The sequence below is a fragment of the Paraburkholderia sp. Clong3 genome (assembly GCF_050436485.1).
Lineage (GTDB): Bacteria > Pseudomonadota > Gammaproteobacteria > Burkholderiales > Burkholderiaceae > Paraburkholderia > Paraburkholderia tuberum.
Genome location: NZ_JBNDMH010000003.1, coordinates 2469184 through 2696957, shown reverse-complemented (window position 1 = coordinate 2696957; position 227774 = coordinate 2469184). Strand labels below are relative to the sequence as shown.

Sequence of the window (227774 nt, the reverse complement as noted above, 5' to 3'; positions counted from 1 at the left end):
CCAAGCAACTGTTTCGTGTATTGGACGAAGCTCTGCAGGGAGATGCCAGTACCCGGCATATCCACCACGGGTAGCGGCACATCCGCCTGAAACTCGTCTTTGATGTCGCCCGGCATGGTCTGTTTCGCGTCGCTGATCAGTTGGTCGAGTCGGGTGATGAGTGCCTGCTGCAACGCCAGGTCCGTCACGCCTGTACCGCTCAACGCCGTCGGCACGGAAACAGGCTCGACCAGCGTGCGGGACTTCATATTGAGCCCGATGAAGAGAAGTGACCACACCAGCAGGATCGGAATAAGCGCCTTCGTCACGATATCGAGTAGCGCGACAAAGCGGCCAGGTTTGCGCTCTGCTGGCTTCGACTCGAGGCGGACGCAGGAGCAGGACAAACAGGGCGCCCGGCGACGAAAGCGGCTTGTGTACTTCATTGGACTCGATCCACCCAGCGAACTTCCGCGACGGTGAGGAACCGCGTGATCGCATTCGCCGGAAAATGGTTTCTTTACGTCGACGGTCAGAACTAGTTTCGTGTGCAGATCTTCTACGGCGGGCGTCTGGAGTATCCGTTATTAAAAATAGGATGCCTACGTAGCTTTGCAAAAAAGATCTTGCAGGCAACGTTCTTTCGATTTCCAAACCTTGGCCATATCGCTGTGCAAACTTCGTGGGAAGAGTTCGATGCTTTGGAAACCCTAACCGAGATGCATCAACGGAGCTTTCTCGCCGGTATTGTGGCGGACTTCGGATCGGAAAAGGCGTCTCCATGCTAGCCGTTCCACTGAATTCGATCGACGCTGTACTAATATGATTAACCATAAGCTGCGGGCGCGCGTGTCGGCGCCGCGCAAGCTCGCCAGGACGTGATCCCGCAGACCCCGAATGGCGGCATCCTTCCGGAGTTCGTCCGGATTGCTGGCGTTGGCTAGACCGAGCGGTCACTCGCTACCGCTGTCGGCGCGCAATGCGCGACTGCGCCTCACGGCGTCGATCCGGGCGTCCGATTCGCCACCCGTCAGGGAATGCCTATGAGCCCGACTTCGCCTTCGGCCACCCCCACGCACGCGTTGTATCTGTCTAACTGGCGAGATCTCGTTGGCGTCTGGAAGGCCGCAAAGCTCAGCCAGATCGACACTTCATGGACAGGCCCATGCCTGAGCGAACTCCATTACCTGCGCGGCTCTCTAGCGCGCCGGACGGTGAACCAGATCGTCGACTACACAGGGTTCTTCCGCGACGAAACCAACGGAATCTCCTACAGCCACGCCGAGAAGTTCGACTCCGAAGCGTGGTTTGAAAGCGGCGGAGATGACGCAGGCGTACTGACGGCGCGCTACCTAAACTATCAGGGCGCGTCGTTGCCATCGCGCCTCGACCTGACCCGCAGCTTTGTGGCGCCCCCCGATCAGCCGTTCTTCATCGTTCGCTACACGCTGACCAATCCGACCGCCGAGCGTGTCACGTTCAACGTGCTCGATCAGGTCCATCTCAACAATCTTGATGCGAGCAAACTGGTGCACGCGTGGTACGACGCTGGACAAAACGCGTTCATCGCGGACATGACGGCGTCCGGTCAGTTGTTCGTGCTCCTAGGCGCGCTGCAGCCGGCCGACGGCTATCAGGCTGGCAACAACGCCGACGCGTCGACGCAAAGCGCCACCGTGTCCGCCTGGTACAGCTTCGACGCCGACGGCACGCTGAAGAACAACGCCGACATCAGTGCGCCCGATGTATCGCTCGCGTTCAGCAAGCGCGTGGAGGTCGCGCCAGGTGCATCCGCGACGCTCTACTTCTATCTCGGTGTGTGCGAGACGCAGGCTGATGCCACCGCCGCGATCGCCGCTGCCCGCGCGGACGTCGTCTGTGTTGCGAAGGAACATCGCCTCGACAGGTCGCAAGTGGCGCAAGGGGACGTAGCCAGCCTCGCGCCCGGCCGGCAGGGCGGGTTATGGCGGAAGGAGAACGCGCAAGCCATCGAAAGCGACAACGCTTGCGTGGCGCAGCAGGGGCTTCTCCTCGACGGGTACTGGAAGTCCTGACGGGGCAATGCTGCCGTCCCGGCGGTCCACCCGGACGGAGGCATTTGCCGGGGGGCGCAGGCGATCGCAGCGCAGGTTCGGGACCTCGACCCGATGCGCGTCCGCGCAACTGCGGCACCGGATGACAAGATCACAAGGAAAGGCGAATGCTTCGAATCACCATTGAATTGCTGCCCGGTGGACGGGAAGACCGAAAGCGGATCATCGCGACGGCGGACATCGCGCGCGTGAGTGGCGGCGCACTCGCGGACTACAGGGTGGCCCTGGACGATGCGGCGCTCCGGCAGGTCGGCGCGCGGGCCACGGTGCGCGGCTATCCGAGATGGGCGGGCAGCGTATGGGATCTCGTTGCGCGCTGTGTTGCGGCCGCACTGAACCAGGGCCGCGAAGCATTACCGCCGCGACCCGCGCCACCGCAGGTGACGGTTCACGTGAATGCCGCAGGCTACCGTTACGTACGTCTCGATGAGATTCCTGAACCGGCCAGAACGTACTTCGACGAGACGCTGGCCGGTTCGGGCATTCCTGACCACGGCTGTGCCTCTGCGCACGACTGGTTCGACTTTCTCAACGGCCAGCGCTGATGCCGCAGCGGTGCGCCGTGCCTTGTAGCAAGTTGCAGCCTCGCGCACAACATGTCGATCAGATCGAACCAGCCGTCGCCGCACTCGAAACCCCACAGGGAGAAAACCGTTGGGATGGCATCCAGATCATCAGCGACTGTCGGGTTGACGTCGAAGATGAGCGGGTATTTTGCCCGCAGGATGCCTGACAGCTCTCACGCACCGTTCTCTCGCTCCCATTCCTGTACCGCCATTGCAGCAACGGGATCGATTGTCCCATAGTGAAAGGCTCTCCGGAACCCGAGTGCGGTGCACGGTCGGTGATGAGCGATGATGGCGTTCTGGAATGCGCTGTAAATTTTATAAGCGTCAAGCAGCGCGGCCGCTCGGCCAACCTGCTTCTCGCCATACACCCTATACGCCGGGCATCGGAGATTGCGACAATGGCGCTCCCCGGAGCCTGTTGCGGTTATCGACTCGAGTCTGTCATGGCCGCATTCAGATCGGCTGCTCCATCGGGAAGAAGGGATAAGGCCGGAGCACCTCGCGAACATTTCTGGCCAACCGGGATCGCATGATGAACAGCGAAATGAGAGGCGGCGCCGCGGACCGCATCCAGTATCTGCAGCGATTGGCCGCCGACAATCAGGGCATCGGCTAAACGCTCGCAAAAGGGACAGGGATTCACGAGTACCAGGAACCACATCAGGTATCAGGCGAAAGAGGGTGATCAGCCCGGCTGGGATCTCTACACCGAGATTCTTGAGCCGGACGACGTCGTGTATCTGGAGCTCGACGGTGTAGCCGCTGAAGTCACGATGCTCGGGAACATGGAGCGCGGCCCGCGCACGGTGCTGTTGCGCCTGCCGGTCGACACTGCGAAGCAGCTTGGTCTCGTGCCGCCGGACTGGGAAAACTCGGACTGGGGAAAGGGGTAGGTCATGCGCAAATACCGGGGCGGGACCGTGCTGTAGGTCGCGGCCTGCACATGCGACCGCTGCGGCCGGCGCATGACGCCGATGACGACCAGTGGGAGTGGTGCAAAACGTGTCGCTCGACTGGCGTGGCGGCTTTGGCTCGATTTTCGGCGACAGCGCCCATATGAGCGTTGACGTTTGCCAGCAGTGCGCCCGCAATACGCCGGGGCCATGGCTGCGTGTCGATCCGCCGTCCGCACCGGATGGCTCAATGCAAGCCCTGAAGGCTGTCGTGCCCGGACTCGAAGCGCCAATATCTGTCGACAGGATAAATCTCTGCGGTTTCCACGGGAGCGACTCCCGTTGCGGGTCCGCGCGTCGCTCAGACTGCCGATCATGGCTCGGCGTATGTCGCGCCGCATCCCGAACTCACCGTAGACACACTGGGGTGGCTGCCTTCGGTTCAACAAGTTTTCGTTATCGCTGAATGGGTCTTCCAGACCGCATTGCCGCCGGTCGCGCAGTTGGGAGTTCAAGCGCAGATAACAAGATGGTCCGATCGTTCATGACGGCGCCTCAGAGACAGCAGTTCGGCCACAGCTGTCGTTCGTGTGTCGACGCGGACGTGCCTGCTTACCGCTGCTCACCGGTCGTTCATCGAGGAGCGGCGGCGAACAGCCGCTACCGAGTTCAACGAACGCGTACTTTCGACCCACTCCGGCCGTTGAGCCTCAAGCAACCTCAATGGCCGCTCTCGAGGTCAAAAGGGGCATCCGTGCGTGACTGCCATCCGGCAAATCGTTGGCCATTTTCGCCGTTCGCGTTTACCAACAGCAGTTCACCGCGTCCGCTTCAGTGATTCGCAACAAGTCATTACCATGCGGTCCGCAACGGAGGATTGATGACTACGCTCCCCTGAACCTGAAAGGCACTTCAAGAGAACAGCGCCGGCTTTTACCGCGCGCGAAAGGCGAGGCGCGCAGCAAGCCGCTCAGCCAGCGCGCGGTCAATGACTTCGAATGAGCGGCTTGCCCGCTCATAGGCATACATGTCGCCGGTCGCGATGTCGAACCACCAGCCGCTCAATACCAGCGCCTTGGCCGTGACCTGCTGGCGGACGATCGGGTAGCTCATCAGATGCTCGAGTTGCACGAGGACATTGAGTTGCGACAATTGGTCGTGCGGCTTCAGCCTGTCGTCGAGCGGGCCTTCGTGTTCGAGGCGAAACGCCGCGTTGATGGCGTGGTAAAGCCATTTATCGAGGTTCGGCGTTTTCAGCTTCGGGTTGTGTGCATATACGGCTTTCATCGCACCGCATTCGGAATGCCCACACACGACAATATTCGCGACTTTCAGCACCAACACTGCGTACTCGATCGCGCCTGCCTCGGCGAGGTCGCCGGTCGACGCCCCCTCTGCGGTCGCCGGCGGAATCAGGTTACCGACGTTGCGCATCGTGAATAGATCGCCCGGATGAGTAGATACGAGCAGGTCTGGCGCAACCCGGCTGTCCGAGCATGTGATGAAGAGAGTGCATCAGGTGTCTGGGCGAGCGCAAGCTTACTGAACTGTTCGGCATACTGCGGCAGCATTTTCTCGCGGAATTCGACAATGCCCATTATGAGTTTGCGCATGGCGTGCCTCCGAAACAGATAGTTGTGCACCGTCGGTGCCTGATGATTCTCCCACTTCTCGCGTGTCCGCGGTACAGGCGAGCCTCGGTCCTCCGCAAGCAGATGCCTTGAGCGGGGCGTGCGATCGATAAATGGCTCTCTCCCGGGGTCCCAAAGAATGCAAAATAACTGTCTCAGGTTATCAAAGCACTATCCCAGTATCGGATAGACGCACGACAGTACTGCCAGATGCGAATGCCCCTTTGTGCCTTTGTGGGCGAGCCTTGACGATCGTCGTACGATCGACTTTTGCCTTGCCACGACTGGCAGCACGCGACCATGGCAATCGCGGCTACCGCCTTTCGGAAGCCGGGTTGCGCGCGCAGGCAGACTCATTGACCGCCTACGGCGCTCTGTCGTCGATGTAACTCTCTCGCGGCGGATACACCCCCGCCAGGCGGGCGATGAGTATCGCGACGAACAAAGCTCCGGTTATCTGCTCGATCATGCATATGCCGCGCGCCGGGCGCGTGAGCGGCGTTATGTCTCCGAAGCCCGTACTGGTGAGCACGGTTATGCTCAGGTAAAGGGCATCGGCATAGACCAGTCGCCCCGGTTGCCCGACGATCATGTACGACTGCGGATAGACGAATCCGATGATCGCGTAAAGGTACGCCCAGAGCACACCGATCAGGAGATAAGCCGCCGCAGCGCCAAACAGCTTGTCCTGCGTCATGATCCTCGGCTGGAAAACGTAGCGGAGTAGATACGCGGTGGTCATGAAATAAAGTGCGGCGCTGAACATCCACGACCATGCCAGATCCGTGTCGCTGTCGCGCCAGAGACCAAGATACTGGAACCACACCGCGGGAACGGCGAGTAACAGCGCGATGAGGAACGACAGTGTCGTGCGCCCGACAGCTGCGACCGTCGCGATGAGGAGGAACATGTTGACACCATTCACAATCAGGCGACCGTGGTCGCTCGCGGGGACGAACGACACCGCGCCGATGAGAACGAGCAGCACGACAAACAGCCAGAAGCAGCGCTGGAAAAAAATATGCGACAGGGAGTCGCGCGTGGCACCGATACCCATATTGATCTCTCGCTCGGTTCGTAATGCTGGTGACTTGTAAGGTCGCACGCGCGCCATTGAAAGCGCAATGGCTTTGTTTCAATCGCGCATCGTTTGAGCCCATGTGCCAACGCGAGGCCGCCAAAAGGCAGTGGCGCCGAAAGGCGGACCCTGCAACGAGCCGCCGCTGGGGGGAAGCGGGAGCCCACGGTGATGGATCGGGTGCTGTTTCGAGATATCACTTGCGCACCCAACGTGCAAGTCGAGCCGCAGATCGAGGCTCACCGAGGGATCTCGGCTCGGACGCCTGGTTAGGCTGGGATGGCCGCTTCCGCATGCGAACGCGCCGTTCGAAAGTGCACATGACGGCACGGGCCAACGGCCGGAGATGGCCGAACCCGGTCCGATAGCTGAGTTGAGAACCGCTTGCCGGCCCGCAACGGATGATCGTCGCAAGTCGACCCTGAAGAGCCCTTCGGGTTTCTCCGAAACGGACGTTCGCGCTCAACTAGCAGACTCCGGACTGTCGCAACGATCGCCCCCCGACCGTGGGCCGGTTACCGTGTCGATGCACGGCCATCATAGCGCCGCGGCTTATTCGACGCACTCCGGGCATGGAGTCGGGGATCATCGCGGCATCCCGGCAGGCCGATCACTCACAAAACACTACGCCTTAACGTGGGTTTACGGCTGTGGATCTCGTCAAAATGACCTATCTAATTAGCTAGGTACCTCTCGCCCTCCGCAGTTGACTATTCTTCAGCCGCGGCAGGAACGCGAGCAACGCTGCGTGAACTCCGCTCGCCGTGTCGTCAATGCCGCTCACCGTATGTTCACAATTTCTTTAGCGAGAATGCGATGCCCAACGTAAGCAGAAACGCGAAACTTATCGGTGATGCGAACACCGACCAGATGTCCGCCGCGCTCATCATTCAGACGTACGCAAATAGCGTGCTAGAGCAACCACAGGTGGACTTCTCAAAGATCCCTGGCCTTCAGTCTTACCAAGACCAGATCAATAGCGGCCTGGCCACCGCGCAAGGGCACGCAAACAACTATCTGAATGTCCTCCAGCCGCAGGTGATCCAAAACATGGCGGACATCGGCAACTACTATCAGTTGAACAAGGCGCTTCCAGCAACCCTTCCCGCGGGCTCGTCGGTCGACCAGTGGACTGCATTGCTCCAGAGTGTTCTCGATAAGTCCACAACCTACCGTACGTCTGCCCTGAAGACGGTGAACGACCTTCAGGTCTTCCGCGGGCAACTGCAGACCGATTCCCAATCCTTCGCGACCACCGTGACGAACCTGAACAGTGCGGTCAACGGCGACAACGGAGTGCTCGCGCAAATCAATGACGAACTGGGTACGCTCCAGTCGACGATCGATGGCGCCATTGCTGGCATCGTCGCAAGTACGCTCACAATTGCGGGCGGCGTTTTTGTGATTTGCGTAGGCGCAATCGCCGACTTTGTTACTGCCGGCACGTCGACTGGAGCCGTCGTCGGTGGCGTCGGGATGGTGGCAGCCGGCGTCGGCGGCGAAGCAGGTTCGGTCGTTGCTCTGGTCACCGCAAACGAGAGCAAAGGGAAGCTCCTCGGCGAAGAAAGCCGCCTGAAGGATGAAGTGAAGCTCGCGACTGCGGTAAGCGGGGGGTACACCACACTTTCGAATAAGGTCGGTGACGCCATCACAGCCGCGACGGCCATGGCGAACGCGTGGAATAGCGTCGCCTCGGATCTCACTGACATCATTGGCGACCTGCAGAGCGGAGTGATGAGCACTGACGATGTGCGGACTCTCTTTGTTACGGCCGCTAATGGCGAGATCGGAACGCTTCTGCAGGACATCCAGACGGTCAAGGCCCAAATGGCTGGCGTGACCGTTCAAGTCGCCGCACCTAATCAGACCGTTAGCCAGCTCATCGCGGCGGCCGCAAATGACGGGGTCAAACAGGCGGCCTGATTATCTCAGGCAAAACCACATAATCGGGTGGCTATCGCCACGCCACCCGATCGGGCCAATCCAACCAATCAAGGACTAAAATGGGCTCATTCACACAGGCCTTGACGGCCTTAAAGACCAGCGTTGCTGACGTTCAGGCAATCCAGCAACTTCCCGCGCAGGCGGCCTCGGTGCAGACCTCTGTCTGTCAGTCTCTCCACACCATTCTGACCGAAGCCCCTGTATTCCAAACCAACCTGCTTGCCTCGATCGGCCCAGCAAAGGCGGCCCTAGATACCGCGATTGCGGAGCTTGAAAAAAACGCTGACGCTACCAGCAAGATCGCTTCGATCATTTCTGGCATTACCGACACGATCTCGAATTATAGGAGTCAGGCCACTTCACTCGTGGCGATGCTCAGCTCTGCTACAAACGAGGTATCTGGTTCGTTTACGACGTTGAGCAACGCAGAGGGGACTATGCAGTCTCAAATTGCGACGCTGCAAGGACAGGTCAACGCTGCCAAAGGCCAAATGGAAGCGGCGCAGAAACGATACTACTATCTTCTCGCGCTCGGCCCACTCGGCCTCGCAGGTTTGGCCATAGCGCTAGGTCTTTACTTCCACTGGAAGTCACAGGTGGACGACTTGCAAAACCAAGTCAATGCGCTGAATAATCAGATACGCCCGCTGCAGGCCATGATCGCCGCCTGCAAATCTCTCGCAAGCAGCGAAGGTATCGCGTTGCAGCGCATGACGAGTCTTAAAAACACGATCGATACTACCATTGCAGATCTTACCGACGCGCTGAAGGACCTCAACTCGAATGTAGCCCCGGCCACTCTTGAGTTGTTTCTCCGCGCGTGTCAGGGGATCCTAATAACGCTCGGGGAAGATGCGTCCTGAGCGGGGCGGGCCGATCACGGATGAAACAGGACCGGACTGCGATCGATTGCATCGTTGGTCCGGTTGATAGTTCCTCCACCACTTGACCACTTTCTCTCTACGACCGGATCGCGACACTCCGGCTGAGCGTACTCCTTTGCTAAACCGCGCTCAGGCTAGTGGCGCTGAGGTGAGATCAGATGCATCTGTCCATGACTGCGCCGCTGCGCGAAGCACCGATCTGAATGAGTTTATCGAAAGCGAAACCGTTTAAGCGGCGATGCGCCGCCAGACAATTATGCGTTCTCCGACCTTGTAGATCGGGCAACAGTCGTGGGCGTACTTTCCGTACTTGCTGGCTCTTGAGCCGCGACGAGTCTTGTCAGGCAGCCAAGCAACAATGCGGCATAACAAGACTGCCTCGCAAACATTGACAGGTGTGGCGTCGCGACGATGGTCTTCACGGGTACACCTCCTGACCGGAACAACACACGAATACCCGGGAACGGCGTCGCCTCATAGAGGGTAGGCCAAGCGCCAAGAAATGTTCCCTCGAACGTCGGCGCGGCTTGGTGCGCTGCCGCACGTATTCAAATTGTTCGCGAACTAGACCTGGCTTGTGACCAAGCTAGCCTCCCTTGTCGACCGTCCGTTCATGGCCGACCGCTGCCCGACGCGGAAGACCGTGATCGACCCACTACGGACATAGAGCCTGCCGCCACCTGTATGGCCGCTTTCCGAATCCGCAAAGTCCTCCAGCCGTTCGCCCATCAGGTCAGGCGGTGGGTGTCGGGTGACGGGCGAAAACCGCCACTTTCGAGGCAACGCCACATAGGTCAGTCGCCACCGTCCGTGACATAGGGGCCCTGCGTGTACTATTCGTGTTGAACATGGCGGACGACTGCTACGGAGGTAGCATCATCAGCTGTGTAATTGCAGCTCGCTTCGAAAGCGGTCCTGGGAGACGATGAGATGCGCGTACTGATCGTCGACGATCACGAGCTGTTCAGAGCCGGATTGGCGCTGCTGCTGAGAGAGTTCTTTCCGAACATCGAGTTGCTGCACGCGAGTACGTTGTCTCAAGGCGTAAAGCATGCGCTTGGCGAGCTCCTGAACATCGCATTTCTCGATCTCGATCTTCCCGACGGCCACGGTTGCGGCGCGCTTGCCACACTGAAGGAGTCGCGCCCGTCGTTACCGGTGATCGTGATATCCGCCGATGAGAGCGTGGAAACCATCAGTCGGTGCATCGAACTTCGCGCGATGGGATATGTACCCAAGTCGTCACCTCCTGAAGCCCTTCATGCAGCGATAAGCGCAGTGCTTGCCGGGGGCGTGTTCCTGCCCGCCGCCAGCATCGCGAGGCTCAGGCGTGACATGGGCACGGAGGGGGCTCCGGTAAGTGGGCCTGGGAAGGCACAGCCGAGCGGTAATTCGGAAATGAGCAGCGCATCCGAGCTGGGACTCACTCCGAGAGAGTTCGAAACGTTGGCGTGGCTGGTGCGCGGGCTCCCGTCCAAGGCGATTGCGCTGAGAATGGGGCTCGAAGACATTACGGTACGAAAGTACGTCAGTCATTTGCTCGCGCATTTCAATCTGCGGCGCCGTACGGAACTCATCGTCATGCTGGCGGATAAAGGGATCAAACTTGGCGTCCCGCCAGTCACGGATCCCGTACATGATCGAAGCCCGTCGGCCGTTGGGCAGCAACGAACCGACTGACTTCAGCGAGCGTGCTTTCCGGCGTGGAAGACTTCCGCAACAGCACGAACGGCTCGGTGAAATCGCGAAGTGCGTGCGGAGACACCAGTTCGCCAGTGATGAATGCGACGGGAAGCACGCCCGCCCAGGCGAAATGCTGCCTGATCCGTTCGGCAACCTCAATGCCAGTCGGCCCGTCGCGCAACCGGATATCGGTGACAATGATGTCGGGTGCGCGGCCATCGTCGGTGAGAATCGCTTCGAATCCCGCCATTGATCCGGCGGTATCCACCAGTGCGCCAGCACTGAGGAATAGTCGGCGCAGACCTTCGAGAACGGTCGGTTCGTCGTCGCAAAGCAGGATGTATCTGCCGTTAAGGATGGACGTGCATGCTGCGTTCGCTTGATCTTCCATCACGATCACGGGTGCTAATTGCGATATCGGAGCGTACAGGGAGAAGCGTGACCCGCGCCCTTCGACCGACCAGAAACGCATGCTGTGCTTCGGCAGAATTCCGACAACCCGATTGACGATAGACAACCCAAGTCCAAGGCCTTTCGACCGGTCGCGGCCGGGGTTGTTAATCTGATAGTACTCGGCGAATATCGCATCCCGATGCGCGGGCGAGATGCCGATGCCCGTGTCCCATACGTCAATGCGAAGCCGTTCCCCAATCAGCACCCAGCCGATTACGACTCCCCCAGCGGAGGTGTTCTTGATCGCATTCGATACAAGATTGGCCAATGCTCGTTTGAACAAGGAGCGGTCGCTTTCAATGGGTGGAGGGTGGCGCCGACGCTCGCTGATTCTGAATTCGATATCTCGCGATCTCGCCGGTTCAAGGTATTGCTCGAAGACCTCCATAAGCACGGTCTGCGTATCGAGTGGCGCCAGGTGCGGAACGTATGAACCCAGTTCGCTATAGTCCTGAATGTCCTTGAACATATCGAGAAGGTCGCACGCGGTCTCCTCGATGACATCCAGGTCGCGATCCACGGCGTGTCCGTCCCTGGCCTTCGTCCGGGCGCTTCGAATGAAGAGATTGATTGCGGCGAGAGGTTGCTGGATGTCGTGATACGCCGATGAGAAGAACCGCTCTTTCTCCCTGACGAGGTCTTGCATGCGTAGGTTCTGTTCGTTGACTGCGCGCGACGCCGCTTCGACGCGCGCCTTGGACGCGCGCAAGGTGCGCCGATACATGAATTCGCGCCTCGCGGCACGTTCCAGCGGAATGCTGACTAGCAAACCGACGATATACATCATTGGCACCATCGTGGCATGCGCAATCACCGACTCCACGCGCGCGTCGACGCTCTGGCCACTGGGCTTGAGATAGAGCATGACAAGGTAACTGACGACGCATAGCCCGATCACCCACGCCGCCGTGATGACGCGAAGCCGGAAGGCCATGAATATCATGAAAAGGGCAAACGTCAGGATCGGGTAAGCTTCCCGCCAGGCTAGGTCGCCCGGATAGAGCTGTACCATTCTCAGGACCGCGAACCAGCAACCGAGCGTCCAGACACTGAGCAGCCCGACGGCCCAGCGCTCGTCGGTGGCGTGTGGGCTCCACAACAGCACGGGCACCGTCATGCCGATCGTCCCGGCGATTCTCAGGAGAATGAGTTCATTGTGGTGCAGATGGGAGGGATCGAGTACGTCTAACCGCCCGAGGTCGTGGATGGAAAACACGACCCACAACGCGGTGAAGATTGTGATGGCGAGCCTCCGCTGTCCGAAGAAGCGCCTCGCATAGTCCATCCGGAACGCGTGTTCCTGAGCCGCCGAACTGAACCTGCGTACTACGAAGCCTGACAATCTCATAAGGCTGCTTGAACCGGGAAAGCCACCGTGGGCGGATTGTGCGCGACGTCGAGAGGCTGTATCGGCGCACCACGGGTTAGACAGATCCCCACCGAAAGTGGCTAACGGAGTAAGACGGCACACTCCAGCGAACGGGGCGCCGGTGGTCATGGGCGCACAACACCATCGTGCGTAACCACATAAAAACAGAATAACAGGTCGCGGTTTCTACGATCAGCCACAAATGTATCAACTACGGGATGTGTCCTTGCCTGCACTGGAAGGTTCAGCAAGGCGCTCCGCAATCATTGAAGGCGAATAGCTGATACGTCCCCGGGATGAGCCAGCGGGACTGCATACCTCTTTCGTCTGCGTTGCTGGTCCGTCGCCTACGCATGTGCGTTGTGACGGCGTTTCGCCTGACCAACAATGAATATGACAGCAACGCTGGAAAGGCATTCGTCGAGTGCATCCAGATCGGTTGATCGTCGCAACGAGCCGAACCTGCCTCTGTTCGTGCGAAGACTGCTGTCGGTCGGCGAAAGATGCACAGGCCGATCTCTTAAACTCCGAGGGAGTACTCGGAAATTTTCAAGCTAGTTGTCGCCTCAACGAATAAATTTCAGGCGGCCTTTCGCTCCAGATTGCGGCGTTGTTGATGGATGCCCTGGTCATCGATGCGATCAGGGTTCAGATGCACAGCATCGACGCGCTGCCAGTTGCGCGTGCGGCCCTTCCATCGAAGCGGATTGCGCTGCCGAGCACTCGCGTAAAGCGCCGTGCGTCGTTCCAGAATATCCTGATCGAGGTTGGCATGACGCTGCGCGGGCGTCACAAACCGGATTGCGCTGTGACGATGCTCATCGTTGTACCAGCGCACCAGTGCGCCGACCCAGGTACGTGCGGCCAGCAGGGTATCGAACGCTTTGAGCGGGTAAGCGGGCCGGTACTTCAGGGTCTTGAACAGCGACTCGGAATAAGGGTTGTCGTTGCTCACGCCCGGGCGACTCAACGACGGCATGACGCCCAGCGCCTGGAGGGTGGCGAGCATCGTCGCGCCTTTCATCGGGCCGCCGTTATCCGAATGCAGAATCACCTGGTTGGGCCGTATCGCTTCGCGCGCGCAGAGGTCCCTGAGGACTTCGCTGGCCAGTACGCTGCTTTCCTCGGCATAGACCTGCCAGCCGACGATCTTGCGACTGAAGACATCCAGAAACAGGTAGAGATAAAAATACTGTCCACGGATCGTCGTCGGCAAATACGTGATGTCCCAGGAATACAGCTGGTTCGGCGCGTCGGCGCAAACTGAACGGGGTTTGCTGCGAGCGTGGGCCGGCCGTTCGCTGCGCCGGTGGGCGAGTTGCTTCTCGGCCTTCAGTACCCGGTAGAACGTCGATTCGGAGGCAATATAGCGTTGCTGGTCTGCCAGTCGCGGCACGATCTGGCTTGGCGGCAGATGACCGAATTCGGCCGAGTTCGCGACTGCCAGAAGCTCGGCGCGTTCCTCGGCAGAGAGCTTGTGGCGCGGCTCGTGGTGCCGTAACGAGCGCCCGTCCATCGCGTCAGGCTCGCCCCGCTGCCAGCGCTGAACTGTGCGCGCGCTGAGCCCCAGAATCTCGCACGCGTGCGCCTGCCGAGCCCCGGCCAGGGTCGCCTCGTTGATGAGGCCGATCAATGCCTTGCGCTCTTCAGGGGCCGTCATTCGGCCTCGTCCCCGAGGAGCGCGCGGTACTTTTTTTGCAGCACCAGTAGCGCCGCAGCTTCGGCCAGCGCCTGCTCCTTGCGCTTCAGTTCGCGCCGCAGTTGAACATTGGCCTGCTTCAGATCCCGTACTTCCTGGGCGCTCTCACGTCGGCTACCGGCTGCGCCAACGGCGCAAAAATCCGCTCGCCACTGCGCGAGATGATGCAAAAACAGGCCGCGCTCCCGACACCAGCCGTTCAATGCTTCGTCCGCCAGGCCGTGGCTCTCCTGCAAGGCAATCAGGCGTTCTTCCAGCGACCAGTCTTCCGGACGCCTTGTGTGCCCAGAACTCGAGCTCCGGTTCGCGGCGGCGGTGCCTCTCATCCAATTCCTTAATGTCAGTACGTTCACGTTCAATTCGTCAGCCACGGCGCCAACCGTTCGGCTCCCGCGCTGCAGAACCTTCGACAGCGCCTGCTCCTTGAACTCAACAGAATACGTTTGTTTCGTCTTCAACTTGTACCTCTGACTCTTCTTGATAAGAAAGTTCAGAGGCGACAACTACTATGACGCCGGGGGTACTCCCATGAAACTTTATGAATCGATCACCGTCTGTCTGGCCCTGATAGCTGGAGTCACAGCAGACGGATGCTTCGCCCAAACGGCGATCAACCAGCAGGGGGCGGTAACGGATGGCAACGCCCCGCAGGTTTCAGAGGTCGCGGTTCCGGCCGTCACACCGGCACCCCCCGTGCCCGTTGGAAAAACACGCGCGCAAGTGATGCGTGAGCTGGAAGATTTTCAGAAAAATGGCGGCCCAGCACTGATGCTTGATATTTACCGAGGCGGCAGCTAATGAAGCGTTGTGAGCCAGAAGGGCTTTCCGATCATCGAATGATTGTCGGCGTGTTCCGACACCGCCGATCGTAGGACTACGCACGGGCCAATTGCTAAAATCTACCTCGTGGGCTGGACGCGACCAACGTCGGCGGTCCTCTGACAGTCGACCTCCGCTGCGGATTGACATCGACCCGTTCAACATTCCAGTAAGAAGACTGCCGACACCGGAAGCTTCGCCGATTGCCTGATGGACCGGGATGGTCGATGAATTGCTGGATCCAGTCCGCACCTCAATGTCCGCCATCAGGGGGATTGCGACGTTTGAATGTCCATGTGAATGCACAGACGAACGACCCCAGATGGCCGATAGCACCAGTTCAATGAACGTTCCGAAGAACTGCCGTTGAAAACTTCAACGGCGGCTTAGGGGCGGCCTCTGTGAGCGAGTACAGTCGGCCATGAAGCGTCGTTCGCCCACACTCGCGATCGGTCATTTGGGCGACCGCTTCACGCAATAAACTGCCTCTCGACCGGTGACAACGCGTGTCGCCCGCATTGGCCAATATAACGAACGGTAGCTAGGCGGCATGCAGTTGTAGCCGCCGCAATGTAACCGTTGCGATAAAGCGATGGACACCCGCCTTCATTCAAGTTCTCTCATAAGGGGCGAGCTTGTGAGCAAGGTAAAGCCGGTTCATTAAGCGCAACTCGTCAGGCCCGCCGGGGCTCGACGGGGCAGATTGGTCCAGCGTCATGGCGGCAATCGTCTTCATATTGTTGAGCAAGACGACAGCGATATCCCCGGCACTGTCTTCCGGCAGGGTAGGCGCCCTGAGTTGTAGGGTATGGGCGATACGTTTGAGCGTTTTCTTGCGATATTCAAGGCGCTTGCCTGCCCATTCCGAACGAGCGTCCAGCAAGGCGACCAGCGCCCTGGTTTCGTCATAAATCTCCGCGATGGAGTTCACCAGCCGATCTGCCAGTTCGTGGAGCGGCATGACGCTGGCGCGTGCATCGATTTCTGCACACTGTGCTTCGCGCAGTTCGTCGTAGCGCTGCATCAACGCGTCGGCGAGAAGCTCCTTGTTCGGGAAGAAACGATAGAGCGAACCTACTTTCGTGTCGGCGCGTTCCGCTATCTCGGCCATCGTTGCGGCTTCGTAGCCGCGCTCCTGGATTACCCTGGATGCGGCTGCCATAACTGCTGCAACGCGCTCTCGGCCGACGCTGCGCTGGGGCGCGAGTGCTGGGCGATCAAGGTTCGAACGCGCGTCGGCAGATCGGTGAGTTTTTTTCTCGGGGCGTGAAGACATGCCTGAAGTTTGCCAGTTCGGGCCACTGTCGGCCAGATAACGTTATTTGAGTATAGACTCAAATAACGTTATGCTTGCCCCTGTTTGCTAGTCAAGTTCCCCGTCCATCCAAGCTTTTACTGCGGAAAAAACATGACCAACCCCCTTCTTGTCGACCCCAGCAAATCTGCCCTGCTGGTGATGGATTACCAGATAGACACCCTTGGAAAGTTCATGGCGCCCACCGATTCCAGTGAGGTCCTGTCGCTTATGCCGAAATTGCTCGCTGCCGCGCGGTCTGCTGGCATGCTGGTCATTTATGTCGTTGTTTCTTTTCGTCCTGGCTATCCCGAAGTCAGCCCGCGCAACTCGATATTTTCTTTCATTGCCAAAAATGGGCTTTGCCAAGCTGGCAGTCCGGGGGCGCAAATCCACCCCGCTGTTGCTCCGGTCGAAGGTGAGGCAGTTGTTATCAAACATCGTATCGGGGCTTTCAGCGGAACCGATCTCCAGACCATTTTGCAATCGCAAGCGATTGAAACCCTTGTGGTCGCAGGTGTACATACCAGTGGTGTTGTCCTTTCGACCCTTCGTCAAGCATTTGACCTCGATTACCAGATCGTCGTAGCGGGCGATTGCTGCGCCGATCCCGACCGAGAGGCGCACGATATGCGTCTGAACCGGGTATTCCCCAAACAGGCGACCGTCACCTCGGCTGCTTCGCTCTGCGACGCAATACGGACTTGACCTTGCCGATTCGAGGTGGCCGTGTGAACGGCCGCTGTGCTTTTGGAGGCGGCCGATGGCGAGGAACTGGCTCGACCGACCGGTCAGGGTCGACAAGACTCATTCGCCAATAACGAATGCTGACATTCGCCGGTACCGGGTCGCGAATGTCGGCTAAGCGATCTCGACCTGCCGCACGTTCTTCGGCGGCCACCGTCCGCAATGGCCGAATGGACTAAACCGCTCGCGCGGTAGGGGGCTGCGGCCCGTCTCTGGCGGCGAATGGGAGGCCAGTGGCGCCGGCGCTTATGTTGGTGGTTGAGGCAATCCGCCTCGTCCTCCAGCAGGAGCCCCATCATGACCTCCTCCGATCCGGGCATCAGCCCGCTGCGCCGCCGTATGCTTGAGGACTTGCGCATGCGCAAGTTCGCACCCAAGACCCAGGCCGCCTACCTACGTGCCGTACGTCAGTTCGCCCGATACCTCGGGCGTTTACCCGATACCGCCACTGTCGAGGACCTCCGGGACTACCAGCTGCATCTGGTCGATCACGGCGCGTCGCCGGTGTCGCTGAACGCCGCGATCAGCGGTCTGAAGTTCTTCTTCGAAGTCACGCTCGGCCGGCCTGAGCTGATGGCGCGGATGCAGCCGGTACGCGTGCCTCGCACGCTCCCGGTTGTGCTCAGCCCCGAGGAGGTGCGCCGGCTCATCGCGGCAGCCGGAAACCTCAAGCATCAGACCGCGCTGTCGGTCGCCTATGGCGCCGGGCTGCGTGCGAGCGAAGTGGTCGCCCTCAGGGTCAGCGACATCGACAGCCAGCGCATGACCCTGCGCATCGAGCAGGGCAAGGGCCGCCGTGACCGCTACGCGATGCTCTCGCCGGTCCTGCTCGAACGTCTGCGCGTCTGGTGGCGCGTTGCCCGTGCCCAGGGCTGCATGCTCGATGGCGGGTGGCTCTTTCCGGGCCTCGATCCGATCGACCCGCTCAGCACGCGGCAACTGACCCGCGCCATCCATGCGGCCGCCGAGACCGCAAACATCGACAAGCGCGTATCCATGCACACGCTGAGGCATTCCTTTGCCACGCACCTGCTGGAACAGAAGGAGGATATCCGCGTGATCCAGGTGCTCCTTGGACACAGGCAGATCGAGACCACCACGCTCTATACCCAGGTTGCCACTGACCTCCTGCGCAAGGTGGTCAGTCCGCTGGACCGCCTGCCCGCCGGCTAGCCCGGCCGCACGCGGAGCACCCCGTGCTGGAGGTCGCGGATATCTTCCGCGCCTGCGGGCCGGCGTGGCGGCGCACGGTAGCGCTGAGCCTGGGGCAGCTGAAGGTCATGTCGGCCATCGAACAGTGCCGCAGTGCGGCACTCGGGGGGCATGTGCTGCGCTGCGCCGGCTGCGACCGCATCGAGGTTGCCTACAACTCCTGCCGCAACCGTCATTGCCCGAAGTGCCAGGGCAGTGCTGCGCATCGCTGGCTCCAGGCACGCCAGGCCGATCTGCTTCCGGTCGGGTACTACCATGTCGTCTTCACGCTGCCCGCGCCCATCAGTGCCATCGCCTGGTACAACAAGGCCGTCATCTACGGGCTGCTGTTCGATATCGCCGCCGAAACGCTACGCACCATTGCCGCTGATCCGAAGCACCTCGGCGCCCAGATCGGCGCGACGCTCGTGCTGCACACCTGGGGCTCGGCACTCACGCATCATCCGCACGTACACGGTATCGTCCCCGGTGGTGGGCTGTCGCCCGATGGTCAGCGGTGGATCGGATGCCGGCCCGGCTTCTTCCTGCCGGTACGTGTGCTATCGCGCCTGTTCCGCAGGCGCTTGCTCGAAGCGCTCACGGACGCGCACCGGCACGGCCACCTGCAGTTCTTCGGCCAGTACGCTGAACTTGCCGACCCAGCTGTCTTTGACGTGTGGCTTGCGCCGCTGCGTGCCTGCGAATGGGTCGTCTACGCAAAGCGTCCCTTTGCAGGACCCGAAGCAGTGCTCGCGTACCTGTCGCGCTATACGCACCGCGTCGCGATCTCCAGCCAGCGCCTGCTTGCATTCGATGAACGCGGCGTGACCTTCCGCTGGAAGGACTACCGTGCGAAGGGGCACACCCGCTACAAGACCATGACCCTCGAAGCCGGCGAGTTCATGCGCCGCTTCCTGCTCCATGTGCTGCCCGGTGGCTTCCATCGTATCCGTCACTACGGACTGCTCGCCAACCCGGTGCGCCGCGCCAGTCTCGCGAAGGTCCGCGAACTGCTGCACGTCGCGACCGACGTCAACACATCAGCTCACGAAACCGTCATCGAAACGCGCCCCGCCTTCATCTGCCGGCACTGCGGCGCGCCGATGATCGTCATCGATATCCTTGCGCGCATTGCACCGATCCGCGCACCACCCACGCGCCGGGGCGAGATATGAGCGCCACTGTTCCAGGACGAACAACCCGACCCTCGGCTTTGCGGCAACGCGGCCCACGAGCAGACCTTTGCGTCTGTCGCTTCGCACAGGCCCTTGCACGTCCGTTCCGCCATCACGATGGCGCCACTGCACCGCTTCGGCACAACCTCAGCCCTCAACCGGCCTCCCGCCTGACCACGCATCCCGCAACACCGCTCGCCATCCCGGGCAATCAATCGCCATAGCCCCGAAGACTCCATTGCATCAGAGCACTCCGCGGTTTCCTCCCTTCAGGTTTATTCAACGCCTGCCCGCACGCGCCGGCGCGCACCCCGAGTCCACGGACATGGGCAGGCATCGAACAAACCTCAAGAATTGTGCGCGTAGCTCGTCGGTCAGGTAGCGGAGTAATGCGGCCGTTCCAACGGCAGGTTCGCCCGCTCGCTGAAGGGCAGGTTGTGGCCGGTTGGAGACAATCAATTTACTATGAACTGCGAAGCGAGCCGGGAAAAGAGCGACCGTGTCTTACACGCGGATCCGCTCCACCTCGTCGAGGCTGATGTCGTCGTGGCGCCGGTCATACAGCTGCGTGGTGCGGGTCGATGCGTGATTGGGCATCGCCGCCGCGTTCTCGAGCGTACCGCCGTCGTTCAGATAGGCGGTGATACCGGTCGCACGGAACGTGTGGTTGCCGATCTTCGTGCCGATACCCGCCGCGAGCGCACGGCGCCGCACCATCGCGTACGCGTTGGCCTGCGGTAACGGCGTCGCGCTGAGCCGCGCTGTCCCGCGCGCGATCGTGCGGAACAGCGGCCCTTTTGCGTCGTCGGCGATCCCGGTGCCGTCCAGGTACGCGTGCAGATAGGCCTCGAGCGTGTGGTGACAAGGAATCTCGTGCCGCTTGCCGCCCTTTTCGCGCAGACGGACCCACAGGCGCCGGTGCTGCACATAGACATCGTCGACCCGCATCGCCAGCGCCGCGCCGACCCGCGCGAACGAAAACACCATCAGCGCGATCAGCGCGCGGTCGCGCAGGCCGATCGGCGTCGTCACATCGATGCTGTCGAGCAGCTGCCGCGCCTCAGTCGCATCGAGCACCGGTGTTTTCCCTTTCTTTGCGGTATGACTGGGGCCGGCCGCGATCGACGTCACGCCGGCGCCGGCACACCAGGTCAGGAATTCGCTGGCCGCACGCGCATACGCGCGACGCGTGTGCGGGTTGCGGATCGCCGATGCGAAGAACTCCAGAAATCGGACCCCGGCACGATCGCCGGCCGCCATCACCAATGTCGGTGTGGCTGTGCCATTGAGCGTCACCAGTGTGCTCACAGGATCCCCTTGCGCGTCGCCATGGCTTCGATGCGCCGGTTCGATTCCGCGACGAACACTGCCGTCTCGTCGAGTGCCGCGCCCGCCTGCCTTGTCGAGGCTTTGACACGATCGAGCAACCCCGCGATGTCTTCCGGGTCACGGGCTGGCACGAGCGACTTCGCAGCCTGCCGCATCAGCTCACTGACGGACAGCCCGAGCCGTTGGGCGTTTTTCCGGATCGCGCGCTTCTGGTTTTCTGTTACCTGAACGACGATGCGCCTGTCACGTCTCATGGCCCGGCTCCTTCTGACTGGCCAGCAAGCCAGTCCAGGTAGCTGTCGTCAGAAGCCAGACCACCGGACTGAGTGAAACCACAACTGGGACGGGACTACACCCCGAGGATCTTGCCGACCGTCTCACTGAATTCGCTGGTTGCGTTGTCGACCGCTTCGTCAGCCTCGTCGTCCAGGTTGTCGACGTTTTCATCGAGGACCTCCTGCAGCCTCAGGTATGCGGCAACAATGCCGTCCAGCTGGTCACTGCCCACGCGCGCATACACGGCTTCTCCCAGCGCTTCCATGAAGTCGCCGCGGCTGCCGCCGATCAGGCCGTCCGCGCTGTTTTCCAGGTCGTCCTTGAACTGCTCGATATCGGCCATGCTTGCGCTCCAGAAAGTTAGGTCCGGCGTGGCCGGATATGACGGGCGACCGCAGGGCGCGGCCGCTCGTGAAAGTGTGCCTGCTCCGGCGTCCCCTGCACATCCGGCCGGACAATTCTTCTATATCTGATAAAGGACATTAGAATTTTTAGCGAAGCACAGCCGGCTCCTGCGTCGTGCCAATGCGGGCCTGTTGCGCCGTCTGCGCTTCGCTAAAAATCCTCTGCCTTATCATATATAGATAACGTCCGGACAGATCCCAGTTTCTGGCGCATGCGCCCGATGCAGTCGTGTGTCCGGGCCGAGCGATTCAAAGCGTCCGGCCACCCGGCTGATGGGTCAATCAACTTCCTTTGTAGATCGAATGATCCGAGGCCCACTGGGTCGGTGCCCCCGACGCGGCCGAACCCGATTGCACGCCACCGTAGCCACTGAACGCCTGCTGCTGAGCCGCCACGCTCTTCAGCGCAGCCTGGACGCCCGCCGGATAGTGCGCGTCACTGTGGTGGCGGTTGTTGCTCGCCTGCTGCAGCTGGACGAGTTCCGCACGCACCTGCTCACGCGTGAGGGGACCGTTGCTGTTAGCGGACGCAATCGTGGGCAACGCGAGGACCGACACCAGCGCGATAACCGGAATGAATGTTTTAGCCATGGTTAATTCTCCAATTTAAAAGTCAGAAACAGAAAAGACTGGGTTAGCGAAACAACAACCGCCGGGGCGGAAGCCTGTGTGCCAAGTCATTGAAGCCAGTTTATCGGTTTAACGAATGATTACAATAACCTTTCGACCAACAGATACTTGTCGCGTCTGCAACGTCACCACGCGTTATTAACGCGAAGCAATTACAAACGACAAAACGCCGGAGCGAATGACGAATTCGCCCCGGCGCAAAATGTAATGACACTGACTGATACTGGAAGGGGATGAAAGGCCGGCTCGGTTGCAGGCGATCAAGCGGCGACGATGCCGCTCGCCGGAGGTCACCGGGCCGGGCAGCGGAAAGCGCCCGGCCATCCGGCTGATAGCTCATCAACTTCCTTTGTAGACCGAATGATCCGAGGCCACCTGGGTCGGTGCGCCGGAAGCGGCCGAGCCCGATTTCACGCCACCGTGGCCACTGAGTGCCTGCTGAGCCGCCACGCTTTTCAGCGCGCCCTGGAGGTGCGCCGGGTAGTGCGCGTCACCGTGGTTGCGGTCGTAGCCCGCCTGCTGCAACTGGACCAGTTCCGCGCGCACCTGCTCACGGGTGAGGGGGCCGTTGCTGCTAGCGGATGCCATCGTGGGCAGCGCGAGGACCGACACGAGCGCGAGAATGGGGATAAACGTTTTAGCCATGATTAATTCTCCAATTTAAATTTCAGAAACAGAAAATACTGGGTTAGCGAAACAACGACCGCCGGGGGCGGAAGCCTGTGTGCTTAGTCGTTGAAGCCAGTTTATCGGTTTAACGCACCATTACAATCACCTTTCACCCAACAGATACTTTCCGCATCTGCAACGTCACCGGGCATCCAGTTGCACAAGGCAATTACAAACGACAAAACGCCGGAGCGAATCACGAATTCGCCCCGGCGCCAAAATGCAATGAAACTGTCGCTAATACTGGAAGGATGATGGAATGCAGGTCGGCGCGGCTGAATGCAGGCTCGTTTGCAGATAATCCGGGTTCGCGCGCGCCGTCAGTTGCAGTTAATGCTGGCCGGAAATCGTGTCGAATGCAGGTCCGACCGACTTCAAATGCAGGTCACTACAGCTAACGGTGGCCTGTCATAAACGACTCGAAGTCGCGCAAGCCCGGCAAATGGGACACCGGCCGTTCTTGACATAACACCTGACCTCATCCGCCTGTCGCGAGCGGCAAAAATCGACCCACAACAGCCCTTCGTTGCTTCGGAAAACCAATGGCGGCTTGCGAAGGCAAGGCGGTCAGGTGCGCCGCATCACTCGTCCGCCAGCGGATCGATGCGGCTCGCCTTAAGAATTCGCGAATCTGCCATGGTCGAAGAGCCATTCGCTCAAAATCGCGCCGGCCGCTGCGCGACGGAATCCGCCCATTATTTTCGGCGTCCCGGGCAAAACATCTGGACGCCCGGTCATTCCTCCACGCGACTGACGTGCTGATACTGGCACTCACGCGATTCCGCAACAAAGGTCACATTCTGAAAGCCCGAAGCGCTGGACGTCACACATCGTGCCAGCGCCACCTCGGCATTTCCGACAGGCCGAATTTCGGATCCCGTGTGGTTTGCCCGATCGTCGCGCGGGCACGCTCAAATCAAGATTTCGCGGCGCCAATTGAGGCGCGGGAACCACGCATTTTCGAATGCGTCGCGCCCGTCTTTCAGGAGATATTTATGTCCGCTGGTGATTCCGCTTTCGCACCCGTTGCAGACTTCGCCGCCGTCAAGATCCGTCAACAGGCAGCCTGGTCGACTGGCGACTACGCCGTCGTTGGCACCACTCTGCAAATCGTCGGGGAGAACCTGTGCGAGGCGCTTGATCTGCGCGCCGGCAGTCGCGTGCTTGACGTCGCCGCAGGCAACGGCAACGCGACGCTTGCTGCCGCGCGCCGCTGGTGCGACGTCACGTCGACTGACTACGTCGCCTCGCTGCTCGATTCGGGTCGTGCGCGCGCACAGGCTGAAGGACTCCGGGTGCAGTTCCAGGAAGCTGATGCTGAAGCGCTGCCCTACGCGGATGCTTCATTTGACATCGTGATGTCGACTTTCGGCGTGATGTTCAGCCCCGATCAGGAAAAGGCGGCGGCCGAACTCGCACGTGTTTGCAAGTCTGGAGGATGGATTGGCCTCGCCAACTGGACGCCAGATAGCTTCATTGGGAAGCTATTCAAGACGATTGGCAAGTACATTCCACCGCCGGCCGGCGTGAATTCGCCAGCGCTCTGGGGCACAAAGACGCGCCTCGACGAGTTGTTCGACGGCACCTCCCGGAAAATCACTGCGATCAGCCGCGATTTTACGTTCCGCTACCGTTCGTCGGCGCATTTCATCGAGGTGTTCCGCACGTTCTATGGGCCGATGAACAAGGCGTTCTCCTCACTCGAAGGGGAACGGCAGGCGGCATTCCTCGCCGATCTGATCACACTGATCGAGGACGGGAACCGGTCGAACGATGCAACACTTGTCCTGCCGAGCGAGTATCTCGAAGTCGTGGTGGAACGAATGTAAATCCTGAGTGAGAGGCAGGATTGCCGCATCAGTAGATTGATCTGCGCGTCGTATTGTCGGGAGTTGATCGTGCCGTTTCGATGCCGTGTTTCGTCACTGCTGACTTCGCTGCAGCCGCACCCAGCGAAGTCAGCCCATCGACGTTTGTCCTCGTGGGACTGGCGCACGTGACGACAATGGCGCTGTCGCATTAAGACAATCTGCTATCGTGGCGCTGGGAAAACGAAAGACGTGATCTACGATGACGAGCTTGAATGCGGGTAGGAACAAGGTGCTCAAACGGCTGCACTATCCGCTGGATGTGATATTGACTTGTGTGCGCTGGTACGTGGCCTATCCGCTGAGCCTGCGTCATCTGGAAGATATGATGGCCGAGCGGGGCGTTTCGGTCGATCATTCGACCGTGCATCGCCGGGCCATCAAACTTCTGCCGGCGCTGGAAAAGACGTTTCGGCGACAAAAACGCGCAGTCGGTAGAAGCTGGCGAATGGACGAAACCTACGACAAGGTCAACGGTGAATGGAAGTACTTGTACCGGGCCGTTGATAAAGCGGGCGATACGGTTGACTTTCCGTTGCGAGCCAAGCGGGACAAGGTGGCCGCCCGGCGTTATTTCGAGAAGGCCATCGATCAAAACGGTGTCCCGGAGACGGTGACGATCGACAAGAGCGGCGCCAATCTCGCAGGGCTGCATGCGATCAACGCCGAACGCGATACGTCAATCAAGATTCGTCAGGCCAAATATCTGAACAACGTCGTCGAGCAGGACCATCGGGCTATCAAGCGCCGTATTCGTCCCATGCTGGGGTTCAAGAATTTTCGTTTCACCCGCATCTTACTGGGTGGCATCGAAGTCATGCACATGATTAAAAAAGGGCAGATGATGTGTCGCCACCGCACCACGCGTTCTGCAGCCCAGCAGTTCTATGCGTTGGCGGCATAAGTCGTACTAAAGATATCGCTTATGCTTGACCTCACCTCCTTATTGCGACAAAACCCCACCGGTTGCGCACCGGAACGCCGCGTTGAAGCCGCATTGAAAGTCAATGCCGAGCTCGCGCTTGGAAATGGACCAGATAAAGCCATGTAGTGAAGATCTTCACTACTCCGTTCTTTATGTTCAGCGGCCATCGCTTCGTTCGCCCGCGATCGATGTTTTTGGTTTGTGTCTGGCAAGCAAACTCAATAAGGTCTCCTCGGAAACCGGTTTCGCCAGAAGCTTCAAGCCGCTGGTGGCTACCTTCTTGAGCACCGCTGACGAAGTGTCGCCCGACCACAGGATCGCAGGAAGCGAAGCGTCGGTAACAGCGCGGACCGCCGCAATTGCAGCAATACCGTCTTCGTTTCTTAGCCGGTAATCGGAGAGGATGACGTGAGGACCGCTTGCCAACGCTTCAGTGCGCAACTGCTCGATGACATCGAAGGATGATTCTCCCGCCACCACGTAGCAGCCATGCTCGATCAGGCGCATCGATATTTCGATTCTCAGGTCGCTGTTGTCCTCGATAATCACCACGACCAGATTGGTCAGATCCGGGGCGTCGTTTTCACCCGTTTGAACCTCGGGCAAGTCCGTCGGTATGCGCACGACGAAGGGGACCGTGACTGAAAAGCGCGAGCCCCGACCGGGTGCCGACTTCACGTCCAGTGTGTGTCCCAGAAGATTCGCGAGCCCCTGGACAATCGACAAACCCAGGCCGAACCCCTTTTCACGATCGCGCTCGGGATTGTCGACCTGGACATAGCTCCTGAAGATATCCCGCTGTCTATCCTCCGGGATACCGATTCCGTTGTCCCAGACGCTGATCCTGACGACGTCACCGCGTCTTTGGCAGCTCACCAGAATATGCCCCTTCTTTCCCCTCTGTTCGGAAGGCGTATAACGCACCGCATTGAGCACCATATTCCGGACGATCCTGTCCAGCGCATGCCGATCCGTCCGGATCAGATAAGGCCGGCTATGGAGTCTCAACGTCAGCCCCTTCGCCAGGGCGATCGGTCGCACGTCCACAACGATCGCGTCTAAAAGCGAAGCCAGCATGATCTCTTGAATCTCTACATGCCAGGTACCCGATTCGAGGCGGCAGATATCCAGTGCGCCATTAATCATGTGTTCCATCGCATCGACTTGCCGTTGCGCAATCGAGAGATCTCCGCCCAAGGTGGTTGATCTAATGTTCCGGTCGATATAGTTCAGCTTCAGGCCAAGCGTGGTGAGCGGCTGGCGCAAGTCATGGCTGATCGCCGCAATAAACTGGTTCTTCTCCGCCGTCGCCGCTTCAGCCTGCAAGTGGGCCTCGACGAGAATGACCTCTTTTACATATGCGCGCTTGAGGTTGTAACAGAGAAAAAATGCAATAAAACAATAGCCGATCAGCTTACCCGTATACCACTCGAGCATGGCAGGTACGTTAATCAATAGAATCGGTCCCATGCCAAACGCGAATGGGATGGCGCCTAGCACGAGTGAACCTAAAGTTGCACGAAGACTCGGCGCCAGCAGCAGCAAGGTAAAAGTATCACTGACCAGCGTCATCTCGGAGAAGCTATACCTGGCCAGAATCCTCAACACGGGGCCGTGGAAACTAGCTGGGATTAACCCCAGGCTGATATGACTTCTCGTGTCAATATGATCGGTTCTGTGTTTTCGGTGTTTGAATTTCCTGAGGGCGACGTAGCAGTAAATCTCGACGGTGGATCAAGCTGATATCCGCGGATTGGCTACCGCATTACAGATGTCCGCCCAATGAGCCTTCCGCTACCTACCACCGCAAGTCGGATGAGATCCGTTGCCTACCCTGGTCGCGGGTTACTCGTGTGCCGGGCTACGCCGCCTTCAGGAAACTCCTGCACGTGTGGTTACGGTGGATGCAGACGCAGGGCATTGCTGTACATCATGGCATCTGTGTCTCGCGCGGTATGGCCAGCGACAAGGAAAGCCGGCAGATGTCCCAGATGAATCCGCTGAGTTCACGGGCAACTGCGACTACGGCGATATTCTTCTGCTTGCCGCGCGCGACGAGTTTGCGATAGCGTCGGCACAAGCGCACCTGTGCGTCCCATGCTCGATCTACAATCGGTTTAGGCAGACCTTCGTGGCGACGCTGAATATCGGGGCTCACACGCGCAGGGTGGCGATAGCTCCATGCAGCTTCAACTAGCAGCTTTCTTGCATAACTGTTGCCGCTTTTAGTGATGCTGCCCTGACGACGCTTGCCGCCAGATGAGTGCTCGGAGGGCGTCACCCCGAGCCACGCCATCAACTGGCGTGGGTGCACGAAGCGTGAGAGATCGCCCAGCTCGGCGAGCATGCCCACTGCCGTGGTGAACTGGACACCGCGCATTGCCTGCAGGCCCAGGACGGCGGGATAGAAGCGCCAGTTGACGACTGCCTCACGCAGCGCAGACTCCAGCCGGTCACATTGGGCGAGCCGGTCTTCGATCGCGCGACGTAGCTCTTCAAACGCAAACTGCTGCCACGCACTGTCGAAGCTGTGTGCGCTCAGCCAGCGTCGGTGCGCCGGCCCCCAGTCGGCAGAGCGGGTGTAGCGCACGCCGTGCGACAGCAGAAAGGCTTTTACCCTTTGCCGTGCACGCTTGAGGTCGTCCTTGGCAATCACCCATGCGCGGGCCAGATCCCGGAATGCTTCATCGTCGACGCTGGGGACGTATACGGCCGACAGGTCGCCGGCACGCAGCGATCGGACGAGCTTGACGGCATCACGTCTGTCAGTCTTGATGTGCTCACCTGGCTTGCGGGGAATCAGCGAGGGCGCGCAGACCATGCACTGGAATTCTTTCTGGACAAGCTGCCGGTAAAGCCCATATCCGCACGGACCGGCTTCGTAGACGATGCTGACGCATCGCGCTTTAGATTGCAGTCGCTTGCACAACCGTTCCACGTCGGCCTGCGTAGTACCGATCTTGCCGAGCAGTTCAACCTCGCCCGTACCAATGGCATAGGCGACCGTGATCGAATCCTTATGAACATCAAGACCCACGTAAAGAGTGCTATCGTGCTCCATGCTGGCCTCCGCGTCGGAAATCGCCGGGTGCGGCACGTCCGCACCGTGCGGCTCTGACAGCAATGCTAACCCGCGTTTGATTCCGTTGCGGCAGGCCAGCCTCTGTCCCGCAGGAAGTCATACTGCCTACCCGCCGCCCACCACAACGATGTCAGCATGATCAATACGGCCCATGCCCAGTGCAATTGCTCGACCGCGTTGGCGTCCACATCCTTTGGAAGCGCCATCGTCTTTCTTAACAGGAAGATTGCCATGGGAGTAGCCATTCCCCACAATCCGAAGATCCAGACGAAACGGAACAGAAGATAAATATCCGGCGTCCTGATCCATGTCCCAAATACGAACACGAGCGCGCTTCCGAGCAACAGTAGCGCTATCCAATACACGGCTCGACGGGACAGTGACTCCACTAACCTGCGTTTGACGAAAAGATTCTGCCCGGCACTGAGTGCCGCCACGCGCCCCAGAAAGAGATTCACAAATTCAGCAAACCGGTGCCGTCCGATTTTCTGGATCGTCTCGCCCGCGCCAGGTGATGTTCCGGCCTCGGTCTTGGTGCCCCCGCCCGAATCACCTCGTGTCTGAGCACACGCGCCTTCGACCGATGTTTTTGGTTTGTGTCTGGCAATCAAACTCAATAAGGTCTCCTCGGAAACCGGTTTCGCCAGAAGCTTCAAGCCGCTGGTGGCTACCTTCTTGAGCACCGCTGACGAAGTGTCGCCCGACCACAGGATCGCAGGAAGCGAAGCGTCGGTAACAGCGCGGACCGCCGCAATTGCAGCAATACCGTCTTCGTTTCTTAGCCGGGTAATCGGAGAGGATGACGTGAGGACCGCTTGCCAACGCTTCAGTGCGCAACTGCTCGATGACATCGAAGGATGATTCTCCCGCCACCACGTAGCAGCCATGCTCGATCAGGCGCATCGATATTTCGATTCTCAGGTCGCTGTTGTCCTCGATAATCACCACGACCAGATTGGTCAGATCCGGGGCGTCGTTTTCACCCGTTTGAACCTCGGGCAAGTCCGTCGGTATGCGCACGACGAAGGGGACCGTGACTGAAAAGCGCGAGCCCCGACCGGGTGCCGACTTCACGTCCAGTGTGTGTCCCAGAAGATTCGCGAGCCCCTGGACAATCGACAAACCCAGGCCGAACCCCTTTTCACGATCGCGCTCGGGATTGTCGACCTGGACATAGCTCCTGAAGATATCCCGCTGTCTATCCTCCGGGATACCGATTCCGTTGTCCCAGACGCTGATCCTGACGAGGTCGCCGCGTCTTTGGCAGCTCACCAGAATATGCCCCTTCTTTCCCCTCTGTTCGGAAGGCGTATAACGCACCGCATTGAGCACCATATTCCGGACGATCCTGTCCAGCGCATGCCGATCCGTCCGGATCAGATAAGGCCGGCTATGGAGTCTCAACGTCAGCCCCTTCGCCCGGGCGATCGGTCGCACGTCCACAACGATCGCGTCTAAAAGCGAAGCCAGCATGATCTCTTGAATCTCTACATGCCAGGTACCCGATTCGAGGCGGCAGATATCCAGTGCACCGTTGATCATATCCACCATCGCATCCACCTGTCTCTGTGCAATCGAGAGGTCACCAACCAGATTGGTTGATCCAATGTTCCGGAAGATATAGTTCAGCTTCAAGCCGAGCGTGGTGAGCGGCTGGCGCAAGTCATGGCTGATCGCCGCAATAAACTGGTTCTTCTCCGCCGTCGCCGCTTCAGCCAGCGATCGGGCTTCGACGAGAATAAGCTCTCTAACACCTGCGCGCTTCTGATCGTCACAGATAAACCATGCGATAAAACAAAGGCCAATCAATTGAGCCGCCAGCCAGTCAAGCGTAATCGGCCGGTAAATGAACATCAGATTTCCCATGCTTAGCCCAAATGGAATCGCGCCGAGCAGAAGTGAACATAAAGTCGCACGAAGACTAGGAGCCAGTAGCAAAATAGTAACTACATGGCTAATCAGCGTCAGTTCGACAAAAGTCATCCTCACCAATCTGACGTAATGACTATGGCCGCGCGGCCATGAAGGTGGCAGTAAGCCAAAACTAGCCGCCGCCCACCACAACGATGTCAGCATGATCAACACGGCCCAGGCCCAGTGCAGTTGCTCGACCGTGGTGACGCCAGCGTGCTTTGGAAGCGCGATGGTCTTTCTCAGCAGGAAAAAAGCCATGGGGGCGGCGATCCCCCACAGTCCAGACATCCAGACGATGCGGAACACAGGGTCAAAACCCGCTGTACTGATCCATTTTCCAAATACGAACGTGCCTGCGCTGCCGAGCAACAGAAGCGCCATCCAATATAGCGCTCGACGGGACAGCGATTCCAATAACTTGCGTTTGACGAGCAGATCCTGCTCGGCAGTGAGCACTGCAACCGGTCCCAGAAAAAGCTTCACCGATTCAGCGAATCGGCGGAGCCCGATTCTTTTAACCTTTCCACCCGCGCCCATCGATGTTCTGGCCCCGGGCTTGTTGCCCGCGTGCGAATCACCGCGTGTTTGAGTACGGGACGCCATAATAGGCCTCTGGGATTCAGTGCAGCATACGCCCCATTTTGATAGCGGTTCCGCAGCACGTCGATGGGAACAAGTGCTCTGCTGGATACAGAACAAAAGTGCGTCGTCAACGCAGGCGGATCCCATTGAGATTTGTGACCAATGCGCCGGGCATGGGGTTGAAGACCGTCAAAAGATACAGATCGAGGGCAAGTATGAAGCCGTTCCTCGGCGTCACGCAGCACTGCAACTCCCGGACATCCAGGCCAAGCACTGCTTGTCAATCGCGATAGTCTGGGCTCGGAACGCGTAAGTCGCTTCGACATGCATCCACAACCCGGCGTGCGTGTCGTACTTCAAAAAACTAATCCTAACGAATGCACGCAAATCGATACCGAACATTTATTCGCCCAAAGGGGAGCATTTAATACCGAACATCAGATGGCCAACCTAACTACAACTGAGATGGCCAAACGTCGGAATGAATCAGCATAATCTGACACAGGGAGGGAGTAATTCACCGCGGCCCCCGCGAGTTTCTGCACACCGTACTTCGGCAACTGATCAGCATCGTGCCGCCGTAATGCCATGTTCCCATTCAACCGATTCAAGGAGCTCCAACATGAAGATCCTTGCATGCGTCGTACTCGCCATCGGTGGGCTTGCCAGCCCGGTCCTCAGCTTCGCTCAGAGCACCGAGCCCGTCACGCGCGCACAGGTTCGCGCAAACCTGATCCGTCTAGAGGAGGCCGGCTATCGAGTCGGCGACGGCGACAGTACGACGTATCCCGCGCAAATCCAGGCGGCTGAACTGAAGATCAGTGCACAGGACAGCCAGCAGGTGGCCAACACCGCCGTTGGCGGCACGACGATGAATGGCACCTCGGCTGCCGGCAGTGCCCCGCATTTGTCGAACCTCTCGCCATCGTCGTGCGCCGGCCCCGCAAGTTACTGCAACATTTTCTTCGGTAACTGACCGCGGGGTTTTGTCGCAATAAGGAGGTGAGGTCAAGCATAAGCGATATCTTTAGTACGACTTATGCCGCCAACGCATAGAACTGCTGGGCTGCAGAACGCGTGGTGCGGTGGCGACACATCATCTGCCCTTTTTTAATCATGTGCATGACTTCGATGCCACCCAGTAAGATGCGGGTGAAACGAAAATTCTTGAACCCCAGCATGGGACGAATACGGCGCTTGATAGCCCGATGGTCCTGCTCGACGACGTTGTTCAGATATTTGGCCTGACGAATCTTGATTGACGTATCGCGTTCGGCGTTGATCGCATGCAGCCCTGCGAGATTGGCGCCGCTCTTGTCGATCGTCACCGTCTCCGGGACACCGTTTTGATCGATGGCCTTCTCGAAATAACGCCGGGCGGCCACCTTGTCCCGCTTGGCTCGCAACGGAAAGTCAACCGTATCGCCCGCTTTATCAACGGCCCGGTACAAGTACTTCCATTCACCGTTGACCTTGTCGTAGGTTTCGTCCATTCGCCAGCTTCTACCGACTGCGCGTTTTTGTCGCCGAAACGTCTTTTCCAGCGCCGGCAGAAGTTTAATGGCCCAGCGATGCACGGTCGAATGATCGACCGAAACGCCCCGCTCGGCCATCATATCTTCCAGATGACGCAGGCTCAGCGGATAGGCCACGTACCAGCGCACACAAGTCAATATCACATCCAGCGGATAGTGCAGCCGTTTGAGCACCTTGTTCCTACCCGCATTCAAGCTCGTCATCGTAGATCACGTCTTTCGTTTTCCCAGCGCCACGATCGCAGATTGTCTTAATGCGACAGCGCCAACTTGCCTCGTTTATTGTATTACGCGCTTCGGTGAGCCAGAAGCCCCAGACGAGATGGCATTGTTGCTCTATCTGCATCGATGCAGGCCAACGTCCTGAGCAAACGGAGGGCGCACAGAATGCCCGCGGTGCGAAAAAAGCCTACCCTTGATGGAAACTCTCGTTGACCCGGCCGACGGAGCCGGGCTGTCGAATCCCCACACGCTGTTGACGGCGGCGTAAATCCGCACATAAATGGCGGCACAAGGTTCACCAGGACCGTCAACAATGAAGCGCCGTTGACGGCCTCGGTCGGGGTGGCCGGTCCCAATCAGAATGGATCGCCGATGTCGTTGAGATTGGGATCCTCGGGAGGGGAATGCTGTTCGTGCAGCAGGTCATGCAGGGCGAGGTCATAGTGCATGCAGATCCGGGCACGCAGATCCCCGATGAGTTCGACGACGGCGAGCGCCTGTTCCGGCGACCAGTTGTCCGGTATCAGGAAGTCGAGCCCACGGGTGATGCCCGAAGGCAGGTGTGCCAGGCGCTTCATGATTTCTTCTCCGCACGCGCGCTACTGCGTCTGCTGGCGCGTTGCTCGGCCCTCTCGCGCGCTTCCTTGACCCGGTAGGACTCGCCCTCGATGGCAATGACTTCGGCGCGATGGACCAGCCGGTCAACGAGCGAGACGACACAGGCGGCGTTCGGGAACACCTCGTGCCATTCGGAGAACGGTCTGTTGGTTGTGACCACGGTACTTGCCGATCCGTACCTGCGGCTGACCAGTTCGAACAGCAGATCGGCGTGGCGGTTTGAGTACGAGAGGTAACCGACCTCATCAATCACCAGGACGTCAGGGGATGCATAGCGGCGCAGGCGTCGACGCAGCGCCGAATCGCTGTCCAGTGCGGCCAGTTCGCCGAGCATCTGACCGGCGGTAGTGAACAGCGCGGTGTGACCGTGCACGAGCGCCTGATAGGCGAGATTGAGCGCGAGGGTTGACTTGCCGACACCATTCGGGCCGATCAACACGACGTTGGCGGTATCCCTGACGAACCCGAGCGACATCAACTCTTCAACGGCAAGCCGGTCGCAGCGCGTGGGCCAGCTCCAGTCGAAGTCGCACAGCGGCTTGAAGTTGCCCAGGCGGGCATCGCGGATACGTCGCTCCAGTGATCGGCGGGCGCGCTCATCCTCTTCCCACTGCAACAGCGGCGCGACCCACTGTTCGGCGGCCACATCGGTCCAATGCGCGAGCAGTCCGTACAGACGCAGGGCGTTCGCGCGCCCATGAAGGTTCTCAGGCGTGTTCATCGGCGCCTCCCGCAAGCTGGTCGTAGATGTCGAGCCGGTGTGGTGTCACCAGCGTGTCCTTGTTGCGCACGTGTTCGGGCAGGATGAGGGTGACTGGCGGCGGGGCCTGCCGTGCCTCGCGCCGGCGCTCAAGCGCCAGACGTACCGGATTGGGATGAGGCGCCGCGTCGCTGGCAAGGGTTTCCTCGATCGCGGCCTGCAGTTCGGCCGGGCCATAGCGGTCGAGCAGTCGCAGCAGGTGCGTGGTGATATTGCCCAGATTGCCGCCACGCTCAGCGGCGTGCAGCATCAGGGTCCGGCTGGCCGGCGCAGCCCGGGCCAGATGATCAAGACCGCGATGGTGACGGGCCTCGTGCTTCCTTGCGACGAGCGCATCGATGTGTGCGGCAATCTCGATCTGCGCGCCGCGATCGTAACTGCGTTCATGGGTGGCGAGCAGATCGGCGCCGTCGAGAATGCGTACGCGCCGGGGATCAGCTCGTACCGTGAGCGTGCGTCGCACATGGGTATACGGGATCGTATAGTCGTTCAGGTCGAAGCGCACGTAGGGCGTCTTGCCGACCTTCACGGCGAGAAGCAGCTCACACGGGTACGGATTCTCCGGCAACGTGAGCAGGCTGGGCTGTTCGCGCCCGAAGGCCTCGCGCACGGTGATCATGGGTTCTTCGCGGCAGGGCCGCTCAGCAGCGGGTCCCGCGCACCAGATTGCCGCCTGGGCGTTGAGATCGTCGAGGTCCGTGAATCTGCGAGCGGCAAAGAAGCTCTCGCGTACAAAGCGGATTGCCCGTTCAACGCGCCCCTTCTCGTTGCCCCGTGCGACAGCCACCGGACGAGGCTCATAACGATGATGCGCGGCGAACGCGAGCAATGTCGGGTGGAAGCGGATCGCATCGCCCTGACGCTCAAGCACGGCGCTACGCAGGTTATCGTAAAGCAGAACCCTGGGGACCCCGGACCATGCTTCGAAGGCGCCGGCATGTCCTGCCAGGAAACTGTCCATACGGGCATCGAGGAAGAAGCGCAGATAGATCTGCCGTGACCACGACAGCACCATCACGAAGGCCATCAGCGGTCGTCGTGCCCGACCGATCTGCAGGTGACCGAAGCTGGCCCAATCGACCTGCGCCTGTTCCCCGGGCAGCGTGCGCAGGCGCAGGTAAGCCTCAGGTACCGGGCGTGGCCGGTGCAGCGAGATCAGGTGCCGGAAGTGGTGGTGACTGCCCCGGTAGCCGCGCTCATACACCATCGCATACAGGCGACTGGCCGTGAGCGAGGGAAACTTCTTTAGCGTCTCGTGGATGAACGGCAGGTAAGCATCGATCTGTGAGGCTCGCTGCACGGCGCCAATCCTGGGCAGGCCGGCCTGGGCCAGCACGCGCTGGACGGTGCCGCGGTGCACGCGCAACTGGCGCGCGATGGTGCCGCAACGCCACTTCTCCACGTGGTAATAGCGCAGGATCTGCGCCTCGAGTTCAGCTCCAATGGTCATGGGTCGTTTCCTGTTCTGTCAGTAGTAGTACGAACATCACGGAAGACCCGACGGCGCAGTGGCCCGATGCGTACAAGGCCCGAACAGATGCGGCGACAGAAGCAGCAAGGCGTCGATCCGGGCGCGGCGACAGTGGATGTCGATGCGGTGGCCGTCGTCGTCGAAGTCAGTGGCAGTAGAGCATTGGCGACGGGTGTCGGGGAACGCTGATGCGTCACTTTATTGAGGCGCTGACGATAGCGACGCATCCGTTCGGCATGTGCAAAGCGGCCACGACGACTGAGTTGATAGCGTTGGCCAGCCTCGCGCAGGCGGGCGCGGCGCGAGGCCTGTGAGCAGTCGCCACCGCAGTAAATCTGGCCGCGATCGCAACGGCGGCACACGACGACCTGCGCCCGGCAGCGGGCGCACAGAAAGAGGCGGCCAGTGGCCGGCATCGGCAGTCCCCGTCAATGCCGAAGCGGAATCGACGAGGCGGATCAGCCGTGCCATACTGGCCCGGCACCCGTACCCCGTTGTGCGCGTGTGGGGCTCGACACTGGAATGAACTTGGCGGTTAGGACCGGTGTCGGGCCTGTTTCTTCGGCGGTCAGTTGTAGTCGTTCTTCTACCGCATCCCGATTCCCGCGTCATCCCCCTGCCGAACCGAACATCCCCGGTGCGTCTGCGCTCGCCCTACGGGCTCCCTCCGACGCACCCGAATGTGAGCCTCATGAAACGTCCCAGAGTCGCCGGGCTGAACAGCAATCGCGTCGCCCGGCTGTCCGACGCCGCCATCCAATGTCGGATTCCGACCGCCATTCACACACGCGTGCGATGACGGAGAAAGTCATGAACAAAACCCTCGGGACAATGGCTGGCGCCGCGATATTGTTTGTCGCGATCTGCCTCACCGAACAACAGGCTCTCGCGCAGTCAGCAGGCGACATCGTGGGTTCGTGGACCTTGGTGTCGCTGACGGTTTCGCGGAGTGGCACCCAGACAGAGTTACTCGGTCCGCGTCCGGAGGGCCAGTTGATATTTGGGAGCGACGGCCGCTACGTTCTGGTTGGGGTTCGTACCGACCTGCCGAAGTTCGCATCCGGTGACCGCCTCTCAGGATCCGCTGAGGAGAACAGAGTAGTTGCGCAGGGCAATGTGGCACATTTCGGCACATATACGGTGGACCAGGCGGCACACACCATTGTATTTCGCATTCAGCGGGGTACATTTCCGAACTGGGATGGAGAGGTCCAACAAAGACCGTTCACCCTTGTTGGCAATCGGCTAACTTACGTTACTCCAGGAAGCTTCGGGTACGGGGCACAAATGGTAGTGTGGCAACGTGCGAAATAGGCGAGAAAGTGTGCGTATGAGGGGTTTGGGAAGCCACCGCCCACGCTACGTCCGGGTCTCGCCGACGATGCTGACGAAAGCGTTGCACCACTCGCCGTTCTGCGTGTTCCTCTCATTTGGCGACCCTCGACCGTTTGCAGCAGAAATCCGCGACGCGGGCGCCGCGCTGATCTGCCAGGTGCAGTTCTTGTCGCAGATCGACGTGGCCCTGGAAGCTGGCGCCGCAGCGATCGTAGTAGAGGACACCGAGGCAGGGGGGCACGGAGGAAACCGTTCAACATTTCCGTTTGTGCCGGAAGCTGCCGACTACTTGAAACAACGCTCGCCCGGAACTTTGCTGATTGCGGCCGGAGGCATAGCGGACGGGAGAGGATTGGCGGCAGCCCTGATGCTTGGCGCAGATGCGGTAGTAGTGGGCACTCGTCTGTGGGCGTCGGCCGAAGCGCGTACCGGAGCCATTCTTTGTCGAACTGGGCGCGGCAATCAGGTGGCGTCGACTGCCGATCCAGCCTTGAGCATCAGGCCTTTCTCCGTCAGGATTTCATTGACCAGCGCCAGCATTTGCACCGCCAGTCCGTGCGTTTCCAGCAGATGGCGGAACCGGAGAATCGTGCTTTCATCCGGCAAGCGAACCATCCCGCCGTCGAGACCCGCGAACTCGCGATACAGCGGAACGTCATAGAGTGCCTCTTCCATGGCAGGGTCTGACAGACCGAACCATTGCTGCATGAAATGAATCTGCAACATCGTTGCAATCGGGAACGGCGGCCGACCGGTTTTGCCCGTGGGATAGTGCGGCTCAATCAGCGCAATCAGCTTCAACCAGGGCACAACACGTCGCATCTCATCGAGAAATTCCCGTTTGCGCGTGCGCTTCGTTGACAGATCCAGACCAAGACCAAGTTGCGTCATCACACTGCTCCTCAACTAATTCGCTCTGTTTCCAGGATAGCTCAGCAGCAACGCAATGCCAGGACTTTTGCAGACCTTCCTTAACATTTTGGCACGATCCGATGCAGAGATCCGCCTGTTCCATTTCGTGCGAGACTATTTTTAGTGCATGACGAAGCTAAGCGTCGTCGTGAGGATAAATTAAAGCGTTTGCTGAAACAATAAAGCATTTCGTGAAAAAATTTGCATTAAAGCGGAAGCTGGATTTTGTCTTCATCTTCTGCTTTATTCCTCAACCCCGCACACACCGAAACCCGGCATACACATACTGATAATGCGGCTGAAACCAGTTGCGAAATTCCGGCCGCAGCATGCACAGCGCGGTACGCGCCGAGCCGCCCTTCAGCACGTAGTGCTGCCCATCGAAGAAGTTGGCCGAATAGCCGGGATAGAACGGAAACGCTTCGAAGCCCGGCAGCGCTTCGAACAGCGTCGAGGTCCATTCCCAGCCGTTGCCGAACTGACCTTCCGCGCCGAACGTGCTGACGTTGTCCGGATGCGCGTCGACGGGCCGTGGATCCCAACTGCGGAAATCGAAGTTCCCCGATGCCGCTTGAGGCGCACCGTGCGCCGCGCGTTGCCATTGCGCCTCGGTCGGCAGGGTTTTGCCGGCCCAGCGCGCGTAGGCGCTCGCTTCGGCGTGGCTCACGTAGACGGGCCAGTCGAGCGGCAAGGGCACGTCGTCGAACATCGTGCGCAGCGCCCATGCGGGGCGACCGTCTTGCGCCGTGCGTTGCGACCAGCCAGCGGGATGCTCGATGCGCTCCGCTTCCTTCCACGCCCAGTCCTTCGGCGACCACCACTTCGGCTCGCGATAACCGCCGTCTTCGATGAACTCGAGGAACGCACCGTTCGTGACCATGTATCGATCGATCTCGAACGCGGGCACGTCCACGCTCATTTCGCCGAACTCATTATCCCAGCCGAAGCGGCCGGCCTCGCGCGGCATGCCGAGCACGGCCGTGCCGGCCGGCACGCTGACCATCGACGACAACGCGTCGCGCTGCTCATCGCTCGTCACCACCGGCTCGCGCAACGCGGTGTTCTTCTGCGCGAGAGGCAACTGATGGAGCATGTACGCGAGCGTTTCCGCATGCATCAACCGATGCTCGATCGCGACGTTCAGCAGCTGCACGGCCGCCTCGTCGTGCGCCGCGCTGCCGAGTTCGTCGAGCGCGGTGTCGATCTGCCGGCGCGCGCGCGTCGCATACTCGCGCACGGCGGCGAGCGACGGCCAATCGCCGGGTTGATCGGTGGGAAAGCCGCCGTCTACCGGATCGATGCCGAAGGCGAACAACTGGTCGAGTTCCGGCGCGAAAGCCGGCAGATCGAACAGACGCTGGTCGAGCAGATTGCGATCGAACGCTTCGAGATGGCCGATGTAGAACACGACGCGGTGACGCTCGCGGATCGGCCGTTCATAGAGGTAGTCGGGTTTGACGATCGCAAACAGGTCGTCGGTGACTTGACGCGCGTCGAGCAGGCGCTGCACGAGCGGATGATGCGGGACAGGGTCGCGATTCATTGGGGCCGGGTCTCCATGCAACACGGTTGCCGTGGGGGGGACGGTCTGAAAACTCTACCCGCTCGCAGGCGGCGTGCCAAGACTAACAACGCGACCGTCCGGGCCACTCTGGCCGCTAGATCTGCCGCAAGCCTTCGAGATCGACGATGTGAATGTGCTTGCCTCGCGTGTCGATCAGGCCGCGTTTTTGAAATCTTGACAGGGTACGGCTGACCGTTTCGAGCGTCATGCCGAGGTAGCTGCCCATGTCCTCGCGCGTCATTCGCAGATTGAATTCCGACCACGAGTAGCCGCGCTGCGCATTGCGCTGTGACACGTCCAGCAGGAAGGCGGCGACGCGTTCGTCGGCGGACAGCGAGCCGAGCACCATCATCTGCGCGGCTTCGCTGACGATCTGCGCGCCCAGTAGCTTGTGCATGCGCTCCTGGATCGAACTGATTTCGCGACACAGCAGCTTCAGCGCGCTATATGGAACGATGCACACCGTGCTGTCTTCCAGCGCGACGGCGCTGCACGCATGGACGTCCGCGCTGATGCCGTCGAGCCCGAGCGGCTCGCCGGCCAGACGCAGCCCGGTGACCTGCTCGCGGCCGACGCGGTGGACCATCACAGTCTTCATCGAGCCGGAGCGCACCGCGTAGATATTGTCGAAGCGGTCGCCGCTGCGATACAGCGCTTCGCCGCGCGGCACCGAGCGCGCCGAACAGATCAGCGTTTCGAGCTTCGGCAGTTCCTCCGCCGACAGCCCCTGCGGCATGCAGATCTCACGCATCGAACAGCTGGAGCAGCGCGCGGCGGTACGTGCGGCTGCGCGTGCCGCCACGGCCTCGCGGTTGCCGGCGGAGCGGGTCGAGGAACGGGTCACAGCAGTAGGATTGAGCATGTTCGATTATTGGTAGTGGTGAAATTGTCCCACCCGCTATGACCCGCAACTGGCGGCAAAGTGACACGTTCGCTGCTCGGCAGTCCGAGCAACGGCGGTGCTCTGACGAAGGTGAGAAGGTGAGCCGCCGCGGCCTATATCGACGTCGCCCCGTCGACGGGTAGCGTGGCTCGATTCCGGCAAGGCAGGGCGTGGCGTGCCGCCCTGCGCCTGATGAAAGAGTCAGGCGGGTTCCTTGTCGGTGCCCGCGGCGGACGGTACCAGCAGAACCGGAAGAGTGGCCTGGCGCACGCAGCGTTCAGCGACGCTGCCGAGAATCAGCCGCTGAAAGCCACGCCGGCCGTGCGTGCCCATCACGAGCAGGTCGGCGTTGAATTCGGCGGCGGCCTGCAGCACGATCTCGGCGACATCGCCGAGCGACGAAGCCTCGGAGACCGCCGGGTTGCCCTTCACACCTTGCTCGGCCATCACTTTCGAAAACTCGGCACGCAGCTCCTGGCCTTCCTCGATCAGGCGGTTGCGCAGGATCGACGGATCGTAGCCGGGCGCCTCGAAGTACATCGGCGTGTTTTCGACGACATAAAATGGCCGCAACACCGCGCCATTCGATTTGGCGAGATCGAGCGCCGCTTCGAACGCACGGCGCGAGGTATTGCTGCCGTCGACCGCTACAAGGATGCGTGTGTACATATCGGCTCCGCGTCAAAAATGCGTCTGCCACATTGCTAGCCGCGGCAGGTTTATTGATCTTTTATACCAATGAAGCTTAGATGATCGCCGGAAAAGATGCACCGGACCAGGATGTAAATCAAACATTTGCCAAATAATCCGGCGCGGCGCGGACAAAATGGCGGGCGCGGCGGCGTGCGCGAAGCGGCCTAGCATGCTTACAACCCGTAAAACTTTGCTGAAGCCGAAACAGGGTTGGCCTTACAATCAAGCCATATTCAGACAAGCTGGCCAGTCCGCTGATGAACGATCGAAAAACCAAGGGCTTACCCGAGCAGATCTACGGCGACATTCTCAACCGCATCCTCGAAGGCGAGTACAAGGAAGGCGAGCGATTGCCGACCGAGCACGCGCTGGCGGAGCGTTTCGCCACGTCCCGACCGACCGTGCGCGAAGCGCTCGCGCGATTGCGGGCCGACGGCATCATCTCGACGCGGCACGGCTCTGGCACGACCGTCGCGCGGCGCCCCGATCCGGACGTACGCCGCTTCGCGCCGCTCGAAACGCTGTCCGATATCCGCCGCTGCTATGAGTTTCGCATCGTGACCGAGGCGGGCGCGGCCGCGCAGGCAGCGTTGAAGGCCGACGCCGACGACATCGCCGCGATCCAGCACGCGTGGGACGAGCTCGAGCGCATCATCGAGGCGCAGGGGATCGGCGCGAAGGATGACTTCCTGTTTCATCAGGCGGTCGCGCGCGCGTCGAAGAATCCGTTTTTCATCACGGTGATGTCGTTCATCGAGGAGCAGATCCTGTTCAGCATGAACCTGTCGCGCAATCTGTCGCTCGTCAAGACGGTGGAGCGGCAGCGGCTGGTGCAGGCCGAACACATGGCGGTGCTCGACGCAATCCGCCGCAAGGACGCGGCGGGCGCGGGGGCCGCAATGCGCGCGCATCTCGAGAACGCGCTGGAACGGATGTTCGGTTCCTGAGTCCGCGCGCGGGTGAAGGCGTCGCGACTTTTGTCAGGCCGCGCTTCGGCGCGGCTCAAGCAGCGACGGCGACCGGCCCGAACAGCGAGGTCAGCGTTTTCGCGCTCACCGCGACGTCGAGCGCGACGGCCCGCTCGATGCCAATCTGCAGCGGCGGCCCGAGCCGGCTGATGTCGAGGCCGGCTCGGCGCAGCATCCTCTCGATCGGCGTGGTGGTCACCGTGACGTAATGCGTGATGCCCATGCGCTGCGCGAAGCGCATCACTTCCTGAATTGCGCGGATTGTCATATCCGTGAAACCAAACGACTGTTCCTCACCGCCGGTTTCGATCGCCCAGCGGCTCAGTTCCCAGATATGTCGCCCGACCGGCGCGGCCGCGCCATGCAGTAGCTGCGGGAAGGTGTCTTTCAGCATGTTCGGACCTTCGGTCGGCATCAGGCGCCAACAGCCGCGCAACCGTTCGTCTTCGCCCTGAATCAGCATGTAGTACGGCCCGAGCGCGTCGTAGCCGTCTATCTCCATTCCCGCGATGGTCGGAATTTCCCAGCCGAGCCGGCCGTGAAAGACACGGGCGCGCAAGCGGTACATCTCGTTGATCAGTTCGTTGTCGAATTCCTGCCGGAGTCCAATTCGGATCGTGGTTTGCATGACGTTCTCCTGTACGCGTTGGGGGGCTGCCAGATACGCAGGAAAACTTATGCATTCTGAATCTTTGCGCCACCTACCTACCTGGATAGGTGTGGATGCTTATCGGGTATATCAGAATTCAGACTCGTCTCCGCCCCCAACCTACAAGGGTCCAAAATGGAACTCCTCGACAATCACTGGCAACCGCAAACCCACCTCCAGGCGCGTCCTTCGGAGGTCTCTTCGGCAGTGGATCGGGTTCTGATCATTGCCTATCGGAAGAAGAAAAAAGAGAGCCAGCGCCGTTTCTGGGCTCGCTTCGGCGTCACGCAATCGCGCGGCAGCCGCTTCGAGTCGGGCGCGGAGATCCCGGCGCCGGTGTCGATCCTGCTGGGTCTGTACTTCATGAAGACCGTGTCGGACGCCGATCTGGGTCGCGCCGAGCGTGTGATGTACAGCCGCGACGCGGCCGCGCTGCTCAACCCGGGTCAATAAGCCCAAGCTGCGCCGCGATCACGGCTGCCGCACGCCGCGAATTCACGCCGAATTTCGCCCTGATGTTTTTCATATGGAAGTTCACCACCGCTTCCGAGCAACTCAGGATGTGAGATATCTCCCGCGTGGATTTGCCGCGTGCGGTCCATTTCAGACATTCTCGCTCGCGCGGCGTGAGCTTCGGCATCAAGGTCTGCGCATGTGAATTCAGATGCTGTTTGCTGGTGTCGATCACCAGGTCGCGCAACAGCACGAGGTTCGGCAACGCGGCGTTCACATGGCGCCTGAACCCGTCTGACGGCTTGTCGTCATTGACGAAGCACATCATGCCGGCTTCCAGATTCGGCCCATGAATTGGCAGCGTCACGCCCGCGCCGAGGCCGTACGAGCGAGCTTCCTCATACAGGGATTGCTGCGCCGGGCTGGCGAAAATCTCGGGCGTCCAGACCAGCGGCGATGAGCGTGACAGGCAGTGTGCGACCGTCGGATCGATATGCGCCATGCCTTGCTCGTCGTACGTCTGGCGCCATGCCGGTGCGTAAGTGCTGCGCAGGTAAGCGTCCTCGAGACGCATGGTTGGCCGCGGCAGCATCGCGACCAGAATCTTGTCGAAGCCCCACGTTTCGGCAAAGCCCGTAATCACGCCGAACCATTCCGCCTCGTCGGCGGCGTCCAGTAGCGGTGCCATCTGCTCGATAAAGTGTAGCGACAATTTTTTGGCTCTCTCAGGCTCGCAAACATCCCGTTCGCGGTTATTGGCAGACAAACTTCGGTCCGCTCTTTTGGTCCGCATAATCTATCACTAAAAACTCGAACGCAATGCGCCGGTGCTCCGCGGGGTAAACGATAGCCGCCACGTGATAGCAACGCCGGCGTCGCCTATTATTATGCTGATTGAAATAAATCTTTAACCCGGCCGGGCTTCTCGGGTGCGCGGCGCGGCTAATCGGCATCCGGCGACAGATTTTAATATGTTTCGTTGACAGCATTATTTCGTCGCGCTTTAAAATAAATCGTATTTACTCGATTATCCGGGAAAGCGGGTTATTGCTCGCCGTGTCCTTGTTGCCAAAAAAAGCCTGCGCCGATTCCGCTGGCTGCGGGCCCGCTTCATTGTTATACAAAAGGAAATTTCGTGATCGGCTCCCGCGCAATTCGCCGCCGACGGCATGCCGGGCGATCGTCACGCGCAGGTTGTTTGACAACATTGCGATGCCGATGCTACCGTGAAACCTCCGCCTGGCGCGTTTCCGCGTCAACCATCATGAACGAATCACCGCTGAGCGACGGCGAGTTCGCCGCGTCGGTCATGGCCGTGCCGCCGCTCGCGCGCCGGACCGACTACACGCTCGACCCTGCCCAGAATCTCGCGCTGATCCGCCATATCGAAGCGGGCGGCGTACGCACGCTACTGTATGGCGGCAATGCGAACCTTTATCACGTCGCGGTCAGCGAATACCGCGAGCTGCTGGACCTGCTCGCCGAGGCCGCGGGTCCCGGGACACGGGTGATTCCGGCGCTGGGTCCCGACTACGGCAAGATGCTCGATCAGGCGCGCATCCTCGCGCAGACGCGTTACCGCACGGCGATGGTGCTGCCGCTCGGCGGCTTCACGACGCCCGAGGGCGTCGAGACGGGCCTCACGCGGATCGCCGACACGGCCGGCATGCCGCTCACGCTGTATATCAAGAGCGAAAACTACGTCGCTGTCGATACGCTCGCGCGGCTCGTCGAGCGTGGGACGCTGAGCGCGGTCAAGTATGCGATCCCGCGCGACAACCCCGCTGACGATCCGTATCTGCGCCGGCTGTTGCAACGCGTGCCGGCCGCGAAGATCGTATCGGGCATGGGCGAGTGGCCGGCGCTCGTGCATCTGCGCGAGTTCGGGCTCGCAGCGTGGACGACCGGAAGCGGCTGTATCGCGCCGAGCATGGTGATGGCGCTGCTGCGCGCGGTGCAAAGCGGCCGGAGCGCCGATAGCGCCGATAGCGCCGATAGCGACACCGCCCAACGTCTGCACGATGCGTTCATGCCGCTCGAAACGCTGCGCAACGACATCTCGCTGATCCGCGTGCTGCACGATGCAATCACGTTCACGGGCCTCGCCGACATGGGGCCGCTGCAGCCGCTGCTCAGTTCGACACCGCGCGAGCATCATGCGAAGATCGCGCAGACCGCGCGCACGCTGCTCGCTCTCGAGCGCGAGTTCGCGGCCACCCAATCGAACCGCTCCGACACGCAGACAACCCCATGACCGATCACAGCCGACGCTATCCCGATCCCTCCATCCGTGTGTTCGATCCGCGCTTCAAGTCGTTGATCATCGCGTCGGCGTCGGTCGAATGCTTGCATCAGGGCACGCGCTGGTCGGAGGGGCCGGTGTGGTTCGGCGATGGCCGCTATCTCCTGTGGAGCGACATTCCGAACGACCGCATCCTGCGCTGGGACGAAACGACGGGCGCGGTCAGCACGTTCCGTCAATCGTCGAACAATGCGAACGGCCATACGCGCGATCGCGAAGGGCGTCTCGTCAGTTGCGAGCACCTGACGCGGCGTGTGACGCGCACCGAGTACGACGGCTCGATCACCGTGCTCGCCGATCGCTATCAGGGCAAGCGCTTCAATTCGCCGAACGACGTAGTCGTCAAATCGGACGGCTCGATCTGGTTTACCGACCCGACCTTCGGCATCGAAGGTTTCTACGAGGGCGAGCAGCAGCAGTCCGAGCTGAAGGCGTGCGTGTATCGGATCGACGGCCAGTCGGGCGAGGTGTCGATGGTCATCGACGACGTGCTCGCCCCGAACGGTCTCGCGTTCTCGCCGGACGAATCGCTGCTGTACGTGGTCCAATCGCGCGGCGAGCCGCGCAAGATCCGCGTATTCGATGTCGAGGCCAATGGCAAAGGCACGACGCTGTCGAACAACCGCGTGCTGATCGACGCGGGTCCGGGCACTCCGGACGGTTTTCGTGTCGACACGCATGGCAACTTGTGGTGCGGGTGGGGCATGGGCACCGACGAGCTCGACGGCGTGCGCGTGTTCAGCCCGCAAGGCGAGCCGCTCGGCCACATCGCATTGCCAGAGCGTTGCGCGAACGTTTGCTTCGGCGGACGGCATCGCAACCGTCTGTTCATGGCGGCGAGCCACGGGTTGTATTCGCTGTTCGTCAATACGCAGGGCGTGCGCGGAGGTTGAGCAGTTGTCCGCTAACCAGACAACATGTATTGCTATCGCGGCGAGGGCTCGGGTTTGCCCTTAACCCGCGGTGCCGGGCATTGAACGACAAGGATTTCAGGTTAAACGAGCCATTTTCTCGCCCGACTCACACTCTCGACTATTTGCTTGACATCGGCTGTTGCGCTTCGCTATGTTCCCTTGGTAGAAAGACACCGCCCGCAACGCATCGACCAGCGGGCTTCCATACCAAGAAGCGAGGAGACGCAATGACTGTTTCGCACAGGTTGTCGTTCAAGCTGGTATCCGTCTGTATCGCCGCGAGCGCGGCGTTCACCCTTGCCGCGCACGCGGCCGATCCGGTCACGATCAATATCGTCGACGTGGCCGGCGATCTTCAACTCACGCAGAAGGGCTTCGAGGCGTTCAAGGCGAAGAATCCGAATCTCGTCGCGAACATCACGTTCACGAACGCGCCCGCGCCGCAATTGCCCGGCAAGATCAAGGCGATGCAAGCCGCGGGCCGCTCCGACATCGACCTCGTTTTGACCGGCACCGACGCGCTCGCGGCCGGCATCGAACAGAACCTGTGGATCAAGCTGCTGCCCGACAACGCGGCGCAGTTCCCCGGCGTGCTCGACAAGTACGCGCCGGGCCCGCGCAAGATGCAGGATCTCGCGCAAGGCTACGGGCTCGAGGTCGCGTATATGCCGGCTGGTCCGCTGCTCGAATACAACCCGGCCAAGGTCAGCGAGCCGCCGAAGACACCCGAGCAACTGCTGCAATGGTGCAAGGCCCACCCCGACAAGCTGATCTACGCGCGGCCGGCCAATTCCGGTCCTGGCCGCACGTTCCTGATGGGCTTGCCCTACGTGCTCGGCGACAAGGACCCGCAGGACCCGGTGCACGGCTGGGACAAGACGTGGGCGTTCCTGAAGCAGTTGAACGACTGCATACCGTACTATCCGGGCGGCACCTCGGCGGTGATGAAGGAACTGGGCGAAGGCACGCGCGACATGACCGTGACCGTGACCGGCTGGGACATCAATCCGCGCGCGCTCGGCATCGTGCCGGCCGAATTCCGCGTACAGCCGTTCGACAACATGACGTGGGTCAACGACGCGCACTACATGGTGGTCCCGAAGGGCGTGCCGAAGGAAAAGCTCGACGTGCTGTACAAAATGATGAACTTCATGCTGGAGCCCGCGCAGCAGGCGCTGACCTACGACGACGGCTACTTCTATCCCGGCCCCGCGATCAAGGGCGTCTCCGTCGAGCAGGCGCCCGCGCATAGCCAGGAGGTACTGCAAAAGTATGGCCGGCCCGAATACGCGAAGTTGTTGGCCGATCGTCCGCATGCTTTGCCACTGAATGCAGCAGCGATGGTCGCCGCCTTCAGGAAGTGGGATAGCGACATCGGCGCGCAGAAGACCCGTTAGGCCTTCTCCATTGCGACGGAAAACGAGGCGAAACGCAGCGCGGCGTGAGGTACCGCCGCGCTGCATGTTTTCAGCGATCACGCGCCTCGGCTTAACTGCCTGATGCGCCGCGCCCACCGCACGCGCGGCACTCGCGACATCCGTCGCCTCACGCGGATCAGGAAACCGCCATGAAGCATCACTTTGAGCAGTTGCGGCTCGATTCGGTGAGCCGCAGTTTCACCAACGCGCAAGGCCACGCGATCGCCGCGCTGCAGGGTCTCGATCTGACGATCCGGCGCGGCGAGTTCATCGCGCTGCTGGGGCCGTCGGGTTGTGGCAAATCGACGGCGCTGAACTGCATCGCCGGATTGCAGCCGCTCACCGGCGGCGGCATCTGGCTCGACGAGCGGCGCATCGACGTGCTGCCGCCGGAAAAGCGCGGCTTCGGCATGGTGTTCCAGAACTACGCGCTGTTCCCGCATATGAGCGTGCTGGAGAACGTCGGCTTCGGGCTGAAAATGCGCGGCGTCGGCAGAAGCGAGATCGCGCGCCGCGCACGCGAGGCCTTGAAACTGGTGCAACTGACGGGGCATGAGCACAAGCTGCCCGGCCAATTGTCCGGTGGCCAGCAGCAGCGTGTCGCGATCGCGCGTGCGATCGTGATCGAGCCGCCGCTGATCCTGATGGACGAGCCGCTGTCGAATCTCGATACGAAGCTGCGCATCGAAATGCGCGCGGAAATTCGCCGCATCCATACGCAGCTCGAACGCGCGACGCTGTACGTGACGCATGATCAGGACGAAGCGCTGTCGATGGCCGATCGCATCGTCGTGATGAGGGAGGGTGTCGTGCAGCAGGTCGCGAGGCCGAAGGAGGTCTATACGCGGCCGCGCAATCTGCATGTCGCGCGCTTCATGGGTTATCGCAATGTCGCCGAGTTCACGCTGGAGGGCATGCAAGGCGATGGCGTCGTGGTCAGTGCCAACGGCGTGCGGCTCATCGGTACGCCGATGGCCGGCTTCGACGGCAAACGCGTGAGTGTCGCGCTGCGCCCCGAAGACATGGAGCGCGCCGAGCCCGGCGCCGCCAACGCGTTCGAGGCGCTGATCGACGCGGTCGAGTACGGCGGCCACGATTCGCTGCTGCGCGTGAAGACCGCGTTCGGCGACGTGTGGGCGCGCGTGACCGGTGAATGCGCGGAGGGCGAGCGCATCACGCTGCGCGTGCGGCCGTCGTGCGTGCTCGTCTACGACGCCGAGGCCGCATGAACACGCCGACGCTTGTCCCCCCGCTTACGTCCCGCGCGCCGCGCGATGCCAAGGCCTGGCTCGTCGCGCCCGCGCTGCTCTTTATCGTCGCGCTGTTCATCTATCCGTTCGGGTATGGTCTCGCGCTGTCGTTCCGGCCGATGAACGGCGGCGGCGTGTGGGCCAACTATCTGACGTTCTTCACCGACACGTCGATGTGGCCGACGATTCTCGTTACGCTGAAGCTGTCGGTGCCGGCCACGCTGATCAACGTCGGCGTGTCGGTGCCAGTCGCGTTCGCGCTGCGCCGCTACTCGCGGTATCAGAAGATCGTCACGACGCTGTTGGTGATCCCGGTGACGCTCGGCACCGTGCTGATCGCCGACGGCATGCTCACGTACTTCGGTCCGCACGGCTGGCTGCCGCAGGCGTTGCAGGCGCTGCATCTGTACACCCAAGAGGTGCGGCTCACGCACAACTTCACGGGCGTGTTGCTGTCGCTGATCGTGTCGGGCTTTCCGTTCGCGTTTCTGCTGACGCTGTCGTACGTGACCGGCATCGACCCGACGCTCGCAAGCGCGGCCGCGACGCTCGGCGCGAGTCCGTGGCAGCAGTTTCGCCGCATCTATCTGCCGCTGCTCGTGCCGGGGCTCACGATGGCCGCGTGTCTGTCGTTTGTGCAGGCGTTCTCGGTGTTTCCGTCGGCGGTGCTGCTCGGCGCGCCCGCGGGTCCGACGCGCGTGATGTCGATTGCCGCGGCCGAAGCCGCGTTCGAGAGCTACGACTATTCGCTCGCATCGGCGATCGCGATGGTGATGGGCTTCGTGCAACTGCTGGTGGTCGCCGCGCTGCTCGGCGCGCGCCGCTGGTTCTATCGTGGTCCCGTAACGGGAGGCAAAGGCTGATGACGACCGATCGTCGCGCGACGCAGCCCGACTGGTCCGCGTCCACCTCCGCTTCCGCGGCGCCTCAGCCGGGCGACGGCGCCCGCGAGCCAGCGCAACGTGCGCGTCAGCGCGCGAATCTGCCGGGCCGCATCTGGCAGGTGCTGGTGTGGGCCGTGATGGCGTTCTTCCTGATCAACGTCGTGCTGCTGATTGCGACCGTCGCGGTGAATTCGATCGCGACGCGCTGGTTCGGCACCGCGTTGCCGCAAGGCTTCACGCTGCACTGGTATGCGCAGGCCTGGAGCGACTTCCAGCTCGCGAGCGTGCTGTGGGTGACCGTGCAGGTGGTCGGCGCGGTCGTGCTGCTGTCGGTGCTGCTCGGCGTGCCGGCTGCGTATGCGCTCGCGCGCGTGCAATTCCGCGGCAAGCGCCTTGCGATGCTGATCTTTCTGCTGCCGTTGATGGTGCCGCCCGTCACCTACGGCATTCCGATGGCGACCGCGATGTACAAGGTCGGACTCGCCGGCACGCTATGGGGCGTGATTCTTGCGAATCTCGTACCGGCGCTGCCGTTCGTGATTCTCGTGATGACGCCGTTCATCGAGCAGATCGATCCGAATCTCGAAGCGGCCGCGCGTATTTTCGGCGCGAACACGTTCCGCTATTTCCGTTACGTGCTGCTGCCGCTGCTCGTGCCGGGCATGCTGGCGGCGGGGCTGCTCGTGCTGGTGCGCACGATCGGCATGTTCGAGCTGACGTTTTTTACGGCCGGTCCGGCCACGCAAACGCTGGTGGTCGCGTTGTACTACGCTGTGTTTTCGACCGGCGTGCGCGCGCCGCAATCGATCGATGCGATGGCGATGATCTATATGGCGATCACCTTGGTCTGGGTGCTGATCGCACTACAATTCGTGAGCCCGACGCAGATCGTGTCCCGCGTGAAAGAACAGAGGCGCTGACGCATGGTCGGCGCCAATCGTGGAGTAGACGTTGACGAAGAGAAAGACCCCCGAGGAATTGCGTAGTCATCGCTGGTACGGCGCGAACGATCTGCGTTCGTTCGGCCACCGCTCGCGCACCGCGCAGATGGGCTACAACCGCGACGAATACGCGGGCAAGCCGGTCATCGCGATTCTGAACACGTGGAGCGAGATCAATCCGTGCCACACGCATTTCAAGCAGCGCGTCGAGGAAGTGAAGCGCGGCATCTGGCAGGCCGGCGGCTTTCCGATCGAGCTGCCTGTGCAGACGCTGTCCGAGCCGTTTCAGAAGCCCACCACGATGCTGTACCGCAATTTCCTCGCGATGGAAGCCGAGGAGATGCTGCGCTCGTATCCCGCCGACGGCGTCGTGTTGATGGGCGGCTGCGACAAGACCACGCCCGCTTTGTTGATGGGCACGATCTCGATGGATCTGCCCGCCATCTTTCTGCCTGCCGGCCCGATGCTGCGCGGCAACTGGAACGGCGTGACGCTCGGCTCGGGTTCCGACTCGTGGCGCTACTGGGCCGAACTGCGCGCGGGCACGCTGACGCCGGACGACTGGCAGGGCGTCGAGGGTGGCATCGCGCGCTCGCCCGGTCACTGCATGACGATGGGCACCGCATCGACGATGACGAGCGCGGCCGAAGCGCTGGGCTTCACGCTGCCCGGCTTCGCGTCGATTCCCGCGCCCGATTCGCGGCATGCGCAGATGGCCGCGAAAACCGGCATGCGTATCGTCGAGATGGTGTGGGAGGATCTGAAGCCGTCGGACCTGATCACGGCGGCATCGGTCGATAACGCGGTGACGACTTGTGTCGCGCTGTCCGGGTCGACCAATTCGGTCGTGCATATGATCGCGCTTGCACGGCGCGCGGGCATCGAGTTGACGCTCGACCGCTTCGACGAGATCGCGCGCCGCACGCCCGTGCTCGCGAACATCAGACCGACCGGCGCCTATCTGATGGAGGACTTTTTCTACGCGGGCGGTTTGCGCGCGCTGCTCGCGGAACTGGGCGAACTGATCGACGGCTCGCAGAAAACCGTGAACGGCCGCACGCTCGGCGAGAACCTTGCCGGCGCGCGCATTTTCAACGACGACGTGATCCGCCGCCGCACGAATCCGCTACTGCGCGACAGCAGCCTCGCGGTGCTGCGCGGCAATCTCGCGCCCGACGGCGCCGTGATCAAGCCGGGCGCGGCCGAGCCGCATCTGCTCGTGCATACGGGCCGTGCGGTCGTGTTCAGCGACTACGACGACATGGCCGCGCGCATCGACGACGACGCGCTCGACATCGACGAAAGCTGCGTGCTCGTGCTGCAGCACGCGGGGCCGGTCGGCGCGGGCATGCCCGAATGGGGTCAACTGCCGATTCCGCGCAAGCTGCTGCAAAAGGGCGTGCGCGACATGGTGCGCATCTCTGACGCGCGGATGAGCGGCACGAGCTATGGCGCGTGCGTGCTGCACGCGGCGCCCGAGGCATTCGTCGGCGGGCCGCTGGCGTTGGTGCGAAGCGGCGATCTGATCGAGCTCGATGTGCCGCGCCGCAGGCTGAATCTGCTGGTATCGGACGAAGAACTCGCGCGCCGCAAGGCCGCGTGGGTCAAACCCGCTGCGCGCTTCGAGCGCGGCTATGGCGCCCTGCATCAGGCGCACGTGATGCAGGCGGATCAAGGCTGCGATTTCGACTTCCTGCAGCGCGGCGGCGTGAGTCCCGATAGCTCGGGCGAGCCGGAGATTCACTGAGGTTCAATACCCCACGCGATACACGCGCCCCGTCTGCGCCCCTTCCACACTGCGCAGATAAGCAAGCGCCGCGCGTTGCGCGCTGACGGGCTCGAAGCCGCGAAAGAACGGCGCGTAAGCTTCCATCGACTCGGTCAGCACGGTCGGACTCACCACGTTGATGCGCAGCCCGCGCGGCAGTTCGATCGCGGCGCCGCGCACGAAGCCCTCGAGCGCGAGATTGACGGTCGTCGCGCTCGCTCCCTGCGGGATCGGCTCGTCGCCCAGAATGCCGCTCGTCAGCGTGAACGATCCGCCGTCGTTCACATACGGCAGCGCCGCGAATACGACGTTGATCTGGCCCATCAGCTTGTCGCGCAGCCCGACCCGGAACTGCTCGATGCTCATCTGCTCCAGCGGACCGAAATGCACCTTGCCGGTCGCGGTGACGACGCCGTCCACCTTGCCGATGTCGCGAAACAGCCGCTCGACGCTCGCCGGGTCCGTGCTATCGACCTGATATTGCCCGCGCGTCGCGCCCACTTCGATCACTTCGTGACGCGCCTTCAGCTCCGCGCGGATTGCCTGGCCCAGCGTGCCCGTGGCACCGATGACGACGATTCTTTTCATCCGCAACTCCGTTAAACGAACCCACGTTAAACCAAGCAAAGCACGCACCAGAATAAAACGGTGCGTGCTGCGTGATTGCCTGATAAATCGGAATAAACCCGGTAATTCAAACGCGCGCGTATAAAGGGATGATACGCGCGCGCCTATTTCACCCGATGTAATTCGATTACGCGCGCAGGCCGCAAATGATTGAGCGCATAGTGAATGCGGCCACGATCGTGGCGCTGTCCGACCGGACGCGGGTCGTCGTACTGATGGTCGGCCGAGTAGACGTCGAGCGGCTCGGCCATGCCCTTGTCGATCACCGAGTAGCCCGGCTCGAGCGCGAGCAGCAGGTGGTTGCCGCCGACCCTGCTGTCGAAGCCGGCCATGCCATCGAGCGACTCGGGCACGCTGTTGTCGAGCGTCGCATTGCTGGTCGTGACCGCGTCGGGCGAGATCGCGCCGTGGCCCGCCAGACGGGCCGCTTCGCGGTTCTTGCCGTCGGTGTCGACCGTGCTGTCGTGCGTGCGGTCGTTGTGCAGGTCCGTGCTTCGTGGGTCCTTCGGGTCCGGTTTCGTACCGGCGTTTTCGGGTTTGCTGATCGCGCTGTTCATCGTGCATTCTCCTGAAGCGGACATTCGAAGAAAAGAGCAAAAGCCGTTCCGACTGACACGGCGCCGCGGTGCGCGAGAGTCGCGATGCGTTGTCCGCCATCCTTCGATGCGAGTGGCGTTGCCTCGCGATTGAATGGCGATGACGTCCGCGATTCATTTGGTTTTTTTCAATGGACGCGTATTTTCTACAGAGTATGATCTTACTCCTGCGACCGACGCGCGGATAAATTGGCGGCATGCTCCGGCTGTTCCAGCATGGTCGGAAAAACTAACAAACAAATGGCCGCGCGACTGAGAAAATGTTACGGGGCTTCAGGGGCGGGTGACTCATGCACTTCGATGCTGCATTCACACATCGCGGCTATCTTTTGAATTGCGAACCGGCGCGCTCGGGCGACGGCTCCTGGCAACCGTATGTGGTGATCTCGCGCTCGAGCGACGGCGAACTGGTCGCTAACCGTTTCTTTCCCACGGAACTGCGCTTCTCCGACGAAGCCGCTGCCATCGCGCACGCGCGCGATTGGGCAGTGCGCTGGATCGACGCGAGCAGTCTGACTATCTGAAGTCAGGAAACGATGCGTGCGGGCCAGTGCACGTCGACGCAATGAATCCGAGCCGACCTGCGCGCTGCCGGGCGGGCACCGTTAAAACGCGGTAATCTCTGCTCGATAACCACTTCGAACCGTGCACGCCGCACGGCGCCGTCCCTTATGCCCAACGAGCCTTCCCATAACTGGGGCCTTGAACAGATCGTCGCCGACCTGCGCGCCTCGCGCGAGCAATTGCATCGCACGCGGCATCCGCTCGGCATTCGCGAATTGCCATCGCGCGAAGCGGTGGTCAATATCGTGGCCGGTCTGCGCGCCGCGATGTTTCCGACGCATTACGGCGCGCCCGATCTAACCGACGAAACGGTCGACTACTACGTCGGCCACACGCTCGAAAGCACGTTGCGGCTGCTCGCCGAACAGATTCGCCGCGCGCTGCGCTTCCTGCCCGAGTTCGGCGAGACGCCGGACGCCGAGTTGCGGGAGCGCGCGTTCGCGGTGGCGCGCGAGTTCGCGACGCAGCTGGCGGGCATACGCGCGCTGCTCGTCAGCGACATCCAGGCTGCGTACACCGGCGACCCCGCCGCGCAGCACATCACCGAAATCCTGCTGTGCTATCCGGGCGTGTGGGCGATGACGCATCATCGGCTCGCGCATGCGCTGCATCGGCTCGGCGTGCCGCTGCTCGCGCGCTTCATCAACGAGATCGCGCACTCGGCGACCGGCATCGACATTCACCCGGGCGCGACGATCGGGCCGAGCTTCTTCATCGATCACGGCACCGGCGTGGTGATCGGCGAGACAGCGATCATCGGCGAGCGCGTGCGCGTGTACCAGGCGGTCACGCTCGGCGCGAAGAGCTTCGCGGCCGATGAGGACGGCACGCTGATCAAGGGCAACGCCCGGCATCCGATCGTCGAGGACGATGTCGTGATCTACGCGGGCGCGACGATTCTCGGACGCGTGACGATCGGGCGCGGGTCGGTGATCGGCGGCAACGTGTGGCTCACGCATAGCGTGCCGCCGGGCAGCAGCGTATCGCAAGGCAAGGTCCGCGAAGGAGAGCGCACCGACAACGGACGGCAATGATGCACGGCTAGCCGCCGCGCCCGCACGCCGGGCCGATAGCATCGCGCTGCGCCTAGCCGATCGGCCAATGGCGCAACCACGGCAACGCATGCATGCCATGCAGCCACACATGCTCGCCGATAAACCACGCGGCCGCCCAGGACGCCGCGACGACGATCAGATCGCAGTGCCCGCTATTCCATAGATTCAACGAATGTCGCCCGGCGATCCACGGCACGCCGAGCGGATTCGGCCAGTCGGCGAGCAGATGCATCAGGCCGCCGCACGCGAAGCCGAACGCGGGCGCCGCGAAGATCGAATGTCCGAGCGTGTGATACGACACCGCGAGCAGCGCGAGCCAGCCGATGCCCCAATGCGTCAACGTGCGATGCGTGATCCACAGCCGCCGCGCGCGCGACCACCATGCGACTTCGAGCCAGTCCGGCGCGGTGCTGCCGGCCACGCCGGCGATGAAGCTCAGCAGCACGCCAGCATGAAACGGACTGCCGCCGCTGCGCGCGACGATCGCCGCCGCGATGATGCCGGCTGCGAAACCGGTCGCATGATGCGCTTTGCTGGATGCCATCGAAACTCGCGGCACACGTGCCGCGCGAAAAACAAAGGGCGGCTATGTTCGCAGATGGGCGCGTAAAAAAATAGCCGATGCGCGAGATAAAAATTCGCGCACCGGCCTTCCGTGCATGACGCGCACGGCGTTCAAGCGCGCCGCGCCGCTCAGGTCGCGCAGCGCGCGATATCGAAGCGCATCTCCTCTTCGGGCGGATCGTCGGGCGCATTGGCCGGATGCACGACCTTGATGACCGTGGTGCCGTTGAGCGGGGTCAGCGTGACGAAGTACGAGTTGTGCGAATCGGCACCGACCGCAAGTTCGGTCGCCGCGCCGGCGTGCGAGGTGCGCACGCGCGGCAGACGTTCTTCGAGGCAGGCGGCGATGGACGCAGGCGTGCGTGACGACGACACGTACACGAGCGGTGCGGACGCATCGCGCGCGGGGCCGCCCGATGAACCGCAAGCGGCGAGGGTGGCGGTGAGGGCGACAACTGGGGCAAGCAGGAGAAGTCTTTTCATGATCCGATCGTCGGCATTCCCGGTCATGCATGGGAAGGTGAGGCGCGGGCGAAGCGCGATGCGCTGACGTACAGCGCGATGCTTCGCGACGAAGCTGCCGTGCAGGCGGCGAGGTTTCGCGGCGTCGCACGGCGGCCGGGGCAGTATACCGAGCATGTGTCGACGTCGTCACTAGCGCGGCCATGCGTTTATTGGTCTGACGGCAAACCGTAAGGCCCATGAAAATACCCGAACGTGATCGTGTCGCGTGGGTTCGACCGCGCCACGCGGGGATGGCCGCGCGGCGCAATGCCTGCATGAAAAGCGTGGTGAGAAGCGCCGTCAGAAGCGATGCCGCAGACCGACTGCCGCGGCGACCTGGTTGCCGGTCGACGACGGCGCAAGCGTATTGATCGCCGCGACGTTCGCGCCGAATCGGCATTCGAGCGAAAGTTGCTGCTTGCGCGCCGGTGACTGTCGATTCGCAGCGAAGTGTAATTGCCGCTATGCGGATATTTAATTGCGCGCCTTACAACGGTCTATTTTCGAATCCGGGATTATGTGAATTAATCGCGTAAGTGCAGGTCTGCAAAAGGAAATTATTTTTAACGATGAATGGCGGGACGCGCTGTCAAGTCACGGGCTGTTGTCGGGCGGTAACGGCTCAAGGCCTCGCGGCGAGCACGAGGGGAAAGCGGACGAGGCCGTTTGCGCTGATTCCCACGGTTTTGCGCAATGCAGTCTTTCGAAGAAAGCCTGAAATCGATGGGGGATGCCACTTATAATTTTGATAGACCCCTTCGACCAAAGGGTGTCTTTTTCATTTTTACACGCGGCTTTCGGGCCGCGTTTTTTTATCTGACATTTAAAGCGGATTTATAAATCGTCGCGTAGGTAAATATAACTTTTTGCGCGTTGAGCGGCGGCGCCGTTCCGAACGCGCCTTGTCCGTTCGTCAGAGCAAGCAGGGCCAAGCGGCTGGGCAGGTAGAATCGCGGGTTCGAAATCTGTTTGTGCGCCCCGCGAAGTGAGTGAACCTGTGATGACCGACACGCCCTTTCCCTCGACCGACACGAATGCCGAGTTCCTCGGACCGGACGACAGCGTGCATGAAGACCGTCTGTGGCGCGACAACGGCTGGACCGCGCGCATCATCAAGAACGAAGACGACGAAGGCTGGGCCGTCGAAATGATCAAGGACGGCGAGGCGGAGCCTGCGCTCGTCGGACCGTGGACCATGGGCCGCAACAAGAAGGATCCGAAGCCGCTCGACGTACCGGCGTTCAACACGCTCGTGAAAACCGCGGCGGAAGTGCTGCGTCGTCACGAGCAGCAGCTGCGCGCGCAACTCCACAAGACGGTGCGCGTGCCGAGCGCGGACGGCAACGACGAACTCGACATCACGCTCGACATCGTTCCCGACGAAGACGAGCCGTACGCACTGTTGAGCGCGCTCGATATTTTCGGCGAGCAGATCGCGCAAGTGCAGGTTGCGCCGACGTTCAAGCTCAGCAAGGCGAGCGCCGCGGCGTGGGTGGCAAACGAGTTTCGTCGGCCGGGGTAAGTGGCGGTTGTAGGCGCGGTTGCGTCGTGATCGGATCCGCTGGTCGCTGACACTGCCGGCGATCATGGCGCAGCTGGCAGAGCGGCGCTGCTATGTCACTGGCCACTCGAACTGGCTCGTGGTCGAAGATATCGACGATCGTGGCGAAACGGTCGAATACGACGTCTCGCCAAACCCTAGCTGCGCTTGCAGAAAATCGCCGTGATGAGCGGCGCGACGTGATGCACGATCGCCGTGCTGCCGGCGTTTTCAAGCGCGCTTTTAACATTGTCGTCGCTGCCGAACACGACCGCGCCATACGCGGACTGGGCGACCGGTTCGCCGTCGCCGACCCGGAACATCGGGTCGTCCTTTTCGAAGCCTACCACCGCGAATACGCGGAAACCGAACGCGGTCAGATGCACATCGGGCATCGGCGAAAACGCGTTGATCGAGTTGCTTTCGACGTGACTTGGCTTCGGTTTGATCAGCTGCTGCTGCATCAGATCGGCAATGAACTGGTGGCCGCTCTCATTGCATGTCAGCGGCGCGTCGAGCTCCACGGCGAACGAGGAAAGGGGCAGCGCGGCGGCGGCGGCAAACAGCAGAGGGACAAGGAGACGGTTCATGAGCGTAGGCGGGCGTCAACAGTCGATGTCGTGGATTAGCAACCACTGCGCCATCCCCCGGAGGGCACGAGCGGTGCTGCACATCGAACAGATTCCGCGTGACTGGCACAACTGGATTCGCACTGTACAGCGATTCGGTGAATTCCGCTTTGTGACGGACACACGAACGGCATTTGCAAATTGCAGAGAAACGTATGACATAACAGCAAGCTTTCAGAATCCCGTATATATTTCCGCCTTATGACTTCGCAACCCCGACCTCCAATCAACGTTCCGCCGCCACGTACGTGGGACGCCCGGCTCGCCCGCCGGCTCGTGACACCGTTAGTCGACACCTGGGTCACCCCGAACCATTTGACCACGCTGCGCCTGCTGATCGGCGTCGCAGGCGCGCTGTGCCTTGCGCACGGGGGATTCGAGTGGGCCAATGCGGGCGCACTGCTGATCGTCCTGTCGAATTTCGTCGATCACACGGACGGCGAACTCGCGCGAGTGGGCGGCAAGTCGAGCCGCATCGGTCATTTTTACGACCTCGCCTGTGATGCGCTCGTGACCGTGATGCTGTTCGTCGGCATGGGTATCGGTGTCGGCGGCGCGCAGATCGACGCTTTGAAGCTCGCTCCCGGCGTGCTCGGCGCGGTGGCTGGTGTCGCGCGGTCGCCCTGATCTTCTTTTTGCGCATGCGGATCGAGGAAATGGTCGGCAAGGCCGGCACGAAGCAGGCGTCGATGGGGGGCTTCGAAACCGAGGACGTGCTGTACCTGCTGCCCATCGTCACGCTGACGAATGTCATCGCGCCGTTCGTGGTGGTCGCGTCGATCGGCGCGCCGCTGTTCGCCGTATGGGTGGTGATCGACTACTGGCGCGTCGCGCGCCGTAGCGCTCGTCCGACGGCCAAGGCCGCCAGCGCGTCTGAATCCCGTCAACAGTGGGCCAGCAAATGAATCTGCACGCCGAAGACGACGTGATCGCGCCCGTGTCGTCAGGCACGCCCGTGGCGGCGCTCACGCCCACGCCCGATGCCGACCGCGCGGTCGCGAGCCGTACCCGCACGTTCGACAACGCGCGTCTGCGTAAAGACTTCGCCGCGCAGGGCGCGTTTCTGTATCTGGACGAGTTCCTCGCGCCGGAAGTGACCGCGCAGCTGGTACACAGCGCGCGCGCGCTGCTCGACGAAGTGAACCGCAACTATCTGCCGGGTCACAAGCAGGGCGGCAGTGTCAGCCGCCATACGATCGACCGTCTCGCGCCGTTCATCGCCGAGCTGTATCGCTCGAAGGAGTTGATCGGCTGGCTCGAGCAGCTGAGCGGCGACCAGTTGCAGGTGTCGCCCGCCGACGATCCGCACGCCTACGCGCTCTACTACTACACGCGCCCCGGCGACCATATCGGCTGGCACTACGATACTTCGTATTACGACGGACGCCGCTACACGCTGCTGCTCGGCGTGATCGACGAATCGTCGTGCCGGCTCGACTACGAACTGCATACGCGCAATCCGGAGGTGCCGGACCAGCCGGGCTCGGTGCAGATTCCGCCGGGCGGCCTCGTGTTTTTCGATGGCGACAAGCTGCGTCATCGCATCACGCCGGCCGGGCCGAACGAGATGCGTGTGTCGCTGACGTTCGAATACGTCACCGATCCCAACATGCGGCCGTGGCGCCGCTTCGTTTCCAACATGAAGGACGCGATCGCGTACTTCGGTTTCCGCCAGGTGTTCCGTCAGATGGCCTCGCGCGGCAAGGACGCCGCGTGAGTCGGGCGGCCCTGCTTCTGCTGTCGATCGGCTCGGCGCTGTTCGTCGGCCTGCTCGCCTGGCAGGGCTTCGGCTCGGTGGCGTCGACCTTGCTCGCAGCCGGCTGGGGGCTCGCGGTCGTCGCCGCGTTCCACGTGGTGCCGCTCGTGCTCGATGCGGCTGCGATCGCCGTGCTGTTCAGGCGCGACCACCCTTCGCGTGACGGTGCGCATGAAGGTCCGGCAAGCGGTGCAACCAGCGGCGCGACGAGCGCGGCGCGAGCCGAACCCTCGCTGCGCGATGCGTTGTCCGCGCGCTGGATCGGCGAGTCGGTGAATAGCCTGCTGCCCGCTGGGCAGATCGGCGGCCCGGTGGTGATGGTGCGTCAACTGTCGCAGCGCGGCATGCTGCTGCGCGACGCGGCCGCCGCGATCACCGTCAGCACGACCTGGCAGGCGCTCGCGCAAATCGTGTTCGCGCTCGGTGGCCTCGCGATGTTCGGCGCGTACGCCGCGCACGGCACGCTGCACGACCTGCGCACCGCAACGCTGATTGCGACCGGCGTGCTCGGCGCGCTGATCGCCGCGTTCTACTTCGCGCAGCGGCGCGGTCTGTTCGGCCGGCTGCTGGGCGTGGTGTCGAAGGTGTTCGGCAAGCGCGACTGGTCGTCGCTGATGACGCGCGCGGAAGCCGTCGATGCCGCCGTGCAGTCGCTGTACCGCGAGCGCGGCCGGGTGGCGGCGAGCTTTGCGCTGAGCCTCGTGGGATGGCTCGTCGGCACGGCCGAGGTATGGCTCGCGCTGCGTTTTCTCGGTCATCCGGTCGGCTGGATCGACGCGCTGCTGCTGGAAAGCATCGGCCAGGCGATTCGCGGCGCGGCCTTCATGATTCCGGGCTCGCTCGGCGTGCAGGAGGGCGGCTATCTGCTGCTCGCGCCGCTGGTGGGTTTGCCGCCCGACGCGACGCTGGCGTTGTCGCTCGCCAAGCGTGCGCGTGAACTCCTGCTGGGCCTGCCGGGCCTGCTTGTATTGCACTTCAGCGAACGAAGCTGGCAACGACGGCGCGCTCCACGGCGCGTGCCGGTTGCCGATTGACCTCCGTACTTTTTTCAAAGGACCGCGCATGCGCGCAATCATTCTCGCAGCGGGCCTCGGCCTGCGTCTCCAGCAGCCGCCGCAAGCCCAGTTTCCGAAATGCCTGTTGCAGTTCGACGGCATGAGCCTGCTCGAACGGCATCTGCAGATGCTCAAAACCGCTGGCGTGACCGACGTCGTGCTGGCGCTCGGTTTCCAGCCGGAATCCGTGCAGGCGGAACTCGCGCGCATCGACTGGCCGCACGAGGTCGAGACCGTGCTCAATCCGCGCTTCGATCTTGGCAGCGTGCTGACCGTGCATACCGTTGCCGACGCGTTGACGCGCGGCGGCGACGTGCTGCTGATGGACGCCGACGTGCTGTACGACGAGCGCATCCTGAGCGCGCTGGTGGCGGGCGAGTCGGTCAACCGTCTGCTGATCGACCGCGATTTCGAAGCGGGCGACGAGCCCGTCAAGCTGTGCCTGAAGGACGGCGTGCCGGTCGAGTTGCGCAAGCAGCTCGCGGTCAATCTGGAGTACGACACGATCGGCGAGTCGGTCGGCTTCTTCCGCTTCCGCGAGGAAACCGCGCGACGCTTCACGCAGATCGTCGCGGGCTATATCGACAGCGGCCGCGCGAACATGCCGCACGAAGAGGCGGTGCGTGACCTGCTGCTCGAGCGCAGCCAGGTGTTCGACACGGCCGAGGTGAGCGGCGCGCCGTGGATCGAGATCGACTTTCCGAACGACGTCGCGCGCGCCGCCAACGAGATCCTGCCGCAGTTGCAGCCGCTCGTCAGCGCATCGCGCTGAGGCGTCCGTGCCGCGCGCGAAGATGCACGGCAGCGCGCGATGGCACACGGCAAAATCCCCTCGCGCGACAACATTTGTTGTCGCCGCGATGCCATAATCGACGCTTTCCATTGATGGCTGGCCGCCCGTCGCCATGACAATGCTGCTCGCTTTAGGCGCTTTCATCGTTCCGCTGATCGTCGCGTGCGCGATGTTCATGGAAAACGTGGACGGCACGGTCATCGTGACGTCGCTGCCGGTTCTGGCACGCGACCTCGGTCATGATCCGATCACGCTGAAGCTTGCGGTCACCGCGTATGTGATCGGCCTTGGCGTCTTTATCCCGATCTGCGGCTGGGTCGCCGACCGCTTCGGTTCGCGCACCGTGTTCCGCACCGCGATCGGCATCTTCATGGCGGGCTCGCTGCTGTGCGCGGCCTCCACTTCGCTCGTTACCTTCGTGCTCGCGCGCTTCGTGCAGGGCATCGGCGGCGCGCTGATGGTGCCGGTGGGCCGCATCATCATCTTCCGGTCGCTGCCGAAGTCGGAGTTCATTCGCGCGATGAACTATCTGACGGTGCCGGCGTTGCTCGGTCCGGTGGTCGGGCCGCCGCTCGGCGGCTTTATCACGACCTATCTGCACTGGCGTCTGATCTTCGTGATCAACGTGCCGATCGGCCTGCTCGGCATCTGGCTCACCAACAAGTACATCGCCAATACGCGCGAGCCGCATCCGGGCCGGCTTGACTGGCTCGGCTTCGTGCTGTCGGCTAGCGGGGCTTCGCTGTTCATGCTCGGGCTCTCGCTGGTCGGCGGCGAACTGGTGTCGACGGGACAATCGGTCGGCATGTGCGTGACCGGCATCGTGTTGCTGCTGCTTTATGTGCTGTACGCGAGCCGCGTCGCGCTGCCGGTGCTCGATCTGCGTTTGCTGCGCATTCCAAGTTTTCATGCGAGCGTGATCGGCGGTTCGCTGTTTCGGATCGGTCTTGGCGCCGTGCCGTTCCTGTTGCCGCTCGCGTTGCAGGAAGGGCTCGGCATGACCGCGTTCAGAGCCGGCGCGATCACGTGCGCATCCGCGTTCGGTTCGATTTTCATGAAGACGGTGGCGTCGCGCATTCTCGAACGCTTCGGCTTTCGTACCGTGCTGATGGTCAACGCCGCGTGCGCGGGTCTCGCGATCGCCGTGTACGGGTTGTTCTTTCCCGGCACGCCGCATTGGGTGATCTGGTGCATCGTGCTGGTGGGCGGCTTCTTTCCTTCTCTGCAATTCACGTCGCTCAATACGCTGGCCTATGCGGATATTCCGGGCAGCGACGTCGGCCGCGCGACGAGTGTCGCGAGCGTCATCCAGCAGATGTCGCTCGGCCTCGGCGTGACGATCTCGGGCATCGTGCTGCAGATTTCGCATCGTGTGCAAGGGCATCCGAACATCGTGTTCTCCGATTTCTGGCCGGCGTTTCTCGTCGTCGGTCTGTTCTCGTGCCTGTCGATTCCGATTACGCGGCGGCTGCCGCGAGACGCGGGCGATGAGATCTCGCGCGGCCGTCGCGGGCGCGCGTAAGCCATCATGCGGATGTCGTCGTCGATGAGGAGGTCATGAACTTGTTTCGCAACGTCAAAGCTTCAACCAGTGCTTCGATCAGCGGTCTTGCCCTGATTGCAATCCTCTGCGTTTCAACCGGGTTTCTCGAGGCGGCGCCTGCTGTCGCGAAAGCGCCCGCGAAGACGCAACCGGCCGTGCTTGCCGGTTCGGCGATTGCGGTGCCGGACTCATACAGCGCCGATGCCGCCGAGCAGATCTTCAACGAAGGCGGCAATGCGGTCGATGCGGCCGCCGCGATCGCCTTCACCCTTGCGGTCACGTTCCCGGATGCGGGCAACATCGGCGGGGGCGGGTTCATGACGCTGTACGTCGACAACAAGCCGTATTTCCTCGACTATCGCGAGCGCGCGCCGCTCGCCGCGACGAAGAACATGTATCTCGACGACAAGGGCGAGATCATCAAAGGCATGAGCCTGGTCGGCTATCGCGCGGTGGGCGTGCCAGGCACCGTCGAGGGCATGTGGCAAGCGCAGCGCCGTTTCGGCAAGCTGAAATGGCAGCAGGTGCTCGCGCCGGCTATTCACTATGCGCGCGACGGCTTCATGGTCGCCCCGCAACTTCAGAAACTGCGCGACGATGCGGCAAAGAACTTCGCGGGCAAGACCAATTTCGACACCTACTTCGGCAATCTGAAGCAGGGTGTCATCTTCAGGCAGCCTGACCTTGCCGCGGTCCTGCAGCGTATTTCCGATCAGGGCCCGAAAGATTTCTACACGGGCAAGACTGCGGATCTGATCACCGCTTCGATGCGCGGCCACGGCCTGATTACGAAGGCCGATCTCGCGCAGTACAAGGCGGTTTGGCGCGAGCCGGTGCAGGCGAACTGGAACGGCTACCGCGTGATCACCGCGCCGCCGCCGAGTTCGGGCGGCGTCGGGCTCGTGCAACTGCTGAAGATGAAGGCCGATATCGCGCCCGAGTTCAAGAACGTGCCGCTCAATTCCGTGCAATACGTGCATCTGATCGCGGAGCTCGAGAAGCGCGTGTTCGCGGATCGCGCGCAGTACCTCGGCGACCCGGATTTCTACAAGGTGCCGGTCGCGCAACTGATCGACGACCCGTATCTGGCCAAGCGCGCGGCCGAGGTCGATCCGAATATGCTGTCGGACACGAAGAGCATTCAGCCGGGACTAGGGACCTCGATGCCGGAGAAGGCGGAGACCACGCATTTTTCGGTGGTCGACAAATGGGGCAACGCGGTGTCGAACACGTACACGCTGAACGGCGCGTTCGGCTCGGGCGTCGTGGTGGATCGGGCAGGCATCGCGCTGAACGACGAGATGGACGACTTCTCCGCGAAGCCGGGCGCCGCCAACATGTTCGATGTGGTCGGCAGCGACGTGAATGCGATCGAGCCGAAGAAGCGCCCGTTGTCGTCGATGGCGCCGACGATTCTGACGAAGGACGGCAAGGTCGCGCTCGTGATCGGCACGCCGGGCGGATCGCGGATCTTCACGACGATCTTCCAGGTGATCAACGACATCTACGACTTCGACATGCCGTTGCCGGATGCGCTCGCCGCGATGCGTTTCCATCACCAGCTATTGCCGCCGAATACGATCTATTCGGAGCCGTACAAGCCGATCGAGGGCGAACTCGCCCAGCAGCTCGAGGCGAAGGGCTACAAGCTGGAAGGGCAGGAATTCACCGGCGATGTTCAGGTGATCAGGATCGATGGGGACGAGCCGGAGGCGGCGGCCGATCCGCGCGGGCGAGGGGTGACGCGGGTGGTTCGGTAGGGAGGAGAGCCGGTTGCAGCCATTCTCTTCGACGATCAGCCTAGGGTCTGTTTACATATGGAACGCACGTGCGTTGCCGCGAGAAGGGCCGCTCGCAAGGATTGCGACGCCGCGAATACTCGACGTATTCGCAAGGAGCATGACGCAGCGAGCGGCCCTTCTCGCGGCAACCCCAGTTCTGAATTCCATTCCAGGGGAATGCCCGCTATCGGCCGCATGGCGGCGTCGTGCGTCGCTCACGTGGCGCGGCCACGCAGCGCTCCTTACTCCTTGCCCTGCGCCCCGAAGGAAGTCCCCTTGGGGGACGGCCGATAGCGGGCATTCGCACGTGCGTTCCATATGTAAACAGACCCTAGTCCTGATCGACTTCGGGCCATAGTCTCGGGAATAGAAATCGAAGACTTTTCAATGGGAGTCCGAACGAGAGATTGCCGCGATGGGAAGGCGAGTCGAGCAGTCCAATATCAAGTAGAGAGCGCGTAATCCGGCGAGCCAGAACATCAGTAACGCCAAGTATCTGATTGAATTCGGCGCGGCTGACTGCACGCCGCGTCGCCACAAACTCCATCGCCAGTGCCGAGGCCTCCGGTTTGATCACCGATTTTTCGGAGCCGATCATCCACGGATTCGAATCGAGGTAACGCAATAGATCGAGCAGGCGATCTGCAATGCCATCGAACTCGGTCATGCGAACCATAAAGCTGACCTGGTCCAGGCAGCAATCGAGAAAGAACCGCGCGAAACGCACCAGGCCTTCCTGGGATAGATTGCCTCGGCCATCGAGGTCATTGCGGCGCGTCTGGTCGGCTTCGCTCAATCTTGCGTAGTACAGCTCATGTTCGCGTGCGAGACCGCGAAGCGGAGACCATAGGCCATGCGTCAAGTCGGCCGATCGTAAAGCGAGATGTGAATGCAGACGTGCCACCCGGCCATTGCCGTCTGCGAACGGGTGAGTCCATGCCAACCGATGATGCGAGCAGGCGATGCCGATCAACTGATGGTCCTTGATCCGTAGGCGCGCATATCGCTTGGCCCATGCATCGAGCAATGGCGCGATCATTTCAGGTTCTGGCGCGAGATGCCGGCCCACGGTGACGTCCGATTTGCGAAGTTCGCCCGGCACGATTGGTTCGCCCTCGCTGGTAAATCTCTCAGCGACCGGTAAATAGGAAAAAAATCGCTCATGAATGGCCGTAAGTCGTGCGGGCTCGAACAGGGCGGGCGTCGCAAGCAAATCCCACTCTTCTTCGAGCGAGGATTCCGTTGCAATATGCGCCATCGCAAGGCGCTGCTTTTTGCGCTCGGCGACGTCAGCTGAATAGTCGCGCTTGAGAGCGGCCTCGATCCTGGCGGGCGTGGTGTGCTGGCCTTCGATCTTATTTGTGTAGTACGAATTCATCGCACGCAATTGCGGGACGAGCGCCGCGGCCAATGGCGTCCCGCTTACGGCAAGGAGCTTTTGCGATGAGTCGACGAGTTCGGTCGTGCGCTCGATCAGCGGATCCAATGCACGGTCCTCAGGAAACAAGGGTTCGAACGATACGACGGTCGTCATGGCGGATTGTAGGGTTTAATGTAGAGTTACATGTTGTTGATTATATCGTTCAATAAATTGATTTATAAGGATTTTAATTATTTCTTGTAGAGTCTAATGTAGGGTTTGCGGTAGGATGGCGCCTGACTGTTCACCCCGCAGTCTCCGGCAATCCCCCATCACCCTGCCTGCTCCACCGGCGTCACCGTCAACTCCACCCGCTGCGCGCCGCGCAACACCGTCACGTTGACCGGCTTGTCGATACGCGAAGCATCGAGCGTGCGTTGCAGTGCATCCACATCCTGCACCGGCTGCGCGTCGATCGCGACGATCGTGTCGTCGGTGCGCAAGCCGCCGAGCGCCGCCGGACTGCCTTTGACGATCTCCATCACGCGCACGCCGCTTTGCGTGCCGAGTCCGAAGTAGCGCTGCACGCGCCGCGACAGCGGCGTCGTCGTGCCGGCCACGCCGATATACGCGCGTCGCACGCGACCGTGCGCGAAGATCTGCATGATGACCCACTTCGCGGTATCGATCGCGGTCGCAAAACAGATGGCCTGTGCGCCAGGAATGATCGCGGTATTCACGCCGATCACCTGACCCGCCGAATTGATCAGCGGTCCGCCCGAGTTGCCCGGATTCAACGCCGCGTCGGTCTGGATCACGTCGTAGATCATGCGGCCGGAGTTCGAGCGCAGCGACCGGCCGAGCGCCGAAACGACGCCGGTCGTCACGGTCTGTTGCAGCCCGAGCGGGTTGCCGACCGCAATGGCGATCTGCCCGACGCGCAGCTTCGATGATTCGCCGAGTTCGACATGCGGCAGCGGTTCCGGCGAACCGATGCGCAGCACCGCGAGATCGCTGCCGGGATCGTCGCCGACCAGATCGGCGTCGAACTTCGCGCCGTCGGCCAGCGTCACCTGGATATGCGTCGCGCCATGCACGACGTGGCTATTGGTCAGCAGGTAGCCGTCGGGCGTGAACAGGAAGCCCGAGCCGGTGCCGCCGCGCGCGCCGCGCCCATGCGCGGACGCGTCGCCGGGCAGCCGGCGTTCGACGGCGATAAACGCGACCGCCTGCTGCACGCGCTCCAGTGCACCGATCACGGTGCGGGAGTAGGCGTCGAGCAGCGCGTCGTCGTCGTGGGTCAAAAGGTCGGTGGATTGGGGCCCGGGGGCGTCGGATGCGGCGCTCGACAGGTCATCGATGAAGCGTGGGCGGCTTCCCATAACGATGCTCCGGATAGACGGGCTCCGAGATGCGGGGCGCTGCGCGAGTTTTCAAGTGCATCCCGGGGGCGTGGGCGGTGTCCCGGCCGCGCCGCCAGACCGGTGGCCACTGCCCGTGAGACACTTTCCCGGGCGGGCCGTCGCTCGCCGCTCGCTCGCGCCACGGAGACCCTGTTCATGTCCGCATCTAACGCTTCAGCGCCGCAATCCCCGCAGCCGGGTCCACGCATCGAGTCGCTCTGTGCGATCACGCTCGCCACCAGCGACATGCAGCGCGCCGTCGCGTTCTACGAAGCGCTCGGCTTCCCGCTCAAGTTCGGCGGTCCGCGCGAGGCCTTCACGTCGTTCGCGTTCGGCAGTTCGTATTTGAACCTGATCGCCGATGCGCGCGCGCCGGTCAACTGGTGGGGGCGCGTGATCATCTACGTGTCGGACGTCGACGCGTTCCATGCCAGGGCGGTGGCGGCAGGCTTGCAGCCGACGTTCGCGCCGTCGGATGCGCCGTGGGGCGAGCGCTATTTTCATATCACCGATCCGGACGGCCACGAACTGAGCTTCGCGCGGCCGCTGCCCTAGCGGCGGAAGTCGGGGCAAAACTCGCTATCATGGGGTTACGACGCATGTGCAGCGGCCGCCCACGCGGTAACACGGCTGACACCTCGCGCTTCGATAATCGAACGCGACCGCGTCGCGCTAGCCGCCGCGCACCATCCCATTCCTGTTGCGAGGAGAGCCGCAATGAAAGAGCCGGACCCGAGACCCGATATCGAACTGATGGCGGAGCGGCAACGCCGTTTCGAGGAAGACCTCATCGATGCCTACGACGAAGAACTCGAAATGGAGGTCGACGACCGCATCATCGACGGCCCGGCCGGCCTTACGCCCGAGCATCGCGAGGCGCGCAAGCAATACTTCCGCGAACTGTTCCGGCTGCAGGGAGAACTGGTCAAGCTGCAGGACTGGATCGTCACGACCGGGCACCGGCTCGTCGTGATCTTCGAGGGGCGCGACGCGGCCGGCAAGGGCGGCGCGATCAAGCGCATCACACAGCGCCTCAATCCGCGCGTGTGCCGCGTGGCCGCATTGCCCGCGCCGAACAATCGCGAGCGCACGCAATGGTATTTCCAGCGCTATGTATCGCATCTGCCGGCGGGCGGCGAGATGGTGCTATTCGATCGCAGCTGGTACAACCGCGCGGGCGTCGAGCGCGTGATGAACTTCTGCACCGACGAGGAATACGAAGAGTTTTTCCGCTCGGTGCCGGAGTTCGAAAAGATGCTGGCGCGCAGCGGCGTGCAGATCCTCAAGTACTGGTTTTCGATCACCGACGAAGAGCAGGAAATCCGCTTCCAGAACCGCATTCACGATCCGCTCAAGCAGTGGAAGCTGAGTCCGATGGATCTGGAAAGCCGGCGCCGCTGGGAAGCCTATACGCTGGCGAAGGAGGTGATGCTGCAGCGCTCGCATATCCCCGAGGCGCCGTGGTGGGTCGTGCAGGCCGTCGACAAGAAACGCGCGCGCCTGAACTGCATTCAGCATCTGCTGAGCCAGGTGCCGTATCACGAGATCGAGCATCCGCAGATCGACTTGCCGTCGCGTGTCTATCACGAAGACTATAGCCGTCAGCCGGTGCCTCAGTCGATGATCGTGCCCGAGGTGTATTAAAAGCGGATCGTATGAAATAGCCGGCCAACGAAAAAGCGCGGTACGTATATCAGCGTACCGCGCTTTTCTTCTTGCTTCGCCCCGCCAGATCGGCGAACTCAGAACACCGAACGGAACACCCAGAACAGCCCGCCCGCGAGCGCGATCGACGCGGGCAACGTCAGCACCCATGCGAGGATCAGACTGCGCACCGTGGCCCATTGCAGACCCGAGCCGTTGGCCGCCATCGTGCCGGCCACGCCGGAAGAGAGCACATGGGTCGTCGACACCGGCAGACCGTAGACGTCGGCGGCACCGATCGTGACCATCGCGACGAGTTCAGCCGACGCGCCCTGGCCGTACGTCAGATGCTGTTTGCCGATCTTCTCGCCCACCGTAACGACGATGCGCTTCCAGCCGACCATCGTGCCGAGACCCAGCGCGATCGCGACTGCCACCTTGACCCACGGCGGAATGAACTTGGTCGCGTGGTCGATCTGCGTTCTGAAGTTGGCGATGATCTTCGCGTCCTCGGGCGAGAACTGCGGCTGATTGGTCTTCTGCATCAGACGGATCGCCTCGGAGGTGACATACATGTTGTTGCGCACGTTATCGACGATGCCTTGCGGCACCGCGGCCATCGAGCCCGACTCGCCGACCTGGCGACCGATCTGCTCGGTCAGCTGCTGCAGCGCCGGCAGCGTGGCGGGCGTCAGCTGACGGGTGCGCACGAAGGCCTCGACGTCGGCGCGCGGATCCGCGGAAGGCACCGCGCCCTGCGTGTAGCGCGACAGCGTCGCCGCGGTTTGATGCGCGACCGCGACGAAGTTCTGCGTTTGCGCCGGCGTGACCGCCTTGTTCAGCGCGTAGGCGGTGGGCACGGTACCGATCAGGATCAGCATGATCAGCCCCATGCCCTTCTGGCCGTCGTTCGAGCCATGCGCGAACGACACGCCCGTGCAAGTCAGAATCAGCAGGCAGCGAATCCAGAACGGCGGCGGCTCCTTGCCCTTCGGCTCGGCATACAACGCGGGCACGCGCACGACGGCCTTCAGGATCAGCAGCAGCAGGCCCGCAAGCAGAAAGCCCACGATCGGCGAAAACAGCAGCGACTTGCCGACGCCGAGCGCCTGGTTCCAGTCCACGCCACTGGTGCCGTTCGCACCATGCAGCATCTGATTCATCAGACCTACGCCGATGATCGAGCCGATCAGCGTGTGCGAACTCGAAGACGGCAGGCCCAAAGACCACGTGCCCAGATTCCAGATGATCGCGGCGATCAGCAGCGCGAATACCATCGCGAAGCCGGCGGCGCTGCCAACTTGCAGAATCAACTCGACGGGCAGCAGTTGCAGCACGCCGAAGGCGACCGCCCCGCTCGACGTCAGCACGCCCAGAAAATTCCACGCGCCGGACCAGACGACCGCGATATTCGGCGTCAGCGCGTGGGTATAGATGACGGTGGCGACCGCGTTGGCCGTATCGTGAAAGCCATTGACGAACTCGAAGCCGAGCGCGATCAGCAGCGCGACACCGAGCAGCAGATACGGCAGTACCGAGCTTTCGCGTACCGGCTGCAGATCGTCTATCAGATGAACGCCGCAGTACACGACGCCCGCGATGAGCAGGGCAACGAAAATAACCAGGCCCGCGTTACGGCCTTTGCCGCTGGCGGCGCCTGGTTGCGGATACGAAAGTTCCGGCATGACGTGAGCCCCAAAAAGTGGTCGCAGAGTGTTTGATGCTGCTTTGGCGGTGTGTCGCAAGGATGACAACTACGTGACGGCATTGGGGGTGCTGGAAAAACAGGCGCGGCGCGGCCTATGCTACGCCGCTCACGCCGGTAAATACTACGCAGGCTGGCGGACGGGAATAGTAAGATGTCCGAACCGGACTAAGCAAGTGATGAATGGCACGAGCGGCGAGTGGGCTTCGGTTGAGCTTACGATGCGCTGATTACTTCGCCGCTTGCGCTGCCACCGAGGGTGCGTTTATAAGCTTGCGCGACGATTTCCGCTGGTACCCCTTGCGACGGATCGCGGCCCATCGATTCGAGCGTTTCGGCGACCCACCCCGGGCTCACCACATTGACGCGGGCCTTGCCCCGCAACTCGAGCGCGGCCGAGCGCGCGAACGCTTCGACACCCGCATTGACGATGCTGACCGCGGCGCTGCCTTCCATCGGCTGTTGCGCGAGCACGCCGCTTGTCAGTGTGAACGAGCCGCCTTGCGACACATGGTCCACGCCGCAGCGCACCAGATTGACCTGCCCCATCAGTTTATTGGCAAGACTAAAAGAAAAGTCTTCGTCGCCAAGCGCCGCGAGCGGCGCGAATTTCGCGGAGCCGGCCGCGCAGATGATCGCGTCGAAGCTGCTGGCTTGCGCATACATCGCTTCGATGCTGCGTTTGTCCGACAGGTCGACGTGCAGTTCGGAGCCTTTGCGGCTCGCGCCGACCACGTCATGCTCCGTGGCGAGCAGCCTCACGATGTGCGAACCGAGCAGGCCGGTCGCACCGACAACGAGTATTCGCATACATCCTCCTAAGGTCTGTTTGCGGCATTTGCCGCGCGCTGCACACTGCATCGTCGCCGGAGCACTCGCCGAGCCGTGCAACGCGCGATCCTATCGGTCGAGGATAGACGCTGCCGGCGCGACGCGCCAACGCGTGAGGGAAGAGCCGGCTGACACGCGCCGCGATCCTCCTGAGCATCATTTTTGCTACGCTGGAAGTAAGGTCATGTTTCCCGGGAGCGTCGATGAAGCAAGACAGCGAGACAGTCAACGAGCCGGTAGAGGACGAACCGGCACAGCGTGCCTTCACTTCCTATGCCGCGCCGCTCGTCGATGAGGCAATCCGGCTCGCCAACAGGGTGCACGGCCGGGGTGCACGGCGACGCGTCACCCGAAGCGCTGCACAAACTGCGCGTTTCACTGCGGCGTTTGCGTTCGTTATGGTGGGCTTTCGCACCGCTGCTCGACAAGGGCGAAAATTCCCGGCAACGCGCGGTCTACAAGTTTCTCGCCACCGCGGCGGGTAAAACGCGCGATTGGGACATCCTGATCGCGTTGCTCAAGCAGCAAGACAGCGGCGCGCAAGCATTGATGCCGAAGCTCGAGCAGGCGCGCCGCGACACGCTGGCGACCAGCCGCGAGACGTTGTTGAACGCCGACGTCAAACACCTGCTGCGCGATGCGTTGGCCACCACTTCCGCGCAACTGCACGCCACGCACGATTCGGCTAGTGCGCTGCGCAAATTTGCCGCTCGACGCATAGGGGCGTCGGAGCGCTCATTGAAAAAGCGCATCAAAGGCGCGCGCCATGCGAAACGCTCGAATTACGCAGCCTTTCACGATGTCAGAAAAGCGGGCAAGAAACTGCGCTATCTGTTCGAGTTTTTCGGGCCGGTGCTTAAAACCAGCCATAAGCGCACGCTCAAGCGCCTGAAAAAAATCCAGAAGCGCTTCGGCATGCTCAACGATACCGTCGCCAGCGAAACGCTGTTGCGCGACAATGCCGCGTCGCTTGCCGACGCGGACCACATCGAAGCCGCGTTGGGTTGGCTCGACAGGAAACGCAAACGCCGCTTGCGCGCGGCGTCGGAGCTACTGGGCTGAGAGAGCGCGTTCGGTCCTCGCTAGCGCGGAGGATCCGCAGCCCAAAATGCACGGCGCACCGCGCTGCGGTCCGAAAGAATAGTCCGCGAAGGAGGCGAGGAGCGTGGCACCGCATGGGCTTTCGCTGCGTCATCGGCTGCGCCTGACGTTGCGCGCCGTTCGAGCCGGGATGACCCGCTATGTGGGCAGCCGCCCGTGGGTGGCCGGCGTCGCCGGCACGCTCGTCGCGTTGGCGATGTCGATCCTGACGGCGGCGGAGGTCGGCGAAGGCCGCCGCGAAATGCTCGATCATGCGCGCCAGACGTCGCAAAACCTCGTGTCGATCATTTCCGCCGATCTCGCGCGCAACGTCGAAATTTATAGTCTGTCGCTGCAATCGATGGTGGATGCCGCGGGCGATCCGCTCACCTGGACGCTGCCGGTCCCGGTGCGCCAGGCGAGGCTGTTCGATCGCGCGACCACCGCCGCGTTTCTCGGCGGCGCGTATATAGTCGGCGCCGACGGTGAAGTGGCCGCCGCGCAGTACGCCGACGCCAACACCACCGTCCATCTCGACGATCGCGAATACTTTCAGGTGCATCAGCGCAATCCGGCGGCGGGCCTGTATTTCTCGCATCCGTTCATGTCGCGGCTGCGTGGCGGCGAGCTGTCGATCGCGCTGACGCGGCGCATCGACGATGCGCAAGGCCGCTTCGCCGGCATCGCGCTGCTCGCGATCCGCATCGAGTACTTCCAGCACCTGCTGGACCGGATCGACACCGGCGAGCACGGCTCGGTTTTCATCGTGATGGCGGACGGCACGCTGCTCGCGCGCAAGCCGTTCGACGCGCGCGCTATCGGCACCAGCGTCGCCAAGTCACCGACCTTCGCACCGATGACGGTGCACGACTCCGGCAGCTACGTATCGGTCTCGCGGGTCGACGGTGTGCGTCGCATCTTCACCTACACGCACGTACCGGGCACGCCGCTGATCGTGGCGATCGCGCCCGCTGTCGATGACGTGCTCGCGCCGTGGCAGCGTCGCAGCCACGTGGCCGCTGCGCTGACCATCTCGTTCGGCTCGGTGTTCGTGCTCGTGTCGTGGCTGCTCGCGTTCGCGCTGCGCGACAAACAGCGCGCGCAGGCCGCGCTGCTGCGTCTTGCCGCGACCGATCCGCTGACCGGGCTCAGCAATCGCCGCGTGCTCGACAAGCGGCTCGACGACGAATGGAAGCGGGCGCGACGCGACAACAAGCCGCTGTCGGTGCTGTTCATCGATATCGATCACTTCAAGCGTTTCAACGATACCTACGGCCATGAGAGCGGCGACGAGGTATTGGTCGCGGTGGCTGATTGCATCGCGTCCGTGGCGCGGCGCTCGGCCGATCTGGTCGCGCGCTACGGCGGCGAAGAGTTCGCGGTGGTGCTGCCGGATACGACCGCGCAGGGCGCGTTCGCGGTCGCGGAGCAGATTCGTCGCAAGGTGGAAAACCAGGTCATCGTGCGCGGACACGATGCGCCGCGAGCGGTGACGGTGAGCGTCGGCTGCGCAACGGCGCTGCCGAGCGCCACGGATGTCGCGAACGGACTCGAACTGATGGCGGTCGCTGATGGACAGTTGTATGTGGCGAAGAACGAAGGGCGCAATCGCACCCGGTCGGCGCAGTGGGACGAGTATTCGGCGACGCAGGGGGCCTCGCGCACGGGGGCGGCGCCTTAACGCCAGGTGTTCGTTCGCGTGAGCGTGAGCGCCTTCCCGCGCCCAGATTGTCGCGACGCAGCGCAATTCAGGCGTGCTCCGCACTGCGCGGCGCGAAGCCGCGCAACGTCACCGCCGCTGGTGTTTCGTCCAGCAACGCCGAGCGCGGCCGATCGGCGGCCGCACCATCCGCGTGAGCCAGCAAGCCCACCGGGAAGCCACGCCGCTGCCATGCATCGAGCCCGCCGGGCAGTGCGCGAATCCGCGTGTAGCCATTGCTGCGCATAAGTTGCGAGACTTCGAGCGCGGTCGCGCTGTCCGGGCAGATGCAATAGATGACCATGTCGTGCGTGCGCAGCGCGCCGTCGATCTGCTCAGGCGAATGCGGATCGAGCGCGCGCGCGTCGGGAATCTGGCGTCGCAGATCGAGCAGCGCAGCGCCGGGCCGCGCATCGAGCACGCGGGACGGCGCCATGCGGCGCAGGCGGCCGGAGCGCCGCCAGCGCCACGGCATGCTCGACGCGGCGGCACTCGCCGATGAAGCCTGCGTCGGCGCGGCCAGCATCGGCGCGGCTTGGGCCGCCGTGGCTCGCGTGAACCGGCGCCGTTCGTAATATCGCAGATACAGCCGGTAGAGCAGATAGACGAGCGCCACCGCAAGAAGAATGTCGGCGATCGTGCCGCCGCGCTGCTCGACGAACGCGCGCAGCATATGCACCTCGCGTTCCACGGCCGCGCCGCCGAGCAGCCAGAACGTCGCCCACGCGATCACGCTCGCCAGATCCCATAGTGCGTAGATGCGGATGTCGACGGCGGTCGTACCCATCAGCGGCGGCGTGATCAGGCCGAGGCCGGGCACGAACTTCGAAACCGACACGAGCGGCACGCCATAGCGTTCGAATAGCGCGCGCGCGGTTTCCAGCCTCGTATCGACGGCGGGCGACAAGCGGCCGAGCCACGCGAGCAGTTTGCGTCCATACAGCCGGCCCGCTGTGAACCAGGTGCCGTCGCCGATCAATGCGCCCAGCACCGCCGCGCCGAGGGTCGGCCAGAACGCCAGGGTGCCCGCGGCGATCGCCGAGCCCGCGAACAGCAGCATCGGCACGGCCGGAATCGGTACGCCGAGGCGCGTCAGCAGGACGTTGACGAACACGATAGCGCTGCCCCAGGTTGAAACCGCCGACAACGGAAACTCGACCAATTGAGGCGCTCCTGTTGCTGCTGTTGGGCTGCCATGCGTGGACGGCCGGTGTCGACCATCGGCCTCAATCGTCAATACGCAACTAACTGTCAACCCCGCGTGCCCACCGCAAGGTGGCCGGCGTGCTTGAAGAGAGTGCGCGCGGGCGCGCACGCTGGATTCGCAGGGGCGGGGGCTGCATCGTCAACGAACCACAAGCGGCCCCCGGATCCACCTCATCAGGCATTCGGCATCGCCACCACGCCCGGATTCCCGACGATCGCCAGAAACTCCCGCCGTGTCGACGGATCGGTGCGGAACGTGCCGAGCATGCGCGACGTGACCATCGTGACGCCCGCCTTGTGCACGCCACGCGTCGACATGCACTGATGCGCGGCTTCGAGAATCACGCCCACGCCGGCCGGCTGCAGCACGTCGTTCAGCGTATCGGCGATCTGCACCGTCATCTTTTCCTGGATCTGCAGCCGTTTCGCGAACGCATCGACGAGGCGCGCGAGCTTCGAAATGCCGACCACGCGATGGTTCGGCAGATACGCGACGTGCGCGCGTCCGATGATCGGCACCATATGGTGCTCGCAGTAGCTTTCGAAGCGGATATCCTTCAGCACGATCATTTCGTCGTAGCCGTCCACTTCGGAGAAGGTACGCGCGAGGATGTCGCGCGGATCGACCTGGTAGCCGACGAAAAACTCGTCGTAAGCGCGCGTCACGCGTGCCGGCGTGTCGATCAGGCCTTCGCGCTGCGGATCGTCGCCGGCCCAACGCAGCAGCACGCGCACGGCTGCCTCGGCTTCTTCGCGGCTCGGGCGTTCGGCGGCTGCTACGGGTTTGGTCTTCTTTGCCTTGCTGCTGGTCATGCGTCGCTCTCCTGGATCGCGCGTCGACGCTGCGCGGCGCGCGGGGTCAGTAACTGAGGTCATTGTTCCATGTTTTGCGCTGAAGGTGCCGATGCCCCTTTCGCGGCCGGGGCAGTCGCGGGCGTGCTGCGCACGGCTACTTCGGCCATTCGTCCATCGCATCGTTGAACAGCTCGGCGACCACGCCGCGCAGCCAGCTGCCGCGCGGATCGTTATGAAACTTGCGATGCCAGTGCTGCCGCAGGTCGAAGCGCGGCAGCGGCAGCGGCGGCTCGACGAGCATGATCGACGCATGCTCCGACACGTACGCGAAGCCGATCGCGTGCGGCACGGTCGCGAGCAGATCGGTGCGCGCGAGGATGAAAGGCAGGCTCATGAAGTGCGGCGTTTCGAGCACCGCGCGTCGCTTGACGCGCTTCTTTTCGAGGTACTGCTCGAGCACTTCCTGGCTGCGTCCCTCGGCGCGCACGACCGCATGCCCGGACGCCACGTATTGCTCGATCGTGAGCGGCCCCTTCGACAGCGGATGTCCGCTGCGCATCAGGCAGATGAAGCGATGCGTGAAGAGCCGCTGCTGAAAGAAGTTGTTGCCCGCCAGGTCCGGAAAATAGCCGACGGCGAGATCGACATCGCCCGATTCGAGCCCGCGTTCCACTTGCGACGGCGACAGCGTGACCGAGCGCAGATTCGCGGACGGCGCGCGCTCGGCGAACAGCTGCAAAAGACGCGGCAGAAACACGATTTCGCCGACGTCGGACAGCGCGATCGAAAACGTGTGCGTGCTCGTCGCCGGATCGAAATCCTGCACGTCGAGCATGCCTTTCTCGATGCGCAGCAACGCGTCGCGCGCGGCGGGCAGGATCGCGAGCGCGCGCGGTGTCGGCTCCATGCCTTTCGATGTGCGCACGAACAGCGGATCGTCGAAGTATTCGCGCAGGCGCCCAAGCGCGGTGCTCACGCGCGGCTGGCTCACACCGAGTTGCTCGGCGGCGCGGCTCACGTTGCGCGTGTCTTCCATCGCGACCAGATAGGGGATCAGGTTCAGATCCAGATGTGTCTCGGACATGCTTGTTATGGCTCGCGGGGCGGGCGGGGCAAGGGAATGCTTATGCCGTATCGCTATAGAGCCTAGTTGAAAAATCGCCCGTAAGCATAGTGGGATTTTGCGCGGCCGGCATTTTCGCGCGCAGGGCGAGCGCTGGACGAGGGCATCCCGGACCTTCGCCGCCGCGCGCGGCGACCTATGATGAAGGGGGTTTCCCTGCCTTGACAACCCGCCCGCAGGACAACCATAATCGCCGAAGCGTTCGCTAAACGAATCACTGTTCACGCAACGAACAATTCAGCGGCGAAGCAATCGAAGGCGCCAGCCCGCTCTCCCCCTCGCGAGCCGTCGCCAGCATGCCCGGAGACTGTTTCCGCGCGAGCCTTGCCGGTTACGGCTGTCAGCCCAGCGGCACGTAGCGCCCCCAAAGGAAATTCGACATGATCAACAAGATTTTCGAGACACTTCAATCGGCGGTCGCCGATGTCCACGACGGCGCGACCGTCATGATCGGCGGCTTCGGCACGGCCGGCATGCCGTCCGAGTTGATCGACGCGCTGATCGAGCAGGGCGCGCGCAATCTCACCATCGTCAACAACAACGCAGGTAACGGCGATATCGGCCTCGCGGCGCTGCTGAAGGCCAAGCGCGTGCGCAAGATCATCTGCTCGTTCCCGCGCCAGACCGACTCGTATGTGTTCGACGCGCTCTATCGCGCCGGCGAAATCGAACTCGAACTCGTGCCGCAAGGCAACCTCGCCGAGCGCATCCGCGCCGCGGGGGCGGGCATCGGCGGCTTCTTCACGCCGACCGCGTACGGCACCAAGCTCGCCGAAGGCAAGGAAACCCGTCTGATCGACGGCCGTCACTACGTTCTCGAAGCGCCGCTGCACGCGGACTTCGCGCTGATCAAGGCGTACAAGGGCGATCGCTGGGGCAACCTGATCTATCGCAAGACCGCGCGTAACTTCGGACCGATCATGGCGAGCGCCGCGAAGACCGCGATCGTGCAGGTGTCGGAAGTGGTGCCGCTCGGCGGCCTCGATCCGGAAGAAATCGTCACGCCCGGCATTTTCGTGCAACGCGTGATCGCGGTGCCGCAAGCGGCGCATGCCCCCACGCCCAATCCTCACGACGCTGCTGCCTGACCCGGAGACCGACATGAAGAAACTGACTCGCGATGAAATGGCCAGGCGCGTTGCCCAGGACATCCCTGAAGGCGCTTACGTGAACCTCGGCATCGGCGTGCCGACGCTGGTGGCGAACCACCTCGCCGCAGACAAGGAAATCTTCCTGCACAGCGAAAACGGTCTGCTCGGCATGGGCCCGGCACCGGCGAAGGGCCAGGAAGACGACGAACTGATCAACGCCGGCAAGCAGCACGTCACGCTGCTGACAGGCGGCGCCTACTTCCATCACGCGGACTCGTTCGCGATGATGCGGGGCGGCCATCTGGACTTCTGCGTGCTCGGCGCGTTCCAGGTGTCGGCGAAGGGCGATCTCGCGAACTGGCACACCGGCGCACCCGACGCGATTCCGGCGGTCGGCGGCGCGATGGACCTCGCGATCGGCGCGAAGCAGGTCTACGTGATGATGGAGCATCTGACCAAGCAGGGCGAGAGCAAGATCACCGCCGAGTGCTCGTACCCGGTCACTGGTATCGGTTGCGTGACCCGTATCTATACGGACCTCGCAATGATCGACGTCACGAAGGAAGGCCTCGTCGTGCGCGAGATTTTCACGGACATCGGCTTCGACGAACTGCGGAAGCTGACCGGTGTGCCGATGACCGACGGCACGCAGGCCGCGCGCGCGGCCTGATGGTTGGCTGAGGCGTCGCGGCGGCGGTCTGCTTTGCGGCCGCGTCGATGGCGTCTCGTCTGAAAGCGGCATTGCGCGAACGGGCCAGCGCTGACGGGGCGAACTCCTCGTCAGCACTGGCCTGGCAACTTCAGCGACGGGCTGACCGCGTTTGGCGCACAATACGCAGCACATACCGCGGCATACGCACGGCACGAGCGCTTGCTCCGCCACGGCGTCTGCTTCGAACCGCCGCGCGCCGTGCCGCTTCTTCGCTTCCGATTCCCTCAAACATCGTCGTCACCATGCTCGACTCCAGCGCCCGTCTGACTGGCCTTCTTTGCGGCACACAGCCGATGAACGACATCTGGGCGCCGCGTGCCACGCTGCAGCGGATGCTCGACGTCGAAGCCGCGCTCGCGCGTGCCTCTGCCGCGCACAAAGTCATTCCCGGATCCGCCGTCCCCGCGATCGAAGCGGCCTGCCAGGCCGACCAGCTCGACGCCGACGCGCTCGCACGCGACGCCGCGCTCGGCGGCAACCTCGCGATTCCGCTCGTCAAGCAACTGACTGCACGCGTCAAAGCCGCCGATGCCGAAGCTGGCAAATACGTGCATTGGGGCGCGACGAGCCAGGACATCATCGACACCGCGACGGTACTGCAACTGCGCGACACTTTCGACCTGCTCGACAGCGACCTGCAAGCCACCTGCGACGCGGTCGCGAAACTCGCGGCCACCCATCGCGCGACACCGATGATCGGCCGCACGTGGCTGCAACAGGCGCTGCCGATCACGCTGGGTCTGAAGTTCGCGCAATGGCTCGACGCGCTGTTGCGTCATCGCGAGCGGCTCGACGCGTTGCGCGAACGTGTGCTGGTGCTGCAATTCGGCGGCGCGGCCGGCACCCTCGCGAGTCTGCGCGAGGCGGCGCCGCAGGTCACGCAGTCGCTCGCCAAGGAACTCGGCCTCGCGGTACCGACCTTGCCGTGGCACACGCAACGCGATCGCATCGCCGAGACGGCGTCGCTGTTCGGCATGCTGATCGGCACGCTCGGCAAGATCGCGCGCGACGTGTCGCTGCAGATGCAAACCGAAATCGACGAACTCGCCGAACCGGCTGCGGCCGGCAAGGGCGGTTCGTCGACGATGCCGCACAAACGCAACCCGGTCGGTTGCGCGGCGGTACTGACGGCCGCGACGCGCGCGCCCGGCCTCGTGGCGACCGTGTTCGCCGGCATGGTGCAGGAGCACGAACGCGCGCTCGGCGGCTGGCAGGCCGAATGGGACGCGCTGCCGGATCTCGCGCGCCTCGCGGGCGGCGCGCTCGCGAACATCGAACAGATCGCGTCCGGCCTGAGCGTGAACAAACCGCGCCTCGCCGCGAATCTCGACGTCACGCACGGCCTGATCCTCGGCGAAGCGGTGATGCTCGCGCTCGGCGATTCCATCGGCCGGCTCGACGCGCATCATCTGGTCGAGCGCGCGTCGAAGGCGGCGATCCGCGACGGCAAGACGCTGTATGACGTGCTCGCCGCCGACGCGGCCGTCACCGAACATCTTTCGTTCGAGCGCCTGAAGCAGCTGCTCGATCCCGCTCAATACGTCGGCCAGGCGCACGCATATGTCGACGCCGCCCTGACGCTTCACACCACGCGCGCGCAGCGCGCCCATTCCAAGGAGTAACCGGCATGCCCTACGCCGCAGTCAACGGCACCGAGCTTCACTATCGTATCGACGGTGATCGTCACGGCCACGCGCCGTGGCTCGTGCTGTCGAATTCGCTCGGCTGCGATATGTCCATGTGGACGCCGCAGGTCGCGGCGTTGTCGAAGCATTTCCGCGTGCTGCGCTACGACACACGCGGCCACGGTCATTCGGAAGCGCCGAAGGGTCCGTACACGATCGAGCAGCTGAGCGGCGATGTGCTCAGCCTGATGGATACGCTGAAGATCGCGCGCGCGAATTTCTGCGGCATATCGATGGGCGGCCTGACCGGCGTCGCACTCGCCGCGCGTCACGGCGACCGCTTCGAGCGCGTCGTGCTGTGCAACACGGCCGCGCGCATCGGCTCGCCGGAAGTGTGGGTGCCGCGTGCCGCGAAGGCGCGCAGCGAAGGCATGTTCGCGCTCGCCGACGCGGTGCTGCCGCGCTGGTTCACGGCAGACTTCATCGAGCGCGAGCCGGTCGTGCTGGCGATGATCCGCGACGTGTTCGTGCATACCGACAAGGAAGGCTACGCATCGAACTGCGACGCAATCGACGCGGCCGACCTGCGGCCCGAAACGCCGGGCATCAAGCTGCCGACGCTCGTGATCAGCGGCACGCACGATCTGGCCGCCACGGCCGCGCAAGGCCGCGAACTTGCGCAGTCGATTCCGGGCGCGCGCTACGTCGAACTCAATGCCTCGCATATCTCCAACATCGAAAAGGCCGGTGAGTTCACGAAGACCGTGCTCGACTTCCTGACGGAGGCAAAATGAACGACGAAGACCGTTACGAAGCCGGTATGGAGGTGCGTCGCGCGGTGCTGGGCAACGCGCACGTCGACCGTTCGCTCGCGAACCGCACCGAGCTGACCGAGGAGTTCCAGAACCTGATCACGCGTTACGCATGGGGCGAGATCTGGACGCGTGAAGGTCTGCCGCGTCATACGCGCAGCCTGCTGACGATCGCGATGATGGTGGCGTTGAATCGCAGCGAAGAACTCGCGCTGCACCTGCGTGCCGCCAAAAACAACGGCGTGACGCGCGAGCAGATCAAGGAAGTGCTGCTGCAGACCGCGATCTACTGCGGCGTGCCGGCGGCCAACTCCGCATTCCATCTGGCCGACAAGCTGTTTCGCGAGGATGATGCGGCGGCCGCGGCGGCGAAGTCGTAAAGACTGAGCACACGTAACTGGCCCTGCGCATCGCGCAGCGCGGCGATAAAGGCCGGGTGTCGAGCAGCGCATTGAGGTACTGGCGGTAGGAAGGGTTGCGGTAGCGGCCGGCCATTTCAGTTCGTCCATTCCGACCGGCCGCGACAGGTCAGGACTGCCTTGCGTTCAATGCAGGCCAGCGGGCCAGGGCAATGAACCACAGCAGAATGACGTTCACCACCGGAATGAAGGTGAGCAGCGACCAGGCGCCCGCATATCCCGCCTTCTTCAGGATCAGCCATAGCGGGATAATCTCCGCGATGACGACGACAAGAACAAACACCAGCCAGTGCCATATGGAAAGAGCGCCCACGCATACCTCCATTTTTTAAAATTGACGGGCAGAGCTGAGGATAACGACGCACGGGCGACTCCTTTCTCAATATTTCCGGCTGCCATCGATGCCGCACACCCGCTGCGCTTCACGTGCGTAGTCCTGCAACGCGGTCAGTTTCCGTATGGTCGCATCCCCGTCGCTGGTGATACCGAGAAGATCGTCAGCAGCCGCTGCGTCAAGTCCGGCTGTACCGGCTCCATCAGCTCCAACCATCCGTTCGCATCCGACCGTGCGGGAGGCGGCCAGACACTTCCGCGCCACGCAGCAGGCCGTACTCGACGCGTGCGAAGACTGGGAGGGCGATGGTTACATGCGGCCCGCAACGGGCTTTCGCGCCGGAAGCGGTATCGGATCGATTGCCCGCCTTGGCGACTATCTCGTGGAAGCCTACAGATAGACCCGAACCAGACATACAGGCCGCGCGGGCAAGGGGTGTAATGACTGAAACAGAGCGAGGCAGGGGCCTTATGACGCGCCGCTCGCAGGCAAAAAAAGACCCGCGCGATGCGGGTCCGGGTCTGAACTGGCGCGGTTCACTCGATATGCCTGTACCGAGTGTCCCCGCCGCCACGCTGCAACTGTTTCGAAACGATAAGAAACTGCTCGTCACTAATCGTACACTCCAGTTCGCCTATTTCGTACACAGCAATCAGCTTGATCTTATTTCCGTTTCGCTCCTCAAAGGTAATCTGATAGACCCCGCGCCACATTGGTTCGCCATCCTCATATTTACCGATCTTCTCGGACGCCAGTCGCACGGCCCTTGTTTTCGTAGCATCGAAATCCAGGGAGAGGATGTCAGTTTTTCTTAGCGCCATCTGGGCCACATAGGCCGGAAACCGGTCGCCGCATGGCGGGTATGGTCCGGGTTCCGCCAGGCATAGCGCGGGAAGGGATAGCAGCAGGACTGCAAAAGCGTGTTTCATGGATTCAAAGGATCTCACTCTATCTGCTTGAACATTCTGTCAGCCTCGACTCTTGACAGCAAATGCTTCGAAACGACAAAAACCTCTACGGCACTCATCGAGCATTCGAATTCGCCAGCGTCGTTCACAGCAATCACCTTGACCTTGTTTCCGTTTTTTTCGTGGAAGGTGATGTGATAGACCTCACGCCACAACTGTTCGCCATCCTCATCTTTTCCTATTTTCTCGGACGCCAGTTGCACGGCTTGGGTTTTCGTATAGTCGATATTGCCAAGCATGCCAGCCTTTTTTAGTCTCCCCTCGGCTATGTTGGTCGGCCACCTATCGCATTGGGGTTCTGGTTTAGATTCCGCGAGGCATAACGCGGGAAGGGATAGCAGCAGGACTACAAGAGTGCGTTTCATGGATGTACCACCCTAAGCATTCTGTCGCCACTGTTCCAGATTTGCTTGCGGTATGGCAAGTGCAGAACGATACATCCATTTGATGCGTTGCCGGGGTCAGTCTTGCTGTCGCCGTGGATCATGAAGCCGTCGCGCCCGCCCAAACTCGTTCCCGCAACAGGGTTGAGCCGCATCGAGAACGGTCCAGTTTTAGGGTGCGGAAACGGTGCCGTAATTTCATACAGACCGACGGGGATCGGTCCCAGGTCGCGGACATACTGGCTACCGTGTTTATTTTTGTGTACGCCCTTGCCTGCATATCCGTCATCGGTAATGAATTTGTCATCGTGATACAGCTCGCCGCTCGCATGTTTGTAAATCCACACCATTGTTTTTTTCCTCATTGGTTGTACGAACCAACGATTACACCAGATCATCTGGCTGCACACAATTTTTAAGATATACGTCAGTTTGATCTGCATCCCCGTATCGAGCCGACAGAGGCAAGTGCAATTGATCGCGAAAGATCACGGCTAATATGAGTATGGGGCCGATTCGTGGGGAAAACAAAACCACGCCGCAACGATTGCCGGCGCAACACAATGTAAAGAATGCGAATCAAAGCAACAAAAAAGAACGCGAAGATGCAGCCGCGACGAACGTTCAAAACGCAGATGTGCAAAAGCCGGACGTTACGAAGGTCGGCGAAGTGAAGCCTCAAGCCACGAAAACCGCAGCATACGAAAGCCGCAAAACGAAAGCGCCTGTTACCGTTGTGAAGGAATGCGCGCCGTTCAGGACTGGTATCGAAGGAATCCGCACGGCATTCGCGGATTCGGCGCGCGTCGATATTTTTTATGCGGTAGTAGTCGCTACAACGCTCACCGGCGCCTGCACGCACACCGCGCGCAACACCGTCTCCTTGATCACCTCGCGCCAATGCACGAGCGCCGCCTCGTCCATCAGCGACTCGCCGAGAAACGCGCCGAGCGTGTACTGATTGGCGTTATAGAAATAGCCGAGCGACGCGATCATCAGATACACGTCGCGCGCCGCGATATCGGCGCGAAACACGTGCTGCGCGCGGCCCGCCTCCAATAGCCTCTGCACGACCGAAATCGCGTAGCCCGAAATCTCCTTGAGCTTCTGCGATTTTTTCGCATGCTTGCCCTGGTGCAGATTTTCGCTCGACAGCAGTGTCACGAACTCCGGGTGATCGAGGTAGTACTGCCAGACGAACTCGACCATCTGTTCGAGGCCATGCACCGGATCGCGCAGATCGAGATCGAGTTTGCTTTCCGCTTCGTTGAACTGCGTGTAGATCGTCTCCAGCACTTCGATGAACAGCTGCTCCTTGCTGCCGAAGTAGTAATAGATCATCCGGTCGTGCGAACGCGCGGCCTTCGAAATACTTTCGATGCGGCCGCTCGCATAACCCTGCTTCGCGAACACCCTGATGGCCGCCTTCAGGATCTTGGCGCGCGTGTCCTGCGCCTGTTTCGCGCGGATACCGATGGCGCCCGGCTTGCGGGCGGCGGTGGGGCTCATGACGGTCTCGGATCTCTTTGTCAGCGTAGGTTTGAACGGCGGGCGCACAGACTCAGCACGCCGATGCCGCATTGCACCATGATCCCGCGTGACGGAAAACACGTTGCACAGTCGATTTTGATCGAGTAGATTTCAATCGAGTTTGGTGTAGAAGATACTACATGAACGGTGAGTGACCGCAACATGAAAATGGGCGGCCCACGCGGAAATGCCCTGAAACCGGGACGATTCGCGCACCACGCAGCACCGCCAGCCATGTCGCGCCTGTGATGTCGTAGGGAACCCCACGATGACAGAACATACGAAGGTCGATTTCGGTGCAGAGAGTGTCGATCGCGATACCGCGTCGACGCCGGGGCCGACCGTGCTCGCAAAGTCGGCGCCGCGCAGCGAGCGCATGGCCTCGAACAAGATCGAATGCAATGCGTGTCCGGTGCTGTGCCAGATCTCGGAAGGGCGCACCGGCGCGTGCGACCGTTATGCGAATGCGGATGGGCGGTTGATTCGCGTCGATCCGGTGGTGTTTCTGTCGCGTGCGAACGATGCCGACGCCGATCCGGCAAATGCGGCGATCGAATTCGGCACAGCCCCCGCCGCGGACCCAGGCACCACCGAACCCGCCCTCTTCGTCACCGGCGTCGGTGCCTCCTCGACCTATCCCGACTACAAGCCCGCGCCGTTCATCGTCGCGTCGAAGCTCGACGACGTCGACATGGTCACCGTCGTCACCGAAGGCATCTTCAGCTATTGCAGCTTCAAGGTGAAGATCGACACCGACCGCTTTCTCGGCCCCGAACAGGCCAACGTGCGCTGCGACGGCGAGATCGTCGGTCACGTGAGCACGGCCGAATACGGCTCGCAGATGCTGAGCCTCGGCGGCGTCCATCATCTGACCGGCGGCAGCAAGAAAGAAGGCCGCGTGACCTGCGACATGATGCTCGCGCTCGGCAACAAGGAGGCGGTCGAGCTTGGTATCGACGGCGGCGCGAGTCTCGTGATTCGCGCCGGCGTCGCGCCGATCGTCGACGGTGTCGAGGAGCAGCGCATGCGCGTCGGCTGCGGCTCCGCGACGATCGGTATCTTCGCGAAGCAATGGTTCGGCCACGTCGATGAGGTGGTGGTCGTCGACGATCACATTACGGGCGTGCTGACCGAGCACCAGGCGGGCCGCTGCCTCGGCATGACGCGCTCGGGACTCAAGATACGCGGCCGCAAATCGACGCCGGGCCGCTATTTCCAGGTTGCCAATCCTGGCACCGGTTGGGGGGGCACCGACATTCAGGACCCGCTCGCGATCGTCGAAGGATTCGATCCGTCGGTCGCGAAGCCGGGCATGCGCGTGCTGATGGTCTCGACGACCGGCGAACACGCGCAATGGTACGAACTCGACGCACAGCTCGTGCCGCGCATCGCGCCGATGCCCGACGCGGTGCGCCGCACGGTCGAGCGGATCGGCGAGAACTGCGAGCCGTCGCTCGCGACGGTACTGTTTCTCGGCGGCGCGGGCGGCAGTCTGCGCGCCGGCGCGACCGAGAATCCGGTGCTGCTCACGCGCGCGATCAAGCGCAAGCTCGTCAACGTCACGTGCGGCGGCGCGCCGGCTTATGTGTGGCCGGGCGGCGGCATCACCGTGATGGTCGATGTGACGCGCATGCCGGACCGCTCGTTCGGCACGGTGCCGACACCGGCGCTCGTCGCGCCGATCGAATTCACGATGACCTACGACACGTACCGCGATCTCGGCGGCCACGTCGAGGCGGTGCGCTCGTTGCAGAGCGTGCTCGCGAGCGGGCCGACGCATACGGAAGGCGCGCCGCTCGCGCGGCGGACGCTGGCTCGCGATCCGGACAATCCGTGGCCGCCTGCAATGCCCGGTTAAGCACCCTGACCAAAAAATCACACGATGACCCCCACCCGAACCCGCCTCGACGAACACCGCTGGCATTGGCAGCACGGGCCGATCGACCTGATCCTCGGCGCCGACGGCGAGCCCGACGCGGTGCGTGCCGCATATGACGCATGCTGGGAGCGCTTCAGTCCTGTGCTGGAAGAGCTGGTCCGCGAATTGAACGTGCTTCGGCAACCAGTGCAGGCTGTGGCGGCACGACATGATTGCCCGCTTCGAGGGCCGGTCGCGACGCGTATGTGGCATGCGTGTCATCCGCATCGTTCGAGCTTCATCACGCCGATGGCCGCAGTCGCGGGCAGCGTCGCCGACGAACTGATCGCCGCGTTCGCGCGCGACGGCATCGCGCGTGCGTTCATCAACAACGGCGGCGACATCGCGCTGCACCTGGCGGCGGGGCAGCAGTATCGGGTGGGCGTGTTGGCGGACCTCGCGCAAATTTCGGGCACGCGTTTCGCGCACGACCCCGCGCTCGACGCGCATCTGACGCTCGACGCTCGGCAGCCGATTCGCGGCGTCGCGACGAGCGGCTGGCGCGGCCGCAGCTTCAGTCTCGGCATCGCCGACAGCGTGACCGTGCTCGCGCGCGATGCCGCGAGCGCCGACGCCGCCGCGACGATGATCGCGAACGCGGTCGATCTCGACCATGCGGGAATCGTGCGGCGTCCGGCGTCGTCGCTGAAGGACGATAGCGATCTCGGCGATCTGCTGGTGACCGTCGACGTGCCGCGTCTGCCGCAGCCGCTGATCGATTTCGCGCTCGCGCGCGGCGTCGATGTCGCGAAGCGGTTGCGCGGCCAGGGTTTGATCGAAGGCGCCGCGCTGTTCCTGCAAGGACGGGCGCGGGTCACCGGCATCGACGATTCACGCGCGTTGTCCGCCACGCGCGTTTCACTGACAACGGAGGCTCCGTGTTCGAAATACGCCGCGTGCTGACGCACGTCGAAGCCATCTTTCACGAGTTCGGCCCCGCGCCCGCGCAGCCGCTCAAACGAGGCGCGATCGCCGCGGTGATGACGAATCCGTTCGCGGGCCGCTACGAGCCGAAAATCGAACATGCGATGGAAGCGCTGAAGCCGATCGGCTTCGAGATGGCGCAACGGCTGCTGACGGCGATGGCGGTGCCGCATGCGTCGATCGAAAGCTATGGGAAGGGCGCGATCGTCGGCGCGCGCGGGGAACTCGAGCACGGCGCGCTATGGCATGTGCCCGGCGGCTACGCGATGCGCGAGCTGCTCGAAAAGCACGGCGTGCCGACCCACGCGATCGTGCCGTCGACGAAGAAGGTCGGCGCGCCGTCCACCGCGCTCGACGTGCCGCTCACGCATGTCAACGCGAGCTACGTGCGCAGCCACTTCGATGCGATCGAAGTACGCGTGCCCGGCGCGCCCGCCGCCGACGAGATCGTCTACATCCTCGTGATGAGCACGGGGCAGCGCGTGCATGCGCGGGTGGGCGGCCTCGCGAAAGAGGCGATCGTCGGCAAGGATGGCTTGCGCTGAAGCGGCGCGCGGCAACCATACTGCAAGGCAACGAAACTCGGAGAGCGCAAATGGCAATCAGGCTTCGCAAGCTGATCGTGCAGGTCGACGAAACACGCATCGAAATGGGCCAGACCGTCGAGCCGCCCGCGCGCCGCGCGGTCGCGATCGCGGTGATCGATAATCCGTATGCGGGCCGCTATGAGGCGAAGCTCGACGCGCTGATCGAAGCTGGCGAGGAACTCGGCGCGCTGCTCGGCAAGCGCTGCGTCGAGGCGTTGGGCATCGCGCCCGGGGCGGCGCAAAGCTACGGCAAGGCGGCAATCGTCGGCGAGGCGGGCGAACTCGAACATGCGGCCGCGATCCTGCATCCGAAGCTCGGCGCGCCGCTGCGCGCGGCGGTCGAAAAGGGCGCGGCGCTGGTGCCGTCGGCGAAGAAGATCGGCACCCTGGGCACCGCGATCGACGTGCCGCTCGGCCACAAGGACGCCGCCTACGTGCGCAGCCATTTCGACGCGATCGAGGCGCGCGTGGCCGATGCGCCGCGCGCGAACGAAATCGTCGTGGCGGTCGCGGTGACCGCGTCGGGCCGGCCGCTGCCGCGCATCGGCGGCTTGCAGGCGAACGAGATCAAAGGCGAGGACGGCCTGCGCTGAGCGATCGTTTTTTTCGGCCGCCTGTTTGCCGTCGCTTGTTTTGCGGGTTGTTTCGCTGGTAGTGTCCTGCCGTTGACGCGGGCGCGCATGGTGCCGCCCGCGCTGCAACGTCCGCCGATCGGGCCGCTGCGCATGTTGCGCGCGCGCCGTTCGGCGAGCCGACGAGGGTCGCGATGCTTTCGAATCTGCTGGTACAACTGGTCAATGGACTCGCCGACGCGTCGACGCTGTTTCTGGTCGCCGCCGGTTTGTCGTTGATCTTCGGCGTGACGCGCATCGTCAACTTTGCGCACGGCTCGTTCTATATGTTCGGCATTTACGTCGCGTATAGCATCGCGAGCCGCTTTGGCCACACGGCGGGCGGCTTCTGGCTGTCGGTGCTCGCCGCCGCGCTCGCGGTCGCGGTGTTGGGCGCGCTCGTCGAAATCGTCGTGTTGCGGCGGATCTATCAGGCGCCGGAGTTATTCCATCTGCTCGCCACGTTTGCGCTCGTGCTGATCTTTCGCGACGCCGCGCTATGGCTTTGGGGCCCGGAGGATCTGTTCGGCCCGCGCGCGCCGCATCTCGCGGGCGCGGTCGACTTTCTCGGCCATCCGCTGCCCACGTACGACATCGCGCTGATCGTGATCGGTCCGGTCGTCTTGCTGCTGCTGTGGTACGCGTTGACGCGCACGCGTTGGGGCACGCTCGTGCGCGCCGCGACGCAGGATCGCGAGATGCTCGGCGCGCTCGGCATCAATCAGGCGTGGCTGTTTACCGGCGTGTTCTTCGTCGGCGCGTTTCTCGCGGGACTCGGCGGCGCGCTGCAAGGGCCGCGCATGTCGGCGAACCTGTCGCTCGACCTCGAGACGATCGGCAATGCGTTCGTGGTCGTCGTGGTCGGTGGCATGGGTTCGATTCCGGGCGCATTCGTCGCGGCGCTGCTGATCGCCGAGATCAAGGCGCTGTGCATCGGTATCGGGCACGTGACGATCTTCGGCATCGGTTTATCGCTGAGCCGCTTCACGCTGGTGGCCGAATTCGTCGTGATGGCGGTCGTGCTGGTGGTGCGGCCTTGGGGTTTGCTCGGCCGCGCGAGCGCCGCGGTGCGCGCGATGGGTACGCCGGAAACGCCATTGCGTCCGGCGGGCAGGCGTCTGAAGGGGCTGGCCGCCTTCGTGTTGCTGGTGCTGGTTCTGGCGCCGCTCGCGGCCAACGCGTTTCCGTATATGCCGGTGCTGCTGGTTGAAATCCTGATCGCGGTGCTGTTCGCGGCGAGTCTGCATTTCATCATGGGTCCGGGCGGCCTGCATTCGTTCGGCCATGCCGCGTACTTTGGACTTGGCGCTTACGGCGCGGCGCTGTTTCTGAAGGTGCTGAATCTGCCGATGGAAGCCGCGTTGCTGCTCGGGCCACTGCTCGCGGTGGCGGGCGCGCTCGTGTTCGGCTGGTTCTGCGTGCGACTGTCTGGTGTCTATCTGGCGATGCTGACGCTCGCGTTCGCGCAGATCGTCTGGTCGGTCGTGTTCCAGTGGGACGACGTGACGGGCGGCAGCAACGGCATTCTCGGTCTATGGCCGTCGAACTGGCTGTCTTCGCCGGTCGCGTTCTACTACCTGACGCTCGCGTGCGCCGTGCTCGGCGTGTGGCTGCTGCGCCGCATGCTGTTCTCGCCGCTCGGCTATGCGATGCGCGCGTCGCGCGATTCCGCGCTACGCGCCGAGGCGATCGGCATCGACGTGAAGCGGGTTCAGTGGGCGTCGTTCGTGATCGCGGCGTTGTTCTGCGGACTCGCCGGATCGCTGTACGCGTTTTCGAAGGGCAACATCTCGCCCGAAGTGATCAGCGTGAGCCGCTCGGTCGATGGCCTCGTGATGGTGCTGCTCGGCGGCTTGCAGACGTTGAGCGGGCCGATCGTCGGCGCGGCCGTGTTTACGTGGCTGCAGGACACGGTCGCGCGCCAGACCGACTACTGGCAGGCGCTGCTCGGCCTCGCGATCCTGCTGCTGGTGATCGCGTTTCCACAGGGTATCGTCGGCTTCATTCGCGAGCGTTTCGGCGACGCGAACGGCGATCAGGCCGACAAGACCAACGGCGGCGCCGCGTCGCCGTCGCAACGGGCCGCCGCGGTCAAGGAGGGGCTATGAGCCTGCTGCGCGTAAGCGGTCTGTCGAGATCGTTCGGAGGACTGAAGGCGGTCGATAACGTTTCATTCGATCTCGAGGCGGGTCAACTGCTGGCGCTGCTCGGCCCCAACGGCGCGGGCAAATCGACTTGTTTCAACATGGTCAACGGCCAGTTGCAGCCGTCGTCGGGTTCGATTCTGCTCGACGGTCACGAACTCGTCGGCATGCGGCCGCGCGATATCTGGCGGCGCGGCGTCGGCCGCACGTTCCAGATCGCCGCGACGTTCAGCTCGATGACGGTGCTCGAAAACGTGCAAATGGCGCTGGTGTCGCGCGAGAAAAAGACCTTCGGCCTCTGGAAGCCAGCGGGCTCGCACCATGCCGACGAAGCGTTCGCGCTGCTCGAACAGGTCGGCATGGGCGCGCACGCGAAGCGCGCGTGCGGCGTGCTCGCGTATGGCGACGTGAAGCGCGTCGAGCTTGCGATCGCGCTCGCGAACCGGCCAAAGCTGCTGTTGATGGACGAACCGACCGCCGGCATGGCGCCGAAGGAGCGCAACGAATTGATGGCGTTGACCAGGCGTCTGGTGACCGAACACGAGATCGGCGTGCTGTTCACCGAACACAGCATGGACGTCGTATTCGCGTACGCCGACCGGATGATCGTACTCGCGCGCGGCAAGCTGATCGCCGAAGGCGACGCCGACACGATCCGCAACGACGCGCGCGTGCAGGAGGTCTATTTCGGCACCGGCAAGACGTTCCGGCCGCACGCGCCACTGCAAGACGCGTCAGGCAGCGCGCGGGATCGTGGAGCATTGCAATGAGCGAACCGATGCTGAAAGTCTCCGGCCTCAATGCGTTCTACGGTCGCGCCCACATCCTGTTCGACGTCGGCCTCGAAGTCGGCCGCGGCGAGGTGGTCGCGCTGATGGGCCGCAACGGCGCCGGCAAATCGACGACGATGAAAGCGGTGATGGGACTGCTGCCGCGCCGCCACGGCGAAGTGACGTTTCGCGGCCAGAACATCAGCGCGCTCGCGCCGTACAAGATCGCGCGCATGGGCGTCGGTTTCGTGCCCGAGGACCGCCGCGTGTTCGCGGACCTGACGGTGATGGAAAACCTCGACACGGGCCGCCAGCCGCCGCGCGCAGGCGCGCCGCAATGGACGCCCGACAAGCTGTTCCACCTGTTTCCGAATCTCGGCGAAATGCCGAAGCGCCCCGGCGGCCAGATGAGCGGCGGCGAGCAGCAGATGCTGACCGTGTCGCGCACGCTAATGGGCAATCCGTATCTGGTGCTGCTCGACGAACCGTCCGAAGGCGTGGCGCCGGTGATCGTCGAGCAGATGGCGAACATGATTCTCGAACTGAAACGCGAAGGGCTATCCATTCTGTTATCCGAACAGAATCTGCACTTCGCCGAGCTGGTCAGCGACCGCGCGTATGTGCTCGAGAAAGGGCAGATCCGTTTCAGCGGGACGATCGGCGAACTCGCACGGAACGAAACAGTGAGGCGCGCTTATCTGAGCGTGTGAATTCATCGGGTAGTGTCGGCGAAAGGAGAGGCAGATGGCGGCAGAGACGTTGACAGGCTTGTCGGGCAAGGTCGCGGTAACGAACATCGGGCTGCTGCTGTCGGGCGATATCGATCAGCCGATTCTCGACGCGGACACGCTGGTGATCGACGACGGCGCGATCGTCGCGCTCGGCCGCGAGAAAGACTGCGATCTCGAAGGCGCGCGCACGACGGTCGACTGCAAGGGCACGACGGTCGCGCCGGGCCTGATCGACTCGCACGTGCATCCGGTGTTCGGCGACTGGACGCCGCGCCAGAATCAGCTCGGCTGGATCGAGTCGAATCTGAACGGCGGCGTGACGACGATGATCTCGGCCGGCGAAGTGCATTTGCCTGGCCGTCCGAAAGACGTGCTCGGCGTGAAGGCGCTCGCGATCACCGCGCAGCGCTCGTTCGACGGCATGCGCGCGGCCGGCGTCGGTGGCGGCGTCAAGGTGCTGGCGGGCGCGCCGGTGATCGAGAAGGGCATGGTCGAGCAGGACTTCAAGGAGCTGTCCGAAGCCGGTGTGAAGCTGCTCGGCGAAGTCGGCCTCGGCAGCGTGAAGGGCGGCGAGGAAGCGCAACAGATGGTCGCGTGGGCGCGCAAGTACGGTATCCAGAGCACGATTCACACGGGTGGTCCGTCGATTCCGGGCTCCGGCCTGATCGATCGGGACGTGGTGCTCGCCGCCGATGCCGATGTGATCGGCCACGTCAACGGCGGCCATACGTCGCTGTCGTACCGGCACGTGTGCGATCTGTGCGAGCAGTCGAGCCGCGCGCTCGAAATCGTCCACAACGGCAACGAGCGGATCGCGTTGCTGACCGCGCGCCACGCGATCGAACTGAAATGCCCGCATCGGATCATTCTCGGCACCGATAGCCCGGCCGGCTCCGGCGTGCAACCGCTCGGCATTCTGCGCATGATCGCGCTGATCTCGAGCCTCGCCGACGTCCCCGCCGAAATCGCGTTCTGCTTTGCGACCGGCAATACCGCGCGGCAGCGCCACCTGCGCCAGGGGCTGATCGAGGTGGGCCGTCCCGCCGATCTCGTGTTCATGGACCGCGCGCAGCATACGGCCGCCGACACGCTGCTCGAAAGCGTGCAGCTCGGCGATATTCCGGGTGTGGGGATGGTGATGATCGATGGTCTGATCCGTTGCCGGCGCAGCCGCAATACGCCGCCCGCGACCGAAGTGCCGGTGGTGCTGTGAACGCGCGGCGCGACAGGGTGCTCGCATCATGATGAACCGCGCCGCGCAGCTCGTGCTGAAGGTGAACGGCGCGACGCATGTGGTCAGCGCGGCGGCGCAGACACCGCTGCTCTACTTGCTGCGCAACGATCTCGCGCTGAACGGGCCGAAGTTCGGTTGCGGTCTCGGCGAATGCGGCGCCTGCACCGTGCTGCTCGACGGCATGCCGACGCGCGCCTGCGTGACGACCGCCGAAGTCGCGCTGGGCCGCGAGATCACGACGCTCGAAGGGCTCGGCACGCGCACCGCGTTGCATCCGGTGCAGCAGGCGTTCATCGACGAACAGGCCGCGCAATGCGGCTACTGCCTGAACGGCATGATCATGACCGCGAAGGCGCTGCTCGATCGCGATCCGCATCCGAGCGTCGCGACGATCCAGCGCGAGCTGTCGCGCAACCTGTGTCGCTGCGGCACGCATGTCGAGATCGTGCGCGCGGTGCAGCGCGCGGCGCAATTGCTCGACGCGCAGACGGACGCGCACGACGGAGCGCGTGTATGACCGGGCCCGACTTCAGCGTCGATCGTCGTAGCGCGCCGCCGTCGCGCAAGCAGCTGTACGACGCGCACAGCGTGCTGATCGTCGCGCGGCCGCCGCATGCACCGGTCAAGGCCGCGCTCGGCCAGCCGGGTTCGCGTTCTTCGTTCGTGCCGACCGAGGCGGATCTGTTTCTGGTCGTGCGCGACGATGGCAGCGTGGTCGCGTTCAACGGTCACGTGGACCTGGGCACCGGCATCGGCACCGCGCTCGCGCAGATCGTCGCGGAAGAACTCGATGTGCCGTTGACGCGTGTATCGATCGTGCTCGGCCATACCGGCGAAACGCCGAACCAGGGGCCGACGATCGCCAGCGCGACGATCCAGATTTCGGCGGTGCCGCTGCGGCAGGCGGCGGCGCAAGCGCGTCAGTATCTGGTCGCGCAAGCGGCCGCGCGCCTGAATGTAGATGCGAACGATCTCGACGTGCAGGACAGCCGCGTGTTTCCACGCGATGGCGACCCGGCGCAGGGCATTCACTATGGCGAGCTGATCAAAGGCCAGCGTGTCGAACTGCTGCTGTCGAACGATGCGCCTTTGAAACCGCCGCACGCGTATCGCGTCGTCGGTAAAAGCGCGCCGCGTGTCGACATTCCCGCGAAGGCGACCGGTGAGCTGAGCTTCGTGCACGACGTGCGCGTGCCCGGCATGCTGCATGGACGCGTGGTGCGGCCGCCTTATGCGGGCGTCGCGCAGGGTGAGTTCATCGGGCATAGCCTGCTGGAAGTGAACGAAGCGGCGATTCGCGATTTGCCTGGCATCGTCAAGGTGGTCGTGATTCGCGATTTCGTCGGTATCGTCGCCGAGCGTGAGGAGATTGCGCAACAGGCGGCGCAGCGGCTCGACGTGCGATGGAAAACGGTCGATGGCCTGCCGCCGCTCGACACGAGCGAGCAGGTCGAAGCGGCGTTGCGCGCGAATCCGGCGACGCGGCGCGATCTGGTGATCGAAGGCGACGTGGATGCGGCGCTCGCGCAAGACCCATCGCGCACGTTGGAACGCACTTACGTGTGGCCGTTCCAGATGCACGCATCGATCGGCCCGTCGTGCGCGGTCGCGGACTATCGCAACGGAGACGGCGACGACACGCAGCTGAAAATCTGGTCCGGCACGCAGAACCCGCATTCGCTGCGCGCCGACCTCGCGTTATTGCTGACACTCGACGAAGCGCGCATCGACATCGTGCGGATGGATGCGGCGGGCTGCTACGGACGAAATTGCGCTGACGACGTCGCCGCCGACGCCGCGCTGCTGTCGCGCGCGGTCGGCGCGCCGGTGCGCGTGCAGCTATCGCGCGAGGACGAACACGCGTGGGAACCGAAGGGCGCCGCGCAACTGATGGACGTACGCGGCGCGCTCACCGCCGAAGGCGAACTGGCCGCCTACGACTTTGCGACGCGCTATCCGTCGAACGACGCCCCCACGCTCGCGCTGCTGCTGACCGGCACGATTTCCGCGCAGCCGCAGGTGTTCGAGATGGGCGACCGCACGGCCGTGCCGCCGTACGACTATCGCAGCATGCGCATCGTCTGCGACGACACGCCGCCGATCGTGCGCGCCGCGTGGCTGCGCGGTGTGTCCGCGTTGCCGAACACGTTCGCGCACGAGTCGTTCATCGACGAACTGGCCGAGCAGGCCGGCGTCGATCCGGTCGAATTCCGCCTCACGCATCTGACCGATCCGCGCGCGATCGACCTCGTCAAGGCGGTCGCGGCGAAAGCCGGGTGGGAACCGCGCGAACCCGCGTTCAGAACGCGCGGCGAGGACGACGAAGACGGCAACATCGCGCGCGGCCGCGGCATCGCGTACGCGCGCTACGTGCACAGCAAATTCCCGGGGTTCGGCGCGGCATGGTCCGCGTGGGTCGCCGACGTCGAAGTCAATCGCAACAGCGGCGAACTGGCGGTCACGCGCGTCGTGGTCGGCCAGGACACCGGCACGATGGTCAATCCGGATGGCGTGCGTCACCAGATTCACGGCAACGTGATCCAGACGACGAGCCGCGCCCTGAAGGAGCAGGTCAGGTTCGGCGACAACGCGGTGACGAGCCAGGAGTGGGGCGCGTATCCGATCCTGACGTTCCGCGAAGTGCCGGTGATCGACGTCGTGATGATGCCGCGCCACGGCGAGCCGCCGATGGGCGCGGGCGAGTCGGCGTCGCTGCCCGGCGCGGCCGCCATCGCCAATGCGCTGTACGACGCGACGGGGGTGCGTTTCCGTCGCCCGCCGTTCACGCCGGAAAAGATCCGCGCCGCGCTCGCCGACGCGCAGGCGGAAGACGCGGCGGCGGCGCGCAGGAAAAAGCGCTGGCGGCGCGGCTTTTTCGGCTGGTTGGCCGCGGGCGCGGTCGGCTGGCTTGGCGCGCTGTCGTTTGCCTCGGTTTCCAGCGCGCCGCTTGCGCCGATCACGCCGCCGCTTGCAAGCGCGTTTGCGCCGGAACTGGTCGCGCGCGGCAAGCTGCTCGCGTCGCTCGGTAATTGCGCGGTTTGCCATACCGCCCACAACGGCGTGCCGAACGCCGGCGGCAAGCCGCTCGCGACCCCGTTCGGCATCGTCTACAGCACCAACCTCACGCCCGACGGCCAGACCGGGATCGGCCACTGGTCGCTCGAAGCGTTCGTGCGCGCGATGCGGCACGGCATCAGCCGTGACGGTCATCGGCTGTATCCGGCGTTTCCGTACACGTCTTTCCAGAACATTTCCGATGACGATCTGCATGCGCTCTACGCGTATCTGATGTCGCAAACGCCGGTGCGCAGCCGGCCGCCCGCAACGAAGCTCGCGTTTCCTTTCAGCGTGCGTCCGCTGATGGCTGCATGGAACGGCCTGTTTCTCGGCCGCACCGCGTTTACCGCCAACCCCGCGCAGAGCGCGCAATGGAATCGCGGCGCGTATCTGGTGAATGGCCTTGGCCATTGCAGCGCGTGCCACACGCCGCGCAACGCGTTCGGCGCCGAGAAAACCGGCGCGGCGTTCATGGGCGGAGGCAGCGCCGAGGGCTGGGAAGCGCCCGCGCTGTCGGCGTTGTCGAATGCGCCGGTGCCGTGGAGCGAGGACGAACTGTTCCGCTATCTGCGCGACGGTCACGCGCCGTTGCACGGCGTCGCGGCCGGGCCGATGGCGCCGGTGATCGGCGATCTGGCGGCGCTGCCCGACAGCGATATCCGCGCGATGGCCGTCTATCTCGCGTCGCTCAATCCGCTGGAGCCGAACGCCGATCCGGCCGCGACCGCGCGCGAATACGAACAGGCCAGCGCGATGACGGGCGCGCCGGTCACGGCGGGTGCGCGGCTTTTCGACGGCGCGTGCGCCGCGTGCCATCACGCTGGCAGCGGACCTCAGTTGTTCGGCGCACATCCGTCGCTGGCGCTGAACACGAACCTGCACGGCGCGACGCCGGACAACCTGATTCGCGTGATTCTCGACGGCATCGGCTCGCCTGCGCGGCCCGAACTCGGTACGATGCCGGCTTACCGCGACAGTTTCAACGACGCCCAGGTCGCCGAGCTCGTGTCGTTCCTGCGCGCGCAGTTCGCGGGCGGCAAGCCGGCATGGCAGGACGTCGCCGCGAACGTGGCCAGAATCCGCGCGGAACCGCGCGAGCAATGAGCCGCCAGCCGTCGTCCGAAGGTGCGCAGGTCCACGCGCTTGCACGTCCTCACGTTCGCATGTCTGACTAAAACCACCATTCCTTCTGATAACGGAGAAACGCATGACCACGCGCGCAGGATGGATCTCTCGCCTCATGGTGTCGACCGTGTGCTCGTTTGCCGCGGCCGGCGCGAGCGCACAGCAGACCATCAAGATCGGTGAGATCAATAGCTACAAGGCGCAGCCTGCCTTTCTCGGGCCTTACAAGCAAGGCTGGAATCTCGCACTCGAGCAGGTGAACGCGGCGGGTGGCGTGCTCGGCAAGCAGCTCGAAGTTATTTCGCGCGACGACAACGGCAACCCCGGCGACACGATCCGCGTCGCCCAGGAGCTGATCGCGCGCGAGCAGGTGCAGGTGCTGTTCGGCGGCTTCCTGTCGAACACGGGCCTCGCGCTCGCCGACTTCGCGAAGCAGAAGAAGATCTTCTTCCTCGCGGCCGAACCGCTGACCGACAAGATCGTCTGGGCCGATGGCAACAAATACACGTACCGTCTGCGTCCTTCGACCTACATGCAGGTCGCGATGCTGGTGCCCGAGGCCGCGAAGCTGAAGAAGAAGCGCTGGGCGATCGTGTATCCGAACTACGAGTACGGGCAATCGGCGGTGGCGACCTTCAAGAAGCTGCTGACGGCCGCGCAGCCGGACGTGCAGTTCGTCGTCGAACAGGCGACGCCGCTCGGCAACGTCGACGCGGGCGCCGTGACCCAGGCGATCGCCGACGCGAAGCCCGACGCGATCTTCAACGTGCTGTTCGGCGCCGACCTCGGCAAGTTCGTGCGCGAGGGCAATACGCGCGGGCTCTTCAAGGATCGCGCGGTGGTGTCGCTCCTGACCGGCGAGCCCGACTACCTCGATCCGCTCGGCGCCGAAGCGCCGACCGGCTGGATCGTGACCGGCTACCCGTGGTATTCGATCGATACGGCCGCGAACAAGCAGTTCGTCGACACGTATCAGGCGAAATATCACGACTATCCGCGGCTGGGCTCGGTGGTCGGCTATTCAGCGCTGATGTCGATCGCGGACGGCATCAAGAAGGCGGGTTCGACCGATCCGGACAAACTCGCCGCCGCGTTCAAGGGGCTCAACGTGCAGACGCCCTTCGGCCCGATCATGTACCGCGCGCAGGACAATCAGTCGACGATGGGCGCGTATGTCGGCGTGACCGGCGTGAAGGACGGCAAGGGTGTGATGACGTCGTACCGCTATGTGGATGGCGCGAGCGTGCAGCCATCGGACGCCGAGGTGAAGAAACTGCGCCCGGCGGATTGAGGACGTGGCGCGCGGCGGTCCGTCGTGACTGCCGCGCAATGGCCGCGCGAGTGTTGGTGAATGCACGTCCGCAGCGGCTTTTGCCACGTGCGGGCGGCTTTGAAAGCGGCGGTTGCCGTCGGCGAAACCTACTCTTCCGCGTCGTGCTCCGTGACGAAGCGCTTCAGATAAGCGAGCACGGCCGCTTCCATCGCGCGATGATCGGCGGTGTTTTTCGAGCCCGCGTTTTCTTCATCGCCGAACAGTGTGGACGGCGCGTTGTGCACGTCCACTTCCTGCCCCTCGCGGAACACGCGAATTTCGTGGACGTCCTCGACGTACTCGGCGATCCAGTGCACGCCCTCGATATGCGTGCCAGCGCGAACCGTAACTATCTTCATGGCTGTCTCCATGCAAGGCGGTCGATTTGAGTTTGCGCTTCGGCGCTTACTCCCGTCCCATGTCCACCACCATACGCCGTCCCGCCGACGCACGCGAGTCCCGCCGCGCAACCGCCGCCGGACCATGGCGCGGATGGGCGCTCCGGCACGCTCGTTGCTGAACGATAGAGACTCACCCATAACCGGAGAACCGTCATGCCAGAGCAGAAAACCTTGAAGCGTGCCGAGGCCGATAAACGCGCCGGCAAATCAGCGAGTACTCAAGCGGGAGAGTTCGTCAAGGAACAGGTGGACAAGGTCCGCGCCGGCAAGCACGGCGTGCGCTCGCCGAAGCAGGCGATCGCGATCGGGTTGTCCGAGGCGCGGCGCGCGGGCGTCGACGTAAAGCCGCCGAAGAAGGGCGCCACGAGCGAGGCGACCCGCAAGAAAGCGCAGAAGGACAGCGCGGCGGGCAAGCACGAAGGCGCCGCGAAGAAGAGTGCGAGCAAGGAGTCGAGCGCGAAACGCTCGCGTGTGTCGGAGAGCGTGCTCGAGCGCGAGAGCAAGGCCGGGGCGTCGTCGGCGGCGATGTCGAAGCAGGCGAAGTCGGCGGCGGCCAAGCGGCCAGCCGCGAGCCGCTCGGCCGCAGCCAAAAAGGCCGCTGCGACGAAGGGCGCGGCTGGACGCTCCGCTGCCGCGAAAAAGGCCGCGCAAACGCGGGCGTCGCGCGCGCATCACTGAGCTTGCGGCTCGCAAAGCGGCAGCAATAAAAAAGAGCGGCGCACGCATGCGCGTGCCGCCGCTCTTTCGTCGTCGCCTGGTGGCGCGCTGGCGGGCCTTCTTACTGCACCGTCGCCAGCACCTCGCCAACGGTGCGGAAGAGCCGCGCGATCTGCTCTTCGTCGATGATCAGCGGCGGCGAGAACGCGAGGATGTCGCCGGTGAAACGGATCAGCACGCCTGCCTCGAAGCATTTGACGAACGCCTCGTAGGCGCGCGCGCCCGGCGCTCCGTCGCGCGATTCGAGCTCGATGCCCGCGACGAGGCCGAGATTGCGCACGTCCTTCACGTGCTTCGCGCCGCGCAGCCCATGCGCGGCGGCTTCGAACGTCGGCGCGAGGCTGGCCGCGCGCTCGAACAGCTGGTCGCGCTGGTACAGATCGAGCGTCGCGATCGCGGCCGCGGCAGCCGCCGGATGCGCCGAGTACGTGTAGCCGTGGAACAGTTCGATCGCGCCCGCCGCGCCGCTGCCGACGACCGTGTCGTGGATCGTGCGGCTCGCCGCGACCGCGCCCATCGGAATCGACGCGTTGTTGATCGCCTTCGCCAGCGTGATCAGGTCCGGCGTGACGCCGAAGTGTTCGCTCGCGGTCGCCTTGCCGAGGCGGCCAAAGCCCGTGATCACCTCGTCGAAGATGAGCAGGATGCCGTGCTTCGTGCAGATCTCGCGCAGCTTCTGCAGATAGCCTTGCGGCGGAACCAGCACGCCGGTCGAGCCGGCCACCGGTTCGACGATCACCGCGGCGATCGTCGAAGCGTCGTGCAGCGCGACGATGCGCTCCAGCTCCTCGGCCAGATGCGCGCCCCATGCGGGCTGGCCTTTCGAGAACGCGTTGTGTTCGAGGTGGTGCGTGTGCGGCAGATGATCGACCGCCGGCAACAGCGCCCCCGAAAACGTCTTGCGATTCGGCGCGATACCGCCGACCGAAATCCCGCCGAAACCGACGCCGTGATAGCCGCGCTCGCGGCCGATCAGACGCGTGCGCTGGCCTTCGCCGCGTGCGCGATGGTAGGCGAGCGCGATTTTCAGCGCGGTGTCGACCGATTCGGAGCCCGAGTTCGTGAAGAAGATGCGATCGAGCCCTTCCGGCATCAGCTCGGCAACCTTCTTCGCCGCTTCGAACGCGAGCGGGTGGCCCATCTGGAAGGTCGGCGCGAAGTCGAGCGTCGACAGCTGCTGCGTGATCGCGGCGATGATTTCATCGCGGCCATGGCCGGCGTTCACGCACCACAGCCCGGCGCAACCGTCGAGAATCTCGCGCCCGTCGGTGCTTCGGTAGTACATGCCCTTCGCCGATTCCAGCAGGCGCGGCGCGGCCTTGAACTGGCGGTTGGCGGTGAAGGGCATCCAGAAGGACGACAGATCGTCGATGACGGGGCGCGAAGTCATGGCATCTCCTCGAAGTGGCGCGGTTGGGGCTTTAAGCGTAGCCAAACTGTAGCCCTCGCGGTTTAATGGCGGCATAAACAGTTGACCAAGTGTGGTGTCAACTGTGCTGGTGGATTCGCGCGAACCGTTCCGGTAAGCGGGCGGTCCGCGGTCCGTCTTTTTGCCCCTCGTTTTTCGCCCGAAACATGATCGAACTGGACCTTCAACGCGACCGGCGCGCGGCGCCGACGCTCGTCGAACAGGTCGTGCAGAGCTTCGCGCGCGCGATCGACTCGCAATCGCTGCGCGCCGGCGCACTGCTGCCGTCGGTGCGGCAGCTTGCCCAAAGCCACGCGCTGAGCACCTTCACCGTGACCGAGGCGTACAACCGGCTGGTGTCGATGGGGCTCGTGGTCGCGCGGCGCGGCTCCGGCTATCGGGTGGCGGCGCGCTCGCCGTCCACGCGCGCGGCCGTCGCCGACTGGACGCCGCCGAGCCTGACCGCGACGTGGCTGCTGTCCGACGTGTTCGCCGATCACTCGGTGCCGATCAAGGCGGGCTGCGGCTGGCTGCCGAGCGAATGGACCAACGAGAGCGGCCTGCAGCACTCGCTGCGCGCGCTGAGCCGGGTGCCGGCCGCGCGGCTCGGCGACTATGGCCATCCGTACGGCTTCGCGCCGCTGCGCGAGCGCATCGCCGAACAACTCGACCGGCGCGGGCTGCCCGTCGACGTCGCGAACGTGCTGCTCACGCAGGGCGCGACGCAGGGGCTCGATCTGATCGTGCGCACGCTGCTGCGCGCGGGCGATGCGGTGATCGTCGAAGATCCCGGCTACTGCAATCTGCTGCAGATCCTGAAGCTCGCCGGGCTGGTCGTGCATGGCGTGCCGCGCACGCCGGCCGGCGTCGATACGGACGTTCTCGCAACGCTGGTCGCGCGGCACAAGCCGAAGGCGATCTTCGTCAACACCACGCTCCAGAATCCGACCGGCGCGACCTTCGGCATGTCGGCCGCGTTCCGCTTGCTGCAGATCGCCGAGCGCGAGCGCATCTGGGTGATCGAGGACGACGTGAGCCGCGAACTCGCGCCGGCCGGCGCGCCGCTACTGGCGGCGATGGAAGGCTTGCAGCGCGTGTTGCACGTCGGCGGCTTTTCGAAGACGGTGACGCCGTCGCTGCGCTGCGGCTATGTGGTGGCCGAGCAGGCGGTGCTGCGCGAACTCGCGCGCACGAAGATGGCGGTGGGGCTGACGTCGTCGGAAACGATCGAGCGGATCGTCGACAAGGTGCTGGTGGAAGGGCGTTACGCGCGCCACGTCGAGATGGTCAACGAACGGCTGAAACTCGCGCACGTGGCACTCGAAGAACGGCTGGACGCGCTCGGGCTCGAGGTGTTTCACCGGCCGCGCGCGGGGCTCTTCATGCTGGCGCGTCTGCCGATCGAAGCGGAGCGCGCCGCCGAGGTCGCGACCGCCGCGCTCGCGCACGGCATCTGGCTCGCACCGGGCTCCTACTTCCGTCCCGACGACGCGCCGAGCGCGTGGTTCCGCTTCAACGCGCCGTATTCGAGCGACGACGCGTTGTGGCGCTTCATCGAGCGGGTCGGGCAGGGGGCGTGGTAGACGCGGCGGCGCGCGCCGAAAGCTCAGCCGCCGTGCCCGATCAGCTTCAGCGCGATCGGATACAGCGACGCGACCAGCAGCAGCGCCATCGCGATGTTGAAGACGCGCAGCCGCTTCGGGTTCGACAGCACCTCGCGCATCGCGGTGCCGAAACCGGCCCACACGCAGATGCACGGAAAGCCGATCACATAGAACACCGCAGCCATCGCGACGGCGTTCATGCCGAAGCTGTTGCTCAGGTGAATCGTCGTCGCGGCGGTCAGCACCATCATCCACGCCTTCGGATTGACCCACTGAAACGCGATCGCCTCGTGAAAGCGCATCGGGCGACGCTCGCCGTTCCTGAGCTTCAGTTCGCCCGACGTGCCGATTTTCCACGCCAGATACAGCAGATAAGCGACGCTGACGACTTCGAGCACCGTGTACAGCACGGGGAAATGCACGAACGCCTCGCCGAGGCCGATGCCGACCGACAGCATCAACAGCACCACGCCGACGCTGATGCCGGACAGATGGGGCAGCGTGCGGCGAAAGCCGAAATTGACGCCCGACGCGAGCAGCATCGTGTTGTTCGGACCGGGCGTGATCGAGGTGACGAGCGCGAACAGGATGCCGGCGGGCAGCGCGCTGAGAGTGACGAAAGACATGGGGGCTCCGGTGTCGCCAACAGAAAACGGTGAGGCTCATTCTAGCGACAGGGGCCGGTACAGTACCTGTACGGTTTTGAAAATGATGTCCGGTACGGATCGATGATGACTTGATTGGCCGGAAAGCGTCGCCACGCGGCGTTTCAACACTCGGTAGTTAACATATGTTGCATTTATTTTTTTAATGGCAACATATGTAGACGGCTGGCGCAGCAGCCCGCCATCCATCAGGAACCTGCTGCACGATTGGAGATACCCATGAAAGTGATGAATTGGTCCACTGTTGCCATGCTCGTGGCGGCAACGTTGGCGAGTCCGGGCGCGTTTGCGCAGGACGCGACGTCCACGCTCGCGAAGATCCAGCGAAGCGGCGTGATCGCGATTGGCCATCGCGAGACGTCGGTGCCGTTCTCGTACGTCGACGCGAACAACGAGGTGGTCGGCTTTTCGCAGGACCTGTGCAACAAGGTCATCGATGCGGTCAAGGCGAAAACGAAGCGTCCGGACCTCAAGGTGCGCTTCATCCCGGTCACCTCGCAGAATCGCATTCCGCTCGTGCAGAACGGCACGGTCGATCTCGAATGCGGCGTGACGACCAATCTCGTCGCGCGCCAAAGCCAGGTGGCGTTCGCCGACACGTTCTTCGTCGCGACGACGCGTCTTCTGACGCGCAAGGACTCGGGCATCAAGGACTTTCCGGATCTCGCGGGCAAGACGGTCGTGACGAATCAGGGCACGACGTCCGAGCGCATCCTGCGCAAGATGAACGAGGACAAGAAGATGAACATGCAGATCATCAGCGCGAAAGATTACGGCGAAGGGCGTCTCACGCTCGAAAGCGGCCGCGCCGTCGCGTACATGATGGATGACGTGTTGCTGGCCGGCACGCGCACGCTGACCGCGAAGCCGTCGGACTGGATCATCACCGGCACGCCGCAATCGTCGGAAGCGTATGGCTTCATGTTGCGACGCGACGATCCGGAGTTCAGAAAGCTCGTCGACGACACGCTCGAACAGGTGATGAAAGGACCGGAAATCCACACGATGTACGACCGATGGTTCATCAAGCCGGTGCCGCCGAAAAACATCAGCTTCGACTTTCCGATGAGCGATTCGCTGAAGCAGCTGTACGCGCAGCCGAACGACAAGGCGCTCGAATAACGGCTTTGGCCGCTATTGCGCGTAGGAATGGTTTCTAGTGGCAGTCTTTTGCTCTTTCCTCTATACCTGGCTATAGGCGGCGGGTTTCGGTTGAACGTCACCTATAGCGGGAACGGAGGTGCAAAGTGAAGAGGCCGATGGAATCTTCGCGGCGCGGACGGATTTTCCCCAGTGGAATTCTTCGTGCTGCGCTGGCGTTGGCAAGCGGCGTATTCATGGTGTCCGCAAACGCCGACGCACAAATGCGCGCGATTACGATCGTATCGGGCACTTATGGCGAGAATTGCGGCGCGCCGCGCGGCAACCTGACTCGTGAGCTCGAGCGTCATTGCAACGGACGGGAAACTTGCGATTACGCGCTGCCCGGCCTGCACAAAGGTGGCACGACGATGGCATGCCCACGCGACTTCCACGCCGAATGGCAATGCGACCACGCGGACTTCCACACTGCGGCGCTGGGTCCCGGCGCGAAATCGGGCGACACGCTCGTGCTGGGTTGCGTCGAGTCGCGTGGCGCGGGCAAATAGCTCCGTGCGCGAATAAAAAGGCCGAGACCCTAACGGGGGCTCGGCCTTTGATTTTTGCGGCGGTCTTTTTAGCTGGCTTTACGAACCGGCGCGAACCGGCGCGAACCGGCGCTTGCTGAGCGACGGCCCGATACGACGGAACCGTTCCCGTTTGTGTTCTTCTTCGAAGTGCGCGAGCGACGGCTTGACCAGATCGCTGCGCGACAGGATCCCCACCAGACGCATGCTGTTGCGATCGGCGACCACCGGCAGGCGTTCGAGCCCCAGCACGGCGAGCCGCGTCGCCACCAGCCGGCAGGTTTCGGATGACAGAGCAAACGCGGTGTTGTGTTGCGCGAACACGTCGGCGAGCGTCATCGCGCGCTTGCGTTCCGTGTCCTCGGCGCAGAAGCGTTCGAGCAACATGCGGCCGGCCACGCCGATCACCGCGCCGTCGCGTACCACCGGTTACGCGCGGCACAGCTGGTTCGCGCCGAACAGCGTCTGCAGCGTTGCGCCGAGCGTCGTGACGCCGTACTCGCGATAGATGTGATAGCCGCGTCGCGCGATTTTCTCGGTCATGATCGAGCGCCGCATCACGACCGTGGAGAAGCCGTGCGCGATCAGCGTTGCCGTCAGGAGCGGCAACAGCGCGTTGGCGTCGTGCCTGAGGCCGAACGCGAACACGATGGCCGTCAGCGGCGCGCCGAGCGTGGCACCAAGCGTCGCGGCCATGCCGGCCGCCGCGCCCGCCACGAGCAGCGTCTTGCATTCCGCCGACGTGACCTTCACGCACTGCGCGATCAGCGAGCCGAGCGCGCCGCCGGTCATGATGATCGGGCCTTCCGCGCCGAACGGCCCGCCGCTGCCGATCACGATGCCCGACGACAACGGCTTGAGCACCGCCACTTTCGGCGACATCTTGCTCTTGCCGAACAGGATCGCCTCGATCGCCTCGGGAATGCCGTGGCCGCGAATCTTTTCGGAGCCGAAGCGCGCCATCAGCCCGACGATCAAACCACCGATCACCGGCACGCCGATCACCCAAATGCCAAGCGTATGGGTGGCGGGCGAACGGTCGACGAACGACAGCGTGCCGAAGAAAAACAGATTGGTGAACAGGCGAATCAGGTTCAGCAGAACAAAGGCGGCAATCGTGCTGACGAAGCCGATGCCCGCGGCGAGCGCGAAGATGCCGGGCAGCCGTGCATTCGCCGCGAAGTCGCGTATGTGGGAATCCATGCTCATGGTTAGTCGAGGTCGATCCGTGGAACCTGGAAGGAGCCTTCGAGCGATCTCAATTCGGCGCGATGCAGTGCCGCAAGCCGTTCGAGTACCCGTTCTCCCGCTCTTTCGAGGTGTACTTCAACCTGGCGGCGATCGGTCTCGCTGACCTGGCGGCGCACGAGATTCAGTGCCTCGCAGCGCGATACCAGCGCGACGACGCCGTGATGTTGCGCCTGCAGACGCTCCGCGAGTTCGCCGACGGTCGCCCAGTCGCGCTCCGGATAGCCCTTGATGTGCAGCAACAACAGGTATTGCAACGGCGTGATGCCCTCGCTTTGCGCGGCCTGCTCCGAGAAGCGCTCGAAGCGCCGCATCTGATAGCGAAACTGCGACAACTGCTCGAAATCGCTCTTAACGAGCTTGCGAGTCCGTACTTTCATGGCAAGTCCGCCAATGTGAAGAAAACCGAAAATATATCACGTGATGATGTATTTAAGCGAATTGCGGCCGTCGCAACGGCATCGCGCGGCAGGTCTGCTCGGTCTTTTAGTTGAAAATCAGGCCGCCTCGCGGGCTCGGGTGGCGGTTTGCCGATACAGGCCGGAGATCAGGTCCACCTGCGTGATCATGCCGACCACGCGGCCCGCGCGATCGAGCACCGGGATGTGGTGATGGCCGAAGTTCGCGAACATCGGCACCAGTTCCGTGATCGGATCGGTGGGGGCGACGGTGCAGACGTCGACGGTCATCACGCTGCCGACGTTCGACGTGCGAAGCGCATCGCCGCGCAGCCAGCCGTCGAAGTAGTTCAGGATCGGACCGAGCGCGCCGAAGCTTCTTCTGTCGACGAAATCGGCGCGCGTGCCCGGCGACACCGACACGACGTGGCGCGACATCACGTCTTCGCAGCGCAGTTCGTTGAAGCTGCGCGAGAACGCCTGAAGCTGCGTTTCGCGCAGCAGCGAATAGAGATCGTCGGTGTCGATGTCGAGCAGTGCGTCACGGCGCCCGAGCACGGCTTTGACGTCTTCGCGCGTGAAGCCGACGCGCGCGGCTTCGTCGGCGGCCTGGCTCGGCGTCGCGCGGTCCTGGCGTCCCGCATGCGGATAACGGTGGCCGGTTGCCGCGTGATAGACGAGCGCCGCGAACAGCAGCGCGGCCGACTGGATCGCGATCGGTTCGAGCACGAAGCGGTAGCCGAGCGCATGAATGACCGGGCCGCCCAGCACCGCGGTCAACGCGACCGCGCCCGACGGCGGGTGCACGCAGCGCAGCGCGAACATGTCGGAGATCGACAGCGCCACCGCGAGGGCGGCCGCCAGCGTCGGATCGCCGATCAGCATCGCGCAGGTTACGCCGACCGTCGCGGACACGAGGCTACCGCCGATGATCGACCACGGCTGCGCCAGCGGGCTCGCGGGCACCGCGAACAGCAACACGGCGGAAGCGCCCATCGGCGCGACGAGCAGCGGAATATTTGCGACGGGACCGAGCAGCAGATACATCAGACCGCCGGTGAACGCGATGCCGAGCAGCGCGCCGAGGCACGAACGAGCACGCTCGTGCCATTTCACGGTGACCGGTGCAGGGAGAAAGCTGGCAAGCCAGCCGAGAGCAGGAGAGCGGGACAAGCTAGGAGCAGAAAGTAGTCGATGATGCCGGGCCCGAGATTACCGGGAAAACCTGGCAACGCGAATACAGTCTGGTCATGATTATATGTCAATATGATATAAAAGTTCTCCGCCCCCCCGCGCGGCGCGCGGAATCTGTCGCATCTCGCAGACAGTCGAGAACACAGCCGACGTGCTTCAGCATGGCCCTTAAATCACCCCTCGGCGCGTTCTTTTTTGTCACGTCGTGATATAAAATGAGAGCAGACGGATTGAGAGGACTGGTTGGCCGTTGCCTGATAGACCGATAAAGGAGCCATCATGATGATCACGTTTCAATCGACGGCGTCGCCGGATGTCGTCATGCTCAGGGATCTCGCACAATATCTGCTTGGTCTGATCGGCAAGCGGCTCGGCGCGCGGGGCGTTATCAGCCACGACGAGCTGCCCCGGGCGATCGATCGGCTCGAAACCGCCATCACCGAAGACGCGGCCGCGGAAACGACCCTCGAAGCATTGCACTGCTCAACCAGTAATCAACGCGAGTCGCGCAACCGGCTGTCGCAGCGCGCGTGGCCGTTTCTGGACATGATGCGTGCGGCGCGCGACTCGGACGCGGACATCATCTGGGGGCTGTAGTTCGTCGAGGGAATCGCGATGAAACAACTTGCGTCGTGTCGACGTTTCGCAATCGTCCTTATTTCGGTTTGCGCCGTTCCGCTTGCCTATGCGTTCTCACCCTCGCAGCAGACCGGCCGGTACCCGCAGCCGGTGTGCGGCTCTTGCACCGCATCGTGCGGCACGGGGGTGCGAAGCAGTGTGATCGGCGTGTATGGCGGCACCGTTGTCGACCAGTTGTCCAGCGGAGCGGTGGTGCTCGTGAGATGGCCGAACGGTTCGCCGCACGAGGCATGGACCGCTCGGTCGCATGGCTATGGTTTGCCCGTCGATCCCGCGGCAAACGCTGCTCATGTTTTCTTTCTGTGGCCTGAGTCGTAGCGCGGTGTTCCTGATCGCCGTGCCGAGCAACCGCTATTCCAGGGCAGGGATTCGGTGGCCGCCGAAACTGGCGAATAGTGCCTGTTTGACGGCGTTTCTGTAGGTATTTGCATGGATCGGTGTCGCGCGGTATATATCACGAACTGACATATAATTAATTGATCACGTGCCGCACGGCGCAAGGAGGTTCTCATGTCGAGCTTCAAGCGCATTCTTCTCTGCTACGACGGAACTCGCGAAGGACAACACGCGTTGAAGGACGGTGCCGCTCTCGCGCAAGACCTGAACGCTGAAGTGCACCTGCTTTCCGTGCTCAACAATACGGCGTGGATGCAGGGCGCGGACATCACGTCCACGGTGCCGATCGATTTCATCAACGAATCCGCCAAAACGCTGCTCGACGAGGGCCTACAGAAGCTCGCCGCACGCGGAATTCGCGCGACCGGTCATCTCGCGATCGGCGAACCACTCGATGAGATTCCGTTTTTCGCTAACGATCTGAAGGCCGATCTGGTCGTCGTCGGTCATCGTCGCAGTCACGGACTCGCGCGATGGTGGGGTGGCCGGCACGACGGGCTGCTGCTCGATCGCGTGACGTGCAGCGTGCTGGTCACGATGGGCGCGGCAACCGATGCGCCAGCCGCAGCCGCAGGCACGGGCGAGACCGCGCGGTCCGCCGAACATTCATGAGCGTTGTGTTGTGTGTTGAGTTGCGTTGGCACGGAGGCACACCATGAAAGACGTCGACGAACAGTTCAATCATCCTCAGCCCGTCAGGCACAGCGATAACGAAAAGAGCAAGCTGCCGCAGCGCGCCGCCGATGCGCAGCGGCCGAAGAAAAAACCCGAAGGCGAGCCGCCGGTCGAGTGACGAGGGGCGGCGCCACGCCGTTCAGTTCGCGCGGAAACACTAAAACGCTGCCAGCCCGAAAGGCTGGCAGCGTTTTAGTCATGCATGCAAACCGCTGGCACAGGCGACCGACGTCACGTCAGACAATCAGAAGTCGGTGCTGACCGACAACAGGAACGTACGCGGTGCGCCCTGGGTCAGGTACGTCGTCGCGCCGTAGGCCGACACGGCTGACCAGTACGCCTTGTTCGTCACGTTCTGCACGGTGGCGCGCAACGTCGTCCTCTTGCCGTAGATGGACGTCTCGTAACGCGCCCCCAGGTCGAAGCGGTTCCACGACGGGATCGACAGCGTGTTGGCCGCGTTCGCTTCCTGCGCGCCGGTATGGATCCAGCGCGCGTTGACCGCGAGCCCCGGCACCATCGGAATGTCGTAATCGGCGCCCAGATTGAACAGGAAAGTCGGCACGCCCACCGGACGGTTGCCGTCGTAGGTTCCGCCTGGTGTGTTCTCGAGCGTCGCGTCCATCAGCGAAGCGCCGGCCAGCAGACGCAGGCCCTTGAGCGGCTCGCCGTGCACTTCGGCTTCGAGACCGCGATGGCGTTCGTTGCCGTTCAGGCCATAGATATGCGTGGCCGGGTCGGTGAACGCCGACGGCTGTTCGATCTGGAAAGCGGCAAACGACGCGCCGAGCCTTTCGGTGTCGTACTTGACACCCATTTCCCACTGCTTCGTGCGGACCGGCGCCAGTTGTTGACCGTAGTTCAGCGTGCCCGCCGGCGCGATGCTGCCCGCTGCCAGCGCTTCGCTGCGGTTCGCGAAGATCGACACGTTCTGCGTCGGGCGCAGAACGAGGCCGAACAGCGGCGTCGTGATGCCGTCGCTGTAGTTGCCGCTGCCGATGCCCGTGTTGTCGTAGTTGGCCGTCGCGATCTGCTGGCGACGCGCGCCGACCGTGAACAGCACCCGGTCATGCAGGAAGCCGAGCGTATCGGACGCGGACACGCTGCGGATCACCGTGGTGGCCGTCATGCCCGGATCGGCCAGGTTGCCGCCTGACATCGCCGTAGCCGTATGCGGTTCGCACCGACGGGTCGTTTTCGACCACATCGGCGAGCGTGCGCGCCTGCTGATCCTTGATCAGCTTGGCCGTGTAGGTCGTCATGCTGAACGGCATGTCGATGTTGCGCTGCTTGCCGAGCACACCGTAGTCGGCGCCGCGCGCGACCTGGCCGCCCGCGTATGTCGGCGACAGGTCGCCGGGCAACTCTTCGACGGCGGCCGCCTGAACCTTGATGGCGGGCAGCGTGCCGTCGGCGGCGGGGGCGGAGTCGGTGGATTGAGCGAACGCGCTGGCCGGGACACTGAAAGCGACGGCGATGGCGGCGAGGATGGTGGCGCGATGCAGAGTGGCTTGAGCAGGCATGGCCTGCGGGCGATTCCAGCGTGAAACGGACATGAATTGGAAAGTAGGCGTGGTCGTCGATCTTCCGTCCCGGGGCGCTAGTTGGAATCCGAGCGGCATTTCTCCTGGTTGCACGCGCGGACGATGTCATTTATGCAAGCGGTCCGAGCGCGAAACGAAAGGTTCGGCGGAAGCATAGTGCAAATAGGAATCATTCCCACTATAGAAGCGCAACGATTTACAGAACTGATGGCAAAAGTGGAGGTTTTGATGACGTCAAGCCGCCGCGACGCGCGGGTTTGACGCCGCCGCAGCCGCGGTACAGCGCTTGCTACCCACCCAAAGGTTTACTCGCAGGCCGCCATACATGCCACGAAATCCGACAACCTGCCAGAGGTGGAGCGCCCGAGAGGTCCAGCTATTGCACGGCGTGCCGCGCGTGCTCGTCATCGACGACAACGAGAACGCCGCCGAAGCGCTTGCCACCTGGCTTTCCTACGAGGGCGTCGAGGCGCGCGCCGCGACCGGCTGCACGGCGGCGCTGCACTGCGTGCGCAACTGGGTGCCCGACGTCGTCGTGCTCGACATCATGATGCCGGAGCGCGACGGCTACGAAACGGCGAGCGCGCTGCGCCGCTATCTGCCGACGCACAGCCTCGGCATCGTCGCGTTTACGTCACTAGACGAGGACCACGTGAGGCAAACCGGCCGCGAGCGCCACAACTTCGACGGTTATTGCCAGAAGGGCACGGCGCCGGCCGCGTTGCTCGCACTGCTGCGAGGGTTGTGGCGCGGCTAGCGACGGGGCGCGCGTCGATAAAAAAACGCGGCGGCGTGGACATCGCTCCACACCGCCGCGCTTTTCAACCGCGCTTTTTTGTCGGACCCGCAACCCGCCGCGCTCAACCGCTCAGCTCTTTCGCGCGGTCTGCATCCAGCCGGCTTGCACGCCGAACTGCGCGATCTGTTTCGCGACTGCATCGGCGAGGCGCTTTGCTTCGTCCGACACGCCCGCGCGCTTCGTTTCGGTCACGCCGTGCAGGCCCGCGCCGGCCGCTGCCGCGGTCGCGACGGTGCCGGCCGCCGCGCCGACCCCGGCGGTTTCGACCATGCCGGGCATCTTGCCGCTGTCCGCGTTGGCCGTGAAGCTCTGCACGACACGCGGCGTGCCGCCCGCGGGCTGGTAGACGATCCGCACCGCGCTGCTCACCTCGCTCTTGCCCGCGCCCAAGCCGATCAGCGTGCGGCGGCGGCGATTGCCGGCGTCGATCGTCTCGAAGCTGCCTTGCACGAGCAGCACGTTCTGGCCGGCGGGCACCGGCGCGTCGGTGCGCACCGCGTGCAGACCCATCGCCTGCAACTGATGGACGATCTCGTCGGCGACCTGCTCGCGCACCTGGGCGGCATCGGCAACCTGCTGCTGCGCGTCCGACGAGCCCGACATCTGCATCTTCAGTTTTTGCAGCATGCCGCCGTTGTCGAGCTTTACCTGCTGCGGATCGGCATCGAACGTGTAGACGTAGATCGTGTCCGGATGCATCGTCGATTGCGTGCCTGCGTCGGCCGTCGCGGACGTGCTCGTCGCGCTCAGATTCGTGACGCTGGCGCCGGCGCAGCCGCTCAGCAGCGCGCCGCCGCACACGAATGCCATGCAGGTGAAACGAGCGGCGTTCTTTTTGATGAAGTTCACTGAAGTCAACATGATGATCCTGTGGTCGGCACGCGGTGCCAGTCTGTTCGAGTCCATCGCCGATGATCGGGCAACCGGGGGATCGTCGATCATCGGCGAAGGGATTCGCACGTGAAGCCTTTCGATCTCATGCGTCTGTGATTCGTCACGCACCGGCAGCGAACGAAGTATGGGTGAGCGGCTCGCCGAACTCCATTCAACAATTATTTCGAGCGATGTCACGGCGAAACGAAGAAGAGCGCGCGGACGTCGAGCCGCCGATCAGCTCAAAGCGAGCTTGACGATGCAGCACAGGACGAAAACTAGCAGGGCGGCGGCAATGGCCATGTCCAGCGGATAGCGCATTCCTTCACCCTGCCCTGACGTTGCGGAGCTCCTATCGTAATCACCTGACGGAAGATGAAAAGCATCAGTGAAGCGCCAATGTGGGACAGGCAACGTAGTCCCGGAAAGCCGCGCGGGGCGGGGCTGCGGGAGCGCACGGACGAGATGCGGCGATGGAGCGGTCGCTCGAACGCGCTCGCATGCTCCGGCGCAAAGAAAAAGCGCCACGTGGCGCGGCGCTTTATTCGCAATTCGCGATGAAAATTTATTGCGGTTGTGCCGCTGGCTGACCCGGCGGCGTGCCATGCGGCGCCTTGTTCGCCGCCACGAGATCTTCGGCGAGACTCGTGCGTAGCGTCGCGATCGCCTGCTCGGGATTGGCGGGCTTCAGCTGCTCGCGTGCGAGCGAGTCGTACACGTAGTGACGCAGCATCCGATCCTGGGTCTTGTTCAGAACCTCGTGGTAGACGGCGACGATCTCGCCTTCATGACCGTTTAGCGCGTATAGACGGCGCAGTTGTTCGAGATCATTGATCACCGCGAAAGCTGGGCTCGGGTGCCCCATCATCGGACCATGCCCCGGCGGCCCGTCGCCGCGCGGGCCGCCGTCGTGCATAGCGGCGGGCGGGGACGGCGGCATGCCGTCGTCGGCGAGCGCGGCCGTCGCGATGATGCCAAGAACCGCGGCCACGGCCGCGCCGAAGAATGCGTTTCTCATGATGTCGCTCCCATCGAAAACAGCGCCGGCGCCACGATGGACCGGCTCCTCGCAACGATAGTCGACCCGCTGATTCGTCGGGTTACGAAAGCCATTCAGTAACTTTCCGAGCCTTTCGCGGCGCGCGGCCAAGCGGCGCGCGGCTCTGCGGCGCAGACCCCGAAGCGACGCACGTTGCCGTGAACCGGTTTTCGCCAGGGTGAGTCCGCTGGCGCAACCCAGCCGGATAGCGCATGATTGCTCCGATGTGCCGTGCGACCCCAAAAGCACCTTGCTGTGGCGGCACGCGCGGCACACGCAGCCGCCGGCATCGGCGTCGCGCCTGGTGCGGGCGACGCCGAGGCGATGAGTCTTCAACCGCAAGGAGGATTTCGCATGGACCGACCCGATGCAGCCAATCCGTTTGGCGATCTAACCAAAATGCTGGAGCAGTTCAAGCTCCCCGGATTCGACGTGCCCGCCATCATGGAAGCGCGCCGAAAGGACATGGAAGCGCTGGTTCAGGCGAATCAGACAGCATTCCAGGGGATGCAGTCGCTCGCGCAGAAACAGGCCGACATGCTGCGCACCACGCTGGGCGAGCTACAGGCGCTGACTGCGCAGCTCACGGCGGCCGGCACCGCGCCGTCGACCAAAACCGCGGAGCTGATCCAGCAGAGCCTGCACAAATCGCTCGCCGACATGCAACAGCTCGCACAAGCCGCGTATCAGACGCAGGCGGAGTCGTATGGGGTGATCGCGAAACGCGTCGAGGAGAACGTGCAGGAGTTGAAGTCGCTTCTTCAGCAACCGAAGAAGTAGCGCACGCCGCGTGTTCCGGACGATCTATGAAGCGGAGGGCCGCCAGGCCCTCCGCTTTTTTTTTTGCCCCGTCGGGATCTGTGCCGCAAGCCTCATGTAGTCAGAGGAATGCGGACTCCGCCCGCTCGTTATTCGGCAGACGCTTACATCGAAGAACAAACGCTGCTCACGTTCGCAACTTTTACGCGTGGCGGCCGCAATTTTCGCAGTCGGTCAGTTCTAAATGTCAGACGGAAACCGAATAAGCGTCAAAGCATTGTCGCCAAAAGGCTTTGCCCACGCTGATCAAACTTGATCGATCGATTCAGGAACTCCGAACAGTTTCGATCGCGCCGCAAACGATTGCCGCGCGCCATTCCCCTGACTAAAGTTTCGCCTCGCCTTTCCGTAGACGCATTCACGCAGCCCAACCGGCGTGAAGGCAACCGGCTTTGCCGGTCAGGTGTGCGCCCCTAGTCTCGCGTTTGTGATCGGCTACATGCAGGTCGCGGCGTTTCACCTCGAAGGAAATCTCTTGAAACCGATGCTTCTCACCCGCATTGCCTGCGCAATGCTCGGGGCGAGCTGCGCGTTGCCGTTCGGCGCGCACGCGACGGTCGGCCAGAACGCCAGCACCGTCGACAGCGATCAGACGCGCCTGCATGCGGTTGCTCGCGCGGCCAGCGCACAGGGCGCGTATTCAGTGCATGCGCTGACGCTGCCGTCCGGCACCCAGGTGCGCGAATACGTGGCGGCCAACGGCATCGTGTTCGGCGTTGCGTGGGATGGCCCGACGCTGCCCGATCTGAAGGCGATGCTCGGCGCGTCCTTCGATGCCTACGTCGCCGCCAGCGCGGCGCGGCGCGGCGCGCCGCTCGCGGTCTCGAACAGTGATCTCGTGGTGTTCTCGAGCGGCCATCTGCGCGCGTTCACCGGCTACGCCTATCTGCCGCAGGCGGTGCCCGCGGGCGTCGACGTCAGCGTTATTCAATAACGGAGCGAATCATGCGATCCAGGTCTTCGTGGATGACTCTGCTGGGCGCGGCGCCCATCGTGGTTCTGGCGCTGCTGTTGAGCGCGTGCGGCGGCGGGGGCGGCAGCGCGAGCACCACGGCCGATTCGAGCACCTCCAGCAACTCGAACGGTTCGGGCAGCTCGACCAGCTCCTCGGGTTCGACCGTGACCAACACGTCGCCGTCGCCGCAGGTGCTGGCCGCCAACGCGGTGCGCGTGACGGTCGACTCGGGCGTCAGCAACGTGCCGAACATGCCGTTCGTCAGCATCACGATCTGCGCGCCCGGCACCAGCAACTGCCAGACGATCGATCACGTGCTCGTCGATACCGGCTTGTGGGGCGTGCGCGTGTTCGCGTCGCAATTGCCCGCGTCGATGAGCCTGCCGCAGCAGAAGGACGGCTCGGGCAACCTGGTTGCCGAATGCATGCAGTTCTTCGACGGCTACACGTGGGGCGCGGTGAAGCTCGCCGATGTGCAGATCGCCGGCGAGAAAGCCGCTGCGCTGCCGATCCAGGTGATCGATCCGGGCTACGCGTCGCTGCCGGGCGATTGCGCGGCCGTCGGCGCGGCGCGCAACACGCCGGCCGCCTTGCAGGCGAACGGCATTCTCGGCATCGGCGTGTTCAAGCACGACTGCGGCGCGAACTGCGTGCAGCAGGCGATCCCCGCGACCTACTATGGTTGCGGCGGCACCAGCTGCACGTCGATACCGCTCGCGCAGATGTACCAGGTCGCCAATCCGGTGCCGTACTTCGCGACCGACAACAACGGCTCGATGCTCAGTCTGCCGACCGTGTCGGTCGGCGCGCCATCGGTGTCGGGGCAACTCGTGTTCGGCATCGGCACGCAGAGCAACAATGCGCTCGGCGGGGCGCAGGTGGTCGGTGTGAGCCCGTCGAACGGCACGTTCACGACGGTGCAGAACGGCACCACGTATACGCGCAGCATGATGGACAGCGGCTCGACGGGACTCTTCTTCCAGACCACCTTGATGCCGGCCTGCGCGAGCCCGAACAGCGCTTATTACTGCCCGAGCTCGACGCAGCAGTTGAGCGCGATGATCGAAGGCGTGAATGGCACGACGAGCGCGGTGACGTTCAGCGTCGGCAATGCGATGTCGATCGCGCAGACTTATAGCGGCGACTCGGCATTGCCGCTGCTCGCGGGCCCGGCATTCGTCACGTCGACGGTGTTCGACTGGGGGCTGCCGTTCTTCTACGGTCGCAATGTCTATGCGGCGATCGAGCAGCAGTCGACGCCGGGTGGGACGGGGCCTTATGTGGCGTACTGAAGTGGCGTACTGAAGTCGCGTATTGAAGTGGCGAGCCGAGCGCGTGTAGCCGGTTGCTCGCGGCTCGATGATGAGCGTCATATGCGCCCGCTGCCGGCTGGTCCGGCGGCGGGCTTTTTTATGCGCTGGTTGGCTCGCGGTCGCCCCGCTTGTCGCGCTTGTCACCCGCTGCCGCGATCACGCGATGCACAAAGCGCAGCTTGTCGACCACCGGCGCGGCGAGCGTGAACGGATAGCCGTCGGGCATGCCGAGACTGCGATTCAGACTGTTCAGCGCATAGGTGAGCGGAAACCAGCGCTTCATCAGATTGCCGAAGCTCGCGTCCTCGACCGGCGTGCGGTCGGTCAGCGTCGGCTCGCTCGGATCGTCGGGCAGCAGCGCGAGGCCGTAAGACGTCGACGTGTCGAGCACGTCGACGATCAGCAGATAGTGCGCCCATGTCTCCGCCCAGTCTTCCCACGGATGCATCGTCGCGTAAGCGCTGATGTACGACGCCTGCCAGTCGGCCGGCGCGCCGTCGCGATAGTAGGCGTCCAGCGCTTCGCCGTAGTCGGCCTGCTCGTCGCCGAACAGCTTGCGAAACGGTTCGAGCCAGCGCGGCTCGGTTTCGATCAGGTGGCGGAAAAAGTAGTGGCCCGTCTCGTGGCGGAAGTGGCCGAGCAGCGTGCGGTACGGCTCGCCCATCGCGGTGCGCACTTTCTCGCGATGCGCGTCGTCGGCCTCGGCGATGTTCAGCGTGATCAGCCCGTTGTCGTGACCGGTCATCACGGGTTTGCCGTCGCCGCCGTCGGCGAGAAACTCGAAGGCGAGACCGCGCTCGGGGTCCGCGTCGCGCGATCGCACGTCGAGGCCAAGCTCGGCCAGCGTGTACAGCAGACGCCGCTTCGCGACTTCGAGCCGGTACCAGTAGAGCCGGTTTTCCGGTTCGCTCAGGTTCGGAATCGTGCTGGTCAACTGGCAGGCGTGGCACAGCGTGTCGGGCGAATCGGCCGGGATCATCCAGTTGCAGACGTTTTCGACCGCGTAGTTGTGGCATTGTCGGAACAGCGCGCCATTCGCCTCGGGATGCAGGCTGCGCCAGCGGCCGTCGCCGGCGTCCCCGAACGCGCTGATTTCCCGCAGTTCAGGCAGATAGCCGAGCAGCGACTCGCAGCGCTCGCAGCGGACGTTCTCGTAGAACACGAGGTGCGCGCAGCGATTACAGTGGAAGGTTTTCATCGGGCGGGCCTCGTGATCGGTGCTATGTCGTTTGCGATGATGAGCCATGGTAAGCGGCATCATCAACGCGATAGCGGACGAAAGCCGGTCGCAATCTTCATGCCGCGATTGCAAGACGTCACCGCTTTAACGCACAGTACGGTCATGATCGTGCATCGGCGCTGCGCCGCTTTGGTGCACGGTCCGAGGCGAGCCCGCGGCAGGGCGCAAGGTACGCAATGCAAACGCAGTTCAGACAACACCAAACGATTCATACGGGTTTGTCCAGCAACGGCATAGAGCTTGCTTTTTTGGCGGGCTGCCCCCCCTTCGTCGAGGAGTCCGGAGTGTCCATACGCGTCGCGTTGCATCACGTTACTCATTACCGCTACGACAGGCTGGTCACGCTGTCACCCCAGGTCGTGCGGCTGCGGCCCGCGCCGCATTGTCGTACGCCGATCCTGTCGTACTCGATGCGCGTCGAACCCGCGGGGCACTTCATCAACTGGCAGCAGGACGCGTTCGCCAACTATCAGGCGCGGCTCGTGTTTCCCGAGCAGACCCGTGAGTTCAAGGTGAGCGTCGATCTGGTCGCCGAAATGGCCGTCTACAACCCGTTCGACTTCTTTCTCGAACCGTCGGCCGAGCAGTTTCCATTCGACTACGCGCCGGAGCTGGCGGCCGAACTCGCGCCCTACTGCGTGAAGCGGCCGATGACGCCGCGCTTCGCCGAGTTCGTCGCGAGCATCGACCGCACGCCGGCCGGCACCGCGAACTTCCTGGTGGCGCTGAACCAGCGGCTGCAACGCGAGATCCGCTACCTGATCCGGATGGAGCCGGGCGTGCAGACGCCGGAGGAAACCTTGACCAATGCGGCGGGCTCGTGCCGCGATTCGGGCTGGCTGCTCGTCGAGACGCTGCGGCAGCTGGGCTTCGCGGCGCGCTTCGTGTCGGGCTATCTGCTGCAGCTCGCGCCCGACGTCAGATCGATCGACGGCCCGAGCGGCACCGAGGTCGACTTCACCGACCTGCACGCGTGGTGCGAGGTCTATCTGCCAGGGGCGGGCTGGATCGGGCTCGATCCGACCTCGGGGCTGCTCGCGGGGGAAGGGCACATACCGGTCGCGTGCACGCCGGAGCCGGGCAGCGCGGCGCCGATCTCGGGTGCGGTCGACGAAAGCGAGGTCGAGTTCGGACACACGATGTCGATCGAACGCGTGCTCGAGTCGCCGCGCGTCACGAAGCCGTATAGCGAAGCCGCGTGGCGCGACGTGCTGAAGATGGGCGCGCGGGTCGACTACGAACTCGCCGACATGGACGTGCGACTGACGATGGGCGGCGAGCCGACCTTCGTATCGGTGCGCGATCGCGACGCCGCCGAATGGAACACCGACGCGCTTGGACCCACCAAGCGCGGCTACGCGGTCGCGCTGATGGACCGGCTGCGCGACCGCTACGGCGCGAACGGCTTCCTGCATATCGGCCAGGGCAAGTGGTATCCGGGCGAGCAACTGCCGCGCTGGGCGATGTCGCTGTACTGGCGCGCCGACGGCGAGCCGTGCTGGCACAACCCGGCCCTGTTCGCCGACGAACGCGAGCCGGGCCGCTACACGGCCGCCGACGCGCAACGCTTCATCGCGCATCTGGCCGCGAAGTTGTCGCTCGACGCCGACTGCATCCAGCCAGGCTACGAAGACACCTTGTACTACCTGTGGCGCGAGCGTCGCCTGCCGGTCAACGTCGATCCGTTCGACGCGCGGCTCGACGACGAGCTCGAACGCGCGCGACTGCGGCGCGTGTTCGACGCCGGGCTCGCGAGCCCGGCGGGCTACGTGCTGCCGATCGGCCGCGAGCGCGGCGCGCCGGGCATCACGCCGACGTGGATCACGGGCCGCTGGTTCTTCCGCGACGAACGCATGTATCTGATTCCCGGCGATTCGCCGATGGGCTACCGATTGCCGCTCGAATCGCTGCCGTGGGTGTCGAAGACCGACTATCCGTATCAGCACGCGCACGATCCGTTCGCACCGCCGCAGCCGCTGCGCACGGCCGCGCAGTTGCGCGTGCAGTACGAAGGCGGGCGCGAGGGCCGGCAGGTCGCCGAGGAACAGACCAGCGCGCGGCAGGCGGCCGCGCTGTCGCTGCCGGCGGCCGATCTGCTGAGCGGCATGCCGCACGGCGGCGTGCTTGCGTATGCGCCGCAGCGCCATGACGAATCGCTGCCCGCGCGTGGCGAATCGTCGAAGGACACGCTGCGTACCGCGCTGTGCGTCGAGGTGCGCGACCCGAAACGCGCGGCCGGCCCGGAAGCCGAAGCCGATTCGTTCGGCAGCGGCCGTACGCTGCTGCACGTATTCATGCCGCCGCTGACCGATCTCGACGACTATCTCGACCTGCTCGCCGCAGTCGAAGCGACGGCCGCGGAGCTGAAGATGCAGATCGTGCTCGAAGGCTATCCGCCGCCGCGCGATCCGCGTCTGAAAGTGCTGCAGGTGACACCGGACCCCGGCGTGATCGAAGTCAACATTCATCCGGCCGCGAACTGGGACGAGCTCGTCGATCACACCGAGTACCTTTATCAGTCGGCCGCTCACAGCTATCTGAGCAGCGAGAAGTTCATGCTCGACGGGCGCCACACTGGCACCGGCGGCGGCAATCACTTCGTGCTCGGCGGCGCGACGCCGGCCGACAGCCCGTTCCTGCGCCGGCCCGATCTGCTCGCGAGCCTGATCGCGTACTGGCACAACCATCCGTCGCTGTCGTATCTGTTCTCGGGGCTGTTCATCGGACCGACGAGCCAGGCACCGCGCGTCGACGAAGCGCGCAACGATCAGGTCTACGAACTCGAGATCGCGTTCTCCGAACTGCAACGCCAGGTCGATCTGCTCGGCGGCCGCGACAGCGGCAACCCGCCGCCGTGGATGATCGACCGCGCGCTGCGCAACATCCTGATCGACGTGACCGGCAACACGCACCGCGCCGAGTTCTGCATCGACAAGCTGTATTCGCCCGACGGCCCGACCGGCCGCCTCGGCCTGCTGGAGCTGCGCGGCTTCGAGATGCCGCCGCACGCGCGCATGAGTCTCGTGCAGCAACTGCTGCTGCGCGCACTGGTCGCGCGATTCTGGCGCATGCCGTACACGCAGCGGCTCACCCGCTGGGGCACCGAGTTGCACGATCGCTTCCTGCTCGGCACCTTCGTGAAGATGGATTTCGACGACGTGCTCGCCGAGCTCGGCGAAGCCGGCTTCGCCTTCGATAGCGCGTGGTTCGCGCCGCACTTCGAGTTCCGCTTCCCGCTCGTCGGCGAGATGACGCTGAGCGGCATCGACCTGACGATCCGTAATGCGCTCGAACCATGGCACGTGATGGGCGAGGAGGGCGCCAGCGGCGGCACGGTGCGCTATGTCGATTCGTCGGTCGAGCGGCTCGAGGTGCGCGCGCTCGGGTTGAACGGCAATCGTCACGTGCTGAGCGTCAACGGCGTGCCGGTGCCTTTGCAGCCGACCGGCCGCGTCAGCGAATACGTGGCCGGCGTGCGTTTTCGCGCGTGGTCGCAGCCCTCGGCGCTGCATCCGACGATCGGCGTACACGCGCCGCTCACGTTCGACCTCGTCGACACATGGAGCGGCCGCTCGCTCGGCGGATGCCAGTATCATGTCGCTCATCCGGGCGGGCGCAACTATCAGACCTTCCCGGTCAACGCCTACGAGGCGGAAAGCCGGCGACGCGCGCGCTTCTTCGCGTCGGGTCATACGCCCGGGCCGCTCGCCGTGGGCAGACCGCAGCGCAGCCGCGAATTTCCGTTCACGCTCGATCTGCGCCACAGTTGAAAAACACGCATCACTGACAGCAAACGACCTTGGCCTTTCAATCGACTTTGCCCTTCGAAGCGTCCGCCATGCCGGCGGACGCTTCGTCCCTGTTGCGATTGCTGCCGGGTCATGACGGACATTGGGACGAGCTGCGCGACGCGTCGGGCGCGCTGCGCGAGCCGTGGCGGCAGTTCTTCGCACTGCTCGACGAGGACGGCGTGGCGCGGCTCGCGGACCATCACGCGTCGATCGCGCAGCAGATCCGCGACAACGACATCAGCTACAACGTCTACGCGGACAACGGCAAGTCACGGCCATGGGCGCTCGACCTCCTGCCGTTCCTGATCAGCGAGGCCGAGTGGGCGCACCTCGAGCGCGGCGTCGCGCAGCGCGCGCATCTGCTCAACGCGATCGTTGCCGACATCTACGGACCGCGGACGCTGCTCGAAGATGGCCGACTGCCGCCCGCGCTGGTATTCGGCCATCCGGGCTATCTGCGTTCGGTGAAGGGCTTTACGCCGCCCGGCGGTCAGTATCTGCAGGTCGTCGCGCTCGATCTCGCGCGTACGCCGGGCGGCGAGTGGAGCGTGATCGCGCATCGCACCGAGGCGCCGTCCGGTCTCGGCTACGCGCTCGAAAACCGCCTGATCGTGTCGACGCTCCTCGCGGAGCCGTTCCGCTCGCTGCGCGTGAGCCGGCTCGCGCCGCTCTATTCGCAACTGATCGCGACGCTCGTGCAGGCCGCGCAAGCGACGATGCGCAACGAGGAAAGCGCCGACGCGTCACCGCATATCGCGCTGCTCACGCCTGGGCCTTACAGCGAAACCTATTTCGAGCATGTGTTTCTGGCGCGCTATCTCGGCGTCACGCTGGTCGAAGGCAAGGATCTGACCGTGCGCGGCGACCGGCTCTATCTGAAGACCCTGGCCGGCCTCGAACGCGTGCACGTCGTGCTGCGCCGTCTCGACGACGCATTCTGCGACCCGATCGAACTGCGCGCCGATTCGACGATCGGCGTGCCGGGGCTGTTGCAGGTGATGCGCGCGGGCAATGTGATCGTGTCGAACGTGCCCGGCTCGGGGTTCGCCGAGTCGCCGGCGTTGCACGGTTTCATGCCGGGTATCGCCGAAGCGTTGCTCGGCGAAGAGCTGCTGCTGCCCGGCGTGCCGACCTGGTGGTGCGGCGAACGGGCCGCGCGCGAGCATGCGTTCGCGCATCTCGACGACGCGTTCATCGTGCCGACCTGGCCGCTCACGGGACGCGACACGCCGCCCGGCATCGAAGGGGGCAGGCAGCCGCTCGCGACATGGCGCGAGCGCATCGACGCGTTGCCCGACGCGTTCACGATCCAGCAGGAGCAGCGCTTTTCCTGCACGCCGCGCTTCGAGGAGGGCACGATCGGCGGAAGGCCGTCGGTGCTGCGCGTCTATGCGATTGCCGACGTCAACGGCGGCTGGCACGTGATGCCGGGCGGTTTTACGCGCATGGCCGCGGAGCGTCAGACCACGGTATCGATGCAGCACGGCGGCAGCAGCGTCGATACCTGGGTGCTGTCGAGCCAGCCGAGCTCGACCTTCACACTGCTGCCTTCGCCGATGCAGCCCGCCGATCTCACGCGCAAGCATCGTACGGTATCGAGCCGTGCCGCGGAGAACCTGTTCTGGGCGGGCCGTTACGGCGAGCGGGCGGAAAACAACGTGCGTCTGCTGCGGCTGATTCTCGGCTCGCTCGAAGGCAACGACGCCGATTCGATGTTCGCGACGCTGGTCGAACTCGCGACATGGTGCGGCCTCGTGCAGTCGGGCGACCTGGCGTCGCCGCACGGGCTGCCGTCGCCGCAGACGTTCGAGCGCGCGCTCGTCGCGAATCTCGGCGAGAGCGCGGGCAGCGTCAGCATCAGCCAGAACCTCAATTGCCAGGCGCGCGCGAACGGCGAGGTGCGCGGGCGTTTGTCGAATGATCATTGGCGCATGATCCTCGCGGCGCGCAACGACTTTCAGGACGCGTTGCAGGTGTTGCTGCCGGCCGTGGACGCGGGCAACGGCGGTGCGGGCGCCGCGAGTAGCGGTAGTGCGTTCGATCGCTACGACCGCGTGACGCTCGCAAATGCGCTCGAGCGTCTGTCGGTGCAACTATCGGCGATCAGCGGCGCGCAAGGCGACCGCATGACGCGCGATGAAGCGTGGCGGCTGCTGTTCGTCGGGCGTCATATCGAACGCGTCGCGACGATGGCCGCGTTCATGCGCGGCGTCGCCGTGAACGGCCAGCTCGCGACGCCGGCCGGCTTCGATCTGCTGCTGCAAATGTTCGACAGCACGCTCACGTATCGCTCGCTGTATCCGGGACGTTTCGAAGTACCGGCGCTGCTCGATCTGCTCGTGATCGAACCGCATAATCCGCGTGGCATTTATGGCGTGTACGAGCGCCTGCGCAACAAACTCGACGAGATCGCCATCGCGGCGGGCAGCGTGCGGCATCGGCCGTTCGCGGAGCTGCTGCCGCCCGTCGAATCGCTGCCGACGCTCGAATCGCTGTGCGAGGTCGACGAACAGGGCTCGTATGGCAAGCTGATTGCGCTGTGTGATCAGATCGGCGGCTTCGCCAACGCGGCCGCGCATGAGATCAGCGCGCGCTATTTCAGTCACGCGACCACGGTTGCCTCGCAGGTGTGGGCATGAAGAACGCGTCGACGGTGCTGTCTGTTTCGCATCGCACTGTTTACCATTACTCGACGTATGTCGAAACCGCGCAGCATCTGGCGACGATCCGGCCGCTCGCGTGTCCGTGGCAGCGTGTGATCTCGCGCAGCGAGCGCATCGAGCCGCAGCCGTCGTATCAGCATAGCCGCATCGACGCGTTCGGCAACGACGTGCTGTACTTCGCGCTCGATACACCGCACGAGCGCCTGCAGCTCGTCAGCGAAACCACGGTCGCGCTGACGCCGCGCTGGACCGACCTCGACGCCGAGGCCACCCCGCCCTGGGAGACGGTGGCCGAGGCGCTGCGGTTTCGCGTGGGCGGCGCGTTCCGTGCCGAGGCGGAGTACTGCTTCGCTTCGCCGAATATTGCGCTACGGCCGTCGCTGCGCGCGTATGCGTTGCCGAGCTTCACGCCCGGCCGGCCGCTCGTCGCGGGCGCGATCGATCTGATGCATCGGATTCACGAGGACTTCGCGTACAAGCCGTCGGCGACGCTGTTCGATACGCCGGCCGAACGCGCGTTTGAGCTGAAGAGCGGCGTGTGTCAGGATTTCGCGCAGGTGATGATCGGCTGTCTGCGCTCGCTTGGCTTGCCCGCACGCTATGTCAGCGGCTATCTGCGCAACGATCCGCCGCCGGGACACCCGCGCCTGATTGGCGCGGATGCTTCGCACGCCTGGGTGTCGGTGCATTGTCCGGCTAGCGGCTGGATCGATCTCGATCCGACCAATGACGTGCTCGCCGATCTGGATCATGTAACGCTTGCGATCGGGCGCGATTACAGCGATGTGTCGTTACTGCGCGGGACGATTCTCGGCGGCGGAGCGCATCGGATGGAAGTGGGGGTGACGGTGCTGGAGTTGTGATTGCGGGCGCGGTTCGGTGCCGGTATTGGACCGAGGTCGGCCAACTATTCGCCCCGCAACTCATTGTCGAGCAGAACGCGAATAAAGCCGAATCGCGTTGACTGTCTGTGGCCCGGAACGCTGATCGACCAGCCACGATTATTGGCCTTCTCACGCAATTCAGGCTCCGCTAGAAGTCCTGCTGTGACTGTCGAGGAAAGACACGAACGCCGCAACCTGCTGGAGTTCATGATCCAGATCGGCGGACAGCATCGTTGGCTACATAGCGACATTCGATGGAGTAAATATCGCACCATGAGTAGACAACCGATTTTGCGCGGTGGCCTTCTCGCGGCATTGCTTGCCGTGTGGTTTTGCTTGGGACGCCCGGTTATTGCTTGTACTATCGGAGAGGTAGCGGCTATTGAGTTGCCATTCAACACGGTTGAACTTTCAAAGGAAAATCGGCGCGCAATCGCAGAGGCGGTGGAAGAGGCAAAGAAGTGGCCTGACGTGCAGATTCAGGCGATTGTGATGGCCGGTGCATATATTGGCGAGCACGATCTTGACGTTTTGCAGGAGCGCCGCGGGGAAAACGTGCAAGCGTATTTGAGGAAGCTCGGTATCAGAAGTGAGAATATCTATATCGTGCCGAAAACTCTTACGGATGGGTTCGTGGTGAAGCGGGCTGACGGTGAACTAGCTGTCCGCCAGATCGAAGTGGAGTTGCATCCGATCTGTAAAGGTAGCTGCGCATGGATGTGCAACGATCCAAGAGTGACCCCACGCACCAGGGTTATCAACCCGTAAGCACACGAATAGGGTCCGGCCTCGGCGGGGCCTTTTCATTCCAGCGTGAAACAGAATCACAGATCGCGCGCCGAGGCATGCAGCGACCGGGCACCACCACGACCGAGCATAGGCGATATCACCGATGAACTCGATGTCGGTCAGCACGAAGCCGTTAGGACCCATCCAGCTCAGTTCAACATCCTGCAGCGGCGGCAGCGGTTGCGTATCTGCCGAGCCGGATTGCTGGAAGCTCGCCACCTTGCTGGTGCGCTTGTATTGCGCGGACTGTTCGTGATTGATGGTTACGTCGCCGCTTACGGGCTCGGCAGCTTCGATATCGCGTTTGTGCCGGTCTTCGCCGCGCTTGCGCATCGGTGTGGCAAGTACTCTCATGGGCTTCGTAATGGCTATCAGGATCAGGAATTCTCGGCACGGGGACAGCGCGAACAATTCCGGCGCCTTTACCGCGTGACTTGCAGAACCCCCATCATTGTCACAGCGTTTCGCCGCGCGATATCGCGATAGCAGTTGTTGAACAGGACGTGTGTGCGCGCCGTGCGCCCCGCAATGTCCTCAATCGGTGGCGCGAGTTCGCGAAGCTCGTCGTCGCTATAGTCATGGTTGAACCGTTCCGCCGCCGACTCGGCGCCGCTCAATGTCGACGCGTTGCGGCCATGCAGCCGTACGATCGCGAGTTCGGGCGACGTCGCTTCCCAAACTGAGTGCGCGCGCTTCGTCACGCCTTCCGGCGCACCGACAATCACGTGAACGAACCCGCGTTCACGCTCCATCGCAAGGGTTGACTCGCGGTGCTTATCGCTGAACCGGCTCTCGTGCCGAAATTCGAACGCGGTCACAAACGGGTGCATGCGCTCGGCGCAGTGCTCGACGTGCCTCATCGCTTTCGGTACTGCGGTTATCCAGTTCGGAAACTGGAATAGCACCGCGCCGAGTTTGCCCGCCACACGTGCAGTGGCTGCAGGGCCGCAAAGAAGCGCGCCCACAGTTCCTCGATAACTGGCGGCGGTACATCCTTGTAATAGAGATTCTTCTTGCCTGCTAGGCCATGCTGCCCCCGTTCATGCCGCAGGAAAAAGGAATTCGCTGGATGAGTGCCAGGGTTTGCTGAACTCGAAGGCGTGGAATTCACTGGATTGCAGGGCATGCCCATCGTGACCAAACCCGCCAGAAAGCAGCAATCTCCCTCCCGTCTCGCTGTAGACGCTCTCCAGTATGAACGCCTCGCGCTTGCCGCCTTCCATCTTTGCGACCGGCAGGGGCAGCAACTCCGACATCTGATTACACTTGCGACCTCGATGTTCAGGAGTCTTGCTGTGACTGTCGAGGAAAGACACGAACACCGCAACCTGCTAGAGCTGATGATCCAGATCGGCGAGAACTACCACGCGACCAACCGCTGCGATCAGGAACTGTTCACGGTGCTTGCGCTCGACGCCAAGGTGCTTCCTAACCGCCAACTGACACCGGCGGACGCGGCAGCGATTCTCGCTGACGCTGCGCAGGGCGCGAACGGGAAACTGGCGGCTATGGACGCCTCATGGACAAAGCACTAACCGGCGTCGATGACTTACGGAAAAAGCGGCTCAATGCCGCTTTTTTTGTTGACGGTGATATTGGAAAACTGCACCTGAAAATGAGATAGGCAGAGCAATTGTGAAATTCCGTCAAAACGGTTTTATCTCGAATTAAAGTAATTGACCGTGTCACGTTTTGGACGGTTAATTCGTCGGGTGTGTTCCGGAAAATCAGCAGAGGTCAGATGGAACAACAGAAACAGGATGAAACCGGGGGCAAGGAAGAGTGCCAGCTTTGCCGTATCACCTATTCAATCTACTCTAACTTTCCGCGAATGCCATCCGCGATGGCGCTCAACGCCAAAACCGGCGAATGGTTTCCGTTCGATAGGCTGAAGTCGTATTCGAACGGTTACGACATGGCTGAAGCCCTGGGTTACGCATGGGCGTGCGATTGTCGCGAGCGTGCCCCCAAGCGGTTCAATGAGCAGTTGGAGCTAAGAGACTCCACCGGCAAGCGACAGACGGGGGTGCGTTACCGGATACACGTCGGTTCGAGGGTCATCGCGAAAGGTGTCACCGATTCTCAGGGGCGTACCCAGCGTGTTTCGACAGATAACGCAAAGCAGGTGTCTATCGAAGTTGCCGGGCCATAGCGGTGGACACCAGGTAAGTCTCTTATCACGGGAGAGCAGATGACAAATGAATTCTTGAACAAAAATAGCCAATACCTCAAGACCGACGAGAATGAAGAATGGACCGAGATCGGCACAGCCATTACCAATACAACTCCTGGGTCAATATCCAATGTCGTAATCAATACGACGCCTATCTGTCCAAACATGAGCAACAAGGAATTCCGAAAGGAGGTCATGCGTGCCCGCGATATTGGTGTGGAGTTGGTCAAGCGACGCATCGAGGGTCTGGCGCGTTGGGACGAGAAGGAGCGGGCGCGCGTGACAACTTTCTTTGCCCGCGCAGACGACGCTACAAAAAAGGTACTGAGCGATGGACTGCCGCGATTGCTCGCGGCCATGCAGCAGTTAGTGCCAGAAAAGATTGTACGATTTGACAGTGAAACGAATAGGATGCTGTCGTGTGTACCCAAGCCGGATTCGGGTAAGAATCACGCCGCGGTCTGTAAGCCAGATTCGGAAAAGCGGGTTATTGCTATCTGTTCCGCGTTTTGCAGCAGTCCATTTGGCCAATTGTGGAAACCGTGCAAAATAAAAACAATAATCCACGAATGTACGCACTTCACGGATACGTTTAATTCGCGAGACGAGATCTATGTCGATACGGAATCCGGGGCGCGAATATGGGCGGAAAATCATCGAGAAGAGGCGATTCGAAACGCGGATAGCATAACCGGATATATAGCAACTTTCGATAAAGACGTAGAGGAAAAGAAATGAGCTTTCGCTACCGCACACTTGTCGCTGTGCTTAGCTTATGCGCTGGTCTTTGCGGACCAGTTTTCGCAGAACAATCAATCAACGCCGTGGCGAAGCATAGGCCATCCAGCACTGGATGTCGCTTCGTGGAGCACGTTGAACTGCAATTGCCGTTCAACACCATTGCGCTCTCGAAGGATAACCGGCTGTCAATCGAAAAGGCTGTGAAAGAGGCGCAGAAATGGCCGGACGTGAGGATTCAGGCAATTGTAATCGCTGGCGCATATATCGGCGAGCGCGATCTGGATATCTTGCAGGATCGCCGTGGCGAGGTGGTGAAAGGATATCTGAGGAAACTTGGAATCCCGAGTGGAGACATATATGTAGAGCCTAAAACTCTGACCGATGTGTTTGCGCAAAAACTTCCCGATGGTAGCACTCGTGTTAATCAAATCGAAATCGAATTAAGTCCGATTTGCAAGGGTAGCTGCGAATGGATGTGCGACGATCCACGGCTTTGGCCACCTACCACGCCTACCAACCCGTAAGCACACGAACAGGGCCCCGCCTCGGCGGGGCCATTTGAAGGTAGATCACGCAGGCAAGCGGCACCACCACGACTGGGCATAGGCGACGTCACCGATGAACTAGATGCCGGTGAGCACAAAGCCGTTTGGCCGCGAGTGTCGCAAAATGGCCGAACTTAGCCGGACCATCAGACATCGTCTGCCCGACCAAGTCCAGACTTCTACACCTGAAGAACTCATTGGCTGTTCGCTTGGGTTGCGAAGACTTCCATGGGGAATTCAGGCAATGGCGCTTCGTTCACCGCGCAGCGAACGCCTGCATCCATTCCAGTCTTCAGCCGAATGCCGCAGCAGCAGATGACCAAACATCACTACTTTCGGCGCGTAAACCGCATTGGGCGCAGCGGTAAAAGCTTCGGCCGTCAGGGGAGCTTCCCAGTAACACCTGGCCAAGACATGATTGGCAGCAATGTGCCGGTGGGCGACATCCGCGTCAGTCTAGCGATTTCGCGCCGGCAATCAGGCCATCAAGTATCTTCGCCGTGGCTTTGCGGTCCGGATAGGCCCTGCGATTGCTGCTCCCACCGGGTGACTACATCGAGGCGGCGAAAACCATAACGCTGTTCAAGTGCGTCGAGCGTGGCGCAGCGGCGCAGGTCGTCAAAAAGCAGCGAGGACTCACGGAGATTCGATGCACGCGAGCGCCGGCAGGTGGCGGCGCCAGTGCTTCTGTTTTCTTCCGATCACGTGCACGAGTCGTAGTCACGCACTCAGACGGTTCGGTCCATTGGGTAGCTCGTCCGGATACATCTGTTCGGCTGCCAGCCTTGGGACGATCCTCGGCGGCGGCGCGCATCGGATGGCACTGGGGATAACGGTGTTGAATTTGCGATGGCGGGTTCAGTTCGTCGCCGGTATTCAAGTCAGTTCAGACATAATGTAGAAAACGTCGCCGGAGTTCACCCGCTCATGAAGTCTCGTTGCTTGGCAGCAGTTCTCGTCGTTCTCGCTACCGGCTGCACATCGACTCCGGCGAACAATCAGCCGGCGGTCGATACGAACGCCTACATCCTGCACGTTCCAGACGGCGCACCGTCCACTGACTCCACGTCAAGACCACCGAGACTCACTGTCGGCACCAGCTATTCCGACACGCAACTTATTCTGCCTTGGTTCCTCAACGACATCATCAACTTCGTCAACTATCGCTAGTCCGGTGCGCGGGGGCACTCGGGTGACGAGATCACTTTCGGGGTTCCTTCGCCTATCCTTACACTGAGAAATCCTTCAGGCACGCTTTGCGGGAACGGGCGCAGCACCCGATTTCATTTGGCGAACGTGGATGGACACGCGATACTTATAGGCCGTAGTACCCTTCGCAGACTCGGTCAATGGCGGCCGGGCCTGCGTTCGAGCTCTTTCTTCAACTCGCAGCCAGGATCAAAGCCGACGGAATACCAGGCTGGCATTGACGCCCCCAAAAACCAAAGCCATTGGAGATCGCATATTCCGTCGATATCTTGCGGGCCGATCCGCTGACAATGTCGATGCCTTCCGCTGTCGGAACAGGCCGTGTCAAGTTGAGTGTAGGAGGCGCAAGCTGGTCACGCAGCGCAAGCACGGTGAAGATTGCTTCCACGCCGCCAGCCGTCCCAAGCAGATGTCCTGTCGAGGACTTGGTGGCTGACACGGCGGGACCTCGACCTATTCCAAATATAGCCTTTATGGCAGCCAGCTCACTAATGTCGCCTACCGGCGTGGACGTCGCATGGGCGTTCAAACGCCCGATCAGCTTTGGTTCAAGGTTCGCCTGCTGGATCGCCAGTTCCATCGCTCGTCATCCGCCGGCACCGTCTTCGGGCGGAGACGTCATATGGTGTGCGTCGGCGCTCGTGCCATAACCGAGCACTTCCGCAATCGGAGCGGCGCCTCGCCGCAATGCGTGCTCCAGTTCTTCTATGACGAGCATGCCGGCACCTTCTCCCATGACAAAGCCATCTCGTCCAGCGTCGAACGGGCGGGATGCCTGTCTGGGATGGTCATTAAAGCCCGTGGACATGGTTCTTGCGGCGGCGAATGCCCCCAGGCTGACTCGATCGATGCAGGCCTCCGCTCCGTCACACACGGCAATATCGGCTTCGTCAGCACGAATCAGGCGTGCTGCGTCGCCAATGGCCTGTGCGCTGGCAGCACATGCAGTAACCGGCGCGCCGAGGGGACCACGAAAGCCGTGGCGGATGGATATTTGGCCAGCTGCCATATTGGCCAAACTGGGAACGGTGAAAGGTGAACGCGGAATTTTCCTCGGTATGCCCGCTTGTGTGCACCGCCAGCGGCAACAAAAGGCGCGCGGGGCGATCCTGCGGTTAGCGTGGCTAGAAACAGCGGGCGGGTGTGACAGTAGTGCTGGCGTGACAGCGCGTATGACTCAAATCGGCCAGGTGAACTATCATGGTAGAAGCTGCATTCATCAGCGCAGGAGCACATCATGACCTCCAATCCATCCGCTGAGCCGACCGGCACCTCTCTCGACCCCGCGCAAACTTCCGCCGGCAAGACTCGCCAGCCCGATCCGAAGGGCCTGAAAAATCCGACCCCAGACGACCTTCCTAACGCCGACGCGGCAGAGCCCGAGCCTCACGAGCACCTCCCGTCCAGAAGCGACGACAACTGATTCAACACAGCCGGTGCCGACGTCGTCCGCATGACAATCCACGCGGCAGGTTCGCGAGTGGATCGCGCATGCTTTCGCGCCGACGCCTTGAAGTCGGGGAGCGCTCGCGGTTCACGCAAATGGCTCGATGCATTTCGTCCAACAAAGTCACGGCCCAGTTTGAACCGCACAGGAGCAAATCATGCAGAACGTGCTGGTAGGTTATGACGGGTCGGCGTCCGCGCAACATGCCGTTGCTTTCGCGGTCGATCTCGCGAAGCGTTTCGACGCGCGCTTGCATGTGCTCGTCGTCGCGCGCACGCCGGACTGGGGTGCGATAGAAGTTGAGCGAAAAAATCTGATCGATCTGGAAGTGCGCCATGCCACCGCGATCCTCGACGACATGAAGGCGAAGCTCGCCGCTTCGATCGGGGCCGTGGAGTTCGATCTCGTGGTCGGCCCGCCGGCAAAGGAGATCGTGCTGTACGCGGAGCGGCATGCTATCGACCATCTCGTGGTGGGGCATCGCGGACATACGCCGTTCGATCGCTGGCTGATCGGTTCGGTCGCCCGCCAGGTGCTCGCCTACGCGCCGTGCGCGGTCACCATCGTGCGCGATCCGGCGACGATGAAAAAATCGCGGCATGAGAGCGAAGCACCATCGGCATAAAATCCGCAAACTGCTGCAGATGATGGGCTCAGGACAAACGCGACCGATTTCGCAAGCTGGAAGCAGCTTGAGCGTAGAGACGCAGAGAACGCTTGCGTTAACGAACAAAAGCTCGCATGGCCGCGCCTATCAGCTCGTTGCCGAAACGCCGGAGCTCATGATTCGCATGCTGATCGTGGGTTACTGCTTCGGTGTCCGGTCCGAGCGACGGCTATGCGAAGACCTTTGAGCTTCCCCGACGACATCATCAACTTCGTCAACTGTCGCCAGGCATCGAGCGCGTCGCGCGGCTCTTCACATGATCGATGAACGCACGCAGCTTCGGCATGATCTGGCGGCGGCTCGGATAGTAGAGAAACACGCCCGGGACCATCGGCGCGTACGCCTTCAGAACGTGCACCAGCTTTCCCGTTCGCAACCCCTCGGCGGCCATCGGCTCGGGTAGCTGGGCAAGGCCAACGCCTTCGATCGCCGCGCCCAGCACGCTCGGAAAATCGCTGGCGATGAAAGGACCGGAGACGGCGATCTCGATCGGCTGGCCGTTATCGTTGAACGACCACAACGCGAGCGCGCCGCTGGAGCGCCGCCAGCGAATGCATGCATGCTCGCGCAGATCGTCCATTTGCTCGGGGCGGCCGCGCGCCGCGAAATAGGCAGGACTTCCCACGACGACAAAACGGAACGGTGCCGTGAGCGGCACCGCGACCATGTCGGCGGCGACGAACTGGCCGAGCCGGATGCCGGCGTCGAAGCCTTCCGTCGCGAGATCGATCAGCTCCTTGCTGGCCGCTATTTCCACCTCGACCTCGGGATTGGCCTTGCAGAATGACGCGATCAGCGGCTCCAGCAGGATCGGCACGACTGCACGCGGCACGGAAAGACGCAACAGGCCGGACGGTCGCTCGCCGAGTCCGCGCGCCACCTCGCTGGCGGCGACGAGTTCCTCGAAGGCGGGCTTGGCCCGAGCGAGAAAGCGCTCGCCGGCTTCGGTCAAGCCGACGCTGCGCGTGGTGCGGATGAAGAGCGTCGCACCGAGGCGGGCTTCGAGCACACGCACCGCCTGACTGACGGCCGACGGCGTCACGCCCAGTTGCGCGGCGGCCCCGCGAAAACTGCGATGCTCGGCAACGCTGAGGAAGACTTCGACGCCGTCGAGCGCGCCCTGCCTGACTGTGAAGTTCTGCTTCATAGCCTGTCAACATTGTGAGGAATAGTCACCCGCGCGAGACGATGGTACACCTAACACCTGCGCGTCCACCTTTCGACAGGAGGCATCATGGCACCGCGGCTTCTCTTTCAGTTGCATCTCGTTCTGGGCTATGTCGCCTGGCTATTGTGCTTCGGCACCTACGTCTGGCCGAAGCTCAAGTCGATGGCTCCATTCGACGCGCAACGCGCGATCGCCACGTTGCACAGCTTCCGCTTCTTCGGGCTCGCCTTTCTGTTGCCTGGTGTCGTCAGTCCGCAACTGTCCGCGAGCTTCGCCGTGTTCGCCGCCTATGGGGATTTCGCCACGGGGGTGCTGGCGATGCTGGCGTTGCTGACGGCCCGGATACGTCCGCTTTTCTGGTCGTTCGTCGTCGCTTTCAATCTGGTTGGTATGGCCGACCTGATCATCGACTACTACCACGCAACCGCGGCCGATCTGCCCGCGCATGCAGGCGAGCTGGGCGCCTTGTACGCGATTCCGATCATCTATGTGCCGACGCTGGCGATCACGCATGTTGCCGCCTTCTATCTGATGTTGCGCCCTCGGCTGAAGCGGCGTCACGCCCGTCCTTCCGTCGGCCGTGACATTTCCCAGGCGTAGCCTGCCGCACTGGCCGCAGTTCGGCCACGTAACGAGGAATCCGATCAGCATCGAGCGACGTTTTTACGCCTTCCACCTGCGTTATGCTGTCGGTCGTCGAGTCGATGCTCGCGGCCTGAAAGAAGCAGGTGCGCAAACCCGGCCTGATGCGGCCGGGTGGTACCCTTCACCGGCACTTCCGGCTTTCGTGCATGCGACCTGCTTCTCGCGTCCCTTGGCCCGACGACGCGAGCAAACGCCCGGAACGACCACTGAACTCAGCGAGGTGCCGACGTGAAATACTGCATGCTATTTCTGCCGCTCGTTCTCGCCGCCTGCGCACAGGCACCGGAAGTGACAGCGCCGGCGCCATCGGCAACCACTGCGGCCGCCAACCCGGCGTCGCCGACCGGCACCGATCTGTTGACCCGATACCACTGGCAACTGAACAACGCGATCGATCGCAATGGCACGCACATCGATGCCCTGTTCGTCCGCCCAGACAGGCCAGTGCAGCTCGACTTCAGTCCGTACCGGATCACCGTCGTCAATAGCTGCAACAGCATGGGAGCGGGTTACACCGTCAGGAAAGGGTATTTGCAGATCGGCCCGATGGTCAGCACGATGATGGCCTGCCACGATGCCGCGCTTGCCGCACTCGACGATGCGATCTCGCAGCGTGTGCGCGGCAGCGTCAACGTGACCCTGCTCGCGCGGGACAACGCGCCGAGCCTGCAACTGGTCACCGATAGCGGCGACACGCTGAGCTTTAGCGGTGTGCCCACGGCCGAGACGCGCTACGGCGGCCCCGGTCAAATAGCGTTCCTTGAAGTGGCGGCGCAGTCCGTGCCGTGTAACCATCCGTTGATGCCGAACGCGCAATGTCTGCTCGTGCGCGATCGCTTCTTCGACGAGCAGGGCCTGGCGACCGGCACGCCTGGTCCGTGGCACCCGTTGAATCAGGATATCGAAGGCTATACGCACACGCCGGGCATCCGTAACGTCGTGCGCGTGAAGCGTTTCACAGTCAGGAACCCGCCTGCCGATGGGCCGTCGGTCGCTTATGTGCTGGACCTGGTCGTCGAATCGGAGAAGGTCGGGCAGTAATGCTTCTTCAAACGTGCCGCCAGGCACATTGGCGGCACGGCTCCCCACCAGCGTGACTTCACCCTTTCTGAATCAGCCGTCCCAGCGGCGCGAGCGGTCCCACCGGCAGGTATTCATACTTCATCAGCCCGTCAGCCACGAGCGGCAACGCGTTGAGTATTGCCTTGGCCTCGTCGACCGACCCGACGTTCATCAGGAAAATCGGTCCGGCCTTGTCGCGGAACCAGAACTGCTCGACCTTGCCGTCGAGATAAAGCTGGAGCGTGGCCGGCACCTCGTGGGGCATGTGCTGCTGGAGCTTGTCCGGCGTGAGGGTCGGTTGTGCGGTTGCGATGGCGAAAACTTTCATCAGTGACCTCCTGGGTCGACGTTGGTTGCGATGTACAACGGGGCTCACTGTAGCCCTCGGCCGGGAAAAGCTGTATCGTCGCAAATGACAACTTTAGGGTCATTTACGCCATGCGCATCGCCGTGCTCGCCTTGCAGGGGCTGTTCGACACCGGTCTCACCGTCATGCTCGACGCGTTCTCGCTCGCCAACCGGTTCGCGGCCGCGAAGATGGGCGGTCGGCCGCACTTCGAACTGTCGGTCGTCGGTGTGCGCAAGAAGGTTCGCTCAGGGCAGGGGCTGACCATCCCCGTGCAAGCGATCACCGCGGACCTGAAGCCGGACTGGGTGATCATTCCCGCGCTCAGTACCGGTACGCCGGAGCAGCTGGTACCCGCGCTCGAGCGGCCGGACGTGCGCGACGCCAGGGTGCAAATGCTGGCATGGCATGCACAGGGCACGTTGATCGCCGCGTCGTGCATCGGCACGTTCCTCGTCGCGGAAACCGGACTCCTCGATCATCGCGAAGCGACCACGACCTGGTGGCTGGGTCCATTGTTCCGGCAACGCTATCCGGCCGTGTTGCTCGACGAGTCGCGCATGCTGGTGCCATCGGACGTCGGTGTGACTGCGGGCGCGGCGATGGGGCATCTCGATCTCGCGCTGTGGTTGATCCGCCGCGCGAGCCCCGAGCTGGCTACGCTCGTGTCGCGCTACCTGCTCGCCGACCTGCGCTCATCGCAGGCGCCGTACATCATCCCGAACCATCTGGCTCAGGCCGATCCGCTGATTCAGCGTTTCGAGCGATGGGCGCGCGATCATCTGAAGGAAGGGTTCTCGCTGCAGCATGCTGCGGCCGCACTGGCGACGAGCGCGCGTACGCTGCAGCGTCGTTGCCAGGACGTGCTCGGCAAATCGCCATTGGCTTACTTTCAGGATCTGCGTGTCGAGTATGCGCAGTCGCTGCTGCATGGCAGCGGCCTCGGCATCGACGCGATTGCGGCCGAGGTCGGCTATGTCGACGGTGCCACGTTGCGCACGCTGTTGCGCCAACGGCTCGGCAAAGGCGTGCGCGATCTTCGTGCGGATCTGCGTTGAAGGCTATAGCGAGCGCGGCAGCGAAGCCGATTGCAAAGTCGACTCTTACGCGCTTTCCGGATCGCAACCGACGATTGAATGTGCTGGCCGCCTGGCTGCAATGCATGCCGTGGCCCGCCGGCGGCTCGCGGCACGCCGCTTGCTATGCACCGCATTGCCGTATACCTTCGCGCCTCACATCCACCAGCGCAGACACGGCGTGCGAGATGAAGCCGACTCGTGCGACCGCGTCTCCAAACCAAGATGGAGACAGTCATGCCCATGCAGCGCGCCGTTCCGTCATCCTTCTCTTTTGTTCCCGTCATTTCCGTCGCGTCATTGCTCGCGGTTCTATCGTTGAGCGGCTGTGGGGGCAGTGACAACATTCAGTCGACCGCCGCCGCGCCGCTTAGCTGCGCGCAGCTGACCGGCAAGAACGTGCCGGCGTCAGCAATCGGTTTGCCGACCACCGGCGCGACCGTGACCGCAGCGACCGTGATGCCCGCGTCCGGCTCGGGCGCGCAAGCGACCGGCGAGTATTGCCTCGTCAGCGGCGCGATCAGTCCCGTCGATCCCGCGGCGCCGCAAATCAAATTCCAGATCGCGATGCCGACCAACTGGAACAGCAAGATCATGATGTTCGGCGGCGGCGGCTACGACGGCACGATTCCCGCGCCGACAGGCAACGTGCCGGCCGGCCCGACCGCGCAACTGACTCCGCTTGGCCGCGGCTACGCGGTGTTCGCGAGTGACTCGGGACACGAGGCCAATGCGCTCGGCAGCGAGGACGCGTCGTTCGGCGTGAACGACGAAGCGATGCAGAACTTCAACGGCGACGCACTGAAGAAAACCCGCGACGCGGCCGTCTATCTGATCGACGCGCGCTATGCGGTGAAGGCGCCGAAGCGGGCGTATTTCGCGGGCGGCTCGTCGGGCGGACGCGAGGCGCTGGCAGTGGTGCAACGCTGGCCGCAGGATTGGGACGGCTCGATCGTGCTGTATCCGGCATGGGCGGCCGCGAGCCTCGATCTGCAGTTCGGCCGCATCACGCGCGCACTGGCGGCGCCGGGTGCCTATCTCGACCAGGCGAAGCGCAAGGTGCTGCTCGACACGGTGCTCGCGAGTTGCGACGCGCTCGACGGCGTTGCCGACGGTCTGATCAGCAACGTCGCCGCGTGCAACGCAACCTTCAATCCTGCGACGGCGACGCTGAACGGCGCGCCGCTGCGTTGCGCGGGCGGCGCCGATACCGGCGACACCTGTCTGTCCGACGCGCAGATCGCGGCGCTGAACGTGTACAACACGGCGATCACGTTCGGCTACACGCTCGCGAGCGGCGAGACGCAGTATCCGGGCTTCAACGTGTACGGCGCCGATCTCGGCATCGCGAATCCTTCGGCGTTGCAGCCGACAGTGACCACGCTCGCGCTCGGCATGTCACAGCCCGCATCGCCGATGCCCACGACCGCGCCGTATCTGAGCGTGTTCTGGGACCAGTGGATCCGCTACTTCGTCACGCGCGACCCGAACTACAACTCGCTCGCCGTCGATCCGCAGAATCCGGGCAGTCTGCAGGCGCGCATCAGTCAGCTGACGGGCCTGCAGGACGTCAACAAGACGGATCTGTCGGCCTTCAATGCGAAGGGCGGCAAGATCCTGATGGCGCACGGCATGGCCGACGCGCTCGTCAGCACGCGTTCGACCGAGCAGTACTATCAGCGTCTGCAAGCGACGATGGGCGTGTCCACCGTGGCGAACTTCGTGCGCTTCTACGAGATTCCCGGCTATGGCCATGCGGTCAGTACCGTGTTCAACGCGTCGTGGGATTCGCTGACGACGCTCGAAAACTGGGTCGAAAACGGCGTGGTGCCGCCCGCGCAGATCGTCGCCGATACGGCGGGCGTGCCCGGACGCACACGGCCGCTGTGCCAATATCCGACCTTTCCGCGCTATAACGGCTCGGGCGACGTGAACGTCGCGGCGAATTTCACCTGCGCAAGCCAGTAGGCGCCGTTCAACTGACGTTGAAATGCACGCGGATGTTTTGCGTGCTTTCGACGGGCCGGCCATCGCGCAGCGCGGGAAAAAAGCGCCAGCGCCGCAACGTGTCGAGCAGCAGCTGATTGAGACGCGGGTTCGGCGTCGCGTGAATGAGCTCGACATCGACCGAGCCGTCGGCGTGGATCGTGAAGCGGGCTGTCGCGATCGTCTGATAGGCCTGCTCGCGCAAGTCGTCGGGCAGCGTCGGTAGCGGTTGCGAGATGGAGCGGGCGGCGGTGTTGGAGCTTGCCGAGGCGGCTGGAGCGGCGTCGCGCTGTGCGGATGATTGCTGCGATCCCGCGGCGGCCGTTTGTTCCGGCTGATCATCTTGCGACGGGCGTTGTGCCTGACTAGCAACCGGTACCGACGGCGCTGCGGCAGCGGGCGTCGTCAGCGTCTGCGGCCTGGTTGGCACAGGCGGCACCGCGCGATGCGCTGAGGTACGCGATTGCGTCTGCGCGTGCCGTGGCGCCTGTTCCGCTGGAACCGCAACCGGAGTTTGCGACGGACGGGATTCAGGCGGCGCAGGCTCGTCGAGCACGACCACGCGCATATCCAGTGGAGCAGGCGGTGGGGCTGGCTGACTCGACTTCAGCAACCCGGACGACAGCGCAGCCAGCACCAGAAGCCAGATACCCAGCGAGATCAGACAAGCGACGGCGGTACGCAGCGGTCCCACAACGTGCCCCCCGAACGTCTCGCGGCAAGCTTTAATCACGATGCACGGCGATCAGAAAGTGTTCGGCGCCCGCGCGTCGCGCCGCAAGCATGGCCTGCACGACCGCGCCGTGACCCGCGTGATCGTCGGCCGCGATGACGACGTTGCCGTCCGCGCGCAGCAGGCGCTTCACTTCAGGCTCGATCTGATCCGCGCGAACGACGTGGCGATTGACCGAGACCTCGTCGTTGCCGTTCACCGATATCGTCAGCGGCTCGCTCGTGCTGATCGGCTGCGCGCGTCCCGAAGGCAGATTGATCCGCACCGCGTCGAGACGTTGCATCGCCAGCGAGGCGAGCATGAAGGTCGCGAGCAGAAAGAACATCACGTCGATCATCGGAATGATTTCGATGCGGCCGCGCCGCGAGGCGCGCGAGCGTTTGAGTTTCATCAGCGCTCGCCTCGCGCCTCTTGTTGCAGGCGCAGCGCGCTGAGTCGCGCGTTGGCGAACAGTTCGAGTTCATCCATCAGACGCTCGAGCCGCCGTGAAAAATAGTTGAACGCGAACAGTGCGAAGACCGCGACGATGAGTCCGATCGCGGTCGCCACCAGCGACTGCGCCACCCCGCCCGTGACACCGCCCGGATCGACGAGCCCATTGCCGCCGAACAGCTGGAATGACTTCATCATCCCGACGATCGTGCCGAGCAAGCCGAGCAGCGGCGCCGCCGTGACGATCGTCTCCAGTAGCCACAGACCGCGGCCCATGTCGCGCTCGATCTGCGATGCGATCGATTGCGCCGACGCCTCGCGCAGCCACAGCGGCGAGTCGGATTCCGACAGCCACGGCGCGGCCATGCGCCGAAACGCGTGGTGCGGGGCGAGACGGTCGAGACGGTTGTCATCGGCTGACGACGTGGGTTGCAAAACACGCGCTGGTGCGCTTGCGAAGCGGGCAAACACATACGCCCGCTCGATGATGATGGTCAATGCGAGCACGCCGAGCACGCTGAGCGGATACATGATCCACCCGCCGGTGCGCATCGCCGCGATAAAGCCTGTCCATTCCTGCATGATGGTTCTCCCTGCCGTCGATCAGAAGTACTTGGTCACGCCCGCATAGACCGCGAAATGCGGACCGTACTGCGGCGCGCCGACGCCGATGCCCGAGCCGTCACGCAACTCGTACACGCGGTTGAATGCGTTGATCACCACCAGACGCGCGTCGAACTTGCCGATCATCGGCTCGTTGAAGTGCTGGATTACGCCGAGGTTGAACTGCGCATAGACGGGCAGGCGGTCGGTGTTCGCAAAGCCGCTGCGCAGGCCGGAGCCGACGATTCCGTCGAACGTGAAGGTGGTCTGGTGGAAGTCGTATGCCGCGCCGAACGATGCGGTCACGCGCTGGTCGTGATCGAGGTACACCCAGTTGTTCGAGATGTACGCCAGTTCGTCCGCACCGAAATTGAACTGCGCGGAGTTGATGTTCTTGCCTTGCGCGCGGCTATACGCGAGGTTCAGATACGCGGAGAGATTGTCCTGTTTGTAGTTGGCGGTGAATTCGACGCCATACGTTCTGCCGTACTGGTAGTTGAACGGCGTGTAGATCAGCGCAGAGCCGAACTGTCCTTCGTCGAGCAGGTCGGTCGATTTCTTGTAGTACGCGTCGAGTCCGAGCGTGACGGCAGGGCCGAGTTTCTGCGTGATGCCGAGATCGAAATAGTGGCTGCGTTCCGGCTGTACAGGATCGTTCTGTGTTACCGAACTCTGATTCGTCGTGCCGTCGAACTTCGATATCGTCGAGCCGGACACGAGTTCGAACGGCGGCGGCGTGAAGTAGCGCGCGTAGCCGGCGTGCAGCGTCGTCGACGACGTGAGCGTGTAGACGAGGCCGACGCGTGGACTCAACTGGCTCGCGCTCGTGTACTCGTCCATGCGGTCGTAGCGCAAGCCATAGTTCAGCGTGAGCCGGTCGGTCAGCTTCCATTCGTCCTGCGCGTACAGGCTGTACAGATAGCCGGTCTTGCTGCTGCTGTCCTGGATGTTGAAGGGCACGTCGGAGAGCTGGTTGCCGTCCGCGTCGGCGGGGAACACAGACACGTTATTGTCGAATATCGCGTGTTCCTGCTGGAAGAAGACGCCCGTGCGAACCGTGTGACTGTCGTTGATGCGCCAAGTCGTATCGACCTGCACGCCGTTGGCTGTGTTGCTATGGAAGTCCTCCGATGCCACGCCGTTGAACATCAGGTCGCCGATCGGATCGGGGTTGAACTTCGTGCGCGTATAGCGCGTAAAGAAGGCGACCTGGTAATCGAGCGCGCCGCCGTTGGTGCCTTGAAGCGCGAGCGCCGCGAAATTGTTCAGCTCCGATTGCGTTTCGTTCAGTTGCGACGAATCGAACGTGCTGTGGCCGTTGAGCGCGAAGTTCGGCGTGAGCCCCGGCGTGTTCGGAATCTCGAACTGGTTGCTGGTCGCGCCGAACAACAGACTCACACGCGTGAGCGGATTGATCAGATACGACAGATAGCCGAATGCATTGCCCTGGCGCGTGTGATCGTGAATCGCATTGGCGCTCGCCGTCGGATTCTCGATGCCGAGATTGTTCATGCCGAGCGAGCCGCTCAGGTAGTAGCTGAACGGTCCCTCGCTGCCGAACACGTCGGCACTCGTTTTGACGGTCTGATGGCTGCCGCCGAATACGTCGATCGAGCCGCCGCTGCCCATGTCGCCCGATTTGGTGCGGATGTCGACGATACCGGCCGTGCGGTAGCCGTACTGCGCGGGCAGGGCGCCAGTGAGCAGGTTCATTTGATCGATGATGCGCGTATCGAGCGACTGGCCGAAGCCGCTGATCGGCTCCGGAATGATGATGCCGTTGATCCGGTATTGCAAATTGGCGTGCTCGCCGCGCACGTGCAGCTGGCCGTACGAGTCGTTGGCGACGCCGGGCGCTTGCAGCAGCACCTGATTGAGCGGCGTGTTCGCGCCCGCCGGCATCGTGTCGATGTCCGCCTGCGTGAAGCGATAGACGCTGCTGCCCGTTTCGGGCAGCAAGCCGTTGCGGGCAGCGTTCAGACGTTGTGCGTTGACCTGCACGTCGAGTGTATCGCTCTTTTGCAGTTGTACGCTGACGCTCGCCGGGGCGCCGGACTGGGCGGTCGCGATGCTGCTGCCGCTTGCAAAACCGGCCGCCGTGACGACGACCGCATACGTGCCGGGCGCCACGCCGTCGATCGAGAAGTGCCCCGACGTGTCCGTGTTCGACGCGCCGATGGAGGCGCCGCTCGCGTCCTGTACCTCCACTTTCGCGTGAGCGACGGGTCGGCCCGCGGGATCGGAGATCGTGCCCGTCAATATGGCGTTGCTCGGCGCGCCCCATGCGTTCGAGACGGCGGTACAGAACACGATCGCCGCCTGTGCGGTCAGTGTGCGTTTTTTCATTGTTGTTGCTCGCGCTATGGACGATGCGTTGATGAACAGAAGCGTTCGGCAAAAGCTCGCCCACCTCGCCCCTGGCCGGCAGGGGAAGGACAGGCGAACCGGAGGTTGACGACGCGCGATAGCAGGCCCGTCGATCAGGACTACTTTTCGATGAGAACGGTAATGGCGATGACGGTCATAAGTGGTCGTTGAGCATGGACTGTCCGCTCATAGGTCGGACGGATTTTGTCGGACGTCGCAGTGGGCCGGTGTGACAAACGGCAGGGCTGGAGCGCCAATTTTTGGCCATGTTATAACATAACAATTGCAGCTGGCAAGTCGCAAGATGAAGGCCGCCGTAGCGCAACGGGTGAGGCATTTGCCCGTTGCCATTCGAAAAACTTGACACAGTGCATATGCACACATAAACTTCGCTCCATGAACCGTCCTCTCTCCTACGACGAATGCAACTGCTTCGCGCTGCGCCAGGCGGCGCGGCACGTCACGCAGATGTACGAGCGCCATCTCGGCAGCGTCGGGCTGACCGCTGCGCAGTTCACGATCCTCGCGAAGCTCGCGCGCACACCGAACCTGCCTATGGCGGAGCTCGCGGACGCGATGGTGATGGAGCGCACCACGCTGGTCCGCGCGATGAAGCCCCTGCAGCGCGACGGCCTCGTGCTGGCCGAGGCGGCGGACCACGACAACCGCACGTTGCTGTTCAGCCTGACGGAAAAAGGCAAGACGACGTTCGATCAGGCCTCCGTCGCATGGCGCGCCGCACAGGACGAATTCGAAAAGAAGTTCGGCCGCGCCCGCGCAAAGACGCTGCGTACCGAGCTGTTCAGCATCACCGGTTAGATCGCGCGTAGGAACCCGCTTCGGCGGGTTTTATGACGCCGCTTAATGTGCATATGCACTAACGAGCAAAGGAAGTGAAGCGAATGGAAGCGCTTTTCGACGACGACTGCTTTGCGATCCGCCAGGCCGCGCGTCACGTATCGCAGATCTACGACCGGCACCTGTCGAATGTCGGGCTGACCATCACGCAGTTTTCGCTGCTGGGGCGCCTGAAGCGCACCGGTCCGATGACGATGAAGCAGATCGCCGAGGCCATGCGCATGCAGCGCACCACGCTGGTCCGTACGATTCAACCGCTGCGACGCGACGGGCTGGTGTCGAGCGAGGCGATGGGCGCGGATGCGCGCGCGCTGCTGATCTCGCTGACCGCCGCGGGCGAAGAGCGGCAAGACGCAGGCCGCGCTCATTGGTATGCCGCCCAGGCCGAGTTCGAGCACCGCTTCGGCGAGGAGCGCGCGGCTGCACTGCGCACCGAGTTGTTTGCGATCACCCGGGATACGCTTTGACATAAACGCTGAAGATAGCGGAGGCCGGCGCACTGCGCCGTTTTTTTCAATCTGAAGAGTGCATACGCACATATCGACACCATGTCCACAACTCCTTCGACCGTCGCGCCGCCAAGCGCGGTACAACCCGCCAGACAGGCGCGGCGTATCCCGTGGATGCTGCTCGCGATCCTCTCCGTTCTCGTCGTGTTGGCGCTTGCCACTTCGTACTGGTTCTTCGTCGGCCGCTTCGTCGAGAGCACCGACGATGCGTACGTCGGCGGCGACGTCACGGTGATGGCGCCGAAGGTCAACGGCTTCGTCACCGACGTGCTCGTGCACGACAACGAGTTCGTGCACGCCAACCAGGTGCTCGTGCGTCTCGATGCCCGCGACTACGACGCGCGCCTCGCCCAAGCGAGCGCTGAAGTGGAGAGCGCGCAGGCCGCCGTCACCGAACTCGAAGCGAAGAAATCACTGCAACTCGCGGCGATCAACGAGCAGGCCGCCGAGGTCCGCGCGTCGGGCGCCGAGCTCACACGCAGCGCCGCCGACCAGACGCGCTACCGCGAGCTCGTGAAAGACGACGCGGTGTCGAACCAGGTCGTCGAGAAGGCCGACGCCGATCTGGCCAAAGCGCGCGCGGCGGTCGATCGCAGCAGCGCGGCGCTGCTCGCGGCGCAACGCCAGATCGCGGTGCTCGACGCTCAGATCGGCGACGCGAAAGCGCGCATCGCGACCGCGCAGGCCGCGCAGCGCGTCGCCGCGTTGAACGTCGAGTACACGACGATCCGCTCGCCGATCGATGGCTATGTCGGCAATCGCACCGCTCGCGTTGGGCTGCTCGCCAACACGGGCGTGTCGCTGCTGACCGTCGTGCCGGCGAGCGGTTTATGGATCGACGCGAACTTCAAGGAAGATCAGCTGCGCAAAATGCATTCGGGCGACAGCGTCGACGTCGAACTCGATGCGTCGAGCACAACGCTGCACGGCGTGGTCGACAGTCTTGCACCGGCGACCGGTGCGACCTTCAGCGTCTTGCCGGCGGAAAACGCGACCGGCAACTTCACGAAGATCGTGCAGCGCGTGCCGGTGCGCGTGCGCCTCGACGTGCCGAAGGACATGCAGGGCGTGCTGCGTCCGGGCCTGTCCGCGACCGTGAAAGTGCACCTCGATGCGGGCCATCCGGCCGCGCAGGGATGAACCGATCATGACTCACGCTTTTGACAACCCCGCCGACCAGCCGACCCGCACCAAGGTCTTCGCATTCGCGCTGATGTGCCTCGGTTTTTTCATGGCGACGCTCGATATCCAGATCGTCGCATCGTCGCTGCGCGATATCGGCGGCGGACTGTCCGCCAGTCAGGATGAACTCTCCTGGGTGCAGACCTCGTATCTGATCGCGGAGATCATCGTGATTCCGATGTCGGGGTGGCTCACGCGCGTGTTCTCGACGCGCTGGGTCTTCACCTTCTCCGCGTTCGGCTTCACGGTCACCAGCATGCTGTGCGGTCTCGCGTGGGACATCAACTCGATGATCCTGTTTCGCGGTCTGCAAGGCGCGCTCGGTGCCGCAATGATCCCGACCGTGTTCACGACCGCGTTCGTGCTGTTTCCCGGCAAGCAGCGTTTGATCGCGTCGACGACGATCGGCGCGCTTGCGTCGCTTGCGCCGACGATCGGCCCGGTGATCGGCGGCTGGATCACGTCGCAATGGTCGTGGCACTGGCTGTTCTATCTGAACCTGGTACCGGGCGTCGCCGTCACGCTGTTGGTGCCGAAGTACGTGCATATCGACAAGGTCGATCTGTCCTTGCTGAAAAAGGGCGACTACTTCGGCATCCTGCTGATGTCGGGTTTTCTCGGTTGCCTCGAATACGTGCTCGAAGAGGGACCGCGCAAAAACTGGTTCGGCGACGACGTGATCGTGCTGTGCGCGTGGGTCGCGGCCATCTGCGGGTTTCTGTTCTTCGTGCATGCGTTCACCGCGAAGGAACCGATCGTCGATCTGCGCGCACTGGCGTTGCGCAATTTCGGTATCGGCAGTCTGCTGTCGTTCATTACCGGGATCGGAATCTTCTGCACCGTGTTTCTGACGCCGGTGTTTCTTGCGCGCGTGCGCGGCTTCGATTCGTTGCAGATTGGTCTCGCGTTGCTGTCCGTTGGCTGTTTTCAGCTGCTCGCGCTGGCCGCCTACTCGACGCTCGCGCGCTTCGTCGATATGCGCATGCTGATGGTGTTCGGACTCGCGCTGTTTGGCATCGGCTGCTATCTGTACGTGCCGTTGACGAACCAATGGGGCTGGCAGCAGTTGCTGATTCCGCAAGCGTTGCGCGGAATTGGCCAGCAATTCTGTATTCCGCCGATCGTGACGATGGCGCTGGGTGCGTTGCCGCCGTCGCGGCTGCGCTCCGCGAGCGGGCTGTTCAATCTGATGCGCAATCTCGGCGGTGCGATCGGCATCGCGGTCAGCAGCACGATGTTGAACGACCGTCTCAACCTGCACTACGAACGACTCGACGAACATCTGAATGCGGGCCGTCCGGTCGTCGAATCGATCTTGCAGAAGCAGGCCGAGTATCTGTCGGCCGTTGGTGGTGATGTCTTGAACGCCGCGAGTGCGGGGCTCGCCGAATTGCACGCGGCATTGATGCGCGAAGCGCTGGTGCTCGCATTCTCGGACGCCTTTTTGGCGGTTGCGCTGTGCTTCGTGGTCGGCTTGCTGAGCGTGCTGTTTTCGCGCCCGTTCGGCAACACCGCGCCCCCGCCCGATGCCCATTAAGAGACCAACATGAAACGAATCGTGATGAAGTTACTGGCGAGCGCGGCGTTCCTGACGCTCGCGGCCTGCGCGGTGCAACCCGCGACGCACGCGGATTTGCCGCGTACGGTGCAGACGCTCGCGCCGGCCGCGTGGAGCGTCGACGCGCCGCAAGACAGCGTGAACACCGATGCCTGGTGGGCGCAATTCGGCGACCCGGTGATGCATCAGCTGATCGAATCGGTGTTGACCGGCAACCTCGACGTGCAGGCCGCGGCCGAACGCGTGAAGCAGGCGCAGGACCTGGTGACGCAGAATCGCGCGGCGCTGCTGCCGGAGCTGAATGCGAACGCGGGCGCGTCGACCGAGCGGCAGAACACGCCGCCGCCGCTCGGCTATGTGCGCCAGGCCGGCTTCGGCCTCGCCGCGAGCTGGACGCCGGACGTGTTCGGCGGCGAACGTCTCGCGGTGCTCGCCTCGCAGGCGCAGGTGTCGGGTAGCGTTGCGGCGCTGAACCAGTTGCGGCTCGCGCTCGCCGCGAACACGGCGGCTGCGTATATCGATCTACGCTGGGCGCAGGCGCAATTGCAGATCCTCGACGACAACGAGCAGATTCGCAGCCGCGCGCTGAAGCTCACGCAGGAGCGTCTGCATTACGGCCTCTCGACGCAGCTCGACGTCGCCCGCGCGCAGAATCAGTTGCAGGACTTGCAGGCGCAGATTCCGCGTATGCAATCGGCGGTGCAGCATCAACTGAGTCTGATCGCCGTGTATTCGGGGCGTACGCCGGAAAGCCTCGATACGCTGCTGCTTTCCAACGCGCGCGAGATTCCGGTGCCTGCGCAAAGCGCGCCGCAGGTGTTGCCGTCCGACGCGTTGCTGCATCGACCCGACGTGCGCACCGCCTATGCGCTCGTCGAACAGCGTGCGGCGGAAGTGGGGGTATCGAAGGCGCAGCGCTATCCGCAGTTCAAGATCAACCTGACGAATGGGCTGCTCGCATCGTCGTACCTTGGCTTGCCGACGCTGACCGACAATCTGTTCAGCGCTGCGTTGAATGCGACGAGCCCGATCTTCAACGCCGGGCGCATCACCGCGAACATCGACGCGAGCGAGAGCCGCATGCGCGAATCGCAGCTCGGCTTGCAACAGACGATGTTGCAGGCGCTGAAGGAAGTCGAGGACAATCGCAGCGATCTCGTCAGCGGCGCGGTGCAGGTGCAGCGCCTGGCCGGTGCCCTCGATGCGTCGAATCACGCGCTGCGCTTGTCGACCGAGCTGTATAAGGGCGGTGCGTCGAGCTTCCTCGATGTGCTCGACGCGCAGGAAGCGTATCTGCGCGACTCGGAGTCGCTCAACCAGGCCCGTCGCGAGCACGCGCTTTCGGCGATCGCGCTGTACCGGTCGCTGGGGGGCGGGTGGGAGCAGGGGGAAACGGTGGCGGCGCAGTGACGGCAGCGACATGAAAGCGTATGGGAGGGTTGAAGTCCGATCAAGCGTTTCGCAATCGTGCCTCGCACGCACCATCTGGCCGACACCACCCGCCTGCTGGCAACACTCCCGGAACCGATCCCCCAATCTTTGCTACATTCCTGCACAAGCACCGAATACGCGGCACGCATGAAGATGCGTCCGCCAGCGACGCGCATGATCGGCAAATCGAAATCTTTCAAGAGGCTCAAGATGCGAATTCTGGTAGTAGGAGCGGGCGCGGTAGGCGGTTATTTCGGCGGACGTCTGGCCGCGGCGGGGCAGGATGTGACCTTCCTCGTACGCGCCGGTCGCGCGGAAAAGCTACGGAGCGACGGCCTCGTCATCAACAGCCCGCGCGGCAATCTCCAGTTGCCCGACGTGAAGACGATACTGGCCGGTGTCGCCGCCGAGCCGTTCGACCTCGTGCTGCTGAGCTGCAAGGCCTACAGTCTCGACGACGCGATCGATTCGTTCACGCCGTTCGTCGGCGAAGACACGCTGATCCTGCCGATGCTCAACGGCATGCGCCATATCGACGTGCTGACCGCGAGCTTCGGCAAGGAGCGCGTGCTCGGCGGTCAGTGCGTGATCGCCGCGACGCTCGATGCCGAGCAGCACATCGTGCATCTGAACGACATGCACGCGATCACGTTCGGCGAACTCGTGGGCGGCACCTCGGAGCGCACCGAGGCGATTGCCGATGCAATGTCCGGGGCGAACTTCGACGTCGCAATCAGCGACAACATCCTGCTGCGCATGTGGGAAAAATGGGTGTTCCTCGCCACCTTGGCCGCGAGTACGTGCTTGATGCGCGGTTCGGTCGGCGATATCCTGGCTGCGCCGGACGGCAAGCGCGTGATTGAGAATCTGCTCGGCGAATGCCGCGCGGCGGCCGAGCACAACGGCTTCACGATGGCCGCGGACTTCGACGTGCGCGCTACCCAGGTGCTGCTGACGCCGTCGCCGCTGACCGCGTCGATGCTGCGCGACGTCGAAAACCGCTCGCACACCGAGGCGGATCATATCCTCGGCGACCTGATCTCGCGCGGCGGCGACGCGCAACAGGGCGAACACGGCGTGTCGCTGCTGCGCATCGCCTATAGTCATCTGAAGACGTACGAAGCTCGCCAAACCCGCACTTCCTGACGGCTCGCCGCGGCCGACGCGAACGCGGATCGGGCGGATGGCGCGACGCACGCGAGCGCCGCCGCAACCTGACGATCGGAGGTCAAGCATGCCGGCTCCAACTGGATCGGTGCCCGCGCTCAGCGCCGCTTCCGCGACCGTGTTCTCGATCGGCATCGTGTTTCTCGGCTACTGGGGTATGTATGAGCCAACTGCCTGGCACAAGGCCGACGTCGTGGTCTTTGTGCTCGCGCTGGCCGGCTTCGCGTGCCTGGGCCTCGTGCCATGGATGGCGACGAGTCCCGTCGAGCCGGAGAACAGCGACTCACGCGTGCGTATCGCGCGGCATCTGTTTCTCGCGGGCGTGACCGCGATATGGCTCGCGGTGGCGGTCTCCGTGATCTTCTGAAGCTCCGCGAAGACGAGCCGCTGCTTACTCCGGCATCTTCCTGAACGAGACCGCAATGCGGTTCCAGCCGTTGATCGCAACGATCAGCGGCGTCAGGTCGCTGATTTCCTGCTCGCTGAAATGCGGCTTCATCGCGTCCCATACCGTATCCGGCACGCGCGTTTGCGCGCGTCGGGCGTCCGTGGCGGTAAGCTTGCGTTCGCCACTGGTCGGTCGAAATAACCATTTCGCCGATATTTGAGGTAACCACCCGAATGGACATTCACATCGCGGTCGAAGGCCATCACGATCTGTCCGGACAGATTTATCGGCAGTTGCGCGCGGGCATTCTCGAAGGGCGCCTTGCCGGCGGCACGCGTCTGCCGTCCACGCGCGATCTCGCGACGCAGCTCGGTGTGTCGCGCAAGACCACGCTCGACGTATTCGAGCGGCTGCTGTCAGAAGGTTATCTGAGCGCCCGCGCCGGTTCGGGCACCTTCGTCGCCCTGATCGTCGGCAAGCTGCCGGACAAGGCACGGCTCGTCTACGTGACGCCTTCGCATCTTCGGCTATGGCAGTATCGCGGCCGAACATATCGACACGGCGCTGACGACGCTCGCCGACATCCTGGAGCGCATCGCACGCTGAAACGGAGCTCGCCGCAAGCGAGGCGTGGGCATCGTCGAAACGTTGGGGGGTGCGTTGCTTGACGCGTCAAACGAAGAAAATGCCCTGTTTCAAGGGGCGAAAACACCGGCTCGCCCCGACGCAACCGCCTCGAAACCACGGCCGAAACGAACTGTAACGAGCGTTACTCCTGCATGTCAAAGAGCTCGCCACGCGCGTTTTAGCCGCTAAAACAGGGACTAAAACGTGTTGCACCGTCGGCGCCGCGCAAAAAACTTCATCGCAATACATAAAAGAGTCGCGCAAATCGCTTTAGCGCTTGTAGAATCCCGCGTTGAAGCGTGCACATACGGTGTGCGCTTCGAGCAATTCACTGACCACAACAGGTAGGAGAAACATGCCGACTTCCGCAAAAAAGGTGGCCAAGAAGGCTGCTGCCCCGGTACCGACCAAGAAGGTTGCTGCAAAGAAAGTTCCTGCGAAGAAAGCCGTCGCAGCCAAGAAGGTCGCCGTGAAGGCGTCTGGCGCACCGTCGCCGATCAAGGACACCTTCACGAAGGCCTCGTTGGCAGCTCACATCGCTGAACGCGCTGCAGTGGAACCGAAGACCGCCAAGGCCGTGCTGGCCGCGCTCGAAGACACGATCCTCGGCACGGTGCACAAGAAGGGCGCTGGCGAATTCACGCTGTCGGGTCTGCTGAAGATCGTCGTGCAGGCTGTGCCGGCGAAGAAGAAGCGCTTCGGCAAGGACCCGTTCACGGGTGAAGAGCGCTGGTTCCCGGCCAAGCCGGCCAGCGTGCGCATCAAGACACGCGCGCTGAAGAAGCTGAAAGACGCAGCGGCAGCCTGAACGCGTTGCTCGCACGACTCAGGCGTCGGCATGGCGCTGTTGTGTTTAACCATGCCTGACGTTTGAGTGCGTGAAAAAGCGCCTGCATGCAGGTGATCGAAGTCCCCGTGGATGAAGATTCACGGGGACTTTCTTATGCGCTCGCTTCGTAGTGCGCGTCGAGTCCATTGGCGAAACGGCAAGCGCGCCCTCTCATAGTGTGCTCCCTGATGGCGCACACGCACCTGACTGGCGCATCATGATCCACGACAGTACGATCAACGCAATCCGACGCCCTGCGGATGCGCCATTAGCGGGCACGGCAACGCGCTCTATCCCGACACATTCAATGGCATAACGCTTGCTTGATCGAAGGTCGAATACCGAATGCGCAGCGCATTCGCCTTCTATTTGACAACAAGACTGGGGCTGACATGCGATGCTATGACGAGATGCGCCATCACGCCGATGGCGTACGGCCGCATTACGCGCGCTTTGAGCGATGGTTGGACAGTCAGGGCGATGAAGCGATCGCGCGCAAACGCGCGGAAGCGGACCTGCTGTTCCGGCGCGTCGGCATCACGTTCGCAGTAAACGGCGACCTGTCAGGCACCGAGCGGCTGATTCCCTTCGATCTGATTCCGCGCATCATCCCGCGCGGCGAATGGCAGACGCTCGAAGCGGGTTTGCGACAGCGCGTGCAGGCTCTCAATCTGTTTATCCACGACGTCTATCACGATCGCAACATCGTGCGCGCGGGCATCGTGCCGGCCGACCAGGTCTATACCAACGCGCAGTATCGTCCCGAGATGCAGGGCGTCGATGTGCCGCTCGGTGTTTACGCGCATATCGCGGGCGTCGACGTGGTGCGCGCCGGCGATGAAGGCGAATTCTACGTACTCGAAGACAATCTGCGTGTGCCGTCGGGCGTGTCGTACATGCTCGAAAACCGCAAGATGATGATGCGGCTCTTCCCCGAACTGTTCGTGCAGAACCGCATCGCACCGGTCGCGCATTATCCCGACCTGCTGCTCGATACGCTGCGCTCGGTCGCGCCCGCGGGCGTCGACGATCCGGTCGTCGTCGTGCTGACGCCGGGCATGTACAACTCCGCGTATTTCGAGCATACGTTCCTCGCGCAGCAGATGGGCGTCGAGCTCGTCGAAGGCAAGGATCTGTTCGTCGACGACAACTACGTGTTCATGCGCACCACGCAAGGACCGAAGCGCGTCGACGTGATCTACCGGCGCGTCGACGACGATTTTCTCGATCCGCTTGCGTTTCGCCCCGACTCCGCGCTCGGCGTACCGGGTCTGCTCACCGCCTATCGCGCCGGCCGCGTCGCGCTCGCGAACGCGATGGGCACCGGCATCGCCGACGACAAATCGATCTACCCGTACGTGCCCGACATGATCGCGTTTTATCTTGGTGAGAAGCCGATTCTGAACAACGTACCGACCTATCAGTGCCGTAAGCCCGAGGATCTCGCCTATACGCTCGCGCATCTGCCGGAGCTGGTGGTCAAGGAAGTGCACGGCGCGGGCGGCTACGGGATGCTGGTCGGCCCCGCCTCGACGAAGGCCGAAGTCGAGGCCTTCCGCGAGCGGCTGATCGCGCGTCCGGCCGGTTATATCGCACAGCCCACGCTGGCGCTGTCCGCGTGTCCGACTTTCGTCGAATCGGGCATCGCGCCGCGCCATATCGACCTGCGGCCGTTCGTGCTGTCGGGCAAGACCACCACGATGGTGGCGGGTGGCCTCACGCGGGTCGCGTTGCAGGAGGGCTCGCTCGTCGTCAATTCATCGCAGGGAGGCGGGACCAAGGACACCTGGATGGTCGACTGACGCGGTTGCCGCCGCGCTTTTCGCCTCGCTCGCAACAGAGCAGAGCAGGGCGCGACACTCGCAACCTGATGCGCGCTGGCGCTCAACGGATAACCAGCGCGGACCTTCGTCGCTGACGAAGGCCTCGCGCGTTCAGATCACAGACATGGAACGTCGTCATGCTTAGCCGAACCGCCGATCACCTCTTCTGGATGGCCCGCTATATGGAGCGTGCGGAGAACACCGCCCGCATGCTCGACATCAACCTGAAGGCGCAACTGCTGCCGCAGACGGCCGAACAGGAGGCTCGCGCGCAGCGCTCGGTGCTGCGCATCTCCGAGCTCGAAAGCGCCTTCGCGCAGCGCTACGACGAACCGACGCGCGACCACATGCTCGACTTCATGATCGCCGACGCAAGTAATCCGTCGAGCATTCATTCGTGCCTGCAGGCCGCGCGTGAAAACGCTCGCGCGGTGCGCGGCACGCTGACGACCGAGTGGTGGGAAACCATCAACGACACGTGGCTCGAATTCAACGAGCGGCTCGCGAGCGGGCAGGCCGCGAGCAATCCGGGCTCGTTGTTCGAGTGGGTCAAGTTCCGCTCGCATCTGTCGCGCGGCGTGACGATCGGCACCGCGCTGCAGGACGACGCGTTCTTCTTCACGCAGCTAGGCACGTATCTGGAGCGCGCCGACAACACCGCGCGGATTCTCGATGTGCGTTTCGCGAACGTCGAGCCGAATTCGCGCGACGCGGCGCGCCAGCTCGAGGACTTCTATTACTGGACCTCGATCCTGAGTTCGGTGTCGGCGCTCGAGATCTACCGCAGGGTATATCGCGACGTCGTGACGCCCGCGCGCGTCGTCGAGCTGATGATCCTCAATCAGCAGATGCCGCGCTCGCTGCTCGCCTCGCTCGACGGCGTGTGCAGCAATCTCGCGATGCTGCGCACATCGGGCTCGAACCAGTGCGAGCGCTTCGCCGGCAAGCTGCGCGCCGAGCTGTTGTATGCCGACATCCGGCAGATTTTCGAAAGCGGTCTGCACGCCTATCTGACGCAGTTCCTCGCTCGCGTGTTCGATCTGGGCAATCTGGTGGCGCGTACTTATCTGATGCTGCCAGTGGCCTGACGGAGTTTTCTCATGTACCTGACGATCCGCCACGACACCTCTTACCGCTACGAAGCGACGGTTCACTATTCGATCCAGCAGTTGCGCCTGACGCCCGCGAGCGGCGCCGGACAGACCGTGCGGCGCTGGAACATCGACGCGCCGGGCAAGCTCGACGCGACGCTCGACGCCTACGGCAACGTGCTGCACACGCTCGTCATGAACAAGCCGCACGACGAGATTCATCTGCGCGTGTCGGGCGAGGTGGACACGATGCCGCTCGTCGACGGCGTGCTGGGTGATCCGCCCGGCCCGATTCCGCTCGAGCATTTCACCTGCGCGACGCGTCTGACCGAAGCCGACGGCGCGATCCGCGAACTGGCGGAGTCGGTGGCGAATCTGGCGAGCCCGGCAAGCCTGCTCACGCTGTCCGAGCAGATCGTGCAGCGCGTGCAGTACCGGCCCGGCGTGACCGAGGTTACGAGCACGGCCGCCGAGGCGCTCGCGCTCGGCAACGGCGTTTGCCAGGACCATGCGCATCTGATGCTCGCGTGCTGCCGCGCGCGCGGCGTGCCGGCGCGCTACGTGAGCGGATATATCGAACCCGGCGACGTGCCGCATGGCGCGAGTCACGCGTGGGTCGACGTATGGCTCGAAGGCAAAGGGTGGATTTCGATCGACGTCACGCATGCCGGGTTTGCCAGCGAGATCTACTGCCGGCTCGCGGTCGCCCGTGACTATGAGGCCGCGGCACCGGTGCGCGGCCGACGCATCGGCGGACTCGAAGAGGAGCTTCACGTGGCGGTGGCGGTCAGCGCGCAGATGTCGCAGTAGCCGCGTTGCAACGCCAACGCGCGCGACGGCATTTAACATGCCTGCCACGTGTTCGGAATCAGCTGCCGAAAGGCTGCAAAAAAGGCTGCAAAAGAGGCCGTAAACACGGATAAAAGGCGCCTGTGCGCCGCATTACAATAGCCCCGTTCCTTTGCCTTCCGCGGATTCCTTATGACTTACTGCGTAGCGATGGCCGTCAACGACGGCCTCGTATTTTTGTCCGACACGCGTACCAATGCGGGCGTCGATCACATCAGTACCGCGCGCAAGATGTCGGTGTTCGAGCAACCCGGCGAACGCATGCTGGTGCTGCTCGGCGCCGGCAATCTGTCGATCACGCAGGCGGTGCTGCACGAGCTGTCCGAGCCCGCCGATGCCAGCGAGCCCACGCTGTGGAGCGTGCCGACCATGGCGGACGCCGCGCGCGTGGTCGGCAGCGCGGTGCGTCGCGTGCATGAGCGCGAGGCCGAGGCGATGCAGAAGTTCGGTGTCGACTTCAATTGCAGCTTCATTCTCGGCGGCCAGATCGCGGGCAACCGGATGCGCCTTTTCATGATCTACGCGGCGGGCAATTTCATCGAGGCGTCGGCCGTGAATCCGTATTTCCAGATCGGCGAGGCGAAGTATGGCAAGCCGATCATCGACCGGGTTCTGACGCCGTCCACACCGCTCGACGAGGCCGCGAAGTCCGCGCTGATCTCGATGGACTCGACGCTGCGATCGAACCTGTCAGTGGGCTTGCCGCTCGATCTGCTCGTGTACGAGAAGGATGCGCTGCGCGTCACGCGGTTCGTGTCGCTCGATCGCGACAACGCGTACTTCGACATGCTTCACCGCACGTGGGGCGAGCGTCTGCGCCAGGTGTTCGCCGAGATTCCCGATCCGGACTGGCAGCAGTCGCTGGATGCGCCGTCGCCGCAGTCGGAGCGGGCGCTGGTGCTATATCGCGCGCCGGTCGGTGCCGATGGCGTCGAGCATGAGCAGGATGTCTCGCCCGCGCAGATTCTCGCGCAGGCCGACAAGGGCAAGGCGCAGCGGCGCTAGCTGCGTTGGGTTCGGAGCGCGCGTCAGGCTCGCTCGGGCCCGCACCAAAACCTCAGGACGAAAAAAAACCAGCCGTCGGCATCGCCTCTGGCTGGTTTCTGGTCTCTGGCTACGCAGCTCGTCAGCTGCGTAGCAGGTCCGATTCGAAGTCCGATTAGAACTTGTGACGGATACCGAGGCTGACCATGACCTGGTTGTTGGTGCTCGACTGGTTGCCATACGAACCGATCGAAGCCGTGGACGAAACGAGTGCGCCCGTAGCCGGATCACGCTGTTGGCCGCTTGCATGCTGCCATGCGGCGACCGTGTACACGTCGGTGCGCTTCGACAGCGAGTAGTCGCCGCCCAGCGAAACCTGGTTGTACGTTGCCTTCGCGTCGCCCGTACCGCGGGTGTACGCGTAGCCGATACCCAGCAGGGCTGCCGGCGTGATCTGGTAGCCGACGTACACGCGGCCGACGTTGAAGATCTGCGTCGACGTGAACGCCGATTGTGCGTCCGGCTTGTAGCGCGCGTTGCTGTACGACAGGTTAGCCGTCAACGGGCCCGTCACGTACTGAGCAGCTGCCGAAGCGATACTGATCGACTTCGCCGTGGTGTAAGCCTGGTTGATGCCTGCGTTGTCCGGGAAGTTCGTGTCGAACGTAGCGCCGGGGACCGTCGTGCTGTTCCAGCCCGTGCGGACAGGAAGGTTGGTGCTTGCGTTGTCAGTCCTCAGGTAGCCACCCGCGACGCTGAACGGACCCGTTGCGTACGTTGCTGCGCCGGCCCACGTTTGACCCGAACCCGTCGCGCCTGCGACGCCGCCCAGAGCGTACATGCCTTCGACCTGGAAGCCCGACCACACCGGCGACACATACTTCAGCGAGTTGTTCACGCGGAAGCTGTTGTCGTTGTTGTCGACGTCACCCGGCGTAGCGAACGTGCTGCCGAAGTAGTTGTCGCCCGTCAGCGGCTGGATCATGTCGACCAGCGGGTCGTATTGACGACCAGCTGTGAAGGTGCCCCAAGAGTCGCCCGTCAGACCGACGTAAGCCTGACGACCGAACATCAGGCCGCCTTGACCGAGCTTGCCGGTGTTGATGTCAAAGCCGTTTTCCAACTGGAAAATTGCCTTCAGGCCGCCGCCGAGGTCTTCCGTGCCCTTCAGGCCGAAACGGTTACCTTGCAGGTTGCCGCCAAACATTTGTACGAGGCTACCGCCGTGGGGCGTAGCGTTGTTCACGTACTGGACCGATTCATCCAGCACGCCATACAGGGTCACGCTGCTTTGCGCGTGAGCGATGCCGGCGACGCCGAGGAGCGCCAGCGAGAGGGTAGACAGTGCGATTCGTTTCATCCATTTCTCCACGCAGATGATTGTTCGTTGTTGCGGAAAGCAGAATAGCTCAGCGGCTCGGCGGGGTAGAAACGGAAAAAAAAGAGTGTCGCCAAAAACTGACAATCGATGCAAACCCTTGTATTTAAAGCTCTCGACGATTGTTTCCATTTGCGCAACATTTATTGGTCTGATGTGCATTATTGTTGATTTGTTGATAGTGACTGGGTGAACGAACGCACGATGAGCATCGATTTGCATGCTAAATGTAATCTAGTCGTGTACGCGTCCACTCGTCCTTGTACTGAAATATAAAAGAGACGGCTGACGAAAGGACTAGACAGGCTGGACAGAAGGGGCGCGTTGTGTGTCCAGGCGCAATTGACTGGATTGACGGCGCAACACGTGCATCTATAAGGGTATGGACGGTAGCGTGGTGTGAAGCGCCCGCTTCAGCGCCGGTCGGCGCCACGGCGCGCCATGGCCGCGGCCGTGAGCCCCGCGGCGGCCGCGAGCAGCACCGAGGTCCACGGGTTGCGTCGCACGTAGCGGTCGGCGGCCGTCGCCTGGCGGCGCGCTTCGACGAGGGCGGACGCCGCGAAACGGGTGGCTTGCGCTTCGGCGTCGAGCACCTTGCGCGTAACGTCCACCGCGGTCTCATGCGCGGAGCGCCTTTGCGCCGCCGCGTTGATTCCCGCGGGCAGCGGCGTAGCCGTTTGGCTGGCAACACCCACAGCAGCGCGAGCAGACGGCGCGGCATTTGCCGCGACGGTCGATGCCGCCAGTACCGACGCGAGCTTCGCGCGGCTGCCCGGCGGCGACTCGCCCTGCATGCCCCAGCCGCCACGCGGATCGTGCAGCCGGCCGCGCGCCGCCGAGAACTCCGCGCCGAGCAGCAGCACCAGCGCCGAGAAGTACAGCCACATCAGCAGCACCGCGAGCGAGCCGGCCGCGCCGAACGCGCTGGCCATTCCCGCATGCGCGAGATACAGCGCGAACAGCTTCTTGCCAGCCGTAAACAACACGGCCGCGACGATGCCGCCCACCACCGCATCGCGCCACAGCACCCGAGCGTCGGGCAGAAACTTGAGCAGTCCGGCGAACGCGAAGATCAGCACGAACAGCCCGACGCCGAGCTGCAGCAGATTGCCGATCACGACATACGGCGAGTCGCCCCACAGCCAGTTGCCGATAAAGACGATCACCGTATCGAGCACCAGCGACACGATCAGCAGGAACGCGACGCCGAGCACGAGCCCGAACGAAATCAGTCGCACCCGCACCAGCGCGAGCCAGCTGGAAGTGCGCGGCCCGCTGTACGGCCACACTATATTGAGCGCGCTGTTCAGCGACGAGAACGTCGCCGACGCGCCGATCGCCAGCAGCGAGAACGAGATGATCGTCGCGACGCCGCCTTTGGCGCCCGCGTGATGCGCGTTCTCGACGATCGTCTGCACGCCGGCCGCGGCCTGGTCGCCGATCAGCCCGTTGATGTGGCCGAACAGCTCGCCGCGCGCGGCCGCCGGGCCGAAGAACCAGCCGGCCACCGCGATCACCATCACGAGCGTCGGCGCGAGCGAAAACGCCGCATAGAACGCGATGCTCGCCGCCAACGCAGGACAGCGGTTCTCCGCGAACTGCCGCAGTGCGCCCATCGCCCAATTGGCCTGATGACGCGCGGCCTGCTGGAGGTTCTCGCGAGAGAGCGTGTCGATGTCCATGATCGTGTCTGAATCGTGAGGGCGCCTTCAGGGTGTTTGCTTCATTGCCTTTCGCAAACCTCGTGCCCGTCACTATACAAGTTAAGCGGCGCGCTGAATGGCCTGCTTTCATGGCCTGTTTCGCGGCCTGTTTTGCGGCCTGTTTTGCGGCCCGTTTCGCGGCCGCCCGCGCGTACCGCTAGAATGCAGCGGGTTAATGTCACCTTTCCGCTCATCATGCATTCGCACGAACTCGTACAGCCACTGGACGTCATCGAGCGCGACCAGTGGAGCGCGCATCTGCCCGCGCACGTCATCGAACAATTGCCGGCGCGCGGGATCACGGTGTTCGCCGTCACCGACGACGCCTCCGACACCGCCGCATTCAGCGCTCGCTACGGCTTCGGTCTCGAAGACTGCGCGAACACGATCGTGATCCGCTACAGGAAAGAGGGTGGCGAGCACTTTGCGGCGCTCGTGTCGCTCGGCTCGCGGCGGCTCGACATCAACGGCGCGGTGAAGGCCGCGCTTGGCGCACAGCGGCTGTCATTCGCGAAGCGCGAGGCGGCGGTCGAGCATAGCCAGATGGAGTTCGGCGGAATTACCGCGTTCGGTCTGCCGGCCGACTGGCGCATCCTCGTCGATGCCGCCGTGATGGAGCGTGCGCAGATCGTGATGGGCGCCGGCGTGCGCGCGGCCAAGCTGCTGATGTCGCCCGACGTGCTGCGGCAATGGCCGCGCTGCGAGGTGGCGGCGCTGACGCTGCCCGCGGACGGAAACCCGCAACCTTGAAGCCGCACTGAAGTTTTCTTCCGTCGCGCCGTTAATCCCGACAACGACATGAAACGTTTGCGGCGTCCGTTCGCGAGGACAGCCGCCGACCACGACGAGGGATACGGAAGATGGAACGGTTTCGCCTGAAAGTGCGGCTGTGGCTCGCGCTCGCGGTGATGTGCATGGGCATTCTGGCGATCGGCCTGTGGGGGGCGTTCAAGACACGAGACACGATGATCGCCGATCGCGAGGGCGAGCTGAAAAACGTGGTCAGCATCGCGTACAGCGTGCTCGATCGCTACAACGCGCTCGTCGCGGCCGGCACGATGCCGCTCGCCGATGCGCAGCGCGCCGCGATGGACGACCTGCGCGCAATGCGCTACGACGGTGCCGGCGGCTATCTCGTGCTCGAAGACAGCCAGGCGCACGTGCTGATGCATGCCACGCGCGCCGACCTCGTCGGCAAGGACATGACCAACGTCACCGATCCGGACGGCCGCCGCGTGTTCAAGGAAGGTTCCGAGCAAACGCAGCGCGAAGGCGAGGCCTTCGTTCATCTGCAGTTCCCGAAGCCCGGCACCGACAAGCTTGCGCCGAAGATCAACTACATGCGGCTTTACAAGCCGTGGGACTGGACCATCGTCACCGGCGTCTTCACGGACGACATCGACGGCGTGTTCTACCGCACCCTCGTGCAATACGTGATCGCGGCGGTGGTGCTTTGCGCGCTCGTGTCGCTGGTGATCGGCGTGATTCTGCGCAGCATTCTGCGTCAGCTTGGCGGCGAACCGGCGTACGCGCTGCAGATTGCATCGCGTATCGCGGACGGCGACCTCGACGTGGTCGTCGACGCGAAGGCCGGCGACAGCACGAGCCTGCTCGCCGCGATGAAACGGATGCAGCAGCGTCTCGCGCAGGCGATCGAGCAGATTCGCGGCGGCGCGACGCTGATTTCGTCGGTATCGAACGAGATCGCCGCGGGCAATTCGGACCTGTCGCGCCGCACCGAGCAGCAGGCGGCCGCGCTCGGCGAGACCGCGTCGAGCATGGAGCAGATCACCGCGACCGTGCGTCAGAACGCCGACAACGCGAAGCAGGCGAGCCAGCTCTCGCACAACGCGTCGGAGACCGCGGCGCGCGGCGGCGCGGTGGTCGGTCAGGTAATCGACACGATGCGCGGGATTTCACAGTCGTCGCACCGGATCGGCGACATCATCGGCGTGATCGAAGGGATTGCGTTCCAAACCAATATTCTCGCGTTGAACGCGGCCGTCGAGGCGGCGCGCGCGGGCGAGGAGGGCCGCGGTTTCGCGGTGGTCGCGGGCGAAGTGCGCACGCTCGCGCAACGCAGCGCGGCGGCCGCGAAGGAGATCAAGGCGCTGATCGAGGAATCGGCCGCGCAGATCGCGGGCGGTTCGGAGCACGTCGGACGCGCGGGTGACACGATGCAGGAAGTCGTGCAGGCGGTACGTCGTGTCAACGACATCATGGGCGAGATCAGCGCTGCGTCGGCCGAGCAGACCTCGGGCATCGAGCAGGTCAACATCGCGGTCGCGAGCATGGATCAGACGACGCAGCAGAATGCGGCGCTCGTCGAGGAGGCGAGCGCGGCGGCCGATGTGCTGAAGACGCAGACCGGGCAGTTGTCGGCGGCGATCGCGGTGTTCCGGTTGCCCGAGCAGCGCTAAAGCACCAGGCCGCGTTGTCGACGCGCGCGAGAATTCACCGCGCGCGGGCTCGCAACGCGGTGCGTGTCTCACGCCAAGCCGATCCCCGCGCGGCTCAACAATTGGCGGTTGCGCTCCGACAGATTCTTCATGCGCAATTGCTTGCCTGCCTTGCGATAGCGCTCGGCCAGACCCTGCAACGCGGCGAGCGCCGAATGATCGGCGAGCAGCAGGTGACTGCAATCGACGGTCACGCTCGCCGGGTCGCGCGCCGGATCGAACAGCTCGTGAAAGCGCGTCGTCGACGCGAAAAACAGCGTGCCGCGCGGCACATAGGTCTTATGGCCCGCTCGATCCTCGGCATGCGTGTGAATTTCGCGCGCGTGCTGCCACGCGAAGTTGAGCGCGGCGATCACGATGCCGCACATCACCGCGATCGCGAGATCGGCAAACACCGTGATGACCGTGACCGCGACGATCACGACGGCCATCGAGCCCGCCGCGCCCGAAATCATGCCGGGACGTCCGCCAAATAGCGCGGTGACGGTGCAGATAAAGAATGCGCCGTACAGACCCATCAACGGATTCAGATGGGCGACGAGCGCAAAGGCGATGCATTCGGGCACCAGCGCGAACGACGAGGTCAAGCCTGCGAGCACGTTGCTGCGAATGCCGGACAGCCTGGCGGGCCGACCGGAAGCGTGACTAGCGGTGTTCATGTTCTACGAGGTGGCGCGCGAGCGCAATGCTGAGGCTTGTATGGGCTGCGCTGGACTGGCGTGGCAACGCGCGGCTGCGCGAAGGATTGCGTCCGCTGGGCGCGGACGGTTTACGAAAGGCGTGAATTCTACCGTCGCGCGATGAACGGCGCCGGCGAAGCGGGCGGGAACGCTATGGCCCGAACGCGCGGCGCGGATCTGTCGTGCAATCGCGCGGTGCGCTCGCGCCACAAATCCGCAAGAGAGAAAGCTCCGCTCAGATACTCAGATAATCAGCCGCGACACCTTCGTGCCCTCGAGCGACACGCCGGCCATCAGGCCGCCGTTGGTCAGCACGAAAGCCTGCACCGGGCTCGTCGCGGTCGACGAATCGACCGCGCCGTTCGCGCCGACTTTCAGCACGGCGACGGTCGCATTCGCGCCGACTGCCCAGCCCTGGCTGTGCATGAATTCGTCGAGCGCTTCCTGCGTCATGAACAGAAACACGAGCGCCTTCGACTGCGCGCCGATCTGCAACCCGAACGAGCCCGCGACCGTGCTGTAGTAGCCGACCGTGCGGCCGCCGATGCGCATCGCCCCTTCACCATACTGTCCGCCGACCCAGAAGCCGGCCGAGATCACCGATGGAAACACCAGCACGCCGCGCGCTTTCGCGACGAGCTCACGCGCGCCGTCGACGTTTTCGTAGAGACGCGCGAGCGTCGAGTCGACGCCGGCGTTGATCGTGTCGCGCTTGCCGGCGTTGGCGGACGGCGATGCGTTCGAGGACGGCGAAGTCGTCGTGCAACCGGTGAGGCTCAGGCCTGCGACGGCCAATGCAGCGCTGCCGGTCATGATGAATTGTCGTCTGCGCATGACGGTTTTCCTTTGCGTTTCTCACGCGTGTTGTACGTTTTGGAAGAGTGCGGCGAGTCGCCTGCTTTGCTTTGTTCTCATATGCACGCGGGAGGTTCCGTGCGCGCGGTCATCGCAGCCAGGCGGCGGCGTGCCGCGACGTTCGCATCGCGGAGGTCCACCGCTCAAACAGCAGATAGCGTGCCCAAGGGCCGCGCCGCCTTGCGCGAGAGCGGCGCGGCCATTGCAGTTCGGGTTTTTGCGCCGCTTTCCGTCACGCGTCGTCGCTACGCCGTTGGGCGAATGTTCTGGTTATGGCGGAACAGGTTGCGCGGATCGTAGCGGTTCTTCACGGCGACGAGCCGCTCATAGTTGGGCCCATAGGCATCCGCGATACGGCCGCCTTCCTCCTGCGTCATGAAGTTGACGTACACGCTGCCGAGCGCAAAGGGGCGCGACGCGTCGAAAAAGTCGCGCGCCCATTTGACACAGCGCTCGTCGTCGCGCGCATCGTCCCAGCGGCCGTGCACGTTCATCGCGTATTGCGTCTCGCGACTTGGGTAAGCGGTCGCGTCGACCGCCACGCGCTGCGTTTGCGCGCCGATCAACCCGAAGAAAATTTCGCATTGCGCGGACGGCAGTGTGTCGATCGCGCGGATCAGCGCGTCGATCAGTCCATCGTCGATGGTGGCGAGGTTGTGCGACTTCCAGTAGTTGCGCGCGCCCGGCGTGAGCAGCGGATCGAAGGCCTGTTGCCAAACTTCATAAGGCATCGGACCGAGATGTTCGCCGAGCGGCTTGCCGAAGCCGCGCACGGCTTCCACCGCGGCTGGGCCTTTTTCGACCGGCCCGTTGTAGCACATCGCGAACACGAGCACGGGTTGGCCGTGCACGTCGGGCGGCAGGAACGGCAGCGGTGGCGCGAGCCGCGCGACGGCCCAGACGGCCAGCTCGTCGGGCATCGCGGGCACGGCATCGCGGTATTTGATCAGCGCTTCCTTCGCGTCGGCGAGCGGCAGCACGACGAGGCCGCCATACACGAGCGGGCCGACCTCATGCAGCGCGAACTCGAATAGCGTAACGACGCCGAAATTGCCGCCGCCGCCGCGAATCGCCCAGAACAGATCGTCGTGCGAAGTGGCGCTCAGGCGGCGCAATTCACCGTCCGCGGTGACGATGTCGGCCGCGACGAGGTTGTCGATCGTCATGCCGTAGCGGCGGCTCAACCAGCCGAAGCCGCCGCCGAGCGTCAGACCCGCGACGCCGGTCGTCGAGTTGATACCGAGCGGCGTCGCGAGTCCGAATGCCTGCGCTTCGTGATCGAGATCGTGCAGCGTCGCGCCCGGTTCGACATAGGCGCGCCGCGCTTGCGGGTCGATGCGCACCGATTTCATCGTGGACAGATCGAGCACGAGGCCGTCGTCGCACACAGCGCTACCGCCGATGTTGTGGCCGCCGCCGCGAATCGCGAGCGGCAGGCCGTTGTCACGCGCGAAGGCGACGCCGCGGCGCACGTCGGCAACACCCGCGCAGCGCAGGATCATCGCGGGAGAACGGTCGATCATTGCGTTCCAGATGCTGCGCGCCGTATCGAAGCCCGGCGTGTCGGGCAGCAGAAGCTGACCGCGAAGTCCGGATTTGAATTCGTCGACCGCACTGCTGGAGATAGTAACCATGTTGTACCTCGTCGAAGAGGGGAAGGCGCTCGCAGAACACTGCTCCGCAGACCAACCAAAAATGCGGGCGGTGAATGAAAGCGGATTGAGAGGTTCGGCTGCGTGCAGTAAACGGGGCGACGCGTCGAAGTCAAACAAAGGTTTACCCGCGTTCGTGGGCGATTCCGCGCGGTGGCTCGCGGGGACAGGCTTTTGCGGGCAGGGCAACGACGATACGCGGCGGTACCGCCGAAGATGGTGGGAATGCTCCGGGAAAAGCGTGCGCGCTGATGTGTTGGTTATCCGACGCGCTGGTGGTTGTGCCACGACACTTTGCATATGGGCGTGGCTCGTGATCGCGTGCGACCGAGGCACACGTTCGACGACTGTGCGAGGTAGCGCACATCGCGACAGCGATTTTCGCGACGCACGCGCATTGCCCGACGACGCGTAATGTTTCGCACGCGCGTTTCGGTGATTTTCATTGCGTTGTCTATTGGATTGCTCTCATTCGGTCTTTCCTATTTTTATTTTTATGTGCGAATGGCCACATGAATAAAACGAATGATGTGTAAATGGTCCATATTTGTCCGATAAAACCAAAGGCTAATTTTCTTTTTGCTGATCCGATTGCATTGAGCGCGATAGTTATTAACTTCCTGTCTGAAGAATATGGAGTAGCGGATTTGGCGGGCGGAACGCCGTTGAACGCCGCCTGACGGGCCGCATCGGCAATATCGCATTGCGTGGTCTAGCGCACGGTCGAGCGGTTGCGCTGCGAATAACTTCAACGTCCATCAAGCCTCGCTGTGCGGCTCTCACGATCATGTGCGCGCACGGCCAGCCGATTCTCTCGAAGCACGCCAAATCGGACCGGGGATTTTCCGTGAGAGAAGTTTTTAGTGCGAACGCATTTTTAATTCGCATAAAGCGAAGCTGCGCAGAGGCTTTGACTTTTCGTTTTGTTGGCGAGCGGAGATTCACTCGTTAATTGGACCGGTCTTTTTGGTGAAATAATTCGGAGAGTGAAATGAAGAAGCAAAACGGGGACGCGTGGATATTGGGAACGCGACGGGCGGCTTTGGCGGTCGCGGTCAGTCTTTATGCGGCGATGGCGGGTGCGCAGACGAATTCGGGGAGCACCGCCGCGCCGGCAACGAATCCCGCAGTGATGGTGCTCGCCGAGGCTAGCGTGCACGGCGGATGTCCGTCGGGCGGCGGGCCGGGTTGCACGTCGCAGGGATTCGGGCAGCTCGGGGCGGGCGCCTTCGGCGTCGCGGCGGCGGGGCTCGGCCCGACATCGCCCACCGGCTCGCCGGCGGGCAACGGGACGTCCTCGACGGGCACGGGCGCGGGAAGCGGTGGCGGGAATAGCTCGGCTAATTCCGGCCCGGGCGGGGTGGGCCCGGGAAATACCGGCGGCAACAACGGCAATGGCGGTGCCGGCGACAACGGTAACGGCGGCGCGGGTAGCGGTGGTGGCGGGAACGGCTCGGGGAATGGCGGCACGGGCGGCGATGGCGGCGGTACCGGAGGCGGTGATAACGGCGGGGACGGTGGTGGGGATGGTGGTCATGGGCATGGGCATGGGCACGGCGGCGATGGTGACGGCGATGGGGGCCACGGACATGGCCACGGTGGTGATGGTGACGGCGATGGCGGCCATGGACATGGCCACGGTGGTGATGGTGACGGCGATGGCGGTCACGGCCATGGCCACGGTGGTGATGGTGACGGCGATGGCGGTCACGGCCATGGCCACGGTGGTGATGGTGATGGCGGCCATGGTCATGGCCACGGCGGCGATGGTGACGGCGATGGCGGCCATGGACATGGCCACGGTGGTGACGGTGACGGCGATGGCGGTCACGGTCATGGGCACGGTGGTGACGGTGACGGCGATGGCGGCCATGGCCACGGTGGTGATGGTGACGGCGATGGCGGTCACGGTCATGGGCACGGTGGTGATGGTGACGGCGATGGCGGCCATGGCCATGGCCACGGTGGTGATGGTGACGGCGATGGCGGTCATGGCCATGGGCACGGCGGTGATGGTGCCGGCGATGGCGGTCATGGCCATGGCCAAGGTGGTGATGGTGATGGCGGTCGTGGCCACGGTGACGGCGGCCGCGGCGATGGCGGCCACGGCGCCAGCGGTCACGGCGACGGCGGTCATGGCGACGGCGGCCACGGTGACGGCGGTCACGGTGACGGTGGTCACGGTGACGGCGGTCATGGTGACGGCGGCCACGGCGACGGCGGCCACGGCAGCAGTGGTGGCGAAGGCAAAGGCGGTTCCGGCAACGGTGGCCATGGCGGTGAAGGCGATGGTGGCCAGGGCAACGGCGGCTACGGCCACGGCGGCCATGGTGGTGAAGGCGGCGGCCAGGGCAACGGCGGCTACGGCCACGGCGGCCATGGCGGTGAAGGCGGCGGCCAGGGTAACGGCGGCTCCGGCAACGGTGGCCATGGCGGTGAAGGCGGTGGCGGCCAGGGCAACGGCGGCTACGGCCACGGCGGCCATGGTGGTGAAGGCGGTGGCGGCCAGGGTAACGGCGGTTCCGGCCACGGCGGCCATGGTGGTGAAGGCGGCGGCCAGGGCAACGGCGGTTCCGGCCACGGTGGCCATGGCGGAGAAGGCGGTGGCGGCCAGGGCAACGGCGGTTCCGGCAACGGTGGCCATGGCGGAGAAGGCGGTGGCGGCCAGGGTAACGGCGGTTCCGGCAACGGTGGCCATGGCGGTGAAGGCGGTGGCGGCCAGGGCAACGGCGGTTCCGGCCACGGCGGCCATGGTGGTGAAGGCGGCGGCCAGGGTAACGGCGGTTCCGGCAACGGTGGCCATGGCGGTGAAGGCGGTGGCGGCCAGGGCAACGGCGGCTACGGCCACGGCGGCCATGGTGGTGAAGGCGGCGGCCAGGGTAACGGTGGTTCCGGCAACGGTGGCCATGGCGGTGAAGGCGGTGGCGGCCAGAGCAACGGCGGCTCCGGCCACGGCGGCCATGGTGGTGAAGGCGGTGGCGGCCAGGGCAACGGCGGTTCCGGCAACGGTGGCCATGGCGGTGAAGGCGGTGGCGGCCAGGGCAACGGCGGCTCCGGCAACGGAGGCCACGGTGGCCGTGGCGGCAACGGCGGCAACGGCAGCAACGGCGGCGGTCAAGGCAGCGGCGGCCACGGTGGCGGCTACGGCGGCGGTGGCTCCGGCAATGGTGGCCACGGCGGCGGCAACCACTAACCAGTGGCAGGAGTCCCGCGAACCTTGCGGGGCTCCTGAGGGTGGAGGCCGGCGCCGCCCGGCCTCCACACCGACCGCGCTCGCGCGCAGCGGGGAGTTTTCAGCGAAAGAGCCAGCAAAAAACCCAGCCAGCGAACCGGCAAACCAATCCGCAAACAAAAAACCAACCAGGCGACAAAGTGGACGGCCCCCGCCGTCCACTCAACTCCTCAACTCGATCACTCTCTGCTGTACCACCAGAAAGACCCTCTCCCCCAGAACGCGCCCCGTCTCACGCGCGCCTCCGGTAAAACTACCGAACGCCGGCAGCACCCCCCGATCGATCCCAAAGCGAAAGCACGGCACGCGCACTGAATCGGTCCGCGTCGCGATCCGATAGACCGGATGCACATGCCCCGCGAGCACATACGCGTGATCGACCGCATGCGGGTGATGGCACAGCGCCCACGCCCCGATATGCCACGGCTCGCGCACAGACTCGACATCCAACGTAAGCGGCAACGCACCGGCATGCCGATCGTGATTGCCCTCGACGAGCACCACGCGCCTCGACGCATGCCGCGCGCGCCACGCATGCAACGCATCGAGCGTGGGCGTCGACAGCGACTCGCGAGCATGCAGCAGATCGCCGAGAAACACCAGCGTCGCCGGCTCGAACTCGGTGATCAGACGATCGATGCGCAGCAGATTCTCCGCGGTCGAACCAGTCGGCACTGGAATGCCGCGCGCGCGAAACACCGCATCCTTGACGAAATGCGCATCGGCGATAAAAAGCGCGCGCAGCACCGGATCGAAACACGCGCGCAAGCTTGACAGCACGAGAGGTCGTCCGCCGACGTCGATCGCGAGCGAGGTCGGCTTCATCGTTGCGCCGCCCGTTCGAGTTCGGCCAGCATTCGCTCGACGCGATCGGCGAGCTTCTCGGTGCTGACTTTTTCGCGCAGGCGTCCGACGATCAACGGAAACGCGAACGGGGTCGGCTTCTTGGGCCGCGTGAGCACGACGCGGTTCGCGTTCATTCGCTCGAGCGCAAAACGAATGCGCCGCACGTCGAGTTCCTGCAGCAGTACTTCGGTATCGGCCTGGCACAGCAGCAGATTGCCGCGATCGTGCCGACGAAAGATCTCGTAGAAAAGCCCGCTCGATGCCTGCAATTGCCGCGCGCTCTTCTGCTGTCCCGGATGCGCCTGAAACACGAGTCCCGACACTCGCGCAATCTCGCGAAAACGTCGCAAGGAGAGTTCGGATGAATTGAGGCTCGCAAGAATGCCGTGATCGAGTTCGTCAGGTGAAAGCAGGCCATTCTCTATTTGCGCGGCCCAATCGAAAGCCTGCGCGCACAGCAATTCGAAACCGTAGTCGTTGATCGAAATCGAAAACGTGCCGGGCTTGTCGCGCGCGACTCGCCACGCGAGCAGAGCGCCAAGTCCGATATGCGCAATGCGTCCCGTGAACGGATAGTAGAAGAAGTGGTGACCCTCGCGCGATTCGAGCAGCTCGACGACGAGTACGCCCGGCTCGGGCAACGCCGACCACTTCCGCTGCAATTCGAGCAGCGGCCGCACCGCGCGCAATTCCGGTTCGTCGTAGATGCCGTCGGCGGCGCGCGCGAGCATCGTCAATGTGGCGTCGGCGAGCTCGGACGATAGCGGCTGCGGCTGCCGGCCCATTGCGGAATTGCGCCACGCGATGAGCTCGCGCGCCGCACCCACGCCGTCATGTCCTGAACGCGGATCAGTTCGAGCGCGCGGCCGCCGAACGTGAACACATCGCCGGGTTTGAGCCGCGAAATTAACGATTCCTCGATTGCACCGATGCGCCCGCCCGATAGATACGCAACGTTCAACGTGCTATTCGCGACGATCGTGCCGATGTTGTTGCGATGCCGGCGCGCGAGATCGTTGCGCGGAACGCGGTACAGACCGTCGCTATCGCGCGCGACGCGATGGTAGTCGGGATATGCGCGCAGCGTCGCGCCGCCGCCTTCGACGAAACCCAGCGTCCAGTCGAACTCCTGCTGCGTCAGATCACGATATGCATAGGTATGCAGAAGTTCATCGTACAGCTCGAGCGCGTCGAAGCCACCGCCGAGCGCAACGGTGACGAGGTGCTGCACCAGCACGTCGAACGGCTTTCGCGGCGTATCGCGGCTTTCGATCTGCCGCTTGTCGACGGCTTCACGCGTGGCCGCCGCTTCGATCAATTCGAGCGCATGCGTCGGCACGATGGTCACGCGAGACGGCAAACCGGGCGCATGTCCCCAGCGGCCCGCACGCTGCATCAAGCGCGCGACGCCTTTTGGCGAGCCGATCTGGAACACGCGTTCCACCGGCAGAAAATCGACGCCGAGGTCGAGACTAGACGTACACACGACAACCTTTAGCAAGCCGCTCTTCAACCCACGTTCGACCCACTCGCGTACCTGCTGATCGAGCGAGCCGTGATGCAGCGCGATCACTCCGGCCCACTCGGGGCGCGCCTCGAGCAGCGCCTGGTACCACACCTCGCATTGCGAGCGCGTGTTCGTGAAGACGAGCGACGTGTGTGCTTCGTCGATCGCGCGCGCGACTGCATCGACCTGCCGCATGCCCATATGACCGCCCCACGGAAAGCGCTCGATCGTGTCGGGAATGATCGTGTCGACGATCAGTGCTTTCGGCAGCGCGCCGTGCACGCTGACGCGCGGCGTCGCGACCGGCGCGAGCAGTACCTCGGTCGCGAACGACAGATTGCCGAGCGTCGCCGACAGCCCCACACCTGCAAGCCGGGCCGCCAATGGGTGAGACGCGCGAGCGCGAGTTGGGTCTGCGTGCCGCGTTTGTTGCCGAGCAATTCATGCCATTCGTCGACGATCACGAGCCGAACCTGAGCCAGTACTTCGCGCGCATCGGCGCGCGTCGTCAGGTGAATACGAGGGGAACGGTAGCGGTTCGAACGCGGGTTCGCGCGCATCGAGCCGCGCCTGTTGCGCGCGGCTGCGTGGAATCCGGCGCGGCCTTGGCGCGCGAACGCGCTCGTCGGAGGGGGCCGGCGCTGCGCAGGGATCGCAAGCGGGGTCGTCGGAATGGGCCGGCTCGGTCATCGAAAGCGCTCTCAACAAGTGTGGCGGATTCGCTTGCCGGCGACTCGCGCCGGACGTTCATGCGGACCGAGGGGTCGCGCGACGGTTCAGCGAGGTTCCTGATGGGCGCGCAACGATCCGCGGCATCGGGCAATATGTGGGAGCCTCGGCCGACACCCGATCCGTTACAATCAAACGGACTACCCCACTGGAGATTCGCTTTGAAATCACTCGTTGCTTTGCTGGCCGCAGCCGTTCTGTCCTCGACCGCGATGGCTGCCGCGCCGACCACGGAGAAGTTGCCGTCCGGCGTCATCGTCGAACATCTGACGCAAGGCACGGGCCCGCAACCGTCCGCGACCGACGTGGTAAAGGTCAACTATCGCGGCACGCTGCCCAATGGCACCGAATTCGATAGCTCGGCCAAGCATGGCGGGCCGGCCACGTTCCCGCTCAATCGCGTGATTCCGTGCTGGACGCAAGGCGTGCAGAAGATGAAAGTCGGCGGCAAGGCGCGACTCACGTGCCCGGCGGCGACCGCATACGGCGATCGCGGCGTCGGCCCGATTCCGCCGAATACCGATCTGACCTTCGAAGTCGAACTGGTCGACATCGTCAAATAAAGCACGCGAGCGGCGCTAAAGATGCACTGACACCCGAGCCTCGCTGCGCCAATCGCAGCGAGGCTTTTTTATGGGCGCCGAATGGCCTGCCAGGGGATTCACCATGAAACGTGACAAAAGTAGCGTGCAGGTGGCCAGCATTGGTTTTACCGGCAAGAGCGCCCAGAAATTCTTCAGTTTGCTGAAGGACGCCCATGTGCGCACGGTGCTCGACGTTCGCCTCAACAACACGTCGCAACTCGCGGGCTTTGCGAAAAAACAAGATCTGCCTTACTTTCTCGACCAGTTGTGCAATGCGGCGTACGTGGAAATACCGGAACTGGCTCCCGAGCCGGACCTGCTCAAACGCTACCAGGGCAAGCAATTGAGCTGGGAGAACTTTCGGGAGGAATATTTCGACCTCGTCGCGCGCCGCCGCGTGGAAAGTAATCTGGATATCGCGCTATTCGAATCGGGTTGCCTGCTTTGCAGTGAACATTTACCACATCATTGCCACCGGATGTTTGCGCTCGAATATCTGAACCAGCACTGGAATAGTCGTCTTTCCGTTACACATTTGACCTGACCGGCGCCGATCGGGCCAGGTTACGTTTATCCGCCTCATTGGCCGGCGGCTTTCCGTGCCGGCAGGTTACATCTCGCCGGCCGCGCCCGCGTTTCCTTCAGTAGCCCGAATGGTTGCGTGGCGCGAAACGTGAAAAAGCGCGTCCAGTACGCATGTTTTTTTCAATGCGTGTGCCGCTCGCTCGTCTACTATCTACTCACGCGCAGCTCCCTGTATTCGTCTCGCCCTATCGCCGGCCACGAACCGGCCGTGATTATGCGCGCCAGGAGCGCTTGCCATGAACATCGACTTTCATTACGGCGTGGTCTACATTGCCGCGCGCGTCGGCGGCATGACGGCCGGCGATGCGCAAACCGTCGCGCATGCCTGCCAATATGTCGACGACGCAACGACGAGCGGAATACTGCGGTTCAAAGGCGGCGAGACATTCGAGCGATTCGCGACCGCGCACAAGTTATTCGATTACGCCAATACCGAGAACGACCAGAACCGGCTCGTGTGGACGCCGTTCCATTTTCTGCCGGCTGGCGAGGGTGAAAGTCTCGAGGAAAAGGCGATTTGCCGGCCCGACAGTGAAGTTGCGCGCGAAGTCGTGCGGCGCGCGATCCGGCAGCGCGATTCGGAGACCGCGTTGCACCGGCTCGGCGTGACGCTTCATACCTATGTCGATACGTGGGCGCACCAGGGATTCGCGGGCATCGAAAGCCCGTGGAATCGCGTGCATCTTCTCGAGGCACAGGATTGCACGCGCAAAGGCTGGCTCGCGAGCCTCGAACTAGCGGTCGCGCATCTGATCGAGCATGTCGAGGAGGACGTTCTGACGATCGCGTTGCCGGTCGGCCACGGCGCCGCGTTGCATTATCCCGACCAGCCATGGGCGCGCTGGCATTACATCGACGGTCGCAATCACTTCATCTCACGACATAATTTGCCGGATTTCGTGCAGGCGGCCGACATGAGTTGTCGTGTCGTGCGAGCTTATCTGGCCGGACGCGAAGATTTCGAAAACCAGCCAGGCATGCCGGACGACGTTAAAGACGCACTGACCCGGCTGCTCGATACGAACCGCGAACCCGACGACAACCTGCGTCTGAGAACCGTTTGCGAATGGGTGAATGCAGGCCGTATTCCAGGTTTGAAAGAACCCGTGCCCGGCTATATTGCCAAAGGACAAGGTTCGTGGAAGTACCAGGCCACCGGTTTGTTGTGCGATGACGACACCGGGGACAGACCGGAGTGGACGACCGCCTTCGAGAAGAGCGACTACCGGCTCTTTCACGACGCGGTCAAACAGCACCGTTTCGTGACCACTCAGGAGATCTTGCCCGCGCGCGGATTACGCATTGCCTAAGTGATCGGAGCAGGGCGCGTCGCCGCGAACGGAGATTCGAAGATCATTGCCGCGTCGCTCGTGCGAACGTTTGCGGCGGCGCCCGTATTCTCCAGTCACTGCATTCGGGCTTGCTGATGCGGCGCAGCCTGAGTCGCCGCCTGCTGTTCTTCGGCGTGCTTTTTGGCCATATGCCGTCCGACGATACAGCCGCCGACCGCGCCGACCACCGCATGATGTCCCGCGTAGTGCCCGGCGACACCGCCCACTACCGCTCCTTTCAGGCAACCGGCCGCGTTCGCGGTGCCGGCCATTGCCAACGAGACTGCCATTGCCCCGAGGGCGGTCCGAATAAAACCAGCTTTCATTGCAACTATCATCGTGTTTGAGTGGATCGGAATTAGGGTGGCCCGGCGTCCATTTCAATAGCCGCCGCGAGCATGGCGGCTGACAAAGGACTCTCTATTGGCCATACGTCTGCCGCTGGGCACGGATACGAAGTGTAAATGGACTTGGCCGGTACAGGGGCAACAGATGCTGCAAGATCGGTAACGGCACGTTACCGGAGCCCGGGCGGTGTCTTTGCACGCGTCGTCAGTGGCGTTTCGCGCATGCTTGAATCCGTTCGCTATAGCGGGCCACGAAAAAAGACCGTTTTCAAATAAAAAGTGGACTACTCTCCTTTGAATATCCAAAGGCCTGGCTATAGTAGAAGCGACTAATGCCAGAAAGCACGGCGGCGCCCCTTTCTGTTGCCGATGCGGATGACGGGGAAACACAAATGACGCCATCGAATGCAGCGATCTATCAGACCAGGACTTGCACGCCAGAGTCGTTGCGCACGCTCGCGAGCTTTCTCGAATTGGCGCTCGACGAGGGAAAAAGCGTGGTCGTGATGCGGATCGGCAAGCAGGCGCGCAGCGTTTATGTCGGAAATCCATCGGGGGCATTGGAGGATTTAACGGATTCCGGCGTCGTCGACGCTTTCCAGGCAGATGAAATGCTGGTACTGACCCGCCTGGGCCTGAACCGGATAACGGCGGACGGTCAACACTACCGCTTCATACGGAGTGTGAGGTACATTGCCGATCGCCAGGTCGTCGTTTTTACACCTATCTGAGTGGTGGTGGAACCGAAATGAAAAAGAAGAATCAGGAGGGAAGGAAAAGGAAGAAAGCTTCGATGACCCGGTAGAAAACCTGAAAGCTTCGTTATTTGACCGCCGCATCGGTGCTCGTATCGGTGTATTGAAGCTCGGGATTGGTCAATACACTGCCTTTCTTCCGTCATTCATGGCATAGTTCGACGATTACCACATAAGGAGCAATCAAATGCCTTCGTTAGAGCAAATCCAAGCCAAGCTTAAGAAGCTCCAGGAGCAAGCTGACGTTCTCATTGCCAGAAAAGCACAAGCCGCGGTCGACCAGATTCGCGAATTGATGCTCAAGCACGGTCTCACGACTGCCGATATCGAAGCACAGGCGAAGGCACGACGTGCCGCGCGAGGTCTGAATGGCAATCCGGCGGGTCGCGGAAGACCTGCGGGCGCGAGCAAAGCCGCCAGGTCGGTAACCCCGGCGAAGTATCGCGACCACAAAACCGGCGCGACCTGGACGGGGCACGGCCGCGCGCCTGGCTGGATCGCCGGCGTGAAGGACCGCACGGTGTTCCTGATCGACGCTGCGAGCGCAAGCAAGCCCGCGGCTGCTCCCGCCGCGAAGCGCGTCAAAGGGCAGCCGAAAGGCGCCCAGCCGCCGAAGTACCTGAATCCGAAAACCGGCGCGACCTGGAGCGGCCGCGGTCCGGCGCCGGCATGGCTCGCGGCCGTCAAGGACCGCAGCAAATTCCTGATCGATGGCGCGAGCATGGCTGCCGCTCCGAAAGCGGCGAAAACGGCGGCAAAGAGCAACCAGGCGAAAGCGACCGCGAGTGCGGTAGGCAAGAAGACCGCGGCGAAAAAAGCAACGCGCAAGACGGCCGTGAAAAAGACCGCAGCCAGAAAGGCCACTCCGGCAAGCCGGAAAGCCGCGGTGAAGAAGTCCACCGGCCGCAAAAGCGTTGTGAAGGCGGCAAGAAAAGCGCCGGCGCGCAAGGCTGCTGCAAAGAGTACGGCCGCACCCGTCGCGGCGGCTCCCCAAACGCCAGAGACGCAAGCAAGCGCGTAATAGCCGTGGAGTCGTGAAGTAGATGGTTAGCACGTTCGATGCACCCCGGCAGGAAGATCAGGTCTTCCTGCTGGACTCCGCTCCTCATCCGGCAGCCGATGCCGCCGAACCATTCATCGTCGCCAGCGATCGCCGCGTGATCCTCACTTATCCGATCGCGGAGTCGGACTTTGAACGGTTCGGGCCATTCGATCCCGACGACGATCCTTTTTGCGCGGTGCTGTTCGCCGACGCCATCTTTCACCGTCTCGGGCCGCCGGGCGATGACGATCTCGCCATTCATCCGCTCGCGGCGCAAGGCCTCGTCGGCTGCGCGGTGCATGAAGTCGTCAATTCGTCGTTGTGCGCCGAGATTGCCGCCGTGGCGACAGACTCCGTCGCCATTGCTCCCGAGGCACCGGCGCGGCGGCATTTCGTCATTACGTTTCAGGCATCGACGTTCGAATGCGTGGCGTCGGACTATACGGTCATCGGCGTATTCGGCGCGGGCGAAATCGCAAGCCGCGAGGCGTTTGCATTGGTCAGATAAAGCATTGGAACCAGAAAGCAAGGCGCGGTCCTGATCCGGGCACGCGCCGTGCATGACGTGCTGATAGTGAAAGCCAGGCACGAGTGCGGCATTCTCCCGTCGGATGCGGGACTCGTATACCGTGACCCGCCGCCTGCCATCGAGGCCACGCATGCTGACCATTTCTATTACCGCGTTCGTCACGCTCGTGATCGTTCTGCTGATCGCCAATCTGTCGAGCGGCGAGAAGAAAATAGAACACAGAATCGAGCGGCTTTATAAGAGCGAAGATCCGCAATTCCTTCGGTCGATGGGTTTATTGCTCGGTCCACCCGTGGTGCCGGGTAATCGCTTCGAGATGCTGCTCAACGGCGACCAGATCTTTCCGTCGATGCTCGAGGGCATTCGGTCGGCGCGCGAAACCATCACATTTGAAACGTTCATTTACTGGTCTGGCGAGATCGGCGGACAGATTGCGCGTGCGCTTGCCGATAAGGCGCGCGAAGGTGTCGCCGTGCATGTACTGCTCGACTGGGTCGGTTCGTCGAAAATGGATCGGCACTATCTGCAACTGCTGCGGGAGGCCGGCGCCGAAGTGGTCAAGTATCACAAGCCGCATTGGACCGGACTCGGTCGCATGAACGACCGTACGCACCGCAAACTATTGGTGGTCGACGGCCGGATCGGTTTTACCGGCGGGGTCGGCATAGCGCCGGAGTGGACTGGCAATGCGCAGGACGAAAAGCATTGGCGCGATACGCATTTTCGCGTGACGGGTCCAGTGGTCGGCCATATGCAGGCCGTGTTCATGGACAACTGGATCAAGGCGACCAGCAGCGTATTGCACGGTCCCGAGTATTTTCCGCACATCGATGCCGAGCCGAAAGGAGCGGGCCAGGGTCTCGCGCATATGTTCAGCAGTTCGCCGTCGGGCGGCAGTGACGACATGCAGTTGATGTATCTGATGGCCATCACCGCCGCCACGCGCAGTTTGCAGCTTGCGAGCGCGTACTTCGTGCCCGACAAGCTCACCATCAACGCGATCGTCGAAGCCGCGAAACGCGGCGTGAAAGTACAGATCGTCACGCCGGGCAAACGCATCGACACGCACACGGTGCGCGAAGCGTCGCGTGCGTGTTGGGGCGATCTACTGAAAGCGGGCGTCGAGATCTACGAGTACCAACCGACCATGTTCCATTGCAAGTTGCTGGTAGTCGACGAGTACATGGTGTCGGTCGGCTCGACGAACTTCGATAGCCGCTCGTTCAAGCTGAACGACGAAGCGAACCTGAACATCTACGACCGCGATTTCGCCACGCAGCAGACTGCCGCGTTCGACGACGACATCGCGAAGTCGAAGCGCGTCACGCTCGAAGCATGGACGCGGCGTTCGTTCACCGAGAAGCTCGTCGAGAAATTCGTGCGGCTACTGGACACGCAGCTTTGAATGCCGGTGCGAACGAGACGAAGCGCCGATCAGCGCCAACTGGCTGTCGATATAGTCGATGCACAGCTCGCGGCAGCGCGAGGATACCGCCGCGCTCGCCGTACTGATGGAAGGCGCGGCAAACGCGGCGGCAAATGCGACCGCCGCGATCGCGGCGTATGCGCCATACAGCGCCACGCCGCCTTTGAGCTGGCGGTTTCAAGAGTGAAGCGCAACGGCGGGATTAATGTTTAGAGCTTTGAGGTTGACTTGCTGATGCGAGGGTCGCGGCGAAGACCTCGAATGGTGAATGGAAGTTGTGAGTTGCACGAGGCCGGCTGTTCAGGCTGTCGGCGATGGCGTCGAGTTCATCCTGACTGTAGACCGAAAGGTCGGTGCCTTTTGGCAGATACTGTCGCAGCAGCCCGTTGGTGTTTTCGCAGGTGCCGCGCTGCCAGGGACTGTGCGGGTCGCAAAAATACACGTTCACGCCGGTTGCGGCAGTGAGCTCTTTGTGGCGCGACATTTCTTTGCCCTGGTCATAAGTGAAGCTCTGCCGCAGTGGCGCGACAATCGAATTGAGTTTGGCGGAGAAGCCCGCCAGCGCCGAAGCTGCGGTGGCGTCTTCCATCTTTGCGAGCAGCACCAGGCGGCTGGTCCGTTCAACCAGAACGCCGACCGAGGACTGATTGCCCGCGCCCTTGTCGGGTAAGAACGTACCGTTACCGGCACGTTCTCCCCTAAGAACCGGACGGGCGAGTCACCTCGCATCCGGCTCAAGCCATTCTTCAGCACCATGGGGTGGCACCGGACAAGCCGACGGGATGTTTCGCGGCGCGACGACGGGCAAAGTAGGACGTCCATGCCGGATCAAACGGATTAGCGGGCCCACGGATCTTGACGTGACGCATGATTGCGACCGTCATTGCGCGGAATAGCCGCAGACTGCCGATGCTGCCGTCAGCCCGGGTTTCTTCCGTCGCAAAGTCCCATGACCGCTGTCCGTCTGTCCGGAAGTATCGCCTCCTCACCCATCGTGCTCCTTTCGTGGGGTGCCTGCGCACAGCCCACTTCCAGAGCAGTTGCCAGATGTGCGAGTCTATCAATGAGAAGGTTGCTTTCGCCACGACGTGGCGGTGATACATGGCCCAGCCCCGGATGAGCGGGTTGAGTTGCCGTATCAGCGCTTCCTGGGTGGCGCCCGCGTTGCCCTTGATGACCTCCCGGACCTTGTCAAGCAACGATTTGATGCTCTTCTTCGCTGGCTTGATCAGCAGTTTGCCGCCGTACTTGCGTACGTTCTGGCCAAGGAAATCGAGACCCTCCGTTATGTTCGTGATCCGGGTTTTCTCCTCCGACAGTTCCAGACCACGGTCCGCCATGAAACGACGGATCGCCGGAAGAACGCTGGATTCGAGCACTTCTTTCGAAGCACCGGTCACCACGAAATCATCGGCATACCGGATAACGTTGAGCTTGGCCGTGCGGCGTGCGAGTTTCGAGACACCGATACTCGCGTGTACTGCTGCCTCAAGTCCATCCAGCGCCATATTCGCGATCACGGGCGAGATGATACCGCCCTGGGGCGTGCCCGCCCGCGATTGGAACAGGGTTCCCTCATCAATATAGCCAGCCTCAAGCCACTTGCGCAGGACCGTCTTGTCCATCGGTATGTGCTCCAGGAACCAGAGGTGACTGAAGTTATCGAAACAACCCCGTATGTCACCTTCCAGAACCCACTCTGGCGATACACGCCTTGCCAGAGTGATGAAGCACTGTTCGATGGCGTCGGCAGTCGAGCGTTCGGGCCGAAAGCCGTAGGAATTCAGGTCCGCCAGGGTCTCCGCAATGGGTTCCAGAGCGAGCTTCCATAAAGCCTGCATCGCCCGACACCGCATACATGGGATTCCTAAAGGACGCTTCTTTCCATTACTCTTGGGAATGTAAACACGCCGCAACGGCATCGCACGATAACCCCGATGACGCAGCGACAACACGCCTTTACATCTGGCCGCCGAGGATGACCAGATCCTGCCGTCCACCCCCGGCGTTCTCTTGCCGCGATTTTCCGTCACCCGCTTCACGGCCAGCATCTTGCCGCTATGCGAGCGGGTCAGCAGACGTTGCAAGGATTGCACCTTGCCCCACCGGCCTTCCCGGACCGCCTTGGCGATACGCAACTGAAGTCGTCTCACCTCTGCCTCGATGGATGCCCAGTTTGCCTGGTCCCACATCCGGGCAGCGTGCGAGGGCGCACCAGCGCCCGACACTTCCGTGTCGTGCGCCGTCATCTGCTTTCCCTCGTATAACGATTGATCAAGTTTCTCTCGCCATGAATGACCGCGCGGAAGTCTGCCCGCTTTCGCGTCGGGCAATGTTTCAGCCCGTATCCCGTCCGTTACAGCCGGGCATTCGCTTTCTCCGCATTCCTTTACCCGCACCGCCAACAGCTCGCCTTGCGGTTCGCCTGCCCATTGGGCAGCGATACGGGCTTACCCTGTTCCACATGATTCTCCGGATGGTTCGGACCCGTCCTATGCGCCGGCGGCGTACTGTCCATGATGGCCCATTCATCAGAAGCCATTCCTTGCCGCATACCGTTTTTTGGTTCAAGCCTGTCAGCACGTTTGGCTTGTTAGGCGTAACGGCGCGTTTCGGACGTTCACATGTGTTGGTCGTACCCACCCATCCCTTGCGCCTCTCCGCCTTTGTGCTGGCAGATTCCGCCTTACCTCACGGCTAGGCGTACCGGGTATCCGGCGGCTACGTTGTCCCCGAGGCTTCACACAGAACTGTTACCGGTTCTGCATGCCCGGGTAGGGAACAGCTGATGGAACAGCTGGTTTCATCAGGTCATACCTGCCCCCGTGAAACAGAGAAACATGCGACTTGCAGGTCGCACGATGAAGTCGCCTTCCCAGTGTCCGGGCAGCAGTCGGTCCTCGATTTCGGGCGGCCGCACATGAATACTGACCATGTCGGGAATCTGTCCGCGTCGGTCTGTGCCGCGTGTACGCGGCATGCGGGTGCTGTGACCATGGCGCAGGCAGGCGATGAGTTGACGGCGCAGTTCGCCGCGCGGCTGGGCGTAGATGGCCGTGTAGATGGTTTCATGCGAAACCTGCTGGGTCGGGTCGGTCGGATACATACGTTTCAGTGTGCCCGATATCTGCTGGGGTGACCATTTCCACTCGAGCAGGGTGAGAACGATACGCCAGCAGACGCTTTGCAGGCAAAGCTTTGTGGGGCGGCGCCCCGCGCTGCGGCGTGAGGCGCTGAGCGCTTCAGCTGGTGCCGATGCGTAGCCTGCGGGAGAGCTGTTTCGCGTCAGTTCACGGCTAACGGTGGCCGGCGAGCGCCCGAGTATCCGGGCCATGGCCCGGATACTCGAACCCTGCAGATGCAGGCTTGCAATGGTCAGGCGCTCTTCAGGTTGAAGTTGCTGGTACTTTCTTTCGTGCATCGCAACACCTTATACGAAACGGTGTTGCACTTCAGATTTGAGGCCGCCGCTTGAATGAAAACGCCCTTGTGTGCTCAGTAGTAGCCGCGCGGACGCAACGGCTCGACGCCGCCGATGCTGGTCATGTAGTCGTTCCACTGCTGCACGAGACTATCGATGATCGACTGGTTCTGCGCCGACACGTCCTGCGTTTCGCCGCGATCGGCGCTCAGGTCGTACAACTGCCAGCGACCGTCGACGGGGCCGAGCGGCGGTTCGGTCCACAGGGCGACCGCGAGGAACGTCGCGGTGTTGTCCGTCACGTGTGTGAATTCACGCAGCGTCGGCTTCTGCGAAGTCTGGCCCGGCCCCGGCCATGTACGTGTGATAGCCGCCGTCTTTCAGCAACTGCGCAACCGATAGCGCGCGATCGTTCAGATAGCCTTCGTATCCCGGCAGTCCTTTGCGCTCGTCGGTCGGCACACCCATCGTGCCTTCGCCGACCAGATGGTGATCGGTGCCCGAGATCAGCATCGAACGCGTGATCGCGCAGACGGTGCCCGTGTGGTGATTCGTCAGGATGCGGCCGCTTTGCACCAGCGCATCGAGATTGGGCGTGTTGATTTCGCCCCCGAACGCGTGGATGTCGGAGTAGCCGAGACTACCGCGCTAATTGCCCGGATCGAGCACGGGCTTGTCCGGTTCCGCCTGGGTGCGGTAAGGCAACTGCGCGGCGTGAGGATCGGTGATCGTGTTGTCGATCACGCGCTCGACGTCCGCCGTTTTGGCGAGTTCGGTGAGGAAAGTCTTCTTGTCGAAGCCCGGCGCGACGCAGCCTTCGACGTAGATAAAGCGGCGTTGCAGCGTGAGCCATAGCGTCGATTGCTCGCGCCAGTGCGTCGCGACGTTCAGATTCGCGAGACGCCGTTGCACGCTCTCGGCGATTTCCGCGTCGTACAGATACGCGTTCGGCAAACGGCAACGGCCTTCGATCCAGCAGCTATTGCCGCGTTCGATTCTGTAATGGCTATCGTCGAGCCATTCCTTTTCGGTTTCGAATGGGCCAAGCGGAGTTGGGCAATCGGCGATCGCTTTGGATATCTGCAGGAATGGATCGTGGCCGCGATTGACGCGCGCCGGTTCGCCATCAACGCGAGCCGTGGCCACGCAAATCATCAGACCGGCAAGACTCAGTTCGAACACGCGCTTCATGCCGTGGTCGCTCCAGGTGTGGACCGCTCATTATCGCGCGCCCGCGAACCTCAACGCTTGTTGCGCCGGTTCTCGACCGCGAACTTGATCAACTCGGCCTGCCCTTCAATATCGAGCTTGCGCTTCAGATTCAGCCGATGCGTCTCCACGGTTCGCACCGACAGATCGTTGCGCTGCGCGATCTGCTTGCTCGACAGTCCCTCGGCAAGCGCATCGAGAATGTCGCGCTCGCGCGGCGTCAAGCGTTCGACCGGCGATTGCGTTGCCGACGCCTGGATCAGTCGAGCACCGATCTCCGCGCTAAAGAACGTCTTGCCGTCGAGTACCGCGCCGATCGCCTGAACGATTTCGAGCGCCGGCGAATCCTTCAGAACGTAGCCGCTCGCGCCCGCGCGCACCGCCTGCGTCACGTATTCGAGGTTGTCGTGCATCGACAGCATCAGCACACGAATCGCCGGAAAGCGCTCGTGAAAGAGGCCCGCCAACGCAATGCCGTTCATGCCGCTTTTCATGCCGACATCCATCAGCGCCAGATGCGGCGCCTGTCGTTCGGCCAGCGCGAGCGCTTGCTGCGCGTCGCCCGCTTCGCCGACCACTTCGAAGTGGCGCACTGCTTCGAGCCGTGCGCGCAGACCGTCGCGCACGAGCGGATGATCGTCGACGAGCAGCAGACGCGCGATGGAAGGAGAGGCCGTGTCGTTCATGATGAGAGTTCCTGCAGGGACGGCACCGTTGCATGCGTCGTGGGCAGCGGCACGCGCGCGGCGACGACGGTGTGCCCCGGCTGCGAGTTCAGCGACAGCGTGCCGCCGAGCGCTTCGAGCCGTTCGCGCATGTTGCGCAGGCCGACACCTTCACGTCCGCCGACGAATGCTTCGGTCACGTTGAAGCCGCGGCCGTTGTCGGAGATCGTCAGCGTGACCGCATCGCGCGAAACCTCGAGCGCAAGCGCCGCGCTCGACGCCTGCGCATGTCGCACGATGTTCGTCAGCGCTTCCTGGGCGATGCGAAACAGCACGGTGTTGACCGTGTCGGGCAACGTGGCGGCATGCGTGTGCGCGATCTGCGTGAAGCCAATCGCGATGCCGGACTCGTCGCCGAGTTCGCGCGTCAGTTGTTCGAGGGCGGCCGCGACGCCGAGATCGTCGAGCATCGACGGACGCAGCGCATGAGAAATGCGCCGGACTTCGCGCAGCGTATCGCCGAGCCGCGTGAGTCCGGTGGACAATGCGGCCTCGGCGGCAGGCACGCGCGCGTCACCGCGTTCGAGCCGCGCGAGCGCCGATTCGAGCAGCAGCTTCACGGACACCATCATCTGGCTGATGCCGTCGTGCAATTCGCGCGACAGGCGCGCGCGCTCGTTTTCCTGCGACTCGACGACCTGCTGCGCGAGCCGCTTCAGCTTCGCGTCGGCACTTCGATATTCGGTCACGTTCAGCACGAGTGCGCACAGCGCAATGACCGCGAGGCCAGCCACCGCGATCGCGTCGATCCACTTCATCGTGCGATCGATATTGGCCGCGGCCTCCCCGTCGATGTGCGCGAGCGTCGTGTCGACGTCGTCGAGATAGATGCCGGTGCCGAGCATCCAGCCCCAGCGTTCGAGCGGCACCACGTAGCCGAGTTTCGACTCCTCCTTGCCGGTCGACGGCCGATGCCACAGATAGCGCACATAGCCGCCGCCGCGCGCGGCCGCGGCGAGTAGCTGCTGGATCGTCGGCGTGCCATGGCTATCGCGCAACGACCACAGATCCCGACCCACCAGGTCCGGCTCGCGCGGATGCATCAGCGTGCGGCCGTGCAGGTCGTACACGAAGAAGTAGCCGTCCTCGCCGAAATTCATCTTTTCGAGCACCGCGAGCGCACGCGTGCGCAGCAGCGCGTCGTCGCGTGCGTTGTCGCCGCCGGCCTCGTAGAGCGGCGCGATCGCAGTCGTCGCGAGTTCGACGTAGTGCTTGAGCTCGATCTGCTTACTCGCCATGTACGCGGCCTGGGTGGTCGCGTGCTGCCGCTCGGCGAGTGCGGTCGCTTCGCGGCGGACGCCCGTCTCGATGCTGGCGATCGCCGCCAGAAAGGGCACGATCGCGAGCAGCACTATCTTTGCTTTGAGTTTCATCGTTGAATAAAGCCAGTCAACGGGCTACGTAATATTACGTAGACGGCTTACGTAGTTGCGCGCTTGAAAGCAAGCGCGCGAAGGCGAATACTACATGCCCGTCGCATACCGCGCCGCGCGAGGCCTGGCGCTCGAGTGTGCGACGTTCCCCGGTCTTCCGCCTGACCTCAGGCAACCGGGCATTTGCGCGTCGGGCCACGAGCCATCGCGCGCGCTGTCGATAATACTCAGGAGACGTTCGTGGAGACCTCCCCCTCGGCCGGCCGTTCATGGCTCTGGCTCATTTTGCTGATCCCTTATATCGCGCTGCTGTGGCTGCCGTTCTATAACGACACGCATCCGCCGCTCGCGGGCTTTCCGTTCTTCTACTGGTATCAGTTTCTGTGGGTGCCGTTGACCTCGCTGCTGATTTACATCGTGTATCGAGGTCTCAAATGAGCGATCTGAATCCTGTGAACCCGGTTGCGATGACGGTCTTCATCGCGTTCTTCGTGCTCGTCACGGTGATCGGCTTTTTCGCGGCGCGCTGGAAACGCGGCGATCTGACGCAGTTGCACGAGTGGGGTCTCGGCGGACGGCAGTTCGGCACGGTCATTTCGTGGTTCCTCGTCGGCGGCGATTTCTATACCGCCTATACGGTGATCGCGGTGCCCGCGCTCGTTTATTCGGTGGGCGCGTATGGCTTCTTCGCGCTGCCGTACACGATCATCGTTTATCCGTTCGTGTTCGCCGTGATGCCGAAGCTGTGGAAGATTGCGCACGCGAAGAACCACATCACCGCGGCCGACTACGTGCACGGCGAGTACGGCGGCAAGTGGTTCCCGGCGGCCATCGCGCTGACCGGCATCGTCGCGACGATGCCGTATATCGCGCTGCAGCTGGTGGGCATGCAGGTCGTGATCAAGGGGCTCGGCGTCAGCGGCGAATTGCCGTTGATCGTCGCGTTCGTGATCCTCGCGCTCTATACGTATGCAAGCGGCCTGCGCGCGCCGGCGATGATCGCGTTCGTCAAGGACATCATGATCTATATCGTCGTGATCGCGGCGGTATGGCTGATTCCGGCGAAGCTCGGCGGCTATGGGCAAGTGTTCGCACTGGCCGATGCGCACTTCCAGGCGAAGGGCGGCGCGACCGGTATCCTGCTGAAGCCGAATCAGTACACGGCGTTCGCATCGCTCGCGCTCGGCTCGGCGCTCGCCGCGTTCATGTATCCGCATACGATGACGGCGGTGCTGTCGTCGGCGTCGGCAAAGACGGTGCGCAAGAACGCGATCTTCCTGCCTGCGTACACGGTGCTGCTCGGCCTGATCGCGCTGCTCGGCTATATGGCGATCGCCGCCGGCGTGAACGTGAAGTCGGCAAGCGACGTGGTGCCGACCCTGTTCCGCACGCTGTTCCCGTCGTGGTTCGTCGGTTTCGCGGCCGCCGCGATTGCGATCAGCGCGCTGGTGCCGGCCGCGATCATGTCGATCGGCGCGGCGAATCTGTTCACGCGTAATCTGTGGCGTCCGCTGGTGTCGCCGAACATCTCGCCCGAGGCGGAGGCAGCCAATGCGAAGATCGTTTCGCTGGTCGTCAAGTTCGGCGCGCTGCTGTTCATCGTGTTCCTGCCGACGCAGTATGCGATCGATCTGCAACTGCTCGGCGGCGTGTGGATTCTGCAAATTTTCCCGGCCATCGTGTTCACGCTGTACACGCGCCGTCTGAACACGCCGGGTCTGTTCGTCGGCTGGCTCGTCGGTATCGTGCTCGGCACGGGCCTCGCGATTTCGCAAGGGCTCAAGCCGGTGTATGGCCTGCATTTCGGCCACGAGAACTATCCGCTGTATATCGGCCTGATCGCGCTCGTCGCGAATATCGTCGTGAGCTTCGCGGTGTCGGCAGTGTCGCCGCGACGGGCTGCCGTGACGGCCTGATCGACGGTTGTCCGGCTCGATGAAGAACGCCGCGGGGCCGTTGGCCCGCGGCGTTCTTTTTATTGCTTCGACGGCTGGTGGCTTGGTCGGAGACGTGCCGTGAGGGTGGCTTTAGCGTGAGATGGCGATAATTGCGCGATGAAGGCGGAGATTTCGAGCAGGCCTCAGACCATCCGGCTAAAACCGCTCGACTCGAAACGGCCGCGGATCGACCAGCGTCTGCTCGCCGGTCATCATCTCGGCGATCAGCCGCCCCGTCACCGGTCCGAGCGTCAGACCATGATGCGCATGGCCGAACGCGAACCACAGTCCCTGATGTTTCGTCGCGGGCCCGATGATCGGCATCATGTCCGGCGTGCACGGGCGGCGTCCCATCCACGGTTCGGCATCCAGACGTTCGCCGAGCGGAAACAGCGTGCGCGCGATCGGCTCGACCGCGTCGAGTTGCACCGGCGTCTTGGCCGCCTCGGGTCGCGCGATTTCGGCGCCCGTGGTCAAACGGATGCCGCGCGCCATCGGGGCGAGCACATAGCCGTGTTCGACGTCGAGAATCGGATGGTTGAGCCGCGCGCTCCGACGCGGCGCGTAGTGCATGTGATAGCCGCGCTTGACCGCGAGCGGCAGCCGATACCCGAGCCGCGTGCTCGCGCGATCCGACCACGGTCCGAGCGCGATCACCGCCGACTCGGCCGTGATCGCCCCGTCCCGCGTCTCGACCTGCCAGCCTTCACGCAGCGTATCGGCATCGCCGAAGAAGAACCGTCCGCCGAGCGCTTCGAAGTACCGCGCGTATGCGGTGACGAGCGCGTTCGGATCGCTGACCGAATCGGATTGCGGATAGCGCAGCCCGCCTTGCAGACGCTTGTCGAGATCGGGTTCGAGCTGTTGCAGGCGCGGCGCGTCGAGCGTTTCGAACTCGACGCCGTACTCGCGATGCCACTGTTCGGCGAGGGTGGTTTCGGCGTCGCGCGCGGCGGCATGGCGAAACACCTTGATCCAGCCGATCGGCCGCAGCAGCGCGCTGGCACCGGCATCCGCGGCAAGCGCGCGATGTTCGCTGACACAATGCTCGATCAGCGTCGCGTACGATTTCGCGATTTCCGCGTGCTTCGCCGGATGCGAGTTGCGCCAGTAGCGCCACAGGAACGGCGCAACCTGCAGCATCGCGTCGGCGTGATAGCGCACGTCGGGCGACTGGTTGCGCGCGTAGCGCAGCAGGGTGCCGAGCCCGCGCGGAAACGCGTACGGATAGACGCCTTCGCGCTGGATCAGCCCGGCGTTGCCGAACGAGGTCTCGTTGCCCGGCTGCTTACGGTCGATCAGCGCAACCGCGCGGCCGCGTTTCTGCAGATGCACGGCGACGCACACCCCGACAATGCCGGCGCCGAGCACCACGGTATCGAATTTCATGCTCCCTGTCCGCCTTGCGTGTGTTCTGTGTGTTGTCGACGCTTCGCCGTGTTCCAGTGCGCAGCGAGGCGTCAGCTTTCATCTTATACAGGGATAGGTGCGCTTCGCTATTGGCAAAAAAGCCGCGCTCGGGAAAACGCCCGAATGCCAGGTTCGATCGGGCAAAACCGTGTCTTTCGACGCACGATCGAGCGGGCGACTTCGGACTCGCTGGCGTCAGCGTGTAAACTGCTGACTTTTTTGCGACCGGTGGTATGTTGCAAGCCCCTCAGCGCAGCGCCCTCACTGGGCCTGCACTCGTTCGCTTACTGGCCCGTCTCGCCGAGGCCGACGTCGCCGAATCGCGACAATCGCTGGCGGATCGGCTGAGCCAGTGGCTCGGCTGGACCGACGCGATCGCGTTGTCGTCGGCGCTGGATGGCAAGCCGCCGTCCGTCGCTGGTGGCGCGCGCGCGTTCGGCCGTGCGGAAGAGGAAGAGTGCACGCGCGTACGCCGCTCGCTGGTGAGCGCAATCGTGAGCGATAGCGTGCTCGCCGGCTCACGGCGGCGTGGCCCGTCGCCGTCGTCCGCCCGGATGTCGGCGCCGCGCGTGGCGGTCGACACGCAGGCCGACTACGCGGTGTTCCGACAGCGCTATCTCGCGCTTCAGCAGTCGATGGAAACGGCGATCGGCACGTTGCGTCGCCGGCTGCGCGCGCTGCTGGCGACGCAGGCGCCGTCGCTCGCGCGGCTCGCGGTCGTCGATGCGGTGATGGAGCGTGCGCTCGGCGAGCGCGAGCGGAGTTTGCTCGGCGCGGTGCCCGGGTTGCTCGGCGGGCACTTCGAGCGCTTGCGCGAGGGTGAGAAGCGGAGGATGGCGGAGGCGGAAGCAGCGGCCGAAGTTGCCGCCGATGCCGATCCCACGCGGCAGCAGTCGGCCGAAGTCGAAGCCGGCGCTGCAGCCATGCAGCTGGAAGCAGCCTTGGCTCACGTCAAAGCAAGCACCGCAGCCACGCGGCTCGCCAGGTCGACCGATGGCGGCAACGCTGCCGTGCCGCTCGCGTCCGAGGCGTGGCTCGACGTCTTCCGCAAGGACATGCAGAGCGTTTTGCTGGCCGAGCTGGATGTTCGTTTTCAACCGGTCGAAGGGCTGCTCGCGGCTCTTCGCGCCTGCTAACTGGGACCCCATGTCCAGATATCGTATCGATCTCGTTGTATTTCTCGCGGGGCTCTCCGCGGCGTGCTGGATCGCCGTCGGTTATGCCGTTTCCAATCCGCTCGCGTTCGTCGTCACGCTGCTGATCGGCGTCTTCTACGTGCTAGGCGCGCTCGAATTGCGCCGCTATGGTCAGGCGACCGCCACGCTGACGGGCGCGCTCGCCGCGTTGTCCGGACCACCGCCGAGCCTCGCCGCGTTTCTCGAAGCTGTCCATCCGAGTCTGCGCAATAGCGTGCGGCTGCGCGTCGAAGGCGAGCGCGTCGCGTTGCCGGGACCCGCGCTGACGCCGTATCTGGTCGGTCTGCTGGTGCTGCTCGGCATGCTCGGCACGCTGCTCGGCATGGTGATGACGCTGCGCGGCACCGGCCTTGCGCTGGAGAGCGCGAGCGACCTGCAGGCGATCCGCGCATCGCTGGCCGCGCCGGTCAAGGGGCTGGGCTTCGCGTTCGGCACGTCGATCGCGGGTGTCGCGACGTCCGCTATGCTCGGGCTGCTGTCCGCGCTGTCCCGCCGCGAGCGGCTCGAAGCGGCGCAACAGCTCGACGCGAAGATCGCGACGACTTTGCGCGTCTACTCGCAGAGCCATCAGCGCGAAGAAAGCTTCCGGCTGCTGCAACGCCAGGCCGAAGCGACGCCGCTGCTGGTCGAACGTCTGCAGACGATGATGAGCGCGCTCGAACAGCAGAGCGCCGCGTCGAACGAGCGGCAGATCGCGAGCCTCGACGCGTTTTACGGCCGCACCGAAGCCGCCTATCTGCGTCTCGCCGGTGTGATCGAGCAGTCGCTGAAGGACAGCGTGGCCGGCAGCGCGCAGGCCGCCGGCAAGGCCCTGCAGCCGGTCGTCGAAGCGACGATGGCCGGTCTCTCGCGCGAAACCGCCGCGTTGCACGGCGCGGTGACCCAGGCCGTGCAGCGCCAGCTCGACGGCATGTCGAGCGGCTTCGCGGCGACCAGCGCGAACGTCGCCGAAATTTGCCACAGCGCGCTCGCCGGACATCGGCAGGCGAGCGACGAGTTGGCTGCGCAACAGTGCGCTTCGGTCGAACGCGTTGCCGAAGCGTTCGAACAGCGCTCGCTCGCGCTGCTCGACGGCGTGTCCGCGCGGCTCGAAGCGACGGCGAGCGGCATCTCGCAGGCCTGGGGCGACGCGTTGGCTCAGCAGCAAAGCGCGGGCGACAAACTCGCCGCCAACAACGAACAGGCGTTGGCGCGCGCCGCCGCGACGTTCGAGCAGCATGCCGCGGCGTTGCTGAGCGCGGTCGGTAGCTCGCATGCGAACTTGCAGACCGAACTGAGCGCGCGCGACGAGCAGCGTTTGGGCGCGTGGGCCGAGGCGCTCGACGCGATGGGTGCGAAGCTCAGCGAACAATGGCAGCAGAGGGGTGCGCAAGCCGCCAGCCATCAGCAGCAGATCTGCGACGCGCTTGCGCAAACGGCACGCGATATCTCCATGCAGACGCAAACGCATGCCAGCGCGACGATCGCGGAAATCGATCGACTGGTTCAAGCCGCGGCTGAAGCACCGAAGGCGGCGACAAACCTGCAAGCCGAACTCGCCGCGCGCGACGAACAGCGCTTCGCGGCATGGACCGAAGCGCTCGCCGCGATGACCGCAAAGCTCGACCAACAATGGCAGCAAACGGGTTTGCAAACCGCGACCCGTCAGCAGCAAATCTGCGACGCACTCGCGCAAACCGCACGCGATATCTCCGCGCAGACGCGAACGCATGCCAGCGCGACGATCGCCGAAATCGGGCGCCTCGTGCAAGCGGCGTCGGAAGCGCCGAAGGCCGCTGCCGAAGTCGTCGCGGAGCTGCGCCAGAAGCTCTCCGACAGCATGGTCCGGGACACCGCGATGCTCGAAGAGCGCAGTCGTCTGCTCGCCACGCTGGAGACGCTGCTCGACGCAGTCACCCACGCGTCGACCGAGCAACGCACGGCCGTCGATGCCTTGGTCTCGACGTCGGCGGGTCTGCTCGAACGCGTCGGCAATCGCTTCACCGAACACCTCGAGCACGAGACCGGCAAGCTCGGCACGGTCGCCGCGCAGGTCACCGGCAGCGCGGTCGAAGTCGCGAGCCTCGGCGAAGCATTCGGCGCGGCCGTGCACACCTTCGGCGAAGCGAACGACAAGCTCGTCGCACATCTCGAACGCATCGAAGCAGCGCTCGACAAATCGCTCGCGCGCAGCGACGAACAGCTCGCCTACTACGTCGCGCAGGCGCGTGACGTGGTCGACCTCAGCGTGATGTCGCAGAAGCAGATCGTCGAAGACCTGCAGTTGCTGGCCGCGCAGCGCGCGACCGCCGGAGCCGACGCGGTATGAGCGAGGACATCGACGGCGGCGTGGAAACCTCCGCGCCGATCTGGGCCTCGTTCGGCGATCTGATGTCGGTGCTGGTCGGCGCGTTCGTGCTGATTCTGGTCAGCGTGATCGGCGTGCAGCTCGAACTGTCGAGCAAGCTCGAGCAGGAGGTCAAGCAGCGCCAGGCCGAAACGCAGCGCCGCAAGACGCTCGAACAGGCGCTCGCGGGACCGCTCGCGGCGGGGCGCGTGACGCTCGTCAATGGGCGCGTCGGCATTAGCGGCAACGTGCTGTTCGCGCTGAACTCCGCCCAGCTGCAGCCTGAGGGTCGCGCGCTGCTGAAGAGTCTCGCCGGGCCGCTGTCCGCGTATCTGCGCGCGAGCGATCAGATTCTGATGGTCAGCGGCTTCACCGACGATCAACGCCTGCGCGAAGGCAATCGACGCTTCGCCGATAACTGGGAGCTGTCGGCGCAGCGCGCGTTGACGGTCACGCGCACGCTGATCGACGAGGGCGTGTCGGCGTCGTCGGTGTTTGCGGCGGCGTTCGGCTCGGAGCAGCCGGTCAGTTCGAATGCCGACGAACCCGGCCGCGCGAAAAACCGCCGCGTCGAAATCGCGCCGGTGCCGCGGCCGTCGAGTGCGGCGGCGGCGGAGAAGTCCGGTGCTTGACGACGCGATCCACGCGGCTCGCGCGAGGCTCGATGCATGGCGCGCGAGCGGCGCGGCTCGGCTCGATCCGGTGCGCTTTCATCTGCTCGACGCGCTTACGCGGCGCGCCGCACAGCACAGCGGCGAGCCGCGACGAGTGCTCGAGCAACGACTGGCAGGACTGCTGGCCGACTATACGGCCGAGGTCGAGCGTGCCGCTGCGCACGAGAGCGCGTCGCAAGCCACGTCCGGTGAAGCCGACGCGGCCGACGACGCCACGCTCGCGGCGCTGATCGAACGCCTCGCCCGCCACCACGCGCGCGCCGATGCGCCGCACGCTGCCGCCTATCCCGATCTGCCCGCAGTCGACTACTTCCGCGAAGTTTGGTCCAAACTGCGCACCGAAAAGCAGTTGCGCCAGTCGCTCGCGCAGGTGCCAGGCAACGCGGGGCCGCTCAATTCGAGCAGCCTCGTACATCGCGCGCTGTCGTTGATGCGCGAGCTGTCGCCGGAATATCTGAAGCAGTTTCTGTCGTATGTCGATACGCTGTCGTGGCTCGAGCAGATGAACGGCGGCGCACCGCTCGAGAAGGAAGCGCCGCGCGCCGCGACGACCGGCAAGGGCGCTCGCAAGAAGGCGCGCTGATGCGCTAACGGCGGCTGGAATTTGCGTGCGCCAAGCCGCCGAAGCGTTCAGTCGAAGTCGAACACATCGAAAATCGAGCGCTTCTTTTGATACCCGCGATGTTCGTCGCGACGCTCCTCGTAACGCTGCCGCTCGCTTTCCAGGGCACGCTCGCCGCGCCGCGAGCCGTCGCCGTCATCCTGCGCAATCAACTTGTCCAGTTCGCCGCGATCGAGCCATACGCCTCGGCAAGTCCGGACAGTAATCGATTTCGATCGAGCGGCGCTCGGTCATCAGCAAACCGGTCGTTTTGCAGACTGGGCATTTCATCACGGCATCACTCCTCGCTGCTTGCCAGACGTTTCGTTTTCGCGCGCCGCGCGAGCATGTTCATCGCCTCGACGAACGCGGAAAACGCCATCGCCGCATAGATATACGCCTTCGGAACGTGCGAGCCGAAACCATCGGCGATCAGTGTCATGCCGATCACGAGCAGGAAGCTCAGCGCCAGCATCACGATGGTCGGATTGCGATCGATGAAGCGCGCGAGCGGCTGCGCCGCGAACAGCATCACCATGATCGACACGATCACCGCGATGAACATGATCGGCAGGTGCTCGGTCATGCCGACCGCGGTGATGATGCTGTCGACGGAAAACACGAGGTCGAGCACGATGATCTGGCCGATCGCGGCCGCCAAGGTCAACTGCACGGTCGAGCTGGTTTTCGCGGCGAGTTCGTCATCGGGGATCATGTGCTGACGGATTTCGGTGGTTGCCTTCCACACGAGGAACAGGCCGCCGCCGACGAGGATCAGATCGCGCCACGAAAAGCCATGATCGAACAGCGTGAACGCGACCGCGGTCAGCTTCGTGATCCACGCGATGGTGCTGAGCAGAAGCAGCCGCATCACCAGCGCGAGCAGCAGCCCGATGCGCTGCGCGCGCGCGCGTTGCGCTTCCGGCAAGCGGTTGCTGAGGATCGAAATGAAGATCAGGTTATCGATGCCGAGCACGATCTCCATCACGATCAGCGTGACGAGCGCGGCCCACGCGGCGGGATCGGCAACGAGTGCGAACAGGGAGTCCATGAGGTGGCGTAATCGAGTGCGCCGCGAGCGGCGGAACAGCCATCATGGGCCTATTCGCGGTTCGAATGAACCAGTCGTTTCGGATTTTTCGAAGTATCGGATCAGCATGCTCAACTATCGTCACCTGTACTACTTCTTGATCGTCGTGAAGGAGGGCGGCTTTGCGCGCGCGGCCGGGCGCGGCGTCGCGATGACCGAGGCCGGCGAGCAGGCGTTCGATCGCGCGGAGCAAATCTTCCAGCTGGGCGAGGCGTTGCTCGACGAGATGCGCGAAGCGAGCGGCGCGGACTCGGTGCGGCTCGCGGTTGGGCTGTCGGATGGGATTTCGAAGCTCGCCGCGCACGCGTTGCTCGCGCCGGTGCTGGCCACGCCGTCGCTCAGGCTGCTGTGTCACGAGGGGGAGCCCGCGCAGCTGCTGTCGGAGCTTGCGCTGGCTCGGCCGCGCGGACGGCGTGATCGAGGAGATTCACGCAATCCGCTCGCGACGCGGCCAGCATCATGCGCTCGCGTCGCAGGTGATCGCGGCGGCGCAGTCGTGAGGGCATCGCACTGTCGCGGCGCGCCACGCCTGCGCCGCGCGAGATCAGAACGCGTGACGCATGCCCACCGTGACCGCCACCCGCGTATTCGTCGACGACGGCGGCAGCGTGTTGAGAGTCGCGTGCGACAACACCGAATCGCCCGGCGGGCCCTGCGCGTACGAAAGGCCGAAGCCGTACGAGCGGTTGTTCGCGAAGTTGCCGGCCTTTGCTGAACGAGTTCATCGTCTCGAACGTGAGACCGTGGTAAAGCGAAATCGGGGCAAATACGCGCCCATCTGTGGGAATTTGCGCACATCGTGTAGAGACCGTGAGCGTCGTCAAGGGCGACGAGCCGCCCTGGCCGTTTCATCGACACATGGCATAGTGATTGAACCCATCATCACCGGAGGCCGGCATGCGCATCCAGACATCCTTTCTTTTCGACCTCGACGGCACGCTCGTCGACAGCGTCTATCAGCACGTGCTGGCGTGGAAAGAGGCGCTCGACAGCGAAGGTATCCCGCTGTCCGTCTGGCGCATCCATCGCAAGATCGGCATGAGCGGTGGGCTGTTCACGGACCAGTTGCTGCGTGAGACACACGGCGAGATCAGCGTCGAACGCGCCGAACGGCTGCGGCACGCGCATGCGGCCGCCTATCAGCGGATGCGCGCCCAGGTCTGTCCGCTGCCGGGCGCGCGCGAACTGCTCGACGCGCTGACCCAGGCCGGCACGCCGTGGGCCGTCGCGACGAGCGGGCGGATGGAAACCGCCGCGCTGAATCTGGCGGCGCTCGGCGTCGATCCGGCAAAGGCGGTCGTCGTCACGCGCGACGACGTCAAATACGCGAAGCCCGATCCCGACCTGTTCCTCGCCGCGGCCGAGCGGCTCGGCGTGTCGATCGAGCACACGGTCGTGGTCGGCGACAGCATCTGGGACATGCTTGCGGCCCGCCGCTGCCGCTCGCTCGGTGTCGGCCTGCTGTCGGGTGGCTATGGCACCGAGGAACTGGAGCGCGCGGGGGCGTTGCGCGTCTACGACGATCCGGCCGATCTGCTCGCGCACCTCGACGAGGTGGCGTCGCGGCCGTGAGCCCCGCGTCGCTCAGGGTTTGATGATGGGCGGCTCCGCGGCGGGCTGCGTCGGTCCCACCTTCGACGATTCGCGGACGAGCCGATCGGTCATCGCCGACGCGACCGGATTCGTGCCGCGGCCGCTACCCGCGCCAGCCCCCGGGGGATTGGCAGACTGCAACGGCACGGTGACGCCGGACGGCATCGGTAGCGACGGGTCGGGTTTCGCCGATTCCTTGACCAGTTGGTCCGTCAGCATCGCGGCGACCGGGTTGGCGCCATTCGGGTGCGTGTCGTCGCGCCGGCGGGCATGGGTCTGGTCGATGCGCGGCCCGTACTGCGGCCTCGGTTGAGCTTTTTCCTGTGCGTACGACTGCGACTTCGAGGGGGCGTGCGTGCCTGCGGCCGGATTGGCCGCGGGCGGCGCCGCGTTATCGATGCGGCCGCTCGCGGTCTGGCTCGACTGGGGCGTGACGCCCGGCACGGGCGCGGCCGCTGTGGCGGGCAGGGACGGGGCGGGGGCGGGCGCCGCAGCAGGTGCCGCAGCAGGTGCCTGAGCGGCTCCCGGAGCCGGAGTGGCCGACTCCATCTGCGGCAGCGCCGATTGCGGCGCGGGCGGACTCACGGGTTGCGCAGGCCTCACGCTGGCGCCAGCGGCACGCGTCGCATCGGTCTGCGGTTCCGATTCCACCGCACCGGTGACGCTGCGGGTCACCGCGCCGGTCATGGCCGGCGCCTGATCGTCCCTGGGGTACAGCAGATAACCGGCGACGCCCGCATCGACCACGAGCAGCCCGACTATCATCATCTTGCCGGTATTCGTCATATCTAAGCAACAACCATTAAGCAACTGCGATTGACTGATGATAAACGACCATTTCGACATCGACGCTTCTTGTCGGCATATTGCGGCGCGCCACGATGATTGATGTCCGAACGGACCTGGCACGAACGGCGCGCGCTTGCCGCTAAAGCCATTCGCCGGCACGACGGAAGCGGACATTTTTTCCGCGTGCCGCGATTTTCTTTTTCGACCAGTTAGTCCCCCGCAATTGCGCGGCCGGCGCCTGCAGGAATGCGATTTAAGTTGTGCCGCCAATGCGCGGAGCCTGTACTATACGAACCATTGCAGACGACCGGCAGCCACGGTTCGATTATCCGGCGTGTGAAAGCGACTTGCAGCAACTGGCTCGCAGCGCACATGCCGGCAGGCCCGCGCCAGGCTGCGCCACCCGAGACGCGCGAACAGCGCCGATAGCGGCGCGAACAGCGACGGCAGGCGGTCACCGGTAGTAGCGACAAGAACCCATTGATCATGCGGACCCGCGGGCGAGGCATCGCCCGGCATTCCTTGGGCAGTCGCCTGGCGAAACGTCAGATCGACCGACCGGTCGGTCGGGGACCTTCGCGGCGGCGTGAGAAACACGTGAAGATATGAACAACTTTATTCGACCTCCCGTTTTTTATCCGTCCACAGTGGTTTTCGTCGACGACAACGACAGCTACCTCGACGCGCTCCGCCGTTTCTTCCCGGGCACCTACACGAACCTGTTTTTCACGCGTCCGCAAGCGGCCCTCAACTATATCCGCCAGCACGCACGCGAGAATTCGCTCGAATTCGCGGCCGCGTCGGCGTGTCTGAGCGAACCGGGCGTCGAGCGCTTCGTCGAGACCTCGGCGGAGCGCGACATCGTCGCGCAGCCGTCGCGCTTCGAGGAAGTGGCGGCGGTCGTCGTCGACTACGACATGCCGGGCATCGACGGCGTCGAGTTTTTGTCGTCGATCTCGCATCTGCGTTGCGCGAAGGTATTGCTCACCGGCGTCGCCGATGAAACCGTCGCGGTGAAGGCCTTCAACGCCGGCATCGTCGACCTGTACCTGCGCAAGACCGACGCGGATTCCGCCAATCGCCTCACGCACTTTCTGAAGGACGCCAAAAGCCGCCATTGCGCGGAGTCGGGCTGGCTCGCGCTCGGCGAAAACGGCATGACCTACTGCGATCCGCGCACGCGCAAGATGATCGACGAAGTGGTGGCCGCTCAGGGCATCGTCGAGTATTACTGGCGGCCCGAGCAGAACGTGATCCTGATGTTCGACGCCGCGGGCAACCCGAGCGTGTTCGTCGCGTGGGCCGAGAACGACTGGATCTCGCAGGGCGAGATCGTCGCCGACGAGGGTGGCCCGTCCGACCTGCTGCGCCAGCTCGCCACGCGCGAGGTGATGCCGCTGTTCTGGCCGGACCTCGCGTATCGTGGCGGCATGAAGTTCCGGTCGCTGACGCCCCAAAGCATTCCTGGCTGGGACGATGCGTTCTTCGGCTGGACCCGCATAGAGCCGGCTGAAGTCGGCCTCGATCTCGTCACGTTCGCGCAGTGGCGCGGCGACCGCAATCGCTGAGCCGCGATAACGCGCCGGGCGCGGCGGTGCATATCGCCGCGCTAATGGCGTGCGTTTTCGCGGAGAAATTCGCATACAGCCCTGTGCATGGCCTGCACGCCGGGGCTTGTTTCAAGCGCGCGCCAGCATCCATGCACGAGCCCCGTGCCGACCAGCAGCCGGGCATCTCCACCAGCTTCGCGAATTCGCTCGACGAACTCGCGCGCGTCGTCGCGTAGGGGGTCGTGCTCGGCGCCGATGGCAAGCGTCGGCGGCAGCCCGTCGAAGCGGGTTGCGGCGAGCGGGATCGTCCACGCGGGGCCGGGCGCTGGGTCGGCTTCCTCTCCTTTTCCCCAGTAAGCGTCGCGAAACTTAAGCACGTCCGCGAGCGTCAGCATCGGCGCATCGGACTCGGTGTCTCGCGCGGGCAATTGCGGCTCGGTGCCGAGCATCGGATAGACGAGCGCGATGCCGCGCACCCCGCTCGCACATTCGTCACGCAGGCGTAGCGCGACGCTTGCCGCGAGCGTGCCGCCGGCGCTATCGCCCGCGAGTTGCAATGCGGCGCGCTCTGGGAGGTCGAACGGCAGGCGGTGGTTCAACGCGGCACGCGTGATCTCGAGGCAGTCGTCGTGTGCGGCCGGCACGCGATGCTCAGGCGCGAGCCGGTAGTCGACCGCGATCACGTCGAGGCCGGTGTCGGCGGCGAGGCGCGCCGTCACCATCTGATGACTGTTCAGCGAGCCGAGCACGAAGCCGCCGCCATGAAAATACAGCACCGTGCCGCGGATCATGCTGTGTTCGCTTGCCTTCGCTGGATGCCGGTAGAGCCGTAGCGGGATCGCATGGCCCGCGTCGGTGCGAAAGCTTGCGTCCCGTGTGGTGAGTTCGCTGGGCAGTGGCGGCGTCAACGTCGCGGCGTAGCGGTCATACAGCTCGCGCTGCTCGCGCGGCGTCATCGCCGCGTGATGCGACGGATAGAGCGCGCTCGCTCGTTCGATAAAGGCGGCGATTTCCGGCTCGAGCATGGTCACTCCGTTTGAGTAGTGTTTCCCGTTTGCACTGCGCATGGCAAAGCGATCACACGTCCCGCGAAACGCGCCGGCGGCAATGCCGCATGGGCTTGCGCGAGTTCGTGTACGCGCGCTTTGACGTCCGGATCGAAAGCAACGCCGCGCGGTCCGCTGGTATCGACGTGCAGCAGCATCTGCTCGCCCGCGGCGACGGGGCCGGTGCGTTGGCTTTGCGTCGTGTCCAGCGCAAACATTTCGAAGTACACGTGAATACGTTTCGCGTCGCAGCCGAGCACGCGCATGTCGACACGCACCTGCGTGCCTTGTTTGATTTCATGCAGATAGTTGAGATGCGCCTCGAGCGTGTAGATCGATCGATGCCGCTCTTTGCGCACCGCATCGGGCAGGCCGATCAGATCGATCAGCCCGTCGACCGCGAGACTGAAGATCAGCAGGTAGAACGCGTCGCGCATGTGGCCGTTGTAGTCGACCCATTCGGCGCGCACGCCGTCGCGGTAAGAGGGCAGGGCAACGGGGTGCGACATGAGCGTCTATCTCCTCGATCGAATGCGATGTCTGCGGCGCGTCGTTGGGCGTTATCAGTGTAGTGCATCGCGTTGAGGCTGCGCCGGAACGTGGTGGCCTCGAATTGTGGCCGCTATGGCAACAGTGAATTCATGGTTCAGGGCTTACTACGTGGCTCGACCGGCTTCTAAACTGCGTTAACCGCTGCGGATGGCCGATGGTCGCACCAGGCTCCGCGGCAATCGCATGAAGCCATCTCGGGAGGTTGGAAATCATGAAGTCCATCAGGTCGCTGATCGAAGCAGGGGCTATCGCCGCTCTCGTTGCCGCGCCGCTCGTGGCGTTTGCCCAGTCGAATCCGGCCGATCAGCCGCTCGCGCGCGCCCAGGTCCGCGCCGAGCTGATTCAGCTCGAAAAGGCGGGTTACGATCCGTCCAATGCGAACGTGATCGACTATCCGGCCGATATCCAGGCGGCCGAAGCAAAGGTCGCGGCGCAAAACCAGGCTGCGCAGAATAGCGGCTACGGTGCGCCGTCGAATGGCTCGTCGCAGCGCAGTGGCCGCACCGATTTCGCGCCGACTTCGTATTCCGTGCCGGTGGTGAATTACACGCGTTGATTGCAGCGTGTACAACTAACGTCACTTCCGAAGCGCAGCAACGCGACGCCGTCGAATCTGACGAGCGGCGCGGTCGACAGCACGGGCTGAGGCTTCAGTTCACCGTTCGTCGTGAGCCCGACGGGCGCGGGCACCGACCAGCAGCGCATCCTCGGTGCGGGCCACGTGGCCAGCGCCGGCAGCGGCAGCAAGAAGGCCGGAATGGCGGAGTGGATGATCGAAGCGAAGGGGCTTTGTGCGGTGGAAAGCGGCGGTATGAGGCGCGGAAGAAGTGTTGGCATTGCCCGGTGATCGAGATCACCCCCCTGCAGCACCGAGTGCAGGTGACGCGGAAAAAAACGGGCGGAGCGGCAGTGCGCTTCGCCCGTGCTGTCAGTTTTGAATCCGGCTGCTCAGTGCCGCGCGCGCGAACGCGCGCCATCCTCAGATCACCCGTTCACGCAGCCACGCCGAGCCGAGATCGATCACCGTCACGACGACGATCACCATGATCATCACCGCGGCCGTCTGCGCATAGTTGAACGAGCGGATCGCTTCGTACAGCACGACGCCGATGCCGCCCGCGCCGACCATGCCGACCACCATCGCCGAGCGCACGTTCGACTCGAAGCGATACAGCGCGTACGAGATCCACAGCGGCAGCACTTGCGGCAGCACTGCATAGACAATTTCGTCGAGGCGCGTCGCGCCGGTTGCGCGCACGCCTTCGGCCGGACGCGGATCGATCGCCTCGGCCGCTTCTGCGAACAGTTTGGCGAGCACGCCCGTCGTATGCACCCACAGCGCGAGCACGCCGGCGAATGGCCCGAGGCCGACCGCGACGATGAACAGCATCGCGAAGACCATTTCGTTGATCGCGCGGCACGCGTCCATCAGGCGGCGCATCGGCTGCACGACCCACTGCGGCGCGAGATTGTGCGCTGACATCAGGCCGAAAGGCACCGCGCAGACGAGGGAGAGCGCGGTACCCCAGATTGCGACCGCCAGCGTCACGTACATCTCGTGCACGTAGCTGCGCCACTCGGTGAAGTCGGGCGGGAAGAAGTCCGCGGCGAACTGGCCCATGTTGGCCGAGTCGCTCAGCAGATCGAGCGGCCGCATGTCGGCGCCGTGCCACGCGCCGCCGAGTACCGCGAGCACCGCGATCCAGCCGAGCAACGACCACCAGGTGCGCTTGCCGGCACGATCTTTCGCTTGCGCCGTCCGCGCGGCGGCCGCTTCGCTCGCGCGCGCGGGCGACGTGCTCAGATCGGCGGAGTTCATTGCTTCGACTGTGCGTTGCTGAGCGCGCTCAGCTTCGCGTCGAGAGCGGCCAATTGCGTCTTGCGGTCGCTATCGGACAGATGTGCATCGTTCTCGATCTTCTGCTTTTGCTGGAACAGCACGATCTCGCGAATCGGCAGCAGTTGCCGATCCGACGATGCCTCGAAGCCGCTGTACTCGGTGATGCCGGCCATCACCGCTTTTTCGTGCAAATCGGTTTTCGCGTAGTTCAGGAAAAACTTGCGCAGCTTGTCCTTCGTCGCTTCCGGCAGATCCTTGCGCCACACGAGCGGGTCCGAAGGAATCAGCGGCGAGGTCCACAGCACGCGCACCTGCGCGAACTTGTCCGGATGCTCGCGCTTGAGCGTTTCCATCATCATGCTGTTGTTGGTCGCGATGTCGATCTTGTTGTTGACGACGGCCAGCAGATTCGCTTCGTGGCTCGACGGCAGCACGCTCTTGAACGACGTGTAGACCGGCGCGTTGTGCTTCGCGAACAGGTAGTAGCCAGGCACCAGCGTGCCCGACGTCGAGTTCGGATCGCCGAACCCGAGCGTCACGCTCTTCGTGTCCTTGAACACGTCGTCGAGCGTCTTGAAGCGGCTGTTCACGTTGGTGATCAGCAGCGAGTAGTAGCCGCTGTCGCCGTTCGCGTGCTGCGCTTTCGCGAATACTTCGCCATTCGAACGATCGACGGCTTCGATCGCCGACGCGTTGCCGAAATAGCCGACCTGCACCTTGTTGAAGCGCATGCCTTCGATGATGCCCGCGTAATCGGTCGCGAAGAATGCCTTCACGTTCAGGCCGGTCTGTTTCTTCATGTCATCGATCAGCGGTTCCCAGCGTTGCTTGAGCACCGCCGACGAATCGGTCGAGATGATCCCGAGGTTGATGTCCTCGGCGTGGGCCGCGGCGATGCAGGCGAAAGCGGCAGCGCCGGCCGCGAGCGTGATCAGGGAGCGCAGGAATTTCATCGGTTGAGATCCGGTTGAGTGGACGGAGAGAATCAAAAGCGCGCGATAGCGTGCGTGGTTCAGTTCGACGGCGCGGCGTTCAACGCGAACGCGTAGCGCGCGGCGGCGGTGTCGGGGGCGTCAGGCTCGTCGTGAGTTTCGTCTGCGTCGTGCGTCGCGTCGTCGAGCAGTTCGCGCGCATCGCCGCCGTAGAGTTTCTTTAGCAGCGCCGGTGTCAGCGCACAGGAAGGGCCGTCGTAGACCACCTTGCCGCGACGCAGCGCGACCGTGCGCGGGCAGTACTGCATCGCGATGTCGACCTGATGCAGCGACACCAGCACCGTGATCCGGTGCTCGACGTTCAGCGCTTGCAGCATGTCCATCACGCGGCGCGACGACTCGGGATCGAGCGAGGCAATCGGCTCGTCGGCGAGCACGATTTGCGCACGTTGCACGAGCGCCCGTGCGAGCGCGGCACGTTGCTGTTGACCGCCCGACAGGTTCGCGGCCCGCTCGCGCGCATGTTCGCCGATCCCGACCTCGTGCAGCGCGGCCCGCGACAGCGCGCGTTCCGCGCGCGGGAAGCGGCCGGAGAGACGCCGCCACCACGGCAGGCGCGCGAGCGCGCCGATCAGCACGTTGGTTTCGACCGACAGCCGGTTCACCAGATTGAACTGCTGGAACACGAAGCCGATGTCGCGGCGAATGCTGCGCACCTCGCGCACGATGCGGCCGTTTTGCTGGATCGGCCGGCCGAGAATCTCGATTTGCGACGGCTGCGCGTCCGACGCGGTAAAGCCCGCGATAAGCCGCAGCAACGTCGATTTTCCCGAGCCGGACGCGCCGATCAGCGCGACCATTTCACCGGGCGCGACGCGCAGATCGATTTCGTCGAGCGCTTTGCGGCCGTTACCGAACGTCTTGCTCAAACGCTCGATTCGAATAGCTTCATGGATCGCTTCCATCTGTATTCCCTCTTGCATCCGGCCACTGCCGGCAGGTGTGGGCACATTCTAGGAAGCGACTGTGACGGTTGAGTGAAGGCATCGCAACGTCTAGACGACTACATCTTTATGCGTCGCGTTTTCCGCTGTGTCATGTGTCGTCAGGATGGCAAAACGAAGTCATTGCGAAGTCAGCGCCAAGTCAGTGATGCGAACGGACAGTGACATACGGATGACAGGATTCGCATGCAAACGTACGACGCGACAATCGTAGCGATCAGGAACTGTTCACCGGTTTTGCGCTTGACGCCAAGGGGCTCCCCAACCGACGGCTGACACAGGCGGACGCGGCAGCGCTTCTCGCTGACGCTGCGCAAGGTGCGAACGACAAACTGACGGCCATGAACGCTTTCTCAACGAAGCACTGACCGGCGTCGATCATTTACCGCAAAGGCGGCTCAATGCCGCATCTTTTGTGGAGTCGCAATATCGGAAAGATGCACCCTGAAAATGAGATGCCTGGAACCACCGTAAATAATTGTCAAATTGTTTAAATCTCAAATTAAAAGCGTTGACGATAACTCATCTAGATGTTTAATTTGTCGGGTGGGTTTTGGAAAATCAGAGGAGGTCAAATGGAGCAACAGAAACAGGAAGGCGCCGGGGACAAGGAAGAATGTCTGCTTTGCCGTGTCACCTATTCAATATACTCAAACTTCCCGCCAATGCCGTCTGCAATGGCGCTGAACGTTGAAACCGGAGAATGGTTTCCGTTAGATAGGCTGAAGTCGCATTCAAACGGTTACGACATGGCCGAAGCCCTTGGTTACGCATGGGCTTGCAACTGTCGCGAGCGTGCCCCCAAACGGTTCAATGAACAGTTCACGCTCAGAGACTCTACGGGCAAGCGACTGGTGGGTGTGCGTTACCGGGTGAGCGCTGGTTCGAGGGTCATTGCGAGTGGCGTAACGGATTCTCAGGGGCGCACGCAGCGCATTCCGACAGATAAGCCGCAGCAGCTTTCCATTGACGCTGCTGTATAGCGATAGAGCGACAGCCTCATTTTTCAATTTCGGAGAATTAGCACAATGTCAGATTATGAATTCGTAACCGTTCACAATTCAGCAGTTACGAATGCCGACCCAAATTCAATGGTTACAGTTACCGTGGATATCAGCGGGCCGCCAATCTGCTACAACATGAGCGATGCCGAATTTAGAAAGGTTGTGTTGACGTTGCGCGACGATGCAGTCAGGGTGATCGAACTCAGAGTTCAGGAGTTATCCAACTGGCATGCCGCCGCTCAAACGAGAGTAAAACAATGGTTTGGAAATTCAGACGAAGATACCCGTACCAAACTTATGAGTGGCCTGAAGGCACTTATACCCGTTATGAATGGGCTGACCGCAAGAAACTTCGTACGTGTCGATTCACAGCAAGACAGGGCTACGGGTTGTGTGCCTGGTAGGAAAAATCTCGAGGGACAGGTTGCGCACGTATGCGCTCCCGATACGGCTACACATACCATTGCAATCAATCGGGATTTCTGCGCATTACCTCAGAAATCTGCGTCCAGATTGTCTTCAATGCAACTGACGATTGTTCACGAATGCACACATTTCATAGACACATTTGGCTCCGGGGATCATCCGGGAGGGTATGGGTACACAGCCTGTACGTGGTTAGCGCGCGATCACGCTTATCGTGCAATAACCAACGCAGACAGTATTGCCTGGTACGTTTTGGCACTCCACTAACGATATGAACATGAAATCTATCCGTTGCGCTTTGGGTTCAGTCGCCGTGGCGATATCGTTGCAATCGCATGCCTGCTCAGTCTTTCTTCAGGACAACATGCAATTGCCGCTTAACACTGCTGATGTAGGCAATAGTGACCGTCTTTCTCTGACTCGCCACTATCTGACAGCAAGGGATTGGACAACGGAAGGCGCGAGCGTGGAGGTCGATGCGGCAGCTTTTGAAACCGAGCGGAATCCAAAAGAGCTTGCTGCCTTGCGAGGAAAGAATGTCAAGGCGTTCCTGGTTCAACTAGGTTTGGACAAGGAAAAAATACACGTCTATGAACGGGTCATCGAACTGAGCAGGGGCAAGGTCGATCCAGATAACAAATGGCAGATCGGTGTCAAGTTCGTTCCAAACTGTCCGTCTTCGGGATGTCAGAACCTATGTAATAGCCCAAAGCTACAGGGAGTCGCCAGCTATGCGGTAACGGCTGATACACCGGGTCCAGCACCCGGAAGCAACCGCTTTACGTGTGGAGACAATCGCGAACCGACGAAAGTCCGTATTCTCGAAACTGAGGTGTGGACCGCGCGAACTGAAGAAAAATCGTTGACTCTGATCGGGAACGACGGCTCCGGCAATCGGAAACCTCTAGCAGATACTTGTTACCGCGTGACAACCAGCGTGCAGGAGTACATTGGGGTGACTGACGATCAGGGGCGTACCGAGCGTATGCAGTTGCTTGGTCCCGAACGCACGAAGATCGAGATGAAGGTCGATGCGGACCGGTATCCCGTGAGGGACGATGACTGATCGACAACTATGGTCAGTCTTTCTTTTGTCGCAAGGTGAGATAGCCTGAAATGACACCCCGCTTCGGCGGGAATCCGCAGTGCCGTCTGTCCGCCGCACCCGACTTGTAAAAAAGCCGCAATCTTCGTCATTCGCCCGCACCTCTCCGACCGGCTGTGAGTTATGGTCAGACACCGGTAATGGGCTTGGCACTTGCTACATCCCGACTACCGATTTTTCCCGCGCTCGCGCATGGGTATGGCGAGCCTCTGTGCATCAGCCAACGTTGGACCTGCGCAACTGTCACAGCAGACGGATATATTAGGGGCGGTGCGGCGCACCGGGTTCCGGACTCCGTCCCTCCAACGTTCCGATTGACCTTCCATGCCGGCTATAAGCTTCCTACCTGATAGCTTCGAAGAATACGAAGACCTCAAGTCGATCCTGGACCAGGGCAGCGGGAGCTTCGAAATCCGTGTCATCTGCGAGACGGAGGTGCGCGGCCGGCGCTTTTCCGTCTACACCGCGAGCATCGGTTCATCCGATTCGCGCGCGCCCGCTATTGGTTTTATCGGCGGCATTCACGGACTCGAGCGAATCGGCTCGCAACTCGTGCTCGACTATATGCGGGCGCTACTCGCGCGGCTCGAATGGGACGAATTGCTGGTCCGGCAATTGCAATCCATCAGGCTATATTTCTGCCCTATTGTTAATCCCGGCGGCATGTGGGCAGCGACGCGCGCGAATCCGCGCGGCGTCGACCTGATGCGCAACGCACCGCAAGACGCCGACGCGCGCGTGCCGCTGCTGGCGGGCGGCCAGCGCGTCGGCGCCTGGCTGCCCTGGTATCGCGGCCGCGCGGGCGAGCCGATGGAGGTCGAGGCGGCCGCGCTGCTGCATGTAGTCGAGACGCAACTCGCCGCGCGGCCGTTGAGCATCGCGCTCGATTGCCATTCCGGCTACGGCTGGAGCGACAGCATCTGGTTTCCGTACGCCCGAACCCGCCGGCAGATGCGGCATCTGCCCGAAATGTACGTGTTGAAGAGCATGTTCGAACACGCGCATCCGCATCACGGCTACACGTTCGAGCCGCAAAGCCATCAGTATCTGGTGCACGGCGATCTGTGGGACTACGCGTATGACCGCACGCCGGCGCCGAACGTCTTTCTGCCGATGACGCTCGAACTCGGCTCGTGGCTGTGGATCAAGAAAAACCCGCGGCAGTTGTTTTCGCGGCAGGGCATGTTCAATCCGGTCATGGAGCATCGCACCGCGCGCGTGCTGCGGCGCCATGCGAACCTGTTCGACTTCCTCGCGCGCGCGGCGTTTTCGGCGCAGCGCTGGCTGCCGCAAGGCAACCGTCGCGAGCAGTTGCTGCAAAGCGCGCTCGATCACTGGTACAGGCCGGATCGCGTATGAGCACATGGATTCTGTTGCGCGGACTGACGCGGGAAACGCGGCATTGGGGGAGCTTGCCGGCGGCGTTGCGCGAAACCCTGGGTCAAATTTCGGGCGATCGCTTGCGCGATGCAACCCCAGCCGCAACGAGCACGACCGGCTTGCGTTTGCTGCTGCTCGATCTGCCTGGCAACGGTGAATACGTGCGGCGGCGCGCGCCCGCGAGCGTCGCGGGCATGGTCGCATTCGTGCGGCAGGCGGCGCTCGAAACGGGGGTGCCGGGCCCCTACAACGTGCTCGCGATGTCGCTCGGCGGCATGGTCGCGACCCACTGGGCACAGCGTCATCCCGGCGAGATCGAACGGCTCGTGCTGATCAATACGAGCATGCGGCCGTTCAGCCGCATGCACGAGCGGCTGCGGCCGTCGGCGTGGCCTGGTCTGCTCGGCGTCGCGGCGCATTGGAGCGATGCCGCCGATGCCGAGAGCGGCATCCATCGACTCACGTGCAATAACCTCCACACCTTGGGCGCGGATCTCGCTGCCTGGACTGCGATTCGCCGCAGCGCGCCGGTGAGCCGCGCGAATGCGCTGCGGCAATTGTGGGCGGCCGCGTGCTTTAGCGCGGCGCCCGCCGCGCCGGAGTGTGCACTGCTGATTCTGTCGTCGGAAGCCGATGGGCTCGTCAACCCGGTCTGTTCGGCGAAGCTCGCGGCGGCGTGGGGCGCGCCGCATCGCAAGCATCCGTGGGCCGGCCACGATCTACCCCATGACGATCCCGCATGGACGGCCGCGCAGATTCGCGCGTGGCTCACCCAGCGCGCCGAGAATAGCGATGCGGCCGCGCCGGCACCGGCGCCCGCAAAGCCCGCGCGTTGAGCCGCGCACGGCGTTGCCGCGCCGCAGCGATGCCAGAGCCTGGCGATTCTTCGACGACCGGTCAGCGGGTATTACCTGACTGCGCGAAACGGCCGTATCGCGTACGGCAGGCGCATAATTCCAAGTCAGACGTTGCCTGCGAATCACGCGATACTCACCATTGCCGCCAGCCAGGGGAGTCGATCATGCAAGCAAAGAACGAAGAAGCCGTCACACACCTGCTGAACGATGTTGTCGAATTTGCGCGGGGGCGGTTGCCGGAGCCGACCTTCAATATCGTCGAACCCTTCCTGCGGCATTACTACGATTTCGTCGACGCGGGCGATCTGCAAAGCCGCTCGATCGCCGATCTGTACGGCGCGGCGCTGGCCCACTGGCAGACCGCGCAGCGCTTCGTGCCGGGCGAGCAGCGGCTGCGCGTGTATAACCCGATCCTCGAACAGCATGGCTGGCATTCCGATCACACGGTGATCGAAATCGTCAACGACGACATGCCGTTCCTCGTCGATTCGGTCTCGATGTCGGTCAACCGGCATCGGCTCGCGCTGCATTCGGTCGTCCATCCGGTATTTCGGGTCTGGCGCGCGCCGGACGGCAGCATCGCGCGCGTGAGCCAAGGTGCCGAAGAAGCCGGCGATACGCGCTCGCATCTGACCTCGTGCATCCATTTCGAGGTCGATCGTTGTGGCGATGCCGCAAAACTCGACGCGTTGCGCGACGACATCGCGCGCGTGCTCGGCGACGTGCGCGCGGCGGTCGAGGATTGGCCGAAGATCATCGAACGCGCGAAGCAGACCATTCAAGATATGAAGGTGCGCGAAACCGGTCCCGAGGGCGTCGAAGCGCGCGCGTTCGTCGAATGGATGGTCGCCGATCATTTCACGTTCCTCGGCCACCGTGATTACGAACTGGTGCAGCACGACGGCGGCTTCGGTTTGCGGGCGGTCGCGGGCTCCGGTCTCGGCATTCTGCGCGAGGCGCTGCAGCCGGGCGGCGCGGCGGAAGTCACGCCGTTGCCGCCGGCGGCCGCGGAGATCATCTCCGGGTCGTCGCCGATCTTTCTGACTAAGGCCAATTCGCGCGCCACGGTGCACCGGCCCGGCTATCTCGACTATGTCGGCATCAAGCTGAGCGGCGCCGATGGCAAGGTGACAGGCGAGCGGCGCTTCATCGGCCTGTATACGTCGACCGCTTATTTCGTGTCGGCCGCGGAGATTCCGATCGTGAGGCGCAAATGCGCAAATATCGTCAGACGCGCCGCATTCCTGCCGAAAGGTCATCTGGCGAAATCGCTGGTGACGGTGCTCGAGACCTATCCGCGCGACGAATTGTTCCAGGCCGACGAGGACCAGCTGTACGACACCGCCCTCGGCGTGCTGCGTTTGCAGGAGCATCAGCGCACGCGGCTGTTCGTGCGGCGCGATCGCTTCGATCGCTTCGTATCGTGCCTCGTGTTCGTGTCGCGCGACAAGTACAACACCGATCTGCGGCAGCGCATCGCGAACCTGCTCGCCGACGCATTCAATGGTGAGAACGTCGAATTCACGCCGCTGCTGTCGGAGTCGACGCTCGCGCGAATTCATTTCGTCGTCCATGCCAAAGCGGGCGGCATGCCGAGCGTCGACACGCGCGAGCTCGAAGCGCGCCTCGTGCAGGTCGCGCGACGCTGGCAGGACGATCTGGCCGACGCATTGCTCGACGCGTACGGAGAAGAGCAGGGCAACCGTTTGCTGCAGCACTACGCCGATTCGTTCCCGGCCGGCTATCGCGACGACTATCCGGCGCGCACGGCCGTGCGCGATATCGAACTGATCGAGCGCGTGCAGGGCAGCGAGCGGCTCGCGATGAACCTGTACAGGCCGATCGAATCGGGACCGCGCGCGTTCCGTTTCAAGGTGTATCGCACGGGGCTGCCGATCGCACTGTCGCGCAGCTTGCCGATGCTCGAACATCTGGGCGTGCGCGTCGACGAAGAGCGGCCTCATCTGATCGAGGCGCCCGGTGCGATGCCCGCGTGGATCCACGACTTCGGCCTCGAACTCGCGGACGATACCGAGTTCGACATCGAGCGGGTCAAGGATCTGTTCGAACAGGCGTTCGAGCAGGTGTGGACCGGCACGATCGAAAGCGACGACTTCAACCGCCTCGTGCTGCGCGCGCAGCTCAATGCACGCGAGGTGACGATTCTGCGCGCTTACGCGAAGTATTTGCGGCAAGTCGGTTCGACGTTCAGCGACGCGTATATCGAACGCGCGGTGACCGGCAATCCGGCAATTGCGCGCATGCTCGTCGACCTGTTCATCGCGCGCTTCGATCCGGCGCTCGGCGCGGTACGCGAGGCCCGCGTCAACGTTTGTCTGGAGACGATCGACAGCGCGCTCGACCAGGTGCCTAATCTCGACGAAGACCGCATCCTGCGGCAGTTCCTCGGCGTGATCAAGGCGACCAAGCGCACTAACTACTACCGCCATGACGCTCTGGGCCAACCGAAGCCGTATCTGTCGTTCAAGTTCGATCCCGCCCAGGTGCCCGGCTTGCCCGAGCCGAAACCGATGTTCGAGATCTGGGTCTATTCGCCGCGCGTCGAGGGCGTCCATCTGCGAGGCGGGCGCGTCGCGCGCGGCGGCCTGCGCTGGTCTGATCGGCGCGAGGATTTCCGCACGGAAGTGCTCGGCCTGATGAAGGCGCAGATGGTGAAGAACGTGGTGATCGTGCCGGTCGGCTCGAAGGGCGGCTTCGTCGTCAAGAATCCGCCGCCGCAGAGCGAGCGCGATGCGTGGATGCGCGAAGGCGTCGCGTGCTATCAGACCTTCCTGCGCGGCTTGCTCGACGTGACCGACAATCTGGCGAGCACCGACGTCGTGCCACCGCCTGACGTGGTGCGCCACGACCCCGACGACCCGTATCTGGTCGTCGCCGCCGACAAGGGCACGGCCACGTTTTCCGACTACGCGAATGCGATCTCGCAGGAATACGGTTTCTGGCTCGACGACGCGTTCGCGTCGGGCGGCTCGGTCGGCTATGACCACAAGAAGATGGGTATCACCGCGCGCGGCGCGTGGGAGTCGGTCAAGCGGCACTTCCGCGAAATCGGCGTCGACACGCAGAGCGAGGACTTCACGGTGGTCGGTGTCGGCGACATGTCGGGCGACGTGTTCGGCAACGGCATGCTGCTGTCGCCGCATATCAAGCTGCTCGCCGCGTTCGATCACCGCCATATCTTTCTCGATCCGAATCCCGATCCCGCGGCGAGCATGGCGGAGCGCGCGCGGCTCTTCATGCTCGACCGTTCGAGCTGGGCCGATTACGATCCGTCGCTGATCTCGGCCGGCGGCGGCGTGTTCCCGCGCAGCGCGAAGACGATTCCGCTGTCGACGGCGGTGCAGGCGGCGCTCGGGATCAGCGCGGCGGCGCTCTCGCCGGCCGAGCTGATGCGCGTGATTCTGCAGGCGCCGGTCGATCTGCTTTACAACGGCGGCATCGGCACCTATGCGAAGGCGAGCCGCGAGACCAATCAGCAGGCGGGCGATCGCGCGAACGACGCGATCCGCGTGAACGGCGCGGATCTGCGCTGCAAGGTCGTGGCCGAAGGGGGCAATCTCGGCTTGACGCAACTCGGGCGCATCGAGTTCGCGCAGCGCGGCGGCCGCATCAATACCGATGCGATCGATAATTCGGCCGGTGTCGATTGCTCGGATCACGAGGTCAACATCAAGATTCTGCTGGGCCTCGTCGTCGCCGACGGCGAGATGACGGAGAAGCAGCGCAATGCGTTGCTTGCCGAAATGACCGATGAAGTCGGTCTGCTCGTGCTGACGGACAACTACTATCAGACCCAGGCTTTGTCGATCGCGGGCCGTTTTGGCGTGGAGCTGCTCGATGCCGAAGCGCGCCTGATGCGCTATCTGGAGAAGGCGGGGCGGCTCAATCGCGTGATCGAGTTTCTGCCCACCGACGAGGACATCGCCGAGCGCGCGGCCGCGAAGCAGGGACTGACGACACCCGAGCGCGCGGTGCTGCTCGCGTACAGCAAGATGTGGCTCTATGACGCGCTGCTCGAATCGTCGATGCCGGAAGATCCGCTCGTCAGCGATATGTTGATCGAGTACTTTCCGAAACCTCTGCGGCAGCGTTTCCGCGAACCGATGCAGCGCCATCCGCTGCGCCGTGAAATCCTCGCGACGCATCTGACGAATGCGCTCGTGAATCGCGTCGGCTGCGAGTTCGTGCATCGGCTGATGGAGGAGACCGATGCACAGCCCGGCGACATCGTGCGCGCGTGCATCATGGCGCGCGACGTGTTCGATCTCGATCAGATCTGGCGCAGCATCGACGCGCTCGACAACCGCGTTCCCGACGACGTGCAGGCACGCATGTTCGCGGAGGTCGCGCGGCTCGTCGAACGTTCGGCGCTGTGGTTCCTGCGGCATCTGCAAACGGGCGCGGCCGGCGACGACGTGACCGGCCTGCTCGCGCGCTGTCGCGACGCCGCGCAGCGTCTCGCGCCACAATGGCCGGCGCTGTTGCCTGGCGCGGACCTCGAAGCGTTGTCGGAGCGGCAACGGGTGTTCGTCGATGCGGGTGTCGATAGCGATCTCGCGGTGCGGATCGCGAGCGGCGAGGTGTCGGCCGCTCTGCTCGATATCGCCGAAGTCGCGTCGACGTGCGGGCGCAATCTCGAACAGGTCGCGGGCGTCTACTTCGCGCTCGGCACGCTGCTGAATTACAGCTGGATCAGCGAGCGCGCCGCCTCGTTGCCGGCGCCGACGCATTGGGACATGCTCGCGCGCGCATCTGCGCTCGCCGAACTCGCGCGGCTCAAGCGCGCGCTGACCACGAGCGCATTGGCCGGCGCGACCGATGCGTCGACGCCCGATTCGCTGGTGCAAGCGTGGCGCGACAAACGCGCGGCACAGCTCGAGCGTTATACGCGTCTGCTCACCGATCTGCGCGCGACGGGCGGCGCGAGTCTTTCGGTGCTGCTGGTTGTCGTGCGGGAGATGGCGGCGCTAGAGAGGGCGTGAGCCGCACGAATGGTGCAAAGGACGCCTGGGGAACTGGCGGCACGACGGCACATCAGGTCCGATTCCTGCGACCGGGTGTGTCGTTGTCATCCATAATATCGAGTACTTGCCGATCACTGCGCTCGTGCAATACCCAACAATACCCAGCCCACTCACCGACCCCCGCCAGCAGATGAAAGAAGAATCGCCGAAAGCCATTTTCTACGCACTCGCCGCCAACTTCGGCATCGCCGTCTGCAAGTTCGCCGCGGCGGCGTTCACCGGCTCCGGATCGATGTTCGCCGAAGCGATTCACTCCACCGCCGACTGCGGCAATCAACTGCTGCTGCTATTCGGACTGCGCGAAGCGCGCAAGCCGGTGAGCCCTTTGCATCCGATGGGCAGCGGCCGCGAAATCAACTTCTATTCGCTGCTGGTTGCGTTGCTGCTGTTTTTCGTCGGCGGTGCGTTTTCGGTGTATGAGGGCGTGCATCGACTGATTGCGCGCGAGCCGTTGCAATATGCGTTCGTCGCGTTGGCGGTGCTCGGTGTGTCGGTGGTGCTCGAATCGCTATCGTTGTGGGGCGCGGTCAAGGAGATTCGCAAGACGCATCCGGATAAAAATCTGTGGCACTGGTTTCGCGAGACGCGCGAATCGGATCTGCTGGTCGTGGCCGGCGAAGATATCGCCGCGCTATTCGGTCTCGCGATCGCCTTCGTCGCGGTGCTATCGACGATGGTGACCGGCAGCCCCGTGTATGACGCGCTCGGCTCGGTGGGGATCGGTTTTCTGCTGATGACGATCGCGTGGCTCGTCGCGCGTGAAGTGAAGTCGATGCTCGTCGGCGAATCGGCGAGCCCGGAAGTGCGCAGCGCCATCGACGCGCATCTGCGCGCGCGTCCCGAGATTCGCGGCATCATCAACATGATCACGCTGCAGTGGGGGCGTCACGTGGTGGTGGCGGTGCAGGCGGAAATGATCGACTACGCGAGCGGCCGCGCGATGGTCGATGCGATCAACGTCATCGAGGCCGATCTGCAGGCCACGTTTCCTCAGGTGCACTGGGTGTTCTTCGAACCGGATGTGCCGCGCAATTAAAGAAGACTTCTCCACTCGGGCATGAATCGGGTCCATGAACCCCGCGGACGAGAGGAGGCGAGAGGAGGCGAGATGAGGCGAAGCGACGCGCGCTGCAATCGCGGGTCATTCCGCCCGTCCCGACTGGATGCCAGTACGCTTCACAGCGTTTATTTGAACCCCGCCACCGCATGCGGCACGTACAGTTCTTCGAGCCGGCGAACTTCGTCGTCACTGAGCTTCAACGAGAGCGCCGCAACCGCATCGTCGAGATGATGCAGTTTGGTAGCACCGACAATCGGCGCGGTAATCGGCTTCTTCTGCAGCACCCACGCTAGCGCAATCTGCGCGCGCGGCACGCCGCGCTCTTTCGCGATCTCGCTGACCCGCTCGACGATACGCCGATCTGCTTCCTGCGTGTGCGCGTACAGCGTGCGGCCGAATTCATCGGTTTCCGAGCGCGCGCTTTCGGTGTCCCAGTCGCGCGTCAAGCGTCCGCGGGCAAGCGGACTCCACGGAATCACGCCGATGCCTTCGCTTTCGCACAGCGGCAGCATTTCGCGCTCTTCCTCGCGGTACAGCAGATTCACGTAGTTCTGCATCGTCACGAAGCGCGTCCAGCCATTGCGCTCGGCCACCTGCAGCGCCTTGGCAAACTGCCATGCGTACATCGACGACGCGCCGAGATAGCGCGCCTTGCCGGCTTTCACGACATCGTGCAGCGCTTCCATCGTTTCTTCGATTGGCGTGCCGTAGTCCCAGCGATGGATCTGATACAGGTCGACATAGTCGGTACCGAGCCGCCGCAGGCTGTTATCGATCTCCGCCATGATCGCCTTGCGCGACAGCCCCGCGCCGTTCGGGCCCGGATGCATGCGGCTATTGACCTTGGTGGCGAGCACGATCTCATCGCGCTTCGCAAAGTCCTTCAGCGCACGGCCGACGATTTCCTCGCTGGTGCCGTCCGAATAGACGTTGGCCGTGTCGAAGAAGTTGATGCCGTGATCGAGCGCCTGCTTGATGAAGGGCCGCGCGGCTTCGTCGTCGAGCGACCAAGGGTGCGTGCCGCGCGAGGGTACGCCATAACTCATACAGCCGAGACAGAGACGCGATACATCGAGGCCGGTGCGGCCGAGTTTCACATAATCCATCGTGTTGCTCCTATAGTGAAGCGCACAAACCCGCTGCGAGGGAAGGATGTTCGATTATAGGGAAACGACGGCAATCGCGTCGTCACGGGCCGCACCGCTTTCGATCGCTTCAATGCAAATGCGCCCGCGAAGCCACTTCGCGGGCGCATGACGCCGAGTGCCGTGAACGACAGCCAACGCTCAATGCCGTACCGGGCGATACGGTGTCCACACGGGCGTGTCGGTATTCCAGTTGTCGAGTTCCGATGGTGTCATGATGTGCTCCTTGATGAAGAGGCGCGCAGTTTTGCGCCGCAAGCGCGCCGGGTTCTGAATCAACTTCTTCTAACTCGTTACTGGCCCTTCGCAACTCGCGTCACTTCGCCGTTCGTTCCTTCCTGCAACGCGATGCGCGCGGCTTGCGTCTGGCCGATCAGGCCTTTGTCCGGATACGAGGTGCGATTCAGTGAGGGCAGCGAGCCGTCGCGATACGCGGCGACCAGTTCGGCCTTGACCTCGGCGCGTGTCTTCGTGCTCGCGGTCGGCGCCGGTTGCGTGTCATACGTTCCCGCGCGGCCGATACCGCCGCCGCCTTGCGCAAATGCCGGAACGCTGACGAGCAGCGACAGAGCGAGGCCTGCCAACAGATTGCGTTTCATGATTCACTCCTGTCGATTCATTGGCAGCGCGATGGCGCTGCGACAGCGTGAAATGTAGACGTCGACGCGGTGTGGATAAATCGCGGGTTTGCGAAATGAATTGTCGCGATTCAGGAACAATCGCGAGCGAGGCTTCACCGGGGCCGTGCGATTGCACGGTTGCCGCGGCATTGGCGCCGCGGCTGGAATTCACTGTTTCACTTCCCGTACTTCATGCGACCCATTCGGTCATCACCGGCGTGTCGAGTGCCGGCGCGGACTCGCGCTGCTCGAATGTGCGCTTCGTGCAGGTGGCGTCGAGAGTGCCGCGTCCGCTCAGCAATGGGCAACGATCGAACAGCTCCGCGATCCAGTCTACGAAAACGCGGACTTTCGGCGACAGATGACGACTGTGCGGATAGACTGCCGAAATCGGCATCGGCAAGGGTTTCAAGTCCGGCAGTACTTCGACGAGCTGACCCGAGCCCAGATGCGGCAGCACCATGAAGCGCGCCGGCTGAATCAGGCCGAAGCCTTCGAGTCCGCAGGTCACGTAGGCATCCGCGTCGTTGACCGACACGATGCTTTTCATCTTCACTTCCACTTCGTTGCCGTTCACCAGGAACGCCCAGTCGAGCGTGCGTCCCGTGCGGCTCGAGAAGTAGTTGACGGCTTTGTGATTGTCGAGATCTTCGAGCGAAGCGGGCACGCCCGCGCGCTTGATGTAGTCGGGCGACGCGCAGGTCACGCCCTCGAACAGACCGATGCGGCGCGCGACCAGCGACGAATCCTGCAACGCGCCGACACGCACCACGCAATCGACACCTTCTTGCAGCAGATCGACGGGCCGGTCGGTCAGGCCCAGTTGCAGATCGATGTCCGGATAGCGCGTGTGGAATTCGCACAGCGACGGAATGACGAGCAGACGGCCAATCGAGCCTGGCATGTCGATGCGTAGCTTGCCGTGCGGCTTCTTGTTGCCGCTCTGGAAACTCGCCTCGGTCTCTTCGACATCCGCGAGGATGCGCACGCAGCGTTCGTAGTACGCGGCGCCATCGGGCGTCAGCGACAGACGGCGGGTGGTCCGGTGCATCAGCCGCGTGCCGAGAAACGCTTCGAGGTTCTGAATAATCGTAGTAACCGATGCGCGCGGCAGGTCGAGCGTTTCCGCTGCGCGGGTAAAGCTGTTGGTGTCGACGACGCGCGTGAACACTTGCATGGCCTGAAGCCGGTCCATTGCAAACCTCCAGAAGGGGCAGGTGCACAGGCGGGAATGGAGTCCGCGAAAACAATCACAACGGGATTGTTCAAAGGCACCGAATTGTGTTGCCGGATTATAGGCATTTATTTGCGAGTCTGCCGAACCCACAATTCGGACCATTGAAGTTCTATGCGCATTTGCGCGGCTCGACATGGATGCATTCAAATCGCCGTACCCGCCTTTTTCCACCGGCGTTTCCGCCGAAGACACTGGCGCTGAGGCCAATGACGCAACGCTTGAAGTCACCGACGTGGGTATCGATGGGTACGCTCAACCCATTACGTTGCGCCTGTATCGGCTGACGAAAAAAACCGCATTGCCGGTGCTGCTTTATTTTCACGGCGGCGGTTTTACGAAGGGTTCGATCGAGTGCGCGGATTTCGCCGCGCGGTATTTCGCAGAACACTTACCGGCGCTCGTGGTGTCGGTCGGCTATTCGCTCGCGCCGCGGTTTCCGTTTCCGGCCGCGCCGGAAGACGCGCATCGCGCGGCGCTGTGGGTGCAGACGCGAGCGCGGGCGTTTGGTGGCAATAGCAGAAAGATCGGTGTGGCGGGCCATGACGCGGGCGGCCAACTCGCCAATTGTCTCGCGTTCATCGCGCGAGATCGTGGCGACGTGCCGATCAGCGCGCAGGCGCTGTTCGGCCCGATGCTGGATCCGAGCCTGACGCGGCTCGGCGACGAGCGGCGGCTCGGTTCGGATATCACCGCGCGCGAGTGCGCCGCGTGTTATCGCGCGTATCTGCCGCAAGCGTCTCAGCGCATGCATCCGTATGCGGCGCCGCTCGAATCGTCGCGGCTCGCCGGCTTGCCGGCCACGCTGATCGCGACCGCGCAGAACGACGTGCTGCACGTCGAGGCCGAGAAGTATGCAAGCAATCTGATCGACGCGGGCGTGCAGACCCAGGTGGTGCGCTTTCCGAGCGTGTCGCACGCAGCGCTCGCCGATCATCCGCCCGCTTTGCAGGAAGCGGTGCGCTTTTTCCAGTGGCGCTTCGACGCGCGCGCTCATCGATAAACAGAAATTCAATCAACGATACCGGGAGCTACACATGACTATCCTTCCTCTTTCCCGCCGCCGCGTGGCGTTAGCCGCCGTGGTCGTCGTCGTTCTTGCCGGGCTTGGCACGTTCGGCGCGATTCGTGTCGATGCGAGCTCGCCGGCCGCACCCACCATCGTGCCGGAAGTAGACGTGGCGACCGTCGTGCAGAAGACGATCACCGACTGGCAGTCGTATTCGGGCCGTCTCGAAGCCGTGCAGAAAGTGGACGTGCGTTCGCAGGTGCCGGGCACGATCGTGTCAGTCAACTTCAAGGACGGCGCGCTCGTGAAGCAGGGCGACACGCTGTTCGTGATCGATCCGCGTCCGTACGCGGCCGAAGTCGATCGCGCGCAAGCGCAGCTCGCGGCCGCGCAGGCACGCACCGGCTACACGCAAAGCGACTGGGAACGCGCGCAACGGCTGATCGTCGACAACGCGATCGCCAAACGCGACTACGACGAGAAGCAGAACGCCGCGCGCGAGGCGAGCGCGAACCTGAAGGCCGCGCAAGCCGCACTGGAAACCGCGCGCATCAATCTCGGCTACACGAAGATCGTCGCGCCGGTGTCGGGCCGCGTGTCGCGCGCGGAGATCACGGTCGGCAACGTGGTGGCGGCGGGCGCGAGTTCGGTGCCGCTGACGACGCTCGTGTCGGTGTCGCCGATCTACGCGTCGTTCGACGCGGACGAGCAGACCTACCTGCAATACCTGAGCCGCGCGAAGGACGGCAGCAAGGTGCCGGTCGAACTCGGTCTCGCCGATGAATCCGGCTACTCGCGCAGCGGCACGATCGAGTCGGTCGACAACCGGCTCGACACGTCGTCGGGCACGATCCGCGTGCGCGCGAAGTTCGACAACGCGGACGGCGCGCTGATTCCGGGCCTCTACGCGCGCATCAAGGTCGGGGGCAGCGCACCGCATCCGGCGCTGTTGATCGACGATGCCGCGGTCGGCACCGACCAGGACAAGAAGTTCGTGCTGGTCGTCGATCAGGGCAACCACGTCGTTTATCGCGGGATCACGACGGGTTCGATGCAAGGCAATCTGCGCGTCGTCAAGGATGGCTTGAAGCCGGGCGATCGGATCGTCGTCAACGGCGTTCAGCGCGTGCGTCCCGGCGATACGGTCCGAGCGCACATGGTGCCGATGACGACCGACGACGACCCGAACAGCGCAGCGCTCGCGCAGTCGCGTGCCAAGGCCGAGGCCGGCGCGAAAGGCAATTCGTGAGCCGCATGCTCCAACGCGCATGCTCCAACGTTAAGAGCTTCCAATGAACATATCCAAATTCTTCATCGATCGCCCGATCTTCGCAGGCGTGCTATCGGTATTGATCCTGCTCGGGGGCATCATCTCGCTGTTCAAGCTGCCCATTTCCGAGTATCCGGAAGTGGTGCCGCCTTCGGTGGTGGTGCACGCGCAGTATCCGGGCGCGAATCCGAAGGTGATCGCCGAGGCGGTCGCCGCGCCGCTCGAAGAGCAGATCAATGGTGTCGAGAACATGTTGTACATGCAGTCGCAGGCCAATAGCGACGGCAATCTGACACTGACCGTCACGTTCAAGCTCGGCACCAATCCCGACCTCGCGACGCAGCTCGTGCAGAACCGCGTCAACCAGGCGCTGCCGCGTCTGCCGGAAGACGTGCAGCGGCTCGGCGTGACGACGATCAAGAGTTCGCCGACGCTGACGATGGTCGTGCACCTGATCTCGCCGAACGATCGCTACGACATGACGTATCTGCGCAATTACGCGCTGCTCAACGTGAAGGATCGGCTCGCGCGGATTCAGGGCGTCGGCGAAGTGCAGCTGTGGGGCTCGGGCGATTACGCAATGCGTATCTGGCTCGATCCGCAGAAAGTCGCGCAGCGCGGTCTCACGGCGACCGAAGTCGTCAACGCGATCCGCGAGCAGAACATCCAGGTCGCGGCCGGTGTGATCGGTGCATCGCCGTCGGTGCCGGGCACGCAGTTGCAGTTGTCGGTGAATGCGCGCGGCCGTTTGAAGACCGAGGGCGAATTCGGCGACATCATCGTGAAGACCACGCCCGACGGCGGCGTGACCTATCTGCGCGATATCGCCCGGATCGAGCTCGCGGCGTCGGAATATGGCCTGCGTTCGCTGCTCGACAATAAGCCCGCGGTTGCGCTCGCGATCAATCAGGCGCCGGGTGCGAACTCGCTCGCGATTTCAGAGCAGGTGCGCGCGGCGATGAAGGAACTCGCCGAAGACATGCCGGCCGGCGTCGAATACCGGATCGTCTACGACCCGACGCAGTTCGTGCGTTCGAGTATCGAGGCGGTGATCCATACGCTGCTCGAAGCGATCGCGCTGGTCGTGATCGTCGTGATCGTGTTCCTGCAGACGTGGCGCGCGTCGATCATTCCGTTGATCGCGGTGCCGGTGTCGATCGTCGGTACGTTCTCGCTGCTGCTTGCGTTCGGCTTCTCGATCAACGCGTTGTCGCTGTTCGGCATGGTGCTCGCGATCGGCATCGTGGTCGACGATGCGATCGTCGTGGTGGAGAACGTCGAGCGCAACATCGAGAGCGGGCTCAGTGCGCGCGATGCGACCTACAAGGCGATGCGCGAAGTGAGCGGGCCGATCATCGCGATTGCACTGACGCTCGTCGCCGTGTTCGTGCCGCTCGCGTTCATGACGGGTCTCACGGGCCAGTTCTACAAGCAGTTCGCGATGACCATCGCGATCTCGACGGTGATCTCGGCGTTCAATTCGCTGACCCTGTCGCCGGCGTTGTCCGCGCTGCTGCTGCGCAGCCACGGCGAGAAGGAAGACTGGCTGACGCGTGTGATGAACCGTGTGCTCGGCGGCTTCTTCAAGCGTTTCAACAAGGTCTTTCATCGTGGTTCGGAAGCCTACGGCCGCGGCGTGACCGGCGTGCTGAGCCGCAAGGGCGCGATGCTCGCGGTGTACGCGATCCTCGTCGGTGCAACCGTATTGGTGGCGCGGGTCGTGCCGGGCGGCTTCGTGCCCGCGCAGGACAAGGAGTATCTGATCGCGTTCGCGCAGTTGCCGAACGGTGCCTCGCTCGATCGCACGGAGAAGGTGATCCGCGATATGAGCGCGATCGCGCTGAAGCAGCCGGGCGTCGAAAGCGCGGTGGCCTTCCCTGGTCTGTCGGTGAATGGCTTCACGAATAGTTCGAGCGCGGGCATCGTGTTCGTCACGCTGAAGCCGTTCAAGGAGCGCGGCAACAGGAAGCTCTCGGCAGGCGCGATTGCCGGTGCGCTGAATCGGCAGTACGGCGCGATCAAGGACTCGTTCGTCGCGGTGTTCCCGCCGCCGCCGGTGCTCGGGCTCGGCACGCTCGGAGGCTTCAAGATGCAGCTCGAAGATCACGGCGCGCTCGGTTACGCGGAACTCAACAAGGCTGCCGAAGCATTCGTGAAGCGCGCGGCGCAAACGCCCGAACTTGGGCCGACCTTCTCCAGCTATCAGATCAACGTGCCGCAGCTGAACGTCGATCTCGATCGCGTGAAGGCGAAGCAGCTCGGCGTGCCGGTCACGGACGTGTTCGACACGATGCAGATCTATCTGGGCTCTCTGTACGTGAACGACTTCAACCGCTTCGGTCGCGTGTATCAGGTGCGCGTGCAGGCGGATGCGCCGTTCCGTCAACGCGCCGACGACATCCTGCAACTGAAGACGCGCAACGCGGCGGGCGAGATGGTGCCGTTGTCGTCGCTCGTCACGGTGACGCCGACCTACGGACCGGAGATGGTGGTGCGCTACAACGGCTACACGGCGGCCGACATCAACGGCGGCCCAGCGCCCGGCTTTTCGTCGGGACAGGCGCAGGCCGCGGCCGAACGCGTGGCCGCCGAGGTGCTGCCGCGCGGCGTGAAGCTCGAGTGGACCGATCTCACGTATCAGCAGATCCTCGCCGGCAATGCGGGCATGTGGGTGTTCCCGATCAGCGTGCTGCTCGTGTTCCTCGTGCTCGCCGCGCTGTACGAAAGCCTGACGCTGCCGCTCGCCGTGATCCTGATCGTGCCGATGAGCGTGCTGTCAGCGCTGACCGGCGTGTGGCTCACCGGCGGCGACAACAACATCTTCACGCAGATCGGTTTGATGGTACTGGTGGGCTTGTCCGCGAAGAACGCGATCCTGATCGTCGAGTTTGCGCGTGAGCTCGAACACGACGGACGCAGTCCGCTGCAGGCCGCGATCGAAGCGAGCCGTCTGCGTCTGCGGCCGATTCTGATGACGTCGATCGCCTTCATCATGGGCGTGGTGCCGCTGGTGTTGTCGAGCGGCGCGGGCTCGGAGATGCGTCACGCGATGGGCGTCGCGGTGTTCTTCGGCATGCTCGGCGTCACGCTGTTCGGCCTGATGCTGACGCCGGTGTTCTATGTGGTGCTGCGTTCGCTCGCGGGCGGGACGATTCACGTCGCGCAGAAGGATGCGCCGCGCTACGGCGCGCCCGTTACGGACGCCTGAGGAGAAAACAACAATGAAACGCTTTGAATCTCGCTTTGTATCTTTGCGCGGATGGGGCCGCGCGGCCGCGAGCGGTTTGCTGATCGCCCTGCTGGCCGCTTGTTCGGTCGAGCCGACGTACAAGCGTCCCGACGTCGATACGCCGGCGGCGTTCAAGGAAGCGCCGGCGATGGCGACGTCGGCTGCGGCTGCGTCGGGCGTGGCGGCTGGTTCGGCCGCGTCGGCGCAAAACACCGGCACGTGGAAGCCGGCCCAGCCCGCCGACGACGCCCTGCGTGGCGAATGGTGGAAGGTGTTCGGCGACCCGCAGCTCGACGCGCTCGAAGAGCAGGCCGCCGCCGCGAACCAGGACCTGAAGGCCGCAGCAGCGCGCGTGCAGCAGGCGCGCGCGGTCACGCAGGCGGCGAAGTCCGACTGGTTCCCGAAGTTCGACGCGGGCTTCGGCCCGACCCGCGAGCGTGCGTCGGCGGCGTCGCAATTCCTGCCGGACAGCGCGGGCGGCACGACGGGCACGATCTGGCGCGCGCAGGTCGGCGCGTCGTATGAGGCGGATCTGTTCGGGCGGGTCAGCTCGAACGTGAACGCGTCGCGCTCGGACGAGCAGCAGAGCGAAGCGCTGTTTCGCTCGGTGCAGCTGTCGTTGCAGGCCGATGTCGCGCAGAACTACTTCCAGTTGCGCGAGCTCGACACCGACCAGGATCTGTATCGCCGCACCGTCGCGTTGCGCGAGGACACGCTGAAGCTCGTCGAGCGGCGCTTCAAGGAAGGCGATATCAGCGAGCTGGATCTGTCGCGCTCGCGTAACGAGCTCGCGAGCGCGCGTGCCGATGCGGTCGGCGTCGCGCGGCAACGGGCGGCCTCGGAGCATAGCCTCGCGATTCTGCTCGGCAAGCCGCCCGCGGATTTCTCGTTCGCGGAACAACCGCTCGCGCCGGTGGCGGTGCGCGTGCCGCCGGGTTTGCCGTCGGCGCTGCTCGAACGCAGGCCGGACATCGCGGCAGCCGAACGCGCGATGCAGGCAGCGAACGCGCGCGTCGGGCTCGCGAAGTCGGCGTTCTTCCCGAAGCTCGACATCACGGGCGCGTTCGGCTTTGAATCGGCGACGCTCGGCGATCTGTTCATGTGGTCGAGCCGCGCGTTCATCCTCGGTCCGTTCGCGGGTACCGCGCTGACGGTGCCGATCTTCGACGGCGGCCGTCGCAAGGCCAATCTCGCGCAGGCCCGTTCGAAGTACGACGAGGACGTCGCGCAATATCGCCAGCAGGTGCTCGTGGCGTTCCGTGAAGTCGAGGACAATCTTGCCGATCTGCGCTTGCTCGACGATCAGATGCGCGAGCAGAACGACGCGGTCGATGCGTCGCAGCGCGCCGCGCATCTGTCACGCACGCAGTACACGGAGGGCGCGGTCAGCTATCTCGACGTGATCGATGGCGAGCGGCAGGTGCTGCAGTCGCAATTGCAGGCGAGCCATCTGGCGGGCACGCAGGCGGTCGCGACCGTGAATCTGATTCGCGCGCTCGGTGGCGGTTGGGGCGATGTGACGGCGGGGGATACGGCGGTGGGGGCGGCGCCGGTGCCGGTTGGTGCTTCCGGCGGCGCGGCGGCTTCGCTGGCTGCGGCTTCCGGCTCTGCGGCCGGTGCCGCATCGGTTTCAGCGCAGCAGCAGGTGGCGAAGCGCTGAATTCCTAAGCCTGTTGGCAAGCGCTTCATCGACCTCATCAACGACGCTTGGCATTCTCGGCGCGACGGTGATGCCGCATAACCTGTATCTGCACTCGTCGATCGTGCAGACCCGCGCGGTGAAGCGCGATCCGGCCAGCATCCGCTCGGCGATCGGCATGTCACGCATCGACACGATCGCATCGCTCGTGATCGCGGCGCTGATCAACATGGCGATCCTGATTCTCGCGGCCGCCGCGTTTTACGCGACGGGCCACGACCAGGTCACGCAGATCGAGGACGCCTACCGGCTGCTAGCGCCGATCGTCGGCACCGGCTTCGCCGCCTTCCTGTTCGCGATCACGCTGCTCGCGTCGGGACAAAGCTCGACGTTCACCGGTACGGTGGCGGGGCAGGTCATCATGGAAGGCTTCCTGAAAATGAAGATTCCGTGCTGGCAGCGGCGCTTCATCACGCGAGCGCTCGCGCTGTATCCGCTGATCCGCATGACTAGCGACCGCTCGCTGATAGGCGAATTCGCCAACACGCTGCCGACGCGCCTGCTCGTGTGGACGCTGTTTGTTGCGATCAGTGCGGCGAATCTGTGGCTCGTTGCCCAGACGGTGGGGCTGGCCGGTTGATCTGAACGACCGGTATTCGGCACGCCGGTCTGCCCGGCGCGAAGGCGAAAAAAATCCGCGCAGTTCAATCACTGCGCGGAATCATGTGAGCTTCGGTTTGAATCGGGTCGAGCGCGTCTCGCGACG

At 63.2% G+C, this 227774-nt stretch carries 205 protein-coding genes and 17 pseudogenes (1 of these 222 running past the window's edge); 129 read left to right on the top strand and 93 right to left on the bottom strand.

Annotated elements, in window-relative coordinates; translation table 11 throughout:
* Positions 1-425, bottom strand: the 5' portion of a protein-coding gene (locus OKW30_RS35755; protein WP_429348944.1) for a tetratricopeptide repeat protein. Its footprint begins 1090 nt before the window's first position; 425 of the gene's 1515 nt are visible here — the first part of the coding sequence; its start codon is at positions 423-425; its stop codon lies off the left edge, out of view.
* Positions 426-1193: 768 nt separating this feature from the next.
* Between OKW30_RS35755 and OKW30_RS35750 the strand changes: the two genes are divergently transcribed.
* The 3 genes from OKW30_RS35750 (at position 1194) to OKW30_RS35740 (ending at position 3534) form a co-directional block, all read left to right on the top strand.
* The gene (locus tag OKW30_RS35750; RefSeq protein ID WP_429348943.1) at positions 1194-2033 is read left to right on the top strand and encodes a type II toxin-antitoxin system CcdA family antitoxin; all 840 of its coding nucleotides are present in this window, start codon (positions 1194-1196) and stop codon (positions 2031-2033) included.
* Between the two features lie 146 nt (positions 2034-2179).
* Positions 2180-2617: a hypothetical protein gene (locus OKW30_RS35745; RefSeq protein ID WP_429348942.1), complete on the top strand. Its 438-nt coding sequence runs from the start codon at positions 2180-2182 to the stop codon at positions 2615-2617.
* Positions 2618-3375: 758 nt separating this feature from the next.
* Complete coding sequence (locus OKW30_RS35740; RefSeq protein WP_260336710.1) at positions 3376-3534, top strand: hypothetical protein; 159 nt, start codon at positions 3376-3378, stop codon at positions 3532-3534.
* A gap of 933 nt (positions 3535-4467) precedes the next feature.
* Here OKW30_RS35740 and OKW30_RS35735 read toward each other — a convergent pair.
* Positions 4468-5147: pseudogene (locus OKW30_RS35735) on the bottom strand (carbonic anhydrase).
* A 382-nt stretch (positions 5148-5529) separates the two neighbouring features.
* A complete protein-coding gene (locus OKW30_RS35730) occupies positions 5530-6222 on the bottom strand; it encodes a potassium channel family protein (RefSeq protein ID WP_184074281.1) in 693 nt (230 codons plus the stop codon).
* An 837-nt stretch (positions 6223-7059) separates the two neighbouring features.
* Here OKW30_RS35730 and OKW30_RS35725 point away from each other — a divergent pair.
* The 3 genes from OKW30_RS35725 (at position 7060) to OKW30_RS35715 (ending at position 10751) form a co-directional block, all read left to right on the top strand.
* Positions 7060-8166: an HBL/NHE enterotoxin family protein gene (locus tag OKW30_RS35725; protein ID WP_429348941.1), complete on the top strand. Its 1107-nt coding sequence runs from the start codon at positions 7060-7062 to the stop codon at positions 8164-8166.
* 80 nt (positions 8167-8246) lie between these two features.
* A complete protein-coding gene (locus tag OKW30_RS35720; RefSeq protein ID WP_184074277.1) occupies positions 8247-9050 on the top strand; it encodes a hypothetical protein in 804 nt (267 codons plus the stop codon).
* A 951-nt stretch (positions 9051-10001) separates the two neighbouring features.
* Positions 10002-10751 (top strand): response regulator transcription factor, encoded by a 750-nt coding sequence (locus OKW30_RS35715; protein ID WP_184074275.1) that lies wholly within the window; start codon positions 10002-10004, stop codon positions 10749-10751.
* On the opposite strand, the gene OKW30_RS35710 is transcribed toward OKW30_RS35715, so the two are convergent.
* Together OKW30_RS35710 and OKW30_RS35705 are read right to left on the bottom strand one after the other, a co-directional pair.
* On the bottom strand, positions 10693-12492 hold the full coding sequence (locus tag OKW30_RS35710; protein WP_429348940.1) for a hybrid sensor histidine kinase/response regulator: 1800 nt from the start codon (positions 12490-12492) through the stop codon (positions 10693-10695). The two genes, OKW30_RS35715 and OKW30_RS35710, sit on opposite strands and share 59 nt — an antisense overlap.
* A gap of 664 nt (positions 12493-13156) precedes the next feature.
* Positions 13157-14733 (bottom strand): annotated as a pseudogene (locus tag OKW30_RS35705) (IS3 family transposase).
* Between the two features lie 70 nt (positions 14734-14803).
* On the opposite strand from OKW30_RS35705, the gene OKW30_RS35700 reads away from it, so the two are divergent.
* On the top strand, positions 14804-15073 hold the full coding sequence (locus OKW30_RS35700) for a hypothetical protein (RefSeq protein ID WP_429348939.1): 270 nt from the start codon (positions 14804-14806) through the stop codon (positions 15071-15073).
* Positions 15074-15704: 631 nt separating this feature from the next.
* On the opposite strand, the gene OKW30_RS35695 is transcribed toward OKW30_RS35700, so the two are convergent.
* Positions 15705-16256: a TetR/AcrR family transcriptional regulator gene (locus OKW30_RS35695; RefSeq protein WP_184074269.1), complete on the bottom strand. Its 552-nt coding sequence runs from the start codon at positions 16254-16256 to the stop codon at positions 15705-15707.
* A 246-nt stretch (positions 16257-16502) separates the two neighbouring features.
* On the opposite strand from OKW30_RS35695, the gene OKW30_RS35690 reads away from it, so the two are divergent.
* The 3 genes from OKW30_RS35690 to OKW30_RS35680 all read left to right on the top strand — a co-directional run bounded on the left by OKW30_RS35690 (position 16503) and on the right by OKW30_RS35680 (position 19501).
* On the top strand, positions 16503-17096 hold the full coding sequence (locus OKW30_RS35690; RefSeq protein ID WP_429348938.1) for a cysteine hydrolase family protein: 594 nt from the start codon (positions 16503-16505) through the stop codon (positions 17094-17096).
* Between the two features lie 336 nt (positions 17097-17432).
* Entirely contained in the window at positions 17433-18308 is an 876-nt protein-coding gene (locus tag OKW30_RS35685) for a tyrosine-type recombinase/integrase (protein WP_184062687.1), read from the top strand.
* Between the two features lie 23 nt (positions 18309-18331).
* Positions 18332-19501, top strand: a complete 1170-nt coding sequence (locus OKW30_RS35680; RefSeq protein WP_429345668.1) for an IS91 family transposase — start codon at positions 18332-18334, stop codon at positions 19499-19501.
* A gap of 504 nt (positions 19502-20005) precedes the next feature.
* Here the strand turns inward: OKW30_RS35680 and OKW30_RS35675 are convergent.
* From OKW30_RS35675 to OKW30_RS35655, 5 genes are all read right to left on the bottom strand, one after another.
* The gene (locus OKW30_RS35675) at positions 20006-20809 is read right to left on the bottom strand and encodes a tyrosine-type recombinase/integrase (protein ID WP_429348937.1); all 804 of its coding nucleotides are present in this window, start codon (positions 20807-20809) and stop codon (positions 20006-20008) included.
* Positions 20806-21084 carry a plasmid mobilization protein gene (locus OKW30_RS35670; protein ID WP_429348936.1) on the bottom strand — a complete coding sequence of 93 codons (279 nt, stop codon included), beginning with the start codon at positions 21082-21084 and terminating at the stop codon, positions 20806-20808. Before OKW30_RS35670 ends, OKW30_RS35675 begins: the two co-directional genes overlap by 4 nt.
* 95 nt (positions 21085-21179) lie before the next feature.
* Positions 21180-21449, bottom strand: a complete 270-nt coding sequence (locus OKW30_RS35665) for a hypothetical protein (protein ID WP_184074263.1) — start codon at positions 21447-21449, stop codon at positions 21180-21182.
* 343 nt (positions 21450-21792) lie between these two features.
* Positions 21793-22101 carry a DUF4148 domain-containing protein gene (locus OKW30_RS35660; RefSeq protein ID WP_429348935.1) on the bottom strand — a complete coding sequence of 103 codons (309 nt, stop codon included), beginning with the start codon at positions 22099-22101 and terminating at the stop codon, positions 21793-21795.
* A gap of 378 nt (positions 22102-22479) precedes the next feature.
* On the bottom strand, positions 22480-22785 hold the full coding sequence (locus OKW30_RS35655; RefSeq protein WP_184074259.1) for a DUF4148 domain-containing protein: 306 nt from the start codon (positions 22783-22785) through the stop codon (positions 22480-22482).
* 1019 nt (positions 22786-23804) lie between these two features.
* Between OKW30_RS35655 and OKW30_RS35650 the strand changes: the two genes are divergently transcribed.
* The 3 genes from OKW30_RS35650 to OKW30_RS35640 all read left to right on the top strand — a co-directional run bounded on the left by OKW30_RS35650 (position 23805) and on the right by OKW30_RS35640 (position 25728).
* A complete protein-coding gene (locus OKW30_RS35650; RefSeq protein WP_187631749.1) occupies positions 23805-24638 on the top strand; it encodes a class I SAM-dependent methyltransferase in 834 nt (277 codons plus the stop codon).
* Positions 24639-24879: 241 nt separating this feature from the next.
* A complete protein-coding gene (locus OKW30_RS35645) occupies positions 24880-25581 on the top strand; it encodes an IS6 family transposase (protein WP_429348934.1) in 702 nt (233 codons plus the stop codon).
* 21 nt (positions 25582-25602) lie between these two features.
* The gene (locus tag OKW30_RS35640; protein ID WP_262421743.1) at positions 25603-25728 is read left to right on the top strand and encodes a hypothetical protein; all 126 of its coding nucleotides are present in this window, start codon (positions 25603-25605) and stop codon (positions 25726-25728) included.
* A gap of 30 nt (positions 25729-25758) precedes the next feature.
* On the opposite strand, the gene OKW30_RS35635 is transcribed toward OKW30_RS35640, so the two are convergent.
* From OKW30_RS35635 to OKW30_RS35620, 4 genes are all read right to left on the bottom strand, one after another.
* Positions 25759-27174 carry an ATP-binding response regulator gene (locus OKW30_RS35635; protein ID WP_429348933.1) on the bottom strand — a complete coding sequence of 472 codons (1416 nt, stop codon included), beginning with the start codon at positions 27172-27174 and terminating at the stop codon, positions 25759-25761.
* Positions 27175-27532: 358 nt separating this feature from the next.
* A complete protein-coding gene (locus OKW30_RS35630) occupies positions 27533-28663 on the bottom strand; it encodes an IS110 family transposase (protein ID WP_429345856.1) in 1131 nt (376 codons plus the stop codon).
* Positions 28664-28728: 65 nt separating this feature from the next.
* On the bottom strand, positions 28729-29301 hold the full coding sequence (locus OKW30_RS35625; protein WP_429348932.1) for a hypothetical protein: 573 nt from the start codon (positions 29299-29301) through the stop codon (positions 28729-28731).
* Positions 29234-31081 carry an ATP-binding protein gene (locus OKW30_RS35620; protein WP_429348931.1) on the bottom strand — a complete coding sequence of 616 codons (1848 nt, stop codon included), beginning with the start codon at positions 31079-31081 and terminating at the stop codon, positions 29234-29236. The genes OKW30_RS35625 and OKW30_RS35620 overlap by 68 nt, the downstream gene beginning before the upstream one ends.
* Positions 31082-31802: 721 nt before the next feature.
* Between OKW30_RS35620 and OKW30_RS35615 the strand changes: the two genes are divergently transcribed.
* Positions 31803-32156, top strand: a complete 354-nt coding sequence (locus tag OKW30_RS35615; protein WP_184063311.1) for a DUF4148 domain-containing protein — start codon at positions 31803-31805, stop codon at positions 32154-32156.
* 61 nt (positions 32157-32217) lie between these two features.
* Here OKW30_RS35615 and OKW30_RS35610 read toward each other — a convergent pair whose 3' ends face one another.
* The 4 genes from OKW30_RS35610 to istA form a co-directional block, all read right to left on the bottom strand.
* On the bottom strand, positions 32218-32919 hold the full coding sequence (locus tag OKW30_RS35610; protein ID WP_429348930.1) for an IS6 family transposase: 702 nt from the start codon (positions 32917-32919) through the stop codon (positions 32218-32220).
* Between the two features lie 374 nt (positions 32920-33293).
* A complete protein-coding gene (locus tag OKW30_RS35605) occupies positions 33294-33515 on the bottom strand; it encodes a hypothetical protein (RefSeq protein ID WP_429345678.1) in 222 nt (73 codons plus the stop codon).
* Positions 33512-34276 carry an IS21-like element helper ATPase IstB gene (istB, locus tag OKW30_RS35600; RefSeq protein WP_429345679.1) on the bottom strand — a complete coding sequence of 255 codons (765 nt, stop codon included), beginning with the start codon at positions 34274-34276 and terminating at the stop codon, positions 33512-33514. Before istB ends, OKW30_RS35605 begins: the two co-directional genes overlap by 4 nt.
* Positions 34263-35765, bottom strand: a complete 1503-nt coding sequence (gene istA / locus OKW30_RS35595) for an IS21 family transposase (RefSeq protein ID WP_429345680.1) — start codon at positions 35763-35765, stop codon at positions 34263-34265. The genes istB and istA overlap by 14 nt, the downstream gene beginning before the upstream one ends.
* 66 nt (positions 35766-35831) lie before the next feature.
* On the opposite strand from istA, the gene OKW30_RS35590 reads away from it, so the two are divergent.
* From OKW30_RS35590 to OKW30_RS35575, 4 genes and pseudogenes are all read left to right on the top strand, one after another.
* Positions 35832-35975, top strand: a complete 144-nt coding sequence (locus OKW30_RS35590; RefSeq protein WP_176133875.1) for a hypothetical protein — start codon at positions 35832-35834, stop codon at positions 35973-35975.
* A complete protein-coding gene (locus tag OKW30_RS35585; RefSeq protein WP_256211476.1) occupies positions 35975-36100 on the top strand; it encodes a hypothetical protein in 126 nt (41 codons plus the stop codon). The genes OKW30_RS35590 and OKW30_RS35585 overlap by 1 nt, the downstream gene beginning before the upstream one ends.
* Positions 36101-36596: 496 nt before the next feature.
* The gene (locus tag OKW30_RS35580) at positions 36597-37100 is read left to right on the top strand and encodes a lipocalin-like domain-containing protein (protein ID WP_184063309.1); all 504 of its coding nucleotides are present in this window, start codon (positions 36597-36599) and stop codon (positions 37098-37100) included.
* 16 nt (positions 37101-37116) lie between these two features.
* A pseudogene (locus tag OKW30_RS35575) lies at positions 37117-37497 on the top strand (nitronate monooxygenase); the annotation flags it as partial.
* Between the two features lie 45 nt (positions 37498-37542).
* Here OKW30_RS35575 and OKW30_RS35570 read toward each other — a convergent pair.
* The 4 genes and pseudogenes from OKW30_RS35570 to OKW30_RS35555 all read right to left on the bottom strand — a co-directional run.
* Positions 37543-38012 (bottom strand): annotated as a pseudogene (locus tag OKW30_RS35570) (IS5 family transposase); the annotation flags it as partial.
* Positions 38013-38283: 271 nt separating this feature from the next.
* Positions 38284-39576, bottom strand: a complete 1293-nt coding sequence (locus OKW30_RS35565) for an SUMF1/EgtB/PvdO family nonheme iron enzyme (protein WP_429348929.1) — start codon at positions 39574-39576, stop codon at positions 38284-38286.
* 115 nt (positions 39577-39691) lie between these two features.
* Positions 39692-40459: a helix-turn-helix domain-containing protein gene (locus OKW30_RS35560; protein WP_184063305.1), complete on the bottom strand. Its 768-nt coding sequence runs from the start codon at positions 40457-40459 to the stop codon at positions 39692-39694.
* Between the two features lie 222 nt (positions 40460-40681).
* A complete protein-coding gene (locus OKW30_RS35555; RefSeq protein ID WP_429291659.1) occupies positions 40682-41149 on the bottom strand; it encodes a universal stress protein in 468 nt (155 codons plus the stop codon).
* Between the two features lie 281 nt (positions 41150-41430).
* Here OKW30_RS35555 and OKW30_RS35550 point away from each other — a divergent pair, with 281 nt between their 5' ends.
* Positions 41431-42120 (top strand): FadR/GntR family transcriptional regulator, encoded by a 690-nt coding sequence (locus OKW30_RS35550; protein ID WP_184063300.1) that lies wholly within the window; start codon positions 41431-41433, stop codon positions 42118-42120.
* Positions 42121-42175: 55 nt separating this feature from the next.
* Here the strand turns inward: OKW30_RS35550 and OKW30_RS35545 are convergent, their stop codons facing one another.
* Positions 42176-42769: an acyl-homoserine-lactone synthase gene (locus OKW30_RS35545; RefSeq protein ID WP_090807325.1), complete on the bottom strand. Its 594-nt coding sequence runs from the start codon at positions 42767-42769 to the stop codon at positions 42176-42178.
* 156 nt (positions 42770-42925) lie between these two features.
* Here OKW30_RS35545 and OKW30_RS35540 point away from each other — a divergent pair, with 156 nt between their 5' ends.
* Positions 42926-43243, top strand: a complete 318-nt coding sequence (locus OKW30_RS35540) for a hypothetical protein (protein WP_013092374.1) — start codon at positions 42926-42928, stop codon at positions 43241-43243.
* Here the strand turns inward: OKW30_RS35540 and OKW30_RS35535 are convergent.
* Positions 43227-43931, bottom strand: a complete 705-nt coding sequence (locus OKW30_RS35535) for a helix-turn-helix transcriptional regulator (protein WP_429348928.1) — start codon at positions 43929-43931, stop codon at positions 43227-43229. The genes OKW30_RS35540 and OKW30_RS35535 overlap by 17 nt on opposite strands.
* 331 nt (positions 43932-44262) lie before the next feature.
* On the bottom strand, positions 44263-44451 hold the full coding sequence (locus OKW30_RS35530; protein ID WP_184063296.1) for a hypothetical protein: 189 nt from the start codon (positions 44449-44451) through the stop codon (positions 44263-44265).
* Positions 44452-44507: 56 nt separating this feature from the next.
* Here OKW30_RS35530 and OKW30_RS35525 point away from each other — a divergent pair, with 56 nt between their 5' ends.
* The 7 genes from OKW30_RS35525 to araD all read left to right on the top strand — a co-directional run bounded on the left by OKW30_RS35525 (position 44508) and on the right by araD (position 52699).
* The gene (locus OKW30_RS35525; RefSeq protein ID WP_429348927.1) at positions 44508-45497 is read left to right on the top strand and encodes a dihydrodipicolinate synthase family protein; all 990 of its coding nucleotides are present in this window, start codon (positions 44508-44510) and stop codon (positions 45495-45497) included.
* Positions 45494-46438 (top strand): SMP-30/gluconolactonase/LRE family protein, encoded by a 945-nt coding sequence (locus OKW30_RS35520; RefSeq protein WP_184063290.1) that lies wholly within the window; start codon positions 45494-45496, stop codon positions 46436-46438. Before OKW30_RS35525 ends, OKW30_RS35520 begins: the two co-directional genes overlap by 4 nt.
* A 248-nt stretch (positions 46439-46686) precedes the next feature.
* Complete coding sequence (locus OKW30_RS35515) at positions 46687-47856, top strand: ABC transporter substrate-binding protein (protein WP_187631294.1); 1170 nt, start codon at positions 46687-46689, stop codon at positions 47854-47856.
* Between the two features lie 170 nt (positions 47857-48026).
* The gene (locus tag OKW30_RS35510) at positions 48027-49106 is read left to right on the top strand and encodes an ABC transporter ATP-binding protein (protein ID WP_429348926.1); all 1080 of its coding nucleotides are present in this window, start codon (positions 48027-48029) and stop codon (positions 49104-49106) included.
* On the top strand, positions 49103-49990 hold the full coding sequence (locus OKW30_RS35505; RefSeq protein WP_429348925.1) for an ABC transporter permease: 888 nt from the start codon (positions 49103-49105) through the stop codon (positions 49988-49990). The genes OKW30_RS35510 and OKW30_RS35505 overlap by 4 nt, the downstream gene beginning before the upstream one ends.
* The gene (locus tag OKW30_RS35500) at positions 49990-50931 is read left to right on the top strand and encodes an ABC transporter permease (protein ID WP_184063284.1); all 942 of its coding nucleotides are present in this window, start codon (positions 49990-49992) and stop codon (positions 50929-50931) included. Before OKW30_RS35505 ends, OKW30_RS35500 begins: the two co-directional genes overlap by 1 nt.
* A 31-nt stretch (positions 50932-50962) precedes the next feature.
* Positions 50963-52699: an L-arabinonate dehydratase gene (gene araD, locus OKW30_RS35495; RefSeq protein ID WP_429348924.1), complete on the top strand. Its 1737-nt coding sequence runs from the start codon at positions 50963-50965 to the stop codon at positions 52697-52699.
* Between the two features lie 3 nt (positions 52700-52702).
* On the opposite strand, the gene OKW30_RS35490 is transcribed toward araD, so the two are convergent.
* Complete coding sequence (locus OKW30_RS35490) at positions 52703-53308, bottom strand: short chain dehydrogenase (RefSeq protein ID WP_429348923.1); 606 nt, start codon at positions 53306-53308, stop codon at positions 52703-52705.
* A gap of 143 nt (positions 53309-53451) precedes the next feature.
* Positions 53452-53904 (bottom strand): DUF3005 domain-containing protein, encoded by a 453-nt coding sequence (locus tag OKW30_RS35485; RefSeq protein WP_184024819.1) that lies wholly within the window; start codon positions 53902-53904, stop codon positions 53452-53454.
* Positions 53905-54233: 329 nt separating this feature from the next.
* On the opposite strand from OKW30_RS35485, the gene OKW30_RS35480 reads away from it, so the two are divergent.
* Together OKW30_RS35480 and epsC are read left to right on the top strand one after the other, a co-directional pair.
* A complete protein-coding gene (locus OKW30_RS35480; RefSeq protein ID WP_013092363.1) occupies positions 54234-54467 on the top strand; it encodes a hypothetical protein in 234 nt (77 codons plus the stop codon).
* A gap of 147 nt (positions 54468-54614) precedes the next feature.
* Entirely contained in the window at positions 54615-55541 is a 927-nt protein-coding gene (epsC, locus tag OKW30_RS35475) for a serine O-acetyltransferase EpsC (protein ID WP_090807303.1), read from the top strand.
* Between the two features lie 52 nt (positions 55542-55593).
* On the opposite strand, the gene OKW30_RS35470 is transcribed toward epsC, so the two are convergent.
* Both OKW30_RS35470 and OKW30_RS35465 read right to left on the bottom strand, forming a co-directional pair.
* A complete protein-coding gene (locus OKW30_RS35470; protein WP_429348922.1) occupies positions 55594-56106 on the bottom strand; it encodes a metal-dependent hydrolase in 513 nt (170 codons plus the stop codon).
* A gap of 149 nt (positions 56107-56255) precedes the next feature.
* Positions 56256-56765, bottom strand: coding sequence for a hypothetical protein (locus tag OKW30_RS35465; protein ID WP_187631299.1), 510 nt, complete (start codon positions 56763-56765; stop codon positions 56256-56258).
* Between the two features lie 865 nt (positions 56766-57630).
* On the opposite strand from OKW30_RS35465, the gene OKW30_RS35460 reads away from it, so the two are divergent.
* On the top strand, positions 57631-58152 hold the full coding sequence (locus OKW30_RS35460; protein WP_429348921.1) for a hypothetical protein: 522 nt from the start codon (positions 57631-57633) through the stop codon (positions 58150-58152).
* A 176-nt stretch (positions 58153-58328) separates the two neighbouring features.
* Here the strand turns inward: OKW30_RS35460 and OKW30_RS35455 are convergent, their stop codons facing one another.
* Entirely contained in the window at positions 58329-58760 is a 432-nt protein-coding gene (locus OKW30_RS35455) for a hypothetical protein (RefSeq protein ID WP_184063297.1), read from the bottom strand.
* A gap of 240 nt (positions 58761-59000) precedes the next feature.
* On the opposite strand from OKW30_RS35455, the pseudogene OKW30_RS35450 reads away from it, so the two are divergent.
* The 6 genes and pseudogenes from OKW30_RS35450 (at position 59001) to ggt (ending at position 65706) form a co-directional block, all read left to right on the top strand.
* Positions 59001-59704: pseudogene (locus OKW30_RS35450) on the top strand (CDP-alcohol phosphatidyltransferase family protein).
* Positions 59701-60516, top strand: coding sequence for a HalD/BesD family halogenase (locus OKW30_RS35445; RefSeq protein WP_429348920.1), 816 nt, complete (start codon positions 59701-59703; stop codon positions 60514-60516). Before OKW30_RS35450 ends, OKW30_RS35445 begins: the two are co-directional and overlap by 4 nt.
* Complete coding sequence (locus tag OKW30_RS35440) at positions 60513-61589, top strand: lysylphosphatidylglycerol synthase domain-containing protein (protein ID WP_429348919.1); 1077 nt, start codon at positions 60513-60515, stop codon at positions 61587-61589. The genes OKW30_RS35445 and OKW30_RS35440 overlap by 4 nt, the downstream gene beginning before the upstream one ends.
* 28 nt (positions 61590-61617) lie before the next feature.
* The gene (locus tag OKW30_RS35435) at positions 61618-62382 is read left to right on the top strand and encodes an NTP transferase domain-containing protein (RefSeq protein ID WP_429348918.1); all 765 of its coding nucleotides are present in this window, start codon (positions 61618-61620) and stop codon (positions 62380-62382) included.
* 139 nt (positions 62383-62521) lie between these two features.
* Entirely contained in the window at positions 62522-63925 is a 1404-nt protein-coding gene (locus OKW30_RS35430) for an MFS transporter (RefSeq protein WP_187619625.1), read from the top strand.
* Between the two features lie 35 nt (positions 63926-63960).
* The gene (gene ggt / locus OKW30_RS35425) at positions 63961-65706 is read left to right on the top strand and encodes a gamma-glutamyltransferase (RefSeq protein ID WP_429348917.1); all 1746 of its coding nucleotides are present in this window, start codon (positions 63961-63963) and stop codon (positions 65704-65706) included.
* A 352-nt stretch (positions 65707-66058) separates the two neighbouring features.
* Here the strand turns inward: ggt and OKW30_RS35420 are convergent, their stop codons facing one another.
* On the bottom strand, positions 66059-67213 hold the full coding sequence (locus OKW30_RS35420; RefSeq protein ID WP_260335514.1) for a Fic family protein: 1155 nt from the start codon (positions 67211-67213) through the stop codon (positions 66059-66061).
* 206 nt (positions 67214-67419) lie between these two features.
* Complete coding sequence (locus tag OKW30_RS35415; RefSeq protein WP_187619609.1) at positions 67420-68469, bottom strand: S1C family serine protease; 1050 nt, start codon at positions 68467-68469, stop codon at positions 67420-67422.
* 177 nt (positions 68470-68646) lie between these two features.
* Here OKW30_RS35415 and OKW30_RS35410 point away from each other — a divergent pair, with 177 nt between their 5' ends.
* Both OKW30_RS35410 and ppk2 read left to right on the top strand, forming a co-directional pair.
* Positions 68647-69045, top strand: coding sequence for a VOC family protein (locus OKW30_RS35410; protein WP_184063251.1), 399 nt, complete (start codon positions 68647-68649; stop codon positions 69043-69045).
* A gap of 162 nt (positions 69046-69207) precedes the next feature.
* The gene (gene ppk2 / locus OKW30_RS35405) at positions 69208-70134 is read left to right on the top strand and encodes a polyphosphate kinase 2 (protein ID WP_429348916.1); all 927 of its coding nucleotides are present in this window, start codon (positions 69208-69210) and stop codon (positions 70132-70134) included.
* A 98-nt stretch (positions 70135-70232) separates the two neighbouring features.
* Here ppk2 and OKW30_RS35400 read toward each other — a convergent pair whose 3' ends face one another.
* Complete coding sequence (locus tag OKW30_RS35400) at positions 70233-71819, bottom strand: inorganic phosphate transporter (RefSeq protein WP_184063248.1); 1587 nt, start codon at positions 71817-71819, stop codon at positions 70233-70235.
* A 236-nt stretch (positions 71820-72055) separates the two neighbouring features.
* Positions 72056-72649, bottom strand: a complete 594-nt coding sequence (locus OKW30_RS35395) for a short chain dehydrogenase (protein ID WP_184063245.1) — start codon at positions 72647-72649, stop codon at positions 72056-72058.
* Between the two features lie 224 nt (positions 72650-72873).
* Between OKW30_RS35395 and OKW30_RS35390 the strand changes: the two are divergent.
* Positions 72874-73732 (top strand): annotated as a pseudogene (locus OKW30_RS35390) (CHAD domain-containing protein).
* A gap of 103 nt (positions 73733-73835) precedes the next feature.
* Positions 73836-75431, top strand: a complete 1596-nt coding sequence (locus OKW30_RS35385) for a diguanylate cyclase (RefSeq protein WP_429348915.1) — start codon at positions 73836-73838, stop codon at positions 75429-75431.
* Positions 75432-75498: 67 nt separating this feature from the next.
* Here the strand turns inward: OKW30_RS35385 and OKW30_RS35380 are convergent, their stop codons facing one another.
* The 3 genes from OKW30_RS35380 to OKW30_RS35370 form a co-directional block, all read right to left on the bottom strand.
* Positions 75499-76611: a VTT domain-containing protein gene (locus tag OKW30_RS35380; RefSeq protein ID WP_429348914.1), complete on the bottom strand. Its 1113-nt coding sequence runs from the start codon at positions 76609-76611 to the stop codon at positions 75499-75501.
* 218 nt (positions 76612-76829) lie between these two features.
* Positions 76830-77468, bottom strand: a complete 639-nt coding sequence (gene folE / locus OKW30_RS35375; protein ID WP_187631670.1) for a GTP cyclohydrolase I FolE — start codon at positions 77466-77468, stop codon at positions 76830-76832.
* Between the two features lie 136 nt (positions 77469-77604).
* On the bottom strand, positions 77605-78534 hold the full coding sequence (locus OKW30_RS35370; protein ID WP_429348913.1) for a LysR family transcriptional regulator: 930 nt from the start codon (positions 78532-78534) through the stop codon (positions 77605-77607).
* Between the two features lie 419 nt (positions 78535-78953).
* Here OKW30_RS35370 and OKW30_RS35365 point away from each other — a divergent pair, with 419 nt between their 5' ends.
* From OKW30_RS35365 to pcaC, 5 genes are all read left to right on the top strand, one after another.
* A complete protein-coding gene (locus tag OKW30_RS35365) occupies positions 78954-79661 on the top strand; it encodes a 3-oxoacid CoA-transferase subunit A (protein ID WP_062131411.1) in 708 nt (235 codons plus the stop codon).
* A gap of 13 nt (positions 79662-79674) precedes the next feature.
* Entirely contained in the window at positions 79675-80334 is a 660-nt protein-coding gene (locus tag OKW30_RS35360; protein ID WP_184063230.1) for a 3-oxoacid CoA-transferase subunit B, read from the top strand.
* Between the two features lie 284 nt (positions 80335-80618).
* Entirely contained in the window at positions 80619-81998 is a 1380-nt protein-coding gene (locus OKW30_RS35355) for a 3-carboxy-cis,cis-muconate cycloisomerase (protein ID WP_429348912.1), read from the top strand.
* Between the two features lie 5 nt (positions 81999-82003).
* Positions 82004-82795 (top strand): 3-oxoadipate enol-lactonase, encoded by a 792-nt coding sequence (gene pcaD, locus OKW30_RS35350; protein ID WP_184063224.1) that lies wholly within the window; start codon positions 82004-82006, stop codon positions 82793-82795.
* On the top strand, positions 82792-83193 hold the full coding sequence (pcaC, locus tag OKW30_RS35345; protein WP_187619599.1) for a 4-carboxymuconolactone decarboxylase: 402 nt from the start codon (positions 82792-82794) through the stop codon (positions 83191-83193). The genes pcaD and pcaC overlap by 4 nt, the downstream gene beginning before the upstream one ends.
* A 148-nt stretch (positions 83194-83341) precedes the next feature.
* Here pcaC and OKW30_RS35340 read toward each other — a convergent pair whose 3' ends face one another.
* From OKW30_RS35340 to OKW30_RS35320, 5 genes are all read right to left on the bottom strand, one after another.
* Positions 83342-83545 carry a hypothetical protein gene (locus OKW30_RS35340; RefSeq protein WP_429348911.1) on the bottom strand — a complete coding sequence of 68 codons (204 nt, stop codon included), beginning with the start codon at positions 83543-83545 and terminating at the stop codon, positions 83342-83344.
* Between the two features lie 557 nt (positions 83546-84102).
* On the bottom strand, positions 84103-84495 hold the full coding sequence (locus tag OKW30_RS35335; protein ID WP_184063218.1) for a hypothetical protein: 393 nt from the start codon (positions 84493-84495) through the stop codon (positions 84103-84105).
* A 14-nt stretch (positions 84496-84509) separates the two neighbouring features.
* Complete coding sequence (locus tag OKW30_RS35330) at positions 84510-84899, bottom strand: hypothetical protein (RefSeq protein WP_429291633.1); 390 nt, start codon at positions 84897-84899, stop codon at positions 84510-84512.
* A complete protein-coding gene (locus OKW30_RS35325; RefSeq protein ID WP_429348910.1) occupies positions 84896-85360 on the bottom strand; it encodes a tlde1 domain-containing protein in 465 nt (154 codons plus the stop codon). Before OKW30_RS35325 ends, OKW30_RS35330 begins: the two co-directional genes overlap by 4 nt.
* A 373-nt stretch (positions 85361-85733) precedes the next feature.
* Complete coding sequence (locus tag OKW30_RS35320; RefSeq protein ID WP_429348909.1) at positions 85734-86426, bottom strand: TetR family transcriptional regulator; 693 nt, start codon at positions 86424-86426, stop codon at positions 85734-85736.
* A gap of 289 nt (positions 86427-86715) precedes the next feature.
* On the opposite strand from OKW30_RS35320, the gene OKW30_RS35315 reads away from it, so the two are divergent.
* The 11 genes from OKW30_RS35315 to OKW30_RS35265 all read left to right on the top strand — a co-directional run bounded on the left by OKW30_RS35315 (position 86716) and on the right by OKW30_RS35265 (position 100839).
* Positions 86716-88305 (top strand): 6-hydroxynicotinate reductase, encoded by a 1590-nt coding sequence (locus OKW30_RS35315; protein ID WP_429348908.1) that lies wholly within the window; start codon positions 86716-86718, stop codon positions 88303-88305.
* A gap of 24 nt (positions 88306-88329) precedes the next feature.
* Complete coding sequence (locus tag OKW30_RS35310; protein WP_429348907.1) at positions 88330-89268, top strand: UPF0280 family protein; 939 nt, start codon at positions 88330-88332, stop codon at positions 89266-89268.
* Positions 89244-89834, top strand: a complete 591-nt coding sequence (locus tag OKW30_RS35305; RefSeq protein WP_429348906.1) for an amino acid synthesis family protein — start codon at positions 89244-89246, stop codon at positions 89832-89834. The genes OKW30_RS35310 and OKW30_RS35305 overlap by 25 nt, the downstream gene beginning before the upstream one ends.
* Positions 89835-89884: 50 nt before the next feature.
* Positions 89885-90469 (top strand): amino acid synthesis family protein, encoded by a 585-nt coding sequence (locus OKW30_RS35300; RefSeq protein ID WP_429348905.1) that lies wholly within the window; start codon positions 89885-89887, stop codon positions 90467-90469.
* 173 nt (positions 90470-90642) lie between these two features.
* Positions 90643-92595: an ABC transporter permease gene (locus OKW30_RS35295; protein WP_184063202.1), complete on the top strand. Its 1953-nt coding sequence runs from the start codon at positions 90643-90645 to the stop codon at positions 92593-92595.
* Positions 92592-93401 carry an ABC transporter ATP-binding protein gene (locus OKW30_RS35290; protein WP_429348904.1) on the top strand — a complete coding sequence of 270 codons (810 nt, stop codon included), beginning with the start codon at positions 92592-92594 and terminating at the stop codon, positions 93399-93401. Before OKW30_RS35295 ends, OKW30_RS35290 begins: the two co-directional genes overlap by 4 nt.
* The gene (locus OKW30_RS35285) at positions 93398-94111 is read left to right on the top strand and encodes an ABC transporter ATP-binding protein (RefSeq protein ID WP_184063199.1); all 714 of its coding nucleotides are present in this window, start codon (positions 93398-93400) and stop codon (positions 94109-94111) included. Before OKW30_RS35290 ends, OKW30_RS35285 begins: the two co-directional genes overlap by 4 nt.
* Before the next feature lie 34 nt (positions 94112-94145).
* Positions 94146-95345 (top strand): amidohydrolase family protein, encoded by a 1200-nt coding sequence (locus OKW30_RS35280; RefSeq protein ID WP_429348903.1) that lies wholly within the window; start codon positions 94146-94148, stop codon positions 95343-95345.
* 31 nt (positions 95346-95376) lie between these two features.
* Positions 95377-95883 carry a (2Fe-2S)-binding protein gene (locus OKW30_RS35275; RefSeq protein WP_429349224.1) on the top strand — a complete coding sequence of 169 codons (507 nt, stop codon included), beginning with the start codon at positions 95377-95379 and terminating at the stop codon, positions 95881-95883.
* Positions 95880-99527: a molybdopterin cofactor-binding domain-containing protein gene (locus OKW30_RS35270; protein ID WP_429348902.1), complete on the top strand. Its 3648-nt coding sequence runs from the start codon at positions 95880-95882 to the stop codon at positions 99525-99527. Before OKW30_RS35275 ends, OKW30_RS35270 begins: the two co-directional genes overlap by 4 nt.
* Positions 99528-99630: 103 nt before the next feature.
* Positions 99631-100839: an ABC transporter substrate-binding protein gene (locus OKW30_RS35265; RefSeq protein WP_184063193.1), complete on the top strand. Its 1209-nt coding sequence runs from the start codon at positions 99631-99633 to the stop codon at positions 100837-100839.
* Positions 100840-100967: 128 nt separating this feature from the next.
* Here OKW30_RS35265 and OKW30_RS35260 read toward each other — a convergent pair whose 3' ends face one another.
* A complete protein-coding gene (locus tag OKW30_RS35260) occupies positions 100968-101219 on the bottom strand; it encodes a hypothetical protein (protein WP_018423554.1) in 252 nt (83 codons plus the stop codon).
* A 195-nt stretch (positions 101220-101414) separates the two neighbouring features.
* Here OKW30_RS35260 and OKW30_RS35255 point away from each other — a divergent pair, with 195 nt between their 5' ends.
* The gene (locus tag OKW30_RS35255; protein ID WP_184063192.1) at positions 101415-101939 is read left to right on the top strand and encodes a DUF6496 domain-containing protein; all 525 of its coding nucleotides are present in this window, start codon (positions 101415-101417) and stop codon (positions 101937-101939) included.
* A gap of 100 nt (positions 101940-102039) precedes the next feature.
* Here the strand turns inward: OKW30_RS35255 and OKW30_RS35250 are convergent, their stop codons facing one another.
* A complete protein-coding gene (locus OKW30_RS35250) occupies positions 102040-103368 on the bottom strand; it encodes an aspartate aminotransferase family protein (RefSeq protein WP_429348901.1) in 1329 nt (442 codons plus the stop codon).
* A 185-nt stretch (positions 103369-103553) separates the two neighbouring features.
* Between OKW30_RS35250 and OKW30_RS35245 the strand changes: the two genes are divergently transcribed.
* Positions 103554-104969: a PLP-dependent aminotransferase family protein gene (locus OKW30_RS35245; protein ID WP_187630766.1), complete on the top strand. Its 1416-nt coding sequence runs from the start codon at positions 103554-103556 to the stop codon at positions 104967-104969.
* Positions 104970-104992: 23 nt separating this feature from the next.
* Here the strand turns inward: OKW30_RS35245 and OKW30_RS35240 are convergent, their stop codons facing one another.
* A complete protein-coding gene (locus OKW30_RS35240; RefSeq protein ID WP_184007090.1) occupies positions 104993-105616 on the bottom strand; it encodes a LysE family translocator in 624 nt (207 codons plus the stop codon).
* A gap of 258 nt (positions 105617-105874) precedes the next feature.
* On the opposite strand from OKW30_RS35240, the gene OKW30_RS35235 reads away from it, so the two are divergent.
* Both OKW30_RS35235 and OKW30_RS35230 read left to right on the top strand, forming a co-directional pair.
* Complete coding sequence (locus OKW30_RS35235; protein WP_184063185.1) at positions 105875-106777, top strand: glutamate/aspartate ABC transporter substrate-binding protein; 903 nt, start codon at positions 105875-105877, stop codon at positions 106775-106777.
* 215 nt (positions 106778-106992) lie between these two features.
* Complete coding sequence (locus tag OKW30_RS35230; RefSeq protein ID WP_184063182.1) at positions 106993-107304, top strand: hypothetical protein; 312 nt, start codon at positions 106993-106995, stop codon at positions 107302-107304.
* Between the two features lie 78 nt (positions 107305-107382).
* Here OKW30_RS35230 and OKW30_RS35225 read toward each other — a convergent pair.
* The 3 genes and pseudogenes from OKW30_RS35225 to OKW30_RS35215 form a co-directional block, all read right to left on the bottom strand.
* A pseudogene (locus tag OKW30_RS35225) lies at positions 107383-108531 on the bottom strand (chloride channel protein).
* Positions 108532-108533: 2 nt separating this feature from the next.
* On the bottom strand, positions 108534-108950 hold the full coding sequence (locus OKW30_RS35220) for a MarR family winged helix-turn-helix transcriptional regulator (protein ID WP_184063180.1): 417 nt from the start codon (positions 108948-108950) through the stop codon (positions 108534-108536).
* A 117-nt stretch (positions 108951-109067) separates the two neighbouring features.
* Positions 109068-110141: an HPP family protein gene (locus OKW30_RS35215; protein ID WP_429348900.1), complete on the bottom strand. Its 1074-nt coding sequence runs from the start codon at positions 110139-110141 to the stop codon at positions 109068-109070.
* 300 nt (positions 110142-110441) lie between these two features.
* Here OKW30_RS35215 and OKW30_RS35210 point away from each other — a divergent pair, with 300 nt between their 5' ends.
* From OKW30_RS35210 to OKW30_RS35200, 3 genes are all read left to right on the top strand, one after another.
* A complete protein-coding gene (locus OKW30_RS35210; RefSeq protein ID WP_018423542.1) occupies positions 110442-110759 on the top strand; it encodes a DUF1840 domain-containing protein in 318 nt (105 codons plus the stop codon).
* A 552-nt stretch (positions 110760-111311) separates the two neighbouring features.
* A complete protein-coding gene (locus OKW30_RS35205) occupies positions 111312-111809 on the top strand; it encodes a universal stress protein (RefSeq protein WP_429348899.1) in 498 nt (165 codons plus the stop codon).
* Between the two features lie 43 nt (positions 111810-111852).
* Entirely contained in the window at positions 111853-111990 is a 138-nt protein-coding gene (locus OKW30_RS35200; protein WP_167368721.1) for a hypothetical protein, read from the top strand.
* 126 nt (positions 111991-112116) lie between these two features.
* Here OKW30_RS35200 and OKW30_RS35195 read toward each other — a convergent pair.
* A pseudogene (locus OKW30_RS35195) lies at positions 112117-113428 on the bottom strand (TonB-dependent receptor domain-containing protein).
* A gap of 313 nt (positions 113429-113741) precedes the next feature.
* Here OKW30_RS35195 and OKW30_RS35190 point away from each other — a divergent pair.
* A complete protein-coding gene (locus OKW30_RS35190) occupies positions 113742-114173 on the top strand; it encodes a response regulator (protein ID WP_184063174.1) in 432 nt (143 codons plus the stop codon).
* Between the two features lie 111 nt (positions 114174-114284).
* Here OKW30_RS35190 and OKW30_RS35185 read toward each other — a convergent pair whose 3' ends face one another.
* Positions 114285-115076: a DUF4410 domain-containing protein gene (locus OKW30_RS35185; protein ID WP_429348898.1), complete on the bottom strand. Its 792-nt coding sequence runs from the start codon at positions 115074-115076 to the stop codon at positions 114285-114287.
* Between OKW30_RS35185 and OKW30_RS35180 the strand changes: the two genes are divergently transcribed.
* Entirely contained in the window at positions 115054-115179 is a 126-nt protein-coding gene (locus tag OKW30_RS35180) for a hypothetical protein (protein WP_429349241.1), read from the top strand. The genes OKW30_RS35185 and OKW30_RS35180 overlap by 23 nt on opposite strands.
* Before the next feature lie 474 nt (positions 115180-115653).
* On the opposite strand, the gene OKW30_RS35175 is transcribed toward OKW30_RS35180, so the two are convergent.
* Positions 115654-116106 carry a hypothetical protein gene (locus OKW30_RS35175; RefSeq protein WP_184063170.1) on the bottom strand — a complete coding sequence of 151 codons (453 nt, stop codon included), beginning with the start codon at positions 116104-116106 and terminating at the stop codon, positions 115654-115656.
* A 375-nt stretch (positions 116107-116481) separates the two neighbouring features.
* Between OKW30_RS35175 and OKW30_RS35170 the strand changes: the two genes are divergently transcribed.
* The 3 genes from OKW30_RS35170 to OKW30_RS35160 all read left to right on the top strand — a co-directional run bounded on the left by OKW30_RS35170 (position 116482) and on the right by OKW30_RS35160 (position 119193).
* Complete coding sequence (locus OKW30_RS35170) at positions 116482-116907, top strand: phasin family protein (RefSeq protein WP_184063168.1); 426 nt, start codon at positions 116482-116484, stop codon at positions 116905-116907.
* Positions 116908-117430: 523 nt separating this feature from the next.
* Positions 117431-117880, top strand: coding sequence for a DUF2844 domain-containing protein (locus OKW30_RS35165; RefSeq protein ID WP_429349223.1), 450 nt, complete (start codon positions 117431-117433; stop codon positions 117878-117880).
* Positions 117881-117912: 32 nt separating this feature from the next.
* Positions 117913-119193 carry a DUF3443 domain-containing protein gene (locus tag OKW30_RS35160; RefSeq protein WP_429349222.1) on the top strand — a complete coding sequence of 427 codons (1281 nt, stop codon included), beginning with the start codon at positions 117913-117915 and terminating at the stop codon, positions 119191-119193.
* A gap of 118 nt (positions 119194-119311) precedes the next feature.
* Here the strand turns inward: OKW30_RS35160 and OKW30_RS35155 are convergent, their stop codons facing one another.
* Complete coding sequence (locus tag OKW30_RS35155) at positions 119312-120412, bottom strand: zinc-binding metallopeptidase family protein (protein WP_429348897.1); 1101 nt, start codon at positions 120410-120412, stop codon at positions 119312-119314.
* Between the two features lie 326 nt (positions 120413-120738).
* Between OKW30_RS35155 and OKW30_RS35150 the strand changes: the two genes are divergently transcribed.
* The 5 genes from OKW30_RS35150 to OKW30_RS35130 all read left to right on the top strand — a co-directional run bounded on the left by OKW30_RS35150 (position 120739) and on the right by OKW30_RS35130 (position 129067).
* Complete coding sequence (locus tag OKW30_RS35150) at positions 120739-124224, top strand: DUF2126 domain-containing protein (RefSeq protein WP_429348896.1); 3486 nt, start codon at positions 120739-120741, stop codon at positions 124222-124224.
* 68 nt (positions 124225-124292) lie between these two features.
* The gene (locus OKW30_RS35145; RefSeq protein WP_429348895.1) at positions 124293-126884 is read left to right on the top strand and encodes a circularly permuted type 2 ATP-grasp protein; all 2592 of its coding nucleotides are present in this window, start codon (positions 124293-124295) and stop codon (positions 126882-126884) included.
* Entirely contained in the window at positions 126881-127771 is an 891-nt protein-coding gene (locus tag OKW30_RS35140; protein ID WP_184063158.1) for a transglutaminase family protein, read from the top strand. Before OKW30_RS35145 ends, OKW30_RS35140 begins: the two co-directional genes overlap by 4 nt.
* Before the next feature lie 183 nt (positions 127772-127954).
* Positions 127955-128560 (top strand): hypothetical protein, encoded by a 606-nt coding sequence (locus tag OKW30_RS35135; protein WP_429348894.1) that lies wholly within the window; start codon positions 127955-127957, stop codon positions 128558-128560.
* A 45-nt stretch (positions 128561-128605) separates the two neighbouring features.
* Positions 128606-129067 (top strand): hypothetical protein, encoded by a 462-nt coding sequence (locus OKW30_RS35130; protein WP_429349240.1) that lies wholly within the window; start codon positions 128606-128608, stop codon positions 129065-129067.
* Here OKW30_RS35130 and OKW30_RS35125 read toward each other — a convergent pair.
* Both OKW30_RS35125 and OKW30_RS35120 read right to left on the bottom strand, forming a co-directional pair.
* A pseudogene (locus OKW30_RS35125) lies at positions 129004-129602 on the bottom strand (DUF72 domain-containing protein); the annotation flags it as partial. The gene OKW30_RS35130 and the pseudogene OKW30_RS35125 overlap by 64 nt on opposite strands.
* A 19-nt stretch (positions 129603-129621) precedes the next feature.
* A complete protein-coding gene (locus tag OKW30_RS35120) occupies positions 129622-129837 on the bottom strand; it encodes a hypothetical protein (RefSeq protein ID WP_429349239.1) in 216 nt (71 codons plus the stop codon).
* 39 nt (positions 129838-129876) lie between these two features.
* On the opposite strand from OKW30_RS35120, the gene OKW30_RS35115 reads away from it, so the two are divergent.
* The 5 genes from OKW30_RS35115 to OKW30_RS35095 all read left to right on the top strand — a co-directional run bounded on the left by OKW30_RS35115 (position 129877) and on the right by OKW30_RS35095 (position 133210).
* Complete coding sequence (locus tag OKW30_RS35115) at positions 129877-130116, top strand: hypothetical protein (RefSeq protein ID WP_429349221.1); 240 nt, start codon at positions 129877-129879, stop codon at positions 130114-130116.
* Between the two features lie 206 nt (positions 130117-130322).
* The gene (locus OKW30_RS35110) at positions 130323-130733 is read left to right on the top strand and encodes a hypothetical protein (protein WP_429348893.1); all 411 of its coding nucleotides are present in this window, start codon (positions 130323-130325) and stop codon (positions 130731-130733) included.
* A gap of 39 nt (positions 130734-130772) precedes the next feature.
* Positions 130773-131492 carry a M35 family metallo-endopeptidase gene (locus tag OKW30_RS35105; RefSeq protein WP_429348892.1) on the top strand — a complete coding sequence of 240 codons (720 nt, stop codon included), beginning with the start codon at positions 130773-130775 and terminating at the stop codon, positions 131490-131492.
* Positions 131489-132019: a hypothetical protein gene (locus OKW30_RS35100; RefSeq protein WP_429348891.1), complete on the top strand. Its 531-nt coding sequence runs from the start codon at positions 131489-131491 to the stop codon at positions 132017-132019. The genes OKW30_RS35105 and OKW30_RS35100 overlap by 4 nt, the downstream gene beginning before the upstream one ends.
* A 963-nt stretch (positions 132020-132982) precedes the next feature.
* A complete protein-coding gene (locus OKW30_RS35095) occupies positions 132983-133210 on the top strand; it encodes a hypothetical protein (RefSeq protein WP_260335510.1) in 228 nt (75 codons plus the stop codon).
* A gap of 228 nt (positions 133211-133438) precedes the next feature.
* Here the strand turns inward: OKW30_RS35095 and OKW30_RS35090 are convergent.
* Positions 133439-134288 (bottom strand): annotated as a pseudogene (locus OKW30_RS35090) (beta-ketoacyl-ACP synthase II); the annotation flags it as partial.
* A 198-nt stretch (positions 134289-134486) separates the two neighbouring features.
* On the opposite strand from OKW30_RS35090, the gene OKW30_RS35085 reads away from it, so the two are divergent.
* From OKW30_RS35085 to OKW30_RS35075, 3 genes and pseudogenes are all read left to right on the top strand, one after another.
* Positions 134487-134672 carry a hypothetical protein gene (locus tag OKW30_RS35085; protein ID WP_184063148.1) on the top strand — a complete coding sequence of 62 codons (186 nt, stop codon included), beginning with the start codon at positions 134487-134489 and terminating at the stop codon, positions 134670-134672.
* A gap of 181 nt (positions 134673-134853) precedes the next feature.
* Entirely contained in the window at positions 134854-135321 is a 468-nt protein-coding gene (locus tag OKW30_RS35080) for a universal stress protein (protein ID WP_184063146.1), read from the top strand.
* Between the two features lie 148 nt (positions 135322-135469).
* Positions 135470-135547: pseudogene (locus OKW30_RS35075) on the top strand (transposase); the annotation flags it as partial.
* Positions 135548-135577: 30 nt separating this feature from the next.
* Here the strand turns inward: OKW30_RS35075 and OKW30_RS35070 are convergent.
* Complete coding sequence (locus OKW30_RS35070; RefSeq protein ID WP_184025135.1) at positions 135578-136510, bottom strand: LysR family transcriptional regulator; 933 nt, start codon at positions 136508-136510, stop codon at positions 135578-135580.
* An 87-nt stretch (positions 136511-136597) separates the two neighbouring features.
* Between OKW30_RS35070 and OKW30_RS35065 the strand changes: the two genes are divergently transcribed.
* A complete protein-coding gene (locus OKW30_RS35065) occupies positions 136598-137131 on the top strand; it encodes a hypothetical protein (protein WP_184063142.1) in 534 nt (177 codons plus the stop codon).
* Positions 137132-137404: 273 nt separating this feature from the next.
* A complete protein-coding gene (locus OKW30_RS35060; RefSeq protein WP_316251884.1) occupies positions 137405-138217 on the top strand; it encodes a DUF4377 domain-containing protein in 813 nt (270 codons plus the stop codon).
* Positions 138218-138275: 58 nt separating this feature from the next.
* Here the strand turns inward: OKW30_RS35060 and OKW30_RS35055 are convergent, their stop codons facing one another.
* On the bottom strand, positions 138276-138566 hold the full coding sequence (locus OKW30_RS35055; RefSeq protein WP_184025141.1) for a hypothetical protein: 291 nt from the start codon (positions 138564-138566) through the stop codon (positions 138276-138278).
* Positions 138567-138676: 110 nt separating this feature from the next.
* Here OKW30_RS35055 and OKW30_RS35050 point away from each other — a divergent pair, with 110 nt between their 5' ends.
* On the top strand, positions 138677-139642 hold the full coding sequence (locus OKW30_RS35050; protein ID WP_184025144.1) for a GlxA family transcriptional regulator: 966 nt from the start codon (positions 138677-138679) through the stop codon (positions 139640-139642).
* A 261-nt stretch (positions 139643-139903) separates the two neighbouring features.
* Complete coding sequence (locus OKW30_RS35045) at positions 139904-141628, top strand: tannase/feruloyl esterase family alpha/beta hydrolase (RefSeq protein WP_429349220.1); 1725 nt, start codon at positions 139904-139906, stop codon at positions 141626-141628.
* A gap of 7 nt (positions 141629-141635) precedes the next feature.
* On the opposite strand, the gene OKW30_RS35040 is transcribed toward OKW30_RS35045, so the two are convergent.
* The 4 genes from OKW30_RS35040 to OKW30_RS35025 all read right to left on the bottom strand — a co-directional run bounded on the left by OKW30_RS35040 (position 141636) and on the right by OKW30_RS35025 (position 145760).
* On the bottom strand, positions 141636-142076 hold the full coding sequence (locus tag OKW30_RS35040) for an energy transducer TonB (RefSeq protein ID WP_429348890.1): 441 nt from the start codon (positions 142074-142076) through the stop codon (positions 141636-141638).
* Positions 142077-142371: 295 nt separating this feature from the next.
* Positions 142372-142770, bottom strand: coding sequence for an ExbD/TolR family protein (locus tag OKW30_RS35035; protein ID WP_184007118.1), 399 nt, complete (start codon positions 142768-142770; stop codon positions 142372-142374).
* Entirely contained in the window at positions 142770-143393 is a 624-nt protein-coding gene (locus OKW30_RS35030; RefSeq protein ID WP_090807159.1) for a MotA/TolQ/ExbB proton channel family protein, read from the bottom strand. Before OKW30_RS35030 ends, OKW30_RS35035 begins: the two co-directional genes overlap by 1 nt.
* A gap of 21 nt (positions 143394-143414) precedes the next feature.
* Positions 143415-145760 (bottom strand): TonB-dependent receptor, encoded by a 2346-nt coding sequence (locus OKW30_RS35025; RefSeq protein WP_429348889.1) that lies wholly within the window; start codon positions 145758-145760, stop codon positions 143415-143417.
* A gap of 417 nt (positions 145761-146177) precedes the next feature.
* Between OKW30_RS35025 and OKW30_RS35020 the strand changes: the two genes are divergently transcribed.
* The 7 genes from OKW30_RS35020 (at position 146178) to OKW30_RS34990 (ending at position 152853) form a co-directional block, all read left to right on the top strand.
* Positions 146178-146600 (top strand): MarR family winged helix-turn-helix transcriptional regulator, encoded by a 423-nt coding sequence (locus OKW30_RS35020; RefSeq protein WP_184063138.1) that lies wholly within the window; start codon positions 146178-146180, stop codon positions 146598-146600.
* 83 nt (positions 146601-146683) lie between these two features.
* Complete coding sequence (locus OKW30_RS35015) at positions 146684-147106, top strand: MarR family winged helix-turn-helix transcriptional regulator (RefSeq protein WP_184025155.1); 423 nt, start codon at positions 146684-146686, stop codon at positions 147104-147106.
* A gap of 81 nt (positions 147107-147187) precedes the next feature.
* Positions 147188-148288 carry an HlyD family secretion protein gene (locus OKW30_RS35010; RefSeq protein WP_429291601.1) on the top strand — a complete coding sequence of 367 codons (1101 nt, stop codon included), beginning with the start codon at positions 147188-147190 and terminating at the stop codon, positions 148286-148288.
* 7 nt (positions 148289-148295) lie between these two features.
* Positions 148296-149867, top strand: coding sequence for a DHA2 family efflux MFS transporter permease subunit (locus tag OKW30_RS35005; protein ID WP_429348888.1), 1572 nt, complete (start codon positions 148296-148298; stop codon positions 149865-149867).
* Between the two features lie 9 nt (positions 149868-149876).
* Entirely contained in the window at positions 149877-151298 is a 1422-nt protein-coding gene (locus OKW30_RS35000) for an efflux transporter outer membrane subunit (RefSeq protein WP_429348887.1), read from the top strand.
* Positions 151299-151529: 231 nt separating this feature from the next.
* Positions 151530-152465, top strand: coding sequence for a 2-dehydropantoate 2-reductase (gene panE / locus OKW30_RS34995; RefSeq protein WP_184063130.1), 936 nt, complete (start codon positions 151530-151532; stop codon positions 152463-152465).
* An 88-nt stretch (positions 152466-152553) separates the two neighbouring features.
* The gene (locus OKW30_RS34990; protein ID WP_184063128.1) at positions 152554-152853 is read left to right on the top strand and encodes a hypothetical protein; all 300 of its coding nucleotides are present in this window, start codon (positions 152554-152556) and stop codon (positions 152851-152853) included.
* 24 nt (positions 152854-152877) lie between these two features.
* Here OKW30_RS34990 and OKW30_RS34985 read toward each other — a convergent pair whose 3' ends face one another.
* On the bottom strand, positions 152878-153009 hold the full coding sequence (locus OKW30_RS34985) for a hypothetical protein (protein WP_429348886.1): 132 nt from the start codon (positions 153007-153009) through the stop codon (positions 152878-152880).
* A gap of 98 nt (positions 153010-153107) precedes the next feature.
* Between OKW30_RS34985 and OKW30_RS34980 the strand changes: the two are divergent.
* The 6 genes and pseudogenes from OKW30_RS34980 to OKW30_RS34955 form a co-directional block, all read left to right on the top strand.
* Positions 153108-153359: pseudogene (locus OKW30_RS34980) on the top strand (GntR family transcriptional regulator); the annotation flags it as partial.
* A 497-nt stretch (positions 153360-153856) separates the two neighbouring features.
* The gene (locus OKW30_RS34975; protein WP_090807144.1) at positions 153857-154309 is read left to right on the top strand and encodes an HU family DNA-binding protein; all 453 of its coding nucleotides are present in this window, start codon (positions 153857-153859) and stop codon (positions 154307-154309) included.
* Positions 154310-154722: 413 nt separating this feature from the next.
* Positions 154723-156132, top strand: coding sequence for a circularly permuted type 2 ATP-grasp protein (locus OKW30_RS34970; RefSeq protein ID WP_187631537.1), 1410 nt, complete (start codon positions 154723-154725; stop codon positions 156130-156132).
* 158 nt (positions 156133-156290) lie between these two features.
* On the top strand, positions 156291-157241 hold the full coding sequence (locus OKW30_RS34965; RefSeq protein WP_184063123.1) for an alpha-E domain-containing protein: 951 nt from the start codon (positions 156291-156293) through the stop codon (positions 157239-157241).
* Positions 157242-157253: 12 nt separating this feature from the next.
* Positions 157254-158054, top strand: a complete 801-nt coding sequence (locus OKW30_RS34960; protein WP_090807138.1) for a transglutaminase family protein — start codon at positions 157254-157256, stop codon at positions 158052-158054.
* Between the two features lie 171 nt (positions 158055-158225).
* Positions 158226-159098 carry a peptidase gene (locus tag OKW30_RS34955; RefSeq protein ID WP_429348885.1) on the top strand — a complete coding sequence of 291 codons (873 nt, stop codon included), beginning with the start codon at positions 158226-158228 and terminating at the stop codon, positions 159096-159098.
* Positions 159099-159252: 154 nt separating this feature from the next.
* Here the strand turns inward: OKW30_RS34955 and OKW30_RS34950 are convergent, their stop codons facing one another.
* Both OKW30_RS34950 and OKW30_RS34945 read right to left on the bottom strand, forming a co-directional pair.
* Positions 159253-160437: a porin gene (locus tag OKW30_RS34950; protein ID WP_429348884.1), complete on the bottom strand. Its 1185-nt coding sequence runs from the start codon at positions 160435-160437 to the stop codon at positions 159253-159255.
* Between the two features lie 431 nt (positions 160438-160868).
* Positions 160869-162137: a YhjD/YihY/BrkB family envelope integrity protein gene (locus OKW30_RS34945; protein ID WP_429348883.1), complete on the bottom strand. Its 1269-nt coding sequence runs from the start codon at positions 162135-162137 to the stop codon at positions 160869-160871.
* A gap of 216 nt (positions 162138-162353) precedes the next feature.
* Here OKW30_RS34945 and OKW30_RS34940 point away from each other — a divergent pair, with 216 nt between their 5' ends.
* A complete protein-coding gene (locus tag OKW30_RS34940; protein ID WP_429349219.1) occupies positions 162354-162908 on the top strand; it encodes a YbaK/EbsC family protein in 555 nt (184 codons plus the stop codon).
* A gap of 110 nt (positions 162909-163018) precedes the next feature.
* Positions 163019-164578: a methyl-accepting chemotaxis protein gene (locus OKW30_RS34935; RefSeq protein WP_429348882.1), complete on the top strand. Its 1560-nt coding sequence runs from the start codon at positions 163019-163021 to the stop codon at positions 164576-164578.
* A gap of 68 nt (positions 164579-164646) precedes the next feature.
* Here OKW30_RS34935 and OKW30_RS34930 read toward each other — a convergent pair whose 3' ends face one another.
* From OKW30_RS34930 to OKW30_RS34905, 6 genes and pseudogenes are all read right to left on the bottom strand, one after another.
* Positions 164647-165276 (bottom strand): SulP family inorganic anion transporter, encoded by a 630-nt coding sequence (locus OKW30_RS34930; RefSeq protein WP_429348881.1) that lies wholly within the window; start codon positions 165274-165276, stop codon positions 164647-164649.
* A 264-nt stretch (positions 165277-165540) separates the two neighbouring features.
* On the bottom strand, positions 165541-166131 hold the full coding sequence (locus OKW30_RS34925; protein ID WP_184007138.1) for a BPSL1445 family SYLF domain-containing lipoprotein: 591 nt from the start codon (positions 166129-166131) through the stop codon (positions 165541-165543).
* A 266-nt stretch (positions 166132-166397) separates the two neighbouring features.
* Positions 166398-167786, bottom strand: coding sequence for an FAD-binding oxidoreductase (locus tag OKW30_RS34920; RefSeq protein ID WP_429348880.1), 1389 nt, complete (start codon positions 167784-167786; stop codon positions 166398-166400).
* An 895-nt stretch (positions 167787-168681) separates the two neighbouring features.
* Positions 168682-170979: a hypothetical protein gene (locus OKW30_RS34915; RefSeq protein WP_429348879.1), complete on the bottom strand. Its 2298-nt coding sequence runs from the start codon at positions 170977-170979 to the stop codon at positions 168682-168684.
* 219 nt (positions 170980-171198) lie between these two features.
* Positions 171199-171861 (bottom strand): ligase-associated DNA damage response endonuclease PdeM, encoded by a 663-nt coding sequence (pdeM, locus tag OKW30_RS34910; protein ID WP_429348878.1) that lies wholly within the window; start codon positions 171859-171861, stop codon positions 171199-171201.
* Positions 171858-174079: pseudogene (locus tag OKW30_RS34905) on the bottom strand (ligase-associated DNA damage response DEXH box helicase). Before OKW30_RS34905 ends, pdeM begins: the two are co-directional and overlap by 4 nt.
* Before the next feature lie 251 nt (positions 174080-174330).
* Between OKW30_RS34905 and OKW30_RS34900 the strand changes: the two are divergent.
* The 3 genes from OKW30_RS34900 to OKW30_RS34890 all read left to right on the top strand — a co-directional run bounded on the left by OKW30_RS34900 (position 174331) and on the right by OKW30_RS34890 (position 176597).
* The gene (locus tag OKW30_RS34900; protein WP_373685682.1) at positions 174331-174681 is read left to right on the top strand and encodes an FKBP-type peptidyl-prolyl cis-trans isomerase; all 351 of its coding nucleotides are present in this window, start codon (positions 174331-174333) and stop codon (positions 174679-174681) included.
* 103 nt (positions 174682-174784) lie between these two features.
* Entirely contained in the window at positions 174785-175246 is a 462-nt protein-coding gene (locus OKW30_RS34895) for a DUF488 family protein (RefSeq protein ID WP_184063100.1), read from the top strand.
* Positions 175247-175523: 277 nt separating this feature from the next.
* The gene (locus tag OKW30_RS34890) at positions 175524-176597 is read left to right on the top strand and encodes a DUF6765 family protein (protein ID WP_184063098.1); all 1074 of its coding nucleotides are present in this window, start codon (positions 175524-175526) and stop codon (positions 176595-176597) included.
* Between the two features lie 95 nt (positions 176598-176692).
* Here the strand turns inward: OKW30_RS34890 and OKW30_RS34885 are convergent, their stop codons facing one another.
* Complete coding sequence (locus tag OKW30_RS34885) at positions 176693-176944, bottom strand: hypothetical protein (RefSeq protein ID WP_184063095.1); 252 nt, start codon at positions 176942-176944, stop codon at positions 176693-176695.
* 413 nt (positions 176945-177357) lie between these two features.
* Here OKW30_RS34885 and OKW30_RS34880 point away from each other — a divergent pair, with 413 nt between their 5' ends.
* The 4 genes from OKW30_RS34880 to cls all read left to right on the top strand — a co-directional run bounded on the left by OKW30_RS34880 (position 177358) and on the right by cls (position 180696).
* Positions 177358-177696 carry a hypothetical protein gene (locus OKW30_RS34880; RefSeq protein ID WP_090807114.1) on the top strand — a complete coding sequence of 113 codons (339 nt, stop codon included), beginning with the start codon at positions 177358-177360 and terminating at the stop codon, positions 177694-177696.
* A gap of 211 nt (positions 177697-177907) precedes the next feature.
* Entirely contained in the window at positions 177908-178741 is an 834-nt protein-coding gene (locus OKW30_RS34875; RefSeq protein ID WP_429348877.1) for an H-NS family nucleoid-associated regulatory protein, read from the top strand.
* A 22-nt stretch (positions 178742-178763) separates the two neighbouring features.
* Entirely contained in the window at positions 178764-179270 is a 507-nt protein-coding gene (locus tag OKW30_RS34870; RefSeq protein WP_429348876.1) for a hypothetical protein, read from the top strand.
* 151 nt (positions 179271-179421) lie between these two features.
* Positions 179422-180696 carry a cardiolipin synthase gene (gene cls, locus OKW30_RS34865; RefSeq protein WP_429291586.1) on the top strand — a complete coding sequence of 425 codons (1275 nt, stop codon included), beginning with the start codon at positions 179422-179424 and terminating at the stop codon, positions 180694-180696.
* Between the two features lie 223 nt (positions 180697-180919).
* Here the strand turns inward: cls and OKW30_RS34860 are convergent.
* From OKW30_RS34860 to OKW30_RS34825, 8 genes and pseudogenes are all read right to left on the bottom strand, one after another.
* Positions 180920-181378, bottom strand: a pseudogene (locus OKW30_RS34860) (IS30 family transposase); the annotation flags it as partial.
* Between the two features lie 85 nt (positions 181379-181463).
* Positions 181464-183116, bottom strand: a complete 1653-nt coding sequence (ltrA, locus tag OKW30_RS34855; protein ID WP_429349182.1) for a group II intron reverse transcriptase/maturase — start codon at positions 183114-183116, stop codon at positions 181464-181466.
* A 461-nt stretch (positions 183117-183577) separates the two neighbouring features.
* Positions 183578-184138 (bottom strand): annotated as a pseudogene (locus tag OKW30_RS34850) (IS30 family transposase); the annotation flags it as partial.
* Between the two features lie 74 nt (positions 184139-184212).
* Positions 184213-184440: a hypothetical protein gene (locus OKW30_RS34845; protein WP_410452641.1), complete on the bottom strand. Its 228-nt coding sequence runs from the start codon at positions 184438-184440 to the stop codon at positions 184213-184215.
* 46 nt (positions 184441-184486) lie between these two features.
* Positions 184487-184777 (bottom strand): annotated as a pseudogene (locus OKW30_RS34840) (sulfatase-like hydrolase/transferase); the annotation flags it as partial.
* A gap of 9 nt (positions 184778-184786) precedes the next feature.
* Positions 184787-185329, bottom strand: a complete 543-nt coding sequence (locus OKW30_RS34835) for a hypothetical protein (RefSeq protein WP_429348875.1) — start codon at positions 185327-185329, stop codon at positions 184787-184789.
* A gap of 50 nt (positions 185330-185379) precedes the next feature.
* Positions 185380-186033, bottom strand: coding sequence for a response regulator (locus OKW30_RS34830; protein ID WP_187631361.1), 654 nt, complete (start codon positions 186031-186033; stop codon positions 185380-185382).
* Entirely contained in the window at positions 186030-187445 is a 1416-nt protein-coding gene (locus tag OKW30_RS34825; RefSeq protein ID WP_429348874.1) for a cache domain-containing protein, read from the bottom strand. The genes OKW30_RS34830 and OKW30_RS34825 overlap by 4 nt, the downstream gene beginning before the upstream one ends.
* Positions 187446-187685: 240 nt before the next feature.
* Between OKW30_RS34825 and OKW30_RS34820 the strand changes: the two genes are divergently transcribed.
* Both OKW30_RS34820 and mctP read left to right on the top strand, forming a co-directional pair.
* Positions 187686-187883 carry a DUF3311 domain-containing protein gene (locus tag OKW30_RS34820; protein ID WP_090807102.1) on the top strand — a complete coding sequence of 66 codons (198 nt, stop codon included), beginning with the start codon at positions 187686-187688 and terminating at the stop codon, positions 187881-187883.
* Positions 187880-189361: a monocarboxylate uptake permease MctP gene (mctP, locus tag OKW30_RS34815; RefSeq protein WP_187631363.1), complete on the top strand. Its 1482-nt coding sequence runs from the start codon at positions 187880-187882 to the stop codon at positions 189359-189361. Before OKW30_RS34820 ends, mctP begins: the two co-directional genes overlap by 4 nt.
* Positions 189362-189538: 177 nt before the next feature.
* Here the strand turns inward: mctP and OKW30_RS34810 are convergent, their stop codons facing one another.
* The gene (locus OKW30_RS34810; RefSeq protein ID WP_429291580.1) at positions 189539-190771 is read right to left on the bottom strand and encodes an NAD(P)/FAD-dependent oxidoreductase; all 1233 of its coding nucleotides are present in this window, start codon (positions 190769-190771) and stop codon (positions 189539-189541) included.
* A gap of 254 nt (positions 190772-191025) precedes the next feature.
* Between OKW30_RS34810 and OKW30_RS34805 the strand changes: the two genes are divergently transcribed.
* The 4 genes from OKW30_RS34805 to OKW30_RS34790 are packed head-to-tail and all read left to right on the top strand — an operon-like array spanning position 191026 to position 195571.
* Positions 191026-191928: a DUF3348 domain-containing protein gene (locus tag OKW30_RS34805; RefSeq protein ID WP_429348873.1), complete on the top strand. Its 903-nt coding sequence runs from the start codon at positions 191026-191028 to the stop codon at positions 191926-191928.
* 10 nt (positions 191929-191938) lie between these two features.
* A complete protein-coding gene (locus OKW30_RS34800; RefSeq protein ID WP_429348872.1) occupies positions 191939-194296 on the top strand; it encodes a DUF802 domain-containing protein in 2358 nt (785 codons plus the stop codon).
* Positions 194293-194946 (top strand): OmpA family protein, encoded by a 654-nt coding sequence (locus OKW30_RS34795; RefSeq protein WP_429348871.1) that lies wholly within the window; start codon positions 194293-194295, stop codon positions 194944-194946. The genes OKW30_RS34800 and OKW30_RS34795 overlap by 4 nt, the downstream gene beginning before the upstream one ends.
* Complete coding sequence (locus tag OKW30_RS34790; protein WP_429348870.1) at positions 194939-195571, top strand: DUF2894 domain-containing protein; 633 nt, start codon at positions 194939-194941, stop codon at positions 195569-195571. Before OKW30_RS34795 ends, OKW30_RS34790 begins: the two co-directional genes overlap by 8 nt.
* A 47-nt stretch (positions 195572-195618) precedes the next feature.
* Here the strand turns inward: OKW30_RS34790 and OKW30_RS34785 are convergent.
* A pseudogene (locus tag OKW30_RS34785) lies at positions 195619-195880 on the bottom strand (zf-TFIIB domain-containing protein).
* A 7-nt stretch (positions 195881-195887) separates the two neighbouring features.
* The gene (locus OKW30_RS34780; RefSeq protein ID WP_429348869.1) at positions 195888-196640 is read right to left on the bottom strand and encodes a TerC family protein; all 753 of its coding nucleotides are present in this window, start codon (positions 196638-196640) and stop codon (positions 195888-195890) included.
* Positions 196641-196746: 106 nt separating this feature from the next.
* On the opposite strand from OKW30_RS34780, the gene OKW30_RS34775 reads away from it, so the two are divergent.
* Together OKW30_RS34775 and OKW30_RS34770 are read left to right on the top strand one after the other, a co-directional pair.
* On the top strand, positions 196747-197394 hold the full coding sequence (locus OKW30_RS34775) for a hypothetical protein (RefSeq protein ID WP_429348868.1): 648 nt from the start codon (positions 196747-196749) through the stop codon (positions 197392-197394).
* A 182-nt stretch (positions 197395-197576) separates the two neighbouring features.
* On the top strand, positions 197577-198251 hold the full coding sequence (locus OKW30_RS34770; RefSeq protein ID WP_018423463.1) for an HAD family hydrolase: 675 nt from the start codon (positions 197577-197579) through the stop codon (positions 198249-198251).
* Positions 198252-198263: 12 nt separating this feature from the next.
* On the opposite strand, the gene OKW30_RS34765 is transcribed toward OKW30_RS34770, so the two are convergent.
* Positions 198264-199058, bottom strand: a complete 795-nt coding sequence (locus OKW30_RS34765) for a hypothetical protein (protein ID WP_429348867.1) — start codon at positions 199056-199058, stop codon at positions 198264-198266.
* Between the two features lie 608 nt (positions 199059-199666).
* On the opposite strand from OKW30_RS34765, the gene OKW30_RS34760 reads away from it, so the two are divergent.
* A complete protein-coding gene (locus OKW30_RS34760) occupies positions 199667-200629 on the top strand; it encodes a response regulator (RefSeq protein ID WP_184063064.1) in 963 nt (320 codons plus the stop codon).
* Between the two features lie 41 nt (positions 200630-200670).
* Here the strand turns inward: OKW30_RS34760 and OKW30_RS34755 are convergent, their stop codons facing one another.
* Together OKW30_RS34755 and OKW30_RS34750 are read right to left on the bottom strand one after the other, a co-directional pair.
* A complete protein-coding gene (locus OKW30_RS34755) occupies positions 200671-201636 on the bottom strand; it encodes an alpha/beta hydrolase (RefSeq protein WP_429348866.1) in 966 nt (321 codons plus the stop codon).
* Between the two features lie 2 nt (positions 201637-201638).
* Complete coding sequence (locus OKW30_RS34750) at positions 201639-202166, bottom strand: thioesterase family protein (RefSeq protein WP_184063060.1); 528 nt, start codon at positions 202164-202166, stop codon at positions 201639-201641.
* Between the two features lie 254 nt (positions 202167-202420).
* Between OKW30_RS34750 and OKW30_RS34745 the strand changes: the two genes are divergently transcribed.
* Positions 202421-202765, top strand: coding sequence for a DUF4148 domain-containing protein (locus OKW30_RS34745; protein ID WP_184063058.1), 345 nt, complete (start codon positions 202421-202423; stop codon positions 202763-202765).
* Between the two features lie 423 nt (positions 202766-203188).
* On the opposite strand, the gene phnE is transcribed toward OKW30_RS34745, so the two are convergent.
* Genes phnE through phnC form a run of 3 tightly spaced genes read right to left on the bottom strand, consistent with a single transcriptional unit; the run spans position 203189 to position 205946 of the window.
* A complete protein-coding gene (gene phnE, locus OKW30_RS34740; protein WP_187631331.1) occupies positions 203189-204028 on the bottom strand; it encodes a phosphonate ABC transporter, permease protein PhnE in 840 nt (279 codons plus the stop codon).
* Positions 204025-205002, bottom strand: a complete 978-nt coding sequence (gene phnD, locus OKW30_RS34735; RefSeq protein ID WP_184025290.1) for a phosphonate ABC transporter substrate-binding protein — start codon at positions 205000-205002, stop codon at positions 204025-204027. Before phnD ends, phnE begins: the two co-directional genes overlap by 4 nt.
* Before the next feature lie 59 nt (positions 205003-205061).
* The gene (gene phnC, locus OKW30_RS34730) at positions 205062-205946 is read right to left on the bottom strand and encodes a phosphonate ABC transporter ATP-binding protein (protein WP_429348865.1); all 885 of its coding nucleotides are present in this window, start codon (positions 205944-205946) and stop codon (positions 205062-205064) included.
* A 614-nt stretch (positions 205947-206560) separates the two neighbouring features.
* Here phnC and OKW30_RS34725 point away from each other — a divergent pair.
* The 7 genes from OKW30_RS34725 (at position 206561) to OKW30_RS34695 (ending at position 216838) form a co-directional block, all read left to right on the top strand.
* A complete protein-coding gene (locus OKW30_RS34725; RefSeq protein WP_429348864.1) occupies positions 206561-206968 on the top strand; it encodes a hypothetical protein in 408 nt (135 codons plus the stop codon).
* A 45-nt stretch (positions 206969-207013) separates the two neighbouring features.
* Entirely contained in the window at positions 207014-207682 is a 669-nt protein-coding gene (locus OKW30_RS34720) for a M35 family metallo-endopeptidase (protein WP_187631327.1), read from the top strand.
* 10 nt (positions 207683-207692) lie between these two features.
* Positions 207693-208481: a hypothetical protein gene (locus tag OKW30_RS34715; RefSeq protein WP_429348863.1), complete on the top strand. Its 789-nt coding sequence runs from the start codon at positions 207693-207695 to the stop codon at positions 208479-208481.
* Between the two features lie 363 nt (positions 208482-208844).
* Positions 208845-209879: a M14 family zinc carboxypeptidase gene (locus OKW30_RS34710; RefSeq protein WP_429348862.1), complete on the top strand. Its 1035-nt coding sequence runs from the start codon at positions 208845-208847 to the stop codon at positions 209877-209879.
* Positions 209876-210736 (top strand): alpha/beta fold hydrolase, encoded by an 861-nt coding sequence (locus OKW30_RS34705; protein WP_184063050.1) that lies wholly within the window; start codon positions 209876-209878, stop codon positions 210734-210736. Before OKW30_RS34710 ends, OKW30_RS34705 begins: the two co-directional genes overlap by 4 nt.
* 185 nt (positions 210737-210921) lie before the next feature.
* Positions 210922-215760 carry an NAD-glutamate dehydrogenase gene (locus OKW30_RS34700; RefSeq protein ID WP_429348861.1) on the top strand — a complete coding sequence of 1613 codons (4839 nt, stop codon included), beginning with the start codon at positions 210922-210924 and terminating at the stop codon, positions 215758-215760.
* Positions 215761-215932: 172 nt separating this feature from the next.
* Complete coding sequence (locus tag OKW30_RS34695; protein ID WP_429348860.1) at positions 215933-216838, top strand: cation diffusion facilitator family transporter; 906 nt, start codon at positions 215933-215935, stop codon at positions 216836-216838.
* Between the two features lie 149 nt (positions 216839-216987).
* Here OKW30_RS34695 and OKW30_RS34690 read toward each other — a convergent pair whose 3' ends face one another.
* The 4 genes from OKW30_RS34690 to OKW30_RS34675 all read right to left on the bottom strand — a co-directional run bounded on the left by OKW30_RS34690 (position 216988) and on the right by OKW30_RS34675 (position 219822).
* Complete coding sequence (locus OKW30_RS34690; protein ID WP_429348859.1) at positions 216988-217968, bottom strand: aldo/keto reductase; 981 nt, start codon at positions 217966-217968, stop codon at positions 216988-216990.
* 180 nt (positions 217969-218148) lie between these two features.
* Positions 218149-218286, bottom strand: a complete 138-nt coding sequence (locus OKW30_RS34685) for a hypothetical protein (RefSeq protein ID WP_429348858.1) — start codon at positions 218284-218286, stop codon at positions 218149-218151.
* A 14-nt stretch (positions 218287-218300) separates the two neighbouring features.
* Positions 218301-218606: a DUF4148 domain-containing protein gene (locus OKW30_RS34680; protein ID WP_184007176.1), complete on the bottom strand. Its 306-nt coding sequence runs from the start codon at positions 218604-218606 to the stop codon at positions 218301-218303.
* Between the two features lie 211 nt (positions 218607-218817).
* Entirely contained in the window at positions 218818-219822 is a 1005-nt protein-coding gene (locus OKW30_RS34675; RefSeq protein ID WP_018423444.1) for a LysR family transcriptional regulator, read from the bottom strand.
* Positions 219823-219997: 175 nt separating this feature from the next.
* Here OKW30_RS34675 and OKW30_RS34670 point away from each other — a divergent pair, with 175 nt between their 5' ends.
* Genes OKW30_RS34670 through OKW30_RS34650 form a run of 5 tightly spaced genes read left to right on the top strand, consistent with a single transcriptional unit; the run spans position 219998 to position 227648 of the window.
* Positions 219998-220864: an alpha/beta hydrolase gene (locus tag OKW30_RS34670; RefSeq protein WP_184063042.1), complete on the top strand. Its 867-nt coding sequence runs from the start codon at positions 219998-220000 to the stop codon at positions 220862-220864.
* A 34-nt stretch (positions 220865-220898) separates the two neighbouring features.
* Positions 220899-222119: an efflux RND transporter periplasmic adaptor subunit gene (locus OKW30_RS34665; protein WP_184025310.1), complete on the top strand. Its 1221-nt coding sequence runs from the start codon at positions 220899-220901 to the stop codon at positions 222117-222119.
* Positions 222120-222162: 43 nt separating this feature from the next.
* Positions 222163-225348, top strand: a complete 3186-nt coding sequence (locus OKW30_RS34660; protein ID WP_429348857.1) for an efflux RND transporter permease subunit — start codon at positions 222163-222165, stop codon at positions 225346-225348.
* 13 nt (positions 225349-225361) lie between these two features.
* Positions 225362-227029, top strand: a complete 1668-nt coding sequence (locus OKW30_RS34655) for an efflux transporter outer membrane subunit (protein WP_429348856.1) — start codon at positions 225362-225364, stop codon at positions 227027-227029.
* A complete protein-coding gene (locus OKW30_RS34650; RefSeq protein ID WP_311539297.1) occupies positions 226932-227648 on the top strand; it encodes an Nramp family divalent metal transporter in 717 nt (238 codons plus the stop codon). Before OKW30_RS34655 ends, OKW30_RS34650 begins: the two co-directional genes overlap by 98 nt.
* Positions 227649-227774 lie beyond the last annotated feature (126 nt).

What these genes read in the sequence shown, in the direction of transcription:
- OKW30_RS35395 (WP_184063245.1), bottom strand. Translation starts at nt 72,649, where the DNA reads ATGCGAATACTCGTTGTCGGTGCGACCGGCCTGCTCGGTTCGCACATC.
- OKW30_RS35355 (WP_429348912.1), top strand. Translation starts at nt 80,619, where the DNA reads ATGCTCGACTCCAGCGCCCGTCTGACTGGCCTTCTTTGCGGCACACAG.
- OKW30_RS34680 (WP_184007176.1), bottom strand. Translation starts at nt 218,606, where the DNA reads ATGAAACGCAATCTGTTGGCAGGCCTCGCTCTGTCGCTGCTCGTCAGC.
- OKW30_RS35220 (WP_184063180.1), bottom strand. Translation starts at nt 108,950, where the DNA reads ATGAAAGTACGGACTCGCAAGCTCGTTAAGAGCGATTTCGAGCAGTTG.
- OKW30_RS35325 (WP_429348910.1), bottom strand. Translation starts at nt 85,360, where the DNA reads ATGCAGATCAAACTGACGTATATCTTAAAAATTGTGTGCAGCCAGATG.
- OKW30_RS35715 (WP_184074275.1), top strand. Translation starts at nt 10,002, where the DNA reads ATGCGCGTACTGATCGTCGACGATCACGAGCTGTTCAGAGCCGGATTG.
- OKW30_RS35645 (WP_429348934.1), top strand. Translation starts at nt 24,880, where the DNA reads ATGACGAGCTTGAATGCGGGTAGGAACAAGGTGCTCAAACGGCTGCAC.
- OKW30_RS34965 (WP_184063123.1), top strand. Translation starts at nt 156,291, where the DNA reads ATGCTTAGCCGAACCGCCGATCACCTCTTCTGGATGGCCCGCTATATG.
- OKW30_RS35460 (WP_429348921.1), top strand. Translation starts at nt 57,631, where the DNA reads ATGACCGACACGCCCTTTCCCTCGACCGACACGAATGCCGAGTTCCTC.
- OKW30_RS35105 (WP_429348892.1), top strand. Translation starts at nt 130,773, where the DNA reads ATGACAAATGAATTCTTGAACAAAAATAGCCAATACCTCAAGACCGAC.
- mctP (WP_187631363.1), top strand. Translation starts at nt 187,880, where the DNA reads ATGAGCGATCTGAATCCTGTGAACCCGGTTGCGATGACGGTCTTCATC.
- OKW30_RS34705 (WP_184063050.1), top strand. Translation starts at nt 209,876, where the DNA reads ATGAGCACATGGATTCTGTTGCGCGGACTGACGCGGGAAACGCGGCAT.
- OKW30_RS35180 (WP_429349241.1), top strand. Translation starts at nt 115,054, where the DNA reads ATGAAGTTCACTGAAGTCAACATGATGATCCTGTGGTCGGCACGCGGT.
- OKW30_RS35320 (WP_429348909.1), bottom strand. Translation starts at nt 86,426, where the DNA reads ATGAGCCCCACCGCCGCCCGCAAGCCGGGCGCCATCGGTATCCGCGCG.
- phnE (WP_187631331.1), bottom strand. Translation starts at nt 204,028, where the DNA reads ATGAACTCCGCCGATCTGAGCACGTCGCCCGCGCGCGCGAGCGAAGCG.
- OKW30_RS35230 (WP_184063182.1), top strand. Translation starts at nt 106,993, where the DNA reads ATGGTGTCCGCAAACGCCGACGCACAAATGCGCGCGATTACGATCGTA.
- OKW30_RS34715 (WP_429348863.1), top strand. Translation starts at nt 207,693, where the DNA reads ATGAAATCTATCCGTTGCGCTTTGGGTTCAGTCGCCGTGGCGATATCG.
- OKW30_RS35370 (WP_429348913.1), bottom strand. Translation starts at nt 78,534, where the DNA reads ATGTCCGAGACACATCTGGATCTGAACCTGATCCCCTATCTGGTCGCG.
- OKW30_RS35140 (WP_184063158.1), top strand. Translation starts at nt 126,881, where the DNA reads ATGAAGAACGCGTCGACGGTGCTGTCTGTTTCGCATCGCACTGTTTAC.
- OKW30_RS35510 (WP_429348926.1), top strand. Translation starts at nt 48,027, where the DNA reads ATGAAGCATCACTTTGAGCAGTTGCGGCTCGATTCGGTGAGCCGCAGT.
- OKW30_RS35635 (WP_429348933.1), bottom strand. Translation starts at nt 27,174, where the DNA reads ATGACGCTGGTCAGTGATACTTTTACCTTGCTGCTGCTGGCGCCGAGT.
- OKW30_RS35250 (WP_429348901.1), bottom strand. Translation starts at nt 103,368, where the DNA reads ATGACTTCGCGCCCCGTCATCGACGATCTGTCGTCCTTCTGGATGCCC.
- OKW30_RS35615 (WP_184063311.1), top strand. Translation starts at nt 31,803, where the DNA reads ATGAAGATCCTTGCATGCGTCGTACTCGCCATCGGTGGGCTTGCCAGC.
- OKW30_RS34810 (WP_429291580.1), bottom strand. Translation starts at nt 190,771, where the DNA reads ATGAAATTCGATACCGTGGTGCTCGGCGCCGGCATTGTCGGGGTGTGC.
- OKW30_RS35590 (WP_176133875.1), top strand. Translation starts at nt 35,832, where the DNA reads ATGCGTACAAGGCCCGAACAGATGCGGCGACAGAAGCAGCAAGGCGTC.
- OKW30_RS35190 (WP_184063174.1), top strand. Translation starts at nt 113,742, where the DNA reads ATGCCACGAAATCCGACAACCTGCCAGAGGTGGAGCGCCCGAGAGGTC.
- OKW30_RS35415 (WP_187619609.1), bottom strand. Translation starts at nt 68,469, where the DNA reads ATGGGAAGCCGCCCACGCTTCATCGATGACCTGTCGAGCGCCGCATCC.
- OKW30_RS35055 (WP_184025141.1), bottom strand. Translation starts at nt 138,566, where the DNA reads ATGAAAGTTTTCGCCATCGCAACCGCACAACCGACCCTCACGCCGGAC.
- OKW30_RS35310 (WP_429348907.1), top strand. Translation starts at nt 88,330, where the DNA reads ATGACCCCCACCCGAACCCGCCTCGACGAACACCGCTGGCATTGGCAG.
- folE (WP_187631670.1), bottom strand. Translation starts at nt 77,468, where the DNA reads ATGACCAGCAGCAAGGCAAAGAAGACCAAACCCGTAGCAGCCGCCGAA.
- OKW30_RS34830 (WP_187631361.1), bottom strand. Translation starts at nt 186,033, where the DNA reads ATGAACGACACGGCCTCTCCTTCCATCGCGCGTCTGCTGCTCGTCGAC.
- OKW30_RS35165 (WP_429349223.1), top strand. Translation starts at nt 117,431, where the DNA reads ATGCTTCTCACCCGCATTGCCTGCGCAATGCTCGGGGCGAGCTGCGCG.
- OKW30_RS34880 (WP_090807114.1), top strand. Translation starts at nt 177,358, where the DNA reads ATGACGCCATCGAATGCAGCGATCTATCAGACCAGGACTTGCACGCCA.
- OKW30_RS35015 (WP_184025155.1), top strand. Translation starts at nt 146,684, where the DNA reads ATGGAAGCGCTTTTCGACGACGACTGCTTTGCGATCCGCCAGGCCGCG.
- OKW30_RS35540 (WP_013092374.1), top strand. Translation starts at nt 42,926, where the DNA reads ATGGAACTCCTCGACAATCACTGGCAACCGCAAACCCACCTCCAGGCG.
- OKW30_RS35410 (WP_184063251.1), top strand. Translation starts at nt 68,647, where the DNA reads ATGTCCGCATCTAACGCTTCAGCGCCGCAATCCCCGCAGCCGGGTCCA.
- OKW30_RS35335 (WP_184063218.1), bottom strand. Translation starts at nt 84,495, where the DNA reads ATGAAACACGCTTTTGCAGTCCTGCTGCTATCCCTTCCCGCGCTATGC.
- OKW30_RS35655 (WP_184074259.1), bottom strand. Translation starts at nt 22,785, where the DNA reads ATGGCTAAAACGTTTATCCCCATTCTCGCGCTCGTGTCGGTCCTCGCG.
- OKW30_RS34900 (WP_373685682.1), top strand. Translation starts at nt 174,331, where the DNA reads ATGGCTGCCGCGCCGACCACGGAGAAGTTGCCGTCCGGCGTCATCGTC.
- OKW30_RS34925 (WP_184007138.1), bottom strand. Translation starts at nt 166,131, where the DNA reads ATGCGCAGACGACAATTCATCATGACCGGCAGCGCTGCATTGGCCGTC.
- OKW30_RS35725 (WP_429348941.1), top strand. Translation starts at nt 7,060, where the DNA reads ATGCCCAACGTAAGCAGAAACGCGAAACTTATCGGTGATGCGAACACC.
- OKW30_RS34700 (WP_429348861.1), top strand. Translation starts at nt 210,922, where the DNA reads ATGCAAGCAAAGAACGAAGAAGCCGTCACACACCTGCTGAACGATGTT.
- OKW30_RS34930 (WP_429348881.1), bottom strand. Translation starts at nt 165,276, where the DNA reads ATGAACACCGCTAGTCACGCTTCCGGTCGGCCCGCCAGGCTGTCCGGC.
- OKW30_RS35745 (WP_429348942.1), top strand. Translation starts at nt 2,180, where the DNA reads ATGCTTCGAATCACCATTGAATTGCTGCCCGGTGGACGGGAAGACCGA.
- OKW30_RS34970 (WP_187631537.1), top strand. Translation starts at nt 154,723, where the DNA reads ATGCGATGCTATGACGAGATGCGCCATCACGCCGATGGCGTACGGCCG.
- OKW30_RS34720 (WP_187631327.1), top strand. Translation starts at nt 207,014, where the DNA reads ATGTCAGATTATGAATTCGTAACCGTTCACAATTCAGCAGTTACGAAT.
- OKW30_RS34945 (WP_429348883.1), bottom strand. Translation starts at nt 162,137, where the DNA reads ATGGACATCGACACGCTCTCTCGCGAGAACCTCCAGCAGGCCGCGCGT.
- OKW30_RS35285 (WP_184063199.1), top strand. Translation starts at nt 93,398, where the DNA reads ATGAGCGAACCGATGCTGAAAGTCTCCGGCCTCAATGCGTTCTACGGT.
- OKW30_RS35070 (WP_184025135.1), bottom strand. Translation starts at nt 136,510, where the DNA reads ATGAAGCAGAACTTCACAGTCAGGCAGGGCGCGCTCGACGGCGTCGAA.
- phnC (WP_429348865.1), bottom strand. Translation starts at nt 205,946, where the DNA reads ATGGAAGCGATCCATGAAGCTATTCGAATCGAGCGTTTGAGCAAGACG.
- pdeM (WP_429348878.1), bottom strand. Translation starts at nt 171,861, where the DNA reads ATGAAGCCGACCTCGCTCGCGATCGACGTCGGCGGACGACCTCTCGTG.
- OKW30_RS35505 (WP_429348925.1), top strand. Translation starts at nt 49,103, where the DNA reads ATGAACACGCCGACGCTTGTCCCCCCGCTTACGTCCCGCGCGCCGCGC.
- OKW30_RS34800 (WP_429348872.1), top strand. Translation starts at nt 191,939, where the DNA reads ATGTCCAGATATCGTATCGATCTCGTTGTATTTCTCGCGGGGCTCTCC.
- OKW30_RS34975 (WP_090807144.1), top strand. Translation starts at nt 153,857, where the DNA reads ATGCCGACTTCCGCAAAAAAGGTGGCCAAGAAGGCTGCTGCCCCGGTA.
- OKW30_RS35530 (WP_184063296.1), bottom strand. Translation starts at nt 44,451, where the DNA reads ATGTTGTCAAACAACCTGCGCGTGACGATCGCCCGGCATGCCGTCGGC.
- OKW30_RS35695 (WP_184074269.1), bottom strand. Translation starts at nt 16,256, where the DNA reads ATGGCAGCCGCATCCAGGGTAATCCAGGAGCGCGGCTACGAAGCCGCA.
- OKW30_RS35160 (WP_429349222.1), top strand. Translation starts at nt 117,913, where the DNA reads ATGACTCTGCTGGGCGCGGCGCCCATCGTGGTTCTGGCGCTGCTGTTG.
- OKW30_RS35045 (WP_429349220.1), top strand. Translation starts at nt 139,904, where the DNA reads ATGCAGCGCGCCGTTCCGTCATCCTTCTCTTTTGTTCCCGTCATTTCC.
- OKW30_RS35455 (WP_184063297.1), bottom strand. Translation starts at nt 58,760, where the DNA reads ATGAACCGTCTCCTTGTCCCTCTGCTGTTTGCCGCCGCCGCCGCGCTG.
- OKW30_RS34695 (WP_429348860.1), top strand. Translation starts at nt 215,933, where the DNA reads ATGAAAGAAGAATCGCCGAAAGCCATTTTCTACGCACTCGCCGCCAAC.
- istB (WP_429345679.1), bottom strand. Translation starts at nt 34,276, where the DNA reads ATGAACACGCCTGAGAACCTTCATGGGCGCGCGAACGCCCTGCGTCTG.
- OKW30_RS35210 (WP_018423542.1), top strand. Translation starts at nt 110,442, where the DNA reads ATGATGATCACGTTTCAATCGACGGCGTCGCCGGATGTCGTCATGCTC.
- OKW30_RS35235 (WP_184063185.1), top strand. Translation starts at nt 105,875, where the DNA reads ATGAAAGTGATGAATTGGTCCACTGTTGCCATGCTCGTGGCGGCAACG.
- OKW30_RS35155 (WP_429348897.1), bottom strand. Translation starts at nt 120,412, where the DNA reads ATGAAAACCTTCCACTGTAATCGCTGCGCGCACCTCGTGTTCTACGAG.
- OKW30_RS35050 (WP_184025144.1), top strand. Translation starts at nt 138,677, where the DNA reads ATGCGCATCGCCGTGCTCGCCTTGCAGGGGCTGTTCGACACCGGTCTC.
- OKW30_RS35435 (WP_429348918.1), top strand. Translation starts at nt 61,618, where the DNA reads ATGCGCGCAATCATTCTCGCAGCGGGCCTCGGCCTGCGTCTCCAGCAG.
- OKW30_RS34955 (WP_429348885.1), top strand. Translation starts at nt 158,226, where the DNA reads ATGACTTACTGCGTAGCGATGGCCGTCAACGACGGCCTCGTATTTTTG.
- OKW30_RS35555 (WP_429291659.1), bottom strand. Translation starts at nt 41,149, where the DNA reads ATGTACACACGCATCCTTGTAGCGGTCGACGGCAGCAATACCTCGCGC.
- OKW30_RS35640 (WP_262421743.1), top strand. Translation starts at nt 25,603, where the DNA reads ATGCTTGACCTCACCTCCTTATTGCGACAAAACCCCACCGGTTGCGCA.
- OKW30_RS35020 (WP_184063138.1), top strand. Translation starts at nt 146,178, where the DNA reads ATGAACCGTCCTCTCTCCTACGACGAATGCAACTGCTTCGCGCTGCGC.
- OKW30_RS34885 (WP_184063095.1), bottom strand. Translation starts at nt 176,944, where the DNA reads ATGAAAGCTGGTTTTATTCGGACCGCCCTCGGGGCAATGGCAGTCTCG.
- OKW30_RS35670 (WP_429348936.1), bottom strand. Translation starts at nt 21,084, where the DNA reads ATGAGACGTGACAGGCGCATCGTCGTTCAGGTAACAGAAAACCAGAAG.
- OKW30_RS34655 (WP_429348856.1), top strand. Translation starts at nt 225,362, where the DNA reads ATGAAACGCTTTGAATCTCGCTTTGTATCTTTGCGCGGATGGGGCCGC.
- OKW30_RS35685 (WP_184062687.1), top strand. Translation starts at nt 17,433, where the DNA reads ATGACCTCCTCCGATCCGGGCATCAGCCCGCTGCGCCGCCGTATGCTT.
- OKW30_RS34875 (WP_429348877.1), top strand. Translation starts at nt 177,908, where the DNA reads ATGCCTTCGTTAGAGCAAATCCAAGCCAAGCTTAAGAAGCTCCAGGAG.
- OKW30_RS34755 (WP_429348866.1), bottom strand. Translation starts at nt 201,636, where the DNA reads ATGCTCGAGCCGGAAATCGCCGCCTTTATCGAACGAGCGAGCGCGCTC.
- OKW30_RS35480 (WP_013092363.1), top strand. Translation starts at nt 54,234, where the DNA reads ATGCACTTCGATGCTGCATTCACACATCGCGGCTATCTTTTGAATTGC.
- OKW30_RS34805 (WP_429348873.1), top strand. Translation starts at nt 191,026, where the DNA reads ATGTTGCAAGCCCCTCAGCGCAGCGCCCTCACTGGGCCTGCACTCGTT.
- OKW30_RS35400 (WP_184063248.1), bottom strand. Translation starts at nt 71,819, where the DNA reads ATGCCGGAACTTTCGTATCCGCAACCAGGCGCCGCCAGCGGCAAAGGC.
- OKW30_RS35360 (WP_184063230.1), top strand. Translation starts at nt 79,675, where the DNA reads ATGAAGAAACTGACTCGCGATGAAATGGCCAGGCGCGTTGCCCAGGAC.
- ggt (WP_429348917.1), top strand. Translation starts at nt 63,961, where the DNA reads ATGAACTTGTTTCGCAACGTCAAAGCTTCAACCAGTGCTTCGATCAGC.
- OKW30_RS34960 (WP_090807138.1), top strand. Translation starts at nt 157,254, where the DNA reads ATGTACCTGACGATCCGCCACGACACCTCTTACCGCTACGAAGCGACG.
- OKW30_RS34935 (WP_429348882.1), top strand. Translation starts at nt 163,019, where the DNA reads ATGGAACGGTTTCGCCTGAAAGTGCGGCTGTGGCTCGCGCTCGCGGTG.
- OKW30_RS35445 (WP_429348920.1), top strand. Translation starts at nt 59,701, where the DNA reads ATGAATCTGCACGCCGAAGACGACGTGATCGCGCCCGTGTCGTCAGGC.
- OKW30_RS34895 (WP_184063100.1), top strand. Translation starts at nt 174,785, where the DNA reads ATGAAACGTGACAAAAGTAGCGTGCAGGTGGCCAGCATTGGTTTTACC.
- OKW30_RS34950 (WP_429348884.1), bottom strand. Translation starts at nt 160,437, where the DNA reads ATGAAACGAATCGCACTGTCTACCCTCTCGCTGGCGCTCCTCGGCGTC.
- istA (WP_429345680.1), bottom strand. Translation starts at nt 35,765, where the DNA reads ATGACCATTGGAGCTGAACTCGAGGCGCAGATCCTGCGCTATTACCAC.
- OKW30_RS35585 (WP_256211476.1), top strand. Translation starts at nt 35,975, where the DNA reads ATGCGTCACTTTATTGAGGCGCTGACGATAGCGACGCATCCGTTCGGC.
- OKW30_RS34835 (WP_429348875.1), bottom strand. Translation starts at nt 185,329, where the DNA reads ATGAAGCGCGTGTTCGAACTGAGTCTTGCCGGTCTGATGATTTGCGTG.
- epsC (WP_090807303.1), top strand. Translation starts at nt 54,615, where the DNA reads ATGCCCAACGAGCCTTCCCATAACTGGGGCCTTGAACAGATCGTCGCC.
- OKW30_RS35260 (WP_018423554.1), bottom strand. Translation starts at nt 101,219, where the DNA reads ATGAAGATAGTTACGGTTCGCGCTGGCACGCATATCGAGGGCGTGCAC.
- panE (WP_184063130.1), top strand. Translation starts at nt 151,530, where the DNA reads ATGCGAATTCTGGTAGTAGGAGCGGGCGCGGTAGGCGGTTATTTCGGC.
- OKW30_RS35170 (WP_184063168.1), top strand. Translation starts at nt 116,482, where the DNA reads ATGGACCGACCCGATGCAGCCAATCCGTTTGGCGATCTAACCAAAATG.
- OKW30_RS34770 (WP_018423463.1), top strand. Translation starts at nt 197,577, where the DNA reads ATGCGCATCCAGACATCCTTTCTTTTCGACCTCGACGGCACGCTCGTC.
- OKW30_RS35610 (WP_429348930.1), bottom strand. Translation starts at nt 32,919, where the DNA reads ATGACGAGCTTGAATGCGGGTAGGAACAAGGTGCTCAAACGGCTGCAC.
- OKW30_RS35065 (WP_184063142.1), top strand. Translation starts at nt 136,598, where the DNA reads ATGGCACCGCGGCTTCTCTTTCAGTTGCATCTCGTTCTGGGCTATGTC.
- OKW30_RS35485 (WP_184024819.1), bottom strand. Translation starts at nt 53,904, where the DNA reads ATGAACAGCGCGATCAGCAAACCCGAAAACGCCGGTACGAAACCGGAC.
- OKW30_RS35100 (WP_429348891.1), top strand. Translation starts at nt 131,489, where the DNA reads ATGAGCTTTCGCTACCGCACACTTGTCGCTGTGCTTAGCTTATGCGCT.
- OKW30_RS34750 (WP_184063060.1), bottom strand. Translation starts at nt 202,166, where the DNA reads ATGTCGCACCCCGTTGCCCTGCCCTCTTACCGCGACGGCGTGCGCGCC.
- OKW30_RS35110 (WP_429348893.1), top strand. Translation starts at nt 130,323, where the DNA reads ATGGAACAACAGAAACAGGATGAAACCGGGGGCAAGGAAGAGTGCCAG.
- OKW30_RS35465 (WP_187631299.1), bottom strand. Translation starts at nt 56,765, where the DNA reads ATGCTCGGTATACTGCCCCGGCCGCCGTGCGACGCCGCGAAACCTCGC.
- cls (WP_429291586.1), top strand. Translation starts at nt 179,422, where the DNA reads ATGCTGACCATTTCTATTACCGCGTTCGTCACGCTCGTGATCGTTCTG.
- OKW30_RS35200 (WP_167368721.1), top strand. Translation starts at nt 111,853, where the DNA reads ATGAAAGACGTCGACGAACAGTTCAATCATCCTCAGCCCGTCAGGCAC.
- OKW30_RS35205 (WP_429348899.1), top strand. Translation starts at nt 111,312, where the DNA reads ATGTCGAGCTTCAAGCGCATTCTTCTCTGCTACGACGGAACTCGCGAA.
- OKW30_RS35175 (WP_184063170.1), bottom strand. Translation starts at nt 116,106, where the DNA reads ATGAGAAACGCATTCTTCGGCGCGGCCGTGGCCGCGGTTCTTGGCATC.
- OKW30_RS35430 (WP_187619625.1), top strand. Translation starts at nt 62,522, where the DNA reads ATGCTGCTCGCTTTAGGCGCTTTCATCGTTCCGCTGATCGTCGCGTGC.
- OKW30_RS35315 (WP_429348908.1), top strand. Translation starts at nt 86,716, where the DNA reads ATGACAGAACATACGAAGGTCGATTTCGGTGCAGAGAGTGTCGATCGC.
- OKW30_RS35025 (WP_429348889.1), bottom strand. Translation starts at nt 145,760, where the DNA reads ATGAAAAAACGCACACTGACCGCACAGGCGGCGATCGTGTTCTGTACC.
- OKW30_RS34725 (WP_429348864.1), top strand. Translation starts at nt 206,561, where the DNA reads ATGGAGCAACAGAAACAGGAAGGCGCCGGGGACAAGGAAGAATGTCTG.
- OKW30_RS35080 (WP_184063146.1), top strand. Translation starts at nt 134,854, where the DNA reads ATGCAGAACGTGCTGGTAGGTTATGACGGGTCGGCGTCCGCGCAACAT.
- OKW30_RS35245 (WP_187630766.1), top strand. Translation starts at nt 103,554, where the DNA reads ATGATCGAACTGGACCTTCAACGCGACCGGCGCGCGGCGCCGACGCTC.
- OKW30_RS34675 (WP_018423444.1), bottom strand. Translation starts at nt 219,822, where the DNA reads ATGGACCGGCTTCAGGCCATGCAAGTGTTCACGCGCGTCGTCGACACC.
- OKW30_RS35660 (WP_429348935.1), bottom strand. Translation starts at nt 22,101, where the DNA reads ATGGCTAAAACATTCATTCCGGTTATCGCGCTGGTGTCGGTCCTCGCG.
- OKW30_RS35535 (WP_429348928.1), bottom strand. Translation starts at nt 43,931, where the DNA reads ATGGCACCGCTACTGGACGCCGCCGACGAGGCGGAATGGTTCGGCGTG.
- OKW30_RS35565 (WP_429348929.1), bottom strand. Translation starts at nt 39,576, where the DNA reads ATGAATCGCGACCCTGTCCCGCATCATCCGCTCGTGCAGCGCCTGCTC.
- OKW30_RS35665 (WP_184074263.1), bottom strand. Translation starts at nt 21,449, where the DNA reads ATGGCCGATATCGAGCAGTTCAAGGACGACCTGGAAAACAGCGCGGAC.
- OKW30_RS34690 (WP_429348859.1), bottom strand. Translation starts at nt 217,968, where the DNA reads ATGGATTATGTGAAACTCGGCCGCACCGGCCTCGATGTATCGCGTCTC.
- OKW30_RS35280 (WP_429348903.1), top strand. Translation starts at nt 94,146, where the DNA reads ATGGCGGCAGAGACGTTGACAGGCTTGTCGGGCAAGGTCGCGGTAACG.
- pcaC (WP_187619599.1), top strand. Translation starts at nt 82,792, where the DNA reads ATGAACGACGAAGACCGTTACGAAGCCGGTATGGAGGTGCGTCGCGCG.
- OKW30_RS35470 (WP_429348922.1), bottom strand. Translation starts at nt 56,106, where the DNA reads ATGGCATCCAGCAAAGCGCATCATGCGACCGGTTTCGCAGCCGGCATC.
- OKW30_RS35720 (WP_184074277.1), top strand. Translation starts at nt 8,247, where the DNA reads ATGGGCTCATTCACACAGGCCTTGACGGCCTTAAAGACCAGCGTTGCT.
- OKW30_RS35500 (WP_184063284.1), top strand. Translation starts at nt 49,990, where the DNA reads ATGACGACCGATCGTCGCGCGACGCAGCCCGACTGGTCCGCGTCCACC.
- phnD (WP_184025290.1), bottom strand. Translation starts at nt 205,002, where the DNA reads ATGAAATTCCTGCGCTCCCTGATCACGCTCGCGGCCGGCGCTGCCGCT.
- OKW30_RS35275 (WP_429349224.1), top strand. Translation starts at nt 95,377, where the DNA reads ATGAACCGCGCCGCGCAGCTCGTGCTGAAGGTGAACGGCGCGACGCAT.
- OKW30_RS35560 (WP_184063305.1), bottom strand. Translation starts at nt 40,459, where the DNA reads ATGCTCAATCCTACTGCTGTGACCCGTTCCTCGACCCGCTCCGCCGGC.
- OKW30_RS35700 (WP_429348939.1), top strand. Translation starts at nt 14,804, where the DNA reads ATGAAACTTTATGAATCGATCACCGTCTGTCTGGCCCTGATAGCTGGA.
- OKW30_RS35300 (WP_429348905.1), top strand. Translation starts at nt 89,885, where the DNA reads ATGGCAATCAGGCTTCGCAAGCTGATCGTGCAGGTCGACGAAACACGC.
- OKW30_RS34745 (WP_184063058.1), top strand. Translation starts at nt 202,421, where the DNA reads ATGAAGTCCATCAGGTCGCTGATCGAAGCAGGGGCTATCGCCGCTCTC.
- OKW30_RS35120 (WP_429349239.1), bottom strand. Translation starts at nt 129,837, where the DNA reads ATGTCGGAGTTGCTGCCCCTGCCGGTCGCAAAGATGGAAGGCGGCAAG.
- OKW30_RS35295 (WP_184063202.1), top strand. Translation starts at nt 90,643, where the DNA reads ATGCTTTCGAATCTGCTGGTACAACTGGTCAATGGACTCGCCGACGCG.
- OKW30_RS35365 (WP_062131411.1), top strand. Translation starts at nt 78,954, where the DNA reads ATGATCAACAAGATTTTCGAGACACTTCAATCGGCGGTCGCCGATGTC.
- OKW30_RS35330 (WP_429291633.1), bottom strand. Translation starts at nt 84,899, where the DNA reads ATGAAACGCACTCTTGTAGTCCTGCTGCTATCCCTTCCCGCGTTATGC.
- OKW30_RS35270 (WP_429348902.1), top strand. Translation starts at nt 95,880, where the DNA reads ATGACCGGGCCCGACTTCAGCGTCGATCGTCGTAGCGCGCCGCCGTCG.
- OKW30_RS35010 (WP_429291601.1), top strand. Translation starts at nt 147,188, where the DNA reads ATGTCCACAACTCCTTCGACCGTCGCGCCGCCAAGCGCGGTACAACCC.
- OKW30_RS35730 (WP_184074281.1), bottom strand. Translation starts at nt 6,222, where the DNA reads ATGGGTATCGGTGCCACGCGCGACTCCCTGTCGCATATTTTTTTCCAG.
- OKW30_RS34670 (WP_184063042.1), top strand. Translation starts at nt 219,998, where the DNA reads ATGGATGCATTCAAATCGCCGTACCCGCCTTTTTCCACCGGCGTTTCC.
- OKW30_RS34990 (WP_184063128.1), top strand. Translation starts at nt 152,554, where the DNA reads ATGCCGGCTCCAACTGGATCGGTGCCCGCGCTCAGCGCCGCTTCCGCG.
- OKW30_RS35145 (WP_429348895.1), top strand. Translation starts at nt 124,293, where the DNA reads ATGCCGGCGGACGCTTCGTCCCTGTTGCGATTGCTGCCGGGTCATGAC.
- OKW30_RS34920 (WP_429348880.1), bottom strand. Translation starts at nt 167,786, where the DNA reads ATGGTTACTATCTCCAGCAGTGCGGTCGACGAATTCAAATCCGGACTT.
- OKW30_RS34940 (WP_429349219.1), top strand. Translation starts at nt 162,354, where the DNA reads ATGCATTCGCACGAACTCGTACAGCCACTGGACGTCATCGAGCGCGAC.
- OKW30_RS35030 (WP_090807159.1), bottom strand. Translation starts at nt 143,393, where the DNA reads ATGCAGGAATGGACAGGCTTTATCGCGGCGATGCGCACCGGCGGGTGG.
- OKW30_RS34660 (WP_429348857.1), top strand. Translation starts at nt 222,163, where the DNA reads ATGAACATATCCAAATTCTTCATCGATCGCCCGATCTTCGCAGGCGTG.
- OKW30_RS35035 (WP_184007118.1), bottom strand. Translation starts at nt 142,770, where the DNA reads ATGAAACTCAAACGCTCGCGCGCCTCGCGGCGCGGCCGCATCGAAATC.
- OKW30_RS35630 (WP_429345856.1), bottom strand. Translation starts at nt 28,663, where the DNA reads ATGGAGCACGATAGCACTCTTTACGTGGGTCTTGATGTTCATAAGGAT.
- OKW30_RS34890 (WP_184063098.1), top strand. Translation starts at nt 175,524, where the DNA reads ATGAACATCGACTTTCATTACGGCGTGGTCTACATTGCCGCGCGCGTC.
- OKW30_RS34780 (WP_429348869.1), bottom strand. Translation starts at nt 196,640, where the DNA reads ATGGACTCCCTGTTCGCACTCGTTGCCGATCCCGCCGCGTGGGCCGCG.
- OKW30_RS35255 (WP_184063192.1), top strand. Translation starts at nt 101,415, where the DNA reads ATGCCAGAGCAGAAAACCTTGAAGCGTGCCGAGGCCGATAAACGCGCC.
- OKW30_RS35185 (WP_429348898.1), bottom strand. Translation starts at nt 115,076, where the DNA reads ATGTTGACTTCAGTGAACTTCATCAAAAAGAACGCCGCTCGTTTCACC.
- OKW30_RS35525 (WP_429348927.1), top strand. Translation starts at nt 44,508, where the DNA reads ATGAACGAATCACCGCTGAGCGACGGCGAGTTCGCCGCGTCGGTCATG.
- OKW30_RS35515 (WP_187631294.1), top strand. Translation starts at nt 46,687, where the DNA reads ATGACTGTTTCGCACAGGTTGTCGTTCAAGCTGGTATCCGTCTGTATC.
- OKW30_RS35240 (WP_184007090.1), bottom strand. Translation starts at nt 105,616, where the DNA reads ATGTCTTTCGTCACTCTCAGCGCGCTGCCCGCCGGCATCCTGTTCGCG.
- OKW30_RS34710 (WP_429348862.1), top strand. Translation starts at nt 208,845, where the DNA reads ATGCCGGCTATAAGCTTCCTACCTGATAGCTTCGAAGAATACGAAGAC.
- OKW30_RS35000 (WP_429348887.1), top strand. Translation starts at nt 149,877, where the DNA reads ATGAAACGAATCGTGATGAAGTTACTGGCGAGCGCGGCGTTCCTGACG.
- OKW30_RS35005 (WP_429348888.1), top strand. Translation starts at nt 148,296, where the DNA reads ATGACTCACGCTTTTGACAACCCCGCCGACCAGCCGACCCGCACCAAG.
- OKW30_RS35650 (WP_187631749.1), top strand. Translation starts at nt 23,805, where the DNA reads ATGTCCGCTGGTGATTCCGCTTTCGCACCCGTTGCAGACTTCGCCGCC.
- OKW30_RS35520 (WP_184063290.1), top strand. Translation starts at nt 45,494, where the DNA reads ATGACCGATCACAGCCGACGCTATCCCGATCCCTCCATCCGTGTGTTC.
- OKW30_RS35545 (WP_090807325.1), bottom strand. Translation starts at nt 42,769, where the DNA reads ATGCAAACCACGATCCGAATTGGACTCCGGCAGGAATTCGACAACGAA.
- OKW30_RS35710 (WP_429348940.1), bottom strand. Translation starts at nt 12,492, where the DNA reads ATGGACTATGCGAGGCGCTTCTTCGGACAGCGGAGGCTCGCCATCACA.
- OKW30_RS35605 (WP_429345678.1), bottom strand. Translation starts at nt 33,515, where the DNA reads ATGAAGCGCCTGGCACACCTGCCTTCGGGCATCACCCGTGGGCTCGAC.
- OKW30_RS35085 (WP_184063148.1), top strand. Translation starts at nt 134,487, where the DNA reads ATGACCTCCAATCCATCCGCTGAGCCGACCGGCACCTCTCTCGACCCC.
- OKW30_RS35580 (WP_184063309.1), top strand. Translation starts at nt 36,597, where the DNA reads ATGAACAAAACCCTCGGGACAATGGCTGGCGCCGCGATATTGTTTGTC.
- OKW30_RS35290 (WP_429348904.1), top strand. Translation starts at nt 92,592, where the DNA reads ATGAGCCTGCTGCGCGTAAGCGGTCTGTCGAGATCGTTCGGAGGACTG.
- OKW30_RS34870 (WP_429348876.1), top strand. Translation starts at nt 178,764, where the DNA reads ATGGTTAGCACGTTCGATGCACCCCGGCAGGAAGATCAGGTCTTCCTG.
- ppk2 (WP_429348916.1), top strand. Translation starts at nt 69,208, where the DNA reads ATGAAAGAGCCGGACCCGAGACCCGATATCGAACTGATGGCGGAGCGG.
- OKW30_RS34665 (WP_184025310.1), top strand. Translation starts at nt 220,899, where the DNA reads ATGACTATCCTTCCTCTTTCCCGCCGCCGCGTGGCGTTAGCCGCCGTG.
- OKW30_RS34760 (WP_184063064.1), top strand. Translation starts at nt 199,667, where the DNA reads ATGAACAACTTTATTCGACCTCCCGTTTTTTATCCGTCCACAGTGGTT.
- pcaD (WP_184063224.1), top strand. Translation starts at nt 82,004, where the DNA reads ATGCCCTACGCCGCAGTCAACGGCACCGAGCTTCACTATCGTATCGAC.
- OKW30_RS34765 (WP_429348867.1), bottom strand. Translation starts at nt 199,058, where the DNA reads ATGACGAATACCGGCAAGATGATGATAGTCGGGCTGCTCGTGGTCGAT.
- OKW30_RS34825 (WP_429348874.1), bottom strand. Translation starts at nt 187,445, where the DNA reads ATGAAACTCAAAGCAAAGATAGTGCTGCTCGCGATCGTGCCCTTTCTG.
- OKW30_RS35265 (WP_184063193.1), top strand. Translation starts at nt 99,631, where the DNA reads ATGACCACGCGCGCAGGATGGATCTCTCGCCTCATGGTGTCGACCGTG.
- OKW30_RS35690 (WP_429348938.1), top strand. Translation starts at nt 16,503, where the DNA reads ATGACCAACCCCCTTCTTGTCGACCCCAGCAAATCTGCCCTGCTGGTG.
- OKW30_RS35490 (WP_429348923.1), bottom strand. Translation starts at nt 53,308, where the DNA reads ATGAAAAGAATCGTCGTCATCGGTGCCACGGGCACGCTGGGCCAGGCA.
- OKW30_RS35550 (WP_184063300.1), top strand. Translation starts at nt 41,431, where the DNA reads ATGAACGATCGAAAAACCAAGGGCTTACCCGAGCAGATCTACGGCGAC.
- OKW30_RS34775 (WP_429348868.1), top strand. Translation starts at nt 196,747, where the DNA reads ATGCTCAACTATCGTCACCTGTACTACTTCTTGATCGTCGTGAAGGAG.
- OKW30_RS34795 (WP_429348871.1), top strand. Translation starts at nt 194,293, where the DNA reads ATGAGCGAGGACATCGACGGCGGCGTGGAAACCTCCGCGCCGATCTGG.